This window comes from Chromobacterium sp. Rain0013 (assembly GCF_015291765.1).
GTDB classification, from domain to species: Bacteria; Pseudomonadota; Gammaproteobacteria; order Burkholderiales; family Chromobacteriaceae; genus Chromobacterium; species Chromobacterium haemolyticum.
Map to the genome: position 1 here is coordinate 2,829,515 of NZ_CP031514.1, position 227,874 is coordinate 3,057,388.

Sequence of the window (227,874 nt, forward strand, 5' to 3'; positions counted from 1 at the left end):
GGGTGAAAACCTGGTAGTGGTGGCCGGCGGTAATTTTGTGTACATCCGCGCCGCTTATCAGCGCGAAGTGCCTTTGTTTTCCAATATCAGTCTGCTGTTCAAATTCGACACCCAAGCGGGCCAGCCCCCGCAATAAGCCAAGTGATACCAACCGACAATAGATTCCGGCGCCTGTGTCAGGCGCTGGATTACGCATTTCAGAAGCCGGAGTTGTTGCGTCAAGCCTTGACGCACCGCAGCTACGGCGCCGGCAACAACGAGCGTTTTGAATTCGTGGGCGACAGCATCCTCAACTACACGGTCGCCCGCATGCTGTTTGATCAATTTCCCAAACTGACCGAGGGCGAGCTGTCGCGGCTGCGCGCCAATCTGGTCAACCAGAACACCCTGGCCGAGATCGCCCACGAGCTCAAGCTGGGCGATTACCTCTACTTGGGCGAGGGCGAGCTGAAGAGCGGCGGTTTCAACCGGCCATCCATTCTCGCCGACGCGCTGGAAGCCACCTTCGCCGCGGTCAGCTTCGACTCCGATTTCCTGCGCGCGGAGCAGGTTGTGCGCCGGCTCTACGCTGAACGCGTATCGTCCATCGACACCACTCGTCAGGCCAAGGACGCCAAGACCCGCTTGCAGGAAGCGCTGCAGGCGCGCAAGCTGGCCTTGCCCAAATACCGGATACTGTTGCAAAGCGGCGAAGCCCATGAGCAATGGTTTCGCGTGGAGTGCGACTTGGGCGAACTGGCGATAGGCTCCACAGGCGAAGGCGGCAGCCGCCGCGCCGCCGAACAGCAGGCCGCCGAAGCGGCGCTGATCCTGCTGGAACAAAAACTCGCTGCGAGTAAGAAACGTATATGACTGAGATCCAATACCACTGCGGCTTTGTCGCCATTGTCGGCCGTCCCAACGTCGGCAAATCCACGCTGATGAACCATCTGATCGGTCAGAAAGTCAGCATTACCTCGAAAAAAGCGCAAACCACGCGCCACCGCGTCACCGGCATCCACACCGAGAACAATGCCCAGTTCATCTTCGTAGACACCCCTGGCTTCCAGACCTTTCACAAGGGCGCGCTCAACGAGACCTTGAACAAGAGCGTCAAGGATTCGCTGGGCAACGTCGATTGCGTGCTGTTTGTGCTGGAGGCGATGCGCTTCACCGGCGCCGACCGCGAAGTGATGGCCTTGCTGCCCAAGCGCAAACCGGTGATCTTGGTGGTGAACAAGCTGGACAAGGCCAAGGACCGCGACGCGTTGCAGGCCTTCATCGCCGAGGTACAGGCGGAATTCGCCTTTGCCGGCGTTGAGGTGGTCAGCGCCAAACACGGCCAGCGTTTGAGCGAGCTGCTGGAACAGGTGCGTCCGCACCTGCCGGAATCGATGCCGCTGTATCCGGAGGACATGGTTACCGACAAGAGCGAACGCTTCTTGGCCGCCGAGATCGTGCGCGAGAAGCTGTTCCGCTATCTGGGCGAAGAGCTGCCCTATGAAATGAACGTGGAAGTGGAGATGTTCGAGATGGACGGCGACTTGCGCCGCATCCATATCGGCGTGCTGGTGGACAAGGAGAACCAGAAGCCCATCGTTATCGGCCGCGGCGGAGAGAAACTGAAGAAGATCTCCACCGAGGCGCGGATGGACATGGAAAAGCTGTTCGACGGCAAGGTTTTCCTGCAAGTCTGGGTCAAGGTCAAGTCCGGCTGGGCCGACGACGTTCGTTTCCTGCGGGAATTCGGCCTGGACTGAAGCTCTCATGCACTATCATTTGGCGCCGTCCTGTTGGACGGTGATTTTTTCTCTGCAGCAAGGCCAGGAGATGCCCGGCAGCCGCGAGCTGCTGGAACGCATCGCCCGACTGGCGGCTTGCCAGGCCGGCTTTCTTGGCCTGGAACGCGGCGAGCCGGGGCGGGACACCGTGTCCTACTGGGACAGTGTCGAGGCCATCGCCGCCTGGCGTCAGTGCGCAGAGCGCCTGATCGCGCAGCGTTACGGGCCGGAAGCCTGGTATCGGGTGTTCGCCTTCAACGTGAGTGCGGCCGCCGCATGTCCGCGGCCGTCGGCCGGCGGCGCCTGATGAGTCAGCCGGGCAGGGTAGATCGCCAACCGGCCTATGTGCTGCACGCGCAGCCCTACCGGGAAACCAGCTTGCTGGTGGAGGTCCTCAGCCGCGACCATGGCCGTTTCTCGGTGGTGGCGCGCGGGGCGCGGCGACCTCGGGCCGATCTGCGCGGCCTGCTGCTCCCGTTCCAGCCCCTGACCCTGTCTTGGTTCGGCAAGGGCGAGCTGCGCACCCTGCACAGCGCGGACTGGGACGGCGGCGTGCCGCAGCTGTCCGGCCTGCCGCTGATCTGCGGCTTTTACCTGAACGAATTGATGATGAGGCTGACCGCGCGCGACGACCCCGAACCGCGCGCCTTTGCCGTCTACGACGCCGCGGTGCGCGGCCTGGCGCGCCAAAGCGGCCTGGCGGCGGTGTTGCGCCGTTATGAGTTGAGGCTGACCCAGGTGTTGGGCTACGCGCCCAGCCTGCTGCGCGACGGCGACGGCGCGGAAGTGGACGCGAGCGTCAGCTACTGGTGTCAGGGCAACGCCGCGCCGGAGCGCGACGCCGGCCAGAGCCTGGAGCGCGGGCTGCGGCTCAGCGGCGCCAGCCTGTTGGCGATAGAGGCCGACGACTACGCGGAGGCGTCCACCCGGCTTGAAGCGCGGGCGCTGATGCGGGTATGGTTGACCGCTTTATTGGGCGAGGAGCCGCTGGCTTCGCGCGAGCTATTGCAAGCCGTCAATTCCTTGTCGGATTGAGGCGAACCTAATCGGGAGTGAATATGATTCTGTTGGGCGTAAACATCGATCACGTCGCCACCTTGCGCCAGGCGCGCGGCACCCGTTATCCCAGCCCGGTGGAGGCTGCACTGGTGGCGGAAACCGCCGGCGCCGACCTGATCACCCTGCATCTGCGCGAAGATCGCCGCCACATCCAGGACGCCGACGTAGTGGCGATGCGCCAGACGGTCAAGACCCGGGTCAACCTGGAAATGGCGATGACCGAGGAAATGCTGGCCAATGCGTTGGCGGTGAAACCGGAGGATGTGTGCCTGGTGCCGGAAAAGCGCGAGGAAGTCACCACTGAGGGCGGCCTGGACGCCATCGGCCACTTTGCCGATGTGAGCCGTTATACCCGCAGCTTGCAGGAAGCCGGCATTCGCGTGTCCATCTTCATCGACCCGGACCGCGCGCAGATTCAACGCGCCTGGGACGCCGGCGCGCGCGTGGTGGAGTTGCACACCGGCGCTTACGCCGACGCCCATGACGCCGCGGCGCGCGACGCCGAACTGGCGCGCATCCGCGATGCCGCCGCTTTCGCCGCCGAGCTGGGCATGGTGGTCAACGCCGGGCACGGTCTCAACTACCATAATGTGCAGCCGATCGCCGCGATTCCGCAGATCGCCGAATTGAACATCGGCCACGCCATCGTCGCTCAGGCGCTGTTTGTCGGCTTCGCCGAGGCGGTGAAGGAGATGAAGGCGCTGATGGCGGCCGCTCGCGGTTAAGCGCTGTGCCCACCGTCGTTACCCACGCCTTGGCCGGCGCCACGCTGGCCGGTCTGTGCGCGCCGCGGCCGCTGCGCGCGCCCGGCATGGCCGGGTGGCTGTTGCTGTGCGGCGCGGCGGCGATGCTGCCGGACCTGGACGTGATCACTTTCAAGCTGGGCATTCCCTACGCCAGCCCCTGGGGGCATCGAGGCATCTCTCATTCGCTGACGCTGGCCTTGATCGCCGGCGGCCTGCTTGCCGCCTTCGGGCGGCCTTGGTGGCAGCGGCTGGAACTGGGGCCGCTGCGCGCCTTCGCGGTGTTGTGCCTGGCGGTGTCGTCCCATGCGCTGTTGGATATGTGGACCGACGCCACCCATGGCCCGGCGTTGGCGATGCCCTGGCACCAGGGGCGTTTCTTGTTCGACTGGCGGCCGATCGAGGGCTCGCCGTTGACGCCCAGCCGTTGGCTGGGCGCTAAGGGTCTTCGGGTGTTGAGCTCGGAGTTGCTGTACGTCTGGCTGCCTTGTCTGCTGCTGTGGATGGCCCGCGCGGCTTGGTTGCGAGGACGCGGGGAGGGCGGGCGATGATTTACGGCATTGGCACTGATCTGGTGGAAATCGAGCGCATGCGCGCGATGTTCCAGCGCTGGGGCTTCAAGCTGGGGCGGCGGATGCTGGCGCCGGCAGAGCAAGGGCCTTTTGCCGACAGCGCCGATCCGGCGCGCTTCCTGGCCAAGCGTTTCGCGGTGAAGGAGGCCTTGGCCAAGGCCTTGGGCACCGGCGTGCGCGCTCCGGCGCTGCTGACGGCGATCTGGGTCGAGCATGATGAATGGGGTAAGCCGCTGTTGGCGCTTAGCCCCGAATTGGAAGATTTTTTAAGCCAGCGCGGCGTGGGCGCGCGTCATCTGTCTATCAGCGACGAGCGTGGTCACGCGCTGGCTTTTGTGGTGCTGGAGCGCTCCGCGCCCGGCTAGATAGAAAGTAAACCGATGCAGCAGACTCAACAGAGCGCGGCCTTGCCGCGCGGGCCGGTGATGGCGGGCGTGGCCGGCCTGCGGCTGACGGACGAAGAGAAGCGGCGCTTATCGCATCCGCTGGTGGGCGGGGTGATCCTGTTCCGCCGCAATTTCCAGGACATTGAACAACTGAAGGCGTTGACCGCGGAAATCCGCGCGCTGCGCAGCCCGCATCTGCTGATTGCGGTAGATCACGAAGGCGGCCGGGTGCAGCGCTTCCTCGACGGTTTCACCCGCTTGCCGCCGATGCAAGTCTTGGGCCGGATGTGGGAGCAAGACCGTCCGGCAGCGCTGGCGCAGGCGGAGAATGTCGGCTACGTGCTGGCGGCCGAGTTGTCCGCCTGCGGCGTCGACTTGTCCTTCACTCCGGTGCTGGACCTGGATTGGGGGCGCTGCGCGGTGATTGGCAACCGCAGCTTCCACCGTGATCCGGCCATCGTGGCCGAGCTGGCCGAAGCGCTGCAGCGCGGTCTGGCGCGCGGGGGCATGTCCACCTGCGGCAAGCATTTCCCCGGCCATGGCTTTGTCGAGGGCGACAGCCACCACGTGATGCCGGAAGACGGCCGCAGCCTGGCCGAACTGGAAGCGGACGACTTGGTGCCTTTTGGCCGTTTGGCGGCGGCGGGCATGGGCTCGGTGATGCCCGCCCATGTGTTGTACCCGGCGGTGGATGCGCAGCCAGCCGGTTTCTCGCGGGTTTGGCTGCAGGATGTGCTGCGCGGTCGGCTGGGTTTCGACGGCGTGATCTTCTCCGACGCTTTGGACATGGAGGGGGCGGCCGGCGCCGGCGGCTTCGTGCAGCGCGCCGATGCGGCGCTGGCCGCCGGTTGCGATATGGTGCTGGTTTGCAATGATCCCCGGCAGACCGACCTGATTCTGGCCAATCTGCGGGCGCCGGCGCAGCCGGACTTGGCGCGGCGGCTGGAGCGCATGGCCGGCAAGGCGGCGGATTGGGCGGCGGAACTGGCCGGCCCGGCTTTCGCCGCGGCGCGCGCCCAGGTGGAGCGTTTGAACATGCCGGCGGACGCGATGCGCGGGCCGGATGTGGGCGAGGCGAATTAGAGCCGTCGACAATGATCGGCGGAAAGACGGCCCGGACGCATGGACGCCCGGGCCGTTGTCGTTTGGAAAGGGCGTTTAAACAAACTGCACAGGCACGTAGAAGTCGCGTCCAGGACGGCTGACCAGCACTTGCGGCTGGCCCTGGATCACCGCGCGGAAGGCGCGCGGCAGCCGGCGCCAATCCATGAACTTCATCTTGATGCTGTCGTATTGCGCTTGAGTGTGTTCCATGGTGTTCTCCCGAAGGTTCAGTCCACTTTGTGGATGACGTTGGTGACGACGCCCCAGATATGGAAGGCGGCGTCTTCCGGCACCGGAATCGGCTGAAATTCCGGGTTTTCCGGCAACAGGCGGATGCCCTTGGCGGTTTTTTCCAGCCGCTTCACCGTGAGTTCGCCGTTGAGCGCCGCTACGACAACCTTGCCGTTGCGCGCTTCCGCCGCGCGGTCCACCACCAGCAGGTCGCCGTCGTGAATGCCGGCGCCCAGCATGGACTCCCCCTTGACCGTGACGAGGAAGGTGCTGCCCGGCCGCGGCGCCAGCCGGGCGTTGAGGTCCACGTCGTCTTCCTTGAGGTCGTCCGCCGCCACCGGCGAACCGGCCGGCACGCTGTTGGCGAACAGCGGCAGCGATAGTTCGCTGAGGTGGCGCGCCAGCGTGCGCACGTCGTCGGCTTGGGCGTTGTGGGCGGTGCGCCAGCTGCGGTAATCGTGCAGCCAGTCTTCCAGCACCGGCTTTAGCGGTTCCGGCACGCGGATGGCTACGGTCTTGTCGCCGCCGTAACTGGACTTGCGGCCGGCGCCGCTGCGTTTGCCCCCGTGGCTCATGGCTAATCCTCTGTAATGCAAGCAGATTTGATTGTGTACATTATCAAGCGACAGGGCAAGTTTTTTTTGCGAGTGGCGGCGGCGAGCGCAAAAAAAGCCCGCTGACGCGGGCGGGTTTCGGCGAGCGGACGGAGCCTTCAGAGCCGGTAGAAGCAACGGGCGCAAACCGCGCGGTAGCGGGCGTTGCCGCCGATTTCCACCTGAGGGCCTTCCTTGACGCGGCGGCCGTCGGCGTCGATGCGGATGTGCATGGTGGCTTTTTTGCCACATTCGCAAATGGTCTTGATCTCTTCGATTTCGTCGGCCAGGGCCAGCAGCATGCCGGAGCCGGGGAAGGGTTCGCCGCGGAAGTCGGTGCGCAGGCCAAAGCAGATCACCGGAATGTTGCGGGTGTGAGCCAGCTCGTGCAGCTGATGCACTTGTTCCGGCGTGATGAACTGGGCTTCGTCTATCAAGATGCAGGCGGTCTGTCCGAAGTCCTCGGCCAGGAAGTTCAGTTCCGGCGAGAAGGTGCGGGCGTCGCGTTGCAGATTAAGGCGCGAGGTGATTTTGCCGAAGCCGTAACGGTCGTCCATGGCGCTGGTGAACAGCGCCACGGTCTTGCCCATGGATTCGTAGTTGTTGGCGATTTGCAGCAACTGGGTGCTTTTGCCGCTGTTCATCGCGGCGTAGCGGAAAAAGAGTTTTGCCATCGATGCGTTCTCGGTGGGGCTTAAAGGTCGCCGCCGGTTTCCAGCACATAGCTGGCGCCGGCATCTTGCGCCAGATGCTGGGCGAGGTAGGGCAGCACTTCGCGCAGCGTCTGCGGCAGCGTCCACGGCGCGTTGAGGATGAACATGCCGCTGCCGTGCATGCCGAAGCCGTCGCTGGACGGCTTTTGCACATGCAATTCGGCGCGCAGCCAGTTCTTGGCGCCCAGCTTCTTCATTTCCTTGGGCAGTTCCTTCATCTCCGCGCGCTGCAGGCAGGGATACCAGACGGCGTAGACCCCGGTGGCGAAGCGCTTGAGGCTTTCTTTCAGAGCGGTGATTACGTGCTGGTAGTCGCGTTTGTCCTCGTAGGGCGGGTCGATCAGCACCAGCGCGCGGCGCGGCGGTGGCGGCAGAATCGCCTTGATCGCCTCGAAGCCGTTGGCCTGCTGGATTTGCACGCGGCGGCCGGCGTCGGCGAAGGTGTCGGCCAGCAACTGGTGATCGGTGGGGTGTAGTTCGAACAGGCGCAGCTTGTCGCTGGCCGGCATCACTTCCGCCGCGCACCACGGCGAGCCGGGGTAGAGCTTGAGTTCGCCGTCGGCGTTCAGCGTGCGCACTACCTCGACGTAGTTGGCGACCGCTTCCGGCAGATCGTCGCGCCGCCACAGCCGGGCGATGCCGGATTCGAATTCGGCGTTCTTGGTGGCGTAGCCTTCCACCAGCGAGTAAGCGCCGGCGCCGGCATGGGTGTCGATATACCAATAGGGCTTGGCTTTCTGGCCCAGGTAGTTCAGGAGTTCGATCTGGATCAGATGCTTGAGCACATCGGCGTGGTTGCCGGCGTGAAAGGCGTGGCGGTAACTGAGCATGGCTGCGGGATATGGCGTTTGTCAGCCGCGGATTGTACCGGATTCGGCGTGGCCGCGCAGCGCGTCCTCCAGCGCGGCGCGCCAGCCCAGCTGTTCCGCCAGCCGCATGAAGTCGTCCGCCGGCGGCGCTTGCAGCAAGAGCGGCTGGCCGCTGTCCGGGTGGCTCAGTTGCATGGCGACGCAGGCCAGCAGCAGGCGCCGGCTGCCGAAATGTTCGGCGAACATGCGGTTGTGCCGGCCCTTGCCGTGGGTGGCGTCGCCGATGATGGGGTGGGCGATGTGCTTCAGATGGCGGCGCAACTGGTGGCGGCGGCCGGTGTGCGGCGTTAACTCCAGCAGGCTGTAACGGCTGCTGGGGTAGCGTTCCACCTCTATCGGCAGTTCGATGCGCGCCAGCGTGCGGTAGTCGGTGACGGCGGCCTGCGGCGCGGTGTCCACGGTCTCGCCTATCCATTCCAGGTCGTCCGGGCGCCGGCTGAGCGGGTAGTCGATATGGCCGGCGTCGTCGGTGTGGCCGCGGACCACGGCGATATAGCGCTTGTCCACCTGCTGGCGTTCGAATTGCCAGCTCATCTCGCGGCACATGTCCTTGTCCAGCGCGAACAGCAGCACGCCGGAAGTCCCCTTGTCCAGCCTGTGCACCGGGTAGACGCGCTGGCCGATCTGGTCGCGCAGCAACTGCACGGCGAAGCGAGTTTCGTTGCGGTCCAGCGCGGTGCGGTGCACCAGCAGGCCGGAGGGCTTATGGATGGCGATCAGGCGGTCGTCGCGGTAGAGAATGGGCAGCATGGAGCGGGTGGAAACGGGTGGGGAGGCCGGCATTGTAGGCGCTGGCGGGCCGCTTTGGAAGGCGGGCGATGCCGCTGTGCTGTAGTTTTATGTCTTGTGCTTCGATTACGCGAAAACAACAAGGTTTTGGCATGCTATTGGCGTTTTTGTGCGCGGGCTCGGGCTTTGCCGGCTTTCGTTGCGACATGATATTTCAAAGTAGAGAGGAAGTTGTTTACAGTCCATGGGTGCGTCATTACAATTCGGCGCGCTCAAACAAGAATGACAGGGCGGCGTCTGTGCCGATTGCGATCCCGTTTGCCACGGGATTGCGGCAGGACCGCATCCGCGCAACCTGGCGTGTAGTTGCGACGCTACATGACGAGGGGCTGGCGGACGCTTTGCTTCGCTGCACGGCACGGGAACCACAGGGGGTGATCGGCGTGCGGGTTGACCAACAAACTCCATAGAGTCATAGAGATGAAAATCCAGCTGAAACGAATGAGCTTTGCCGTAGCGGCAGCGGTGCTGTCCACCTCCGCCTTCGCCAAAGAGTTCTCGCCCGCCGTGGTTTACGACATGGCAGGCAAGTTTGACAAGAGCTTCAACGAATCCGCGTACAACGGCGCCGAGCGTTTCAAGAAGGAATTCAAGATCAACTACCGCGACGGTCAGATCGCGTCCGAAGCCCAGAAAGAGCAGCTGCTGCGCAATATGGCGCGCCGCGACGCCGACATCGTGGTGGCGATCGGCTTCTCCTTCACCCAGGCGGTGGAAACCGTTGCCAAGGAATTCCCCAAGGTCAAGTTCACTCTGATCGACGCGGTGGCCAAAGGTTCCAACGTGCAGAGCATTGTGTTCAAGGAACAGGAAGGCGCCTTCCTGACCGGCGTGGCCGCGGCGATGGCGTCCAAGAGCGGCAAGGTGGGCTTTGTCGGCGGCATGGACGTGCCGCTGATCCGCGCCTTCGGCTGTGGCTATGTGCAGGGCGTCAAGTTCACCAACAAGAACGCCAGCGTGATCCAGAACATGACCGGCACCACTCCGCAGGCCTTTAACGACCCGGCGCGCGGCACTGAGCTGGCCAAGAGCCAGTTCGACCGCGGCGTGGACGTGGTGTTCGCCGCGGCCGGCGGCACCGGCCTGGGCGTGCTGCAAGCCGCCAAGGCCGCCGGCAAGTACTCCATCGGCGTGGACAGCAACCAGAACCACCTGTACCCGGGTTCGGTGCTGACTTCCATGGTCAAGCGCGTGGACGTGGCGGTGTTCAACACCTTCAAGGACGCCAAGAACGGCTCTTGGAAGCCGGAAGTCAAGATTCTGGGCCTGAAGGAAGCCGGCGTGGATTGGGCGCTGGACGCCAACAACCGCAAAGTGATCACTCCGGCGATGGAGAAGAAGATCAACGCGGCCAAGGCCGACATCATCGGCGGCAAGATCAAGGTGGTGGATTACCGCTCCAACAACAGCTGCCCGGTGCAATAAGCTGAGTTGAGTTTTCCCTGATCCGTTTCGGGGACGCAGGCACGATGAACTTCATCGTGCCTGTTTGTTCATGCCGGAGCGGAATCAGACTGACCCTAACCAGGGAATATGAATAAGCATGACCGAGTTTGCCATTGAGCTGGCGGGCATCAACAAGAGTTTTGGTGCCGTCAAAGCCAACCGCGACGTCTCGATGAAAATCGCCAAGGGCACTGTCCATGGCGTCATCGGCGAAAACGGGGCCGGTAAATCCACGTTGATGAGCATTCTGTACGGCTATTACCAGGCCGACAGCGGCGCCATCCGGGTGAACGGCAAGGAAGCGCCGATCCGCAACAGCCAGGAAGCCATTGAGCTGGGAATCGGCATGGTGCATCAGCATTTCATGCTGGTGGACACCTTTACCGTGCTGGAGAACATCGTGCTGGGCGCCGAAGGCGGCCTGGTGCTGAAAAAAGGGCTGGACGAGGCCCGCGAGCATCTGAAAGAGCTCAACCGCAATTACTCGCTGGAGGTGGATCCGGACGCGCTGGTGGGCGATCTGGGCGTGGGCCTGCAGCAAAGGGTGGAAATCCTCAAGGCTTTGTACCGCGGCGCCGACGTGCTGATCCTGGACGAGCCCACCGCGGTGCTGACGCCGCAGGAGGCGGACCACCTGTTCCACATCCTGCGTTCGCTGAAGGCGCAGGGCAAGACCGTGATCCTGATCACCCACAAGCTGCGGGAGGTGATGGACATCACCGACGGCGTCAGCGTGATGCGCGCCGGCACCGTGGTGGCCAACGTCGCCACCTGCGACGTGGACAAGGAAAAGCTGGCGGACCTGATGGTGGGCCGCAAGGTCAGCCTGAAAGTGGACAAGGCCGAGCGCGAGCCGGGCGCGGCGGTGCTCAGCGTCAAGAATCTGTGCCTGACCGACGCGCGCGGGGTCAAGCTGCTGGATCAACTGAATTTCGAAGTGCGAGCCGGAGAGATCGTCGGCATTGCCGGCGTGTCCGGCAACGGCCAATCCGAGCTATTGGAAGTGCTGGCCGGCATGCAGGAGCCTAGCGCCGGCGAGATGGCCTACAAGGGCGAGGATTTGCTGCGCCGCCGTTGCGGGGCTCAGCCGCGCGCCGCGCTTTACCGCAAGCTGGGCATTGCCCACGTACCGGAAGACCGCTCGCGCGAAGGCCTGGTCAAGGCTTTCTCCAGCTATGAAAACGCCATCCTCGGCTATCACGGCGAAACCGGCCTGGGCCGCGGGCCGTGGTACTCGCGCAAGCGGCTGTTGGCGCGCACCCGGGACTTCATCCAGCAATTCGATATTCGTCCGGGCAACCCGCTGCTGCGCGTGGGCCTGCTTTCCGGCGGCAACCAGCAGAAAGTGGTGCTGGCGCGTGAAATCCACGCCAACCCCGACCTGCTGCTGATCGGCCAGCCGACGCGCGGCGTGGACATCGGTGCGATTGAATTCATTCACAAGCGGCTGGTGGAACTGCGCGACGAGGGCAAGGCCATTTTGCTGGTCTCGGTTGAACTAGAAGAAATCCTGGCGCTGGCCGACCGCATCCTGGTCATGGCCGGCGGACAGATCACCGGCGAAGTGGCGGCCAAGGACGCCGACACCATTTCGCTGGGCCTGCTGATGGGGGGGCACAAGCATTGAAATTCGGACAACCTTCCACCTTGCCGCGCTGGGCGCAGCTAACGGTGCTGCCGGCGCTTAATCTATTGGCGGCCTTGCTGGTAACGGGCCTGGTCACCTGGTTGATAGGCGAAGACCCTTGGGAATGCCTGAAGCTGCTGATCAACGGCGCTTTCGGCTACGGCGAGGGCATAGGCTACACCCTGTTCTACACCACCGGCTTCATCTTCACCGGCCTGGCGGTGGCCACCGCCTTCCACGCCGGTCTGTTCAACATCGGCGGCGAGGGCCAGACCTACCTGGCCGGCCTGGGCGTCACTCTGGTGGTGCTGGGCTTCGACCACAGCCTGCCGCCGGCGGTGCTGGTGCCGCTGGCCATTCTGGCGGCGATGGGCTTCGGCGCGGCCTGGGCATTTGTGCCGGGCTGGCTGCAGGCCAAGCGGGGCAGCCACATCGTGGTGACCACCATCATGTTCAACTTCATTGCTTACTCCTTGATGTTGTACCTGATCAGCCATCATTTGATCGAAGCCGGTTCCCAGAACCCGACCACGCGCGAATTCGGCCAGGCGGCCTGGATTCCCGCCATCCATGAATTGGCGGCGCGCTTTGGCGTGGAGATTCCCACCTCGCCGCTGAACCTGACTTTCGTGATGTCCTTGCTGGCCGCCGCGCTGTTCTACCTGGTGGTGTGGCATAGCCGCTGGGGCTTCGAACTGCGCACCGTGGGCACCAGCGAACCGGCCGCCCGCTACGCCGGCATGAGCGTCAGCCGCGTCATCATTATCGCCATGTGCGTGTCCGGCGCGCTGTCCGGTCTGGCCGCGGTCAACGAGCTGATGGGCTCCGCCCACCGGATGAACGTGATGTTCACCAACGGCGTCGGTTTCGTCGGCATCGCCGTGGCGCTGATGGGCCGAAACCACCCGGTGGGCATTATCTTGTCCGCGCTGTTGTTTGGCGCCTTGACCCAGGGCGGCTCCGATCTGTCCTTCGAGAAGCCGATGATCACCCGCGAGATGATCATCTTCATTCAGGGTCTGATCATCCTGTTCTGCGGCGCGCTGGAAAACCTGTTCGAGCCGTTCATCGCCGGCCTGTTCAAGCGCAAGGACGACAAATAATGGAAATCTTCTTCAGTCTGCTCGATTCCACGCTGCGCGTGGCCACACCGTTGATCCTGGCCGCGATGGCCGGCATGTTCTCCGAGCGCTCCGGCGTGGTGGATATCAGCCTGGAAGGCAAGATGCTGGTGGCGGCTTTCGCCGCCGCGGCGGCGGCTTTCGCCACCCACAACCCGTGGATAGGCATGGCCTGCGGCATTGCCGCCTCGGTGGCGATGGCGATGATCCACGCTTTTGTGTCGGTCACGTATAACGGCAACCAGCTGATTTCCGGCATGGCGCTCAACACCGTCGCCTCCGGCATCACCCCGGTGTTGGGCCTGGCCTGGTTCCAGCAGGGCGGCAACACCCCGCAACTGCCGGACGAGGGGCGTTTCCACGAGATCGCGCTGCCGTTCGCCCATGAGCTGCGCGACGTGCCGCTGCTGGGCCAGCTGTACAGCAAGCTGCTGTCCGGCCATAGCATCCTGGTGTATCTGACCTTGTTCTTGATTGTGCCGCTGGTGACCTGGGTGCTGTACAAGAGCCGCTTTGGTCTGCGTCTGCGCGCGGTGGGGGAGAACCCGCACGCGGCGGACACCGCCGGCATCTCCGTGGCCAAGGTGCGCTACACCGCCTTGTTCTGGGGCGGCGTGCTGTGCGGCATCGCCGGCACCTATCTGTCCGTGTACCAGACCGGCAGCTTCATCAAGGAAATGACCGCGGGCAAGGGCTTCCTGGCGTTGGCCGCGCTGATTTTCGGCAAGTGGAAACCGCTGCCGGCGGTGCTGGGCTGCCTGGTGTTCGCTTTTGCCGACGCCATCCAGATCCGCCTGGAAGGCGTGGCGCTGCCAGGCATCGGCCAGATCCCGTCGCAAGCGATCGCGGTCATCCCCTATGTGCTGACTGTGTTGCTGCTGGCGGGCTTCGTTGGCCGCGCGGTGGCGCCCAAAGCGATAGGCATACCTTTCGTCAAGAGCCGTTAACCGGCTTTTGAGACAGGCTAGAAACCGCCGGCGGGCTTTGCCCCTGGCGGTTTTTTGTTTTATATCGCATACGGGAACCTTGCCGTCGTTTGTTATTCATAGTGATTCCCAATATCAATTGCCATTGTGTTGCCTGGCGGTTGTTCAGAAAATTTGAATCTTTTGCGCTAATAATTTCGCTATGACGGCAATGGCCGCGCTTTTATGATTAACCGGCATGACAGGTTTTAATTTGCCGCTCATTTGTAATAAGGAATTCGATGCAACGCTACAGTCCCACACAGATTGCCTTGCACTGGCTGATTGCGCTGTTGATCATTGCCGCCCTGATCATGGGCTGGTACTTCAACAGCATGCAGATCACATCGCCGGCCAGCTTCAAACTGAAAGCCTCTTTGATCGCCTGGCACAAATGGGTGGGCATCAGCGTGCTGGCGCTGGCCGTGCTGCGCCTGATCTGGCGCGCCCGTCGCGGCGCGCCGGCGCCTTTGCCGGGGCAGCCGGCCTGGCAGCTTAAAGCCGCCGGGCTGATTCATTTGTTGTTGTACGCCTTGATGCTGGCGATGCCGCTGGTGGGCTGGCTGATGAGCTCCGCCAAAGGCTACCCGGTCGTGTGGTTCAACCTGGTGCAATTGCCGGACCTGGTGGAAAAGAACGAGGCGCTGGGCCATGTGTTGGGCTGGAGCCACGCGCTGATGGCGTACGCCATCGTCGCCATCGTCGGCCTGCATGCGCTGGCGGCCTTGAAACATCACTTTATCGATCGCGACGCCACGCTGGCGCGGATGCTGCCGTCCTGTCGCAAAGGAGATCCTCAAGCATGAAATTTCTGACTTCTCTCGCCCTGAGCGCCGCCGTGGCGTTGGCCATGGCGCCGGCTCAGGCCGCGCAAACCCTGAACGCGGCCAAGAGCACGCTGGGCTTTACCTTCAAGCAAATGAACGTGCCGACCGAGGGCCGCTTCAAGAGTTTCGCCGCCAACGTCAGTTTCGACGCGGCCAAGCCGGAAGCCACCAAGGCGGTGTTCACCGTGGACCTGGGCAGCGTGGACGTGGGCAGCGCCGACGGCAATACCACCGTGCGCGGCGCGTCCTTCTTCAATATCGCCAGCCTGCCCAAGGCGACTTTCACCGCAAAAACGGTCAAGGCCTTGGGCGGCGGCAAGTTCGAAACCCGAGGCACCTTGAGCCTGAAGGGCATTAGCCGCGAGGTGGTGTCCACCTTCACCGCCGCCAGCGCAGGGAATGAGACCACGCTGCAAGGCAGCTTCCCGCTGAACCGTCTGCAATTCAAAGTGGGCGACGGCGCTTGGGACGACACCGAAGCGATCGCCGACCTGGTGACCGTCAAATACAAATTCGTTCTGACCGGCAAGTGATCTTGCCTTTCCTTACCCTGGAGAAAACCGACGTGACGACCAAAATGAAAACTCTGTTTGCCGCCGTGATGACGTTGGGTGTGCTGGGCAGCGCGCAAGCCGCCCCGGTCACTTACGAAGTGGACAGCTCGCACACCCATGCCGGCTACTCGCTGAGCCACCTAGGCTTCTCTACGCTGAGCGGCCGTTTCAACGACACCAAGGGCACCGTGGTGCTGGACCAGGCCAAGAAAACCGGCTCGGTGGACATCGTGATCAAGACCGCCAGCCACGACAGCGGCTGGGCGGCGCGCGACAAGCACATCGCCAGCCCGGATTTCCTGGACGTTGAAAAGTACCCCACCATCACGTTCAAATCCGACAAGTTCACCTTCAACGGCGACAAGCTGGCGGCGGTGGACGGCCAACTGAGCCTGCACGGCGTGACCAAGCCGGTGACGCTGACCGTGACCAACTTCAAGTGCGTGGATTCCCATCCGATGGCCAAGAAGCCGTGGTGCGGCGCTGACGCTACCGCCACCATCAAGCGCAGCGAGTTCGGCGTTGGCGCTTACGTGCCGGCGGTGGGCGACGATCTGCAATTGACCATTGCCATCGAAGCCGGCAAGAAGTAAGCGAATTCGATAAAGCGCCGGAACCCGTGTCCGGCGTCAAAAAAAACCCGAGTCCTTCGACTCGGGTTTTTTCATGCCGGCGACACCGTTCAGGTCAGGCTCAGCACGATGGGGGCCAGCCAGTCGGACAGCCACATCACCAACAAGGGGCTGATTACGGTCATGCCGCCGAACACCGTCCAGGGCAGGCGCGCTTCCGGCTGACGGCGCATCACGAACAACAGCGCGCGGTAACCGGCGTAGCTGACGACCATGATCAGCGGCGGGGCCATCAGGTAGGACAGCAGCGGCCGCCAATCCAGCAGCCGCGAAAACGCGACGATGCCAAGATGCAGGCTGAGCTGGCTGGCCATCAGCGCCGCCAGCTGCGGCTGGCGTTCGGGGAAGGCCAGGCCAAGCCGGCTGACTTTCAGGCTGCTGGCGGACCATAGCACGGCCGTGATGCCCAGCCAGGCGTAGGCGTAGCAGAAGGGCAGCAGGACTGGCGACAAGGCGGTGAGGAAAGGGTCCGCGCGGAAGATCAGCGCCAGGATGAAGAAAGACGACGCGAAGCACAGCTGGGCGATGCCGTCGCGGCTGGCGATCAGCCGCCACAGAATGTGCAGATAGAACAGCGCGACCAGGGAGAGCAGAAACCAACCAGTGGGCGTTGCCGTCATTGAACCTCCAACACGCGAGTCAGCGCGGCTGACACTTGCTCGCCTATCTGGGCCAGGTAGTGGGTGTGCATGTCGAAGGTGAAGCGTTGCGGATCGTCCGACGCCAGGGCCAGCAGGCCGAAGGCCTGGCCCTGGCCGTCGCGCAGCGCCAGTTGAGCGAAGGACTGCAGCACGGGCGCGGCGGGGAACCAGGCCAGCACGTCGTCGTTGACGTAGGGGCCGCAATAGGGCGCGGAGAGATTGCGCGCCAACGCGGCCACCTCGCTGCGGGCGTCGTAGGCCGGGCCGGCGGATTCCGCCGCCGGATGCCATAGCCGCAACGCCACGCGCTTCAGCTTGAAATGCTCGGCGAAGCAGGCGGGCAGCGCGTTCAGCACGTCTTGCAGACTCCGGCAGGCCTGAAGCGTCAGCCCCAGTTGATGAGCGCTGGCGATGATGCGGTCGTTGGCTTCGCTGTGGCGGATCAATTGCTGCAAGCGGGACTCCAACTGCCGGTTGCGGTCCTTCAGGTCCAGCATTTGGCGTTCCGCCAGCGAGACCACCACGCGGTCTTGCGGCGCGCCGCCCGGCTTCAGGCCAAGCCTTTCGGCGTGATGGGCGAGAAAGTCCGGGTGTTGGTCCAAAAACGCCAGCACATCATCTGTCTGCATAATTCATAACCCCTTACGGCTGTGTTGTTGTTGCGAGCCCGCTGCCGCTCTGAGCCGAGCGGGCCGTTAAATCTCGATTTCGCCCTGGAACACTGTGACGGCGGGGCCGGTCATGGTTACCGCGGCGTCGTCGGCCGGCCATTCCACCGTCAGCTCGCCGCCCCGGGTGTGCACCCGCACGCGCCGGTCCAGCAGGCCGCGGCGGATGCCGGCCACCACCGCCGCGCAGGCGCCGGTGCCGCAGGCCAGCGTTTCGCCGGCGCCGCGTTCGAACACGCGCAGGCGGATTTCATCGCGCGCCACCACCTGCATGAAGCCGGCGTTGACCCGTTTCGGAAAGCGGGGATGGTTTTCGATGGCCGCGCCGAGGCGCGTCACGGGAGCCAAGGCTACATCTGCGACTACTTGCACCGCGTGGGGGTTCCCCATCGACACCACGCTGACCGACAAGGTCGCATCCTCGACTTGCAAATCATGGCACACCGCCTCGCGCTCGGCCTGGAACGGAATCTCGTCCGGAGCGAATCGCGGCCGGCCCATGTCCACCCGCGCTTGTCCGTCTCCCAGGTATTCCGGCGCGATCACGCCCTTGGCGGTTTCCACCTGGATTCGCGATTTGGCGGTCAGGCCGCGGTCGGACACGAACTTGGCGAAGCAGCGCGCGCCGTTGCCGCATTGTTCCACCTCGCCGCCGTCGTTATTGAAGATGCGGTAGCGAAAATCGTTGTCCGGAGAGTGTGGAGGCTCCACCAGCAACAACTGATCGAAGCCGATGCCGAAGTGGCGATCGCCCAACTGACGGATACGTTCCGCGTTCAAGGGGACGGTTTGACTCACGCCGTCGACAACCATGAAGTCGTTGCCGAGGCCGTGCATTTTGGTGAAGTGCAATTTCATTGGCGCGCCAGATTCTGCGTGAACAATCGGCCCGTTGCCGGACCGGCGGTCGGGCGGGGAGCCGTGCGCGCCAAAGCGCGGACGGGGCTCCGCCGCCAATAAGGCAGGTTAGCACAGTGGCGTAGATAGAGGTACAGGCGCGCGCTCAGGCGCTGGCCAGCGGCTTGCCGGGCGCGGCTTCGGTACCGGCGTAGGCCTGCAGGGCCGCGCTGGACGCGGCGGTTTGCGGCATGGCCTCGTCGCCGGTCTGGACGCGGCGGTTTGCGGCATGGCCTCGTCGCCGGTCTGGACGGCGGCGGCTTGCGCGTCGGCAGCGGCGGTCTGGCTGATATCGTCGATCAGCGAGCCGGACGAGGACGCTAGCGCATCTTGTCCGGTGGCCAGCTTGAGCGTGTCTTCGGCGGCGTCGCCGGGCTGGCTGAGCTTGAGCTGCATTTGCATCAGCAGCAGCCGTACCAGCGTGGCCATGTCCAGGCGGGGGCGGTCAGCCTGCGCCGGCTGTTGAGCCGGCTCAGGAGTGGCCGGCGGGGTCGCGGAGGGGGTGAAGGCGGCATCTGCCGGCGCTGTCGTCGCTTGAGCGGGGATGGGCGGCTGGAAGGAACTGGAGTGAACTTTCATATCAGTGTGCGCAAGAGTCAATGAAACAGGCCCGGCGCAGGGCCAGGCCTGGGAAGATGGCGGGCTCAGCAAGCGCTGCTATTAGCCTGGTAGGCATTCAGCGCAGCCTGAACCTGGCCGCCGCCATGATGATGATGGTGGCGATGATGAGCGGGCTGGCTCTGTCGCGAGTTGGCCTGCAAGTCCTGCTGCAATTGCTGATAATCCTGCCGCGCCTGGTTGAGGTTGCTGCTGTTCAGGTCCTGACCCAGATTGCTGAACAGCGCGCTGGGCGAAGTGGCCGCCGAGGCGCCGGTCAGCGCGCTCAGCGCGTCGTCGGTATCGCCGTCGCTGGCGCCGCCGAGGCTGCTCATCTGCAACTGGCTCAGCATCTGATTGAACAGAAGGGTCATGTCGTTGCCGGCGCTGGCGGAGCTAGTGCTTGAACTGCTACCGGCGCTGGCGACGCTGCCGTCGGTCTGCATGGAATTGATCAGGCTGGCGAAATCCTGGGCGCTGCCGCTCTTCGCGCCGGTGCCGCTGGCTGCGCTCGCATTGGGCAAGTTGGACTGCAGGCTGGCGAGCGCCTGCTGCGCGCCGCTGAGATTGCCTTGCCGCACATCGTTGATCATGGCCAGGAAATCTTGGTGGCGCTGCTGGTGAACGGCCCGCCGTTGTTGCCAGGCGTTGCCGCTGGCGTCGATGCCGCTTGTGTTGCTGACTGACATGGATAATCTCCCGCAAAGTCTATGGTGGGGTGTCGGTCGTGAGCTTCACGGAGCAGCTCGACTCCCATTCGCCGCCCCGGTTTCGATGTTTGCCGGCACGGCCGGCAATCCATGCCGCTGTGGCGGACAGGATTGCCACAAGGCGGCGGGTTTAGCCTGTTATCGCGTCAAAACAAGGGTTTGGCTAGCGGGTAGATGCAAGCGGCGTGCCAGCGGGCAGGCGAGATTCTGTTAATTTCCATTAGGTGTCCTGCTGGGCATGGATGGTCTTGATATAAACAAATCAGCCCTCTAAATTGCCGAGATGCCGCCATGCGTTTTGCCATTACCTTGTCCGACCGCTTCAAGCCGGTACTGGACGTCTTCCTGCATGCCGGCTGGCAGCCGTTGAAGCTGTTCTGCACCCCGGTGGACCATCGCATGCATCACCACAAGGAGTCATTGGAGGCGGCGGAGCGCTTGGGCGTGCCGGTGCAATTGTCGCGGATGCGCGAACGCGATTTGCTGGAGCTAGCCGAGCAGGACTGCGAAGTCTTGCTGGTGGCCAGTTACAACTGGCGGGTGCCGGACTGGGAGCCTTATCTGAATTACGCGGTCAACTTCCATCCGTCGCCGCTGCCCATCGGCCGCGGGCCTTACCCCATGGTGAGGGCGATTCTGGACGGTCATCGGCAATGGGGCTGCAGCTGTCACCAATTGACTCGGGAAATGGACGCCGGCGATGTGCTGGCGCAGGAACAGTTCGCGCTGAGGCCGGACGAAACCCATGAATCGCTGGACGCGAAACTGCAACTGGCGCTGTACCGGCTGGCCGGGCGGGTGGCCGGCGACTTCGCTTCTTTGTGGGAGCAGGCGCAGCCGCAAGGAGAGGGCAGCAGCTACTGGCCGCTGTGGAGGGACGAAGAGAGGATGCTGGATTTCAATCTGTCGGTGGAGGACATCATGCGCCGCGTCCGGGCCTTTGGCGATTTCGAATGCATGGCCACGGTCAACGGCGTCACCGTGCACGTGCACCGCGCGCAAGCCTGGCGCGAGAGCCACGCCTACCCGCCGGGGTCCTTGATTTTGTCCAATGCGCTGAGCCTCTTGGTGGCCGCCGCCGACGGCATGGTGCTGATCAGCGAATGGAGCTTGAACCCGCCCGGCGGCGTCAGCGGCCGTTTGCGCGGGTGAGGCGCGGCCCTTCGGCCGCGCCTGTTCCCATCTTATTTCTTCACGTTAAAGGCTTCCAGCGCCGCCCGCGCTGCGGCGGCGATCACTTCGTCGCTGTGCTTGGCTTCTTTCTTGGCGTGCTTGGTGTAGACCGCCAGCACGATGGGCGCGCGCTTGGGCGGCCAGATCACCGCGAAGTCGTTGGCGGTGCCGTAGACGCCGCAAGTGCCGGTTTTGTCCCCCACTTCCCAGCCGGCCGGCACCGCGGCGCGGATTCTGGCGTTGCCGGTGGTGTTGCCCTTCAGCCAGTCCGCCAGCTGTTGGCGTTGCGGTTCCGGCAGCGCCTTGCCCAGCGCCAGTTTTTGCGCGCTTTCCGCCACCGCTTTGGGCGTGGAGGTGTCGCGCGGGTCGCCGGGGATGGCGGAGTTCAGTTCCGGCTCCAGACGATCCAGGCGGAAGCTGGCGTCGCCGATGGAGCGCATGAAGGCGGTCAGCGCGGCGGGGCCGTTGATTTCCTTGAGCAGCAGATTGGCCGCGCCGTTGTCGCTGTATTGCACGGAGGCGGCGTTGAGCTCGGCCACGGTCATGCCGCTTGCCTGGTGTTTGGTGGTAATCGGGGACCAATTAGGCAGAGCCGTCTTGCTGTAGCGGATGCGTTTGTCCAGCAGGCCGGGTTTGTCTTGGCTTTGCGCCAGCACTCCCGCCGCCAGAAAGCCTTTGAAAGAGCTGCACAGGGGAAAGCGTTCGTTGGGACGGTTGGCCACGGTGGCGCCGGAGCCGGTGTCGATGGCGTAGACGCCGATGCTGCCGCCAAAGTCGCGTTCCAGTTTGGCCAGCTTGTCGGCGGCGACGGCGAGCGGATCCGCCGCAACGGCCTGGGTCAGCGGCGCGGTTAGAGACGCTAATAAAATCAGATGCTTGAACATGGTTTTGGTCCTTTTGCCTGGTTGGAAAGTGTGGCGCTATCCTGATGGCGAAGGGGTAGTCTGTAAATCGCGAAAACTGTAACTTGTGTAACTTTATGAGGCGGACCGGGGATTGAGGCGGGGGCGTTAGAACCTGTTTTCAACGCTGTATCGGCGACGCGTAACGGATCGTAAGCAGGTTTGGAGGCGGAGAGTTCATGCCGGCTTGAGCCGCTTGCGCGTTGGGCGATGGAGGACTAGCCCGGCGTGCTGGACAATGTTCGCGAGAAGGCGGCCACGGCCTTGAACCATGCCGTGTGAGAGGGAGGGCGCGGGCTGATCTTGCAATCTCGCGACCCACGGTGAAAGGCGCGCTGCTGGAGCAGGTGAAGCCCAGAAACCGCTGGGGGTATCGCCTACGGCTCCTCCCGCCCTGCGTGTGGCCGCGTGCTACGGGGCGGGCGTTATCTCTTGCCAGCCGCCGCCCAGCGCGGCGATCAGCGCCACGCTGCTGGCGTATTGCCGGTTTTTCACGTTCCACAGCGTGGTTTCCGCGTTGATGCGGCCGCTTTGCGCGCTCAGCACATTGAGATAGCTGACGGTGCCGGCGTGGTATTGATTCAGCGCGATGGTTTCCGCGCGCCGGGCGGCGTCCAGCGCGGCTTGTTGGGAGGCTGCTTCCTCGCCCAGCAATCTTTGAGCGGCCAGATTGTCTTCCACGCTCTGGAAGGCGGACAGCACGGTCAGGCGGTAGCCGGCCACGCTGGCGTCGTAGGCGGCGATGGCTTGTTCTTTCTGGGCGCTGCGCAGGCCGGCGTCGAACAGGCTGAGCGCCAGCGCCGGGCCCAGCGACCAGACGCGGTTGGGCAGGCTGACCCAGTCGGCGAAGCTGGCGCCGCGGTAGCCGCCGCTGGCGGACAGGGTGAGGGTGGGGAAGAAGGCGGCCTGGGCCACGCCGATTTGGGCGTTGGCCTGCGCCACCGCGCGTTCCGCGGCGGCGATGTCCGGGCGGCGCTCCAGCAGTTGCGAGGGCAGGCCGGCGGGGATGCTGGGCAAGCGCGGTTCGGCGCCGGCCGCCGGCAGGCTGAAGCTGGCCGGCGTCTGCCCCAGCGCGGCGGCGATGGCGTGTTCCAGCTGGGCGCGGGTCAGTTGCTTGTCCGCCCGCTGCGCCTGAGCGCTTTGCCATTGGCTTTCGGCCTGGGCCACGTTGGCGTCGGAAACGATGCCGGCCTGATATTGATTGCGGGTCAGCTTCAGCGTTTCCGCCAGCGCTTGTTCATTGGCTTGTAGTTGCCGCAGTTGCAGGTCGGCGACGCTGATCTGCAGATAAGCTGTGGCCAGCTGCGCCTGGGTGCTGAGGCGTATCGCCGCCAGTTGCGCGGCGCTGGCTTGGGCTTTGGCGGAACCGGCTTCCACCGAACGGCGCAGGCCGCCCCACAGGTCGAGTTCCCAACTGGCGTTGGCGCTCAGATTGTAGCTGGTGGAAGCGGCTTGGCCGGGGGCGTTGACGCCGCGGCTTTGGCCTGCGTTGAGCCCCAGGCTGGGGAACAGTCCGGCCTCGGCCTGTTTCAGTAGCGCCTGGGCCTGACGGTATTGCGCTTCGGCCTGGGCGATGCTGGGGTTTTGCCGGTTCAGGGTGTCCATCAGTTGGTCTAGCCGCGGGTCTTGATAGATGCGCCACCAGTCGCCGCGGGGCAGGGCATCCTGCGGTTGGGCGCTTTTCCAGCGGCCATCCTCTTTATAGGCCGCCGGCACGTCCAGCTTGGGTTTGACATAGTCCGGGCCCAGCGCGCAGCCGGCCAACAGAAGCGCGCAGGCCAGCGTAAGGCTTTGTGTTTTCATGGGTTTCATTCCTCGGCTCCGCGGTTCAGCGCGGCGCGCGCGGGCCGCCAGCGGCGGCACCACAGCCGGAAGCGGTCCAGGTACAGGTAAACGACGGGGGTGGTGTACAGGGTCAGCAGTTGGCTGAGCAGCAGGCCGCCCACGATGGAGATGCCCAACGGAGTGCGCAGCTCGGCGCCGTCGCCGCGGCCCAGGGCAAGCGGCAACGCGCCGAACAGCGCGGCCAGCGTGGTCATCATGATGGGGCGGAAGCGCAGCAGGCAGGCCTGGCGTATCGCCTGTTCCGGCGTTTGTCCCTCTTCGCGCTCGGCGCTGAGCGCGAAGTCTATCATCATGATGGCGTTCTTTTTGACGATGCCGATCAGGAGCAGCACACCTATCAGCGCGATGACATTGAATTCGCCGCCGGTGGCGATGATGGCGAGCAGGGCGCCGACGCCGGCCGAGGGCAGGGTGGAGAGAATGGTGACGGGATGCACCACGCTTTCGTAGAGCATGCCCAGCACGATGTAGACGGCGATCAGCGCGGCCAGGATCAGCAGCGGCTGGCTGTCCAGCGAGGCCTGGAAGGTTTTGGCACTGCCCTGGAAGCTGCCGTGGATGCTGCTGGGCAGGCCGACGCCGGCCAGCGCCTGGTTGATGGCGTCGGTGGCGTCGGACAGCGCGGCGCCCGGCGGCAGGTTGAAGGAGACGGTGGCGGCGGCGAACTGGCTTTGGTGGTTGACCGACAGCGCGGTGTTGCCGGGCGCCCAGCGGGCGACGGCGGACAGCGGGGTGGGCTGGCCTCCCGGCGTTTGCAGGAAGATGCTGTCCAACCCGTCCGGCCCTTGCCAGTATTGCGGAGCCACTTCCATCACCACGCGGTATTGGTTGAGCGCGTTGTAGATGGTGGAGACCTGGCGCTGGCCGAAGGCGTCGTTGAGCGCGGCGTCCACCTGGGCTTGGGTCAGGCCCAGCCGCGCCATGGCGTCGCGCTCGAAGACCAGCGTGGTTTGCAGGCCTTTGACTTCCTGGTCGGTGTTGACGTCGGCCAACATGGGCAGCTTCATCAGCGCTTGCTGGACTTTGGGCGTCCATTCGCGCAATTGGGTCAGATCGTCGCCTTGCAGGGTGTATTGGTACTGGGCGTTGCTGGCGCGGCCGCCGATGCGGATGTCCTGCACCGCCTGTAGGAAGAGCTGGGCGCCGGGTTCGCGCGCCAGGGTTTTGCGCAGGCGGGCGATGACTTGGTCCGAGCTTTCCTTGCGTTGGCTCAGCGGTTTGAGGCTGACGAACATATTGGCGCTGTTGCGCTGGCCGCCGCCGGTGAAGCCGAGCACGGTGTCCACCGCCGGGTCACGACTCACCACGGTGATGAAGCGCTGCAGCTTTTGCTGCATGGCCTGGAAGGAGATGTTCTGGTCCGCGCGTATCATGCCGTTGAGCCGCCCGGTGTCCTGTTGCGGGAAGAAGCCCTTGGGCACCGCCAGGTAGAGGTAGACGTTGAGGCCTATGGTGGCGGCCAGGATCAGCATCATCAGCGGGCCGTGGCGCAAGGCCCAGTCCAGGCTGCGGCGGTAGCCGTCCAGCATGGCGTCGAAGACGCGCTCGCTCCATTGAAACAGCCGGCCGGGCGGCCGTTCTTCGCGCGGTTTGAGCCAGCGCGCGCAGAGCATGGGCGTGGTGGTCAGCGAGACCAGCAGGGATACCAGGATGGCCACGGACAGGGTGACGGCGAATTCGCGGAACAGCCGGCCGATGACGCCGCCCATCAGCAGGATGGGGAGGAAGACGGCGATCAGCGAGACGCTCATGGACAGCACGGTGAAGCCGACTTCGCGCGCGCCGCGCAAGGCGGCCTGCATCGGTTTCATGCCGTCTTCGATGTGGCGGGCGATGTTTTCCAGCACCACGATGGTGTCGTCGACGACGAAGCCGGTGGCGATGGTCAGCGCCATCAGGCTGAGATTGTTGAGAGAGAAGCCGGCCAGATACATCACGGCGAAGGCGCCCACCAGCGATACCGGCACGGTGATGGCGGGGATGGCGGTGGCGCGGCCGTTGCGTAGGAACAGGAAGACCACCAGGATCACCAGGGCCACCGAGATCAGCAGCGAACGCTCCACTTCCCGCAGCGAGGCGCGGATGGTGGGGCTGCGGTCCATCACCACTTGCATCTTGATGGCGGCGGGGATGGAGGCTTGCAGCTGCGGCAGCAGCGCCTTGACCCGGTCTATGGTTTCGATGATGTTGGCGCCGGGCTGGCGGAACAGCATCAGCATCACCGCCGGCTGCTGGCCCAGGAGGCCGGCGTTGCGCAGGTCCACTACGGAATCCTTGACCTCGGCCACGTCGGCGATGCGCACCGCGGCGCCGTCTTTGTAGCTGACGATCAACGGCAGGTAGTCGCTGGCCTTGGTGGCTTGGTCGTTGGCCTGCACCTGCCAGTGTCGTTCGTCGTTTTCCAGAAAGCCCTTGGGCCGGTTGGCGTTGGTGCCGGCGATGGCGGCGCGCACGGTTTCCATGCCGATGCCGTAATGATTGAGCTGGCGCGGGTTCAGCTCCACCCGCACCGCCGGCTGCGCGCCGCCGCCCACGTTGACGTCGCCTATGCCCTCCACCTGGGCCAGCTTCTGGCCGAGGATGGTGTCGGCTGCGTCGTACATTTGGCCGCGGCTCAGGCTGTCCGAGGTCAGCGCGATGATCATGATGGGCGCGTCGGCGGGGTTGACCTTGCGGTAGGTGGGGTTGGACGGCATGCCGGTGGGCAGCAGGGCGCGCGCGGCGTTGATGGCGGCCTGCACGTCGCGCGCGGCGCCGTCGATGTCGCGGTCCAGCTCAAACTGCAAGGTGACGCGGGTGGACCCCAGCGAGCTGGACGAGGTCATTTCCGTGACGCCGGCGATGCGGCCCAGCGCTCGTTCCAGTGGAGTGGCTACGGTGGCGGCCATGGTTTCCGGGCTGGCGCCGGGCAGGCGCGCGCTGACGGAGATGGTGGGGAAATCCACTTGCGGCAGCGGCGACACCGGCAGCAGCTTGAAGGCCAGCAAGCCGGCCAGCAGGATGGCCAGGGTCAGCAGGGTGGTGGCCACCGGGCGCCGGATGAAGGGGGCGGAGGGGATCATGCCTCGCCCTCGGCGCTCAGTGCCGGCTTGGCCTTGCGGCGGAGGCGGCGCGCCAGCCGGTCAAAGGCCAGGTAGATCACCGGGGTGGTGAACAGGGTGAGCACTTGGCTGAGCAGCAGGCCGCCCACCATGGCCACGCCCAGCGGCTGGCGCAGTTCTGAGCCCATGCCGCCGCCCAGCATCAGCGGCAACGCGCCCAGCAGCGCGGCCATGGTGGTCATCAGGATGGGGCGGAAGCGCAGCAGGCAGGCCTGGTAGATGGCGTCGCGCGGGCTCATGCCGTGTTCGCGTTCGGCTTCCAGCGCGAAATCTATCATCATGATGGCGTTTTTCTTGACGATGCCGATCAACAGAATGATGCCGATGATGGCGATCACCGACAGATCGTTGCCGGACAAGAGCAGAGCCAGCAACGCGCCGATGCCGGCCGAGGGCAGGGTGGAGAGAATCGTGATGGGATGAATATAGCTTTCGTACAGCACGCCCAGCACGATGTACATGGTGACGATGGCGGCCAGGATCAGCCACAGAGTGTTGGACAGCGAGGCCTGGAAGGCCAGTGCCGCGCCCTGGAACTTGGTGTCTATGCTGGCCGGCAGGCCCAGCTCGGCCTCGGCCTGGCGGATGGCGTCCACCGCCGCGCCCAGCGAGGCCCCGGGGGCCAGGTTGAAGGACACGGTGGCGGTGGGGAATTGCCCCAGGTGGTTGATGGCGAGCGCGGCGGGGCGCTCCTCTATGCTGGCCACCGCGTCCAGCGGCACCGGGCCGCCGTTGGCGGTGGGCACGTACAGGCTTTTCAGCGACAGCGGGTCTTTCTGGTGCTGAGGGTCCACTTCCAGCACCACGCGGTATTGGTTGGTCTGGGTGAAGATGGTGGAGATCAGCCGCTGGCCGAAGGCGTCGTACAGCGCGTTGTCTATGGCGGCGGTGCTGACGCCCAGCCGCGCGGCGGTGTCGCGGTTGATGTTGACGTAGGCCTGCAGGCCCTTGTCTTGCAAGTCGCTGGCCACGTCGGCCAGCTGCGGCAGCCGGCGCAGCTTTTCCACCAGTTTGGGCGTCCAGGCGGACAGATCCTCGGCGCTGGTGGCTTGCAGCGTGAACTGGTACTGGGTGCGGCTGACGCGGGAATCTATGGTCAGGTCCTGCACCGGCTGCAGATAGAGTGCCATGCCCGGCACCGCGTCGGCCTGGTGTTGCAGCCTGCTCAGCACGGTGCGGATATCGTCGCGCTGTTCCTTGGGTTTGAGGTTGATCAACAGCCGGCCGTTGTTGAGCGCGGCGTTATTGCCGTCCACGCCGATGAAGGAGGACAGGCTGTCCACCGCCGGGTCTTTGAGCAACTGCTGCGCCAGCGCTTCCTGCTTGCGCGCCATGGCGCTGAAGGAGATGGACTGCGAGGCCTCGCTGACGCCCTGGATGGCGCCGGTGTCTTGCAGCGGAAAGAAGCCTTTGGGCATGGCCAGATAGAGCGCGGCGGTCAGCGCCACGGTGGCCAGCGCCACCAGCAGGGTGAGCGTCTGCCGCTCCAGCACCCAGGTCAGCATGCGGCCGTAGCGGGCGATCACCCGGTCGAAGAAGCGGCCGCTGGCGTGGTAGAAGCGGCCTTGCTTGTCTTCCGGCACGTGTTTGAGCAGGCGCGCGCACATCATCGGCGTCAGCGTCAGCGAGATGAAAGCCGAGATCAGGATGGACACCGCCAGGGTGACGGCGAATTCGCGGAACAGCCGGCCCACCACGTCGCCCATGAACAGGAGCGGAATCAGCACGGCGATCAGCGAGATGGTCAGCGAGATGATGGTGAAGCCTATCTGCTTGGAGCCCTTTAGCGCCGCGGCCATCGGCGTTTCGCCGTCTTCGATGTAACGCGCGATGTTTTCTATCATCACGATGGCGTCGTCCACGACGAAGCCGGTGGCGATGGTCAGCGCCATCAAGGTGAGGTTGTTGATGGAGAAACCGGCCAGGTACATCACGCCGAAGGTGCCCACCAGGGACAGCGGCACCGCCACCGCGGGGATGACAGTGGCCGGCACATTGCGCAAAAACAGGAAGATCACCATCACCACCAGGGCGATGGCCAGCATCAGTTCGAACTCCACGTCCGCCACCGAGGCGCGTATGGTCACGGTTCGGTCGCTCAGCACCTTGACGTCCACCGCGCCGGGCAGGGAGTCGCTTAGCTGCGGCAGCAGGCTCTTGATGCGGTCAGCCACCTGGATCACGTTGGCGCCGGGCTGGCGTTGCACATTGAGAATGATGGCGGGGGTGGCGCCGGCCCAGGCGGCCAGGCGGATGTTTTCCGCAGAATCCACCACTTGGGCCACGTCGGACAGGCGGATGGGCGCGCCGTTGCGGTAGGCGATGATGACGCCGCGGTATTCATCGGCGGATTTGAGCTGATCGTTGCCGTCTATGGTGGAGGCCTGGTGCGGGCCGTCGAAGCTGCCCTTGGCCTGGTTGACGTTGGCGCTGGCGATGGCCGTGCGCACGTCTTCCAGCGTCAGGCCCAGCGAGGCTAGCTGGCGCGGATTGGTCTGGATGCGCACCGCCGGGCGCTGGCCGCCGCTGATGCTGACCAGGCCCACGCCGGGCACTTGCGACAGCTTCTGCGCCAGCCGGGTGTCGACCAGGTCTTCCAGCTTGGTCAGTTGCAGCGTGGGCGAGGTGACGGCAATGGTCATGATGGGGGTGTCCGCCGGATTGACCTTGCTGTACACCGGTGGATTGGGCAGGTCGGACGGCAACAGGTTGCCGGCGGCGTTGATGGCCGCCTGCACTTCTTGTTCGGCCACGTCCAGGCTGAGTTCCAGGCCGAACTGCAGTGTGATCACCGAGGCCCCGCCGGAACTGGTGGACGACATCTGCGACAAGCCGGGCATCTGGCCAAACTGGCGTTCCAGCGGAGCGGTGATGGAGGAGGTGATCACTTCCGGGCTGGCGCCTGGGTATTGGGTGACCACCTGGATGGTGGGGTAGTCCACCTCCGGCAGGGCGGACACCGCCAGCATGCGCCAGGCGGCTAGGCCGGTAAGCAGAATGGCCACCATCAGCAAGGTGGTGGCCACCGGCCGCAAAATGAACAGGCGCGAGGGATTCATGCCGTTTCTCCGCGCTTATTGCGCCGCCGAGGCGCGGCGTTTGCCGGCCGCGCCGCTGCCGTCGCGTTTGTGGCGTCCGTTTTTGCCAGCGGCCTGGGCTGCCTGGAGGTTTTGCGCGGCGCGGTCCACCACCGTGACCTTGGCGCCGTCGCGCAGTTTGTCCAGGCCGTCCACCACCACGCGCTGGCCGGGCTTCAGGCCTTGTTCGATGACGACGATGTCGCCGACGCGCGCGCCGGCGCTCACCTGGTTCAGGCTCACGCTGCTATCCGCGTTGACGGTATAGACATAGCTGCCCGCCTTGCCCAGCTGCACAGCGGCGGCGGGCACGGTGACGGCGTTTTCCTGTTCGCCCAGGCTCAGGCGCACATTGACGAATTGATTGGGGAACAGGGCCTCGTCGGCGTTGGCGAAGCGGGCCTTGAGGTTGACGGTGCCGGTGCTGGTGTTGAGCTGGTTGTCTATGGCCAGCAATTTGCCGTCGGCCAGCTTGTTGCGGTTGTCGCGGTCCCAGGCTTCCACCGCGAGGCCGGCTTGGGCGCGGCTGGCCCGCAATACCGGCCCCAGGCTGACTTCCGGCACGGAGAACAGCACGTTGATGGGCTGGGTTTGGGTAATCACCACCAAGCCGTTGGCGTCGCTGGCGTGGACGATGTTGCCCGGGTCCACTTGGCGCAGGCCGGCGCGGCCGGACACCGGCGCGGTGACGCGGCTGTAGCTGAGCTGCAGCCGGGCGTTGTCCACAGCGCCCTGGTCCAGCTTGACCGTGCCCTGGTACTGGCGCACCAGCGCCGCCTGGGTGTCCACTTGCTGTTTGGCGATGGAGTTCTGTTCCAGCAGTTGGCGGTAGCGGTTCAGATCCAACTGGGCGTTTTGCAGCAGCGCCTGGTCACGCAGCAACTGGCCTTCGGCCTGGGCCAGCGCGGCCTGGAATGGCCTCGGGTCCAACTCCGCCAGCAACTGGCCTTGTTTGACCGGCTGGCCTTCTTCGAAATGCAATTTGTCCAGCTGGCCGTCCACGCGGCTGCGCACGGTGACGGTGTAAGTGGAATTGACGGTGCCCAGCGCGCTGATCTGCAAGGGGACGTTCTGCCGCTGCGCGGCGGCCACGCCCACGGCCGCCGGCGGCGCGGCGCGGCGTTGGCCCGCGGGGTCCGCGGTCGCGTGTTGCCGCCACCACCAGCCGCCCAACGCGAGCGCGACGATAAGGCCCCAGCACAGCGGAGAGCGGTAAAAAGGGCGGCGAGGCGCGGCGGATTGGGTCACGGCGGGGCTCCAGGAGTGCGGCGTTGGAGCGGCGAGGGCCGCTCCGGATCGTTCAAAGGCGACCGCCGGCATGGATGGGCGGTGAGGGGCGCCGCAGCAGGCCGAGGGTCGATGCTTACGGCATTATGCGCTCCTTGTTTGAACCGGGCTTTGCTTGCGCCGGCGATTGTATGTCGAATTGTTGCAAGACTTGTCGAAATGTAAGGTGCGGGCGGGTGGCGGCGAAATGCCAGGCCAGTTGCTGCGCGCGCTGGCGATAGGACGGTTTTGACAGCATACGCCGCAACAGAGGCGGCAGCCGGCCGGTTTCGATGTGGTGGCGGCGCAGCATGACGCCGGCGCCGTAGGCTTCGATATGCCGCATTGCCAGCAGCTGGTCCATATTGGACGGGATGCCGATCACCGGGCGGCCTTGTTGCAGCGCCTGGTAACTGGTGGGGCTGCCGCCATTGCAAATCACCAGGTCCGCGCGGGCGGCGGCGGCCTCGCCGGGCAGGAAGTCGGCGCTGAACAGGCCGGAGCGCTGCGGCAGCCGCTGGCGGCGGCCGGTGCTGGCGATGACTTGCAGCCCTTCGCCCAGCAGTTGATCTATCAGGGTGGGCAGCAGGGCCAGATTGCCGGAGGAACCCAGAGACAGGTAGACGGTGGGGCGGTCTTGCAGTTGCGTCCACCAGTCCGGCAACGGGCCGCCCGGCGACCAGGTGACCGGGCCCAGATAGTGGTGGTGGGCGGGCAGCGGGCCCAGCGGCACCAGCTCCGGTGAATCGTAGTACAGCACTTGATCGCCGTGGCTCCAGGCTTCGAAGCAATTGGCGAACGGGGCCAGGCCGTAGTGGGCTCGGGCGCGGTTGAGCGAGCGCGCCAGCAAGCGGGTGGCCAGCGGGGTGATCCAGCGCATCAGCGGCGTCATCACGGGCAGGCGGTGCAGATTGATCTTGGCCAGCTCCGGCACCGGCAGCGGCTCCGGCCGGCGGTGGGGGCTCCAGTAAGCGTTGATCAGGTTGATCAGCGGTTTGCCGGAGAGCGCGGCGCTGATGCCCAGCGAGTGGCGGAAGTCCCCGACGATGATGTCCGGGTCCAGGCGTTCGATCAGGCGCAATTCTTCTTCGGCGTAGGCGATGATTTCCTCGCGGCGGTACAAGGCCTTGCCGTTGTCCACGGCGTGAAGAAAATCTTCGCAGCTCTTGGTGAGCAGCGGATGGTAATGGATGTCCTGGCGTTGGTAGAGGTAATCGAAGCGTGGCGCGGCGGCCAGATGGATAGCGTAGTCCGAGGCGGGCAGCGCGGCGGCCAGGGTATAGGGGCGGGCGACATGGGCCAGGGTGACGGCCTCGCCGACGAAGAGGACTTTCTGCTTGCGTGGGTTCATGGCGGTTTTCGGGGGATGGGGGGCGATGCCGCCCGGCGGAGCCGGACGGCGCGGGGCGGGCCTTAGAACGTGTTTACGATCTCGCCCTTGCTCGCGAGTCTTTGAACCGGTTCTTGGCCTTTGTGGACCTGGACACGCCACAGCTCGCGTCCGCGCGAGGCGCGTGTCATCGCGCGGCGGCCGTGCAGGCTGTTGTAGTTGTCGATCAGCACTAGATCGCCGTCGTGCCAGTCGTGCTCAATCAGGTTTTCCGGCGCGTAAGCCCGTTCCAGCAATTCTTGGACCAGGTTGGGGTAGTCGTCGGCGCGTTCTTCCACGTCGACAAAGAACTTTTGCAGTTCGGAGTTGCTGTTCTCCTGGAAACGCAGCACCGCTTCGCCGGTGTCCGGGTGGGTTTCCACCAGTGGATAGACGCGGGCGTCGCCGCCGAAATAGGTGAACTTGGTGTGGTAACGGATTTCCAGCCGCTCCCATTCGGCCAGCGTGGCCGTCGGCACTTGGCGCAGGATGTTGCGCGCGTCCACCAGCGTGGTCTGGCCTTCGCCGTGTTGCGGCGCTGTCTTGCAATACAGCGCGAACAGGCTGGCGCTGAAGCGCGGGTTCTTGCGCACGAACTCATTGTCGGCCGGCAGCATGCTCAAATCCCAGTGCAGCGGCAGATCCTCGAAGGAGTGGACGAAGCCGTCGGCGTCTTCCTCCGGCTTGACCTTGTGCACCGCGCCGAACTGCCAGATGTAAGGGGTGCCGAACTGGGCGCTGAAGTCGATCAGATTGTCCTCGTCCTCCACGGCGAAGCCGCGCAGCGCGACGAAGCCGAAGAGCTGAGCCAAGCGGGTCAAGGCCGGGCGCGGCAGCGACAGGCAGTTGGCGCCGGGGCGGCGGTTTTCGATCAACAGGCCGAAGCGGCCGGCCAGCATGACCGATAGTTCGCAACCTTCCCATTCCGCGCCGGCTTGTTCCAGGTAGAGCCAGGGGTGGCCGTCGAAGCTCACCGCCTTGGCGCGGCGCGCGTCCAGCGCCTGGCGCTTGGAGACCAGCTCGCCGCGGCCGGCCAGGTTCAGCAGGTAGACGCGGTGCCAGGGCAAGGCCGCCTCGGCCTGGGCCGGTGACAGGCGGATGGGGAATTTGCCGCCGGGCGAGCCTGATGGGTGAATGGTCAACCGGATGGCTTCCGGGAAGTGTTCGGCCAGCATCGCGTCCAGCGCGATGCCGCGCCAGGCCAGACGCAGCGCGCGCCGCGGCCAGTCCTCTGCCTCGGCGATGCCGCGCGCCGCATTGTCTTCGCGCAGCAAGTTCAGCCATTGCGGCTGACGTCCGGCCTGGTTTTCCGGCAGCGGCTGGGAGAAGTCCGCGGCCGCGGCGGGCAGGTAGCGGCGCAGCACGCTTTCCGCGCGGTCGCGCTGGCGGTCGAAGCCGGGCTGGACGCTGGCGTAGTCATGCCAGCGCAGCACCGGGCTGGCGTAGAGCGCGCGCAGCCGGCGGTGGTAGTCGTTGGCCGTGTCGCGCGGGATGTCCAGCAGGTCGTGGAAGCTCAGGCCGTCGCTGAACAGCTCCAGCGTGCAACCGGCCGGGTAGACGCGGCCGACGGCGCGGCACAGTTGGTCCAGCCGTTCCAGCGCCGCGTATTCGGCGTAGTCGGGGCGGTCGGACGCGGTTTTGTCGCGGGTGTTGGGGGATTTCAGCGGAAAGCCCGGCAGCAGCAGTTGCAGCGGCTGTTGCCGGCGCACGAAGCGCTCCACTTGAGCGCTCAGCGCCTGGCGGTAGGACTCAAGCTGCGGGTGGTCCGCGTCGCCCTGGAAGGCGTCGAGCAAAATGGAGACGATGGAAGCGACAAGGGGTTCGTTTTGCATGGCGATACTCGAAATAAACAATAAGGGGAGGGGCTTCAGGCGGCGGTGGCGATGAAGTGGCTTGGCCGGCCGTCGACAAAGACCAAGGCGGACTGGTTTTCGTCGATGTCGCTGCGCTTTTTCAACATCACGCCGTGCTCGTGCTTGATCGCGGCCGCGTGCCAGGGCGTCAGCCAGGCATCGACGCTGTCCACCAGCCGCACGCCGATCTTGGATGACACGCGAAATTGCGGATGGATGGACAGGCGCAAGCTGTCTGGAAACGCGCGTTCCAGCAGCCGGCTCCAGGCGTTGCTGCGCTGAATCACTCGATAGGCGTTGGCGCGCGCCATTTTCTGCAAACTGGTCTTGCTGTGGCCGGCAAAGCGCTCCATGCCTTGCGCGTCCTCGAACAGGAAGCGGGTAATGCCCTGGTACATCGCGCGCATCGCAGGTTCGTCCTGGCATTGGCGTTTGATCTGCTCGATGGAGTCGCTGTAAAGAATCAGCAATTCTTCGCGCTGCGAATCCAGGTCGCCGATATAGCTGAAGTGATCTTTCAAGTCGTAAAAGCGAAAGCTGTCTCCATGGCGCTGCCGCGCATAGCGAATCAAGTCGTCCATATAGGCGGCGACTTCCGCGTCCGGGATATACACCACGTCGGAAAAACAATATCCATCCGAACAAATGGCGACTTGAGCGCCCGGCGGGTAGATGCTTTGAATGTCTCTGCAAAGCTGATGCAGATTATCCATCGCGTGGCGCTCGGCCAAATCGGGCATCACGCCCAGGGTTTTATTACGATTGGGCGATTTGCCGGGGAAGGCCGGCAGAATCATTTGCAGCGGCTGGCGGCGGGTTACGGCGGCTTGAATCTTGGGAAGGTGAGGGGCCATTTCCGCGTCCAGATCTTCCGTTGCGGTTAGATCCTCCGGGTGAATGCGGCGCAGTTTGAAAACCAGCCCCAGTATTTGCCGGGCCAGATCCGCCGCGGAAACTCCAAATGGTTGAAAAACAGGGTCGACAATGGCGTTCATGGTTTATCTCAATTGGTTGTGGAATCAAAAGCGATGGAATTGCCACTTGCCCGCGTTCATGCGCGAGCGTTTTGCTTATCGTTATGTGGTAACCAAAATAATGGAAAGAACACGATTTGCTTTTAGTAAGCGTGGCCATTTTATGGCAGATGCCGAGCGTGGGCGAACAAATTAGCCGCTATAGAGTTATGAGCAATCGTTATATTGATATGGCGAAGGGATTGAACGAATAAGTCGGGGGCGGTTTTTTATTCGATTGGATTAGTGTTTTATTCAGTGCGGGGGTGTGAAAATTGTAAATACGATTGTGACGGTGTGTGATGTTTTATTTGTTTTAATTTGGATTAAATTTAAATTTATCTTTGTATGACAAGGTTTTATTTGTCATTTTTGCAAATGAGATTCATTATTGTTTGTAAACGAAGCAAGACGGCTGTCGACTGTGAGTTTTCCCATGAAACCACGGTGCGACGACTCGGTCGCGCCGCGCTTTAAACCGCGTGCTGGAGCGGGCGGGACGGGTGAAAACTGTATGATTCCTGCGACAGATCAATCGCGAGGGGCTTGCGGGGGCGCGTCACAGGCTCTTGGTCGCAGTCCAACCGGGTGCGATATTCCTTTGCGAACATGACATTTTCGTTTTTTAAGCCCCAAAGCCATGTTTGACTAGTCAACAGTCGTGGTTGCTGTCATTCTTTTGCGTTTCGATTACGACTGCCTGTCGTTGCGACAACAGGCCGCCGGCTGGCCGCAGCGAGCCGAAAGCAATGTCGCCGAGCAGGCGCACTTGAGACAAAGAGATGGAAAAAAAACAAGAGAGCCAAGAGCTTAGGCGCACCTTGCAGGCGCGCCACCTGTCGATGATCGCCATCGGCGGCTCCATTGGCACCGGCCTGTTCCTGGCCTCCGGCGCCACCGTGGCGTCGGCCGGCGCCGGCGGCGCCTTGATCGCCTACGCCCTGATCGGCCTGATGGTTTACTTCCTGATGACCAGCTTGGGCGAAATGGCCGCCTTCATGCCGGAGTCCGGCTCCTTCCAGGTTTATGGTTCGCGCTTCGTCGATCCGGCCTTTGGTTTCGCCCAGGGTTGGAACTACTGGTACAACTGGGCCATCACCGTGGCGGTGGAGTTGGCCGCGGCCGCCATTATCATGCATTACTGGTATCCGGCGGTGCCCGGCATCGTCTGGAGCGCCGGCTTCCTGTTGATCATCTTCGTGCTCAACTATTTCTCGGTGAAGGGCTTTGGCGAGGCCGAGTTCTGGTGCTCGATGCTCAAGGTGGCCACCATCGTCGCCTTCATCATCATTGGCTTTTTGATGATCTTCGGCATCATGACCGACCCCAACCCGCAGCGCATCGCGCCGGGTTTGTCAGTGATGCAGCAGGGACAAGGCCCGTTTGTGGGCGGCCTGGCCGCTTTCGTGGGCGTGGCCATGATCGTGGGTTTCTCCTTCCAGGGCACGGAGTTGATCGGCGTCGCCGCTGGAGAATCCGCCAATCCGGGCAAGACCATCCCGCGCGCGGTGCGGCAGATTTTCTGGCGCATCCTGATGTTCTACATGCTGTCCATCCTGATCATCGGCCTGATCCTGCCGTACAACGATCCGCTGCTGCTGAAGAACGATATGAAGGACGTGGGGGCCAGCCCGTTCACTCTGGTGTTCAATCGCGCCGGCTTCGCCATGGCGGCCAGCCTGATGAACGCGGTGATCCTGTCCGCCATCCTGTCCGCCGGCAACTCCGGCATGTACGCGTCCACCCGCATGCTGTACACCATGGCGCGCAACAAGATGGCGCCCAAGCGCTTTGCCGAGCTGTCCAGCAACGGCGTGCCGCGCAATGCCTTGTACGCCACCAGCGTGATCGCCGCGCTGTGCTTCTTGACCTCGCTGTTTGAAACCAACGCGGTCTATCTGTGGCTGCTGAACTCCTCCGGCATGACCGGCTTCATCGCCTGGTTGGGCGTGGCCATCAGCCACTACCGCTTCCGCCGCGCCTATGTGAAGCAGGGCCATGATCTGGCCGACCTGCCTTACCAGGCCAAGTGGTTCCCGCTGGGGCCGCTGTTCGCCTTCGCCTTGTGCCTGCTGATCATGCTGGGCCAGAACTACGAGGCCTTCATCGGCGGACATATCGACTGGAGCGCGGTGATCGCCACCTATCTGGGCATTCCGCTGTTCCTGGCGCTGTGGCTGGGCTACAAGTTCAAGCACAAAACCCGGATGGTGGCGCTGGAAGAGATTGATTTCAGCGAGGCGCTGGTCAAGGCTCGTTCCTTGCGCCAAGAGAATGAGAACGGCAAGCTGGCCGCCGCCACGCGCTGATCCGTTGTGAATTCTGCCGGCCTAGGTGCGGCAGTGAGTCAAACAGCCCGGCATTGCCGGGCTGTTTTTCGTAAGAGACTGATTGTTATGGATTCCGCGCGGGAAAGAGGCGCGCGCTCGATGCGCCGGAACCGGGGAGGGGCGCCGGAGTCCGAGCGAGAGCCGGTTGCAATATTGATGAATTGTGTAATATGGCGGCTGGCGCCGCGCCCGCGGCCGTTCTCGATCTGAATTTGATGGTTTCGGAGTCATTCCACCATGCAGTTGCTGACAATATTCATAACAAAGTTTCTGTTTGTGATGGCGGCCTTGCTGCCGATCATGAATCCTCCGGGGCTGGTGCCCATCTTCATCTCGATGACGGCGCGCAATACGCCGCAGCAGCGCCGTTACCTGGCGCGCCGCATCGCCATGTATTGCGCCTTGCTGCTGCTGGGCAGCATGTTCACCGGCGGCTATGTGCTGTCTTTCTTCGGCGTATCGCTGCCGGTGGTGCAATTGTCCGGCGGCCTGCTGATTACTTTCGCCGCCTGGCGCATGCTCAACGACGCGCCGCCGGAGAGCAGCCCCACCTCCACCGATCAGCCCATACAGGCGGAAAACCACGACGCGCTGAAGCAACGCGCCTTCTACCCGCTGACCTTTCCGCTAACGGTGGGGCCGGGCTCCATCTCGGTGGCCATCACCATGGGCGCTTCGCTGACCGATACCGGCAAGGGCATCGTCAAATACGCGATCTCGCCGCTGGCCGGCGGCTGCGCGGTGCTGGTGTGCAGCGTGCTGGTCTATCTGTGCTACCGCCACGCCGACAAGCTGCTGCGTTATCTGGGACAGACCGGCTCGGTGGTGTTTCTGCGGCTGTCCGCCTTCATCCTGCTGTGCCTGGGGGTGCAGATCATGTGGGACGGCTTCGGCGCCTTGATTGTCCAATTGGCGCAGGACGTGCTGCCGCACAAGTGAGCGGGATGATTGGACATCTTTTGATGTGAGGCAAATGCCGCATCGGCCAAAATAAGCATACTGCGCTTATGACAAATGTCTTAAGAACAGGAGCTTGCCATGGCGACCAGCGCTTTCTTCATCCCCTGCGTCAATCTGATGGGGGCGGGCTGTCTGCAACAAGCCGTTGAGACCATGCGCGGTTACGGCTACCGCAAAGTATTGATGGTGACGGACACCGGCCTGGTGAAAACCGGCCTGGCTGGCCGCGTCACGGAATTGCTGGGCGACGTCGGCATCGCCACCGTGCTGTTTGACGGCGTGCACCCCAATCCCACCACCGCCAATGTGGGCGCCGGCCTCGCGCTGCTGCGCGAGCACGATTGCGACGCCGTGGTGTCGCTGGGCGGCGGCTCGCCGCACGACTGCGCCAAGGGCATCGCGCTGGTGGCCGCCAACGGCGGCAAGATCCAGGATTACGAGGGTGTGGACAAGTCCGCCAAGCCGCAACTGCCGCTGGTGGCGATCAACACCACGGCCGGCACCGCCTCGGAAATGACCCGCTTCTGCATCATCACCGACGAGTCCCGCCACATCAAAATGGCCATCGTGGACAAGCACACCACGCCGGTGCTGTCGGTCAACGATCCGGAAACCATGGCCGGCATGCCGGCGTCGCTGACGGCGGCCACCGGCATGGACGCGCTGACCCACGCGGTGGAGGCTTACGTTTCCACCATCGCCACGCCCATCACGGACGCCTGCGCCTTGAAGGCGGTAACGCTGATTGCCGGCCACCTGCGCCGCGCGGTGCGCCACGGCCTGGACATGGAAGCGCGGGAGCAAATGGCTTACGCGCAGTTCCTGGCCGGCATGGCCTTCAACAACGCCTCTCTGGGCTATGTGCACGCGATGGCGCACCAGTTGGGCGGCTTCTACGATCTGCCGCACGGAGTATGCAACGCGGTGCTGCTGCCGCATGTGCAGGCTTTCAACGCCAAGGCGGCCGGCCAGCGTCTGGCCGACGTCGGCGCGGCGCTGGGCGTGGCCGCCAACGCGGAAGCGGCGATCGCCGCCATACGCCAATTGGCCGCCGATGTAGGCATTCCGGCAGGATTGACGCAGCTGGGGGTCAAGGAAGAGGATATTCCGGAGCTGGCCGCCAACGCCTTGAAGGACGCTTGCGGTCTGACCAATCCGATCCAGGCCAGCCATGAAGAAATCTGCGCGATCTTCAAGGCCGCGCTGTAATAGCATGGCCGCGGTGCAAAACACCGCGGCTTAAGACCCGCTAACAAAACCCCTGATCCTGCGTTGCGCCTCCTTGCCGTACTCAAGTACTGCCAGCGTCGGCGCGCCTTGGCTCAGGTTCTCTGCGAGGTTTTGTTAGCGGCTCTAAGAGCCTGTTCAAAGTCTCGCTCTAGCTCGCAAGACTTTAGAACAGCTTCTAATGGCGGCCCAGCCGCCTTTTTTTGACCATTAAATATCGTAATACGATATTTCTGACGACGCCGCACCGCCTCCGCCGCCAGATGAAATTAAGGAGTGACGCAATGGACGCAACAATCCGCCTGTTGCCGGTGAGCGAATACCGGCCGGGCCTTGAAAACGCTTTTCTGATTGAGGAAACCTGGCCAAAGGGCCTGCCGCGGCAGGCGCTGGACGCCGGCCACTGGCTGAAAAGCGTGGCGCCGGCGCCCGGCCTGCTTAACTGGCTGCGTCAGGATGAACGCCATTGGTCCACATTCTGTGAAGTGTATTGGGCCGATTTGGCGGCAAACCCGCAGCGCTGGTGGCCGCTGTGGAAGGCCAGCCGCAGCGGCGGCCTGGTGCTGCTGCACGCAGGCGGCGGCGAGAGGCAGCCGGCGCAGGCCTTGGCGCAGTTCCTGGGCGACAAGTTGGATGAGATAAAACGCATCGAGGCGGGGGAGCTGGCTTCACCGGTGTGCTACCGCGCTTTGCTGGATGGCTGAGCCGGAGGAGGTGCCTCGCGTGTCTGGCCCCCAGAGCTTTTCCAAGCAGGATTTCGAACGTCTGGCGGATTTCCGCTACCGCTTGCGCCGTTTCCAGCGTTTTAGCGAAGAGGCGGCCCAGCGCCATGGCATCACCATGCTGCAATACCTGCTGTTGTTGCAGATCAAGGGCTTTCCTGGGCGGGACTGGGCCACGGTGGCCGAGCTGGCCGAGCGGCTGCAGTCGCACCACCACAGCGTGGTGGGTCTGATCAGCCGCTGCGAGCAGCAACAACTGGTGGCGCGCAGCCCGGGGCGGGACGACCGCCGCTGCGTGGAAGTGCGGCTGACGCCCAAGGGCGAGGCGCTGGCGGAACGCTTGGCGCGCGAGCACCGCGAGGAGTTGCAGGCCCTGCGGCGGCTGGGCGACGTGCTGTCCCTAGACCACCTGCTGCAAGCTCAGGATTGACGCCAGCGCGGTAGATTTTGCCATGGCGCTCTGGCATGATTTTGACATTGCTTTGGCGTGCGGAGACATCCCGTGAACATATTGTTGGTGGAGGACGACCTGGCATTGGGCGAGGCGCTGGGGCAGGCCTTGCGCCAGGCCGGTTTTCGCACCGTCTGGGTGCGGAGGCTGAAAGAAGCGCGCACCTTTCTGGCCGATGAGCCGCAGGACGCCTTGCTGCTGGATCTGGGGCTGCCGGACGGCGAGGGCCTGCATTTGCTGCAGGAGTTGCGCGGCAACGGATCGACGCTGCCGGTGATCATCCTGACCGCGCGAGACGCGCTGGAGAGCCGGCTGACCGGCTTGCACAACGGCGCCGACGACTATCTGGTCAAGCCTTTCGCCATTCCGGAACTGCTGGCCCGGCTGCAGGCGGTGACCCGGCGCAGCAGCGGCTTCGTGTCGGCCAATTGGCAGATCGGCGATTTATGCATCAACGCCGACACCCGCGAGCTGTCGATGAACGGTGCGGCGGTGGCCTTGTCGCCATCGGAATTCGCGCTGATGTTCGAACTGGTGCGCAAGGCCGGCAAGGTGGTTAGCCGCGAGCACCTGGTGGAGCATCTGTGCTGCGAGTCCGACAACGCGCTGGAGGTGCATGTCCACAATTTGCGGCGCAAGCTGGGTTCGGACTGGATCCGCACCATTCGCGGCGTCGGCTATCTGTTGCCCAAGCCGGCATGATCATTCCCTCGCTGGCGCGGCGTTCGCTCTACCGGCGGCTGTTATGGACCAGCCTGAGCTCCCTGCTGGCGGTATGGCTCGTCCTGTTCGCCTGGTTTTACTGGGAAGTGACCCGAGTGGGGTCCGGCTATCTGGACGGGGATCTGCGCGGACTGGCGCGCACGCTGGCCACTGTGTACAGCGCCGACGTCAAGCCCGGGGAGCGCGTGCGCATCGTCGATCAACTGATAGGCCAGTTTGGCCATGGTTATAGCGAAAAGCCGCCGCTGCGCAGTGAGCTGGCCTACCGCATCGTCGACAAGCGCCAGCATTTGCTGGCGGTGTCCAATACCTGGCCGGAACTGGCGCAGCCTGTCAGTGCCGACGCGCCGGCCAACCAGGGGCGCTGGCGCATCCTGGTGGTCGACGCCGCCGATGCGCCGGTGCAGGTGCAGCTGGCGGTGGCGCGCAGCTTCGTGCAGCGGGTGCAGGCCGAGATCTTGGTCTTCTTTCTGATGCCGCTGATCGCGGCGGTGCCCATCATCATGTTGCTGCTGCGCGTCGGCTACGGCCGCGCCTTGCAGCCCTTGGCGACGCTGGCCACCACCATTACCTCGCGCGATGTGCAATCGACGGCGCCGCTGGCCTGCGCCGATCCCGAATACCAGGAACTGCGGCCGGTGTTCAATTCCGTCAACGAGCTGTTGTCGCGGCTGGCCACCTTTCGCGAAGGAGAGCAGCGCTTCTTCGCCGACGCCGCGCACGAACTGCGCACGCCGCTGGCGGCGATTGGCGCGCAAGTGCATTTGCTGGCGCGGGCGGAGTCCGAGCAGGAGAGGGCGGCGCTGGCGGCCTTGCTGGACGCCAGCATAGGCCGCAGCGGCGAACTGGTGGGCAAGCTGCTGACGCTGTCGCGGCTGGACGCGGAGTCGGCGCGGGTGCGGCCGGTGTCCTTCGACCTGGCGGCGTTAGCGCGCGCGGCCTTGGCGCGGCATGTGCCGCGGGCGATGGAGCGCAACATCACCTTGGCTTACGACGGCGCGCAGACGGCGGCTTGCTGCGGCGACGCCAGCGCGATGGACAGCTTGCTGGATAATTTGCTGGACAACGCCATCCGTTACTGCCCGGACGGCGCGTCCATCAATGTGGAAGTCAGCGAGGGGTTCTCCAATCTGCGGCTGGCGGTGCTGGACGACGGTCCGGGCATCGAGCCGCAGTGGCGCGAGCAGGTGTTGAAGCGTTTTGTGCGCCTGCCCGACAACACCGTCACCGGCAGCGGCCTGGGGCTGGCCATTGTCAAGCGGGTGGTGGAGCTGCACGGCGGCAGCCTGCTGTTGACCGATGGCCTGCACGGCAACGGCCTGGGGGTGGAAATCCGCCTGCCGCGCTGCGCCGAGCCGGAGGCCCCGGCCGCGGAGCGCGGGGCGCAGCCGGCATAGCTCAAGGCGTGGTCTTGTCCGCGCCCTCCCAGCCGCCGCCCAAGGCGGCGATCAGATTGGCCGCCGCCAGCAGCTGCTGGCGGCGCGCGCCTTGCACGCCCTGTTCCGCCTGAAGCTGCGCCAGCTGTGCGCGCCATTCCGCCTGGCCGTCGCTGAGGCCCACGCCGCGAGCGTCGCGCTCGGCGCGCAAGCGGCGGCTGGCGTCCACGTATTGCCGCTGCTTGGCTTCCTGGTCCGTGCCGGCGAAATGGGCTGCGGCGGCCGCGTCTTCCACCTCGTACACCGCGCGGGTGACCGCGCCGCGCCAGGCCGCGTATTGTTCTGCGGCGGCAAAGTGCGCGCGCTGGGCTTCGGCTTTGCGCTTGCCTGCGTCGAACAGCGGAATGTCCAGCTGGGGCAACAGCGACCAGTTCAGCACCTTGCTGCCGCGCAATGCGGACCAGCTGCCGGCGCTGATGCCCAGGCCGCCGTTCAGCGTCAGCGACGGCCAGCGAGCCGCCTCCGCCTCGTCGATGCGCGCGCGCGCGGCGTCGTAGCGGGCCTGGGCCGCGCTGAGGTCCGGCCTGCGTTGCAGCAGCCGGGCCGGCACTTCGCCGCCCACTTCCGGCAGCCTGAGTTCGCGCAGCGGCCGCGCCGGCGGCAAGCCGCAGGCGTTCGGCATCTGGGCGGCCAGCTGGCACAGGCTGCGTTCTACCCGCTTCAGCGCGTCGCCTTGCTGGGCAAGCAGGCGGGCGGCTTCGCTGGCCTCGCTGTCCGGTTCCAGCAACTGCCTGCCGCTGGCCAGGCCGACGCGGCGTTTGGCGGCAACCCCGGCCAGCAGGCGCTGGCGCAGCCGCGCGGCCTCCCGGAGCAGTTCGATGTCGGCGGCCAGCTCCGCCCGCGTCAGCCACAGTTCCGTGGTCTGCCGCGCCAGGCTCAGGCCCAGCGCGTCGAGGTCGCCGCCGCTGGCCTTGAGATCGGCGCGGCCGGCGCGGACCGCGGCGCTGACCCGGCCGCGCAAGTCCACCTCATAGCCCAGCGCCAGCCGCGTGCTGTAGCGGGTGCTGGGGTTGGCGGTGTCTTCACCCACTTCGCCCAAATCGAACTTGGACAGCTTGCGCCGCTCCACCGATTGTTCGAAGTCCAGCTTGGGGTAGCGGTCTGCGTTGAGCACGCCCAGTTCGGCGCGCGCGGCGTCCAGCCGCGCCAGGCTGGCGGCGAGGTCGATGTTGCCCTCGCGCACCGTCGCGATCCACCGGCTGAGGCCGGGATCGCCGAAACCGTCCCAGGCTTGGGCGTCCGGCGCATGGCCGGGCAGAGCCTGGCTGTAGCGCTCCGGCAGCGCCGGCGCGGGGCGCGAAGGTTCCATCCCAGCGCAGCCGCCAAGCGCCAGGAGCAGGAGCAGAGCGATGGGCCGCATCATGGTTTGCCCGCCTTGTCTTGTCGGGAGATGCGCACCAGCACCCGCTGGCCAATGCGGATTTCCGGCGCGTCCACCAGCGCCAGCACGCATTCAATCACCCGCACATCTTGTTTCTCGTTGGGGTCGTCGTTGTCCGGGCGGTTGCCGAACACCTGGCCCAGCCGCAGCACCTTGGCTTTGTAGACCTTGGTTTCGTCCGCCTCCAGCGTCACTTCCGCCGCCTGTCCGGGCGTTACCACGCTGACGTAACGTTCTTCCAGGTCGGCGCGGACGATGCGCGGCCCGTTGGGGGCGAACATGAACAGCGGCGTCACGTTCAGCGTGGAGGTGCCGTCGCCGGGGCGGGCCTGACGGCGGATGATGCGCCCGGCCAGCGGTGCGCGCACCACGTGCTGGTCCACTTCCAGTTTGCTGGCGGCCACTTGCGCGTCGGCGGTGGCTACCGCCGCCTGCTGACGAGCCAGTTCGGAGGCGCTGAGCCTGACCTGATCGCGGGCGTTGTCTTTTTCCTGTTTGGACACCACCTCGTCGCCGCTTAGCGCGGACACACGTTGCAGCTCGCGCTGAGCGATGGCGTGCTTGACCTGCAGCAGAGCCAGCGCTTGCCGCGCCTCGTCGCGCTCCTGCTCGCGCACCTTCATCGCCAGATTGGCTTCGCGGTCGTCGATCCGGGCCAGCACCGCGCCGGGTTTGACCTCGGCGCCTTCCTCCACGGACACCTCTCGGATAATGCCCGCGCGCGGCGCGGCGATATTGATCACTCCGCCTTCTATGCTGACGCGGCCCTTGGCGATGGCGGCCCAAGGGGATTGCTGAACCGGCGCGGGAGGCGGCGGTTCGGAGCAGCCGGCCAGCAGCAGGCCCAGCGCCGGCAGCAGGGCTAGCCGGCAAGAATTTTTGGAGGGGGCTCGGAAAACCGCCGCGAGCGGTTCGAGAGCGCGGAGCAACGCAGCCATCGGGCCGCGTAGCGGGTTTTGCGAGGTCCCCTTGGACGCGTGGCTGCTCATGCTACCTCCATCGGCGTGTTATGGACGCGCAGATCCTTGACCACCTGGCCGTCTTCCAGGGTGATGACGCGGTCGGCGTGCTTGATCAGGCGGTTGTCGTGGGACACACCCAGCACCGTGGTGCCTTGTTCCTGGGCGATCTGGTGCAAGAGGTCGATCACCACTTGGCCGTTGTGGCTGTCCAGCGCGCTGGTGGGCTCGTCGGCGAACATCAGCTTGGGCCGCTTGACCAGCGCGCGGGCGATGGCGACTCGTTGTTTTTCGCCGCCGGACAGCTCCATCGGCCGCAGCTTGGCGCGCGGGCCCAGGCCCACCAGCTCCAGGGCTTCTTGCGCGCGTTTCTCGGCTTCGGCCTTGGTGATCTTGGGGCCGTAGTTCAGGGGCAGCAGCACGTTTTCCAGCGCGGTCAGCGAGGCGAACAGGTTGAAGCCTTGAAATACGAAACCGCAATGTTCCAGGCGGAAGCGGCTCAATTCTTCTATGGACCGCTTGGTCAGTTCCAGCCCCAGCGCGGTGACGCGGCCGGAGCTGGGCGGCAGCAGGCCGGAAAGCACGGACAACAAGGTGCTTTTGCCGGATCCGGACGGGCCGATGATCAGGGTCAGTTCGCCGGGCAAGATGGACAGCGAGATATTGGTGAGCACGGTTTGCTCGGTCTTGCCGTTGCTGAACGAACGGTTCAGGTTTTCGCCGACGATGGCGGGAGAGGCGGACATGAGAGTCTCCTTATCGCAATAGGGTAGAAGGCTCGGCCTGGTTCAGCGCGCGCAGCGCGGACAGGCCGGAGAGCAGAGCGATGCCCAGCACCAGGGTGCCGGTGGCCACGCATCCCCACAGCGGCACCTCCAGCGCGATGTGGGCGTGACGAGCGGCGGCCACCAGCAGCGCGCCGACCACGGCGGTGATCACCAGGCCGGCCAGGCCGACCCAGAACGATTGCTCCAGAATCACGGCGCGCAAGGCGGAGGAGGACACCCCCAAAGCCCGCAAGGTGGCGTATTCGCGCAGCGCGGCGACGATGGCGGCCATCAGCGTTTGGCTGGTGATGACGATGCCGACCAGCAGGCCCAGCGCGGAGGAAAACAGGAAACCGGAGCCGGCGCCGGACTCGAACAGCCAGTAGGTTTGCGACTGAGCGGAGAATTCCTCCGCGGTCCAGACCTGGAACGGCTTGAAGCTGCCGCTGGGTTGCAGTTGGTCGCGCACCTGCTCGGCGCGGTTGGGGTCGCGCAGCCGCGCCAGGAAGTAGTCGGTGGCATCGTTGCGCAGATTGGGATCGATGCGGCGGGCGGTGTTCAGCGAGGTCAGGATGTTGGCGCCGCCCATTGCGCGCATGCCGTTGACGGTGCCGCCGATACGCACCCGCTTGCCGCTGAGCTCGGCGTAATCGCCTATCTTGACCCCCAGTTTTTCCAGGTCGCTTTCATCCACCAGCACGGTGCTGGGCACCGTCAGTTCCTGGCGCAAGGCCGGGGTCAGCAGGGTGGCGAAAGTCATCGCCTGCGGCCGCGGGTCAATGCCGATCAATACCGCGCTGAGTTTGCCGCCGCCGGGCCGCTGCCAGTCCGCCATGGTCCAGGTGAAACGTTCCACCGCGGTGACTTCCGGGTGCGCCCACAGGTTGTTCTCGGTTTTGCCGGGAATGGGGCGGGCCAGGTCCACGCTCTGGGTGGCGGGGTAGCCCACCCAAAGGTCGGCGCTGGAGCGGTCGATGTAGACGCCTATCGAACTGAACATGCCGAGGAGCAGGCTGAGTTGCACCTGAACCAGCAGGCCGGCGAAAGCCACCGCCAGCACCGCGGGCAGAAAGCGGCGCCACTCGTAAATCAGCGAGGCGCGAGCGAGGGAGACCATGGTCAGGTCTCCACGCTGAGGCCGGACAGGCGGAGGGAATAAGTAGGCTGGGGCATGACTGTCTCCGGAATGAAATGGAGGCAGTATGCCCATTCCTGCTTAGGGTTTTCTGAGCGTTGCCAATGGTAATTAAGAGAAGGGAGGCGAATAGGATTTTCGCCGATTAATACCACTGGTATTGGTTCGGACGTTGAATTTAAATGTCGCGCCAATTAAGGCCCTGTTCTTATTGCTTGCTCAGACTCTCCTCAGTTTTCTTTTTTATGACCGCAAATTTTATTTTTCATTAAAGGATTTCACAAAAAATAATGACTTTGGCATTGGTGTGTCAATAAAGATACATTATAAAAATCAATAACTTATATCGTTGTGTATGTTTTTTCTCCAGATCTGTGGAGGTAAATCAACCAACTGCAAGAAAGCGCTAAGGAAACGCTAAGATTTCAACGTCATAATTTTCCAAAACCGGATTTGGCAGCTTGGTTGGTAAAGATTTTGTCAAGTTTTTATCGCGGTTTTTAATGTGGTTTGGGTAATGGGCAGCAGGCGCGTGCGACGTTTGGTCGGGCGCGAATTCGATCCAGGCTTTGCGTGCGGGACCGGATTTAAAGAAAGGCAGTCGACCCTGGCCGTGCGGCCGGCGATTGCGCTTCCCGGTTGGTGCGCGGCGGCAAGCGAATGATGCGAAACAGCAGGTTCACCGCGGGAGGAGCAATGAGCAAGACCTTATCGAGCAGGATTGGACCAGGGACGTTGGATATCGCGATTGTGGGCATGGCCAGCCACTTTCCCGATGCGGCCACCTTATATGATTTCTGGACCAATATCGTCGACAAGAAGGATTCCCTGACCGACATCGACCAGAAAGACGGCGATGAGTACTGGCGCAAGGAAGACTATTACAGTGCGGACCCGAGCGCCGCGGACAAAACTTACGGCCACCGCGCCGGCTTCGTGCCGGCCATCGATTTCGATCCGGTGGAATTCAAACTGCCGCCGCTGATGCTGGAGTCCATCAGCACCGCGCAAATCTTCGCGCTGCACGTGGCCAAGCAGGCAATGCTGGACGCCAGGCTGGTGGGCGAGGACGCGCTGCCGGTGGACAAAGACCGGGTGGGGGTGATTCTGGGCGGCGCCGGCAACGGCAACACCTCGTTCTCGCTGGCTTTCCGGCAGCAGGAGCCGTACCTGCGCAAGGTGCTGAACCACGCGGGCCTGCCGGGCGCGGTGGCCGACGAGGTCATCGATCGCGTCAATCACCTTTACCTGGAGTGGAATGAGGACAGCTTCCCCGGCTTCCTCGGCAATGTCGCCTGCGGCCGCATCGCCAGCTATTTCGATCTGGGCGGCACTTCTTACATGGTGGACGCCGCTTGCGCCAGCAGCCTGGCCGCGATCAAGGCGGCGGTGGGCGAACTGGTGGACGGCAGCTGCGACGTGGTGCTGACCGGCGGCGTCAACTTGGAAAACTCCATCTTCTCCTTCCTGTGCTTCAGCAAGACTCCGGCCTTGTCCAAGAGCAACCTGTCGCGTCCCTTCGACGAATCTTCCGACGGCATGATGCTGGGCGACGGCGTCGGCTTCCTGGTGCTCAAGCGCCTGGAAGACGCCGAGCGCGACGGCGACCGCATCTACGCGGTGATCAAATCGCTGCAGGCTTCCAGCGACGGCCGCGCCAAGAGCATTTTCGCGCCGCGTCACGAAGGTCAGGTCAAGGCGATGCGCCGAGCCTATGAGCGCGCCGGCATCTCGCCGGCGGAAATTCAGTTGGTGGAGGCGCACGGCACCGGCACCCAGTCCGGCGACGAGACCGAGATCAAGAGCCTGCGCGCGGTGTTCGAAGCCGGCGGCGCCCAGCCCGGCTCGGTGGCCATTGGCAGCGTCAAATCGCAGATCGGCCACACCCGCTGCGCCGCCGGTGCGGCGGCGATGATGAAGGCGGCGCTCAGCCTGTACCACAAGGTGCTGCCGCCCACCATCAACGTCAGCCAACCCAGCCGCGAACTGGCGGACAGCGCCAGCCCCTTCTACGTCAACATCGACAGCCGGCCGTGGTTGAGCCCGGTGAGCGGCGCGCCGCGCCGCGCGGCCTTGAGCGCTTACGGCTTCGGCGGCACCAACTACCACGCCATCATGGAGGAGCACCAGGCGCGGCCGCAGGGCGATTTCCGTCTGAACCTGCGCCCGGAAGTGGTGTTGTTGCACGCGGACGGCCCGGAACAACTGCTGGCGCTGGCCGAGCACAAGCTGGAGTCCTTCCGCACCGCAGACGCCGGCTATCAGTTCCGCCTGCATCAAGGCGCCGCGGCGCGGGCGCCGGCCAATTCCGCGCGCCTGGCCTTCGTCGCAAGCTCGGCCGAACAGGCCGCCGGTTTGCTGGACGAGGCGATCAAGCTGCTGCGGGCGCGTCCGGATCAGGACTGGGAGCACCCGCTGGGCATTTATTACAAGCGCGAGGCGGCCCCGTTGGCCGGCCGCGTGGTGGCCTTGTTCCCCGGCCAGGGCGCGCAGTACGTGAATATGGGCCGCGATATCGCCAACGATTACCCGGCGATGCGCGAAACGCTGGAAGGTCTGGACGCCGCGGCGCACGCCGACGGGCTGCCGTTGCCGTCCGCGTCCATCTTCCCGCCGCCGGCCTTCGACGCGGAAACGGCGGATCGCCAGATGGCGGAGCTGACCCAGACCCGCACGGCGCAGCCGGCGATCGGCGCGATCAGCGCCGGCTACTACAAACTGTTGAGCGGCCTGGGCCTGCGTCCAGACTTCCTGGCCGGCCACAGCTACGGAGAAGTGACCGCCTTGTGGGCCGCCGGCGTGCTGAGCGACGAGGACTTCTACCGGACGTCGCTGGCGCGCGGCGCGGCGGTGGCCAGCCCGGTGCCGGGCGGCGAGCCGGGCGCGATGCTGGCGGCTTCGCTGCCGGAGAGCGAGGCCAGCGCGGTGCTGGAACGCTTCCCGGAGCTGGTGGTGGCCAATTACAACTCGCAGCAGCAACTGGTGTTCGGCGGCGCCAGCGACATCATCCGCCAGGCCCATGAGTTTCTGAACGAGCGCAAGGTGCGCAGCCAAGTGCTGGCAGTGTCCGCGGCCTTCCACACCGACTTCGTGCGCCACGCTTGCGCGCCGTTTGAAGCCAGCTTGGCTGGGATTCCGTTCCAGGCGCCGCGGGCCGCGGTGTACTCCACCGCCAGCGGCGAGCGCCACGCCGACGACCCGGCCAAGATCAAGCAGTCGCTGATCAGCCAACTGGTCAGCCCGGTGCGCTTCCAGCAAACCATAGAACGCATTCATCAGCAGGGCGGTTACTTGTTCGTCGAGATCGGTCCCAAGGGCATCTTGGGCAAGCTGGTGGCGGACATTCTCAAGGACAAGCCGCACGCGGTGGTGTCGCTGAACCCCAGCGCCAACGGCGAGGAAGCCCTGCAATTCAAACGCGCGCTGGCGCGGCTGGCGGTGGAGGGCGTGGAGCTGAGCTCCACCGATCCGCAGGCGGCCTTGCCCTTGGCCGCGGCGCCGAAGAAAAAGTCGCTGACTTACAAAATGAGCGGCGGTTTCTTCTACTCGGAGAAAGCCAAGCAGCGCCGCGCGCACGCCATGCGCAAGGATACGCGCGTCATCGACGCCTTCATCGACGAGCGGCTTGCCGCCAGCTCGCCGCCGCGGGCGCCGGAGACGGAGCGGGATAGTAGGGTAGTGGTGGAAACTTTGGTCGACAACAGGGACGACATGATGTGGCTGGAGCCCATCCATGTCATAAGCGGAGAGGGAATCATGCAACGCAGTAGCTCGGACAACGAAGTATTGAGCGTATTGGACGCGCAGATCCAGGCGCAGAACATGCTCAGCCAGGTGCATCAGCAGTTCCAGCTGAATCAGAAGGATTACATCCAGCTGCTGGATTCGCTGATGACCAAGCAATACACCTTGCTGGAGAAATTCCAGGGCAGCCAGCAATTGACGGAGGTGGTGGCCAGCCTGGGCCAGAGCCTGCAGCTGCTGGACAAGAATCAGGAGCTCTACCACGTTAATCACGAGCACTATTTCGACAACCAGCAAGCCTTGCTGGGCGCCGATGTCGCCGCGCGCGGCGGCCAGGTGGCCGCGCGTCTGCAACAGCGCGCGCCGCTGGAAGTGAGCTTGCCGACCCCGCGCGCCGCGGTGGAATTGCCGGCGGCCGCTCCCCTTGCGCAGCCTGCCGTCGCTCCTTCCGCGCCGGTGGCCGCCGTGACCGAGGTTCAGGCGCCCAAGCCGAAGCTGCAGGACATCCCGCAAGCCGTTGCCCTGGCCGCGCCGGCGCCGGTGGCCGCGCCCGCTCCCGTAGCCGCCGCGCCGGCCGCCGTCGCGATCAGCGCCGAAGACCAGGCCCTGATTCAGCGCTTCGAGGCCTTGACCGAGGCCGACCTGATCAAGCAACTGATCGACATCGTCAGCGACCGCACCGGCTACCCGGCGGACATGATCAATGAAGAAATGGACCTGGAAGCGGACCTGGGCATCGATTCGATCAAGCGCCTGGAAATCTTCGGCGCCATGTTCGACCAACTGTCCGCCGAAGTGCCGCACTTCCAGGACATGGAAAAACAGAAGGACATGGAGACCTTCGACATCGACGCCTTCAGCAACATTCGCAAGATGGGCGGCTTCTTCAAGCAAACCATCTCCGAACTGCTGACCGAACTGAAGCAGGGTTCCGCCGCCGCGCCGGCCGCGGAAGCCGCTCCGGCTCCGGCGGAAGCGCCGGCCCCGGTTTCCAGCGAACCCGCCTTGCACGAAACCCCGGCGGCGGAAGCCAAGCCCTTGCGTCAGCTGGGCGTGGTGTCGTCCACCAAGAAACTGGTGGCCGACGTTGCCGTGGAGGACTCCGCAGCAAAAAAATCCCTAGCTGAGCCCCGGGAGACGGCATCTGCCCTCGCTCAGCAATCCCCTGTAAGTGATGCCCATACGGTAACCGCGTCCATCCATCGTTTTCAGGCGCGGAAACAGGCTTTGCCCAAGCCGGACCTGCTGGAGCTGGCCGCCGGCCGGCTCTGGCTGCTGACCGACGACGGCAAGGGTTTAAGCGAAGAAGTGGCCAAACAGCTGCTGGCCCACGGCCAACAGGTGGCGCGGCTGGTATTCAAGTGGCAGCAGGCCAAGGGCCAGCGCAAGGCGATCAAGCACGTGAACGACTACGTGCTGGAACGCGCCGACGAGCTGGCGCTGGAGGACGTGCTGTCGCGCATCGCGGTGGCCGAAGGGCAGGTGGGCGGCTTCATCCATCTGCAGGCGCCGGCCGGCAACGTCAAATCGCTGGCCAACGCCTTCCCCGCGGCCGAGTACGACACCGCGCAAGCGCTGTTCCTGCTGGCCAAGCTGCTACAGCCAGCGTTGGCGCAGCCCGGGCCGGGACGCGCGTGCTTCTTCGTGGCCAGCCAGCTGGACGGCGAGCTGGGCACCGCCCGGTGCGCCGCCTTCCCGGTGGCCGCCGCTGGCGTCAGCGGCCTGAGCAAGGCGCTGAACATCGAGTGGGAAGACGTGTTCTGCCGCACGGTGGACTTCGATCCCAAATGCGGCAAGAGCGCCATCGCCGCGATGTTGCTGGAAGAGCTGCGCGACGTGCAGTCCGACGTGGCCGAAGTGGGCCGCGGCGTCAAGGGCGAGCGGATGACGCTGGGCTTCGAGGCGGCGCCGACCGATCCTCAGGCCGTGGCCAATATCGACGCCAAGACCGTGTTCCTGGTCACTGGCGGCGCGCGCGGCATCACCGCCGAGTGCGTGATCGCGCTGGCTAAGCGTTATCCGGCCCGCTTCGCGCTGCTGGGCCGCACCCGCATCGACGCGCCGCTGCCGGAGTGGGCGGAAGGCGGCGGCGAATTGGCCGAGCTCAAGGCGCGCGCCATCCGCCACCTGCAGCAGCAGGGCGAGACGGTGACGCCGGTCAAGGTGGACGCCTTGCTCAAGGACGTGCTCCAGCTGGCCGAGGTGCGCGCCACCATCGCCAGTATCGAGCAGGCCGGCGGCCAGGCCATCTATCTGGCTTGCGACATCGGCGACGCCAAGGACGTGGCGCGGGCGGCGGCGGAGGCGCAGCGGCAGCTGGGGCCCATCCGCGGCATCATCCACGGCGCCGGCAACCTGGCGGACAAGCGCATCGAGAAAAAGACCCCGGCGGATTTCCGTTCGGTGTTCCACACCAAGGTGAAAGGGCTGGAGAACCTGTTGGCGGCGGTCAAGCCGGACGGCTTGCGCCACCTGGTGCTGTTCTCTTCGGTGTCGGGCTTCTTCGGCAACGCCGGCCAGACCGATTACGCGATGGCCAACGACGCGCTGAACAAGTTCGCCTACCTGTACCAGACCCTGTACCCGAAACAGCAGGTGCGCAGCATCAACTGGGGTCCGTGGGACAGCGGCATGGTCAACGACGTGCTGAAGAAGGCCTACGCCGACCGCGGCCTGGCCATCATCCCCACCTCCGTCGGCGCGCAGTTTTTCGTCGACGAGTTCGCCGCCGGCCTGGTGCCGCAAGTGATCGTGGGCGGCGGCAGCTACAAGGTGGGGCGCAAGCAGAAGACCCTGCCGGCGCTGACCCGGGTGGAGCGCGAGCTGGACCCGGCCGTCAACGGCTTCCTGGCCGATCACGTGGTGGGCGGGCAGCCTGTGCTGCCGGCCACCGCCGCGGCCGGCTGGATGGTGCAGCTGTGCGAAGACCTGCTGCCGGGCTACCGGCTGGAGACGCTGACGGACTTCCGCGTGCTCAAGGGCGTGGTGTTCGACGCCGGAGAGCAGCGGCGCTTCATCGCCGAACTGAGGCCGGTGGACGAAGCCGGCGGCAACGGCGACCGCCACACGCTGGACGTGAGCATTTTCAATCAGGTGGACGGCGCCGCGCTGAACCGCTACCAGGCGCGGGTGACCATGACCCGGCTGGCGGCGGAGCAGCCGGCGGACGGGCCGAAGGCGCCGACCGGCGCGCCGCTGGAGCATCCGCCGCTGTACGGCGACATGCGCGACGGCGCCTGGCTGTTCCATGGCCCGGCCTTCCGCGGCGTGCAGACCTTGTTCCGTCTCGACGGCCAGGGCCTGCAAGCGGGCGGCCGGCTGGCCGCCGCGGCCGGACAGGGGCAGTTCCCGGTGAACTCCTTCAATCCCTACCTGGCGGACGTGGCGTTGCAAACGCCGCTGGTCTGGCTGATGTCGCAGTCGGACAAGGCGGGGCTGCCGCTGCAGATCGCCGAGTGGCGGCAGTACGCGCCGCTGGCTTTCGACCAGGCCTTCTATCTGAGCATGGCGGTCACGGCGCAAACCGCGACCACTCTGCTGGCCGACGTCATCGTCCACAGCGCCGACGGCAAGGTGTACAGCAAGCTTTCCGGCTTGCAGTTCACCGTGTCGAAGAAGCTGCGGCAGTTGATGTGTGACCCGGAGGCCAGCGTGGCGGTGTGACGCGAGCAAGGCCGCGCCCGCGGGCGCGGCCGGTCCTACAGCCGAGGCGCGGCGGCGGAGCGTTCGCCTGACCGCCGCCGCACTCGAAATCGGCCCGCGCCGGTTCAATCCTGATCCCGCGCCGCCGCCCGCCGCTTCAACAGCGGCCGGCGGTGGAGGGGGACGGTTGCGCCCAAGGTTTGGGAATGTTGGCTCTACTTTCAGGATCTGTTGACGTTTGTTTTTCTGTTGCGTTCGCTCCCAGGCGGATGCAGCGCGCGAAGCCCGCCTCGCCGCAGTGTCATTCACTGCCAGAGGCGGGCGACAAAGCGAGGCGCCGGCTGGGAGCGAACCCAGGGGCTGACCGGGAAAAGAACCCTCTACGGCGTTGTCAGGCTTGGCCTTGGTTCACCAAGGCCGGCGCCCTCCGCCTTGTAGAACGCACTTTTCTCGGTCCGCGCAGCGAGAAAAACAAACGTCAACAGATCCAAGACACGGAAGCTTTATGGAAGAAATTGCCATTATCGGATTAGGCTGCCTGTTTCCAGGCGCCGAAACGCCAGAACAGTACTGGCGCAACCTGCTGGAACGGCGGGATTGCACCTCGGAATTGAGCCGGGAAGAGCTGGGCGTGGACCCGGCGCTGTATCGCCATCCGGTGCCGGGCACCGCGGACAAGATCGCCTACAACAAGAACGGCCATGTGCGCGGCTTCAAGCTGGACGCCGGCCGCTACCGTCTGCCCGCCGCGCAACTGGAGGCGCTGGACCCCTTGTTCCAATGGACGCTCTACGCGGCGGAACAGGCGCTGATCGACGCCGGACAGGGCGCCGCCCACAGCGCCGAGGCGCTGGAGCGCTGCGGCCTGATCATCGGCAATATCGGCATGCCCACGCACGCCGGCAAGAAACTGCTCAACGGCTTCTATCAAGGCATCCTGGAGCCCTACGTCCAGGAGCTGCTGCAACGCGACGATTTCCATTTCCGCCAGCCCTGGCAGGCGGAAGGCTTGTCCGATCTCAATTTGATGACCGGCAGCCACAACGCCACGCTGGCGGCCCAGGCGCTGGGCCTGGCCGGCCCCAGCTTCGCGCTGGACGCGGCCTGCGCCTCGGCGCTGTACGCCATCCGCGTGGCCAGCTATTACCTGCAAAGCGGCAAGGCCGATCTGATGCTGGCCGGCGCGGTTTGCCACGCCGACCACATCTACATCGATCATGGCTTCAATGTGCTGCAGGCCTTCCCGGCGGACGGCCAATCGGTGCCGTTCGACCGCAACTCCCAGGGCCTGAAGGCGGGCGAGGGCGCCAGCGTGATCGCGCTCAAGCGCTACGCCGACGCGGTGCGCGACAAGGACCGCATCTACGGCGTGATCGAATCCATAGGCCTGTCCAACGACGGCGGCGCCAAGCACATTCTGGTGCCGGACCTCAACGGCCAGTTGCTGTCCCTGAAACGCGCCTACGACGGCGTGGACAAGAACATCGATTATCTGGAATGCCACGCCACCGGCACCCCGGTGGGCGACCAGGTGGAGCTGGGTTCGGTGGAGACCTTCTTCGCCGATCAGGCGCAGCGGCCGTTGATCGGCGCCAACAAGGGCAATATCGGGCATATGCTGACCGCCTCCGGCATGGCCAGCATTCTCAAGGTGCTGCTGGCGATGCGCAGCGGCGTGATTCCGCCGACGCTGAACGTGGAAGACATGGTCAGCACCCCGGGCGGCCAGCTGGACATCCGCCACGTGGTGCGCGATACCACGCCGTGGCCGCAACGCGGCCAGGCCAAGCGCGCCGGCATCAACGCCTTCGGCTTCGGCGGCGTCAACGGCCACATGGTGCTGCGCGAACACCGCGCCGACGCGCCGGCGGCCGCCTGGCCGCGGCTGCCGGCCGAGCAACAAAGCCTGGCCATTGTCGGCGTGGGCGTGGCCCTGGCCGACACCGAAACCCCGGACGCCTTGCTGCGGACGGTGGCCGAGGGCCGCAGCCACTTCCGTCCGCTGCCGCGCACCCGCTGGCTGGGTCTGGAGGGGCGCGCCGACGTGCTGGGCGCGCGCGGCTACCGTCAGGCCCCGGCGGGCGCCTATATCGAGCAGTTCGATTTCGACTGCAAACGCTTCAAGCTGCCGCCCAAGGTGGTGGGCAGCCATCTGCTGTCGCATTTGTTCCTGATGCCCATCGCCGAGCGCGCCTTCTACGACGCCGGCTATCAGCTGGACGGCCGGAAGCGCAATATCGCCGTCATCGTCGCCGGCGACGTGGACTACAGCTGCTCGCGCTACCAGGCGCGCAACGAAATGGCCTGGCAGGTGCGAGACAGCCTGGCGCACAGCGGCATCTCGCTGAGCGAGGCGCAGACCGCGGCGCTGGAAACCATCGTCAAGGACAGCTTGTTCCCGGAGCCGTATCCGGAAGGCATCACCGGCGGCATCGGCAATGTGGTGGCCAGCCGCATCGCCGCCCACCTGAAGCTGGACGGCCCGGCCTTCTCCTTGTGCGCGCATGAAAACGCCGCCTTCAAGGCGATAGAGCTGGCGCAATTCATGTTGTCCGAGCAATTGGTGGACGCGGTGATCGTCGCCGGCGGCAGCTTCGCCGGCGGCCTGGAAAACGTGTTGTGGGCGCCGCGTCGCGGCGCCGGCCATGTCGACGCGCCGGTGGGCGAGGGCGGCGGCGTGGTGGTGCTCAAGCGCGAGCAGGCGGCGCTGGACGCCAAGGACCGCGTCTACGCGGTAATGCGCGGCCTGGCCATCGGCCACGCCTGCGGCGACAGTACCGAATTCCAACCCGTGGCGGACGCGGTGGCGCGCTCGGCGGCGGCGGCCTTGCGCCAAGCCGGCGCGGATCCGGCGTCGGTGGGGTATCTGGAGCTGAGCGGCGGCGCGCTGGCCAGCGACAACCAGGTGGAGATCGACGGCCTGTCCCGGGTGTACCGCGACAGCGGCGCCGCCGCCGGTTCGGTGGCCGCCAACTACGGCCAGCTGGCCTCGGCCCAAGGCATCGTCAGCGTGATCAAGGCCGCGCTCTGCCTGTATAGCCGGCAACTGCCCGGCGCGGCGGCGTTGGCCGCCTATCCGGAGGACGCGCTGCGCGCCGTGTTCCGCGCCGGAGAAACCGGCGCGGCCTGGCCGGCGCCGGCCGGCGGCCTGAGGCTGGCGGCGGTCAACAGCCTGGGCCTGGACCGAGGCTACGCCCACATGATTCTGCAGGAGCCCGGCGAGGCCAATCGCCGGGAAGCCCGGACGCCGACGCCGCCGCAGACGGGCGGTCCGGCCCTGGTCGCCACCGTGCACACCGGCCGCGAACACACCATCGCCGAGATGATAGTCAATGACGCCAACCGCGCGCTGTTCGGCAACGTCACGCCCTGGCGGCGTCCGCAGCCGGCGGCGCAACAGGCGCAGCCGCTGCCCGCCGCCGCCGTGTCGGCGGACAGCGAGGCGCCGGTCTTGCAACGTCAACAGAGCCGGCAGGCGCAAACCCAGCTCAGCTATCTGCAGGCGGAACAGCGATTCTACCAGCGCATCGCGCAACTGCTGGGCGCCGGCGTGCCGGCCGGCCGGCCCCGCGCGTCCAAGCCCAAGGCGGCGCCGCCGCGTCCACGCCCCTTGTTCGACGAAGCCCAGTTGGTGGAATTGACCGACGGCTCCATCGCCAAGGTGCTGGGCCCGGATTACGCCGAGGCCGACAGTTATCCGATCCGCACCCGCATGCCGTCGCCGCCGTATATGTTCGCCTCGCGCATCACCGCGCTGTCGGCGCAGCCGGGCAAGCTGGAGCCGTGCTTCATTGAGTGGGAGTACGACCTGCATCCCGACGCCTGGTACGTGTCCGACGGACTGGTGCCGGCCTTCGTGTCGCTGGAAGCCTCGCACGCGATGATTGTGGCCTTCACCTATATCGGCTGCGACCAGCTGTTCAAGGGCCAGCTGCGCTACCGGGCGGTGGATAGTCAGACCACGGTCTACGGTCCCTTGCCCAAGGCCGGCGAAGTGCTGCGCGGCCGCGTCAACATCAAGTCCTTCCTCAAGGTGGGCAAGAACGTGCTGATCGCCTACGAGTACCTGTGCTACGTCGGCGATAGGCTGAGTTTCAAGCTGGAGGCTAATTCCGGCTTCTTCCTGCCCAAGGACATCGAAAAGTCCAAGGGGGTCAACACCGCGCCCTATCTGACGGCCAAACAGCCGGCGGAGCCGTTCCAGCCGCCGCTGCGCTGCGGGCGCGATGCCTTCGACAACAGCCATATCGAAGCCCTGCAGCGCGGCGATTTCGTCGCCTGCTTCGGAGACGCCGCCTATGCCGCGCCGCGCGCGCCGCGTTTGTACGCGCCGGCGGCCAAGATGCTGGACCGAGTGGTGTCGATCTCCGCTTCCGGCGGCGCTTTCGGCCTGGGCGAAGCGGTGGCCGAGCGCGATATCGACCCCAGCCACTGGGTGTTCCGCGCCCACTTCAAGAACGACCCGGTGATGCCCGGCACCTTCCTGGTGGAAGGCTGCGAACAGCTGGTCAAGTTCTACCTGTGCTACCTGGGGCTGTACTCCTTGCCGGGACTGGTGCCGCACGCGCTCAGCCCGCACAGCTACAGCGCCAAGTTCCGCGGCGAAGTGAAGTGTGAGGCGGACGCCCTGCGTTACCGGCTCACCTGCAAATCCATTCACTGCGACTACCAGGCCGACGGCCAACTGGAGCGGATGGCGCTGGTCTTCGTCGCCGAGATCATTTACCGCGGCAACGTCATCGGCATTTGCGACAACCTAGGCGCCGGCTTCAGCCGCGCGCCGGCAGCGGCGGGCGCATCCGCGCCGGCCCTGACAGCGATAGAGGCATGAATGAACCAAGACAAGCTTTGCGTGGCGCCGCGCTTTGCGGCCCCGGTGTACAAATGGCAGGGCCATGCCGGCAAATTCCAGCAGACGCCGGAACAGGCCCAGGCCCAGCTGCTGGATCTGGCGCGGCCGCTGCACGTGCTGCGCCAGCAGGACGCTGTGTTGCTGGAACCCGCCGGCGGTCTGGCCGGCAACGGCCAGGTGGATTGCCTGGGCATGGTGCCGGCGATGTTGCCGGAGTACTTCGGCGATCCGTCCTTCCTGCATGACTACGGCGTGCGCTTCGCCTACTACGCCGGCGCCATGGCCGGGGGCATCAACTCCGAGGACATGGTGATCGCGCTGGGGTCGCGCCGCATTCTCAGCGCCTTCGGCGCCGGCGGCCTGACGCTGGAGCGCATCGGCAGCGCCATCCGCCGCATCAAGCAGGCGCTGCCCAACGGCCCGTACGCCATCAACCTGCTGCACAACCCCAGCCAGCCGGACTGGGAGATGAACTGCGTCAAGCTCTTCATCGAGCAGGACGTCAAAGTGGTGGAGGCTTCGGCCTACGTCAACCTGTCCGCCGCCATCGTCTACTACCGGGTCAAGGGCCTGGAAGCCGGCGACAAGGGCGCGGTGATCCGCCGCAACCGCGTGATCGCCAAGGTGTCGCGCCGCGAAGTGGCGCAGCACTTCCTCAGCCCGGCGCCGGAAAAAATCGTGCGCAAGCTGCTGGCCGACGGCCTGATCAGCGAGCGCCAGGCGGAGCTGGCCAAGAAAGTGCCGATGGCCGACGACATCACCGTGGAGGCGGATTCCGGCGGCCACACCGACAACGGCCTGCTCAGCTGCATCTTCCGCTCCATCGCGGAACTGCGCGACGAAATCTGCGCCGGCCAAGACTACCCGTTCACGGTGCGCGTCGGCGCCGCCGGCGGCATCGGCAGCCCGCACGCCACGCTGGCGGCGTTCTCGCTGGGCGCGGCCTACGTGGTCACCGGCTCCATCAACCAGGCTTGCGTGGAAGCCGGCACCTCGGACCCGGTCAAGCAATTGCTGGGCAAGGCCAAGATCGCGGACATGGCGATGGCGCCGTCGGCCGACATGTTCGAACTGGGCGCCAAGGTGCAGGTGCTCAAGGGCGGCAGCATGTACGCGGTGCGCGCGCAGAAGCTGCACGGCTTATACAAGCAGTACCCCGGCCTGGAGCACATCCCGGCCGCCGAAGTGGCCAGCCTGGAACAACAAGTGTTCCGCCAGCCGCTGGCCCAGGTGTGGGCCGACACCGAGGCTTTCTTCGCCGGCCGCGGCAATCAGGCGCTGATAGACGCCGCCAACGCCAATCCCAAGAAAAAGATGGCGCTGCTGTTCCAGTGGTATCTGGGCCAATCCTCGCGCTGGGCGATCTCCGGCGTGGCCGAGCGCGCGGTCGATTACCAGATCTGGTGCGGCGCGGCGATGGGCGCGGCCAACGAGTGGCTGCAGGGCAGCGAACTGGCGCCGGTGGCCAAGCGCAAGGTGGCCGACATCGCGGTGGAGCTGATGGCCGGCGCGGCGTATCTGAGCCGCGTGGCGGCCTTGCGTCAGCTAGGCGTTTTGACGCCGCCGCGGCTGGACCGTTACCGCCCGCTCAGCGCCCGCATGGCGGCGCTGGACGAAGACGACATCGGACCCGAACCCGAATTGAACGACATCCCTTCATCAACCGTAGCACCAACCGCAGCATCACAGGGCAAGCAAGAGGAGAGCAGGAATATGGAAGGCAATACCAAGCTGTCGCTGATCAAGTCCAAGGATTTTTACAAGCAATGCTGGGAGCTGCTGCCGGGCGGCACCCATTACAACTTCGGCGACCCGGAACGGCCGCTGGTGGTGCCGTTCAACCGCGGCCGCAATTCCCGGGTATGGGACCTGGACGGCAACGAGCACCTGGACCTGTTCTGCAAATTCGGCGCGCTTTTCGTCGGCCACCACAACGAGGCCTATAACGAAGCGCTGATCCGCTACATGCAGAAAGTGACCTCGGTGGACACTTGCGACCTGGAGGTCGAAGTCTGCGAACTGATGGTCAAGCACATCCCTTGCGCCGAGATGATCCGCTTCTGCCTGAGCGGCACCGAGGCGGTGCAGAACGCGCTGCGCCTGGCGCGCGGCTTTACCGGCAAGCAGCGTTTCATCCGCTTCCACGGCCACTACCACGGCAACGCCGACAACATCATGGGCGGCCGCAAGCGCCAGGACCTGAGCTTCCCGGTGCCGGAAACCTTCAAGGGCGACCTGCTGGACACCCTGGGCCGCGCCGACGGCGCGCTGGAAGACCAGTCCTTCATGCTGCCGTGGAACGATATTCAGGTGCTGGAAGCCACCATCGAGCGTTACCACAATGAAATCGCCGCAGTGTTGATGGAGCCGATCTGCGTCAACGGCGGCGGCATCTTCCCGCGCGAAGGCTATCTGGAGCGCGCCAAGGAAATCTGCGAGAAGTACAACATCGTGCTGATCTTCGACGAGATCATCACCGGCGTGCGTCTGGGCCTGTCGGGCGCCCAGGGCATCCTCGGCGTCACCCCGCACTTGTCCACCTTCGGCAAGGCGCTGGGCGGCGGTTCGATGCCGATCTCCGCCATCGCCGGCCGTCGCGACATCATGGATCTTTACACCCGCGGCAAAGTGATTCACGCCGGCACCTTCAACGGCTACCCGTTGGGCCTGGCCGCGATCAAGAGCACTTTCGAACTGATCGAACAAGACCCGGGCTGCTACGAGCGGATGGGCCGCTTCACCGAGCAGATCTCCGACACCTTCATCAAGGCCGCCCACGCCAACGATCTGCCGCTGGTGGTGCAGGGCATGCCCACCGCGCTGGTTTACCACTCGCAGGACACCATGGTGGACCGCTCCGAGGGCTATAGCGACAAGGTCAAGTTCTGCGACATCATCATCCGCGAAATCTCCAAGCGCTACGGCATCCAGTTCTCGCCGCTGTCGCGGATCTACTCCAACTTGCTGATGAATCAGGACGACGTGCGCTTCTTCGAGGAACGCATCTTCGACGCCATGGCCAACGCCCGCAAAGTGATCGACATCGCCTTCAAGGAAGGAGAGGTGGCGTGACCCGGCAAGTCGCCGTCGTCACCGGCGCGGCAGGCGGCTTCGGCAGCGCCATCGTCAAGTCGCTGCTGGAAGTGGGCTACGCGGTAGCCGCCACGGATGTGGACGCGGCGGGGCTGGAGCAGCTGGGCCGGGAGCTGGGCTGCCCGGACAGCCTGCGCGGCTTCGTCATGGATGTGACGGATTCCGCCAGCGTGGACGCGGCCAGCGCCGCCATCGTCGAACGCATGGGGGCCAACATCACGGTGCTGGTCAACAACGCCGGCGTCATCGGCCGCGGCTACTGCACGGCGGAGAAGAGCGGCGAGCTGGCGCGACGGGTGTTCGACGTCAACCTCAACGGCGCTTTCAACGCCACCGCGGTGTTTTCCCGCCACATGGCGCGGCTGAAATACGGCCGCATCATCAACATCGCCTCGGTGGCCGGCATCTGGGGCGCGGCCGGCGGGTCGGCGTACGCGGCATCCAAGGCCGGCCTGATCAAGGCGTCGGAGTCTTGGGCGCGGGAGCTGGGGCCGCTGAACATCTGCGTCACCGCGATCGCGCCGGGCATCTGCAAGACCAAGATGCTGGGTCAGTTCGTCGACCGTCAGATGGTGGAGCACTCCGACGAGACCATCGTCAAGTCCATCGTGCCGGTGGGGCGCTGGGGGCTGCCGGAGGACATCGCCGAAGTGGTCACCTTCCTGGCCACCTGCAAGACCAACTATCTGAACGCCACCGTTATTCCCCTGGATGGAGGCATGAGGGTAGGCACCCTGTAAGAACCTGTCCAAGGCTTGCCCCGCTTCGCCGATACGGCGTTGAAACCGGTTTCGCCTTGTATCGCTCTAGCTCGCGAGACTTGGATCAGGTTCTACAACATCGCGAGACGCAGAACCGGGGGCCGGCTATGCCGGGCCCCGGCTGGAATCAACCAAAGGGGACCTCGAAAAGCCGTAGCGAGCACGGAGCAACGCAGCTTTCGGGCCACGCGGTAGGTTTTTCGAGGTCCCCCAAATCAGAGGTGAAGTCATGGATTACCGAGCCAAGACCAGCGTCAAGAACATCGTGCTGACCGGCCCCACCGGCGTGCTGGGGGGCCGTTTGCTGCAGGAAATACTGGCCACCACCGACGCCAACGTCTATTGCGTGGTGCGGGCCGAGAACAAGGACGCCGCGCGCGCCCGCATCGAAGACGTGCTGTATTGCTACGATGAAGGCCGCAAGCTGTCCACCGAGGCCTGGCGCATCATCCCGGTGCTGGGCGACATCAGCCAGCCCATGCTGGGCCTGGACGCCAGCGCCTACCGCGACCTGGCCCACCTGGCGGACCTGGTGCTGCATTGCGCCGCCAACGTCAGCCTGGTGGCCTCCTACAACAAGATCGCCCCGGTCAACGTGGGCGGCACCGCCAACCTGATCGAACTGTGCCTGGCCGGCAAGGCTCCGCTGGTGTTCACCTCCAGCTTCAGCATGGTGGGCGACAAGCTGTATCAGCCGGACTTCGTGCTGCGCGAAACTGATCTGGACGTGGGCCAGGGCTTCGTCAACATGGATTACGAGCGCTCCAAGTTCACCGCCGAGCGCATGGTGCACGAAGCCGGCGAGCGGGGCCTGAACTGGGTCATCGTGCGTCCGGGCAATATCTGGGGCGATAGCCGGACCGGCTGCTACCCGCTGAAGCAGACCAAGGTCAAGGGCATCTACTACGAGATGCTCAAATCGCTGGTGGAAACCGGGCTCACCTTCGCCTCCGACGAAGCCTTCGATATCTCGCCGGTGGACTACGTGGCCCAGGCCACGCTGTTCGCGGCGATGAATCTGCAATCCAGCAATCGCCGCACCTACAACCTGACCAATCCGCGCCCGATCAGCTACGACGGCATCGTCGCCCGCCTGCGTGGCTACGGCTACATCCTGCGCGACGTGCCGTCCAAGGAGTATTTCGAAGCGCTGCAGGAAGGCCGCATACACCGCGGCGGCGCCGGCTACCGTTCCACCTTCACCGATCTGATGGCCATCTTCTACGACGGCAGCGATTGCAAGGAACACGCCAAGTACGACACCAGCGAGATCCAGGAACTGCTGGCCAATACCGACATCCGCTGCCCGGACTCGGACCAGGCACTGTTCGGGCGCTATCTGGACTACGCGTGCAAGGTGGGCTTCCTCAACGCCCCGTCGGCGCAAACCCCGCTGGCGGAAATCAAGCGTCACACCAGCATGGCCGGCGGCTATATGGAGAGCCTGTACGACGCCGACCTGAGCGACGCGGCGGCGGTGCGCTGAGATGCTGGCCGACGAGGACGCGCTGATTGAAGCGCCGGGGGAGCTCGAAAAACCGTCGCGAGCGGTTCGAGAGCAAGACGCGCCGCGCGCAGCGACCGAGATAGTACAAGGAGTACAGCGAGGGAGCCTGTGGCTGAACGAGGCTGTCGCCTCGCACGCCAACGGAGCAACGCAGCTATCGGACCGCGCAGCAGGTTTTTCGAGGTCCCCACCGGTCGCGGAACTGCTGCTGGACTACCAGGTGCTGAGCAACGGCGAGCCGATAGGCCGGTTGCGCACCGAGCGCCGCCGCGGCTGGCTGGACGATCTGCCGGTGCTGCAGGTCAGCAACCGCATGGACCTGCGCTGCAGCGGCCTGTGGTTCGACTACTCGCTGCAATCGGACGAGAGCATGGACTTCGGCGCCGACGGCCTGTGCCGTTACGCCGGCGTCTCCGACGAGGACGGCGACAAGACCGTGATCAAGGGCCGGCTGCGTCAGGGCGTGCTGACCCTGCGCCTGCACGACGGTCAGCTGGAAGTGCGCCGCTTCAAGCTGGGCGATTTCGACGCCAGCAGCGAAGACGCCGCCGAGCGCTTTCTCGTCGGCGGTGAGTCCGAGGCCACGCTGCGGGTGCTGGATTTGGAGCACTTCGACATCGACGAAGTCCGCTATCAGCGGCTGCCGGACGAAACGCTGGACCTGCTGGGCCAGCCGCGGCGGACGAGGGTGGTGGCCTATCAATCCAAACGGCGCAAGATCAGCGGCACCGGCTGGTATCTGTCCGACGACGGCGGCGAAGTGCTGGTGCGCCAAAGCAGCCGCGAACGCGGCGACCACAACGAAGTGATATTGACCCATTGGGAAAGCAAACCATGCCAAATCAAGACTTAGCCGTCACCCTGGTGCAAAGCGACATCGCTTGGGAGTCGGTGGATCAGAACCTGCAGCGGATGGAGCGCCACCTGAGCGCGGTGAACGACAGCCAGTTGATCGTGCTGCCGGAAATGTTCACCACCGGCTTTAGCATGCGGCCGGAAAAGATAGCCGAAACCATGGACGGCAAGGCGGTGCAATGGCTGCGCGACACCGCGCGCGCCAAACGCGCCGACCTGGTGGGCAGCGTGGCGATACAAGACCAGGGCCGCTACTACAACCGCCTGTTGTGGGCCAAGGCAGACGGCAGCCTGTTCAGCTACGACAAGAAGCATCTGTTCAGCTTCGCCGGCGAGCACGAGCACTACACCCCCGGCGACGCGCCGCTGATCGTCAAGGTGGACGGCTGGTCCGTGGCCGCCTTCGTCTGCTACGACCTGCGTTTCCCGGTCTGGTCGCGCAACAACAAGAGCCAATACGACCTGGCGCTCTACATCGCCAGCTGGCCGGAACGCCGGGCCAGGCACTGGCAAACGCTGCTGCCGGCGCGGGCGATAGAAAACCAGGCCTTCGTCATCGGTGTCAACCGCGTGGGCGTGGACGGCAACGACATCCGCTACAGCGGCGACTCCATGCTGATAGACCCGCTGGGCGACACCCTCTACCACGGCCGCCAGCTGGAAAGCGTGTATCAGGCCAAGCTGTCGCGCGCGCAGTTGGACGATGTGCGCGCTCAGTTTCCTTTCCTGAAGGATGCGGACCGTTATCAACTCGTTTGACAGGGCGGCGGCAGTGAAAAGAGGCGGATAAGCCCTGCGGCTGCGCGGGGTTTTCCGCTGCTTAGGTTCTCCTTCGGCTCCTACGGAAAGTGAAATGCACCAAGCCACAACAAGAGAAAAAGTCATCGAATTCCAATCGGTGACCAAGCGCTTCAACGACTACACCGCGGTCAACGACGTGTCGCTGGACATCTACCGCGGCGAATTCGTCGCCCTGCTGGGCCCCAACGGCGCCGGCAAGACCACGTTGGTGGAAATGCTGGAGGGGCTGAAGCAACCGGAGGCCGGCTCCATCCGCATCCTGGGCCGCAGCTGGCAGCAGGACGAAAGCTATCTGCGCCACCGGCTGGCCGGGGTGCTGCAGGAATCCTTGTTCATCAACAAGCTGCGGGTGGACGAAACCGTCAACCTGTTCGCCAGCTTCTACGGCCGGCCGCGCAGCCGCGCCTACGAGGTGCTGGAACTGGTGGAGCTGATCCCCAAGCGCAAGGTCATGGTGGAAGGGTTGTCCGGCGGCCAGCGTCAGCGGCTAGCCCTGGCCATCTCCATTCTCAATCAGCCGGAAATCCTGATCCTGGACGAACCCACCACCGGCCTGGACCCGCAAGTGCGGCGCGGCACCTGGGATATCCTGCGCAAGCTCAACAAGGAGCTGGGCTCCACCATGTTGCTGACCACCCACTACATGGAAGAAGCCGAATACCTGTGCGACCGCATCTGCATCATGCATCAGGGCCGCATCCTGACCCAGGGCACGCTGGACGAGCTGCTGGCGGCGCACGAGCCGGGCGAAGTGGTGGAATACCGGGTGAAGAGCGGCGCCGGCGGCGCCGAACCCAAGCACAAGGACAACATCATCAGCTACAGCTACGACCAGGCATCCGCCAAGGCGCGGCTGCTGGTGCGCAACGGCTCCGCCTTCCTGTTCCGCCTGTCCGAGTTCATCCGCGAACAACAAATCGACATCGACGAAATCATCGTGCGCAAAAAAACGCTGGATGATTTATTCCTGTCACTGGCCGGCCGAGGTTTCCATGAATAACGCCTTGCTCAATCTGATCATCACCCAATTCCGCCAATACCTGCGCGAGCCGCAAATCCTGTTCTGGTCCTTTGGCTTCCCGCTGCTGCTGGTGTGGTTGCTGGGCGTGTCCTTCTCCGGCGGCGAAATCAAGGAACGGACCATAGGCGTGGTGCTGCCGGCCAATGTGCAAGAACAGGCCGCGGTGCGCGCCTGGATCAGCAAGGTGGAAGCCCGCAACCAGCCGCTGTCCAGCGTCATCAACGCCGACGAGATCAAGCGCGGCCACCTGATCCGCATGAAATACCGCTTCCAGTACTACCCGGACCGGGAATCGGTGCTGCGCGGCCTCAAGCGCGGCGACGTGCAAGTGTTCATGGAACCCAGCGCCGACAGCGGCAAACGCATCTACTACCTGGACCCGCAGAACAACGAGGCGCTGCTGACTTACTTCTTCCTCGGCGACGACCCGGACGCGCTAAGCCAGGCGGTGGACAAGAATATGTCGGTGCTGGACAGCCCCGGCCTGCGCTATATCGACTTCCTGGTGCCCGGCCTGGTGGCGATGGCGGTGATGGAAACCTGCCTGATCGCCGTCGGCTGGTCGCTGATCGAAAAGCGCGCCACCCGCGTTACCCGGCAGATGCGCATCACCCCGATGCGCAAGACCGATTTCCTGCTGGCCCATGTGCTGGCCTGCCTGGTGTTCAGCCTGCTGGAGACCCTGGTGCTGTATCTGTTCGCCAGCAGTTATTTCGACGTGCACGCCCAGGGCGGGGCGCTGCCCTTCATCGTGCTGCTGCTGGCCGGCAATGTCTGCTTCGCCGGCATCGCCATCCTGGCCGCCTCGCGCGCCACCAAGGCGCAGACCGCCAACGGCCTGCTGGAGATGACCATTCTGTTCCTGGTGATCTTTTCCGGCATCTTCTTCAGCTACAAGCACTTCCCGGACTGGATGGTGTCGGTGATCGAGGTGCTGCCGCTGACGATACTGGCCGACGGCATGCGCATGATTTTCGTCGAGGGGGCCGGGGTGCTTGAAATCGCGCGCTCGGCGGTGGTGCTCACGCTGATCGGTATCGCCGGCTTCGTCAGCGGCGCGCGGGTGTTTCGCTGGTACTAGGGGCATGAGGCATCCGCTGCGCGGATGATGGTTTTGATTGCCGGGGCTGCCCGGCGAGCAGGGAGAGGATATTTGCTTGGCCAAATATCCTCTCCACTCCTAAAGGCCACCCTGCAAGCCTGGCCTGCGGCTTCCCGCCGGGGCCCGTCAGACCCGAGGCGCGGCTGAACTCGCGATTTGCTAACGTCAAATCGCTCAGACAAAGCAGCCGCTTAAGACCTCGGGCCTGGCACCCGTCGGCAGTCTTGAAGGGACCTGGGGCGCGTCGGATTCGTGTTTGTCTTCGCACCCAACAAGCGACTAAGGGCGCATCACTTGAGTCACTCGCCAGGCTGCAGGAGCAGGGGAGCCGCTGTGGCTGCAGCGCCATGAACGCATTGAAAGGAGGAAGGGTAGTGAAACGCTTGATCCTCGCCCTATTGGGCATCGCCATGCTGTCCTTGCTGACGGCCTGCGAACTGGACGACGACGGCAAGCCGCGCGGCAGCCAGGTGCTGTGGGACCGCAGCGGCGTGCCGCACATCTACGCCGCTCGCGCCGACAGCCTGGCCTACGCCTTCGGCCGCGCCCAGATGCAGGCGCATCCGGAGTTGCTGCTGAGGCTGTACGCCCAGGGCCGCGGTCGCGGAGCTGAGTACTACGGCGCGGTGTTCGAGGCCGGCGAACCCTTTCCCAGCAATATGGCGGAAGTAGACCGCCTAGTGCGCGCCATGGGTTTCCCCGAGCGCTCCAAACAATGGCTGCAACAGCAAAGCCCGCGCATGCGCGCCTACCTGGACGCCTTCGTCGCCGGCGTCAACGACCAGGCCGCGGCCAGCGGCGGCCTGAGCCCGGCGGCGCGCGCGGTGTTGCCGGTGCGCAGCGAAGATGTGCTGGCCCACACCCTGCGCATCTTCTTCAGCTATCTGAGCGGCGCCACCGCCACCGGCGCGGCCAATTGCTCACTGATCTACCCGGACGCGGTGGCCACGCCCGTCAATCTGATCGGCGGCTCCAACGGCTGGGCGCTGGGGCCGGCCAAGAGCCGTTCCGGCAACGCCATGCTGCTGGCCAACCCGCATTTGCTGTGGGGCGGCAGCCACACCTGGTTCGAAGCCCAGTTCAAGAGCCCGGAATACGATATCTACGGCGCCACCCTGGTGGGCCTGCCGGTGATGCGCATCGGCTTCAACCAGCGGCTGGGCTGGGTGCATACCGTCAACACCCAGGACGGCTGCGACCTCTATCAACTCAAGCTCAGCGGCCGGCAATACCTGCTGGACGGCGTGGCGCGCGATTTCGAAACCAAGCGCGAAACCCTGTATATCCGCCAGCCGGACGGCAGCCTGCAAGCCGAGCAACTGACCTTGCGCCGCGCCGAGCAGGGCCCGGTGTTCGACAAGGACGGCCAGAGCTACGCGCTGCGCATCGTCGGCGTCGACCAGCTGCAGACCCCGGGCGTGCTGGAACAATGGTGGGACATGGCGCAGGCGCCTGACTTCCTGGCCTTTCGCAAGGTGGTGGCGCGGCTGCAAAATCCTTACCACAACATTATCTACGCCGACGCCCAGCGCAATATCTGGGCGGCCTTCGGCGGCCTGACCCCGCGCCGAGCCGGCGGCGACGCCGCCTACTGGGCGCAGCCGGTGGACGGCAGCCGCAGCGATCTGATTTGGCGCCAGGCGCTGCGCCTGGACGAATTGCCGCAGGCGACGAATCCGGCCAGCGGATGGGTGCAAAACTCCAACAGCGCGCCCTGGTATATGAGCAAGCCGGCGCTGGACCCGGCCGCCTACGCCGCTTATCTGTCGCCGCGGATCTCGCCCTTGCTGCGCGAACAGCGCGGCATCGAGCTGATCGAACAGACTCCAAGCTTCACGCTGGATACGCTGCTGAGCGCCAAACACGACACCCGGCTGCTGCTGGCGGACCGGGTGCTGGACGATTTGATCGGCTATGCGCGCGCTTCCGGCGACGCCGGCCTGATTGCCGCGGCGCAGGTGCTGGCCCAATGGGATCGGCGCAGCGACGCCGCCAGCAAGGGCGCGGTGCTGTTCGCCGCCTGGGTGGCGGCCTCCGGCGGCGAAGACGCCTTGCCTTACCGGCAGAAGGCGGACCCTGCGCAGCCCTACAGCACGCCGGCCGGCCTGCGCGACGCCGGTTTCGCGCTGAGCAAGCTGGGCACGGCGGCCCAGGGGTTGCAACAAGCCGGCGTGCCGCTGGACGTCGCCTTTGGCGAGGTGTACCGGCTGCGGCGCGGCCCCGCCGGCGGCGCGGCGCGGCTGGACCAGCCGGCCAGCGGCGGCGCCGAGGGCCTGGGGGCTTTCCGCACCTTCAGCTATATCGGCGATAGCGACGGCCGCCAGCGCGCCATCTTCGGCGACACGTTCACCGCGCTGGTGGAGTTTGGCCGGCCGCTGCGCGCCAAGGTGATCAACACCTACGGCAACAGCAGCCAGCCGCAATCGCCTTACTACGGCGACCAGTTGCCGCTGGCGGCGCAAAACGGCATGCGCGACGCCTTGCTCAAGCGCGAGCAGGTGGAGGCGGCGCTGGCCAAGCGCGAGTGGTTCCGCCGCTAGTCGGCCGGCAAACAGGCCGGAGGCGGGCAAGCGCCTCCGGCTCCGCATGACGAGAGACTAGGTTTGCGCCATTGAGTCCGGGCTGGCACAATGGCGCCGTTGTCATTGGGGAGTAGCCATCTTCGGCCCCGCCGAAGAGGCCGCGTCAACAAACTTGAGGAGCTTTCCTCATGGCGCGGTCAGCGGCCGGCATTGCCGGCGCCGCCAAGCGAGACCTTTGGCCACGATGCGTTTGCCGCCGGGCAAGCCGCGTCGTTGCGCCATTGTCCATTCGCTTGCCCGGCCCAAGACCATCCATGCTGTTGACCCTGTTGTTTCTGCTCGGCCTAGCCGTCCTGATCTATCTATCCTGTCAATACTTCGTCAACGCCATCGAATGGTGCGGACGCCACTTGAACCTGGGCGCCAGCGCCGTAGGCACCGTGCTCGCCGCTTTCGGCACCGCCTTGCCGGAGAGCGCGGTGACTTTGACCGCAATGGCCTTTGGCGACACGCCGCAACATAAGGACATCGGCGTCGGCGCGGCCTTGGGCGGGCCGCTGGTGCTGGCCACGCTGGCTTACGCGGTGGTGGGCTTTGCCCTGTGGCGCAACCGCAGCCGGCTGGGACGCGGCGATTATTTGCTGCGCGTCGATCATCGTCGGCTGGCCGGCGACCAGTTGGCCTTCCTGTTCGTCTTCGCCCTGAAGGTGGCGCTGGGCTTGGTGGCCTTCGCCGTCAAGCCCTGGCTGGGCGTGTTGTTTCTGGCCGCTTACGCCGCCTATGTCTGGCGCGAGATCCGCAGCGCGGACACCGCGCCGGAAGAGGAGGAGCTGGAAGCCTTGAAGCTGCGCGCCGGAGGCGGCCTGGGCTGGGCGGCGACGCAGGCCTTGTTGGCCCTGACGGTGATCGCGGTAGCGGCGCACGGCTTTGTCGCGCAGCTGGAAGCGCTGGCCGGCCATTGGGGCGTGGCGCCGCATTTGGTGGCCTTGCTGCTGAGTCCGGTGGCCACCGAGCTGCCGGAAATCATGAATGCCTTGATCTGGCTGCGTCAGGGCAAGGAGCGTTTGGCCTTGGCCAATATTTCCGGCGCCATGATGATTCAGGCGACGATTCCCAGCGCTTTCGGCCTGTTCTTTACCCCGTGGATGTTCGATAGCGTCTTGCTGTGGTCCGGCCTGGCCACGATGGCCGCGATTGCAGGGCTGTGGCTGTTGTTCCGCCGCGGCTGCGTGGACGGCCGCTGGCTGCTGGGCGCGGGCGCGGTGTATCTGGTGTTTGCCGGCTGTTTGGTGTGAGCCGGGTTGAGCGCTTGCTCAACGCCGTATCGTCAAAGCGCGCAGGCGCCAGCCGGCGCTTTGGCGGAACGGGGCCGGGCCGGGCTGTGAACCTTTACGCTGTCGGAGTTGGTGTGGCTGGAGTGTTCCAGCCGCCGCTCCTGTGCCGGCGCGCTGGCATGGCGATAGCGGTGCGGGGCTTTGGCTTGAACCGGGGAGGCAGACAGGGTCAGGCTGAGGCCCAGAAAGCCGGCGATGCGCCGCCGGATCGGCATGCGGAACTGAGCTGGATTTTTCCTGTCATTCGATTGTTTAATGATTCATTAAAGCTGCTTGAATCTGTCCATGATGCTTTGACGTGTCGATTCAATGAATTCAAGCCAAAAAATAGATACTACATTTTAGTTCATTGTCATTTTGCGGGTAGGGGCAATGCGCATCGGGGGAACTAAACCGCGATGGCCGGCCGTGTCATCGGCCGCGTCGTCATACCGATCTGGGGATGGAACTATGAATTATTTCGCGCAGCGGCGCGCCTTGCTGGCGGCCTTGGCCGCCTCGCCTTTGATTTTGGGTTGTGCGCGTCCGCCCTTGCGAGTGCCGGGCGATGCGCCGACGGCGCGGCAGCTGGCGGAGCTGGAACGCAATGCGGGCGGCCGCATCGGCGTGTTCGCGCAAGAGGTGGACAGCGGGCGGAGCCTGGCCTATCGCGCCAATGACCGCTTTCCGATGTGCAGCACTTTCAAATTACTGCTGGTGGGGGCCCTGTTGCAGCGCAGCGCGACGCAGCCGGACTTGTTGTATCGCCATGTCAGTTACCGGCGGGAGCAGTTGATCGATTATTCGCCTATCGCCGAACAGTATGTGGAGCAGGGCATGTCGGTGAAAGACCTGTGCGACGCGGCGATGCGCTTCAGCGACAACACCGCCGCCAATTTGTTGCTGGAGGAATTGGGCGGGCCGCAGGAAGTGAACCGTTTCGCCCGCTCGCTGGGCGATGGCCTGACTCGTCTGGATCGGATCGAGCCGGAACTGAACCGCGCCGAGCCGGGCGATCCGCGCGACACCACCACGCCGGCGGCGATGACGGCCAATCTGCATGCCTTGCTGTTTTCCCCGCTATTGCCGGAGCGGCAGCGCGGGCTGTTGAACGACTGGCTGCTGGGCAACACCACCGGCAACCTGCGCATCCGGGCCGGTTTGCCGGCGGAGTGGCGGGTGGGGGACAAGACCGGCAGCGGCGGCCACGGCGCCGCCAACGATGTGGCCGTGGCCTGGCGGCCGGGCAAGTCGCCGTTGTTGCTGTCGGTGTTTTACTGGGGATCGCCGGCGATGATGGATGAGCGCAACGCGGTGATTGCCGCGGTGGCGAGGGTGGCCGCCGCCGAGTTTGCTTGAGCTGCCGCGCGTGGCGGGCAATCCTGCCGGAATGAAAAACGCCGCAACCAAGGTTGCGGCGTTTTTGCGCGCGGATCTACGAGCCTGTTCAAAGTCTCGCGAGCAAGAGCGAGACAAGGCGAAAACGAGCGAAAAAGCGGAATGGTCACGTGGTACATGAGCATTTTGAGCTTGTACTCACCGTGCAAGGCTTCACGAAGCGCCGCAGACTTTGAACAAGCTCTAAGGCAAGCGCGCCGGCTCCACCACGATGCCGGCGCGCAGGCCGGGCTTGACCGTGGGATTGGGAAACAGAATGCGCTCCTCGCCGCCGACGGCCACGTAGCGGTGCTCGCCGTCCTCGGCAATCAGGAAACCATCCGGCAGCGCGGTGAAGTTCTCCACGTCGTCGGCCAGGTGCAGGCGGAAAGCCTCGCTGTGTTTGACAATGTCGTACTTGGCCTGGAACAACGGCAGGTCGCCGTCGCGGTAGCCGGGCAGTTCTTGTTCCGGCTCGGACAGCAGCCGGCGCAGCGCCTGGTCGATGCCGGCGAAGCGGGACAGGTCGTTCTGGCCAAACGGCCGCGCCTTGCCCAGCTCCAGCGTGAAGGCGTCCGCCTGGCAGTGGCGGCTGGTGAAGTAACTGAAGGTGTTGGCCGGCTGGCTGTGCAGCAGCACGGTTTCCACCTGGCAGCTTTTCAGCCAGGCCAGTTGCTCGCGGCTGTGCGGGCGTTCGTGGATATACGGATAGATGGCGAACTTCTCAAACACGGAGCCGCGGATGGCGGTGTGCAGATCGTAATGCCAGCGGCGGCCGCGGGCGGAGGCGAAGAAGCCCGCCGCGGCCTGTTCCAGCCTCGCCGCGCGCGCCGCTTCGCGCGCGTCCGGTTGGCGCGCGTGAGCGCCGTTGAACAGCCGGTTCATGTCGTAATCCAGATAACGCTTGCCCAGCCGCATTGCGTCCAGATTGCCGAAGATCACCAACAGCCGGCAGCGCAGCGTCAGCTTGCCGCCGGCGATATCGGCCAGGATGGCGTTGAGCACCTCTATCGGCGCGGTTTCATTGCCGTGCACGCCGCTGGACAGCAGTAGGGAGTCGTCGGCGGCGTCGACGGGCTCCAGTTCTACGACACCGTAGTCCAGCCAGCGCGCCCGCACGCCTGAGTGGAGCAGCCATTCGGCGGAGGCCGAGGAGGCGGGGTTCATGGTCCAGGACAGAAAATCGTGGTGATGCTCGCGCATGGGCTGGCTCGTGCTTGCGGCTAGTGATGACCGGGGCATTGTAACCAGAGCCGGCGCGGCTGGTGGCGGCGTGTGGCGCAGATTTGAAAAAACATGCCGTGTTTGGCTTAAAAGCCTTGTCTGGCGAGGCTTGGCGAGCCAGATCGCGCTGTGGTTTTTTTTTAGAGGGCGGCTTAGGGGGCTGGGCCACGTTGTTGTTGAATATTTTGGACAAGCCCATTGTCCGAACAACAAGGCCTTCGCCCGGAGAAACGGCCGCTGGCCGGCATGAGGAAAATATAGGGGGCTGTTTTTGCTCAAGCCTTGCCGGACAAGGCTTGCCGGGCTACCCGGCGCGGGCTTGTCGATTAAATTGGACATGTGGATTTTTATACATTTTTTTACTTGTCAAGCAGCGTGATGTTGTTACAATCCGCGCTCGTTTGCAGCTTTGCAAACCTACAATTCAATTGTTTCGCTCCGACATCCCAGGCCCACATAAAAGCTGTTCAGCCCGAAAGCCGCGCACTAAGGAGCGGGGTTATCCATCATAAGGATGCTCCTGCGGCTGGCTCATCGCTTTTTCGGCGGCGGCCTGGGCGCGTCCTTTGGAAATCCCTGTCCACCCACCGCGCGGGGTTCAGGGCTTTCCGTCAGTTCTTGAGGGGAAAACTCATGGCTTGGTCTGTGGCTGATAGCCGGGCGTTGTATGGCATCCGGCATTGGGGAGCGGGGTACTTCGACATGGGCGCCAACGGCAATATCGTTGTGCGTCCGAATGTGCGCCAAAACAAGGAAATCGACCTGCATCGCCTGGTGGGCGAGCTGTCCGGCAAGGGCCTGGACCTGCCGCTCTTGGTGCGGTTTCCCGATATTCTGCAAGACCGCGTCACCCGTTTGTGCGCGGCTTTCGACAAGGCCATAGCCGAACAAGGCTACGGCAATCGTTACACCGCCATCTATCCGATCAAGGTCAACCAGCAAGAAGCGGTGGTGAAGAGCATCATCGCCACGCCGGACGTGTCCATCGGCCTGGAAGCCGGCTCCAAGCCGGAACTGATGGCGGTACTGGCGCTGTCGCCCAAGGGCTGCACCATCGTCTGCAACGGCTACAAGGATCGCGACTACATTCGCCTGGCTCTGATGGGCGAGCGCCTGGGCCATCAAGTATTCATCGTTATCGAGAAAGAGTCGGAAGTCGAGCTGGTGATCGATGAGTCCCGCAAGCTGGGCATCCGTCCCAATATCGGCATGCGCGTGCGCCTGTCCTCGCTGGCTTCCAGCAAATGGGCGGACACCGGCGGCGAGAAGGGCAAGTTCGGCCTGTCCGCCGGCCAGCTGATTTCCGCCGCGGACAAGCTGACCGCCGCCGGCCTGGCCGATTGCGTGCGCCTGATGCACTTCCACATGGGGTCGCAGATCGCCCATATCGGCGATTACCGCAGCGGCTTCGGGGAGGCCATCCGCTACTTCGCGGAACTGCGCGCACTGGGCCTGCCCATTGATCACGTGGACGTGGGTGGTGGCCTGGGTGTGGATTACGACGGCACCCATTCCCGCAACGACAGCTCGATCAACTACGACATGGACGAGTACGCGCATGTGATTGTGTCCATGTTGTCCGAATTCTGCGGCGAGAACGGCATTCCGCATCCGCGCATCCTGTCCGAATCCGGCCGCGCGATGACCGCTCACCACGCGGTGCTGATCATGAACGTGACCGATGTGGAGCGCCTGCCGGACGAAGTGCCGCAGGTGGCCGACCTGGCCGCCTTGTCGCAGCCGGTGCGCAAGCTGTTTGAGCTGCTTCAGCTCAACGACGACGATCTGGTCACTGAAATTTACTACCGCGCCAGCCACTATGCGTCGGAAGTGACCGACCTTTACGCCTCCGGCCGCCTGTCGTTGAAGGAAAAAGCGCTGGCGGAAGACGTGCACGCCGCCTTGTGCCGCCGCTTGCACCGCCAGCTGCAAGCCAGCCAGCGTTCGCAGCGTCAGGTGTACGACGAACTGACCGACCGCCTTGCCGACAAGTACTTCTGCAACTTCTCGGTGTTCCAGAGCCTGCCGGACACCTGGGCCATCGATCAGATTCTGCCGATCACCCCGCTGCACCGTCTGAACGAGCAGCCCACCCGCCGCGCGGTGCTGCAGGACCTGACCTGCGACTCCGACGGCAAGCTCAAGCAGTACGTGGACCAGCAGAGCATTGAATCCAGCCTGTCCGTGCACGAGGTGAAGCAGGGCGACGAGTATCTGATCGCCGTGTTCTTGGTGGGCGCTTATCAGGAAATCCTGGGCGATATGCACAATCTGTTCGGCGACACCGACTCGGTCAACGTCTATGTGCGCGACGGCGGCGAGCTGGAGTTCTCCGGCGTGGAAGAGCATGACACCATCGAAGACATGCTGCGTTATGTGCACCTGTCGCCGGAAGACATCCTCAACCGTTACGAAGCCAAATCGCGCGCGGCGGACCTTAGCAGCGAAGAGCGCAGTCTGTTCTTCGCGGAGTTCTGCCGGGGTCTGAAGCAGTCGTCCTACTTGTCGGTCTGATTTGACGCTCAAGAGCACGCGCCTGTAAGACTTCATGATTTGGTAATAGTTATGCCTCGGCTTCGGTCGGGGCATTTCTATTTGGGCTGACGCGACAGGCGCTGGGCCAGGGGACTTAATACGCCTAATTGTCGCGGCAGTTCCCGCGCTGGCTCATGCCAGGCGCCCAATGGTGCGCTTTCAGGAAGTCCTGCCAGTCATCACCACTGAACCGACTCTCCTGGTCGGAATGCACCAGCGCGTTCTGCTTTGGCTGGCGTGGCCATACCGCCATCAACAAGGCATCCAGCACCAACTCTCCATCGATGCGTGATGGCATCAACCAGCCAATGGCCTGCCGCCAGAGCCGGTCCAGCACCACGGCCAGGTCTAGCCAGCCCTCATGCGTTCGGGGGTATGTGATGTCAGTCACCCGGGCTTTATCGGCGCATCCTGCGTCTCCAGTTGCTTATCCCACTACCAAAACCGAATTCCTGCTGGAGGCGTTCCCAAGGCACGCCTGTGGTGAGAACAAGCAGGATGTCGTTGAGCGTTCAACATCATCCTGTCGGGTCGCCCGCCTCGGCGGCGGAGGCGGCTGTAATCACTTCCGGAATTTCTGACTGACAATTTTCCGTTTTATCTCCGCTAGATGCGGGCATGTGCACCCAGTGCCAACAGGCTTTGTTCGCGGGTTTCAAGGTTTGAGGCGAGGGAGCAGGGGGCGGCGTGCGGGGAGGATGACGCCGGTTATCCGGTGGAGGAAGCCGTTCATTGCCAAGGGGCGGGATTCATCACAGGAACTTAATAGCGTGGGCGCTCGGCCGTGTTTTTATCGCGATTTGGCCTGTTTTGGGACGGTTTATCGTTCCAGTGAGCACGATGTGACGAATATGCCACAGTAAGCGGGACGGTGATTACAGTGACGCGCGTCTTGTCTGGTGAGGCCGGGCGTTGGCGCGGTTTTCATTTGTAATAATTTTAAACTAATTGTGATTTGTGTTGTTTCGTATGTTTATTTATATTGCTCGTCATGCATTTGGTTGTACTTGTGAAATCTGATTAAAGCATTTGTTTTCAATGTGAGAGAACGGAAGCAGAAGATCAGATGGAGCCGATGCTTTCCCGCCTTGGGCGGGAAAGCTAGATAGCGGGTTTTCGCCGCGCTGGCGCGACGAAGCTATGGGAGCGTCTTTCCACTTGGAAGGACGCGCATTCGGACGCGATAAGCGCCCGGCAATCGCAATGGAGCATGAGCAATGAAGAAGCTTGTTACCGTACTGGCCGCCGGCCTGAGTTTTTACGCCGCGGGCGCGTTGGCTGCCGACGGCACCATCACCATCAATGGCAACATTGTCGCCAATACCTGCACGATCAACAGTACCGGGGGGGCCAGCTTTACCGTCACCCTGCCCACCGTCGGCGTATCTTCGCTGGCGACTGCTGGTCAAACCGCGGGCTCTACCCCGTTCAGCATCAATCTGAGCAATTGCCCCGCCACACTGAAAAACGCAGTGACCCACTTCGAAATCGGGCCGACGGTGGATGCCGCTACCGGCAACCTGAAGAACGCCGGCGCGGCCACCAATGTGGAAGTGCAGCTGCTCAACAACACCCTGCAGGCGATCAACCTGGCCAACAACACCAACTCGCAGATAGTGCCGATCAGTTCCGGCACAGCGACGCTGAACTACTACGCGCAGTACATCGCCACCGGCGGCGCGGCCGGCGCAGGCGCGGTGAATACCAGCGTGCAGTACTCGATGACTTATCAGTAAGCGACGTGGGCAGTCGTTGCCAGCCGCGCTGCGCGCGGCTGGCGTTTCAAGTCAGAAAATAGGCAGAAGTCATGACAGCATTCGTAGTCCGCGGCGTTGCGATCTGGGCCGCCCTTACTTTCTTCACCAGCGCGGTCGCCAACGCTGGCGTGGTGATTTCCGGTACCCGGGTGGTGTACAACGCCGCTGACCGCGAAGTGACCGTCAAAATCAACAACCCCGGCAAAGCGCCTTCGCTGGTGGAGGTGTGGGCCGATGCGGGCAACGAGAAGTCGACGCCGGATACCGCGGATGCGCCGTTTCTGATCATGCCGCCGATTTTCCGGGTTGATCCTGCCAAGGGGCAGACCCTGCGAATCACCTTCACAGGCGCCGATCTGCCTCAAGACCGCGAATCGGTGTTCTGGCTGAACGTGCTGGATATTCCGCCTTTGCCCAAGAGCGCCGAGGAGCAGCGCAACTTCATGCAGGTTGCCTTCCGCTCGCGGATCAAGTTGTTTTACCGCCCCAAGGGCCTGCCCGGTAGCGCCGACGACGCGGCCGACAAGCTGAGCTGGTCGCTGCAGGCCGAGCCCAACGGCAAGGGCTATCTGTTGCGCGCCACCAATGCGGAGGCCTACAACGTGTCGCTGAATCGCGCGGTGCTGACGGCAAACGCCCGTTCCTACGAGACCGACAGCGGCATGGTGCCGCCCGGCGGCAGCAAGGATTTCCCCCTGAAGGACTTGAAGTCAAAGCTTGGGGGCAAGTTGCAGTTCAGTTACGAGAGCATCAACGATTTTGGCGCGGCAGTGATGCACGACGCCGCTCTGGCCCCCTGACCATTCGGGCGGCCGCCTGTTGTCCGGTCGCCTGCGCAGCAAAACGGATTGCGCGATGAAACCTTCCTCGACTCGATTACAGGCTGAATGCTGGAGCCTGTCGCTTCTTGCCTCGCTTATTTGCGGGTTGTTCGGCGGCCCTTTGGCCTGGGCCGATGCGCCGGCGGCGCCGACATCACCGCCGGACGATGTACAGTTCAATCCGGCGTTCTTGACCCGGCCGTCAGGCATGCCGCCGTTGGGACTAAGCCGTTTCAACCAGGCAGGAGGGGCGCTGCCCGGCAATTATCGCGCCGACGTGTACGTCAACGATGCCTGGATCGGCCGTCGCGACGTGCTGATGAAGGAGCGTGATGATCACAAGGTGTTCGCCTGTTTCAGCCGAAAGGCGCTGGAAGAGATGGGCGTGGATTTCAAGCGTCTGGAGCAGAAGCCGGAGAGCGCGCCGATGCAGGACGAGCCCTGTCGGGATATTGCCCAACTCGTGCCCGGCGCCTTCTCCGGCTTCAATAGCGGCGATTTGCACCTGGACGTCAGCGTGCCGCAGAAATACCTGCGCGCGCATGCTCGCGGCTATGTCGATCCCCAATACTGGGACGCCGGCGCGCCCTTTGCCGGCTTCCTCAACTACAACGCCAACGTCTACCGTTACGACACCGGGTCCAATGGCGCGTCCACCCAATATTATCTGGGCGCCAACGCCGGCCTGAACCTCGGCATGTGGAGGCTGCGCTATAACGGCACCGTTACCCAGCAGGATGGCGGCAACGGCAGCCAGCGTCATTACCAGGGGACGTCGGCCTACGCCCAGCGCGACATCACCGACTGGCGCTCGGTTCTGACCGTCGGCGACAACTTCACGCCGTCGGACTTGTTCAACAGCGTACCCTACCGCGGGGTGCAGCTCAATTCCGACGACCGCATGCAGCCGGAATCGATGCAAGGCTATGCGCCGGTGGTGCGCGGCGTGGCGGAGACCAACGCCAAGGTATCGATCCGCCAGAACGGCAACCTGATATATGAAAACACCGTGCCGCCGGGCGAGTTCAGCATCGACGATTTGTACAACACCGGCTTCGCCGGCGATCTGAACGTGACCGTGACCGAGGCCGATGGCCGGGTGCGCACCTTCGTCGTGCCCTACGCCTCGGTGCGGCAGCTATTGCGTCAGGGTCAATCGCGCTATTCGGTGACGGCTGGGCAGTGGCGGGACAGCACGCTGAGCCAGCATCCGGACTTCATGCAAGCCACCTACCAGCGCGGCGTGAATGGCAGCTTGACGCTGTACGGCGGCGGCATCGCCGCCGAACATTACCAGGCCGGCATCTTCGGCGCTGGGCTCAATACCGCCATCGGCTCTCTGGCGCTGGACGTCACCCAGTCCTGGGCCAACCGCCTTCCCAATGTCGCGGGCAGCGAAAACATGAGCGGTCAGAGCTATCGCCTGGCTTATAGCAAATTGCTGGAAAGCACCAACACCAACTTCACGGTAGCGGCGTACCGCTACTCCACCACCGGTTATCTGCAGTTCCGGGACTATGTCAATCTGCTGAATCAGAACGGCATGGTGTACCGCACCCGCAACCAGTTTCAATTGAACGCCGACCAGCCGCTGCCGGCGGGCTGGGGCCATGTGTACATCAGCGGCTCGACGCAGGACTACTGGAATCAGCGCGGCCACGACGTGACCTATCAGGTTGGTTACAACAACCGCTTCAAGGGGGTCAACTTTAGCCTGTCCGCTGGCCGGCTGCACGATACTCTGGGCAACAACGTCAACCAGTACACGCTGAGCGTGTCGATGCCGCTTGGCCGCGCAGCGCACGCCCCGCTGCTGACCGCCAGCGTCAACAGCAATAGCGATCACAGCGGCAGCACTCAGTTAGCAGTCAGCGGCACCAGCGGCGAACTGAGCAACCTGAGCTACAACGTCTACGCCAGCGATACCCGCGCGCCCTCAGGCAGCAGCAGCGGCGGCGGTGGAGCCAGCGTGCAGTACGCCAGCTCGGTGGCCACGGTCAGCGTCGGCGGCAGCAGTGTGGGCCATTCCTCGCAAGTCAATGCCGGGGTCATGGGGGCCCTGGTGTTCCATCCGGGCGGCGTCACTGCGGCGCAATCGGTGGGCGAATCGTTCGCCGTCATCAACGCGCCGGGCGCGGCGGGCGCGGCGGTCAACAATACCAATGGTGTGCGCGTCAATCAGGACGGTTACGCGGTGGTGTCGTCGTTGATGCCGTACCGGCAGAACGAAGTCTCGCTGGACCCGAAAGGGATGAGCGAGAACGTCGAGCTGCAGGAGACCGCGCAACAGGACGCGCCGCGCGCCGGAGCCATCGTGATGCTCAAATTCGCCACCGAACAGGGCAAACCCGTCATCGTGACGTTGAAGCGGGCCGACGGCAGCGCCGTGCCGGTGGGGGCGTCGGTGCTGGCCGACAACGGCGACGTGCTGGCGATGGTGGGGCAGGGAAGCCGCGCCTTCCTCCGAGGCATGGAAGGGAAAACCTTGCGGGCCAACTGGGGTAGCGCGCGGGATCAACAGTGTCGCTTCCATTATCCGCCCTCGGCGCGACTGAATGGCGCGGGTTATTCGATAACCGAAGCAGTATGCGATGCCGAGTGAAGGCTAGCGATCAGAAAGCGAAAGAATGATGAGCCAATCGATTATCCGCGTGCTGCGCGCCTGGCTGTGCGCGATCTTGCTGTGCCTGCCGGTGACCAGCCATGCCCTGGCTTGCTGGAATGGCGCCAGCTCCTCAGGCAGCGTGACGTCCACCTTGAGCCTGCCCGGCAATCTGTACGTTTCCGCGGCCGTGCCAACCGGCACGGTCATCTGGCAGTCGCCCTTGCAGACCATCAGCGTCTATTGCCAGCAGAGTCTGGGCGAGAATGTGTATTTTTGGGTCAATCCCAAGAAGGCGGCGCTGGCGGCCGGCCTGCAGGTCGGCATCATCTTCAACGGGCAGACTTACACGCAGTCGAACGGAGCGATCAATACCGGCATCTTTGTGCCGGTTGCGGGCACCATCTCCACGACGCTGCAATACTCCATCGTGCTGCTCAAAACCTCGGGCGCGCCGTCCAGCGGTACCGTCGCGGTTAGCCAGTACTCGGTGTTTCAACTGGACGGGGTGGGGGGCTTGAATGGTTATCCCGGGGTCAACTACAACCAGTTGATCAACGGCTCGGTGACGTTCACGCCTGGCGGCACTTGTAATCTGAGCACGGCGGATGTCAACCGGGTGGTGACCCTGCCAACGATAGGCGTCAGCGCCCTGCCTGCGGTGGGCAGTGCGGCGGGTAGCGTCAGCTTCACGATTACCGCGAACAACTGCTCGACCGCGCTGCATACCGCCACCTTCAGTTTTTCCGGCACGCCGGATGCGAATAACCCCATCCTGTTCGCGAATACAAGCGGCACGGCCAAAGGCGTGGGGGTTTTCATGGGAACGCTGGCGGACGGGCGGAATATAGGAGCGAACAGCACCAATAACACCCGAGTTATGAATATCCAGTCGCAGACGGCGCAATTGCCTGTGTTCGTCGAATACATGCGGACAACGACGGTGGTGCCTGGCACGCTGCAATCGGTGGTGACGCTCAATATGCTGTATCAGTAATCTGACTTTACGGGCAAAGCAAACGCCGCCGCCGCGGAGTGTCCGCGGCGGCGGCGTTTTTGAGTTCTCACGGCGCTGAGAACGTGTCTACGGTCTAGCGAGCATGAGCGAGACAAGGCGAAAACCGCTGAGAAAGCGGAATGTACAAGTAGTGCATGAGCATTTCGAAGCGGTTTTTTTAACACCGTATCGCCGCAGCGCGGCAGATTGTAAACAGGTTCTTAGTTGTATACGACGGTAACGATCTGGCCTTCGGTGAACTGGCTGGTCTTCACATTGCTGATCGTCACGGACTGGGTGTTGTCCATGCCGGAGCAAGTAGGGCCGGACGAAATCTTGCGAGCGGCCTGATACAGTTGCGGATGCGAAGAGTAGCGGACCAGTGTGCTGGCTTCCTGCGCGCACGGCTCTTTAACGATGGCGCCGGAGAAGCCGATGACACCGCCTTGGGCAGCCAAGGTCAAGCCGGATTGCATGGCCGCCAGCGCAGCCAAGGTGGTGATGAATTTGTTCATATTGAGCCTCTACTGGATTCGTTTTGCTTGTTTCAAGCAGATTGCCGGCCCGCTTGTCGCTGTTTTGATCGCTACCTTGTTTAAACTGAAGGTAATGATCTGTAAAGTTTTATGAATACCGAGTGTAGTTGTCGGGCTTGTTAAATTCAATATTGAAAATTGTTTAATTATTGGTAATCAATTGTTTAATATGAGAATTTGGCGGAGACGGTGGTTGACTGCAGAAGGTTTTGGCCGGATTGGTCTGATGGCTAAGACGGAGATGCATGCGGATTTTGCATGATTGTTTGGGTGAGAACTGTTGCGCGCAGGATGCAGTCAGTCGTTGAGCGCCGGCTGGGGCGTATCAGTGATGTTCGAGGTGGAAAACTCAACTCAGCTGGCAGGTGGAGGCCGCCTCGAAGGTGTAGCCCTCGCTGTCGAAATTGCGCAGCGCGGCCGGGTTGGTGACGCCTCGTCTGACGGCCCTGCGCGCCATCGGCCCGCGGGCGCGTTTGGCGTAGAAGCTGATGATCTTGCACCGATCGTTCTTCTTGTCTTGGAAGAACGGTGCGACGATGGCGGCGTTCAACGCTCTTGGTGAGCTACTCCATATGGCGCATGCCCGGCTGTTTTCGTTGGCGTCGCCTGCACGCGGACAGACCGTTCTTCAGTGGACGAATTTAAGCAATTTCACCTAGCGGCGTCTAAGTCAGTGTTTATGATGGGGTTTTTGGGTGGATTTTAAGCCGGGCGCGGCTCGTTTCGGGCGCGCGCTTGCAATACGGGGAAACCTTGCTAGTTTGAGAAAGCCAATAATTGATTGGCATAAAAATGGGGGTTGCCATATGTCTTTCTCTAGCGTTCCTTACTTCCTTACCTATAGCCAGAACATCTCGCTGGGCATTACCGCCAAAGATTCGATGAGCGGTTCCCAGCTGTACCTGCAGCCCATTCAGGGCAACTTCCTGTCGCTGTTCAACATCGACTTCGCCAACGGCGTGTTTGCCTTGGCCACCAGCGGCAACCAACTGGTGATCGACATTTCCGACCTGTCCAGCGGCAAGCCCTTGGTACTGCGTCCGTACAATCCATCCTCACTGAGCCAGCAATGGGACCTGTTCTCCCGTCCGGGCTATATTTCCAGCCGTCAAAACAACAATCTGGTGATAGACAACCAGAGCCGTGGCGGCGTGGGGAGCCTGATCTGGCTGTACGAGTTCAACGCTTCGCCGGCACAGCAATGGGCGCTCAAACCGCTGACCTCGGCTCAACGCTCGGAGCTGGTGCTGGAAACCGCTTAAGTAAGCGAAGGGCACGGATTGCGGCGGCGGGCGGTATGGCCCGCCGCCGCTTTTGGGTTTTACGGAAGAAGTAAAGGAGCAAGAAATGGGTTTCAGCAGCACTTCGTATTTCATCACCTCGGCCTATTTCCCGGATTACGCCATCGTGGCCGACGATTCAATCAAGGGCGCTCGGCTTAGTCTGCAGCCGTTCCAGAACAACTTCTCCGCCTTGTTCAATATCGACTTCGATCGAGGCTTGTTCGCGCTGGCTACTAGCGGCAACCAATTAGTGATCGCCGCCAATGAAGCGGCCGATGGTTCGCCGTTACAGTTGGATCTGTTGCCGGAACCGGCCTTGCCCAATCAGCGTTGGGATGTGTTTTCGCAGCCGGGAAATATCGTCAGTCTTGCGGATCGTTCCCTGGCTTTTGGCTTCGGCATGGAAAAAATCTTTCCGCCGACGCTGCGCTTGCGCAAACTGCATCCCGGCCGGCCGCCGATGTGGATTCTGCGGCCGATGACGATGCCCAGCGCCTGAGTTCTCGCCATCCCCCGCGCGGGGCTTGCCCGCGGCGCGGCGGCGTAGTCATGAGCGCAGCAGCTGCTCGCGCACCCAGACGGCGGCCATGCCCAGCGGCCGCCGTCGCGACCACACCAGATCAATGTGGCGCGCCTTGGGCCAGCCCGGCGCGCGCAGCTCGCGCAGCCGCTCCGCGCCGAAGGAGTCCGCCAGCCAGCGCGGCAGCTCGGCCCAGCCCGCGCCCAGAATCGCCATCTCCAGCAGCATCAGATAGCTGGGCGCGAACCAGCAGCGCCGGCTCATGGTTTCCGGTTTGCTTTCGGTATAGGTGTTGAGCCGCAGTTCGCGGTGGCGGCTCAGCGCCTGCCGGTCCACCTGTTCCAGCGCCGCCAGCGGATGGCTGCGCGCCACATACAGGGCCACTTCGCTAACCTCGCCCAGCGTGGCGTGGCCGATATCGGCCGGGTACTGCTTCTGCGCCGCCATGCAGCCCAGGTGCGCGCGTCCGGTCTGGATCAAATCCAGCACATCGTCCTGTTCGCCCACCAGGCATTCCAGTTCCAGCGCCTCGAAGTTCTGTTCCAGTTGGCGCGTCACTTCCTGAAAACGCGAAGACTGATACGTGTCCGACAGCACCAGGGTCAGCCGGGGCTCCAGCCCGGCGGTCAGCAACTGCGCCTGCTGATTCAATTCATCGCCAATCGCCAGCATCTGCCGTGCATAGCCCAGCAGGTGGCGGCCGGCCTGGGTCAGCGTGGGCTGGCGGCTGCCGCGGTCGAACAACTGCACCGCCAGGTCTATCTCCAGGTTGGCGATGGCCTCGCTGATGGTGGACTGACTTTTGCCCAGCCGCCGCGCCGCGGCGGAAAAAGAGCCCAGTTCGGCGGCGTTGGCAAACGCCGCCAGCGCGTCTAGCGACATACTCATATCGGTTTCTCCGATTAAAACTATCTTTATCCTATCCGAAAAACCAATAAAAATCGCGTCATTGTCTTGCTAATCAAGCCGCGGCGCAGCAGATCGCAAACTGCTTCCAAACGCCGCGGCGGATCAAGGAGAATCGATGCATGTAAAGAAATCCTGGCTGGAACGCGCCTTCTACGCCGTGACTTACGAACTGTGCGCCATCAGCCTGCTGATGTTGTTGGCTACGCTGCTGCTAAAGCAGGACACCGCGCAGATCGGCATGCTGGCGCTGATGATGACCAGCGTGGCGATGTCGTGGAACATTGTGTTCAACAGCCTGTTCGAACGCTGGGAGCGCCGCCGCGGCTGGGCGCGCACGCCGGCGCTGCGCGTGGTGCACGCGCTGCTGTTCGAGGGCGGGCTGGTGACCCTGCTGGTGCCGCTGGCGGCGTGGTGGCTGCAGATCAGCTACTGGCAAGCCTTCTTGCTGGACATCGGCTTCTTCCTGTTCTTCCTGCCCTATACCTTCGTCTTCAACTGGCTGTACGACGGGCTGCGCGCCAGCCTGCTGCGGCGCCTGAGCCGCGCGCGCGCCGGTCTGGCTTAATGCATCGGTTTTACCGATGGTTATTATTTTTCAACCATCCGAAAAACCAATCAGAATAGCGGCTGTCTTTAATACGGTCATGATTGGGAAATAACATGAACAAACAAAAATCCTGGCTGGAGCGCGGCTTCCACGCCGTGATGTACGAGCTGTGCGCGATGGCCATGCTGGTGCCGCTGGCCTCCTTGGTGATGGAGCAAAGCCTGCTGCATATGGGCGCGCTGGCCTTCATGATGTCCACCGCCGCCATGATGTGGAACGTGGTGTTCAATATGTTGTTCGACCGCATGGAAGCGGCGATGGGCTGGAGCCGCACCGTGGGCGTGCGCACCTTGCATGCGCTGATGTTCGAAGGCGGGTTGGTGATCATGCTGGTGCCCTTGGCGGCCTGGTGGCTGAACGTCAGTTACTGGCAGGCCTTCCTGCTGGATTTGGGCTTCTTCGCCTTCTTCCTGCCTTACACTTATATATTCAACTGGCTGTACGACTCGCTACGCGCCAAACTGCGCATGCGCGGCGGCAAGCCGTGCGCTGAACTGGAGTCTTGAATGAAAACCTGGTTGTTCCTGGCCGTCGCCATCGTCAGCGAGGTGATCGCCACCTCCTCGCTGAAAGCGTCGGAAGGCTTTACCCGCCTGGGCCCGTCCTTGCTGACCGGCGCCGGCTATCTGCTGGCCTTCTACATGCTGTCGCTGACCCTGCGCCAGATCCCGGTGGGCGTGGCGTACGCGCTGTGGTCCGGCGTCGGCATTGTGCTGGTATCCATCGTGGGCTGGGTTTTATATGGGCAGAAGCTGGATGCGCCGGCAATGATAGGCATGGGCTTGATCGTGGCGGGGGTGTTGGTGATGAATTTGATGTCCAAGTCCGTGGCGCACTGAAAACCTGTTTACGATCGTCAGCCCGTTCTTGGCTTGTGAGACTATGAACAGGCTCTGTGAAGGCCGGGCTCCAATCCGAGTCCGCAACGCAAAAACCGGCCGGGAATCCCGGCCGGTTTTGTTTTGCGCGGCGGGCGCCGCTCAGTGGGTGTCGGGGTTTTGATAGACCGGCTTGCCGGCCAGCCAGGTTTGATGGATAGGAATGTCGCGCAGCGAGCCGGCCGGCACCGACGGGTCCAGCGGATCCTTTTGCAGAATGACCATGTCCGCCAGCTTGCCCGGTTCCAGCGAGCCGACGATGTGGTCCATATGGCATTGCCATGCGGCGTCCAGCGTCACCGCGCGCAGCGCGGAGATGCGGTCCAGGCATTCCGCCGGGTTCAGCGGCTGCCGTTCCGGGTCCGCCTCCATCACCCGCGTCACCGCCTGCTCCATCATCCGCAGCGTGCCCAGCGGCGACACGAAGTGGTCCGAATGCAGGCTGATGCGAAGGCCGGCCTTGAGGGCGGACTGGCAGCGGTCCAGCATCTGGGCGCGCTCGCGGCCCAGAATGGTGGTCTTGAACACCTGGCCCCAGTAGCCTACGTGGCCGATCAGGAAGCTGGGCGACAGTTTCAGCCGCGCCATGGTGGCGATGCTGGCGTCGCTCAGCAGCGAGCAGTGCTCAATGCGCGAGCGCAGCGCCAGTTTGGGATTGGGCGTGCCGTCCTTGGCGTTTTCGTCGAACAGCGCCAGCTCGAAGCTAGCCAGCACATAGTCCACCGCCTGATCGCCGTTGGCGTGCACCAGCACCGGCCAGCCGGCGTTCAGCGCGGTTTGCAGCCGGGTGGCGAATGTGGTCGGCGGCGTGAAGTTGAGCAGGCCGCGCGGCGAAACGCCGGGCACGTGGTGCTCATCCGCGCAGCAATAATCCTGCGATTGGTAGCCGGTCAGGCCCTGATTGGAACCGTCGGCTATCAGCTTGAGCGCGCGGACGCTGAAGCGGTCGTCATCGTGCTTGTTATGGTTGAGCTGATAGGTTTGTAGCCACTGCTCTTGCAGCCAGTCTGGGTTGCCGTACAGCGCAGCGCCTATCCGAACCGGCGCCAGCGGGCTCTGGGCGAAGGCGCGCATCAGCGTGATTTCCAGCGGCCCCAGGCCGGCGCCCAGGCCGGCATCGAATAGCGTGGTGATGCCGTTGGCGGCGGCGTCGTGCAAAATTTCCTGCACCTTGGACAGCACATGCGGCGCGGCCAGGCCGGGGATCACCGCCAGCACCTTGGCGACGTCGGACTCGGTGGTCACGCCCTTGCCCTTGGGGTCCAGCCCGGCCAGTTTCACCGCCGCGGAGTTGGCGTAGCCCAGATGGCCGGAGGCGTTGATCAGGAAGATAGGCACTTCCGAGCTGATGCTGTCGAGGAAGTCCAGATCCGGTTCTTCCCAGGTGCTCATCAGCGACGGGTCCACGCCAAAGCCGGTCAGCCAGCGCGGCTCGCCGTTGAGGGTGTGGCCGCTATGGCTGGGCAGTTGGCCGCGCAGTTGTTCGCCGACCCAGGCCAGATTGTAGCCCGGCCGCAGGATCTGGCCCTCGAAGGGGCTCAGGTTGATCCAGTTGCGGTACAGCGCGCTGGGCAAGATGTGCATGTGCGGATCTATCATGCCGGGCAGCAAGGTTTTGCCGCGCAGATTGATAAGCTCGGCGCGCGGCTGCGCGCGCATATCGGCTTCCACCTGCTGCAGGCTGCCCACGGAGATCACCTTGCCGTGGGCGATGCCCAAGGCGTCCACGCGGCTGGGCTGGCCGCCTTGCAGCGTATAGATGGGCCCGCCGTGAAAGATGGCCGCGTCCTGATGCAGCGCCAGCTTGGTGCGTTCTACGGCAGTGCGGACCAAGCTGGCCAGGCTCTCGGTCCAGTTATGGTGTTGCAGTTCATCCAGTTGCGAGGACAAGCTGGGCAGAGTGCAACACGCGCAGCCGGGTTGATGGGGTAGGGACATGGGGCGCTCCTGTGCATGGCGTCGGGACGGCGCGGCGACGCCGCGCACAGGGTGAATTATATGCCAATGGCAATCTTGCGGGGCTGACAAAAGCTGAGCAAGGCCTCGCCTGCGCTGGGCCCATGCGGCGCCGCGCGCCTCAGAACCTGTTCAAAGCCTGCTGCGCTTCGTGGAGGGTTGCACGGTGAGTGCACGCTCAAAATGTTCATGCACCCCTCGACCATTCCGCTTTTTCGCTCGTTTTCGCCTTGTCTCGCCCTTGCTCGCGAGGCCATGAACAGGCTCTCAGGCCGGCGGCGCGGATTCCGTCGCGCATCCCAGCTTGGCATGCAGATACACCGGCGCGCCGGAGCGCCAGGTTTGCAGCACCGCGATATCGCGCAGATTGCTCACCGCCGGGTCCAGCGGGTCCTGCTCAAGCACTACCAAGTCCGCCAGCTTGCCCGGTTCCAGCGAACCGACGATATGGTCCATATGGCACTGCCAGGCGGCGTCCAGCGTTACCGCGCGCAGCGCGCTGAGCCGGTCCAGCCGCTCCGCCGGGTTCAGCGCCGGCTTGCCGCCGGCCTGTTCCGGCGCGGCCTCCATCACGCGGAATATCGCCTGCTCCATCATGCGCAGGCCGCCCAGCGGGGTGACGAAGTGGTCGGAGTGCAGGCTGATGCGCAGGCCGGCGCGCTTGGCGGACAGGCAGCGGTCCAGCAGCTTGGCGCGCGCCTCGCCCAGAATGGTTTGCTGGAAGGCGCGGCCCCAATAGCCGACGTGGCCTATCAAAAAACTGGGCGACAGCTGAAGCTGCGCCATCTGGGAGATGTGCTCGTCGGTCAAGAGCGAAGCGTGCTCGATGCGATGACGCAGCCGCGTGCCGGCGCAATCCGGCCGCAGCGGCGCTGAGGGGTGGTTGAGCGCGTGTTCGTATGCCTGCAGCACCTCGTCGATGGCGCGGTCGCCGTTGGCGTGTACCATGGCCGGCCAGCCGTGCTCCACCGCCTGCCGCAAATGCGGGGCGAAGGCGCTGGGCGGGCGGAAATTGAACAGCCCGGTGGCCGGCACATTGGGCACCTGGTGTTCCGGATAGCATTTGTAGGCCTCGGTCTGAAAACCGGTCAGCCCTTGGTTGGAGCCGTCCGACACCAGTTTCAGCGCCTTGATGCTGAAGCGCTTGTCCTCCATGCCGTCCAGGTCCGGGCGGAACAAGCGGGTCCACTCGTCCATCTGCCGGGTTTCGTTGGAAAACAGCGCGGCGGCGATGCGCACCGGGTTCAACGCGGTCTGGGCCACCAAGTCCAGCAGCAAGACCTCGAACAGCCCTTTGCCGGACCCCAGGCCGGCGTCGAACAGCGTGGTATTGCCCATCTTGGCCGCGCCGTGCAGCACCTGGCTGATGCTGGAAAGCAAGGCGGCCGGGGACGGGGAGGGCAGCGCGGGCATCATCTGCAGCACCTGCTCCTCCACCAGCACCCCCTTGCATTCCGGGCTGATGCCGGCCTTGGCCAGCGCCGGCGCGTTGGCGTAGCCGATGTGGCCGGAAGCGTTCATCAGGAAGATCGGGAGTGAGTCGCCAAACTGGGCAAACCAGTCCAGGTCCGGTTCGGTCCAGACCCGCATCAGCGAAGGATCCAGGCCGAAGCCCAACACCCAGGCCGTGCCGTCCTTGGCCTTTTGCTGTTTTTTGGGATCGGCCAGCGCCGCGCGCACCGTGTTTTCCACGCCCGCAATGCCGTAATCCGGCGTCAGCGTCTGGCCGGAGAACGCGCCCACGTACTGCCAGGACGAAAACAGCGCGCTGGGGAGGATGTGCATATGGGGATCGACGAAACCGGGTAGCAAGGTAGCGCCTTCCAGCGACATCTCCTCCGGTTTTTTATGCCCGGCGGCGGCCATGGCCTGCCGCACCTCCTCGCATGAACCGGTGGCCGCAATTCGGCCCTTGGCGATGCCGATGGCGTCCACCGTTTGCCGTCCGCTGCTGGCCAGGGTATGGATGGGCCCGCCGTAAATGATCAGCGTCTGAGGCGGCGAGGGCGGCAGCAAATGTTTTTCCTGTTGGCGGATCAGCCGCTTGGCCTCGTCCTGCCAGTCGGGCCGCTCGGACAGCTCATCGTGCAACTGAGCCAACAAAGGAAGAGTGCAGCAGGCGCAGCCTGGACCGTGCGGGTGATGATGGCTCATGGCGGATATCCGGTTGAAACGCCGGCTCCGGGGGAAGCGCGGGGCCGCGCGGAAGGAACGGAAAAAGCGATGTCATTATAGGCGGCGTCCCGGCGCAAACAAACGGCGAACTGGCCATTTGGGCGGGGGGCGGCCAAGAGCGGGGCAAAGCGGCAAAGCGCCGGCTATGACGCTCTTCAGCCGCCGCACACCTGATTGCGGCCATGCTGTTTAGCGTGATACAGCCGTTCGTCCGCCAGCTTCAGCAGCCGGCTGACCTCCGGCATGTCCGACGCGGCAACGCCAATGCTCACCGTATAGCGCAGCCCGCCCTTGGCGGTGGTCAGGATGCAGCTCTCTATCGCCAGGCGCAGGCTCTCCAGCCGGCACACCATGTCCAGCTCGATGGGGCTGGGGCTGAGAATCACAAACTCCTCGCCGCCAAAGCGCGCCACAATGCCGTCCGGGAAAAACTGCTCCATCAGCCGCGCGGTGTTGCAGATCACCTGATCGCCCACATCGTGGCCGTACTGATCGTTCACCCGCTTGAAGTGGTCGATATCCAGAACCGCCACACCGTAGCCGTTCTTCAACTGCATCACCTGTTCAAAAAAGTGCCGGCGGTTGGATAAATTGGTCAGCGGGTCGCGGTCCGCGGTTTCCTTCAGGGATTCCAGGTTCTCCACAAACTCCACATTGCGGGTGACGCGGCAGAAAAACTCCTCAAAATTAAACGGCTTTTGCAGAAAGTCGTCCGCCCCCGCCTTGATGAAGCGCGTGGTCATGGTGGGGTCCTGGTTGCCGGAAATGCCGATGATGGCCAGGCGGTCGTGATCCAGAAAGCGGCGTATCGTGCTGGTCATCCGCACCCCGTCCATGCCCGGCATGTCGTTGTCGCTCAGCACCAGCTTGATGTGCTTGTCGCGGTGCAAAATCTCCAGCGCCTGCTTGGCGTCCTCCGCCTCCAGCACCTGATAGCGGTGGCGCTCCAGGTTTTCGCGCAGAAACTGGCGGTAAGAAGCGGAGTCGTCCACCACCAGCACCTTGATGCCCGGGTTCTTGCGAATGCGGGTCAGCATCCGCATCACGTAATCGAAGGCGGCCGGGCTTTCCTTGCTCACGTAATCCACCACCGGCAGCTGCAAGATGCGGTCGCGCACCTCGCCGTCGGTGCGCGAAGTCAGCACGATGGTGGGAATCGCCTGCTGGAACAACAGCGGCAAATGCTCGCCGGCGGGAGAGTCCGGCAGGTTGTAATCCGCCACCGCGGCCAGGAAGTGCTGGCCGGAGGCCAGCGCCTCGCGCACCTCCAGCTGCGAGCACACCGGCAGCGGCGATAGGCCGATTTCCTCCACCATGCGGCACAAGGGGCGGATCAACACCATGCTGTCTTCAATCACCAAAACGCGCGTTTCTTCGCTCATCGTCCGCTTATCCCTTGGCTACCGCCTGATTCGCCCGCGCCGGCTCTCGGAGAACACTCCAAAACCGGGTATAATCGACCCATTTTTTCCATTCTAGAAGAACTACGATTCATCACCATGGAACTTGCCAAAAGCTTTGAACCCGGCGACATCGAACGTCGCTGGTACGCGCAGTGGGAACAGGCCGGCTACTTCAAGCCCAGCATGGACACCGCCAAACCGTCCTTCGCCATCCAGCTGCCGCCGCCCAACGTCACCGGCACCCTGCACATGGGCCACGCCTTTAATCAGACTATTATGGACGGTCTGACCCGGTATTACCGGATGAAGGGCGACAACACCGTGTGGATTCCCGGCACGGACCACGCCGGCATCGCCACCCAAATCGTGGTGGAGCGCCAACTGGCCGAGCAGGGCATTAACCGCCACGACCTGGGCCGCGACGCCTTCACCGCCAAAGTGTGGGAATGGAAAGAACAATCCGGCGGCACCATCACCAGCCAGATGCGCCGCGTGGGCTGCTCCGTGGATTGGGGCCGCGAATACTTCACCATGGACGACACCCGCGCCGAAGTGGTGACCGAAGTCTTCGTCCGCCTGTTTGAACAAGGCCTGATCTACCGCGGCAAGCGCCTGTCCAACTGGGACTCCAAGCTGGGCACTGCCATCTCCGACCTCGAAGTGATCTCCGAGGAAGAAGACGGCCACATGTGGCACATCAAATACCCGGTGGTGGGAAGCGACGAGTTCGTCACCGTCGCCACCACCCGTCCGGAAACCCTGCTGGGCGACGTGGCCGTGGCCATCGCCCCGGACGACGAGCGCTATCAGCACCTGCTGGGCAAGCAGCTGGAACTGCCGCTCACCGGCCGTCAGGTCCCGGTGATCGCGGACGAATACGTGGACAAGGAGTTCGGCACCGGCTTCGTCAAAATCACCCCGGCGCACGATTTCAACGACTACCAAGTGGGCAAGCGCCACAGTACCCAGCTCATTAACGTGATGAGCCTGGAAGCCAAAATCCTGGCCAAGGCCCAGATCTTCGGCTTCGACGGCAGCGCTCAGGGCACGATAGAACTGCCGGCCGCCTACGCCGGCCTCAGCACCCAGGACGCGCGCAAAGCCATGCTGGCGGACCTGCAAGCCCAGGGCTATCTGCTGGACACCAAGCCGCACAAACTGATGGTGCCGCGCGGCGACCGCACCGGCACCGTGATCGAGCCGCTGCTGACCGACCAATGGTTCGTGGCCATGGACAAAGTGGCCCTGGACAAAGACGGCAATCCGGATCCCACCGGCCAATCCATCGCCGCCAAAGCCATTGAAGCCGTGGAAAGCGGCGAAGTGCGCTTCATCCCGGAAAACTGGGTCAACACCTACAACCAGTGGATGAAAAACATCCAGGACTGGTGTATCAGCCGCCAGCTGTGGTGGGGCCACCAAATCCCGGCCTGGTACGACGAAGACGGCAACATCTACGTGGCCCGCAGCGAGGCCGACGCCCAGGCGCAAGCGCCGGGCAAGACCCTGCGCCGCGAGCAAGACGTGTTGGACACCTGGTTCAGCGCCGCCCTGGTGCCGTTCTCCACCCTGGGCTGGCCCAACGACACCCCGGACCTGCGCGCCTTCCTCACCTCCAACGTGCTGGTGACCGGCTACGAAATCATCTTCTTCTGGGTTGCCCGGATGATCATGATGACCAAGCACTTCACCGGCAAGGTTCCGTTCCGCGACGTGTACATCCACGGCATGGTGCGAGACCACGAAGGCAAGAAGATGTCCAAGTCCGAGGGCAACGTCATCGACCCGGTGGACCTGATCGACGGCATCGCGCTGGAACCGCTGGTGACCAAGCGCACCACCGGCCTGCGCCGCCCGGAAAAAGCCCCGGCCATCGCCAAGGCCACGGAAAAGCTGTTCCCGGAAGGCATTCCGGCTTACGGCACGGACGCGCTGCGCTTCACCATGGCCAGCTACGCCACCCTGGGGCGCAGCGTCAACTTCGACTTCAAGCGCGCCGAAGGCTACCGCAACTTCTGCAACAAGCTGTGGAACGCCACCCGCTTCGTAATGATGAACGTGGAAGGCAAGGACTGCGGCCAGGACGAAAGCCTGCCGCTGGAATACAGCTTTGTTGACCAGTGGATCATCGGCCGCCTGCAACAGGCCGAAATCGACGTCACCAACGCGCTGGAAACCTACCGCTTCGATATCGCCGCCCAGACCATTTACGAATTCATCTGGAACGAGTACTGCGACTGGTACGTGGAACTGGCCAAGGTGCAGCTGCAAACCGGCAACGAAGCCCAGCAGCGGGCCACCCGCCGCACCATCGTCCGCGTACTGGAAGTGGCGCTGCGCCTGACCCACCCGCTGATGCCCTTCATCACGGAAGAGCTGTGGCAGACCGTGGCCCCGCTGGCCAACGCCAAGAGCGCCCCGTCCATCATGCTGGCCCCGTGGCCGGCGGCGGAAGCCGGCAAGATCAACGCCGCCGCCAACAGCCGCATGGACGCGTTCAAGGACATGGTCAACGCGGTGCGCAATCTGCGCGGCGAAATGGGCATTGGCCCGGCCGTCAAAGCCCCGCTGTTCATCGAAACCGGCGATGCCACGGTGGCGGACTTCGTGCCCTACCTGAAACTGCTGGCGCGGCTGACCGAAGGCTCCATCGTGGCCGCGCTGCCGGAAGACGACGCCCCGGTGGCCATCTCCGGCGACGCCCGCCTGATGCTGAAAGTGGAAGTGGACAAGGCCGCCGAAACCGCGCGCCTGACCAAGGAGCAGGGCAAGGCGGAAGCCGAACTGGCCAAGCTCACCGCCAAGCTGGAGAAGCCGGGCTATGTAGACAAAGCCCCGGCCCACCTGGTGGAGCGCGACAAGGCGCAGTTGGCTGAGCTGAACGACAAGCTGGACAAGATCAAGGTGCAGTTGGCTAAGCTGGCTTGAACCTAAGCCTGATCTGGACGTGAAGAAACCCGCCGCGAGGCGGGTTTTTTTCATGATTAATCACTAGATTGATCCGTGTTCTTGAAATTTTTATTATTTTGTCATATTGTTTTGTGTGATATTTCGGGGGCAATATGCAGAGTCAAGATAAGCTAAGTATGGAGTCGGCTAAATCAAATTGGTGGGAGGGCTATATTATTAGATATAGCCTTGGAACTTTGGTTTGGTCTCTGATTTGTTGGTTTTTGGTTTTGAATCTGGCCGAAACATCACAAATAAGATCATTTGTTTTTTCCAAAGAAACAGTTGTGAATTATGTGATTGTGGCTTTTATGGGATTGACCTTTTGTTATATCGCAAGTGCTCCAATGTTGGTGCTGCATGTTTCTCGCTATCAAGAAAGAAAAAAATTAATTGGTCGATGCTTTGATAAGATTGGGTTTTTGGTGTTATTCAGTTGGCTAGCTTTGACTAGTGGGGTCCTTTATTTTTGCGGTTACTTTGATGTGGAATTGACTGGGCATCAGTTTAAACTAATGTCAATTTTGGGTGTTGTTGTCTTTGTTCTGATTGTGGTGCAAATGGGGGTGCAGCCAAAAAGTGAGGATGATATCGTTGATGTGTTTGATTTTTATGATAAATTGACATTTTTAAGGTTTTACACTTTTAGCGATATCATGACTTCTTATCGGCATCTACGGGAGCATGGAAATGCGTATGCGGTTCTTTTGCTTGAGCTTCTGCTGGGGTTTACGTTGTGGTTGGCTTTAAAGTTGCATATATATCTTGTTCCTATGGTTGTTGTTGCCTGGGTCTTTCCTGCTGCATATTCTTGGCAGGTAGGGACTAATATTGAAAAAATGTACATTAAAAAACATCATGAAGCAGCGGTAAAAAAGCATAGACATACTATTTACAATGGTAGAGTGAGAAAATCTGGTAGGCCTTATTGTTTTCCTTGTCGAAGGTAAGGTTTGGGGTCGAGTCCGCTGCGCGGATGATGATTTAGGGCCGGTTCCGCCCGGTAAACGGAAAGGGGAATTTGCGCGGCCAAATTCCCCTTTACCCCAAAGGCCGCCCTGCAAGCCTGGCCTACGGCTTCCCGCCGGTTCCCGTCAGGTCCGAGGCGCGGCTGAACTCGCAGCGCGCTAACGTCGCGCTGCTCGAACAAGCAGCCGCTTAAAACCTCGGGCCTGCCACCCATCGGCAGGCTTGAAGGGAGTTGGGGCGCGTCGGATACGTGGCCAGCTTCGCAGCTAACAGGCGAGTCGATCTCGTTTGCTATGAACCGGAGCCGCTCTGGCTTGACTCCCCCCCACCATCTAGCCAACAATGGCCCCGCGCTGCCATACAAACAGCGCCGGGACTGGTCTCCTGTATGTCTCCCCCGGCGGACACGCCGCGATTTCGCGGCTTTTTCGTGTCCGGTTGCTATTGCTTTGCCTGAATCTGGGCGGGCCGTGGCAGGGGCGCCTACGGGCGCGCCGGTCCGAGGGAGCGGTGAGACCAGCCTTGTCATGTGCCCGCCTTGCCGCGTCTAGCGGCCAGGCCCTTCATTTAAGGAGGTTGCAATGGCGAAGCCAGTCCGTCCGATGCCCCACATCGAATCCACTCCATCCCATTCCAAGGATCCCGCCGTCCAGCAGGACAGCGTTTCCCCGCAACAGCCGGCGCTGCGGCGCTCGCAGTACCGCTGTGTTTCCGTGGAAACCAAGGCAACCCGCCTTCCTTTTGTCCGCTTTATTCCGGGCCGCAATCATCCGCATTACTGGCAACCGGCCGAACCCGAGGATTACGCCGAGGCCTGCATGCTGGGCCGCCAGTATGCCGCGCACTTGGCGCAGTGGCTGAAAAGCAATGAGCTGGACGCCGGCCGCGGCTTGCTGCTGCGCATTGCCAGGGATATGGACCACAGCGACCGCAGCCACCGCAACGGCTTGCGCCGCGGCTTTTTCAACTATCTGGAGACCTTGCTGTGCGTGGCCGGGCGGCAGTTGAACTTGTATCGCCACGTGGAGGCGATGCACCAGTTGCAGCGCAGCCGGGATCTGATGGCGTGCCTGGAAGGCAAGCGTAGGCGTTGAGCGGATTTAAGCGCGGCCTGGCCTGGGTCAAACCGCGCTTGAGCTGATTGTAAAATGCCCCGCCTGCTGACGCTGGCGGGGCATTTTATTGAAAAAGAACAGGTGTGAGCGGAGCCGCTCATACGGCTTCATGCCTAAGCCTCCCTCAGCCAACTGACGGGATGCTTCCCGCCGCGCGAGCGCGAACGCCGGGCCGCCAGACGCCAACCGCTGCGGTGATCACGATCAGCAGGATGTTGAGCCCGCCGCCTATGGCTTCGCGCAAAGTCGCGGCGTGGAAGTCCGCGCCCAGCGCGCCATTGAGCAGCGCGGCTTGGGCCAGTTGATTGGCCATATCCACCACCGGCACCACCACGAAAGAGGCGTTGAGCAGAATCAGCAGCGTCAGGCCCAGCTTGAGCTGGAAAAAGCGGTTGCGCGGGCCGTAGCGCCGGTAGCCCATCAGCAGGCCGCTGATCAGCATCAGCCACAGGCCGGGCACGGTCAGCACCCAGGTGCCGATATGGATTTGCTGCCGCGTTTGCGCCAGCAGGGCCGGCGTGGCCGGGCCGGTTTCGGACAGCACGACCCAGGCCAGGATGCTGCCCAGAAACAAGGCCAGCGCGATGAAGTGAATCAGTTTGAGCGTGCGATTCATGACTCTTCTCCAATTGGGGGGCTGAGCGTGTCCAGCGTGCTCAGCAGTTGTTGCAGGGTGTGGCAGGCAGCGTCGAAATCCGCGTCGGGCAGGCGCCGCGCCAGTTGCTCCGTCCATTGCGCCTGGCTGCGCTGGGTGCCGGCCACGGTGCGTTCTCCCTTGGCGCTCAGCCGGTACAGCGGGGAGCGGGCGTGTTGAGGGTTGGGCAGCACGTCGAAATAGCCTTCCTCCACCAGCTTGTGCAGTTGCTTTTGCGCGCCTTGGCGGCTGATGCCCATGCGGGCGGCGATTTGTGGCGCGGTTTGCGCTTCGCCCGCCAGGCCCGCCGCGCCCAGCACTTGCCAGCGCGCGCTATTGATACCCAGGTGGGCTACCAGTTGGTCGCCTCTGTCCAGCAGGGTGCCGTTTAGGCGGAAGATCAGCAGCATCAGATCGGTGATGCGCTGTGGGCGATGGCTTGGTTTTGATGGCATGCGGCCTCCTTTTGACAACTGGTTGCCATTATTGACAACTGGTTGTCAAATTGCAAATCTATTTTGATCCTGTCGTGAATACGGTTGCTTGGGCGTGGTCGGGCATGACGGCGCAAGGTGGGGCGCCAGCGGTGCGGGCTCGAAAATTGAGCGGCAAATGATGATAAATGCGTATGTTCTTGTAAATATAGTCAAAAATGAAAATGTAATTTCTATGTTAGCATCGTCGGCTTTCTAAAAAGCTCAGTTCAAATCCAATGAAAAAACTCTTGCCCTTCTTGATGTTGCTCAGCCTGCAAGCCCATGCCGACGATGAGGCGCTGCGCCAGATATTCAATTGCGACGGCAGTTTCTTTCGCTACATCGCCCAACCGGGCAAGGCTATTCCCGGCCTGCCGGTGACGGTGGAAAACGGCCGTGCCGCATTGCGGATGCAGCCTATTCGCGATCAAGCTCGGGAGATGGAGGAAGACGTCAGCGGCGCGTCCGAAGGTTTGACCTCGCTGCTGCGTTACTCCGCAATCGAGGAGCCGGTAGCGCTGACCCCGCAATGGGCCTTGCGTAATTACGTGGAAGAGCACTACCACTTCACCAATAGCCCGACAGACGTCAACGGTGTGTCGGAAGCCTATAACTGGGGCTTTCGCTTGCTGGGTCAGCGGGATATGACGCTCAAGCAGTTCGTGGCTCAGCGGCCGGATCTGAAATTCACCTGCTCCAAGGAAAAGGGTGGCGTTTGTACGTTGTTCCGCCAATGGGACAAGGGCGCGTGGAAAACCATCAAGCCTTCGCAGCAGTACGCGGATGTGCCGCGTTTGTTGCTGATCGCTTCCAAGTCTGATCCTAAGCATTTCTCGCTGGAATGCTCCTTGCTGGTGGAGGGCGAACGCCTGCCGTCGCAGTTGATCAAGGATTTGCAGCCGGATTGGGCCTTGAATTTTTAAAGTCTCGCTCTTGCCTGCGAGACTTTGAACAGCCTCTGAGTATTGGCTCGCGATGTGCGTAGTCAGAGGCTGGCGAGATTCCCGTTTCAGCCCCTTTTTGGGGCTTTTTTCATGGGCGCGAGGCTTGGCCGGCGACGCCAATGGCCAGCTCAAAGTCTGTTTGGCGATATTGAAATGATAAATGGGAATTTAGTTTTAAATATGAATTACGTAGTAATAACTAAATCCTTGCCCAGGCGCGGACGCCCCAGCTATACCGGCATTGGGCGGGGCGGGCAAAGCTGGCTCCGTGTTGTTTCCAGTGTTGGATAACTCATTACGGGAGCATGACATGTCTGAACAATTGCTGGGTGGTTGGTCCGGTTTCCGGCCGGTGGATGAAAAGGACCGCAAGGTTTTCCATCAGGCCACGGAAGGTTTGCTGGGCGTGAAATACGTGCCGTTGGCGGTGTCCACGCAGGTGGTGGCCGGGGAAAACTATATTTTCCTGGCTAGCGCGGAGGTGGTGTATCCCGGCGCGCAGCCGCATCTGGTGGCGGTGTACATCTATCAGCCGCTGGGCGGCAAGCCGCCGCATGTGACTCGCATCGAGAACGTGCGTCTGTAAACCCTCAGCCAAGACGCTGTTGCGCAACAAGCCCGCCGCCCGGCGGGCTTTTGTTTTGGGCGGCCGCGGCTTGTTCCAGCAGCCATTGTTTGAAGACGCCCATTTCCGGGTCGCGCAGGAGGTCCGGGCGGTGTATCAGGTAATAAGCGAGGTCGCTTCGCAGCGGCGGCGCGGGGAGTTCGCGCAGCCGGCCGGCGGCCAGTTCGGCTTGCAGCAAGGAGCGCCGCGCCAGCGCGTAGCCGCGGCCGGCCAGCGCGGCTTCGATGGCGGCGTTGGAGTCCACGCAGACCACGCCTTGGTCGCAGTCCAGTTCCAGGCCGGCGGCGCGGCTCCATAGCCGCCAATCGCCGCGGTGTTCGTCGTGCAGCAGCTGTTCCCCGCTGAGGGCGTCCAGCCGCGCCGGCAGCGTGGGCGCGCATACCGGCGTCAGTTCGTCGTCCAGCAGCTTGCAAGCGTTGAGGCCGGGGTAGTCGCCCAGGCCGTGGCGCACGGCGAAGTGGATGTTTTCCGAAGCGAGGTCGACCACACGGTTGCCGGTGCTGACGTGGACGTCGATATGCGGGTGCTCGCGCATGAAGCCCTGTAGCCGGGGCAGCAGCCATTGCGCGCCAAACGATGGGGTGCAACTGAGCAGGATCACCCGGCGAGCGCCGGTCAGCCGCGCGGTGGCGTGGTCTATCAGGTCCAGCGCTTGGCGGCAGGCGTCCAGGTAGTCGCGGCCGGCGGCGTTGAGCGCCAGGCCGCGCGCGCGGCGTTCAAACAGGGGCTGGCCGAGGAAGCTTTCAAGTTTGCGCAGTTGCTGGGAGACGGCGCCGGGCGTGACGTGCAGTTCTTCGGCGGCCTGCTTGACGCTGAGCCGTCTTGCGGCGGCTTCAAAGAAGCGGAGGGAGTCCAGCGGTGGTTTGGGCATATTCGTTTAGATTTTCTAAATCATCAAGCAGGAAAAATTGTTTGTTCGCCGCATCTTTGCGGTTGATGATTTCAGTATCTGGTTTAGCAAAGTTAAATACAAGGCGAAGGGAGAGGCATCATGGGGATGGCGAGCTTGAGTCGTTTGCTGCTGTTGGCGGCTTTGTGGGGCGGCAGTTTTTTGTTCATGCGCATCGCCGCGCCTACGCTGGGCGCGTTGCCCACGGCGTTTGGCCGGGTGGCGCTGGGGGCGGCGGGCCTGTTGGGGTTGATCGCCTTGCTGCGGGTGCGTTTGTCCTTCAAGGGCAAGCTGGCCGCCACCATGATGCTGGGGGTGATCAATTCCGGCCTGCCTTTTCTGCTGTTCGCGCTGGCGGCCCGGGTGTTGCCGGCCGGTTATAGCGCGATCTTGAACGCCAGCACGCCGCTGATGGGGGTGTTGATCGGCGCGGCGGCGTTTGGAGAACGTATTACCGCCAACAAGCTGGCCGGCGTGTTGATTGGTCTGGCGGGCGTGGCGGTGTTGACACGGACGGGGCCGGCCGCGGGGCCGGAAGCGCTGTGGGGCGTGGCGGCTTGTCTGACGGCCACCGCCTGCTATGGGCTGGCGGGGTTTCTGACCCGGCGCTGGATAGCGGACCGGGGCGGCCTGGATAGCCGCGTGGTGGCTTTGGGCAGCCAGCTGGGCGCGGTGGTGTTGCTGTTGCCGTTCATGGCGTGGCAGGCAAGCGCGCAGCCCTTGAGGTGGCCGGCGGCGGGAGCGGAAGTGTGGCTGGCCATGCTGGCCTTGGGCCTGCTGTGTACTTCGCTGGCCTATATCTTGTACTTCCGCTTGATAGCCGACGTCGGCCCGCTGAAGGCGTTGACGGTGACGTTCTTGATTCCGCCCTTCGGCATTTTCTGGAGTTGGCTGGCGCTGGGCGAGACGGCGACGCTGTCCCAGGCCTTGGGCGGCGGTTTGATCGCGCTGGCGCTGTGGCTGGTGCTGCGGCCGGAAGCGCCGGCGGCGCGCGCCGCCGCGCCGGACGAGGATTGGTCGATCTAGCGGCGGCGCGGGGCGGGCTTAGTTAAGCAGCAGATAGTTGATCGGGCTTTCTCCGCAGGCCGCCAGGCCGCATTCGAGGAACACGGACAGGGCGTTGCCCAAGAGCAGCAACATGGTCAGGGCCACGCCGGCTCTGGCCAGCCGGCTCAGTTGCGCCGGGGGCTGGCGGTCGAAGCTGTGTTCTCGCTGGCACAGCATCAGCAGCAGCCCGCTGCCGATGAAGACGGCGAAGAAGGCGATGGCGGCCCAGGTGTAGAAGTGCAGGCCCAGGACGGGCGGGCCGAAGCCGGCGTCGCCGGGGGAAATGTGCAACAGCACTTGGCGGCCGGCCACGGCGAAGCCGGCGGCGGCGGCCAGCAGCATCATGCCGTAATGGCCGGGCTTGTCGCCCAGCAACACGTTGGCGGCCAGGGCCACCGCTATCGCGCACAAGGCCACGCGTTGCAGCAGGCAGAGCGGGCAGGGCAGTTCATGCTGGGCGAACTGGAAGTAGAAGGCGACGAGCAGCATCAGGTTGATCAGCAGCAGGCCCAGCTGGTTTAGTTTGCCGGTGAGGTTTTGCGTCATGTCGGGTTCCTCACAGGGAAATGGGCAATGTGCTGGTGGCGTGGAACTTGAACCAGTACAGCGTGAGCGCGAAGGCCAGGCCCCAGCAGGCGTAGGCCCATTGGCGCTTGCGCAGAATCAGGGCCAGCAGGGAGGCGGCTAGCAGTAGAAACAACAGGGTATCCATCGGGAAGTCCTTAATGTGGCGGGTCGGCGGGGCCGGCCTGGGTGGTGGTTGCCAATGAATATTAGCGCTTGCTTAATGTTGTGTGAATAGCTTGTTTACGGGCGGTGCAGCGAAATTCTTTACGCAATCAGTACATTTATGATTCGTATCGTATAAAACGGGCGTGGCCGCACGCGATGCCGCGCCGCCGAGCTTTACGGCCCGCGGCGGCCATTGGCAAGCTTTTTGCATTGAAGCTGTTGTTAGCATACGCTCAAGGCCGCCGCCATGTCCGCCTCCGATCCCGCGCCGCTTTACGCGGTGAAAGTCCGTCGCGATTACAACAGCTGGGTAGCGTGCGAGTCGCTGGAGGATTTTGCGCTGCGTTATACCCCGCACAGCTTCCGGCGCTGGTCGCCGTGGCGAGTGGCGCACACCGCGCTGGGCGGCGCCGCCGCCTTTCTGGTGTTGGAGGCGGTGGGCGCGGCGATGCTGACGGCGGGAGGCTTCGTCAACGCGGCCTGGGCCATTCTGGCGGTGGGGTTGGTGATTTTGCTGGTTGGCCTGCCGATCAGCGTCTACGCCGCCCGCTATGGCGTGGACATGGATTTGCTGACCCGCGGCGCCGGTTTCGGCTATCTGGGCTCCACCGTCACTTCCTTGTTGTACGCCGCCTTCACCTTTATTTTCTTCGCGCTGGAAGCCGCCATCATGGCGTATGCGCTGGAGTTGGGGTTTGGCCTGCCGCCGGCCTGGGGCTATCTGCTGTGCACAGTGGCGGTGCTGCCGCTGGTGGCTCACGGGGTCACCGCCATCAGCCGGCTGCAAGCCTGGACCCAGCCGCTGTGGCTGGGCTTGCTGCTGTTGCCTTACGGCTTTGTGCTGGCGCGCCAGCCGGAGGCGCTGAGCGGCTTCTGGCACTATGCCGGGGCGGAAGGCGGGGCGGGCGGTTTCGATCTGCGCCGTTTTGGTGCGGCCTTCGGCATCGGCATCGCCTTGATCGCCCAGATGGGGGAGCAGGCGGACTATCTGCGCTTCATGCCGCCGCCCGCCGCCGGCCAGCGCCGCCGCTGGTGGTTGGCCTGCCTGGCCGGCGGGCCGGGATGGGTCTTGCCGGGCATGCTGAAGATGCTGGGCGGCGCGCTGCTGGCCTGGCTGGCCTTGGATCACGGCCAGACGGATGGGCCGGCGCCGGATCCGGCTCGCCTGTATTGGTTCGGCTATGTCCAGGGATGGGGCGACGGCCGGCTGGCGCTGGCGGCGACGGTGCTGTTTGTGCTGCTGTCGCAGCTGAAGATCAATGTCACGAATGCCTACGCCGGTTCGCTGGCCTGGTCCAATTTCTTTGCGCGGCTGACCCACAGCCATCCGGGACGGGTGGTGTGGGTGGTTTTTAATCTCTTGATCGCGCTGTTGCTGATGGAGCTGGAGGTTTTCCAGGCGCTGGCGCATGTGCTGGCGCTGTTCGCCAATCTGGCGATCGCCTGGATGGTCACCGTGGCGGCGGATTTGGCCATCAACAAGCCGCTGGGGCTGAGCCCGCCGGGCATAGAGTTCCGCCGGGGCTATCTCTACGACGTCAATCCGGTGGGGCTGGGTTCGCTGGTCTTGGCCTCGGCGGTTTCGGTGTCGGCGCATCTGGGGGCGTTGGGCGAGCAGATGCAGCCGCTGGCGCCCTTCCTGTCTTTGCTGACCGCCTTGCTGGCCACGCCGGCGCTGGCCTGGCTCAGCGACGGCCGTTATTACCTGGCGCGCCGGCCGGCGTTGCCGCCGGCCCCGCCGCAGCGCTGCGTATTGTGCCGCCGCCAGTACGAGCCGCCGGACATGGTGAGCTGCCCGGCGTATCGCGGTTGGATCTGTTCCTTGTGCTGCACGCTGGACGCGCGTTGTGACGACCGCTGCAAGCCCAAGGCGCGGCTGGACGAGCAATGGCGCGCATGGCTGAGCCGGCTGTTGCCGAGCGCTTGCCGGCCGTATCTGCAACGAGGCCTGGCCGATTATCTGCTGCTGATGACGCTGTTGCTGGCGGGCTTGGGCCTGTTGTTGGGCGGCTTGTTTTGCCTGGCGCGGAGCCGACCGGGCTTGGACGCGCTGGCGGCGCGGCTGCCGCAATTGGGCGCGGGCCTGCTGTTGGGCGGCAGCGTGCTGGCGTGGTGGCTGGTTTTGCTGCGCCAGAGCCGGCAGGTGGCGAGGCAGGAGTCCAAGCGGCAGACCCAGCGCTTGTTGCGGGAGATCGCGTCCCACCGCCGCACCGACGCGCTATTGCAAAAGGCGCGCCGGGCCGCGGAACAGGCCAACCAGGCCAAGAGCCGTTATGTGAGCACGCTCAGCCATGAGCTGCGCACGCCGCTGAACAGCATGTTGGGCTATGCGCAGATCCTGGACGGGGACCCTGAGATTCCGCCGTCGAAGCGGCCGGCGTTGGCGGTGATCCGCCGCAGCGGCGATCACCTGCTGTCGGTGATCGAGGGCACGCTGGATCTGGCGCGGATCGAGAGCGGCCGGCTCAATCTGGAGCCGCGGCCGCTGGATTTCGCTGAGTTCATCCGCCAATTGACGGCGATGTTCCAGTTGCAGGCGCGGGAGAAGGGGCTGGGCTTCCGCTTCCTGCCGCAAGGGGAATGGCCGGCCATGGTGCGCGCCGACGAACGCCGGCTGCGACAGGTCCTGATCAATTTGCTGGGCAACGCGGTCAAGTTCACCGCGCATGGCGAGGTTAGCCTGGGCTTGCGTTATCAGGGCGAGGTGGCGTATTTCGAGATTGCCGACACCGGCCCCGGCATCGCGCCGGAGGAGGCCGAGCGCGTGTTCGAGCCGTTTGAGCGCGGCGGCGGGGCCGCCGGCCAGGGCGGCAGCGGGCTGGGCCTGACCATTGCGGGGATGTTGACCTCGCTGATGGGAGGCGAGCTGAGGCTGGACAGCCGGCCGGGCGAGGGCTGCGTGTTTACGCTGCGCTTGTTCCTGCCGCGATTGGGCGCCGCGCCGGCGCCGCCCTTGTCGGCGCGCGTCGGCTATCAGGGCCGGCGGCGGCGGGTGCTGCTGGTGGATAACCATGCGCAGGATCGGGAGATGCTGGCCAGCGCCTTGCTGCCTTTGGGTTTCGAGGTGGAGCAGGCCGCCAGCGGCCAGGCTTGCCTGGACTGGCTGGAGCAGGCGGCGACGCTGCCGGACCTGGTGTGCATGGATCTGGCGATGCCGGGTCTGGACGGCTGGGAGACCTTGAGGCGTATCCGCCGGCGGCATGGCGATGCGCCGGCGTTGGCGGTGATTTCCGCCAACGCCTTCGAGCAGGGGCAGGACAACGACGCGGGCATCCGCGCCGAGGATTTCTTCGTCAAGCCCATCCGGGTAGAGCGCCTGCTGGACTGGATAGGCCAGCGCTTGGAGCTGGAGTGGCTGAACGGCGCGGAGCCGGCGCTGCGCTGGCCGCCGGAGGAGGCGCTGGACGAGCTGCGGCAGGCGTTGCGGCGCGGGTATCTGCGCGGCGCGCGCGCCGCCTTGCAGCGGCTGGAGGTGGGCGCGCTGGGCGCTGACCCTGCTTACGCGCCATTCCTCGCACGGGCGCGAAGCCTGCTGGACGGCTGCCGGCTGGACGAGCTGCTGCAATGGCTGCCGGGAGCGCCGGTATGAGCGCGCCCTGGGCGGAGCGGGCGACGGCGCTGATTGTCGATGATCAGCCGGAAAACCTGGCCTTGCTGCACGACGCGCTGGATTCTGCCGGCTATCGGGTCTTGCTGGCCACGGACGGCGCGGCGGCCTTGCGACGCGCCGCCGAATGCCGGCCGGACATCATTCTGCTGGACGCGGTGATGCCGGGCATGGACGGTTTCGAGACGGCGCGGCGTTTGAAAGCGGAGGCGGAAACGCAGGCGATTCCCATCGTGTTCATGACCGGGCTCAGCGACAGCGAGCACGTGCTGGCGGCGTTTGCCGCCGGCGGCGCGGATTACGTGGTCAAGCCGCTGCGGCCGGCGGAGGTGTTGGCGCGGCTGGCCGCCCATATCGGCAGCGCGCGTCAGCTGTGCCGGGCGCGGCAGGCGCTGGAGGCGTCGGGCCAGGCCTTGCTGGCGGCGGACCCGGCCAGCGGCCGGCCGCTGTGGTTGACCGAGCGCGCGCGCGGCCTGCTGCGCGCTCACGGCTGGTCCGAGGCGGCGCTGGCGGAGCGCTGGCGGCTTTGGCTGGGCCAGGCCGAGGCGGGCGCGAGCCTGGCGTTGGAGGGGGGCGACGGCTCGGGCCTGCTGGCGAAGCGCTTGGCCGGGGACGAGTGCTTGCTGGCCTTGAGCGAGGGGGGCGAAGCCGCGGCGCCGCAGCGCCTGATGCGGGCGCTGGGGCTGACTCCACGTCAGGCCGAGGTGCTGCATTGGCTGAGCCTGGGCAAGACCAATCGCGACATCGGCGACATCCTCGGCATGAGTCCGCGCACCGTCAACAAGCATCTGGAGCATGTGTTCGCCCGCCTGGGGGTGGAAACCCGCACCTCGGCCGCGGCGCTGGCTTTGCGCAGCGCCGGCGGCGGGTGAGGGGGCATACGTCATGTAACGTATTTCGGCCGGGCGGGCCGGGGCTTAGTCTGATCCTGCAGTGCAACAATTTCCAGCCGGGCCGGCCAGACGGCCTCCCGGCGTTTCAGGATCGCCCCAGGAGCTTCCCATGTTCATTCGCCCTCATGTCTTGCCTACCCTTGCGCTGAGCCTGGCGCTGGGCGGCCTCGGCGCCGCGCCGGCCCTGGCCGCCGGCACCATCAAGGTAGGGGTGCTGCACTCCCTGTCCGGCACCATGGCCATTTCCGAAACCTCGCTCAAGAATATGGCGCTGTTCGCCATCGACCAGATCAACGCCGATGGCGGGGTGCTGGGCAAAAAGCTGGAGCCGGTGGTGGTGGACCCGGCATCCAACTGGCCGCTGTTTGCGGAGAAGGCGCGCCAATTGCTGAGCCGAGACAAAGTGGCGGTGACCTTCGGCTGTTGGACTTCGGTGTCGCGCAAATCGGTGTTGCCGGTGTTCGAGGAGTTGAACGGTTTGCTGTTCTACCCGGTGCAGTACGAGGGCGAGGAGATGTCGCCCAATGTGTTCTACACCGGCGCGGCGCCCAATCAGCAGGCGATCCCGGCGGTGGAGTACCTGATGAGCAAGGAGGGCGGCGGCGCGCGGCGCTTCTTCCTGCTGGGCACCGATTATGTCTACCCGCGCACCACCAACAAGATTCTGCGCGCCTTCCTCAAAACCAAGGGGGTCAAGGACGCGGACATCCAAGAGGCCTACACCCCGTTTGGCCATAACGACTACCAGACCATCGTCGCCAATATCAAGAAGTTCGCCGCCGGCGGCAAGACCGCGGTGGTGTCCACCATCAATGGCGACTCCAATGTGCCGTTCTACAAAGAGCTGGGCAATCAGGGCCTGAAAGCGGCCGAGGTGCCGGTGATGGCGTTCTCGGTGGGCGAGGAGGAGCTCAAGGGCATGGACGCCAAGCCCTTGGCCGGCCATCTGGCGGCCTGGAATTACTTCATGAGCGTTAAGAACCCGGTCAATGCCAAATGGACGGCGGACTACCGCGCCTGGGCGCGCAAGAAGGGCATTGCCGGGGCGGACAAGCTGGTGACCAACGATCCGATGGAGGCGACCTACGTCGGCATCCGGCTATGGGCGCAAGCGGCGCGCAAGGCCGGCAGCACCGACGTGGCCGCGGTGAGCAAGGCCCTGGCCGGGATGCGCCTGGACGCGCCGTCGGGCTATCCGCTGGAGATGGACGCCCGCAACCACCATTTGCGCAAGCCGGTGATGATTGGCGAGATTCAGCCCAACGGACAGTTCTCGGTGGTGTGGAAAAGCCGGAGCGTGGTGCGCGCACAGCCGTGGAGTCCGTACCTCCCAGGCAACGACAAACGGCCGGATGCCCCGGTGAAGAGCAAGTGAGCCGAGAAGGAGTCCGCGATGTCCTGGTGTAAAGCCTTGTCTTGGGCGCTGGCGCTGTGGTGCGCGGCGGCCGGCGCCGGCCCCTTGGCCGACCTGGCTGGCGCCGATCCGGCCGAGCGCGCCGGCTTGATTGAAAGCTGGGCGCCGCGTCCGGACGCGGAGCGCCGCGCGGCGGTGGCCGCGTTGGAGGAGGGCCGGCTGTTGCAGTCCGCCGATGGCCGGCGCGTGTTGTGGCTGCGGCCGGACGGCGCGCTCGGCGATGCGGTGTCCGGCCAGCCGGCGGCGGGCGACGCCGCCAGTCTGGAGCCGCTGCCGCTGAACAACCGGCTGCGCGGCGCTTTGGCGGTGTTTCACGCGGTCGACGAACTGGCCGCTGCGGATGCTGTCCGGCGGCTGGCCGCGGTCCGTGTGCTGGCGGACAGCGCTAACCCGGCCTTGCTGCCCTTGCTGCGGAACCGGCTGGCGCGGGAGGGCGACGCCGAGTTGCGGCGCGCGTTGGAGCAAGCGTGCGCCCGCTTGTCGCTGGCCAGCCCGGACCCGGCGCAGCGGAGAGCCGCCGCCGCGGCGCTGGCGGACAGCGGCGATCCGGCCGCCTTGGCCTTGCTGGCGCCCTTGACCGACGCCGCCAGCGAAAGCGACGCCGGGGTGCGCGACGCCGCGACGAGTGCGCAAGCGGCCATCCGCGCCAGCGTGCAGGTGGACAATTTACTGGGAGCGGCCTTCGCCGGCCTCAGCCTGGGCTCGGTGCTGCTGCTGGCGGCGTTGGGCTTGGCCATCACTTATGGCTTGCTGGGCGTGATCAATATGGCGCACGGCGAGATGCTGATGCTGGGGGCCTATGTCTCTTATGCGGCGCAAAGCCTGTTTCAAAGCCGCTGGCCGGCCGCCGCCGACGCCTATCTGGCGCTGGCGTTGCCGGCGGCCTTCCTGTTCACCGCCGGCGTGGGCATGGCGCTGGAACGGCTGGTGATCCGCCACCTCTACGGCCGGCCGCTGGAAACGCTGCTGGCCACCTGGGGCATCAGCCTGGCGCTGATGCAGTTGGTGCGAACGCTGTTCGGCGCGCAGAACGTGGCGGTGGCCAATCCCGGCTGGTTGACCGGCGGCTGGGTCTTGAGCCCGGCGCTGACGCTGCCCTACAACCGCATCGCCGTCATTTTGTTCTCCGCGCTGACGCTGGGCCTGGTCTGGCTGGCGCTGAACCGCAGCCGGCTGGGTCTGTTTGTGCGCGCGGTGACCCAGAACCGGAGCATGGCGGACAGCCTGGGCGTGGCGACCGGGCGGGTGGACATGCTGGCCTTCGGCCTGGGCAGCGGCATCGCCGGCCTGGGCGGGGTGGCGCTGAGCCAGATAGGCAATGTCGGCCCGGACTTGGGCCAGGGCTATATCGTCGACAGTTTCATGGTGGTGGTGCTGGGCGGCGTGGGCCAGTTGGCCGGCGCGGCGTGGGGCGCGCTGGGCCTGGGCGTGGCCAACAAGCTGCTGGAACCGGCGCTGGGCGCGGTGCTGGGCAAGATTCTGATCCTGGCCGGCATCATTCTGTTCATCCAAAAACGTCCGCAAGGCCTGTTCGCCCTCAAGGGCCGGGCCGTGGATTAGGAGCCGCCATGCATCTTCCTTACTCTTTGAGGCTCATGTCCGGCCTGAGCCGCAGGCGTTGGGGCGCGGCGGCGTTGGCCCTGGCCTGGCTCGGCTTGCTGGCGCTGCCCTTGCTGCATGTGTTCGCGCCGGCGGACAGCGGCTGGCGGGTGTCGGCTTATGTTCTGACCCTGGCTGGCAAGATTCTGTGCTACGCGGTGCTGGCGCTGGCTTTGGACCTGGTCTGGGGCTATGCCGGCTTGCTCAGCCTGGGCCACGGCTTGTTCTTCGCGCTGGGCGGCTACGGCATGGGCATGTATCTGATGCGGCAGATCGGCAACGATGGCGTCTACCAGAGCGCGCTGCCGGATTTCATGGTGTCGCTGGACTGGCGGGCGCTGCCGTGGTTCTGGCAGGGCAGCGAGCACCTGGCCTGGGCCTTGTGCCTGGCGGTGGGCGCGCCCGGGCTGCTGGCGCTGGGCTTTGGCTGGCTGGCTTTCCGTTCCCGCATTCGCGGTGTGTATTTTTCCATCATCACCCAGGCGCTGACCTACGCGGCGATGCTGCTGTTCTTCCGCAACGAGACCGGTTTTGGCGGCAATAACGGCTTTACCGGTTTCAAGCGCATCCTGGGCTTCGGCATTGCCGAGCCGGCCACCCGCGCCTGGCTGTTCATCCTCAGCGCGCTACTGCTGTCGCTGTCTTTGCTGGGGGCGTTCTGGCTGATGCGCGGCAAGTTCGGCCGCATTCTCACGGCGGTGCGCGACGCCGAATCGCGGCTGATGTTTTGCGGTTATCGGCCGCAGGATTACAAGCTGGCGATATGGGTGTTGTCCGCCATGCTGTGCGGGCTGGCCGGCGCCTTGTACGTGCCGCAGGCCGGCATCATCAATCCGGGCGAGATGTCGCCGGGCAACTCGATAGAGGCCGCCGTCTGGGTGGCGGTGGGCGGCCGCGGCACCTTGATTGGGCCGGTGCTGGGCGCGGTGCTGGTCAATGCGGCCAAGAGCTGGTTTACCGTGGCCTTGCCGGAGTACTGGCTGTTCTTTCTGGGCGGCTTGTTCATTGCCGGCACCCTGTTGCTGCCGCGCGGCTTGATGGGTTTGCTGGCGCGAGGCCGCGGCGCGTGAAGCCGCCGCGCAGTTATTTATTTTCCGGATATGCGACATGAATGCAACAAGCGAAAATCCTGCTCCGCGCGGACAGTGGGAGGGCGAGGCGGTGGGCTTGTCCCGTCCATTGACGCCGGGACTGGACATCCGGCACGGACAGATATTATATCTTGACGATGTCATAGTTGATTTCGACGGTTACCGCGCCTTGAACCGCTTGACGCTGTCGATCGCCGTCGGCGAATTGCGGGTGGTGATCGGCCCCAACGGCGCCGGCAAGACCACGATGATGGATGTGATCACCGGCAAGACCCGGCCCGACGCCGGTAGCGTGTTCTTCGGCCAGACCATAGACCTGCGCCGGCACGACGAAGCCGAAATCGCCCAACTGGGGATAGGGCGCAAATTCCAGAAGCCCACGGTATTCGAGGCGATGACGGTGGCGGACAACCTGGAGCTGGCGCTGGCCGGGGACCGATCGGTGCACGCCAGCCTGCGCGCGCGGCTGGGCGCGGCTCCGCGCCGCCGCATCGACGAACTGCTGGAACGGGTGCGGCTGCAGGATCAGCGCGGCCGGCTGGCCGGCCTGCTGTCGCACGGCCAAAAGCAATGGCTGGAGATTGGCATGCTGCTTGCTCAGCAACCCAAGCTGCTTTTGCTGGACGAGCCGGTGGCCGGCATGAGCGACGCCGAAACCGAGCAGACCGCGGAGCTGCTGCTGAGCCTGAAAGGCGAGCACTCCCTGATGGTGGTGGAACACGATATGGATTTCGTCGCCAGCCTGGGCGGCAAGGTGACGGTGCTGGCCGAAGGCGCGGTGCTGGCGGAGGGGACGCTGAGGCAGGTGCAGGCGGACGAGCGGGTGATCGAAGTGTATCTGGGGCGCTGACATGCTGGAAATCGACGGACTGGAACAGTATTACGGCGGCAGCCGCATCCTGCGCGGGATCAGCCTGCGCGCCGAGACTGGGCAGATCACCTGCCTGCTGGGGCGCAACGGCGCGGGCAAGAGCACGCTGCTCAAATGCCTGAGCGGGCAATTGCCGATACGCGGCGGGCGCATGCTCTGGCGCGGCGAGGACATTGCCGCGCTGGCCCCGCATCAGCGCGCGGCGCGCGGCATCGCCTATGTGCCGCAGGGGCGCGAAATTTTTCCGAGGCTGACGGTGGAGGAAAACCTGCGCTTGGGGCTGGCTCGCTTCTCCGGCGCGGCGGGCCGGCGCTTGCCGGACAGCGTGTTCGAGATGTTTCCGGTGCTTGACGAGATGCGCGGCCGCCGGGGCGGCGACCTGTCCGGCGGCCAGCAGCAGCAATTGGCGATTGGCCGCGCGCTGGTAGGGCGACCGTCGCTGCTGATGCTGGACGAGCCGACCGAGGGCATTCAGCCCTCCATCATCAAGCAGATCGGCGCGGCGATCCGCCAACTGGCGGCTGGACGCGAGATGGCCATTTTGCTGGTGGAGCAGTATTACGACTTTGCCGAAGCGCTGGCGGACCGCTATCTGGTGATGGCGCGCGGCGAAGTGGTGCGCAGCGGCCTGGGCGGCGACATGCAGGCGGACGGCGTGCGCGGACTGTTGGCGATCTGAGCGATGCGCCGCGACTCCGCCGCCATCGGCCTGCCGCCGCCCTGGGCCGCCGAACTGGAACTGGCTTACCAGCGCCGCGACGGGCGCACCATTCCGGTGCGGCGCCGGCATTGCGGCCCTTTGAGGGTGCAACGCCACTTCATCGACGCCGCCGGCCAGTGCCAGCACATCATCGTGCACCCGCCGGGGGGCATGGCGGGCGGCGACAGCCTGAATCTGGCGGTGAGTTTGGAGGAGGGCGCGGACGCGCTGCTGACCAGCCCCGGCGCCGCCAAGTGGTACGACGGATTCGGCCGCCCGGCCAGCCAGCGGCTGGAGCTGAGCTTGGCTCCCGGCGCGCGGCTGGAATGGCTGCCGCTGGAAACCATTCTGTTCGCCGGCGCGGAGGTGAGCTTGCAAGGCCGCGTCCGGCTGCAGGGCGACGCCGCGCTGCTGTACGGCGATGTGCTCTGCCTGGGGCGTCCGGCCTGCGGCGAGCGTTTCGACCGAGGCCGCTGGCGGCAAAGCCTGGACATTGAACGCGACGGCCGGCTGATTTGGTGCGAGCGCGCCGCCTTGGCCGGCGGGGACCGCATGCTGGACGCGGCGGCGGGGATGGGCGGCCAGACCGTGGCCGGCCTGCTGCTGTGGGCCGGGCCGGCGCTGCCGGCGGCCTTGCACCAGGCGATCTTGGAACTGCCGCTGACGGGCCGCGCCGCCGCCAGCCAGTTGCCGGATGTCTGGCTGGCGCGCTTCATCGGGGACAGCGCCGAAGCCGCCCATCATTGGCTGCGGCGGGCCCGGCGTTTGCTTTACCCGTTCACCCATGGCCGCGCGGCGCAGGAGCCGCGCATCTGGGCGACTTGACCCTTCAATGAGAAATGGGATTTCACGATGGAATTGACGCCCAGAGAAAAAGACAAGCTGCTAATCTTCACCGCCGGCCTGCTGGCGGAGCGCCGCCGCGCGCGCGGCCTGAAGCTGAACTATCCGGAGGCGGTGGCTTACATCAGCGCCGCCATCATGGAGGGCGCGCGCGACGGCAGGAGCGTGGCGGAGCTGATGCATTACGGCGCCACGCTGCTGGGCCGCCAGGAGGTGATGGACGGCGTGGCCGAGATGATCGCCGATATTCAGGTGGAAGCCACTTTCCCGGACGGCACCAAGCTGGTCACCATCCACCAGCCCATTGTATGAGGACGCCGCGATGATTCCGGGACAGATCCAGGCCGCCGAAGGCGAGATCGAACTCAACGCCGGCCGCCGCACCGTGACGCTGACGGTGGCCAATACCGGCGACCGGCCTATCCAGGTGGGCTCGCACTATCACTTTGCCGAAACCAACGACGCGCTGCAGTTCGACCGCGCCGCCGCCCGCGGCTGCCGGCTGAACATCGCGGCCGGCACCGCGGTGCGCTTCGAACCGGGACAGACCCGCAGCGTGGAACTGGTGGAACTGGCCGGCCTGAGGCGGGTGTTCGGCTTTCAGGGCCGGGTAATGGGGGGCTTATGAAAATCAGCAGGCAGGCGTATGCCGAGATGTTCGGCCCCACCGTCGGGGACCGGGTGCGCTTGGCCGACACCGAATTGTGGGTGGAGGTGGAGCGCGACTACACCGTGTACGGCGAGGAGGTGAAGTTTGGCGGCGGCAAGGTGATCCGCGACGGCATGGGTCAAGGGCAGGGGCTGGCGGCGGAGGTGGCCGACACCGTGCTGACCAATGCGCTCATCCTGGATCACTGGGGCATCGTCAAGGCCGACATCGGCCTCAAGGACGGCCGCATCGCCGCCATCGGCAAGGCCGGCAACCCGGATATTCAGCCCGGCGTCGACATCGTCATCGGCGCCGCTACTGAAATCATCGCCGCCGAAGGCATGATCGTCACCGCCGGCGGCATCGACAGCCACATTCATTTCATCTGCCCGCAGCAGATCGAAGAAGCCTTGATGTCCGGCGTCACCACCATGATAGGCGGCGGCACCGGGCCGGCCACCGGCAGCAACGCCACCACCTGCACGCCGGGGCCATGGCATCTGGCGCGGATGCTGGAAGCGGCGGAGGCCTTTCCGATGAACCTGGGCTTCACCGGCAAGGGCAACGCCAGCCTGCCGGAGCCGCTGCGGGAGCAAGTGCGCGCCGGCGCCATCGGCCTCAAGCTGCACGAAGACTGGGGGAGCACCCCGGCGGCGATAGACAACTGCCTGACGGTGGCGGACGAGATGGACGTGCAAGTGGCGATCCATACCGACACCCTGAACGAATCCGGCTTCGTCGAAGCCACGCTGGCCGCGTTCAAGGGTCGCGCCATCCACACCTATCACACCGAGGGCGCCGGCGGCGGCCACGCGCCGGACATCATAAAAGCCTGCGGCTACGCCAATGTGCTGCCCAGTTCCACCAACCCCACCCGGCCGTTCACCGTCAACACCATAGACGAACACCTGGACATGTTGATGGTGTGTCATCACCTGGACCCGGGCATCGCGGAGGACGTGGCCTTCGCCGAAAGCCGCATCCGGCGCGAGACCATCGCCGCCGAGGACATCCTGCACGACCTGGGCGCCTTCGCGATGATGTCCTCGGACAGCCAGGCGATGGGGCGGGTGGGGGAAACCATACTGCGCTGCTGGCAGACCGCGGACAAGATGCTGCGCCAGCGCGGCCCCTTGCCGGGCGACGGCCCCGGCCACAGCAACTTCCGGGTCAAGCGCTATCTGGCCAAGTACACCATCAACCCGGCGTTGACCCACGGCATCGCCCATGAGGTGGGCAGCGTCGAGCCCGGCAAGCTGGCGGATTTGGTGCTGTGGCGGCCTGCCTTCTTCGCGGTCAAGCCCAGCCTGATCCTCAAGGGCGGCGTGATCGCCGCCGCCGCGATGGGCGACCCCAACGCCAGCATTCCAACGCCGCAGCCGGTGCACTACCGGCCGATGTTCGGCAGCTGCGGCGCGGCGGTGGCGCGCGGCAGCGTCACTTTTGTATCGCAGGCGGCGCTGCAGGCCGGCATCGGCGCGGAACTGGGCCTGCGCAAGCGCTTGGTGGCGGTGCGCGGCTGCCGCCATCTGCGCAAGACGGACCTGATCCACAACGATTATCTGCCGCATATCGAGGTGGACCCGCAAAACTATCAGGTGCGCGCCGATGGCCAGCTGCTGTGGTGCGAACCGGCCGAGCGCCTGCCGCTGGCGCAGCGCTATTTCTTGTTTTGAGAGGATGCCATGTTGCTGCTGACACGCCGCGCCGACGATGCGAGCGCCTGGGACGATGAGCTGCTGATGAGTTGCGAACTGCGCGGCAAGCGCCGGCTACGCACCCGCAGCGCCGCCGGAGAAGACTGCGGGCTGTTTCTGGAGCCGGGGCCGCCGCTGGCCGACGGCGAAGTGCTGCAGGCAGAGGATGGCCGCCGGGTGCGGGTAGTGGCCGCGGCGGAAGCCTTGCTGCATGTCAGTTGCGCCGACGCCATGGCCTTGACCCGCGCTGCTTACCACCTGGGCAACCGCCATGTGCATCTGCAAGTGGGCGACGGCTGGCTGCGGCTGCTGGACGACGAGGTGCTGGCGCGGATGCTGGAGCAGATGGGCGCGCAGGTGCGAAAAATCGACGCGCCGTTTCAGCCGGAGGCCGGCGCTTACGGCGGCGGCCATCACCACTCCCACGGCAAAGAGGCGGCCTTCCAATATCCGCCGCGGCTGCACCAGTACGGCGCGGCATGAGCGCGCTGTCGCGGCTGCAACTGCTGCGGCTGGCCAGTCCGGGCCTGCCTATCGGCGCGTATAGCTACTCGCAAGGGCTGGAGAGCGCGCTGGAGCTGGGCCTGGTGCATGACGCCACCAGCGCCGCCGCCTGGCTGGGCGATGTGTTGCAAGGACCGCTGGCCCGTTTTGAAGCCGCTCTGCTGGCTCAGGCCTGGCGCGCGCTGGCCGCCGACGATCAACCGGCGCTGGCGCGGATCAATCAGCAATTGCTGGCCAGCCGAGACAGCCGCGAATTGAGGCAGGAAACCGTGCAGATGGGGTATTCGCTGCGCCGCTTGCTGCAAGCGCTGCCGGAGTGCGCCGCTTTGCCGTGGCCGGCCGGCCTGGAGCAGCCGGAGTTGGCGCTGCCGGCGGTATGGGCGCAGGCGGCGCGCGCGCTGGGCGCGGACGAGGCCGGCGCGGTGGATGCTTATCTATGGAGCTGGCTGGAAAACCAAGTCACGGTTCTGCTCAAGGCGATGCCGATGGGGCAGACGGCCGGCCAGCAATTGTTGTCGGCGCTGTTGCCGGCCGTGGCAGCGGCCGGCGCCGAGGCGAGACGGATGCCGGCGGAACAACTGAGCAATTTCGCCCCTGGCCTCGCCTGGGCGGCGATGAAGCATGAAACCCAGTACAGCAGGCTGTTCCGGTCTTGAGCCGGCGGCCGCGATCTCAAGGAGAAAGCGATGAACACAACAGGACTCGCCAAGGGCCGCGGACCGTTGCGGGTGGGCATAGGCGGGCCGGTGGGCTCCGGCAAGACCCACCTGACCTGGGCGCTGTGCGCGGCGCTGCGCGATAAATACAATGTCGCCGCCGTGACCAACGACATCTACACCCAAGAAGACGCGCAATTCCTGGTCCAGCATCAAGCGCTGGAGGCGGACCGCATCATCGGCGTGGAAACCGGCGGCTGCCCGCACACCGCCATCCGTGAGGACGCGTCGATCAACCTGGAGGCGGTGGCGCGGCTGAACGCCCGCCATCCCGGCCTGGATATCATCTTCATCGAAAGCGGCGGCGACAACCTGGCCGCCACTTTCAGCCCGGAGTTGTCCGATCTGACGCTGTACGTGATCGACGTGTCCGCCGGCGACAAGATTCCGCGCAAGGGGGGGCCGGGCATCTGCAAGTCGGACCTGCTGGTGATCAACAAGATCGATCTGGCGCCGTTGGTGGGGGCCTCGCTGGACGTGATGGCGCGCGACGCCGGCCGCATGCGCGGCGAGCGGCCCTTCGTTTTTTCCAATCTCAAGCTTGGTCAGGGTCTGGCCGACATCATCGCCTTTGTCGAAACCCAGGGCATGCTGCAACTCAACGTCACAGGAGCCGAAAATGACTCTCTTGCGTAAACCTCCGTCGGCCGCGCTGGCCATATTGCTGGTCAGCGGGCTGGCCCAGGCTCACCCCGATCACGCCGTCGCCGGTTTCTCCAGCGGCCTGGCGCATCCGCTTGGCGGGCTGGACCACCTCTTGGCCATGCTGGCGGTGGGCTTGTGGTCGTGGCGGCTGGGCGGCGCGGCCCGATGGCAAGGACCGCTGACCTTCATGGCTTTGCTGGCCGTTGGCGGCGTCCTGGGCTGGTTGGGCGTGAGCGCGGCGGCGCTGGAAAGCGGCATCGCCGCCAGCGTGATCGCGCTGGGCTTGCTGCTGGCCTTCGCCTTGCAGCCGCGACGGGGGCTGGCCTTGACGGCGATTGCCGGTTTCGCCTTGCTGCATGGCATCGCCCATGGTCAGGAGATGCCGCACGACGCCTCCGGCTTGGCTTACGCCGCCGGTTTCGTGCTGGCTTCCGGCCTGTTGCACGCGGCCGGCTTGTTGTTGGGGCGAGCGGAAGCGCGCTTTGCGCTGGGCGAACGGCTGGGCCGCGTTGTCGGCGGCGGCATCGCCCTGTGCGGAGCGCTGATGCTGGGCGGCTGGGTCTAGCGGCGCGGCAAGGCAGGGCGCCGGCGGGTAAGCGGCCATCTTGCCAATGAAAAAACGCCGGCAAACCGGCGTTTTCCGCTGAGACGGCCAGGGGCCGGTTCAGGCCTCCGCGTTGTGGTGGGCGACTACGTTGAAGCCTTCCTGCGGGCTGGGCGGCACGAAGTAGCGGGTGATGTGGTCGAACTCCGCCTCGCTGACGCTGAACGGGTGGGCGCCCTTGGCGTTGCGCTGACGCAGCCGCGCCTTGCAGGCTTCGTCGCTGACGTCCAGCAGGTGCAGCTGATGCGCCGCACCGCTGGCGTCGATCAGCTCGCGCATCCAGCGGCGGCTGTCCAGTGTATTGGCCGGCATGTCCAGCACCACGGACAGGCCTTGGCGCAGCAGGGCGGCGATGTGGGCGGTCAGTGCCTGTTTGAGCGACTGCGAGCGGCGCACGTAGTCGGTCATGGTACGGATCTCGCCAGGGTAAAGCTGGGCCAGCCATTCGTCCTCGCTGATCAGTACGGTGCGAGCTTGTTTGGCCAGGTTGCGGGTCAAGGTGGACTTGCCCGCGGCGATCTTGCCGCAAACCAGATGCAGCGTCGCCGCGGCCGTGTCTTTGGATTGTTCATTGCTAGGCATGGCAGTCTCCTGGTGGTGGCTCATATGAAAAAACCCGCCGGGTGGGCGGGTTGCCGGGCTTCGTCTGGCCGCGCGCTAACCCGCCCCGAAACGGGCGTCGATCCAATCTTGGCTGGCATAGGGGACGAAACGGCGCATAGTGGGCTTATGGTCGCCGCTTGAGGCTTGCTTGTCAAACCGAGGCGGCGGGCCGGCCGCCGCAATATCCGGTAAACTGCGGCGATGTGCGTCAACTATCTATGTCCCAATCCCGATCAACTGCCGCTGTTCGGCGTGGAGCCTGGCGGGCTGGTCTGGCAGGAAGAGGCCTGGCAGGACTACGCCGCTCCCTTCATCGTGGCCGGCCGCCAGGGCCTGGAGCTGCGGCTGGGCAATTACGGGCTGGTGCCCAAGCGCCATCAACCGGACGGCCTGCGGTTGTCCACCACCAACGCGCGCTCGGAAACCGTGGCCGAGTTGAAAAACTTTCGCTACCCGTGGCGGGCCGGTCAGCGTTGCCTGGTGCCGATGCGGGCCTTCTTCGAACCTTCGTATGAAACCGGCCGCGCGGTGCGTTGGCGAATCGGCTTGGCCGACGATGCTCCGTTCGCGGTGGCTGGGTTGTGGCGGGCGTGGTCGGAGCCGGACGGCTCAATCAGCCACGCCTTCACTCAGTTGACGGTAAACGCCGAGGCGCACGCGCTGATGCGCCGCACGCATAAGCCGGAGGACGAAAAGCGTTCGCTGGTGATTGTCCGGCCGGGGGATTACCTGGCCTGGCTGACGGCGCGCCGCCCGGACGACGCGCATCGCTTGCTGCGGCTGTTTCCGGCGGAGGAGATGCGCGCCGAGGACGCGCCGCTGGCGCCGCGCCAGGGCGGGTCCAAGCCGGCGCCTCAGCCGCTGCCGCGTACATTGGGTTTATTCGACTGAGCGCCGGCAGCCTGTTCAAAGTCTCTGAATAGAGCGGAGTGTGAGAAAATCCAGAGGTGAGAAAAGGCTACCCAAGTGATATCAGTCGCGAACAATTTGAAGTGATCAGACCACTTCTGGAAAGTGCGCGTAAGAGAACAAGCCCCCGTCGAGTGGACTTGTATGGAGTGTTTTGTGCCGTGCTGTACCTGCTCCGAAGCGGCTGCCAATGGCGAATGCTTCCTGAAGCGTTTCCCAAATGGCGTACCGTCCATTCGTATTTCACCATGTGGAGTGAGCCGCGAGAAGGGGGCAGCCTGCTGGAGCAGGCGCTTAAAAAATCAGGTTGGCGCGGCCCGAGAGAAACTGGGGCGGAACGCTTGCAGCAGGTTCTTGATCGTGGACGCGCAGAGCGTGAAGAACACTGATACCACAGGGTTAAAAGGCTACGACGCAGGGAAGAAGGTCTCGGGTATCTAGTGCCATATTGTTGTGGGCACGCAGGGCCTGCCACATGCGGAGGCCGTGACTACCACGGAGGTAACAGACCGCAAAGGGGCGCTACAGGCGCTACGGCAATGTAAATCCAGATTGATTGGGGCTCAGAGCCTGCTGGCGGATAGTGGCCATGTCGGCAAACCCTTTGCTCAAGGCGTGAGCGAAATTCTGGAGGCGGACGTGACGGTGCAGATTGCCAAACGGAGCGAGCTACATACCTTCAAGGTGATGCCCAAACGCTGGGTTGTTGAGCGCAGCTTCGCTTAGTTGGAAAAGAGCAGAAGGCTGTGGAAGAACTGCGAGCGAAAACTCAATACCAGCTTGTAGTTCATACATTTAGCCTTCGTCGTCCTGCTGCTCAAAAGATCGTAAACAGATTCTTACTCCAGCCAGATCAGGCTGGCCATGCGGCCGGTCTCGCCGTCGCGGCGGTAGGAGAAGAAGCGCGCGCGGTCTATCACCGTGCATTCTTCGCCGCCGTAGATTTGTTCCACGCCGGCGGCGTTCAGGCGCTGGCGCGCCAGCGCGTAGATGTCGGCCAGGTATTTGCCGTCGCCAATGTCGCTGAAGGCGGCCGCGGCGGCCGGGTTGCGTTCCATGAAGGCGGCGCGCACTTCCGCGCCCACTTCAAAAGCATCCGGGCCGATGGCGGGGCCCAGCCAGGCCATCAGCCGCGCCGGGCGCTCGTTGCAGGCGGCCACGGCGGCTTCTATTACGCCGTCGCACAGCCCGCGCCAGCCTGCGTGGGCGGCGGCCACTACGGTGCCTTCGCTATTGCACAGCAAGAGCGGCAGGCAGTCCGCAGTCATCACCGCGCACACCGTGCCGGGCTGGCGGCTGAAGCTGGCGTCGGCGTCTGGGGGCTGGGCGCCCACCTCGGCCGCGTTCAGCACTGTCACGCCGTGCACCTGATTCAGCCAGGCCGGCTCCGCCGGCAGTTGTTGGCGCAGCAGCGTGCGGTTGGCGGCCACGGCGGCCGGATCGTCGCCCACGTGCAGGCCCAGGTTCAGGCTGTGAAAGGGCGCGGCGCTGACGCCGCCGTTGCGGGTGGTGATCAGGGTGCGCACATTGGGCGGCGCCGGCCAGTCGGCCTCCAGCCAGTCCGGCGCTTGCTTGGCGGACAGCTCAGCGGACATAGATTACCTCCACGTCGCCGTCGTCTTCTTCGTCCTCATCGTCCCATTCTTCGTCTTCCGCCTCGTCCAGCAACTGCGGCATCGGCGCGGCGTCGGCGGTGTCGCCGTCTCCGCGCAGCATGTCCAGCAGGTGGCGCAGGTCGTCCGGCAGCGGCGCTTTCCAGTTGCGCTCCTCGCCGCTGGCCGGGTGCACCAGGGTCAGCGAGTAAGCGTGCAGCGCTTGGCGGCCCAGCGCCTTGACCGCTGCGGCGATGTCTTCGTCCATCTTGTGCCGCAGGTTGCCGTAGATCGGGTCGCCGGCCAGCGGGTGGTTGGCTTCGCGCATGTGCACGCGGATCTGGTGGGTGCGGCCGGTTTCCAGCTTGCACTCGATATAGGAGTGGCTGGCGAAGCGCTCCAGCACCCGCACATGGGTGATGGCCTGTTTGCCGCCAAACTTCAGCACCGCCATTTTCAGGCGGTTGTGCGGGTCGCGGCCCATCTGGGTTTCGATGGTGCCGTCAAACGGCACGTTGCCGTCGGCGATGGCGCGATAGATGCGCTTGACGGTGCGCGCCTGCAATTGGCGGACCAGTTCGGTCTGGGCCGGCAGCGTCTTGGCCACCACCATCAAGCCGCTCGTGTCCTTGTCCAGCCGGTGCACAATGCCGGCGCGCGGCACTTGGGCCAGCGCCGGGCAATGGTGCAGCAGGCCGTTGAGCAGAGTGCCGCTCCAGTTGCCGGAGGCGGGGTGCACCACCAGGCCGGCCGGCTTGTTGATCACCAGAATGTGGTCGTCTTCAAAAATGATGGGCAAGTCCATGGCTTCCGGCTGGAAGGCCATCTCTTCGTTGCTGCGCATCAGAGTGACATCCAGCTTCTCGCCCCCCAGCACCTTGGTCTTGGGCGCGGCGGTTTTGCCGTCCAGCAGCACGTGGCCATCTTTGATCCATTGCGTAAGACGGCTGCGCGAGTATTCCGGCATCAATTTCGCCAGCGCGGCATCCAGCCGTTCGCCGCCCAGCGACAGCGGAACATCAAGTTGTTGTGTAGCGGATATCTCGTTTTCCGAGATGTCGCTATAATCGTCCGGGTCAAAGTAAGGATCAGTCATGAAAAGATACGTTGTCGCTGCAATGTTGGTGATGGGGCTTGCCGGTTGTGCAACCACGGAAACCTACGATGAGACTCGCGGCTGGACCGTGGAAAAGCTGTATTCGGAAGCGCATGATGAGTTGAACAGCGGCAATTATACCCGCGCTGTCAAGCTCTACGAAACGCTGGAAGCGCGTTTCCCTTACGGGCGTTACGCTCAGCAGGCGCAGATGGACCTGGCTTATACCCATTACAAGGATAACGAGCCGGAGCAGGCCATCGCCTCCGCCGACCGTTTCATCAAGCTTCATCCCACCCATCCAAACCTGGACTACCTCTATTATCTGAAAGGCTTGGTGTTTTACAACGATGATTCCGGCTTGCTGGCCAAATGGGCCGGCCAGGACATGAGCGAGCGCGATCCGCGCGCCGCGCGCGAGGCCTTCACCGCCTTCCGCGAACTGGTGACGCGCTTCCCCAACAGCATTTACAAGGAAGACGCCTCCAAGAAGATGGAGCGGCTGCTGGATGCGCTGGGCGGCAACGAGATGCACGTAGCCCGCTATTACATGAAGCGCGGCGCTTACCTGGCCGCCGCCAACCGCGCCCAGGGCGTGGTGAAGAACTACGCCAACACCAAGTACCCGGAAGAGGCGCTGGGCATCATGGTGGCGGCTTACGACAAGCTGTCCATGCCGCAACTGCGCGACGACGCCAAGCGCGTGCTGGCGCTGAACTACCCCAACAGCGAATACCTGAAAGAGGGCTGGTCCATTGAGGACATGCCGTGGTGGAAACTGTGGAAGTAAGCTGGCCTTGAATGGTTTGAAAGCCCCCGGATTCCGGGGGCTTTTTGTTTGATGCCGGGCAAGTTGCGCGGGGCCATGGTTTGAGGGCGATGCTTTTGGGATGGTAGGATCTCGCTCTTTAAGCTGATAATCATAATTAGTCATGTCCAAAACCTTCGCTTCCCTGTTGGTGCTGGCCGCCTTGTGCGCGCCGGTTGCCGCCGCCACAAAGCCAGACGTCGTCCTACTGAAAGAGCGTTACCCGGAAAAGCTGTCCTACGACGGCTCGGCGCAACTGCTGAGCGCCGGCGACGGCGAACTGAACGATTCCGTCATGGGCTTGATTGATGCGCTCAAGCTGCGTTTCCCTTGGCATGAGCTGTGGGCGTTGCGTTCGGCCAACGGCTTGACCTTGCGTCAGGGGCGAACGGAGGCGGCCTTGCCTTTGCCCAAGGGCAGTTATTTCACCACCAGCTATATGGCGATGTCGCGAGACGGCCTGACCTTGGCTTTTGGCACTGGCCGGGACGGCAAACTGGAGGCTGTGCGCTGGCGGCGCGGCGGCGCGCTGGAGACGCTGGTGCCTGCGGGCCAAGCCTGGCTGTCCGGCGTCACAGATATCAGCGCCGACGGCCGCACGGTGATTGGCTGGCTGCTGAGCGACGAAAAAGCGATGCTGCGCGGCTTCCAATGGGTGGAGGGCAAGGGGTTCAGCTTGTTGCCGGAACCCATGAGCCTGCCGCTGGTGCTGAGTGCGGACGGGGGGGTAACGGCCGGTCTTGCCTTGCGAGGCAATCTGGACATGTTGCGGCGGATGCGGCGCATGCAAGATTTCATGAACGAAAGCCCGCTGATGAGCGATGACGAGGTGACTAAGCTGCAAGTTTCCGGCGTCCATCCGGGGCGCGGGGATGTGGCCGGCTACTTCAAGCATGCCGACACCGGCGTTTGGCACGGCTTTGTCTGGAATCCGGACGAGGGCAAGCCAAGCCGGCGCGAGCCCTTGCCGTGGCAGGCCGAGGCGGAAGGCAAGACGGCTGACGCGCAAGTGCTGGCCTGGGCCGGCATGGGCGGCGAGGATGGCAATATCTTCATGGAGAGCGACGCCGTGCGTTGGCGTGCGGGCGAGGGCGTCAGCGTGATCCGCGCCAAGTCCGTGCTGGAGAGTTTGTCCGCGGATGGGCGCACGGTTTTTGTGTCCTTTAACCGGGAAAGCGACCATAGCCGCGCCTTCGTGCAAGTCTCGCCGGAGGGCGAGGTGGATCTGGAGGCGGCGGTGCGCGCGGAAACTCGCAAGGAGAGCCTGGGGATGTTCTTGCGCTCGGTCTCCGAGGATGGCCGCTACTTATGGCTGAACTCGTTCACGGCAGACGGGACGTTCCCGCTGCGCTTGGAAAACGGCAAGCTGGCGCCGTTCTCGCCGGTGATCGATGATCTGACGTTGACCGCTTTTAGTCAGGACGGTCGCGTGGTGGCGGGTACCTCCACCCAGCCGGAGCAGGGCGGCTACGCCACTTTACGCTGGCGTTTTGGCGCGCCGAAGACACAGCGCCTGTTCTGCCCGGGCGAGGAGCGGAGCAGCAGCCATATCGTCATGTCCGGTGATGGCAAGGTGGTGGCAGCGGGTCAGGAGAAGCACGGCAAGGTGCATACTTGCCTGTTCGGGCCTTTGGATTAAATGACAAGGCCCCGCGGAACGGGGCCTTGGAGCGTGGGTTCCAGCGCTTGCCGGTGGACTTAGATCGCCTGCTCGTTGGTTTCGCCGGTGCGGATGCGCACCACTTGCTCTACCGGGGTGACGAAGATCTTGCCGTCGCCTATCTTGCCGGTGCGGGCGGTGGCGACGATGGTTTCGATGGCGCGTTCCACCAGGTCGTCCGGCAGAATCACTTCCACTTTCACCTTGGGTAAAAAGTCCACCACGTATTCGGCGCCGCGGTAGAGCTCGGTATGGCCCTTTTGGCGGCCAAAGCCCTTGACCTCGGTAACGGTCAGGCCGTTGATGCCCAGTTCGGACAAGGCTTCGCGCACCTCGTCCAGTTTGAACGGCTTGATCACGGCTTCAACCTTTTTCATGCTGGAAGCTCCTTGCTGATGAGATGAAATGCTATTCGGATGAGGATTATTTTATTAAGCGGCGGGCATCCGGGCAATTAGCCGCTTAAAACAAACAGTGAATTGCTGTATTATGACGCGCTTTCCTGATACTTGTCGCGGGTGTCTAATGTCTTACCTTACCAAGCTCCGTGGCGGCGTTGCGCTGTCGCCGTTCCGTCTTGAAAAACTGCTTTCCGCAGCCGCCGAAGCCGGGCTGCCGGATCTCAGCATCAGTGCCGAATTCTGGCATTTCGCCGAAAGCGAAACCGAACTGACGTTGGAAGAGCAGGCCACCTTGGGCAAGTTGCTGAGCTACGGCGAAGCGCCGTTGGCCGGCCAGCCGGATGGCGAACTGTTTCTGGTGACGCCGCGATTGGGCACTTTGTCGCCCTGGGCCTCCAAGGCCACTGATATCGCCCAGCACTGCGGGCTGGGAGGGATTCTCCGCATCGAACGCGGCACCGCCTTCTGGGTTAAGTCCGCACAATCATCTTTAAATGAAGAGGCTCGTCATATTTTGACGGGCCTCTTGCACGATAGGATGACGGAAACGGTGCTGCCGTCGCTGGACGACGCCGCGCGCCTGTTTGTCCATCAAGATCCGCAGCCGATGACGTCGGTGGACATCCTCGCCGGCGGCCGCGCGGCGCTGGAGGCAGCCAACGCCGATCTGGGCCTGGCCCTGTCCGAGGACGAAGTGGATTACCTGGTGGAAAACTTCACCAAGATGCGGCGCAACCCCACCGATGTGGAATTGATGATGTTTGCGCAGGCCAACTCCGAGCACTGCCGCCACAAGATCTTCAACGCCAAATTCATCATCGACGGCGAAGAGCAGGAAAAGTCGCTGTTCCGCATGATCCGGGACACCCACGACGCCAATCCGCAAGGCACGCTGGTGGCGTACAAGGACAACGCCTCGGTGATCGAAGGCGCTTTCATCGAGCGCTTCTACCCGCAGCCGGAAGGCCACGCTTACGCTTACCACAGCGAACCCACCGATATCCTGATGAAGGTGGAGACGCACAACCACCCGACGGCGATTTCACCGTTCGCCGGCGCATCCACCGGCAACGGCGGCGAGATCCGCGACGAGGGCGCCACCGGCCGCGGCTCGCGCCCCAAGGCCGGCATGACCGGCTTCACCGTGTCCAACCTGAACATTCCGGGCTTTGTGCAGCCGTGGGAGCGTTACAGCGACACGGCGGCGCAGTACGGCAAGCCGGAGCGCATCGCCTCCGCCTTGCAGATCATGCTGGAAGGCCCGATCGGCGGCGCGGCGTTTAACAATGAATTCGGCCGCCCCAATCTGACCGGCTATTTCCGCACCTTCGAAGAAGAGGTGGAAGGCGAGATGCGCGGCTATCACAAGCCGATCATGATCGCCGGCGGCCTGGGCAACATCCAGCAGCAGCAAATTCACAAGAACGAGATTCCGGAAGGCGCGCTGCTGATTCAGCTGGGCGGCCCCAGCTTGCTGATCGGCCTGGGCGGCGGCGCGGCTTCGTCGATGGACACCGGCGCCAACAGCGCGGACTTGGACTTTGACTCCGTGCAGCGCGGCAACCCGGAAATCGAACGTCGCTGTCAGGAAGTGATCGACCGCTGCTGGCAGATGGGCGACGCCAACCCCATCGTGTCCATTCACGACGTGGGCGCCGGCGGCCTGTCCAACGCCTTTCCGGAGCTGGTGAACGACGCCGGCCGCGGCGCCGTCTTCCATTTGCGCAAAGTGCATCTGGAAGAAAAGGGCATGACGCCGATGCAGATCTGGTCCAACGAGTCGCAGGAGCGCTATGTGATGGCGGTGCTGCCGCAGGACCTGGAGCGCTTCAGCGCGCTGTGCGAACGCGAGCGTTGCCCGTTCGCGGTGCTGGGCGTGGCTACCGACGACGGCCATCTGCAAGTGCGCGACGATCACTTCGACAACAATCCGGTGGACATGCCGCTGGAGGTGCTGTTGGGCAAGCCGCCGCGCATGACCCGCGACGTGACCACCCGCGAGCGCGATTTGAGCATCTTCGATGCTTCGCGCTTTGAACTGAAGGAAACCGCGTTGCGCGTGCTGCGCAACCCGACGGTGGCGGACAAGTCCTTCCTGATCACCATCGGAGACCGCACCGTGGGCGGCATGACCGCGCGGGATCAAATGGTGGGTCGCTGGCAGGTGCCGGTGGCGGATGTCGCCGTCACCACCATGGGCTTCAACACCTATCGCGGCGAAGCGATGGCAATGGGTGAACGCACGCCCACCGCCTTGTTCGACGCGCCGGCCTCCGGCCGCATGGCGATAGGCGAGGCGTTGACCAATATCGCCGCGTCCTTCGTCGGCCACCTGGGCAACGTCAAACTGTCCGCCAACTGGATGGCCGCCGCTGGCCACCCGGGCGAGGAAGCGCGTCTGTACCGCACGGTGGAAGCGGTGTCCAAGCTGAGCCAGGACCTGGGCATCAGCATCCCTGTGGGCAAGGATTCCTTGTCGATGAAGACGGTGTGGGAAGAGGCCGGCGAGAAGAAGGCCGTGACCGCGCCGCTGTCGCTGATCATTTCCGCTTTTTCCCCGGTGGAAGACGTGCGCAAAACCGCCACGCCGGAGCTGAAAGAGGACAAGGACACCGACCTGATTCTGATCGATCTGGGCTACGGCCGCTGCCGTTTGGGCGGCTCCATTTACGGCCAGGTGTGGAAAGCGATGGAGGGCAAGGCGCCGGACGTGGAGAGCCCGCACCAGTTGGCGGCCTTCTTCAACACCGTGCAGACGCTGTTGCGCGACGATATGTTGCTGGCCTACCACGACCGTTCCGACGGCGGCCTGTTCGTGACCTTGTCGGAAATGATGTTCGCCGGCCATATCGGCGTCACCATCGATCTGCAGGAACTGGTGATCGAGCGCAAGAACACCCAGCGCATTATCGACGACTTCGTTCAGCCTACTCAGGAAGCCGCCACCCATGGCCGCCTGATGCGGGTGCTGTTCAATGAAGAGCTGGGCGCGGTGTTGCAGGTGAAGAAATCCGACACGCCGGAGGTGATCTCGCGCTTCATGAAGGCCGGCATCGGCCGCGAGCTGTTTGTGATCGGCCGCGTCAACAACAAGGATCGCCTGGTCATCAAGCACCGCGGCGTGGAGCTGTTCAACGAGAGCCGTTCCGATCTGCATCGCGAGTGGTCCGAGACCAGCGCCCGCATGCAGCGCCTGCGCGACAATCCGGCGTGCGCAGACAGTGAGCATCTGCTGCGCTCCAGCCCGAAAGCGCCGGGCCTGAGCGCCAAGCTGAGCTTTGACGTGCACGCCGATCCGGCGGCGCCTTTCATCGCCAGCGGCGCGCGTCCGCGCCTGGCGGTGCTGCGCGAGCAGGGCGTCAACGGTCAGTTGGAGATGGCGGCGGCTTTCGACCGAGCCGGTTTCGACACCGTGGACGTGCACATGAGCGACATCATCAGCGGTCGCGTGTCGCTGGCGGACTTCAAGGGCTTGGCCGCCTGCGGCGGCTTCAGCTACGGCGACGTGCTGGGCGCCGGTGAGGGTTGGGCCAAGAGCATTCTGTTCAATCCGCGCGCGCGCGAGCAGTTCGAGGCCTTCTTCGGCCGCGCCGACACGTTCGCGCTGGGCGTGTGCAACGGCTGCCAGATGATGTCCAATTTGTCGTCCATCATTCCGGGCGCGGAGCACTGGCCGAAGTTCCATCGCAACGCTTCCGAGCAGTTCGAGGCGCGCTTCGCCATGGTGGAAGTGACGGCTTCGCCGTCCATCTTCTTGTCCGACATGGCGGGCAGCCAGCTGCCGGTGGTGGTCAGCCACGGCGAAGGCCGCGCGGTATTCGCGCCTGGCGCGCAGGAGCAGGCGCTGACGGCGTTGCGCTACGTCGATTTTGACGGTCGCGCCACTCAAACCTATCCGCTGAACCCCAACGGTTCGCCGGCCGGCATTACCGGGGTGACCACGGCCGATGGCCGCTTCACCATCATGATGCCGCATCCGGAGCGGGTGTTCCGCACGGTGCAGAACAGCTGGCATCCGGCGGACTGGGGCGAGAACGGCGGCTGGTATCGGATGTTCGCCACCGCTCGCCGCTGGGTGGGCTGAGCGGCAAGCTCACGGCGGGCCGTTTGTCCGGCCCCGCCTGGCGTTATATGCGAACGGAAGCTTTGGCTTCCGTTTTTTTTTGGTTTCAGCGCGCCTTAAGCCCGTGGCCGGCGTCGCGGGCGGCCGCGCGCACGGCTTCCAGCAGCAGCCGGGCTTTGCGCGGGATGCGGCGGTTGGCGAAGACGGCGTGCATTTGCGGGTTGTCGCCGTGGCTGGAGACGATGCGGTAGTCCGGGCACAGCCGCAGTAGTTGGCCGGAGCGGACCAGCGGCTCGGCCAGCCAGTCTCCCAGGCGGGCGACGCCCAGGCCGGCCAGCACGGCGTTGAGCACGGCGCTGCCGGAGCTGACGCGGTGCCAGGGCGTGAGATTGAGGCTGAGCTGATGGCCGGCGGAGATAAAGTTCCAGGCTTTCAGCACGCGCGGCGCGGAGTGGATCACCACCCGGTGTTCCGGCAATTGTTCCGGCGTTTGCGGAGCGCCATGGCGGGCGACATAGTCCGGGCTGGCGTAGAGGTGGCGCTGATAATCCCACAGCGGGTAGCCGATCAGCTCGCTGGAGGCGGGGAAGGCGCCGCGGATGCTGAAGTCCAGCTTTTCACGGATCGGGTCCAAGATGGTGTCGCTGTACAGCACGTCGAAGCGCAGTTCCGGGTTGGCGTCGGCCATGCGCGCCAGCACCGGCGGCAGCAGCGCGTGGCTCATCGCCTCCGGCGCGGAAAAACGCAGCAGGCCGCGCGGGGCCTCGCTCAAGGCGGCCAGCTCGTCTTCGGCTTCTTCCTGCAGGTCCAGCATCTTGCGCGCGGAGACGTAATAGCTTTCGCCGGCCAAGGTCAGGTTGACCTGTTTTTGCGAGCGCGCCAGCAAGCTGCCGCCCAGCGCTTCTTCCAGCGCCTGTACCGCGCGGGTGACGCTGCTGGGCGAGGTGCCCAGCTGGCGCGCGGCGGCGACAAAGCTTTTTCTTTCCACCACCGCGCAGAATACGCGCAATTCCCACAGCGATTTCATCCCGACCTCGGTCACCTTGATTGCGATTTTCGCAATACGGTATTGCAAACACGGGCCGCTGGCAAGGCATAGAATCTTGTCCTAACTGTAAGCGGCACGGAGCCGGGAGAAGTGAATGCTGTTGACCTTGAGTTTTCTGTGTGTGATTTCCTTTGCCGCCGGCCTGGTGGACGCGGCGGTGGGCGGCGGCGGGCTGATCCAGATTCCGGCCTTGTTCAGCGCCTTGCCCAATCTGGCGCCGGCCACGGTGTTCGGCACCAATAAGCTGGCCGCGGCGATGGGCACGCTGTCCGCCGCGCGTTCTTATCTGAAGCGGGTCCGGGTGCCGTGGCGCTTGGTGTTGCCGGCGGCGGCGGCGGCCTTCTTCATGTCCATCGCGGGCGCGGCCACAGTCAGCTTGATCGACAAAGCGGTGTTGCGGCCCATGGTGCTGGCGCTGCTGGTGGTGATGGCGGTGTACACCTTGTGGAAGAAGGATTTCGGTTCCCTGCACAAGCCGGTGGCGATAGGGCGGCGCGAGATGGCGATAGGCATGGCCATCGGCGGCGCGATCGGTTTTTACGATGGCCTGTTCGGCCCCGGCACCGGCAGCTTCCTGATGTTTTTGTTTATCCGCTTTTTCGCCTTCGACTTTCTGCACGCTTCGGCATCGGCCAAGGTGGTGAACCTGACCACCAACTGCGCCGCCTTGCTCTTCTTCATTCCCGCCGGCCACGTGCTGTTCCAGTACGCGCTGCCGATGGCGGCCTGCAATATGGCCGGGGCGATGGTGGGAAGCTGGGTGGCGATGAAGAAAGGCACGGGCTTTGTGCGGGTGTTGTTCCTGTTGCTGACCAGTACGCTCATCCTCAAGCTGGGCTGGGACATCTTCCACGGTTGATCCGCTGTGCAAGGCTGGCCGCGCTTTGGCGGTACGGCTTGGGAAGGGCGTTAAACGCCGCTTTCCCGGCCGCCTTGTTTTTGTCCTCGCGACCTTGAGCAGGCATCGAGGCCAAGCCTGCTTTTGAACTCTGGCGCGGCGTCCTTTATCATGCGGGATGTCCTGACCCTCGCCGAGAGTTTATGCACCCATCACGTTGTCCGCCCCCCGCGCGGGCGCGGCATTTGCGCGAGCTGCCCAATATCGGCCCCAGCCTGGCCGACGACCTGCGCCTGCTCGGCATTGAGCTGCCGTCGCAGTTGCGCGGCGCCGAGCCTTTGCGACTTTATCATCGTTTGTGCGAATTGACCGGAACCCGGCAGGACCCGTGCGTGCTGGATACGCTGATGTCGGTGGTGCACTACATGGACACCGGCGAGGCGCGGCTGTGGTGGAGCTTTACCGCGGAACGCAAGGCGAAGGGCGGTTACTGATGTCGCGGCCGGATGCGGATTCCAAACTGGCGGCCTGCCATGATTGCGACTTGCTGATGCGGGTGCCGTTGAGGGGCGAGGGGCGGGCCTGCTGCCCGCGCTGCGGCGCGCTGGTGCGCCATTACGGCGCGCAGCGACAGGATGCCGAACTGGCCTTGCTGTTGACCGGGGTGATCGCCTTTCTGTTGGCCAACGTCTATCCGGTGGTGACGCTGGAGGCCGCCGGGGCCCGCAGCGCGGCCACCTTGTGGCAGACGGTGGTGGCTCTGGAGCGCCAGGGCATGCTGTCGGTGGCCATGCTGGTGATGTTCACCGGCATTGTGATGCCGTCGCTGGAGCTGGGCAGCATGCTTTACGTGCGGCTGCCGCTGGCCTTCGGTCATGTGCCGCGCGGCTTTCCCTGGCTGATGCGGCTGAAGATATTGACCCGTCCGTGGTGCATGGTGGAGGTGTTTCTGTTGGGCATCCTGGTGTCTTTGGTGAAGCTGGTCAGCCTGGCCACCGTGCACGTGGGCGTGGGCCTGATGGCCTTGTTCGCCTTGATCATGCTGATGGCGGCCACCGCCAGCCGTTTCAATCCGGAAGATTTGTGGGAGCGTTATCAGCAATGTCGGGCTACCGCGTGAAAACCGCCGTCCAGTCCGGCCTGTGGCTGTGTCACGGATGTGGCTTGTTATGCCGCGCCGGCGAAGGCGCTCAATCCTGCCCGCGCTGCCATGCCGCTCTGCACTCGCGCAAGCCGCACAGCCTGCAGCGCAGCTGGGCTCTGCTGCTGGCGGCGATGGTGGCCTATCTGCCCGCCAACCTGCTGCCTATCATGGAAACCTCCACCATCATGGGCATGCAGAACGACACCATCATGAGCGGGGTAGTGTATTTGTGGAAGTCCGGCTCCTGGCCGCTGGCGCTGGTGGTATTCACCGCCAGCGTGCTGGTGCCGCTGTTGAAAATTCTGGCCTTGTTGTTATTGCTGGCGACGGTACAGTTGGGTTCCGGCTGGGCGCCGCGGCAGCGGACGCGGTTGTATCGGGTGGTGGAGGTGATAGGCCCGTGGTCGATGTTGGATATTTACGTGGTGGCCCTGATGGTGGCATTGGTGCAATGGCAGTCGCTGGCGTCGATCAAGGCCGGGCCGGGGGCCATAGCTTTTGGCGCGGTGGTGGTGCTGACCATGGTGGCGGCGATGAGTTTCGATCCCAGGCTGATCTGGGATCAGGTAAAGGAAGACGATGAGCAGTGATCAACCCGAAAACCCGGCCGCAGCCGGCGAGGATTTGCCGGCCGCGGTGCCGGTGAAGCGGCGGCGCTGGTCGCCGTCGCTGGTGTGGCTGATTCCTGTGGTGGCGGCGGTGATCGGCGGCTGGCTGGCGGTGAACGCGGTCTTGTCGCGCGGGCCCACCATCACCATCGCCTTTCAGAACGCGGAAGGGCTGGAAGCCGGCAAGACCCGGATCAAGTACAAGGACGTGGAGATCGGCGAGGTAAAGGCGGTGTCGGTGAGCCCGGATCGTCAATCCATTCTGGTGACCGCGGAGCTGAGCAAGAAGGTGGACGATTACCTGGTGGCGGACAGCCGCTTCTGGGTGGTTCGGCCCCGTATTTCCGGCGGCAGCGTGTCTGGTCTGGGCACGGTGCTGGGCGGCTCCTACATCGGCATGGACGTGGGCAAGAGCAAGGAGCGCCGCACCGAGTTCAAGGGTCTGGAAGTGCCGCCCATCATCAACGCGGACTTGCCGGGCAAGATGTTCGTGTTGCGTTCCGACAACCTGGGCTCGCTCAACGCCGGCTCGCCGGTCTATTTCCGGCGCGTGCCGGTGGGGCAGGTGGTGGGCTATGAACTGGACCCGGCGGGCAGCGCGGTGAAGCTGTCGGTTTTCATTAACGCGCCTTACGATCACTTCGTTACCGTCAACAGCCGCTTTTGGCACGCCAGCGGCATCGACGTGGCCATCGGCGCCAACGGTTTGAGCGTCAATACCCAGTCATTGGCGGCGATCGCCTTGGGCGGCATCGCCTTCGAAACTCCGCTTAGCGATGGGCCGGACAAGGGGCCTGACGCCAAATACTTATTCTTGCTCAACGAAACCCGAGAGAAGGCGCTGCAGAACCGCGACCGCGAAACCCAATCCTTCCGACTGAAGTTCCGTCAGTCGGTGCGGGGCCTGACCGTGGGCGCGCCGGTGGATTTCCGCGGGATTACATTTGGCGAGGTCACCGCCATCGGCATCGAATACGCGCCGGCGCGCAAGGACTTCGACATGACGGTGGATATCCGCACCTATCCCAGCCGGCTCAACACCCTGTCCGGCGACCACAGCCTGTCGGCCAAGATTTCCGTGGAGTCGCTGGTGCGCAACGGCCTGCGCGCTCAACTGCGCTCCGGCAGCCTGATCACCGGTCAGCTTTACGTGGCGCTGGACTTCTTCCCCGAGGCCAAGCCGGCCAAGGTGTCGGTGCGCAACGGCATGACCGAGCTGCCGACGCTGCCGGGCGACCTGGAAGAGCTGCAGCGGGTGTTGCAGCGCATTGCGCGCCGCCTGGACAAGGTGCCGTTCGACAGCATAGGCGCGGAATTGAATCAATCGTTGAAATCGCTGCACCAGACGCTGGACGGCATGCGCAAACTGTCCGAGAACATGGACGGCAAGGTGTTGCCGCAGGCGGTGAAAACGCTGGAGGACCTGCAAAAGACGTTGGAAAGTACGCGTCAGGCGATGCAGGCGGATTCGCCGCTGCAGCAGGACGTGCGCGCCGCCGCGCAAGAGGTGTCGGAAACCGCGCGCAGCTTCCGCGCACTGGCCGATTACCTGGACCGCCATCCGGAGGCGTTGATACGCGGCAAGGGAGAGAAAAAATGAAGTCCATCGCGTTGAGTCTGATCATGCTGGCGCTGCTGAGCGCCTGCGCCTCGCCGCCCACCACCTTTCACCAGCTGCGGCCGGCGCTGCCGGCGGCGGCCAATCCCGCGCAAGGCGTCAGCGTCATGGTGGGTCCAGCCTCGCTGCCGGCCGGGCTGGAGCGGCCGCAACTAGTGGTGGAGGATGCGGTAGGCAATGTCGAGTTGCTGGATCTGCAGCGCTGGGCCGGGCCGCTGGACCGCATGCTGACGCAAGCCGTGGCGGCGGATGTGTCCCGCGCTCTGGGCTTGGCCAGCGTGTACGCTTATCCGCAGCCGGGCATGGGCGGAGGGGATGTCCGCTTATTGCTGGATGTGCGCCAACTGCGGCTGAGGCCGGGGCGCGACGCCTCGCTGGAAGTGGCGTGGCAGGCCCTGCCGGCACAGGGCGACAAGAAACCGCTGGCCAGCGGTTATTTCCAGCAGAGCCGGCCCTTGGCGACGAATGACGCGGCAGCGGCCGTGGCCGGCCTGCAGGCGCTGGTGACCGAGCTGAGCCGCCGCGTGGCCGACGAGCTGGGGCCCGCCCTGGCGGGATTCAAGGGCTAGGCGGCGCCGGCGGACGCCGGTGCGCCCATGGACGCGCCTGTTCCAGCTGGCGCGCGAGTTGAAGCAGCGTGAGATCGTCGCCGCAGCGCGCGACGAATTGCACGCCTATGGGCAGCCCCGCCTGATTCCAGTGCAGCGGCACGCTCATCGCGGGCTGTCCGCTCATATTGAAGGGAATGGTCCAGCCCAGGTACTCCATCAGGCGGCGCGAGATGGCCGGGATCAACTGACCGAAGCGCAAGGTCCAGTCCCAGCCCAGCTTGCCCAGCATCCAGCGCGAGATCGCGGCCTCGGCCGCGCTGGGCCCCAGGCCGCCGACCAGGGCGGGCGGCTGATTCAGCGTAGGGGTCGCCAGCACGTCGTAGCGCTGATGAAAGGTCTCCATGATCCTGGCCTGCTCCCAGGCGAAACCGCGCGCCCAGGCCAGCTCACCGGCGCTGAGGCGCTCGCCGTAGCGCGCCAGCGCCCAGCTGGCCGCCTCCAGTTGCTCGTGACGCGCCGGCTTGCCGGTGCGGTGCTCGATGTCGCGCACCAGTCCCGCCATTTCCCCGCAGATGATCGTCAGCATGGCGCGGTTGTACTCCTCCGGAGACGCCAACGGCGGCGCCGCTTCTTCCACCTTATGCCCCAGATCGGCCAGCAAGGCCAATGCGCCGTCCAGCGCGGCGGCGCAATCCGGGTGCAGCGCGCCGCCCAGAATGGGGCGCTTGCTCCAGGCGATGCGCAGTTTGCCGGGCTCGCGTTGGTGCGCGGCGAAGAAGCTTTGCTCCGGCGCAGGCCAGTAATAAGCCTCGCCGCCGCGCGGACCGCCGGCCAGCAAATCCAGCATTGCCGCGCTGTCGCGCACGCTGCGCGTCAACGCGTGTTGGCAGACCAGGCCTTGCCAGCCCTCGCTGTAGTCCGGCCCGGCCGGGCCGCGGCCCCGGGTGGGCTTGAGGCCGAACACGCCGCAGTTGGAGGCGGGGATGCGGATGGAGCCGCCGCCGTCGCCGCCGTGGGCGATGGGCACGATGCCGGCGGCCACCGCGGCCGCCGAGCCGCCGCTGGAGCCGCCGGGCGTCCGGCTCAGATCCCAGGGGTTGCGGCTGAGGCCGTAGACTTCGGATTCGGTGTAGGGGCTGAGGCCCAGTTCCGGGGTGGCGGTTTTGCCGATGAAGATCAGGCCGCCCTGGCGGTAGCGCTGGATAATGTCTGCGTCGCGCGGCGCGGTATAGCCGTCAAACAGGCGGCTGCCGTTGCGGGTGGGGACGCCGGCGATATCGGCCAGCAAGTCCTTGATCAAGACTGGGCTGCCAGCGAGCGGGCCGCCGCCCTGCGGCTGCGCCAATTGCGTTTGGGCTAGTTCCGGCAGCGGCAGGCACACCGCGTTCAGCGCCGGATTCCACCGTTCCAGCCTGGCTTGGGCGGCCGCCGTCGCCTCGCTGGCGGCAATCTCGCCGCGGGCGATCAGCTGGGCCAGGCCGATGCCATCGTAGTCTTCATATTCTTTGAAACAGATCATGTCTGCCTCCTGAAATTTGCATGGAATGGTGGGGCCTTTTCGCTGTTTGCCATTGTAATGAAATGTTGTGCATTGTTGTTCAGGCCGCAACAAAATAAAATCGAATACGCATATTGTTTGGTTGCTTTAATGCTTTTTAAATTAGAAGGGGGTGGCAATGCCGAATGGAAAAAGGCGCTCTTGCATTGCTCTTATGCTGGCCATGCTGGCGACCGGCGCGCTGGCTGCCGAGACGCCCCGGCGTTTGCGCGCCCAAGGCAAGGAGTCTGTGTATGCGTATGCCGAGTTGGCCAAGGGCAGGGAGGTGTTTGACGCCTTCCGCGCGCTGGCTCCGGGCGCCGAGCTGCGCTACCGCCTTTATCCGCACCCGCCGCGGCAGGGCGTGAGCCTGTCTTGGCGCGATGGCGGCAACATCAGGGGGCTGGTGCGCCTGGCCGGCGACAACAGCTTCACCATGGCGCAACTGTCGGGGCTGGAACGGCGCAACGCCTGGCTGGTGGCCAGCTTGTCGCCCGCGGAGCTGAGCTGGCGGCCGGTGGTGCGCAGCAGCGGCCTGCCGGCCAACGTCCGGCGACTGGGCGATTTGCGGTTGGAGTGCCTGGTGGGCGCGCAGGGTCGGGTCAGTCTGCGCGATGAGCGCAAAATAGCCTGCCTGCCGCCGCCCAATGCCACGTGTCAGGATGATGTGGTGGCGTGCGCGCGGCGCGCCTCGGTGGTCTTGGGCGAGGCCATGCTCAAAGGGCTGACGCGCTTGCAGGGGGAGAAGAACCCCTATGAGCAAGGGAGCGCCCAGTATCTATTCATCGCGGACAAGCCGGTGTTCAGCGTCACGCTGCAGGAGGGCGGCCGGCAGTTCACCCTGCCGGCGATCTGGCTGTATGGCCGCGCCGAACCGTTTACGCCGTTTTTCCAGTGGCCGTATCCGCGCGAATATTTGTACTCGGTGCCGCTGGAGGTGGGCGAGTGGTCCGATGACGCCCTGGTGGAGCTGGAACCCATGGTGGCGGAGGGCGGCAAATGAGGTTGGGATGGATATTGGCCTTGGGTTGCGCTTGCTGGCTGAGCGCGTGCGTCAGCAACGGCAGCCAGCATTTGGAGGGCGTGGATGAGCCAGCGGTGAAGCGCGTGTTGCAGCGCGGCGGCGGGCGGCACGAAGTGCTGGCGGCTTTTGGCGAGCCGCAGGACAAGATCAAGTTCGCTAATGAGCGCGAACTGTGGGTCTACAGTTACATCCAGTACCGGGCGCAATTGCAGAACTTCACTGATCTGGCGCCCTTGATCGGCGCGCAGAATCGCTTCGACAAAGAGCTGGTGCTACTGTTCGACCCCGGCGGCAAGGTGCTGCAATGGCGGCTGTCCACCCGCGAGGAAGTGCGGGGCACCGGCTTGCTGAACCAGCCGCTGCCGGACGAGCGCTGAAGGGCGGCGCGGATGCCGCGTAGCCAGTTGCGGCGGCATCCCCTACAATACGGCCAAATGCAACAGCGGACTTGCCGGTGGTTGCGGGTTGCCCGGTCGCCTGTCTTGGGTTGAAGAGACGGGGCGGGCGCCGCAGCGGTCGCAAGCCGCTTTTTTTATTACGGAACGAAATGATGGAACCAGTGCGCCTGTCGAAACGCATGGCCGAGTTGGGGCTGTGCTCGCGCCGCGAGGCCGATAGCTATATCGAACAAGGGTGGGTGAAAGTGGACGGCGAGGTGGCCGTTCTCGGACAGAAAGTGCTGCCGCACAATCTGATCGAGGTGGATAAGAAGGCCCAGGACGCGCAGGCCTCGCGCGTCACCATCCTATTGAACAAACCCATGGGCTATGTGTCCGGACAAGCCGAGGACGGCTACGAGCCGGCGGTGGTGCTGGTCAAGCCGGAGAACCAGTGGACGGAGGACAAGAGCCGTCGCCGGTTTTCCCCGCAGCATTTGAAAGGGCTGGCGCCGGCCGGCCGTCTGGATATCGACTCGGTGGGCCTGCTGATCCTGACCCAGGACGGCCGAGTGGCCAAGCAGCTTATCGGCGAGAACTCCAGCGTGGACAAGGAGTACCTGGTGCGCGTGGAAGGCGAACTTTCCGACGAAGGTTTGCGTCTGCTCAATCATGGTCTGGAGCTGGATGGTAAAAAATTGCTGCCTGCCACGGTGGCATGGCAGAACGAGGACCAGTTGCGCTTTGTGCTGCGCGAAGGCAAGAAACGCCAGATTCGCCGCATGTGCGAGCTGGTGGGGCTGCGCGTGGTGGGTCTGAAGCGGATTCGCATCGGCAAGGTCAAGCTGGGCAATCTGCCCACCGGCCAATGGCGCTATCTGCGCGACGACGAATCATTTTAATCCGGCCGGATGGTCGGCTGTTAGAACGTGTTGACGATCTTGCGAGCAAGGGCGAGACGGCGTGCGCGCCGCGTCGCGAAGCGGATCGTGAACAGGTGCCTAGAGGGGGACGCATGTTAGGGCGCTTGTTGCAAAGATGGGGGCTGGATGCCGAAAGCCGGCAGCAGCAGCGGGAGTTGACGCAGGCGATAGAGTGCCTGATCGACGGCACGGACAAGCGCTTGCGCCTGACTCCCGGCTATCTGGAGGCGCTGGCGCCGGGCATGCGCGTTACCCAGGCTTATCTGTCCGAGTTGCCGAACCGAATGCCGGAGCCGCTGGAATTATCCTTGCGCGGCTTTGCGCAGGACCCGAGGTTGGGTTTGTTGTTTTCCGGACCGGCCAGCCTGCTGTCCTGCCTGCGGCAGAGCGAGCCCCTGCGCAACTTTTTCTTGTCCGCCAGCCAGGGCGACGAGGCCTGGGCTTTACTGTCGATGGTGCGCAGCGAAACCGGCCGCCTGGGCGTGGCGATGGAGGGGGGAGAGTTGCGGCGCGAGGTGCCGCAGCAAGTGGTGAGCTTTGACGGCCATCGCTTGGCGATGCCCTGCGCGTCGCGCGAGCTGCTGCGCGAGAGCAGCGCGCGGCGCAGCGAGGAGATGCTGACCACGGTGATTGCGCGGCGCTTGAGCTTGCTGGAGCAGCTGCGTCAGACGCTGGACAACGAGATGTCGCGGCTACAGTTGCGTTTGAGCGTGCTGCGTTGCGAGGCCGGCACCGTGGTGGATGGGGCCTCGGATGGATCTCCTCTGCCTGACACCTGCGAAGGGGTGCAGCGACGCATGGAAGAGATCAAGCCGCAGTTGCGCGAGGCGCGCGGAGCGCTGAGTCTCGAGGGCCTGTTGGAAACCGTGCGCCATGTGTTGGAGCATCCTGCGGATTATTTCCGCTTGGAATGGCGGACCTTGTACTTGAACCGCATGGGGGTGAAGCAGGATGCGCCCGGCGAGGACGCCACCAAGCTGGAGTTCGAGGAACTGGTGCTGGGGCAGGCTCAGCCTTTGCGTCGGGCCTTGATGCCGGTGCGGGTGACGCGTCAGGCCTTGGCGGAACTGGAGCGGGAGTTCGGCAGCGACTGAAACAGATCCTGCTTCGTCAAAGCGGGCTGTGCAAAGCCGAAACAAGGGCTATGCTGGAACTGTAGAGTCGCTTTCGATCAGCCTTCAGGGCGGCTGATTGAGTCTGCCCCGGCACCAGGCCGGGGTTTTTTTGTGCCGGCCGCATCGCGATGGGATATTTTGCGGCCGGAACGCGCGATATGCCCGTCAGGGCTTGCTTTGTGCTATCCTTGCGCCCCTCTTCAGCAACGACTGTGACCCGTCACTCAAGCCATGAAAGATCCTTGCGATCACTACACCTTCGATCTGATTGGCGGCGTCCGCAAAAAGCCGGGGCGCAAGCCCTTGGGCGAGCGCGCGATGACCGTGGCCGAGCGCAAGCGCCGCAGCCGCGAACTGCGCCGCAGTCGTCTGCAGGAGCTGTCGGTGACGGTGGAGCTGAGCCGCGACGCGCAGAAGTCCCTGGACAAGATGATAGAGTGGTGGGGCGTCAGCAAGAAGGAGGCGATCAATCGCGCGCTGATGATAGCCTGTCAATCGCAAACCGGGCGCACCGCTCAGCTGTTTGAATTCGAGCTGCCGCCGGAGGCGCGGCGCAAGGGTAAGAAGGCGGCGGGCGGCAAGCCCGATGCTTGAAGCGGAACGGACATGCAAAAGGCCGGGCAAATTGCCCGGCCTTTTTCTATTGAAGCATGGGTTTGGCGTCTGTTTGAGATTTTGCCCCTGCTCGCGAGAGCGTAAACAGGTTCTTAGCCGTAGCGTTTAGCCGCCTCGATCGCCAGGCCGCTGCCGATGCTGCCGAACAGGTCGCCCTCTACGTGACGGGCTTGGGGCAGCAGGCGCTTGATGCTGTCGCGCAGCGCCGGCACGCCGCTGGAGCCGCCGGTGAAGAAGACAGTGTCGATGTCGCCGGCCTGGGTGCAGGCGTCCGTTAGCAATTGCCGCACGGTGGCGCCAATCTGGGTCAGCATCGCGTCGATGCTCTGGTTGAACTGATCGCGGCTCAACTCGCAGCGCAGGCCCGCTTCTATGTGGCCGAGGTCCAACTGGTGGAAGGCTTCGTCCGACAGCGCGATCTTGGCGGCTTCCACCTGCATTGCCAGCCGGTGGCCGGCGCGGTCTTGGATCAGGCGGAACAGTCGATCCAGAACCTGGGGTTGCGCGGCATCGCGATGCACGTCTTGCAGGTCCATCCAGGCTTTGCGGGTGTAGGCGAAATTGATGGTGTGCCAGGTGGCCAGGTTGAAATATTGGCTGGACGGCATCTCCGCGTTATTGCGCAAGCGGCTTTTGAAGCCGAACAGGGGCATTACGCCGTGCAGGCTCAATTGCTTGTCGAAGTCCGTGCCGCCGATATGCACGCCGCCGGTGGCGAGGATGTCGTCGCGGCGCTCGTCCAGGCGATGGCGCTCGGGCGCCAGCCGGATCAGGGTGAAGTCCGAGGTGCCGCCGCCGATGTCGACGATCAGCACCAGCTCTTCGCGGTCCAGCCGGGCTTCGTAGTCGAAGGCTGCTGCGATGGGTTCGAACTGGAAGGACACTTCTTTGAAACCGACCTGGCGCGCAATCTCGCCCAGCGTCGACTCCGCTTCTGCGTCGGCCTTGGGGTTGTCGTCGACAAAGTGGACGGGTCGGCCCAGCACCACTTGTTCGAACGGGCGGTCGGCAGCGCGGTCGGCGCGCAATTTCAGCTCCTGGATGAACAGGCTGAGCAGGTGGCGGAAGGGAAGCGCCTTGCCTTGCACTTCAGTCTGGCTGTCGATCAGGTTGGAGCCCAGCAGGCTTTTCAGCGAACGCATCAGTCGGCCTTCGTAGCCTTCCATGTATTCCTGAAGCGCCAGCCGGCCGAACACGGAATGATCCTCCTCGTAGTTGAAGAAAACCACCGAGGGCAAGGTGATCTTGCCGTCCTCCAGCGTCAGTAGAGTGGCTTGGTTCGGGCGCAGCCATCCCACGGTGGAGTTGGATGTGCCAAAGTCAATGCCGCAGGCGCGGGCCGTAGTCTGCGTGTTCATATTCCCTCCCGTAAAGCGAGGCGCGATGGTACGCGGATTGACGCGGCAAGGGAAGGCTTTAGCTGCCGAATCAAGCGTTTTGTCGCGCAGGCGTCGTCGATTGCGCCTGCCTTTTGGCCGGGGCGCGCGGTGGCCGCGGCGTAATGGGTATATGCTGAAAGCGCGTTCCGCATGAGCTGGCGCGGATAATGGACTGAATGGAAAGGATCCGGGCATGAATAAACTGATCGTGATGTTTGTTGCATTGGCGCTGGGCAGCGGCAGCCTGTCCGGCTGCGCGAATATGTCCGAAACACAGAAGGACACCGGTGCCGGCGCGGCAATTGGGGCCGTGGCCGGCGCGGTGCTGGGCGGCCTGACCGCGGGAGGCAATCCGGGCCGTAGCGCGGCCACCGGGGCGGCCTTGGGCGCGGCGCTGGGCGCTGGCGGCGGTTATTTGTGGTCCAAGCACATGCAGGAGCAGAAGGCCGCGATGGAGCAAGCGACCAAGGGTTCCGGCGTTAGCGTCAGCCAGACCGCCGACAATCAACTGAAGCTGGATATTCCCAGCGATGTGTCTTTCGACGTGGGGCGTTACGATATCAAGCCCAATCTGCGGCCGATTCTCGATCGCTTCGCCGCCACCTTGAATCAGAATCCGGTGACCACGGTGAGCATCGTTGGCCATACCGATAATACCGGTTCCAATGCGGTCAACGACCCGCTATCGCTAAACCGTGCTCGTGCTACGCGCGACTATCTGACCGCGCGTGGCGTGGCCGAGGGGCGGATCAGCATTACTGGCCGCGGATCGCATGAGCCGGTGGCTAGCAACGCCAGCGCGGCGGGGCGGGCGAAGAACAGGCGAGTGGAAATCTTCGTGGGCGAGGCCGCGCGCGGCTAAGAACCTGTTTACGATCTGCTGCGCGTCGTGAGACGTCGCATGGTGAGGGCCGTTTCGAAATGCTCATGTGCCACGAGTACATTCCGCTTTTTCGCTCGTTTTCGCCTTGTCTCGCTCTTGCTCGCGAGATCGTGAACAGGTTCTAAGGCGAGGGGTTAGCAGGAGGGGTGGGCGTCGCCAGGCGACGCGCCGCCCTTTTTCTTTTGCCGACTCTTGCCGTGCATGTGAGCGCCAATTGTTAAATTTCAAATGTAATACGTAATATATTTTAAAGTGCCGCTTTGCTAGAATGTCGGCCACGATAAACGAGCATTTTCAGGCATGGCGACAGACATTTATTCGCGTATCCGGCAGGCGGCGTTCGAGCTGGTGGGCGAGGGCGTATGGCCGACGGTGCTGGAGGTTCGGGCCAGAATCGGCGCGGGCTCCAACACGACGATCAACAACACCTTGAAAGAATGGCGACAGGAGTTTTTGTCGCGGGTGGCGATCTCGTCACGGCGGCCGGATTGGCCGGCCGGCCTGGCCGAAGCTTTCGAACAGGTATGGCAGCGGGCCTGCGACGAAGCGGACGGGCGGCTGGAGTCTTTGCGTCAGGACGCGGAAACCGCAGTGGCGCAGGCCGCGGCGGAGACTCGAGAGCTAAAGGATAGCTTGGCTGCGCGCCAGGCCGAGCTGCAATCCGCCTTGCGTGAGCTAGAGTTGCGGGCCGCGCGGCTGGCGGACCTGGAAGGACGCTTGCAGGGAGAGGAAACCCGGCGTCAGATGTTGGAGCGGGCGGGGCGGGAGCAGGAGGCGAGGCTGGAGCAGGCCCGGAAGGAAATGGCCGAGGTCAGGCGTCAGGCTGAGCAGCGTCAGCAGGAGCTTGAGGAGCGCGCGGAGCAGAAGGTGCAGGAGGCGCGCGAAGAAGCCGCCAGACGCGAGTCCCTGGCTTATGAGCGTCTGGAAGGTTTGCGGCTGAGGCTTTACGAGCAAATGGAAGAGGAGCGCCGGGCCATGCAACAGGCGCAGGCCCGCCAGGAAGAGGCTTTGCAACAAAGCCGGCGCGAGCGGACTCGACTGGAGGGGGAGTGGCGCGACCGCCTCGCGGAGCGCGAGCGAGACAACGGCAGGCTGGAGGCGAGGCTGGAGTGGCTGGAAGGGCGCAACGCGGCTTTGGAGCAGGACGCGCTGAGGCAGGCTGTGCAATTGGAACAGACCTCGGCACGCTTGCTGGACATGGCCAGCGAGAACAGCCGGCTGGCCGGAGAGATGAATCTGGGCGCCGAGCGGCAACTGGCGCGTCTGGTGGAGTTGCTGGCCGTCTCGCGTCAGGAGCTGTTGACGTTGGACGAGGCCGGCTTGCGCGAGTGGTTGGGCCGGCAGCTGCAATTGCCCCTATTAGGCTAACTGCGCTCCGGACGCGTGTTTCTACTAAGTGCTTGCCACGATGTCGCTTGTAGCGGGCTTTGTTAGTTTGTCGAGATAGGATTGTCTTTATTGGAGGCAATATGACTTTCGGCGAATACTACCGCGCCCCGGCGCTGATCTCCTTGCTGGCCTTGTTCGTGTGGTGTGGATTGTGCTGGGCGGACGCTGGATCTTTCTGGCAGGGCTTGCTGGCTATGGTTACGGGCAAAAATCTGTCCATTCTGTCCGGTCTGGTCGTGTTTTGGATTTTGGAGCTGGCGGGGCGAGTTTGGTTGCGGCCTCGGGAGGGGCGCGATTCAATGCGTTTGCAGCTCTAGCCGGTTAAGCCGGTCTGATAATGAAAAAGCGCGCCTGTCGGCGCGCTTTTTCATGGCCGGAAGGTGTTTCCAGCGCCTTATCACTGAAGCGCGGCAAGCGCTTGGAGCCTGTTTGCGATCTGCCGCGCGTCGGCGATACGGCGTTGAAAACCGCTTCGAAATGTTCATGCGCCACCTGTACATCCCGCTTTTTCGCTCGTTTCCGCCTTGTCTCGCCTTAGCTCGCGAGATCGTAAACAGGTTCTTAGAGCCGCTAACAAAACCTCGCAGAGAACCTGAGCCAAGGCGCGCCGACGCAGGCAGTGCAAGTGGTACGACAAGGAGGCGCAACGCAGGATCAGGGGTTTTGTTAGCGGGTCTTAAAACAGGCGGGTAAGACCCGCCGCGATGCGTTCCAGGTATTCGGCGTCCACCGCGTCGAAGCTGGCTAGTTCGCTGGAGTCCACGTCCAGCACCGCGACCACTTCGCCGTCGGCGTTGCGGACCGGCACCACGATTTCCGAGCGCGCGCTGGATGAGCAGGCGATATGACCGGGAAAGGCGTCGACATCTTCCACCACCAGGGTGGCGCCGGCCTGCCAGGCGCTGCCGCACACGCCTTTGCCGAAGGGGATGCGGGTGCAGGCGATTGGGCCCTGGAAGGGACCTAGCACCAATTGTTTGTCCTTGACCAGATAAAAGCCGGTCCACAGCCAATCAAAGCTGCTGTGCAAGGCGGCGCAGAGATTGGCCAGCGCGGCGATTTGGTCCGTCTCGGATTCAATCAGCGCCAGCGCCTGCGGCAATAGGGTTTGGTAGCGCTCTTGTTTGTCTGCGCCGTGGACGATCAGGTGTTCTGCCATGGGTATGTCGGGGTGTGGCTTGGGAAGGCGATAGCATACACAGCGGACGGACAAAAAGAAAACGCCGCCCGGCGGGGCGGCGTCGCATGGCGGGCGGCGGCCCGGTTTACATCATGTGCTGGCCGCCGTTCATCGCCACGTTGGCGCCGGTGATGAAGCCCGCCTGTTCGGAGGCGAGGAAGGTCACCAAGGCGGCGATTTCCTCGGGCTTGCCCAAGCGGCCCACCGGAATCTGGGCGATGATCTTGTTGCGGACGTCTTCCGCCACCGCCATCACCATATCAGTGGCGATGTAGCCGGGCGAAATGGTGTTGACGGTCACGCCCTTGCGCGCCACTTCCTGCGCCAAGGCCATGGTGAAACCGTGCATGCCGGCCTTGGCCGCGGAGTAGTTGGTTTGGCCGAACTGGCCCTTCTGGCCGTTGATCGACGAAATGTTGATGATGCGGCCGAAGCCGCGGTCGCTCATGCCGTCCACCACCGGTTTGGTCATATTGAACAGCGAATCCAGATTGGTGCGCAGCACCGCGTCCCAGTCTTCCTTGGTCTGCTTCTTGAAGCTGCAGTCGCGGGTGATGCCGGCGTTATTGACCAGCACGTCGATCGGCCCCAGGTCTTTGGCCACCTTTTCGGCCAGTCCCTTGCAGGCTGCGGTGTCGGTGACATCGCATTGATAGGCGTGGATATCCTTCAGTCCCAGCCCCTTCATGTCGGCGAGCCAGGCTTGCTCTCGGCCAGGCTTGCTGTAGGTGGTGACTACGATGTGACCGCTTTCAGCGAGGGCTTTGCAGATGGCGGTGCCAATACCGCCCATGCCGCCGGTTACGAGTGCGATTCGCTTAGTCATGGTGCTGGCTCCTTATTAGCTGTCTGTCTGGATATGCTTATGCGATACGACTTTCAGTTTTTTAGGATAAATGAATTACCCGTGTATGTGAATGGAAAGTACGCATACCTTTCGTCACGGCTTGGATGGTGAAAGTTCATCCGTTAGACGCTGCAGCAAAGACAGCCGGGACTTGACGATGGCGCCGGATTCACATGCGGTCATGATGGCACAGTTCGGTTCCACGCGGTGCGAACAATTGTGAAAGCGGCATTGACCTATCAGCGGGCGCATTTCCGGGAAGTAACGGGTCAGTTCCGCGGCCTTCAAATGCTTGAGGCCAAACTCTTGCAAGCCGGGGGAATCAATCAGGTGGCTGTCCGCGTTCAGATGGTAGAGCGTGGCGTGGGTGGTGGTGTGGCGGCCGGAGTCCAAGGCGGTGGAGATGTCGCCGATGCGGGCGTTGGCGTCCGGCAGCAGCGCATTGGTCAGCGTGGATTTGCCCATGCCGGACTGGCCGACGAAAACGCTGGTCTGGCCTTGCAGCAGCGGCAGCAACGGCGCGACATCCTGCTTGGCGGACAGGGTGACCACCTGGTAGCCCAGGCGCCGGTACAGGTCCAGTTTGAGCAGCAAGCTCGCGGTTTCCGGCAAGTCCGCCTTGTTGACCACGATGACGGGGTCGATGTCGCCGGCTTCCGCCGCGATCAGGCAGCGGCCCAGCAACTCCTCGTTGGGGCTGGGCACCGCGGCGATCACGAACAGGATGCGGGTTACATTGGCGGCGATGACCTTGGTTTTCCAGTCGTCCTGGCGATAGAGCAGGCTGCGGCGCTCCTGCGAGCGCTCGATGACCGCCTGTTCCTTGTTTTGCACCAGAATGTCCACCCAGTCGCCGCAGGCGAAGTCGACGCGCTTGCCGCGGGTGGTGCAATCGTAAACTTGGCCCTCGGATTCGACGATGAAACGGCGGCCGTGGCTGCGGATGATTTGTCCAGTCTGACCTGTCATGGGCGAGCCAGAAGCGCTTCGGTCTTGGCCGCGCAGATGAAGTCGTTCAGTGTCAGGCCGCCGGCGTCGTGGGTGCTGAAGTTGACGACGACGCGGTTGTAATGCACGGACATGTCCGGGTGGTGGTCTTCGCGATGGGCGATCCAGGCCAGCGCGTTGACGAAAGCCATGGTGTCGTGGAAGTCGGCGAAGGGGAAGGTTTTGGTTAGTTCGATGCCGCGGATGTTCCAGTCGGGCAGCGAGCCCATCAATTGATTGACGGTGCTGGCGGCCAGCGGGTTGGCGCCGTGTTGGGCTTCGCAGGACAGTTCAAGCAGGTTCATGTCAGCGGTTTCCTTGTAGATGGTTGATGCGCAGCGCGGCGGGCGGGTGCGAGTCGTAAAAGGCGGAGTGCAGCGGGTCCGGCGTCAGCGTGGACGCGTTGTCGCGATAGAGTTTGACCAGGGCCGACACCAGTTTGCCTGCGTCGGTTTCGTTGGCGGCAAATTCGTCGGCCTCGTATTCGTGGCGGCGCGACAGGCTGCTGGACAGCGGCGTGAACGGAAAGGTGAAGGCCGGTACTGCGGTGAAGAACAGGATGAGCGCCATTGCGGTGCTGGGCGTGGAAACGCCCAGGCCGGCGTAGAACCACGGCGCATCCAGCAATTGGCCTAGCAGGAACAGGAAGCCCAGTGACAGCGCAAAGGCTAGCGCGATGCGCTTGGCGATGTGGCGGCGCTTGAAGTGGCCCAGCTCATGCGCCAGCACCGCCTCGATCTCTGCGTGGTCCAGTTGCCCCAGCAGGGTATCGAAAAACACAATGCGCTTGCCGGCGCCGAAGCCGGTAAAGTAGGCGTTGCCGTGGCTGGAGCGGCGCGAGCCGTCCATCACGAACACACCCTGGCTTTTGAAGCCGGCGCGTTGCAGCAGCGCTTCGATGCGAGCCTTGAGTTCCAGGTCTTGCAGCGGTGAGAACTTATTGAACAGCGGGGCGATCAGCGTGGGGTAGAGCGCCACCATCAGTAGCTGGAAGCCGGTCCAGACCAGCCACACCCACAGCCACCACAGCGGACCGGAGATGTCCATCAGCCACAGAATCAGCGTCACCAGAGGCAAGCCGATGGCGGCGCCTAGCAGCAGGCCCTTGATCTGGTCGATGATGAACAACCTGGGCGTGGTTTTGTTGAAGCCGAAGCGGGCCTCGATGCCGAAGGTGGAGTATAGGCTGAGCGGAAAGCTGATGCAGCCGGTCAGCACCGATACGCCCACGATCAGTAGCAGGCCGGACAGCAGCGGCGAGGCGCTGGCGTTGGCGGCGATGCCGGCCAAGTACTGCAGCACGCCGCCAAAGGTCAGCGCCAGGATCACCAGACTGTCCAGCAAGGCGGAAAACAGGCTGAAGCGAGTTTTGGCGATGCAATAATCGGCGGCCAACTGATGTTGTTGCAAGGTGATGGCGTCGCGGAAAGCCGCGGGCACTTCCGCGCGGTGGCGGGCGATGTGGCGGGCATGACGCCAGCCTAGCCAGAGTTTTAGCGCGAGGGTGGCCGCCAGCGCGGCCAGGAAGAGAGAGCTGAATGCCTCGGTCATCGGAGTCCGTTATCTGCTGTCAGGTTTGCCGCCAGCGCGGCAATGAAGGAAAATGGCAGGGTTTTGCAAAGATTGGCAAGTATGACACAAGATCAAATGAACCTCATCTGGCTCGACATGGAAATGACGGGCCTGAATCCTGAGACCGACCGCATCATCGAAGTCGCGATGATCGTTACCGACAGCCAACTGAACGTGGTGGCGGAATCGCCGGTGCTGGTGATCCACCAGCCGGACGAGGTGTTGGACGGCATGGACGACTGGAACAAGAACACCCATGGTAAAAGCGGCCTGATCGAGAAGGTCAAGGCCTCCACCTTGGGCGAAGCCGAGGCCGAGCAGATACTGCTGGACTTCATGGCTCAGTACGTGCCGCCGCGGATCACGCCGATGTGCGGCAACACCATTCATCAGGACCGCCGATTCATGGTGCGCTGGATGCCCAAGCTGGAGGAGTATTTCCACTATCGCAACCTGGATGTGTCTACCTTGAAAGAGCTGTGCAAGCGCTGGAAGCCGGAAGTGGCGCGCGGCGTGGTCAAGCGCGGCAAACACGAGGCGCTGGCGGATATTCTGGAATCCATTGAGGAGTTGCGTTACTACCGCGAGCATTTCCTCAAGCTCTAAGAACCTGTTTACGATCTGTTGCGCGTCGTGAGACGGCCCATGGTGAGTGCCGCTTCGAAATGCTCATGTACCGTGTGTACACTCCGCTTTCTCAGCGGTTTTCGCCTTGTCTCGCCCTGGCTCGCGAGATCGTAAACGGGTTTTAAGAGTCAGTGCCAAGCGGCTCAAGCGGTAATCGGGGGCGGCTCCATGATGGGGCTTGCTCCTTTACTTTTGGCGAACTTTATTCCATCGGCAATCTACATGGCTTCGCATCGCACGTCCGACATTAACTCCACCCGGGTCTGGGCCCGTTTGCATCAACATCAGCGCGCTACCCGGCACATGCATATGCGTGAGCTGTTCGACGCCGATCCGCAGCGCTTTCAGCGTTTTTCGCTGGAATTGGACGGCCTGTTGCTGGATTACTCCAAGAACCGCATCACCGAACGCACGCTTGAGCTGTTGTTCGAGCTGGCGCGGGAGGCCGATTTGGCCGGCTGGATGGAGAAAATGCGGAGCGGCGAGCGCATCAATGTCAGCGAAGACCGCGCGGTGTTGCACACCGCGTTGCGTTTGCCGGCTGGGGCGACACTGGTGCTGGACGGTTGCGAGCTAGTGACCGAGGTGCAAGCGGTGCTAGCGCGGATGCGCGCGTTCAGCGAGCAGGTACGCGGCGGCGAGTGGAAAGGCTTCAGCGGCCGGCGCATCCGCCACGTGGTCAACCTGGGCATAGGCGGGTCCGACCTGGGGCCGCTGATGGTGAAGGAAGCGCTGGCCGCGTACGCGACGCCGGAGCTGGACGTGCATTTCGTCTCCAATGTGGACGGCGCGCACGTAGCGCGCACGCTGGAACGGCTGGACCCCGCCGAAACCTTGTTCATCATCGCCTCCAAATCCTTCACCACGCCGGAGACCTTGCTGAACGCGCAGGCTGCGCGGCAATGGTTTTTGCAAGCTGGAAGCGAGGCCGACATCGCGCGCCATTTCGTCGCGGTGTCCACCAATCAAGCGGCGGTGGAGGCTTTCGGCATCGATCCCGCTCACATGTTCGGCTTTTGGGATTGGGTGGGCGGCCGCTATTCCACCTGGTCCGCGATTGGCTTGCCGGTGATGTTGGCGATAGGTTTCGATCATTTTCAGGACTTCCTGGCCGGCGGCCACGCGATGGACCGGCATTTCTTTTCCGCGCCGTTCGCCGCCAATATGCCGGTGCTGCTCGCCTTGATAGGGGTTTGGTATAACACCTTCTACCGTGCCCACACCCATGCCATCATGCCTTACGACCACGGCTTGCGGCGCTTGCCGGCTCATGTGCAGCAATTGGACATGGAGTCCAATGGCAAGCGCGTCGGACGTTACGGCGAGGCGCTGGATTTCGACACCGGCCCGGTGATCTGGGGCGAGGAGGGCGCCAACAGCCAGCACGCTTTTTTCCAGTTGCTGCATCAAGGGACGCGGCTGGTGCCTTGCGACTTCATCATTCCGATGCGCAGCCATTACCCGGTGGCGGACCAGCACCAGGTTCTGGTGGCCAACTGCCTGGCTCAGACCGAGGCGCTGATGCGCGGCAAGGGCGAGGCCGAGGCGATGCGTGAGCTGGCGCATCTGCCGGGCGAACAATTGGACATGTTGCTGCCGCAGAAGCTGTTCCCGGGCAACCAGCCGTCTAACACCCTGGCGCTGGATGAAGTAAGTCCGTACAGCGTGGGCATGTTGCTGGCCCTGTATGAGCACAAGGTGTTTGTGCAGGGAGTGATCTGGGGGGTCAACTCTTTCGATCAATGGGGGGTGGAGTATGGTAAGCAGCTGGCGCGCCGGATTTTGCCCGAGCTGATGGCCGATGACGACGCGCTGGCGCACGATAGCTCCACCAACGGCTTGATTCGCCATTTCAAATCGCGGCAATCTTAAGAGAAAGCGCCATGCAAGAAAGCCTGGAGTTGGCCCGCCGTTTAGGCGAGCGTTTGCTGGCGGCGGGCGAGAGTGTCGCCGCCGCCGAGTCCTGCACCGGCGGCATGATCGCCGCGGCGCTGACCGACATTGCCGGTAGCTCGGCTTGGTTTGGTTACGGCGTGGTCACTTACAGCAATGAGGCCAAGCAAGGTCTGCTGAAGGTGGAAGACAGCGCCTTGCGGGAGCACGGCGCGGTCAGCGAGGCGGTGGTGCGGCAGATGGCTGCCGGGGTGCAAAGCCTGTCCGGCGCGGATTGGAGCGTGGCGGTGTCCGGCGTGGCCGGCCCCGGCGGAGGCACGGCAGCCAAGCCCGTGGGGCTGGTTTGGTTCGGCATTGCCGGTCCAGATGGCTGGAATGAGGCGTTCAGCTGTCGCTTTGACGGCGATCGAGGCCAGGTGCGCACGCAAACGGTGATGCGCGCCTTGCAGCGCTTGGATGAGCTGGTGGCCGAGCGTAGCCGCTTGGCTTAGACCCGCTAACAAAACCCCTGATCCTGCGTTGCGCCTCCTTGTCGTACCACTTGTACTGCCTGTGTCGGCGCGCCTTGGCTCAGGTTCTCTGCGAGGTTTTGTTAGCGGCTCTTAGAGCCTGTTCACGATCCGCTGCGCGTCGTGAGACGTCTCGCGTGAGTGCGGCTTCGAAATGCTCATGTGCCATTTGTACATTCCGCTTTCTCAGCCATTTTCGCCTTGGTTCGCTACATCGTGAACACGCCCTTGGCTCGCAGGGCGTTTAATCCTTTTTTTCCGGCTTCTTGCGCGCACGCGGATGTGCGCCATCGTAGACCTTTGCCAGGTGTTGGAAGTCCAGCGCGGTATAGATCTGAGTACTGGACAGATTGGCGTGCCCCAAGAGTTCTTGCACTGCGCGCAAGTCGCCGGATGACTGCAGCAGGTGGGAGGCGAAGGAATGGCGAAGCATGTGCGGATGCACGTGTTGCTGCGCGCCGGTCTTGATCGCCCAGTCCCGCAAGCGTTTCTCCACCTGGCGGCCGCCCAGTCGCCCGCCGTGACGGGCGATGAACACCGCGCGCTCGTCCGGCGCGGCCTGACGCTGCGCCAGCCAGCGCTGCATGCAGACGCGCGCCTCGGCGCCCAGCGGCGCGATGCGCTCCTTGCCGCCTTTGCCGCGGATGCGCAGCAGGTCGTCGGAAAAGTCCAGGTCCTCCAGGTTCAACCCCACCGCTTCGGATAGTCGCAGTCCGCAGGAGTAAATCAGCTCGAACAGCGCGCGGTCGCGTATGGAAAGCGCGTCGGGGTCGTCGATGCGGTCCAGCAGGGCCGCGGTGCTGTCCACCGGCAAAGCCTTGGGCAGCGGTTTGTCCTGTTTGGGCGCGCGCAGGCCTTGGCTGGGGTCGTCCGCACGCTGTCCGCTGTCCAGCAACCATTGGTAGAAACGGCGCCAGGCGGAGAGCTTGCGCGCCAGGCTGCGGCTATGCAGGCCCTGAGCATGTAGTTTGGCCAGGGTTTTGCGCAGCTGCGCGTGCTCGGCCCGTTCCAGAGGAGCGGGCTGAAGCAGGGCCGCCAGCTGTTCCAGGTCGCGCAAGTAGGCGGCGGAAGTGTGGTTGCTGCGGCCGGCCAACGCCAGCGAGGCGGCAAAGCGCTCCAGGGTTTCCATCTTAGCGGCGCAGCTTGGCCATCTGCATCAGGCGCTCGAATAATTGCAGGTCCTGCTCGCTTTTCAGCAGCGCGCCGGCCAGCGGCGGCGGGGCGTTGTCCTGATGGCGCTGCTTCAGCGCCGAGGCGTCCATGCCTTCCGCCGATAATAATTTCAGCCAGTCCAGCAGTTCCGAGGTGCTGGGTTTTTTCTTCAAGCCCGGCAACTCGCGGATGGAGAAGAACACTTCCAGCGCTTCGCTGACCAGCTGTTGGCGCAGCGACGGGAAGTGAGCGTCGATGATGGCCTGCATGGTGTCCCGGTCCGGGAAGCGGATGTAATGGAAGAAGCAGCGGCGCAGGAAGGCGTCCGGCAGTTCTTTTTCATTATTGGAGGTAATGATGATGATGGGGCGCTGGCGCGCGCGCACGAATTCCTGGGTCTCGTGCACGAAAAACTCCATCTGGTCCAGTTCCCGCAGCAGATCGTTGGGGAATTCGATATCGGCCTTGTCGATCTCGTCAATCAGCAGCACCGGCGCGGAGGCGGCGTCGAAAGCCTGCCACAGCTTGCCTTTGACGATGTAGTTGCGGATATCGTGCACGCGGGCGTCGCCCAGTTGCGAATCGCGCAGCCGCGACACCGCGTCGTATTCGTACAGGCCGTGCTGGGCCTTGGTGGTGGATTTGATCGGCCAGACAATCAGTTCTCGGCCCAGGCTGCGGGCCACTTCCTCGGCCAGCATGGTTTTGCCGGTGCCGGGCTCGCCCTTGATCAGGAGCGGGCGCTCCAGCGTGATGGCGGCGTTCACCGCCATCATCAGGTCTTCAGTGGCGATATAGTTGTCTGTTCCGGAAAATCGGGTATTGCTCGTCATGGGTGCGGAAGGCTTCGAAATGGCCAAAGCAGCCGCGCAAACGGCTGCTTTGGCGGGGAAAGAGGTCAACGGGCGAATTCGCGTTCCAGGTCGTCCAGCGAAATGCCCCAGCTTTTCATCATGTGGCTCAGCAGCGCCATTTCCGGCTCGCTGATGGTGCCGTCGGACTTGCTGATGTCCATGGCCAGCACGCAGGCCAAAATGCGTTTTCGGTGGTCGCTCACCTCGGCCAGCAAACCGTTGATGCGCTCCGCGTCCAGTAAGTGGATGGTGCCGTCGTCGTTGGCTTCGTCGGAGACGTCGTCGCAGTAATCCACCAGCACCTTGGTGAACTGCTTGCGCGGCAGGCCGATCAGGTCGTAGACGTGGAGTTTTTCCAGCAACTCCAGCTCACGCGGGTCCATATTGCCATCCGTGATCATAAACATAGCCAGCAGGCGCGCCATTGCTTCCGGGCTATTGAGTGCGTATTTTCTCATGACGCCTTTCCTTTATTCTGATGTGACGCTCAGCCGCTCCAGAAACGCTGGGGGCATGGCGGCAAGCTTGCGGCTTTCGTAATCGAAGAAGACTAGGCCTGTCTTCAATCTTGCCACTTCTTTCCCGGTTTTGTCATTGCTTGCCTGATAGAGCAAATCGAAACCGCGCGGACCAATGTCGTCCACCGCCAAATCAAAGCGCAGCATCTCGCCGTGGAAGGCTTCCGCGCGGTAGCAGATTGCGGTGTCCGCCACCACAATGCCCAGGCCCTCGATGCTGAGTTCGTGCGGATAGCCTAGACTTTGTAAAAAGCGCAGACGCGCCTCGTGGGCCAGTCTCAACACGGCGTCGTTGCCTAGATGGCCGGCGTAGTTGACGTCGCCGATTCGGATGTCGATGCGGGTTTCGAAGGCGAAGCGCTCAGGCATGGCAAGCTGGATTCTGGGCATGATGTGGGCTTTGGGCGAGTGGTTTGGCTGAGTTGTTTGTCTTAACCTGAGTCAACAGGACAGTGTCTTGGTTTGATAGACTGCAAGTGTAAGGCAAATACAACAAGGAGCAGAGTCATGTATCAGCGCATATTCGTACCGGTGGATGATAGCGAGACCTCCAATCTGGCGTTGCACGAAGCTTGCCACCTGGCCAAGGAAGTGGGCGCCAGCCTGAAGTTAGTGCATGTGGTGGACTTGGCCCAGTTCGGCTGGGGCGGGACTGAGTTTCTGGACGCGACCGAACTGCAAAAGTCGATCAAGCAGGCGGGAGAGCAGGTGCTGGGGCAGGCCGGGGCCAAGGCCAAGGAGTTGGGCGTGACGGCGGATTGCAAAATCCTGGAAAGCTGGGGGGATAAAATCGCCGCGGTGCTGGTGGACGACGCCGGCGCCTGGGGGGCGGATTTGATAGTGATGGGTACCCATGGTTGGAGCGGTTTGATGCATCTGCTGATGGGGAGCGTGGCGGAAGGCGTGCTTAAACTGGCGGACGTGCCGGTGTTGCTGGTGCGCAACCCCGGGGACTAGGCTGATGGCATGACGGGCGCGCGGCTAGAGCGGGATGTGGCGCGCCGTTGCTTGTCGGACAATCCTTAGAGTAAAAATAAAGCCAGCCGGCATTGCTGCGGGCTGGCTTTCCTCGCGGAAGAGGGTCAAGCAGCGGTGGCTTCCACGCTGCCGTCCTGAGCTTCCAGCTTGGTGCGAACCGCTTTGCGCAGGCTCTTGTACAGGTCCGGGTGGGTTTCCTTCAGGTACTCGACGATTTCGAAGTCTTCGCGGCGAACCTTGGACAGGTCGATCTGCTCAACGTGAACCAGGCGCAACAGTTCGCGCACCGGCTTGGGCATGTTGCGGCCGCTCTCGTAACGGGAACCGCCGGACTGGGTCACGCCGATGCGGCTCCAGAACTCTTGCTGGTTCAGGCCGAGCTTGCGGCGGATTTCACGCGGGTTGGGGATCTTTTCAAACAGTTTCATGAGTGTTCCTCTCAGTATCAAAGAATATTGGTTCTAATATTTTTTAGGTTTCGTGCCCTGCACCCTAAAAATAGCAAAAAAAATCCATCAGGAATAATTCTGATGCAAAAAAGTTCATGAAGTTCCGTTAAGTGCCAACTTCGTTTTTTGCAATGTTAGTGGATTCTTATTGTCAAGGACAATGGGATTTGAAGGGCGAGACGCGAAAAGATACTGTGTGGTCGCTTTTTTGTAAAGCGTTTTGGCGTTTGAGACTGAAAAAAAGGGAGGGGCGGCGAGCCTGACCCCCGGCACTTGCGCTAAATAACTGTGGCTGCTTCCTTCCGGACCTGACCAGGTTCGCTATCGCGCAATGCGGGGAGACCCGCCTCAAGAGAAGACGCATTCTAACGATAAGCAGTCGTTTTGCCAAGCGCGACGTGCGTTTTTGTCGCTGGGGCTGGGGCGGCGTTGGTTGCCGAAGCTTAGCCGCGCAGGCAGACTGGGCGGCATCTATCTCAAATACCGCGGCAAGCGTGGGAGTGTGTAATGACGCAATCAGCGCAAGAACTGTTGGCGGAACTGGTCCGCTTCGACACTACCAGCCGGCATTCCAATTTGCAGCTGATCGAATGGGTGCGCGCTTATCTGCTGAAACTGGGCGTGGAGTCGACGTTGACCTTTAACGACGATGGCGGCAAGGCCAATCTGTTTGCCCGCATCGGCGCGCCAGAAACGCCGTTGGTGGTCTTGTCCGGCCATAGCGACGTGGTGCCGGTGGATGGCCAGGTCTGGAGCAGCGATCCCTTCGTTTTGACTGACAAAGGAGAAGGGCGGCTGTATGGCCGCGGATCCGCCGACATGAAGGGCTTCATCGCCTGCGTGCTGTCGCTGGCGCCCTGGTTTGTCGAGCTGGCCCAGCGCGGAAGTTTAAGGCAGGGCATAGGCATCGCGCTGTCGTACGACGAGGAAGTCGGCTGCCTGGGCGTGGGGCGTCTGATAGACCGATTAGCGGCGGACGGAGTGAAGGTGTCCGGCTGCATCGTCGGCGAGCCCACCAGCATGCAGCCGGTGATCGCGCACAAAGGCATCGCCCATTTTCTGTGCAAGGTCCAAGGCCGCGCGGCGCATTCCTCCCTAACGCCGCAAGGCGTCAACGCTATCGAGTTCGCGGCGCGACTGATTACCCATATTCGCAAGCTGGCCGACGCGGAGGCTTCGTTTGGTCATCGCCAGGCCTTATATGATGTGCCGTTCACCACCTTGCAGACCGGCACCATCCATGGCGGCACCGCTTGCAATATCGTGCCCAAGGATTGCGAGTTCATGTTCGAGTGCCGTTGGCTGCCGGGCGACGGACCTGAGCGTTTTGTCAGCTCTGTCAGGGACTACGCGGCCACCTTGCTGTTGGAGATGAGGGAGGTGGCGCCGGAGGCGGAGATAGAGATTGAGCAGGTGGTGTACAGCCCTGCCTTCGAGTCGTCGGAAAACAGCGAGGTGCGCCGCACCGTGGCGCGCTTGTGCGGCTGCGACGGCGGCAAGGGCGTTGCCTACACCACCGAGGCGGGCCTGTTCAGCGAGGCCGGCATCGCCTGCGTGGTGCTGGGGCCTGGCAACATCGAACAGGCTCACCGGCCCGATGAATACATCGAGATTGAACAACTGGAGCGGTGCGTGGCCTGGTTGCGGCGTTTAGGGGATGAGCTGGCGCAAAAACCATGAAGATTTTTTTGCGCTGATGGCCGAATAGCAGCAAAATCGCTGCCGGCGACAAGCCGAACACTCAAGTTGCCCGCCAGGGGGATCCCTTAGGCGGGCTTGTTTTATGGTGGCGTTAGAAGCCGCTCAACGTCCGGTCCAAAGGGGCTGTGGGCGTTGGCGCGGCGGTTGTCAGAAAGAAAAAATAAATGAGTCAGAACGTGGGATCTGTGCGGCAGGGAGGCGCGGCCAAGTCGCGAGACGGCTTCACCTCCAGCTTTGGCGTATTGGCTGCGACTCTCGGTTCCGCCGTGGGTCTCGGCAATATCTGGAAGTTTCCTTATCTGACCGGCACCAATGGCGGCGCCGGTTTTTTGGTGGTGTACGTGCTGGCCACATTGCTGGTGGGCCTGCCGGTGATGATCGCCGAGATCATGCTGGGTCGCAAAGCCAAGACCGATGCGGTGACGGCGATGAAGACGCTGGCGCCCGCCGGCCAGCCGTGGTGGCTGATCAGCGCCTTCGGCGTGCTGGCCGCCTTCCTGATTATGGCTTTCTATTCGGAAGTGGCGGCCTGGGTGTTCGCCTACGTGTTCAAATCCTTGGGCGGAGGCTTGTTGTCCAGCGACCCCAAGGCCACTTCGCAGGCGTTCAGCGCGCTGATTTCCGATCCGTTGCAGTCCTTGCTGTGGCAATGGCTGGTTTTGCTGTTGATCGGCGGCATTCTGCTGATGGGCGTGTCCAAAGGCATTGAGGCGGTGACCAAGAAGCTGATGCCCTTGTTGTTCCTGCTGTTGTTGGTGATCGGCGCGCGCAGCCTGATGCTGCCCGGCGCGGCCAAAGGGTTGGACTTCCTGTTTACCCCTGATTTTTCCAAGATCAGCGGCGCGGTGGTGCTGACCGCCGTGGGCTTGGCCTTCTTCAAGCTATCCATTGGCATGGGCACCATGATCACCTATGGTAGTTATTTTCGCGATGATCAAAATATCCCCGTCACCACATTCAGGGTGATGTGCGCGGATTTGTTTGTTTCCATTCTGGCCGGCATCGCCATTTTCCCCGCCGTGTTCGCTTTCGGCTTCGAGCCGGCGGCCGGGCCGTCGCTGTTGTTCATCACAATTCCGGCGGTGTTCGCCAGCATGCCGCTGGGCAATGCGTTCATGGTGGCCTTCTTCGTGCTGGCCGCGATCGCGGCCACCGGCGCGATGCTGTCCATCCTGGAGGTGCCGGTATCGGTTTTCAGCGAACGTTTCGGCATCAGCCGAGTCAAGGCCACCGTGATCAATTTGCTGCTGTTGGCCTTGGTGGGGGCGGGCTGCGCCTTGTCCAACAGCACGCTGTCCGGCTTCAAGCCTTTCGGCATGACCTTGTTTGATCTGTTCGACTTTGTGACTTCTAACCTGCTGATGCCTTTGGGCGGCATCTTCCTTTGCCTGTTCGTTGGCTGGGTATGGGGTTTCGAACGGTTGAAGCAGGCGTTGAGCAATGAGGGCGAGCTGAAGAACGAGGGCTTGTTGAAGGCGCTGTTCTTCGTGTTGCGCTATGTGTCGCCGCTGTTGATTCTGGTGGTGATGCTCAAGGGCCTGGGCGTGATCTGAGAACCTGTTTGCGATCTGTTGCGCGTCAACGATGCGGCGTTGAAACCGGCCTGGAAATGCTCATGTGTCACGCGTGCATTCGCTTTCTCAGTCTTTTCGCCTTAGCTCGCGAGATCGTGGGCTCGTTCTGAGCCGCGGCTCAGGCGCGCCTCGGATGCTGATCGGAACGCAAATAGAAAAGGAGCCAACAGGCTCCTTTTTCATTTTTGCGCAAGCGGTCAGGGCTGGGCGACGTCGTCTTCCGGTATCACCACTGGCGGAGGCGTGAAGCCATTGATTTCTCTGGCATTTTTTTCCAGTAGCAGCACAATGCTGGTGTTGAGCGCGCCGAAGGCCCAGCTAATCAGGAAAAACACCGAGTAGGCCGAGAGCTTGTCGTTGAAGAGGATTTTGCCGTGCAGACTGAGCTCGGCAGGGTCGAAAATGGAAAAGAATACCCCAGTCGCCAAGATGGCGATGATGAAGGAGGGCCAGAACAGCAAGATGCCTTTTTTCATGAGTCATGCTCCTGTGGCTACCGCAACGGAATGCTTGGGTGGCTAATGTCAGGGTAATGGCCGGGCGTCGCGCTGTCAAAACGCTGCGGCGACGGATGGCGGCCCGGAGAACGGCTCTCCATGTTAGACTGTGGCCATCCGGTTTTTCTTGTCCAGCCGGCCAGGGCGCGCGCTTTTGGCCGGTTGTTGCGTAAAGTAATGGAGCCTTGCATGACCTCTTCGATCTTCTCCGCCGTAGAACTGGCGCCGCGCGACCCTATCCTGGGCCTGAACGAAGCATTCAACGCCGATACCCGCACCACTAAGGTGAATCTGGGCGTCGGCGTGTATTCCGACGACAACGGCAAGATCCCGCTGCTGGCGGCGGTGAAGGCCGCGGAGAAGGCTCGTCTTGAAACCATGCCGCCGCGCGGCTACCAGCCGATCGAAGGCGCTCAGGCTTACGACAGCGCGGTGCAGAACCTGTTGTTCGGCGCGGACAGCGAGTTGATCAAGGCCGGGCAGGTGGTGACCGCTCAGGCCTTGGGCGGCACAGGCGCCTTGAAAATCGGCGCGGACTTTCTGAAGCGCCTGAATCCGGCGGCCAAGGTCTACATCAGCAACCCGAGCTGGGAAAACCACCGCGCGCTGTTTGAGTCCGCTGGCTTCGAAGTGGAAAACTACCCGTATTACGACGCGGCCACCCGCGGCGTCGATTTCGACGGCATGCGCGCTTTCCTCGCGCAGCTGCCGGCCGGTTCCGTGATTGTGCTGCACGCCTGCTGCCACAACCCCACCGGCGCCGACCTGTCTGACGCGCAATGGGCCGAGGTGGTGCAAGTTTGCCGCGAACGCGGCCTGGTTCCCTTCCTGGATATGGCCTACCAGGGCTTTGCCGACGGCATCGACGCCGACGCCGTGGCCGTGCGCCTGTTCTCGGCCTCCGGCCTGCAGTTCTTCGTGTCCAGCTCCTTCTCCAAGAGCTTCTCGTTGTATGGCGAGCGCGTGGGCGCTTTGTCCATCGTCACCGCCGGCAAGGAAGAGTCCGCGCGCGTGCTGTCCCAACTGAAGCGTGTGATCCGCACCAACTATTCCAACCCGCCGATTCACGGCGGCGCGGTGGTGGCCGCGGTGCTGTCCAATCCGGAACTGCGCCAGCTGTGGGAAGACGAGCTGGCCGGCATGCGAGATCGCATTCGCGCGATGCGCGTTGGCTTGGTCGAGGCGATCAAGGCCGAAGGCGTGGCTCAGGACTTCTCCTTTGTCGCCCAGCAGCGCGGCATGTTCTCTTATACCGGCCTGAGCGCGGCCCAGGTGGAGCGCCTGCGCGCCGACTTCGGCATCTACGCCGTATCCACCGGCCGCATCTGCCTGGCGGCGTTGAACAGCAAGAACCTGGCCTATGTGGCTTCCGCCATCGCTCAGGTGGTGAAAGCGGGCTAAGCCTGGCCGGTTTTGTTATCAAGCATCGCCAAAGCCCCGCCTGTCGGGGCTTTTTTTCAATCGGCCGATCGCCGGCCGTAGTCAAGGAGCAGATTCATGCAATTGCACAGCCGCAGCTTTCAAGACGGGGAACGCATTCCGGGCCGCCTGGCCTTCTGCGTGCCGGACGCGGGCAGCCATGTGGCGCTGTCCGACAACCTCAACCCGCATCTGACCTGGAGCGGGGCGCCGGCGGGGACGCGCTCGTATGCGTTGGTCTGCCATGATCCGGACGTGCCGTCGCGCGGAGACGACGTCAATCAGGAGGGGAGGGAAGTGCCGGCGGATCTGCCGAGAGTGGACTTCTACCACTGGCTGCTATTGGATATCCCCGCCGGACAGAACGAGATCGCCGAGGGCGGCCACAGCGCGGGTGTGGTCGCGCGCGGCAAGAGCGGCCCGGGAGCCCCGGGCGGTTTGCGTCACGGCGTCAATGACTACACCGGTTGGTTCGCCGGGGATGCGGCGATGGCGGGGGACTATTACGGTTACGATGGTCCCTGCCCGCCGTGGAACGACAGCCTGGAGCATCGCTACGTCTTCACCGTATACGCTTTGGACGTGGCCAGCCTGCCGGTGGCCGGGGCGCTGACGCCGGCCAACATCATGGCGGCCATCGACGGCCATGTGCTCGCATCGGCAAGTCTGACCGGGCGCTATACGCTGAATCCGCGTTTGCTGTAACTGTTCCGCAATGTAAGTAAGTGGCAAAAAGGACAGTTTGTCTCTCTCCCAACGCAGAGGCTTCTGGCAAGGGATTGCAGTGAGCCAATGAAATGCAGCATGATGTTGCGGCGTTTACCGTCTCCGCGGCTGATTTGCTTAGGCGGCCGCGTCCATGCGGCGCTTTGAACCGCGGCCGGCCAAAAGCGGCAAACGATAACAACATCAAAGGGGATTAACTGTCATGGTTGCAAACACTGTTAAAGACAAGCTGCCGGCCGCCGTGTTGGCGACGGGGGCTTTTGACGCGGACGATGCCGATGTGCGCAACAATCTGGGGCTGATGGGTTTGTTGGATGTGAATTCGGGCGATGGCCGTTATCGCCTGACCGCAACGCTGGAGCCGGAGGTTGAAGGCGTGGACGATGTTCAAGCCTGGGTCTTGGAAATGGAGCTTGTGACTTTGGCCACTGGGCAGGTTTTGCGTTGCAAACAGGCCGGCGTCGCCTACGCCGGACCGACGCCGGGCAGCCATCTGCGCCGCCTATTGGCCAACGGCCAACTGCAGGGGTACTTGCAACTGGCCGCCTAGCCCGATTTCGCCGTCAGCAGGAATTAAGCCGCCGCGTCACGCTGCGGCTTAATTTTTTTCACTTACGGGCATTCATCGTCTACGAGCGCCTGCCGCGAACACTATAAAAAACGGTACAATCGCCGCAGTCGGGCCGACATTGGATTTGGGCTCGGCCGTTAATTTTCGACATCGTCAGAGGTTGTGAACTGTGTGGTTTGTGCTGTGTGTGCTGCTGTTGATGCTAGGTGCGCTGGCTTGGCTGGTGTATACCGGCCGTGTCGTCTTGTCCGAATGGACCCAAAAGCTGGATCGCTTGTTGGGCATGTCGCCGTCGGAGCGTCATGAGCCGGACTACTTCGCTGAAGAGGCCGACGCCGGATTGAGCGCAGCGGAGTCCCGAACCGGGCAGCGAACCGAACCGACGGCGTCCCGCGAAGCGGCTCCCGCCGCCGAGCCGGAGCCGGCAAGACCCGCCGCGCCGCAGCCTTCCCCGGAGCGTGAAGCGCCTTTGGCCATGCCCGAGCGTGAAACCATCGTGTTGCCGAAACGACAGACTGCGCCGCCTCAAGCCAAGCCTGAGTTGCCTACGCTGGAACTGTCTCGAGAATATCGCAAGCGCGTGCGGCAGCCGTCGGCGGATCAGCCGCAGGCCAAGGAACTGCCAGTGATTGGCTTGCATGAGCTGCAGCATAATTTGCAGTCGGACTATCGCCGCCGTCAGGCCTCCCGGGTGCTGACGCAGAGCATCAAGGAGCCGGGCGCGTCCGCCTTGCCGATGATTGAGCCCAGCGAGGTGCGCGAGCAGTTGCGCCATATTCATTCCAAGCGCGGCAAAAGCATGGCCGCGCCCCTTCCGGCAGCCATGCGTCCGCTGACCGTCAAGCCGCAAGAAGAGGCGGAGCCGCAAATCGTGCCGCCCCCGGTGGTGCGGCATGAGTTGCCAGCCAGCGCGCGGCCGGCTCAACACGGCTGGTTAGCGCCAGCGAGGCCGTCAGCGCCGCCGGCCGAGCCGAAAATCGTCGCCGCTGTCGAGATGCCCGACATGCTTGCAGAGATGTCCGTGGAACTTGAGGTGGCTGCGAGCGCGCCGGATGCGACGCGCCCGGAGCCAGAGGCGTTTGTCGAATCCGTGTTCGACGCGCGGCCGGGGCCTGAAGTCGTCGCTGCGGTCGATTTGCCCGCGCCAGGGCCTACGACGCCCGACACCGCTGTTTTGGCCGAGGCGCAGACGCCCCCGCCCGAGCCGCCGCCGGCTGTCATGGCCGCAAGGACGCCAGATCCGGTTTTTGCCGAGGCGGATGCGCCGCGCGCTGCCGAGCCGGCGCCGTGGCGCTGGCCGCAGACCCGTTCGGTACTGGTGCAGGACGAAGAAAAGCCGGCCGTGGTGCAGCGCGAGAGCGTGCCGGCGGAGCCGCCGTCGGTGGCTGCCGCGGCGCAGCAACTGGCCGCCAAGCCACTGCCTTGGGTTTTGATCGAGCCCCCCGTCGCCGCGGCGCCGGATGAGGCGCCAGCGGAGAAGGCGCTGCCTTGGGACGCAGCGCCTGAGTCCGGCAGTTGGGCGCAACAGGCGCAGCAGCAGGTGGAGCTGGCGGCCGAGCCGGCGCCACCCAAGCCGCGGCCGGTATACGATGATTACGGCTTGCCGGGGCTGGATTTGCTGCGCCCGGCGGACGAGGCGACGGTGACTTGCTCGGAAGAGGAACTGCTGGAACGCGGCATCGTCATCGAGGAGAAACTGGCCGAGTTCAAGGTCAAGGTCAGCGTGGTGGACGCCTACGCCGGCCCAGTGATCACCCGCTACGAAGTGGAGCCGGCGGTAGGCGTGCGCGGCAACCAAGTGGTCAATCTAATGAAAGATTTGTCGCGCGCGCTGGGCCTGGCGGCGATCCGGGTAGTGGAAACCATACCCGGCAAGACTTGCATGGGTTTGGAGCTGCCCAATCCCAAGCGTCAGATGATCCGCTTGTCCGAGATATTCTCCTCCGAGGTATTCCAGCAACCGCGATCGCGTCTGACTCTGGCGCTGGGAAAGGACATTACCGGCCAACCGGTGGCGATGGACTTGGCCAAGGCGCCGCATCTACTGGTGGCCGGCACCACCGGCTCGGGCAAATCGGTGGGCGTCAACGCCATGATTCTGTCCATGCTTTACAAGGCGCGGCCGGACGAAGTGCGTTTCATCATGATAGATCCCAAAATGCTGGAGCTGTCGGTGTACAACGACATTCCTCACTTGCTGGCGCCCGTGGTGACTGATATGAAACTGGCCGCCAACGCGCTGAATTGGTGCGTGGGCGAGATGGAGCGCCGTTACCGGCTGATGAGCGCGCTGGGTGTGCGTAATCTGGCCGGCTACAACGACAAGGTGCGCGAGGCCGAGGCCGTGGGTCAGCGCATCAGCAATCCGTTCAGCCTGACGCCGGAAACGCCGGAGCCCTTGGAGGCGCTGCCCTTCATCGTGGTGGTGGTGGACGAGTTCGCCGACTTGATGATGGTGGCCGGCAAGAAGATCGAGGAATTGATCGCGCGTTTGGCGCAGAAGGCGCGCGCGGCCGGCATCCACTTGATCCTGGCGACTCAGCGGCCGTCGGTGGATGTGATCACCGGCCTGATCAAGGCCAATATCCCGACGCGGATCGCCTTCCAAGTGTCCAGCAAGGTGGACAGCCGCACCATTCTGGATCAGATGGGGGCGGAAAGCTTGCTGGGTCAGGGCGATATGCTGTTCCTGCCGCCGGGCACCGGCTATCCGCAGCGCGTGCACGGCGCCTTCGTCACCGACGACGAAGTGCATGCCGTCGTCGAGCATCTGAAGCAGTTTGGCGAGCCGGATTATGTGGAAGGGTTGCTGACCGGCGAGAGCGAGGCGGAGGAGGAGTCAGCCGCCGCCACGGCGAAGGCGCAGGCGGCCAGCGAGAGTGATCCGTTGTACGACGAGGCGGTTGAAATCGTGATGCGCACTCGCAAGCCGTCGATTTCCTCTGTGCAGCGCCACCTGCGCATAGGCTATAACCGCGCAGCGCGCCTGATTGAGGAAATGGAGGCCGCGGGCATCGTCAGCCCGATGGAAAGCAACGGCAACCGGACGGTGCTGGTGCCGCAGCGCGAGCTGTGAAAATCTCTGTGCGATCATAATGAAAAAGCGCGCCGGTTGCGGCGCGCTTTTTCCTTTCTTCTGCTTTGGGCGGGGGTCAGCGACGGCGCTGGTCCTGATCGTTGCGGATGCGGATCGGAGCCAGTTGGTCCTGGTCTTCCACCGGGCCGCTCAACATCTTGGCGACGACGACCACAGCGGCGATGAGGGCGAATAAAAGCAAAATTTCCATGGCATGGCTCCCCGAGGCTTGAGTACGAAGTATTGATGATGACGATTGCCGGCGAACAAGCCTGGAAGCAAACTCGTCTATGGCGGCCCCCTGTGATTTCATTCTGGAACACAAGCCGCCGCAAGCTCAAGTAATAATTTGTGTCGGAAAGTTAAAATTCAAGGCGCGCTGCGCTTTAGCGCGCGCATGGCCTGATCGATGCCCTGCAGTGTCAGCCCGTACATGCGCCCGGACATCAGCTGACGCAGCATGTGCAGCGACTGGGTGTACTCCCAGTGCGCCTCCGGCACTGGGTTGAGCCAGGCGGCGTGTTTGAAGTGGTCGAGCAGGCGGCGCAGCCAGATTTCGCCGGCTTCCTGGTTCATGTGTTCGACGCTGCCGCCGGGGTAGCTGATTTCATAAGGGCTCATGGTGGCGTCGCCGACGATGATCAGCTTGTAATCGGAGCCGAAAGTGTGGATCAAGTCCCAAGTGGGGAAGGTCTGGGTGTGGCGGCGGGCGTTGTCCTTCCACACGGCTTCGTAGACGCAGTTGTGGAAATAGAAATACTCCAGATGCTTGAACTCGGACTTCACCGCCGAGAACAGCTCCTCGCAGGCCTTGACGTGATCGTCCATCGAGCCGCCGATGTCGAACAGCACCAGCACTTTGACCGCGTTGCGCAGCTCGCGCTGCATGCGCAGGTCCAACATGCCGGCCTTGCCGGCGGTGGCGGCGATGGTGGCGTCCAGGTCCAGCACTTCCTCTGCGCCGTCGCGGGCGAATTCGCGCAGCCGGCGCAGCGCGATCTTGAGATTACGGGTGCCCAGTTCGACCGAGTCGTCGAAATTGCGGAATTCGCGTTGATCCCATACCTTCACCGCGCGACGGTGGCGCGACTCATGCTGAGCGATGCGAATGCCGGCCGGATTGTAGCCGAAGGCGCCGAAGGGGCTGGTGCCGCCGGTGCCTATCCATTTATTGCCGCCCTGGTGTCGCTCCTGCTGTTCTTGCAGCCGCTGGCGCAGGGTGTCCATCAATTGCTCCCAGCCCAGCGCTTCCAGCCGGCGCTTGTCTTCTTCTGACAAGTGCTTTTCCACCTGTTTGCGCAGCCAGTCCTCCGGAATGCCTGTTTTCAGCTCGTCCAGTGTCTGCGACAGGCCTTTGAAATGCTTGCCGAACACCTGGTCGAAGCGGTCGAAGTGTTTTTCATCCTTGATGAGCGTGGTGCGCGCCAGATAGTAGAACGCGTCCACGTCGCCAAAGGCGACGCGCTTTTGCAACGCTTCCAGCAAGGTGAGGAATTCTTTCAGCGTGACCGGCAGGCCGGCGTCGCGCAGGGCGTAAAAAAAATCAATCAACATGGCGCGGCAAGAGGGTGACAGCGTGGGTGGGCGATGATATTCTTGTTTTAGAGCTACGGCTCTAAACAATCGTTCGGATACTGCTATCCTAGGGATAATACAATGAATGCCGCCGCCATGCCCATTTGCCGGGATGATCTTCTGCAAGCGGAGTTTTCCCGCCTGCATCGCCTCAGCCGGACCTCCGCGTTTCCGCCGCTGGAGCTGCGCCAGGATTGGCTCAAACGCCTGGAGAGCATGTTGCAGGAGAACCGCCAGGCTTTCGTCGACGCGATCAGTCAAGACTTTGGTCATCGAAGCGCGGTGGAAACCAGGCTGGCCGAGTTGTTCCCCTCGCTGGAGGCCATACGTTACGCGCGCCGACGGCTGCGCCGCTGGATGCGGCCGGAGCGGCGCGGAGTGTCGCTGTGGTTCCAGCCGGCCGGCAATAGCGTGATGCCGCAGCCCTTGGGCGTTATTGGCGTGGTGGTGCCATGGAACTATCCCTTGTTCTTGGCGCTAGGGCCGGTGGTGTCCGCGTTGGCGGCGGGCAACCGGGTCATGGTGAAGATGTCGGAATACACGCCGGCCACCGGCGCGCTGCTGCAGCGCCTGACCGAGCGCTATCTGGGGCCTGATGTAATCGCTGTGGTCAATGGAGACGCCCAACTGGCGCAGGATTTCACCCGGCTGCCATTCGACCATTTGTTCTTTACCGGCTCGACTTCGGTGGGCCGTCACGTGATGCGCGCGGCGGCGGAGAACCTGACGCCGGTGACGCTGGAGCTGGGCGGAAAATCGCCGGTGATCGTCGCCAGGGGCGCCGATTTACGCCACGCGGCGGAGGCCATCGTCGCCGGAAAGATGTTGAACGCCGGCCAGACCTGCGTGGCGCCGGATTATGTGCTGGTCAACGACAAGGACCGAGAGGCCTTGCTGGAAGAGTTGCGCCGCGCGGCGCGCCGGGCGTACCCAAGCTTGGCGGACAATCCCGATTACAGCGCCATCATCAACGAGCGCCATTGCCAGCGTCTGCTGCAATGGCTGGAAGAGGCGAGCGCGGCCGGCGCCGAGGTGGAGCAGATTAACCCGGCGGCGGAAGACTGGCGGCCCAGCCGCAAATTCCCGCTCACCCTGGTGCAGGGCTGCCCGGAGGATGCGACCCTGCTGCGGGAGGAGATTTTCGGGCCGATTCTGCCGGTGTTGAGTTACGACAAGTTCGACGAGGCGTTGGCCTACGTCAACGCGCGGCCGCGGCCGCTGGCCTTGTATTTATTCGACAACGATGCGCTGCGCATCGAGAAGACCTTGCGCGAAACCGTATCGGGCGGGGTGGCGATCAACGATATCGCCCTGCAGGTGGTGCAGGAGGATCTGCCTTTCGGTGGAGTCGGTCCGTCCGGCATGGGGCATTGCCACGCTAAGGAGGGCTTCATGGCGTTTTCCAAGCTCAAGCCAGTGTTCCGGCAAAGCCGCTGGGCCGGCACCGCTTTGACGCGCGCGCCTTACGGGGCCGGCGTGGAGAGGTTGTTGAAATGGATGTTGCGCTGAGATGCCGAGCCGTCGTGAGTTGCTCAAAACCGGCCTGGGCGGTGCCGTGGCTTTGGCGCTGGCCACCTTGCTGGCCTCGCCGCAGCCGGAAGGCCCGGCGGAGGGTTGGGTCGCGTCCTTGAAATTACGCGCCCTGACGCCGCTGGACGCGCAGTTGTTGGCGGCGATCGCCCCGGCCGTCTTGGGCCCGGGCGTCGCACCGCCAGAGGACGTGGTGCGCGGGGTGGATCGCGCGGTGGCCGGCTTGCCGCCCGCCATGCGGGCTGAGCTGCGTCAGTTGCTGGACCTGCTTGGCAATCCTTGGGGACGGCGCTGGATCGCCGGCGTGGCCACGCCGTGGAGGCAAGCGTCGGCGGAGGACGTCGCCGCCTTTCTGCAGCGCTGGCGAGGCAGCGCGTTTCCCTTGTTGCGTAGCGGTTACCAGGCCTTGCACCAATTGCTGAACGCGGCCTGGTACGGCAGTCCGGCTAGCTGGCCGGCACTGGGCTATCGGCAGCCGGCGGCGGTGATGGAGATGCTGCCGTGAGCCGCGCGACGATACCCGACCCGGTGGCGGCCGGCGTCGCCGCGGGCTGGAAGGCGCAGGACGGCGCGACCTTGCCTGATCTGGAACTGCGGGCGGATGTCGTGATTGTCGGCAGCGGGGCAGGCGGGGGCATGGCGGCCGAGCAATTGGCCGCGGCCGGGCTGGATGTATTGCTACTGGAAGAAGGTGGTTTGTATAGCTCGCGAGACTTCCGCCTGCTGGAAGCCAAGGCCTATCCTGAGCTGTATCAGGAGTCCGCCTGTCGTAAAACAGCGGACAAGGGGATTTCCATCTTGCAGGGAAAAGCTGTTGGGGGGAGCACTGTGGTGAACTGGACCAGCTCCTTCCGCACGCCGCCGGACACCTTGAACTGGTGGCGGGAGCGGCATCGGCTGGGCGGCGTCAGCGAGGAGACGATGCGGCCGTGGTTCGAGCAGGCCGAGGCGAGGCTGGGCATCGCCGACTGGCTGCCGGATCCGAATCCCAATAACGCGGTGCTGGCCCGCGGTTGCGAGGCTTTGGGCATTGCCTACAAGCGCATCCGCCGCAATGTGCGCGGTTGCTGGAATCTGGGCTATTGCGGCATGGGCTGTCCCACCAACGCCAAACAGTCGATGCTGGTGACGGCGATACCCGCCGCGCTGGAACACGGCGCCAGGCTGATCAGCCGCGCGCGGGTTGACCGCTTGCGCGCCAATGCCGGCAGGACTCGGCTGGAGGGGCTGGAAGGACGCTTTCTGGCGGCGGACGGGGTGAGCGAAACCGGACGCCGTTTCAAGGTGACGGCGGCTCAGGTGGTGCTGGCTGCCGGCGCCATCGGTTCGCCGGCCATCCTGCTGCGCAGCGGCCTGATCGATCCCGGAGGTCATACCGGGACACGGACCTTTCTACACCCCGTGCTGCTGTCCGCGGCGCTGATGCCTGAGCCGGTAGAGCCGTTCAACGGCGCGCCGCAGACGGTGTACAGCGACCACTTCATGCATGAGCACGCTTTGGACGGCCCTTTGGGGTACAAGCTGGAAGTGCCGCCCATCCATCCCTTGCTGGCCAGCATCACTTTCCCGGGTTTCGGCGCGGCGCAGTCGGCTTTGCTGCGTCGCTTGCCGCATCTGCACGCGACGCTGGCCTTGTTGCGGGATGGTTTCCACTCGGAAAGCCGCGGCGGCCAGGTGCGTTTGCGCGGCGACGGTTCGCCGGAGCTGGACTACTCCTTGAACGAGGTGGTGTGGGAGGGCGCGCGCCGTGCCTGGTTGAGCATGGCCGAGATTCAGTTCGCGGCCGGCGCGCGGCAGGTGCTGACGGTGCACGAGCAGGCCGGCCTGGCCCGTAGCTGGAGCGAGGCTAGGACAACGATAGCGGGGCTGGCGCTCAAGCCCTTGCTGGCCAAGGTGGTCAGCGCTCATGTGATGGGAGGGCTGGCGATGTCGGGCGACGCGGATTCCGGGGTGGTGGACGAGTGGGGACGGCATTGGCAGCTGGGCAATCTGACCGTGGTGGACGGCTCCGTGTTTCCCAGCAGCGTCGGCGCCAATCCGCAGTTGTCCGTCTACGCTTTCGCGCTGCGTTCAGTGGCGGCGCTATTGCAACGCATGCGGGGTGCGGGGGGCTGAGGCAAGAAAAAAGGGACCGCGAGGTCCCTTTTTGCAGGTCGCTGCCAGGCAGCGGCGAATCAGGCGAAGTTTTTGGCGACGAAGTCCCAGTTCACCAGCTTCCAGAAGCTGTCCATATAGTTCGGGCGGCTGTTGCGGTAATCGATATAATACGCGTGCTCCCACACATCACAGGTCAGCAGCGGCTTCTTGTCGGTGGTCAGCGGGGTGGCGGCGTTGCTGGTGGATACCAGGTCCAGCGAGCCGTCGGTGTTCTTCACCAGCCAGGCCCAGCCGGAGCCGAAGGTGCCAATGGCGGTTTGGGTGAAGGCCTTCTTGAATTCGTCGTAGGAACCCCATTTGGCGTTGATGGCGTCGGCCAGCGCGCCGGTGGGCTTGCGCTCTTCGCCGGCGTTGGGGGCGAAGCCCAGCCAGTAAAAGGTGTGGTTCCATACTTGGGCCGCGTTGTTGAAGATGCCGCCGGAGGATTTCTTCACGATCTCTTCCAGGGAGGCGTTTTCGAACTCGGTGCCCTTGATCAGGTTGTTCAGGTTGGTGATGTAGGTCTGATGATGCTTGCCGTAGTGGAATTCCAGGGTTTCCTTGGAAATGTGCGGGGCAAGCGCGTCCAGCGCGTACGGCAGTTCCGGCAGTTTGTGTTCCATTATGCTCTCCTTGTTGAGAAAGTAAGCCGCATAAGCGGATGCTTTAGCCGCAAGTTTACTGGATTAAGCCGTTGGTCGCCAATAGTTGACTAAAAAAGTAAAGTAAGGATGAACGCCATTGCAGTATGATGTTATTGTCATCGGGGCCGGCGCCGCCGGCCTGATGTGCGCGGCCACGGCCGGCCAGCGCGGCCGGCGCGTATTGTTGCTGGACCACGCGCGCAAGCTGGCGGAGAAGATTCGCATTTCCGGCGGCGGCCGCTGCAATTTCACTAATCTCCACGCCCGTTTCGACTGTTATCTGTCCGCCAATCCCCATTTCTGTCGCTCGGCGCTGGCGCAGTACACGCCTCAGGATTTCATCGCCATGGTGGAGCGCCACGGTATCGGCTATCACGAGAAGAAGCTGGGGCAGCTGTTCTGTGACGACGGCAGTGAGCGCATCATCGCGATGCTGGACGAAGAGTGCCGGCTGGGCGGGGTGGATAGGCGCATGGAAACGCAGATTCTGAAAGTGAGTCGAGAAGCGGACGGCTTCGTCTTGGACACCGGCGCCGGCTGTTTCCGAGCGGCCTCGCTGGTGGTGGCCACCGGCGGTTTGTCGATTCCGCAGATCGGCGCGACGCCGTTCGGCTACCAGCTGGCCGAGCAGTTCGGCCTGGAACTGACGCCTCTGACGCCGGCCCTGGTGCCGCTGACCTTCCACGTGGAGGACGCGGAAGCGTTCGCGCCGCTGGCCGGCGTGTCGCTGGAGGTGGAGGCGCGGGCCGGCAAGGGTCGTTTCCGCGAGAACGTGTTGTTCACTCACAAAGGCGTGTCCGGGCCGGCTATCCTGCAAGTGTCGTCTTATTGGCAGCCTGGCATGACCCTTGAGCTGGATTTGCTGCCGGATGCGGACGCGGCCTCTTGGCTGGAACAAAAGGCCGGCAGCGAGCAATTGATTTCCAACGCGCTGGCCGAGTTCGGCTGGGCCAAGCGCTTCGCCGAGGCCTGGCTGGAGCGCGAGGGATGCAATAAGCGGCTGAAGGATTTATCGCCCAAGCAGCGCCTGCAGTTGGCGGAGCGGTTGCACGGCTGGCGCGTCAAGCCTAACGGCACTCAGGGCTACAAAAAGGCCGAGGTAACGCTGGGCGGGGTGTCTACCAAAGCCTTGTCGTCCAAGACCATGATGGCCAACGCGGTGCCCGGCCTGTTCTTCATTGGCGAAGTCGTCGATGTCACCGGCTGGCTGGGCGGCTACAATTTCCAGTGGGCCTGGTCGTCGGGCTATGTGGCCGGGATGCATTGCTGACTTAGAGTGGCTGATAAACCCCTGATGCTGCGCTGCGCCGACTTGCCGTACGGTACATGAGCATTTCGAAGCAGTTTTCAACGCCGTATCGCCGACGCGCAGCGGATCGTAAACAGGTTCTTAGTCCGCCGCCAGAAACCACACGTTCTGGATCTTGCCGTCAATGATTTCATAAACGGCCGCCACCTCGAAGGGCTGCTCGGCAACGCCGCTGACGCGTTCGTGGTCGATCACCTTGTTGCCGAACTCGATGCGTTTGACCAGCTCCGCGTGCAAGCCGGGCAGGGTGAAGCGTTGGGTGGCGTAGAAGTCGCCCAGAGCGGCTTTGCCGCGCAGGCTGGGCTCCGCGCCGGGCAGCCGGTACACCGTCACGTCGTCGGCGTACACGGCGAGAAAGCCTTTCAGCTGGCGTTGGTTGTAGGCGTCGAGTTGCTGTTGGACGAGGGTGGCGGGCGTCATGATTGCTCCTGTGGAATGAGCTTTCGATGCTGGGGCCGCGCGGGGGGCTTGTCAACGCATGCTCAGCCAGCGACGGTTTCGGGTTAAAATCCGGTTTTTGCCTGATCCAGGCTTGCTTTATTCGCGCGGCTAGTCCGCGCCATCACTCCGAGTCTACATGACTGAATCGTACGAGAATTTTGACAGCGAGATGGCGGCGATTCGCACGCCGCCTCATTCGATTGAAGCCGAGCAATCGGTGCTGGGCGGCTTGTTGCTGGACAACAGCGCCTGGGACAAGATCGCCGACGTAGTGTCCGAGGCGGACTTTTATCGCCATGACCACCGGTTGATCTACAAACATGTGGCCAAGCTGGTGGAACTGGCGCGTCCGGCCGACGTGGTCACCGTTTCCGAAAGCCTGGACAAGAACGGCGAGCTGGGCAATATCGGCGGCCTGTCCTATCTGGCCACGCTGGCGCAAAACACGCCGTCCGCCGCCAATATCCGCCGCTACGCAGAGATCGTGCGCGAACGCTCCATCATGCGCCAGCTGGCGCAGGTGGGCACTGAGATCGCAGAGGCCGCCTACGCGCCGATGGGGCGCGACGCCTCCCAGCTGCTGGACGAAGCCGAGGGCAAGGTGTTTCAGATTGCCGAATCCACCGCCAAGGCCAAGCAGGGCTTCCTGGAGATGCCTGGCCTGTTGAAAGAGGTGGTGGAGCGTATCGACATGCTCTATAGCCGAGAGAACCCGGACGAGGTCACCGGCGTGCCCACCGGCTTCATCGATCTGGATGCCAAGACCTCGGGCCTGCAAGCGGGCGATCTGATCATCGTCGCCGGTCGTCCGTCCATGGGCAAGACCGCGTTCTCGATGAATATCGCCGAGCACGTGGCGGTGGAGCAGCATCTGCCGGTGGCGGTGTTCTCGATGGAGATGGGCGGCGCGCAGCTGGTGATGCGTATGCTGGGTTCGGTGGGGCGGCTGGATCAGCATACGCTGCGCACCGGCAAACTGGGCGACGACGACTGGCAGAAGCTGACTTACGCGATAGGCAAGCTGTCCGAGGCGCCGATGTACATCGACGAAACCGCGGCGCTGACCGCGCTGGAAGTGCGTGCCCGCGCGCGCCGTCTGGCGCGCCAGCACGGCGGCAAACTGGGCTTGATCGTGATCGACTACTTGCAGCTGATGTCGGGCTCGGGCCGCGGCGACAACCGTACCGCCGAGCTGGGCGAGATTTCGCGTGGCCTGAAAGGCCTGGCCAAGGAGCTGCAGGTGCCGGTGATCGCGCTGTCCCAGCTGTCTCGTGCGGTGGAGCAGCGCCCCAACAAGCGGCCAATGATGTCGGACTTGCGGGAATCCGGCGCCATCGAGCAGGATGCCGACTTGATCGTCTTCATGTACCGGGAAGAGTATTACAACCCTGAGAATCAGGAAGTGAAGGGCTTGGCTGAGGCCATCATCGGCAAGCACCGTAACGGCCCTACCGGCGCGGTGCGGCTGGCCTTTGTCGGCAAGTACGCCAAGTTTGACAATGCCGCTACCTTGGGGGTTAGCGGCTGGGCCGATAGCGACTCCTAAGAACCTGTACGATCTGCCGCGCGTCGGCGATATAGCGTTGAAAACCGCTTCGAATTGCTCATGTACCGTGTGTACACTCCGCTTTCTCAGCCGTTTTCGCCTTGTCTCGCCCTTGCCCGCGAGATCGTAAACAGGCTCTAAGAATCTGTTCACGAGAGATACTGATGAGCTTTTTCGACAAGCATGTATTCATTTGCTGCAATCAGCGCGCCGGCTGCGAGGATTGCTGCAACAATCATGGTTCCAGCGAACTGCTGGGCTACATGAAGGACAAGGTCAAGGCGCTGGGCCTGTCCGGCGAGGGCAAGATCCGCGTCAACAAGGCCGGCTGTCTTGGGCGTTGCGACGACGGCCCGGTGATGGTGGTGTACCCGGAAGAAACTTGGTACACCTTCGTCGATAAGGAAGACATCGACGAAATTGTCGCCGAGCATATGGTGGGCGGGCGCGTGGTGGAAAGGTTGAAGATCTGATGTTGAAGGCAATGAACAAGCAAGTGGTGGCCGGTCCGGCCGGGGGGCTGGAAACCATCGTGGTGGCTGCACAGGGTGAGACGCGCGGTGTCGCGGTCATCTGCCATCCTAACCCGCTGCAGGGCGGCACCAACACCAACAAGGTGGTGCAGACCGCGGCCAAGGCCTTGTCGCAGCTGGGCTATGTCTGCTATTGCCCGAATCTGCGCGGCGTGGGCGATAGCGAAGGGCAACACGATTACGGTATCGGCGAAGTGGAGGATGTCATTGCGGTGGTGGATCATGCTCGCCGCGAGCAAGGCGACCTTCCCTTGGCCTTGGCGGGTTTTTCCTTTGGCGGCTTTGTCGCCGCGCGCACCCGCGCGCGCATTGAGGCGGATAAATTACTGCTGATGGGCGTGGCGGTGGGTAAGTACGAGACGCCTACGCCGGAGGTGCCGGCCGACACGCTGGTGATTCACGGTGAGGAGGATGAGGTGATTCCGCTGGCTGCGGTGATGGATTGGGCCCGGCCGCAAGGTTTGCCGGTCGTGGTGTTTCCCGGTGCGGGCCATTTCTTCCATGGCCGGCTGGTGCAGCTGGCGCAAACGATTCAACGCTGCTGGTAAGGCGTCGCCAGGCTCCGGCGCAAAAAAACCGGTCATCCATGCGATGGCCGGTTTTTTTATCAGCGGTGCAGTTCGCCCGCGGCTTCTGGCTGGTAGGTGACTTCCAGCACCTTCAGGCGAATGCTGCCGGCCGGCGTTGGCCAGTCGATGCTTTGGCCAACGGACAGACCCAGCAAGGCGGCGCCAATGGGCGCCAGCACCGAGATCTTGCCCTGTTCGCTGTCCGCTTCGCGGGGGTAGACCAGGGTCAGGGTTTTCTCCTGGGCGTCGTCCAGCTTGACCCGCGCGCAGCTGTTCATGGTGATGATGCCGGCGGGCATGGCGGAGGGCTCCACCACATCGGCGCGCTCCAGCTCGGCTTCCAGCGCGGCCGCGGTGGGGTGGCCGCTCTCGCAATCCTCCAGCAGCGCGGCGAGGCGCTCATAGTCCAAAGAGGACACCGTGATGGCCGGGCTTGTCGACATATGCAACTCCTTCAGATAGACAAAGGGCACCGCAGGGTGCCCGATGATTTAGTGCGCGAAAAGCGTGTGTGCCAATGATATCGCTTGTAACCGCGTGTAACAAGGCTTGGCGGCTCAATCGCCAGGAATACTGGGCTTTGGGCCGGGCTTGTAATGCGGCGTAAGAACCTGTTTGCAATCTGCTGTATCTCGGCGATAGGGCGTTGAAACCCCCTTCAAAATGCTCATGTGCCGTGTGTGCATTCCGCTTTTGCAGCCATTTCCGCCTTACCTCGCCCTTGCTCGCGAGATCGTAAACAGGCTCTAAGCGTTCAGCCCAGCAGCGATAGCGCCGCGCGGGGGCCGATATTGGCCTGTGCCTGGGCGGCGAGGCCGGTCTGGCCCAGTATCTGCTTGGCGGCCAGTTGCGCCGTGGCGGCGGCGAAGTCGGTGTCGCTGATACGGCTATTGGCGGCGGCGGTGTTGACCGAGGCGGTTTGCAGGTTGTTGATGCTGGCCTCGAAACGGTTGCTGATCGAGCCCAGGGTGCTGCGGGTATTGGCCAAGGTGTTCAGATCGGTGTTGGTGCTTTGCTGCGCGGCCAGCGCGCCGGCCTGGGTGCTGATGTCTATGGTGCCGGTGGCGTTCAGATTGGCGTTGTAGCTGTTCAAGCCGCCGCTGGCCGGCGCGGCGGCCAGATTGACGCCGGATATGTTCACTTGGTTGTCCGCGCTGCCGTTGGGGCCCACCTGAAAGGTGGTGGTGGCGTTGCTGTTCAGCAAAGGGGTGCCGTTGAATTCGGTGCTTTGCACAATGGCGGAATTGGCCTGGGTCAGTTGGTCGACTTGCTGCTGCAACGCCTGGCGATTGCTGGCGCTGAGCGCGCCGTTGCCGGCCTGAATCGCCAGCTCTTGGATTTGCTGGGTATTGCTTTGTAGCTGGTTGAGAGCGCCGTCGGCGGTCTGAGCCAGCGAGATGCCGTCGTTGGCGTTGTTGATTGCTTGATTGTTGCCGTTGATCTGGGCTAGTAGCGCTTCCGAGATGGCGGCGTTGGCCGGGTTGTTGGCGGCGTTGTCGGTGGTTTTACCGGCCGAGAGTTGGGCCAGCAGCTTGTCTTTGGCTTTCTGGGTCTGGTTCAGCTGGTTCTGCCCCTGCAGCGCGCTCAGATTGCTATTGATGGTCAGTGCCATGGCCGGCTCCCGCTGGATGTGGTTTCACTTCTTCAGTGTAAGAAACCGCGCGGGGCAGGGCAAGCCGGGTTTCGGGTAAATTCGCTTCGCGTCCGATGGCGCGGGCATGGGCGTGAAAAAGCCCGGCGGCGCCGGGCTGATGATTGAGCATTTCTTTTATTTGCCGGGCTTGGGCGGCGTGCCGGCGGACTGAGTCAGGATTTCGTAGCCGCTGTCGGTGACCAGCACGGTATGCTCCCACTGCGCCGACAGGCTGCGGTCCTTGGTGACCACGGTCCAGCCGTCGCCCAGCATGCGCAGGTGGCGTTTGCCCTGGTTGATCATCGGCTCGATGGTGAAGATCATGCCGGCCTGCAATTCCAGCCCGGTGCCGGGGCGGCCGTAGTGCAGTACTTGCGGTTCTTCGTGGAATTTTGTGCCGATGCCGTGGCCGCAGAATTCCTGCACCACGCTGTAACCGGAGTTTTCCGCGTGCTGCTGGATGGCGTAGCCGATGTCGCCCAGCGTGGCGCCCGGCTTGACCTTGTCGATGCCGCGCCACATGCATTCATAGGTGACGCGGGACAGGCGGCGGGCGTGTTCGCTGACGTTGCCCACGTGGTACATGCGGCTGGTGTCGCCGTGGTAGCCGTCCTTGATCACGGTGACGTCCAGATTCATGATGTCGCCGCTTTTCAGGGGCTTGTCGTTCGGGATGCCATGGCAAATCACGTGGTTGACCGAGGTGCATACCGATTTGGGATACGGATTGTGGCCGTCCGGCGCGTAGTTCAGCGGCGCCGGGATCGCGCCCTGCACATTGACGATGTAGTCGTGGCAGAGCTTGTCGATGGCTTCGGTGGTGACGCCGGGCTTGATGAAGGGGGTGATGTAGTCGAGGACTTCCGACGCCAGGCGGCCGGCAATCCGCATCTTTTCGATGTCTTGGGCGGTTTTTAGTTGGATGCTCATGGGATTCTGGTGATGTGCGTGTCTGCGGCTAATGAGACGTATTCTAGCAAAAACGCCCCCGGCCCGGCAGTGCTTGTCGGGCCGGGGGCGCGTTGGCGTTCAAATCAGGCGCATCTTGAACTGCTTGCCCTTGATCTTGCAGGCGGACAAGCGCTCCAGCGCTTGCTCGGCGATGGCGCGGTCCAGCGCCACGAAGCTGGCGAATTCAAAGATGTTGATCTTGCCTATCTGGGTGCCGGCAAAGCCGGCGTCGCCGGTCAGCGCGCCGAGGATGTCGCCGGGGCGCAGCTTTTCACGCTTGCCGCCGGCGATCTCCAGCGTGACCATGGGCGGCAGGAGTGGACCGCCAGGGGCCGGAGTCAGCTGGTCCAGCTTGGCCCAGGTCAGCGGCGCCTGCTGATAGCTTTCAATCAGCGCCAGCCGCTTGTCGTCGTTGTCGGCGGCCAAGGTCAGCGCCAGGCCCATCGACTCGCCGCGGCCGGTGCGGCCGATGCGATGGATGTGGATTTCCGGGTCGTGGGTGACGTCGACGTTGATTACCAGGTCCAGTTCCTTGATGTCCAGGCCGCGCGCGGCCACGTCGGTGGCCACCAGCACGGTGGCGCTCTTGTTGGCGAAGCGCAGCAGGATCTGGTCGCGTTCGCGCTGCTCCAGGTCGCCGTACAGCGCCAGCGCGCTGAAGCCGCGGGCCTGCAGGTCGCGAACCAGCTCCTTGCAGCGTTCCTTGGTGTTGCAGAAGGCCAACGCGGAAGTCGGACGCAGGTGTTGCAGAATAGTGGTGACGGTTTCCAGCCGCTGTTCCGGCTTGATCTTGTAGAACCATTGTTCGATGCGTTCGCCGCCGTGCAGCGACTCCACCTGGATTTCCTGCGGGCGACGCATGAATTGCGCGCTGATCTTGCGGATGTCTTCCGGGTAGGTGGCGGAGAACATCAAGGTTTGGCGCTGGCGCGGGCAGGCGCGGACGATGCCGACGATTTCCTCGATAAAGCCCATGTCCACCATGCGGTCGGCCTCGTCCAGCACCAGGGTGCCGACGCCGGACAGATTCAGCGAGCCGCGGAAGAGGTGGTCCTGCAGCCGGCCAGGGGTGCCCACCACGATGTGGGCGCCATGCTCCAGCGAGCCGATCTGCGGTCCCATCGGGCTGCCGCCGGTCAGGGTCACTACTTTGACATTGTCTATGCTGCGCGCCAGCCGACGGATTTCCTGCGCCACTTGGTCGGCCAGTTCGCGGGTAGGGCAGAGCACTAGTGCCTGCACGCCAAACCAGCGCGGATTCAGTCGCGCGAGGATGCCCAGCCCAAAAGCCGCCGTTTTGCCGCTGCCGGTCTTGGCCTGCGCGATCAGGTCTTGGCCGTCCAGGATCGCCGGCAGGCTGGCGGCCTGGATGGCGGTCATGCTGTGGTAGCCCAGGCTGTCCAGATTGGACAATAGGGCGGCGGGCAGGGGCAGGATAGAGAAAGCGGCTTTTTTCACAATGACTTGGCGTATTACGGTATCGGGCTGCGAGTGTAACAGGCCGGCGGCCAACGGCCAAATCGGATGTCCGCCGCCGGCACCGTTCAGACTGTGAAGCGCGATACCGATTCCGTCAGCCGCTGCGCCAATTGCTCCAGTTGCTCGGCGGCGTTCACGGTTTGCCCGATTTCTTGGTCGTTGGTTTGAGCCATCTCCGCGATGGCGTCGATGCTGCCGGTCACGGATTGGCTGGCGGCTCGCTGTTGTTCGGTGACGGCGACGATCTGGCGCAGGCCCTGGCGCACCTCGGCTACGGACTGGTTGGCCGCGTCCAGCACGCTGGACACGCTGTCGGCGGACTGGCGGCTGGCGGTCAGCGAGGACAGGCCGGCGTTGACCGCGGCGCGCACCGCGTCGGTTTTCTGGTTCAGCGCGCCGGTCACTGCGTCGATCTCGCTGGCGGAACGGGCCGATTTCTCCGCCAGCTTGCGCACCTCGTCGGCGACCACCGCGAAACCGCGGCCTTGCTCGCCGGCGCGCGCGGCCTCAATCGCCGCGTTCAGCGCCAGCAGATTGGTCTGTTCGGCGATTTCACGCACTTCCTTGGTCATATTGGTGATGCTGGAGGTGGAGCTGGCCAGTTCGGTTTCCGCCTGAGCCATCAACCGCACCGCTTGCTCCACTTGGCTGATTTCGCGTTGAAGCTGGCAGAGGCTGGAGCGGCCGTCCTCGGAGCGTTGCAGACTCTGGTCGGCCTCGGCGCTGACATCCTCCGCCTTGCCGGCGATTTCACCGATATGGCTGGCCAGTTGCTCCACCGCGTCGGCCGCGGATTGGGATTGACGGTTTTGCCTGTGAGAACTTTCCGCCAGGTGGGCGGCGCCGTCGGCCAACTGGCGCGAGGACTGCGACACCGCGCCGGCGGAAGCGCCTACATGGCGCACCAGCTCCGCGATGGCGGCCAGCATCTGGTTGAAGCGTTGCGCGGTATCGCCGATTTCGTCGCGGCTGCGCACCGGCAGCCGCCGCGTGAGATCGCCTTCGCCCTGAGCCAGCTCCGCGAGGCCGGTCGACATCGCTTGCAGGGGTCGGGTGACGAGGCGGCGAGCCAGCAGGAACACCACCGCCATCAGGGGGAGCGAGGCCAGGATGGCGAACAGAATGCTTTGATCGCGAAAACGGCTGACGGAGGCGTAGGGTTTTTCCAGTGAGATGCGCATGCTGACCACGCCCAGCGGCGTCTTGTCCGCCACTTGGTGGCACATCATGCAGTTCTTGCCCAAGTAGTTGCGCGACGCCAACGCAGGGTAGACCACGCGCAGGTGCTCGCCCAGCGCCGGGGTGGATTCGATCTGGATATGGGGCTTGCCGTCGCGCAAGGCCTGTTGTTCCACCGTGTCGCCGCTCAGGCTCTTGTCGCCGGCGTTGCCGGGGCCGAACTGCTTGCTGACGGCCGGGCCGCGTATCACGCGCAGGTCGCGCACCGCGGAGAGTTCCTTGATTTGGTCCAGAAAAACGTCGCGCTGGCCCACGGTGCCGGTAATCATCATGCCGGTGAGTCCGGCCATGGTCATTTCGTTCATGCTGTGGGCCAGGTCTTGCGCCTGCTCCACCGCGATGTCGCGGCTGACGCTGGTTTCCCAGGCAATCAGCCCGCTCCAGGCCAGGACCAGGCAGCACCATACCGCCATGGTCAGTTTCAGCCAGATCGGCCAATCGGAAAATTTGCGCATGCGTGTGCGGACGGCGGGTCCGTTCTCCTGGTGTGTTTGTAGAATCGCGCGATTGCCGCTATAGGTTTATTGAAATGGGTCGCAGCGCGATGGTAGTGATTTGATGACGTAGGAATGTTGGTTTAAATCAAACTTATAGTTAAAACGATTAGGCTTGGGTTTGAGGCGGTTTTCTGTGAAAATCCCGCCCTCGCCGCAGTTGGGCATCTTCATCACCATGGATTTCAAGGAGCGCAGTATATGGGTGACACAAGCGGACGCCGCGTAGCCATCATCGGCGGCGGACCGGCCGGCCTGGCCGCCGCCGAGCAACTGGCGGCGGCGGGCGTGCGGGTCGATGTCTACGACGCGATGCCGTCGGTCGGCCGCAAATTCCTGCTGGCCGGCGTGGGCGGCATGAACATCACCCATTCCGAACCCCACGCCAGCTTTGTGCAGCGCTACGGCGCGCGCAGCGCCGAGTTGCGGCCGATGCTGGACGTATTCAACGGCGAACATGTGCGGGCCTGGGTGCACGGCTTGGGGATAGAAACCTTCATCGGCAGTTCCGGAAAGGTGTTTCCCAAGGAGATGAAGGCGGCGCCGCTGCTGCGTTCCTGGCTGACGCGTTTGCGCGAGGCGGGGGTGAGCTTCCATGTGCGTCACCGTTTTCTGGGCTGGGACGAGCGCGGCCGCCTGCGGCTGTCGGCGCCGGACGGCGAGCGCTTGGCCGAAGCCGACGCCGTGGTGTTGGCCATGGGCGGCGGAAGCTGGCGCAAGCTGGGGTCGGACGGAAGCTGGGCGGCGATGCTGCGCGAGCGTGGCGTGGAGGTGTCCAAGCTACAGCCGTCCAATTGCGGTTTCGACGCCGGCTGGAGCGAGTATTTCGCCGACAAATTCGCCGGCGCGCCGTTGAAGTCGGTGACCTTGCAGTTCCATCCGGCCGTTGGCCACCCGTTCAGCCGCCGCGGCGAATTCGTCGTCACCGCCGGCGGCGTGGAAGGCAATCTGATCTACGCCTGCTCCGGCGCCATCCGCGATGAAATCGCGCGCAGCGGCGCGGCCTTGTGCTATCTGGATCTGATGCCGGATTGGAGCTTGCAGCGCATCCTGGGCGAAGTGGCGCGGCCGCGCGGCTCGCGCTCGATGTCCAGCCATTTGCAAAGCCGGCTGGGCCTGAAGGGCGTGCGCATGGGCTTGTTGCGCGAATGCCTGGACAAGGAGGTTTTCAACGACCCGGCCAAGCTGGCCGAGGGCATCAAGGCGCTGCCGCTGCGCCTGTTGGCGCCGAGGCCGCTGGATGAGGCGATCAGCACCGCGGGCGGCGTGACTTTCGGCGCGTTGGACGAGAACCTGATGTTGCAGGCGATGCCGGGCGTGTTCTGCGCCGGAGAGATGCTGGACTGGGAAGCACCCACCGGCGGTTATTTGCTGACCGCCTGCTTTTCCACCGGACGCGCCGCCGCGGGCGGCGTGCTGCGCTGGATGAGGCAGGGCTGAGGCCTGTTGCGTCCACGCCAGCGCAATAGGCGGCGACTGCGTGTTTCTACGGAGCGTTGCCTGCATTTTTTTTGCAAGCCTCTATACTTGTAGTGTCGCGCGGAACGCGCGGCCACATCGTTGTCGAGAAAGCCGCCCACTGCATGGATTGTCATGATGCGAAGGCGAACGCCTGAGGAGAACAGCGCGATGAAGCTTGACGATTTCAACCAGGTGGCCGATCTGATCGGCCTGAAAAAACGCTCACGCGAAGCGGTGTGGCTGATGGAGGTGGAGGGCATGACCGGTTACTTCGCGGCCCAGCAAATGGACATCAGCGAATCCACCGTGTCCCGCGCGCACAGCCGATTCCGCCGCGCGCTGCAAAAAATCAACTCGCTGGCGGGCCATCTGCCCTTGTAAAGCTCGCCGTCACGGCGGCAACGAAGCCCGGTCTTGGCCGGGCTTCGTTGCGTTCGGGCTGTTCCTTGTGCCGGGAGGCGTTGGCGACGCTGCCTCCGTTCACCACATCTGGATATACTGACGCGCAGTCTTCCCCTCCTAAGGAGAGCTTCATGGCTTTGCGTCACGGCGTCGATTTCGACAAGGCTCAAGCCCTGCACCGGCAGGAGCTGGCGATGTTTTCCGAGCGGCGTCCGCGCTCGCGGCAGCTGTCCGCCGCCGGCGGCGAGCATTTGCTGTTCGGCGCGCCATTGCATTGGATGGCGGATTGGTCCACCCCGTTCAATCTCTATGTGGAAGAGGCTCGGGGCGCGCGGCTGCGCGACGTGGACGGCCATGAATATCTGGACTTTTGTCTGGGCGACACCGGCGCGATGTTCGGCCATTCGCCGGAGCCGGTGGCGCGCGCCATCGCCGATCAGGCCGCGCGCGGTTTGACCGCGATGCTGCCGTCGCCGGATGCAGTGTGGGTGGCGGAGGAACTGGCGCGACGTTTCGGTCTGTCGCACTGGCAATTCGCCCTCAGCGCCAGTGATGCCAATCGCTTCGCGCTGCGCTGGCTGCGCGCCGCCAGCGGCCGAGACCGGATCATCGTGTTCAACGGCTGTTACCACGGCACGGTGGACGACGCCTTCGTCGATCTGATCGACGGCCGGCCAAGGCGGCGAGCCAGTTTGCTGGGGCAGACGCATGATCCGGCCACGTATACCCGAGTAGTGGAGTTCAACGACCTGGAGGCATTGGATCGGGCTCTGAGCGATGAGCGGGTGGCCTGCGTGCTGGCCGAGCCGGTGATGACCAATATCGGCATGGTGTTGCCGGAGCCTGGCTTCTGGAGCGCGGCGCAGGATTTGATCCGCCGCTACGGCAGTTATCTGCTACTGGATGAAACCCATACCATCAGCAGCGGGCCGGGCGGTTACGGCGCGGCTTACGGCTTGAAGCCGGACGCGCTGGTGCTGGGCAAGCCGCTGGGGGGCGGGCTGCCGTGCGCGGTCTATGGGTTCAGCGCGGAACTGGCGGAGCGGGCGCAGCGCGCAAAGCGCTCCGCCGCGCCTGGTCATTCCGGCATCGGCACCACGTTGAGCGGCAATATGCTGGCCGCGGCGGCGATGCGCGCCAATCTGGCCGAGGTGATGAGCGATGCCGCCTACCAGCGGATGTTCGCGTTGGCGCAGCATCTGGCGGACGGTTTGCAGGACTGGATAGAACGCTGGCGGCTGCCGTGGTGCGTGAGCCGCGTCGGCGCGCGCTGCGAGTTCCAGTTTTCCCCGCGCCCGCCGCGCAACGGCGGCGAGGCGGGCGCGATGCAGGATGAGGCGTTGGAGCGGGTGATTCATCTCTACCTGCTCAACCGCGGTTTCCTGATCACCCCTTTCCACAATATGTTGTTGCTATGTCCGGACACCGAATTTGCCGACGTTGATCGCCTGCTAGAGGTCTTGGACGGTTTTGCCGGCGAGGTGGTTTAAGTTTGCTGGAGCGCCTCGCGGAGACGCAGCGGCAAGGCGCGCTTTTGAGCGCGCCTGACTAAAATCCCGCCGACGCGAAGCAGATCGTAAACAGGTTCTTAGCGCGCGGCTTGCTGGCGAATGGCCAGCAAGGCCTGGTTGCGCAAGGTTTTCAGCAGGCTGAGTTGCTCCGGCGCGATGGCCAACGATCCCGCTTGACGGCGGTCGCCGTAGAGTATGCCCAGCTTGCGTTTGTCCAAGGACAGCGGCAGCAAGATGAAGGTGTGGGCCACGCTCATTTGGCGATACCAGGCCGGGATGTGCTGGGCGATGGCCGGCGCGTCGATGTCGTCTATCAGCATGTCGGCGTTGCGCTCCAGCGCCTTGCGGAACAGGCTGTCGCCGCTATCGATGTCGGCGCGTAGCGCCGGCAGCAGCAATTCCACCTTTTCGCCGAAACCGAAGCGGGCTTGCAGCGGCAGGTCGGTCCCGCTGCGCGCGCAGATCAGCGCGTGGTCGAAGCCCAGGCCGCGGTACATGGTTTCCAGAATGATGCGCAGCAGGTCATTGAGTTTGTAATCGCCCAGCAGGGTGTTGGTGATGTCCTGAACGCCGGCGGACAGCACGGCGATCCGGCCGGCGGAGCCGGCGGTGGCTTGCAGCCGGGTGGGGTCCGGCGCCGTTGGCGGAGGCGCGCTGGCGGCGGGCGGCGGCGCGCTCTTGTTGAGTCTGGCCTGGCGCAAGGCCTGTGAACGCGGCCCTTGGCCGGCCTCCGGCCCCAGCTCCACCAGATAGGCGGATAGCAGGGTCTGCGCCTGCGCCAGCTGCTGCTCCAGGGGCGCCCACTCCAGCGCCAGCGCCCGGCTGTAGCGTTGCAGCAGCTTGCGGCTGGCCTCGGCTTGATCAATGCCGCTCTGAGTCAGCTGGCAAACCAGTTCGCGGCACAGCGAACTTAAGGCCTTCATCCGCATCTCGCTGGTTTGCGGCTGACGCACCGCGCCGGCCGGCATCGGCTCCATGCCGGTCAGAATCCGTTCCGGGAAGCGCCACAGCGCGGCGGTGGCGGCGCCCAGGTCGGCGTAATGGGCGCCCAGCGTCTGGTGCGCGGCTTGGTCGACGCCGGCGCCGGCGTCGATCAGCATTTGGATTTGCCGGTATTCGTCACGGAAATAATTGACGCACAGCAGTTCGCCCAAGTTTTGCAGCATGCCGCAAATCAAGGCCTCTTCCGCCTCGCGCACGCCGCAGGCCGACGCCAGCGAGCGCGCCAGCAGGCCGGTGAACAGGGTTTTGATCGCCACGTCGCGGATCTCGTCGGCATGGGCGCGGTTGTGCAGGTGTTCGAACAGCAGCAGGCTGAGCGCCAGATTGCGTATGGTGTCGAAGCCGAGGATCACGATGGCGCGGGAAATGGTGCTGACCGCGCCGCCGTACTGGCTGAAATTGGCGGAATTCACCACCTTCAGCAGTTTATTGGTCAGCGATACATCCTTGAGGATGGCGCTGGACAGCGCTTGCAGCCGCTCGCTGTCGGCGTTGTTGCTCTTGTTGATGGCGGCGATCGCCTGCGACAGCGCCGGGAAGTCCGGCGAGTGGCGCATGCGTTGCAGCAGGTGGTCCAGCGCGGCGCGGCCGCCTTCCTGGCGATTAAAGCGCTGATGGCGGGCCAGCCAGTCTTGCAGGCCGGCCAGCGCGCGGCGGCAGGCGCCGGCGTCGGCCGCCGGGTCGCGCAGCGCGGCCAGCCATTGCTCCAATTCCGGGTCGCACTCTCGTTCCGGCGCGCCAGCGCTGATTAGCCAGCGCAGCAATTGTTCGGCCTGCAGCAGTTCCTGACGCAAGCGTTCCGGGCTCAACGTCTGGCAAGCGTGCTCGCCTAGCAGCGCGACGCGTTGATGGATGTCGGCCAACACCGTTTCGGGGTAGAGCCGCCCCAGGCATTTCCCGCTGGCGTGCAGGTGGATCAGCGGTTCCAGGATGTCGCACGCCAGGCCGATGCGTTCGGCCAGCGGCAGCGCCTGCAGCGTTTTCAGGCGCAAGGGCTGTAGCGTGTCCTGTCGGTAGACGGCGTAGTGTTTGTCGTCGAGGCGGACTTGTCCCTGCCAGGCTTGCAGCAAGGGGTGGCGGAAGGCCGGGCGCGGCGGCGTGTCCGGCAACTCCGACTTGGACTCCATCAGCGCCAGCGCCTCGCCGTCGCGGCTGACCAGCAGCACCGACAAGCCATCCGGGCAGTTCAGCGTGGCGACGATTTGGTATTCCGGCTCTGCGGCGGCGCTCATCGCTGTCTCCGTGCGGCTTGCGTGTTTGTACTAATGTAGACAGTTATTGGGGCGCGAGCCGAAGATTCCTCTGCGGTTGCTTGGGTATTCTTATTGCCCTTTGGACTAATTGTTGATTTGCTAAGAGCATATTGATATATCCAATCGGTTTTGATGCGCCGATGGGCTTTCGGTAGATTTGAACGCATCTACAGGATGGGCAGGAAGCATGGACATCGGTCATCAGAGGCTGACTCACCTCAAGCAGTTGGAAGCGGAGTCGATTCACATCATTCGCGAAGTGGCCGCGGAATTCGAAAACCCGGTGATGCTGTATTCGATAGGCAAGGATTCGGCGGTGATGCTGCATCTGGCGAAGAAGGCTTTTGCGCCGGGCAAGCCGCCGTTCCCCTTGATGCACGTGGACACCACCTGGAAGTTCAAGGAAATGATCGCGCTGCGCGACAAGCAGGCGCGCGAGTACGGCTGGGACTTGATCGTCCACGTCAACCAGGATGGCGTGGACGCCGGCATCAACCCGTTCACCGCGGGCAGCGCCAAGCACACCGACGTGATGAAGACCGAGGGCCTGAAGCAGGCCTTGAACAAATACGGCTTCGACGCGGCTTTCGGCGGCGCGCGCCGCGACGAGGAAAAGAGCCGCGCTAAAGAGCGGGTCTACTCCTTCCGCGACCGCAATCACCGCTGGGACCCGAAGAACCAGCGTCCGGAGCTTTGGAACATCTACAACAGCAAGATAGACAAGGGCGAGAGCATACGGGTGTTTCCGCTGTCCAACTGGACCGAGCTGGACATCTGGCAATACATCTTCCTGGAAAATATCGAGATCGTGCCGCTGTACTTCGCCGCCGAACGGCCGGTGATCGAGCGCGACGGCACGCTGATCATGATAGACGATGAGCGGATACTGGAATATCTGAGCCCGGAAGAGAAGGCCGGCATCGAAACCAGGCAGGTTCGTTTCCGCACCCTGGGCTGTTATCCGCTGACCGGCGCGGTGGAGTCCCAGGCGGCCACGTTGCCCGACATCATCCAGGAGATGCTGCTGACACGCACCTCCGAACGCCAGGGCCGGGTGATAGACCACGACAGCGCCGGCTCGATGGAAAAGAAAAAGATGGAAGGATATTTCTGATGACCCACCAATCCGATCTGATCGCCGGCGATATTCTGGAATACCTGCGCCAGCACGAAAACAAGGACCTGCTGCGCTTCATCACCTGCGGTAATGTCGACGACGGCAAATCGACCCTGATCGGCCGGCTGCTGCATGATTCCAAACTGATTTTCGAGGATCAACTGGCGGCGATAGAGCGAGACTCCAAGAAGTACAACACCACCGACCAGGAGATAGACCTGGCCTTGCTGGTGGACGGCTTGCAAGCGGAGCGGGAGCAGGGCATTACCATCGACGTGGCTTATCGCTATTTCAGCACCGACAAGCGCAAATTCATCATTGCCGACTGCCCGGGCCACGAGCAGTACACCCGCAATATGGCCACCGGCGCGTCCACCAGCAATCTGGCCATCATCTTGATCGACGCCAGGCGCGGGGTGCAGACTCAGACCCGCCGCCACAGCTTCATCGTCAGCCTGTTGGGCATTCGTCATGTGATTGTGGCGGTGAACAAGATGGACCTGGTGGATTACGACCCGGCGGTGTTCGAGCGTATTCGCGACGAGTACCTGGCCTTCGCCGAGGGCCTGGAGATCCCGGACATCCGCTTCGTGCCGATTTCCGCGCTGCGCGGCGACAATGTGGTTGGCCGTGGAGAGGGCGCCCCCTGGTATCAGGGGCCGACGCTCATGCAGCTGCTGGAAACGGTGGAAGTGAGCAGCGACGTGGCGCTGGAAGCCTTCCGCCTGCCGGTGCAGTACGTGAACCGGCCCAATCTGGACTTCCGCGGCTTCTGCGGCACGATCGCCGCAGGCGAGATCCGTCCCGGCGACGAAGTCGTGGCGCTGCCTTCCGGCCGCCGCAGCAAGGTCAAGGCGCTGGTGGCCTACGAAGGCGAACTGGCCGCGGCCGGCGCCGGCGAGGCGATCACGCTGACGCTTGAGGACGAGATCGACGTGTCGCGCGGCGACATGATCGTGCGCGCAGATCAAGCGCCTCCGGCGGTGACCGGAAGCCTGGACGCTCATCTGGTGTGGATGCAGGATGCGCCGCTGCGCGCTGGAAAGGAGTACGGCTTCAAGCTGGCCGGCAAGTTTGTCACGGGCCGTGTGGAGGCCATCCTGCACCAGGTGGACGTCAACACCCTGGAGAGGAAGCCTGCGGAGGCGTTGCATCTGAACGAGATTGCGCTATGCCGCATCAGCTTGAACGCGCCGGCGGTGATAGACGCCTACGCCGCCTGTCGCGGCACCGGCAGCTTCATCGTGATAGACCGGTTGAGCAACGCCACCGCCGGCGCCGGCATGATTGCGGAGGCCAGGACAGAGCAGGTTGCCGCGCCGCAGGACGAATTGCAGCGGCTGCGCGCCTTTGAGCTGGAGTTGAACGCGCTGGTGCGCAAATACTTCCCGCACTGGGAGGCCAAGGACATAGGCCAGCTGTTCCCGCGCTGAGCGGGCGTTGCGGGTTGTCGATGGCCCGCCGTCCTGGTTAGAGACTGTTGAACGTTTCGCGGGCAAGAGCGAGGCAAGGCGAAAGCGGCTGAGAAAGCGGAATGTGGGCGTGGTGCATGAGCATTTCGAGGCCGTTCTCGCCGTGCAACGCCTCACGAAGCGAGTAGATCGTAAACAGGCTCTGATGGCGGGCTGTCCGTTTTTCGACCTGTTGTTGCAGGAATCGGCCACGCCGGTTTACAGCCGGCGGCGGTCTGCCTACAATCCGGCAGCTTCAATTGGCGCGTTGTATCCGCTGCGGTTTTCGCAGCGGCGTGGTTCTGTTTCGTCCCGTCTGCTTAGGCAGCCGCGGTCCACTCGGTTTCCCCCTCCGTCTTTCGCTTGAAGCGCCGGCAACGCCGCCCGCGGCGCTGTCGCATCGACTGTAATCCACATAGAAAAGATAAAACATGACGTTTGCGCTGAAACACATCGCAGGCGCAACCGCTGCCATCTTGCTGGCAGGTCCGGTTGCAGCCAAGGATTTCACTGTCGCCGTGATCTACGATCAGGCCGGCAAGTTCGACAAGAGCTTCAATGAAGCGGCATTCAACGGCGCCGAACGTTTCAAGAAAGAATTCCACATCAACTACCGCGAAGGCCAGGTCAGCAACGACGCTCAGAAAGAGCAGATGCTGCGCAATATGGCGCGCAAGGGCGCCGATCTGGTGGTGGCGGTGGGCTTCGCCTACACCCAATCCATCGAGACCGTGGCCAAGGAATTCCCCAAGGTGAAGTTCACCCTGGTGGATTCGGTGGCCAAGGGCCCGAATGTGCAGAGCATTGCCTTCAAGGAGCAGGAAGGCTCCTTCCTGGTGGGCATGGCCGCCGCGCTCAAATCCAAGAGCGGCAAGGTGGGCTATCTGGGCGGCATGGATGTGCCGCTGATCCGTGCCTTCGGCTGCGGCTACGCCCAGGGTGCCAAGTACGCCAATCCCAAGGCGGTGGTGATGCAGAACATGATCGGCACCACCCATGCCGCCTTCAACGACCCGGCGCGCGGCGGCGAACTGGCCAAGAGCCAATTCGATCGCGGTGTGGACGTGGTGTTCGCCGCGGCGGCGCTGTCCAATATGGGCGTGATCCAGGCGGCCAAGGGCGCCAAGAAGTTCTACATCGGCGTGGACAGCAACCAGAACTATCTGCAGCCGGGCGTGGTGCTGACCTCCATGGTCAAGCGCGTGGACAATGCGGTGTACGAAACCATGCGCGACGCCAAGAACGGCGCGTGGAAGCCGGACGTCAAGCTGATGGGCCTGAAGGAAAACGGTGTGGACTGGGCGCTGGACCAGCACAACCGTTCGCTGATCACGCCTGAGATGGAGAAGAAGATTCTGCAGGCGCGCAAGGACATCGTCAGCGGCAAGATCAAGGTGGTGGATTATCGCGCCGCCAATCGCTGCCCGGTGAACTGATCAACCGGAGCCGCGCAGCGCTTGGCGCGGCGACGTGAAAACGGGCAAGACCATTTGGTCTTGCCCGTTTTTCTTTGTGGATCGTGAATAGGCACGTAAGAACCTGTTCATGATTTTCCCAGTGCGTTGAGGCTTTGTTGGCTAAATAGGAAACCACGTATCCGATGCGCCCCGGGACCCGGCGGGAAGCCGTAGGCCAGGCTTGTAGGGCGGCCTTTAGGGGACTACGTGCGAATCTTTGATTCGCTCAGTGACAGGGAGATTTGGCCGCTCAAATCTCCCTTTCCGTTTTATTCCCTCGCGACGCTGCGCTTGCCTCGCTCGGTCACGGCGGAACCGGCCCTAAATCATTATCCGCGTAGCGGACTCAATGTTTTGAGGCAATGGTCCCACTCGGAAAGATCGTAGACCGTCCCTCAGATCCCCAGCGTCGCGCCGCCGTCCACATACAGATTATGCAGCGTGATGTGGCGCGCCTGATCCGACAGCAGGAACAGCGCGGCATTGGCCACATCCTGCGGCGTGGCGATGCGGCGCAGCGGGATGCCGGTACGGTACTGCTCCAGCGAGCCTTGCAGGATGGCCGGCGGGATGGCGTCGTCGCTCCACAGCTGGCGCTGCATCGCGGTGTCGGTGGAGCCGGGCGACACGATGTTGCAGCGCACGCCGAACTCGGCCAGCTCCAGGCCCAGGCACTTGCTGAACTGGGTGGTGGCGGCCTTGGACGCGGCGTAGGCCGCCATCTGGGTGCGCGGCACTTCGGCGGCGTTGGAGCCGACGGTGACGATGCCGCCCTGGCGGCGCGCCTGCATGCGCCGCGCCACCGCGCGGCTGAGGAAGAACACGCCGTGGGTGTTGACGGCGAAGCTCTGCAGCCAGTCCTCGTCGCTGAGTTGCTCCACCGTGCCCAGGCGCAGCACGCCGGCGACATTAGCCAGCATGTCGATGGCACCGATCTCGTCCTCGATGCGCGCCACCGCCTGTTCCACCGCCGCGCCGTCGCGGATGTCCAGCGGCAGCGGAATGATGCGGCCGTCGGCGTGAGCCGGCGCGTGCAGCGCCAGCTGCTGCAGGCCGTCGGCGCGCAGGTCCAGGGCCGCCACGCGGCAGCCCTGGTCCGCCAGCGAGCGCGCCAGCGCCGCGCCTATGCCCTGGGCCGCGCCGCTGACCACGGCCAGCCGGCCGCGGAATTCCGGATAGCTGGCGCTCATGCGGCCACCCTGTCCAGCTGGCGCGCCAGCAGCGCCTGCCAGGCGTTGACGCTGGGTTGTTGCGCCAGCTCGATGAAGTCGATTTCCGCGCCCAGCGCGCGCCACTGTTCCAGCAAACTCATCAGGCGGATGGAGTCCAGACCCCAGTCCAGCAGATTGTCGTCCAGGCCGATGTCGCTGGCCGGCTGTTGCAACAGCTCGGCGATGGCGACGCGCAGCGCTTCAGCGCTGGGCGCGGCGCTGGCCGGAGCGGCCAGTTGATTCAGCAGGCGCTGGCTGTCCAGGGTCACGCCGCAGCGCTGGGCGACGTATTCCAGCGCCATCGCGTGGCGTTCGGCGGAGAAGTCGGCCAGGCCATCGGCGACGAAGAAGGGCTGGATGTCGTACATGAAGGCGTCCAGCGCGGTGCTCATGCAGCCGATGTGGGCGTAGATGCCGCAGATGATCAGCTGATCGCGTCCTTGTTGGCGCAGCAGGTTGAGGAAGGGCGAGCGCTGGAAGGCGCTGTAGCGCCACTTGGTCAGCACGGTGTCGTCGGCGGCCGGGCTCAGGCTGGCCACGATGGGGTGGCGTTCCGGGCGCGCCGGCAGGCCGGGGCCCCACATATCGTTGAGCAGGCCGCGGTCGCTGTCGGCCTGTTCCGCCGGCTGGGCGGTGTAGAACACGGGGATGTTGAGCTCGCGGCAGCGCGCGCGGATGGCGGCGATATTGCGCAGCGCGGTGGCCACAGGCTCGGCGTCTCGATCATAGAAATCCAGGAAGTATTCCTGCATGTCGTGGATCAGCAGCGCGGCGCGCTGCGGCGCCACCGTCCAGTTGACGCGGTTTTCCGGCAGTTGGGACGGGATGGCGTAGGGGGCGATGCGGGGAATGCTCATGCTTGTGACCTTTGGGTGGGCTGTGCGGCCAGTTTCTGTTCCAGCATCTGGCGCAGGGTTTTCTTGCTGACTTTGCCGACGCTGGTTTGCGGCAGGGTGTCGACCAGCTCCAGCCGGTCCGGAATCTTGTAGGCGGCGAGGCCGCGCTCGCGCAGGAAGGCCGCCACTTGGGGCAGGCGGATCGCCTGTTGCTCGCGTGGGATGATGAAGGCGCAGGAACGCTCGCCCAGATAGGGGTCGCTCATCGCCACGATGGCGACGTCGCGCACCAGCGGGTGGGCCAATAGGTGGTTTTCCACTTCCTCGGCCGATATCTTTTCGCCGCTGCGATTGATCTGATCCTTCGCGCGGCCTTCCACCGTCAGATAGCCGTCGGCGTTCATGCTCACCAGGTCGCCGGTGCGGTAGAAACCGTCGGCGGTGAAAGCGCGCTGATTGTGGTCGGCGGCGCGCCAGTAGCCGCGGATGGTATAGGGGCCGCGTGTCAGCAGATGGCCGACTTCGCCCGGCGCCACCGGCTGGTCCTCGTCATCGACGATGCGCACTTCGTCGTCTGCGCTGATTGGCCTGCCCTGGGTGTGTAGCACCCGTTCCGGGCCGTCGTCGAGCCGGGTGTAGTTGACCAGGCCTTCCGCCATGCCGAACACCTGCTGCAGTTTGCAGCCCAGCGCGGGCTCGACGCGGGCGGCGAGCTCGGGGCCGAACTTGGCGCCGCCCACCTGCAGCAGGCGCAAGCTGGCCAGCTTGCCCGGCTGCTTGGCGGCGGCGTCCAGCCACAGCGGCACCAGCGGAGGCACCAACGCGGCGATAGTGACGGACTCGGCCTCAATCAGCTCGAAGGATTCGTCGACGCTGGGGCCGGAGGCCAGTACCACGGTGCCCCCGGCGTGGAACACGCCTAAGCTGCCGGGCGAACTCATCGGGAAGTTGTGGCCGGCCGGCAGCACGCACAGATAGATGCTGTCTCGGCTCAGGCCGCAGATTTCGGCGCTGGCGGCGAAGCTGTACAGATAGTCGTCATGAGTGCGCGGAATCAACTTGGGCACGCCGGTGCTGCCGCCGGAAAGCTGGAAGAAGGCCAGGCCGCTGGCATCCGGCTCCGCGGGCAGCGGCTGGTCCATCAGGTAGAGGCTGTTGAGCGGGGTGTAGTCGCCGGCGTCGCCGGCCACGATCACGTGTTGCAGCGAGGGCGCCAGCGGCAGCAGCTCGGCCGCCAGCGTGCGGTAGTCGAAGCCGCCGTGCTGGTCGGCGCAAATGTAGACCGCGGCGTCGGTGTGCTGGCAGAAGTAAGATACTTCGGCGCGGCGATGTGCTGGCAGCGCGAACACCGGCAGCATGCCGAGACGGAACAGCGCGAAAGCGACGATGAAGAACTCGGCGCAGTTAGGCAGCTGCACCACGGCGCGCTGGCCGGGGCGCAGGCCGCGGGCGTACAGGCCGGCGGCCAGGCGTTCGGCGTAGAGCTTGAGTTCGCGGTAGTTCAGCCGCTGCTTGCCGGCCACCAGGGCCAGTTTTTCCGGCTGTTGCTCGGCCTGGGCCGCCAGCATGGAAAACAGGGTCTGGCCCTGCCAATAGCCGGCCTCGCGGTAGCGGCGGGCAAAGTCTTCCGGCCAAGGGGTCCAGTCCAGTTGTTGCTCGCTCATGCCGCCTCCGCCAAGTCTGCCAGGCCCATCGCGCGCAGCATGGTGCGGAACTTGGCCGCGGTTTCAGCCAGTTCGCTTTCCGGCAGCGAGCCGGTGACGATGCCGGCGCCGGCGAACAGACGCAGCGTGCGCTCTGCGATTTCGGCGCAGCGGATGGTGACCGCCCATTCGCCGTCGCCGTTGCCGTCGCACCAGCCCACCATGCCGGTGAAGAAGCCGCGGTCGAAGGGTTCGATCTCGCGGATCAGCTTGCGGGCCGGGTCCGCCGGGAAGCCGCATACCGCCGGGGTGGGGTGCAGCGCGCGGGCCAACTCGAAGGAGCCCACGGTCGGGTCGATCAGTTCGCCGCTGATGCGGGTGGACAGGTGCCACATGGTGGCGGTAGACACCAGGGACGGGCCGGCCGGCACTTGCAGATTGCGGCAATACGGCGCCAAGGCCTCGACCACGGCGTCGATCACCAGCTTGTGTTCGTACAAGTCCTTGCCGGATTCCAGCAGGGCGTCGGCGCGGCGGCGGTCTTCAGTCGGGTCCGGACTGCGCGCGGCGGAGCCGGCCAGCGGATTGGTGATCACTTGCCGGCCGTAGCGCGCCAGCAGCAGCTCAGGGCTGGCGCCCATCAGCGCCCGGCGCGGCGCGTCGTCCGCGCTCAGCTGCACCGCGAAGGTGTAGCCGTGCTGGTTCTGGCTGGCCAGATTGAGCAGCAATTGACGCTGATCTATGGCTTGTTGGGCGGAAAGCTCTAAGGTGCGCGACAGCACCACCTTGTCCAGCGCGCCGCTGCCGATGCGGGCCAGCGCGTCGCTGACGCCTTGGCAGTAAGCGGCCGGCGCCGGCTGCGGGGTCAATTGGCAATCGGCCTGCAAAGGTTGGCGCAGAGCGCTGCGTTGTTCCTGTTTCAGCGCGTCGGCGCGGCGCACGCGCCGCGGCACGAACAACCAGGGTTGTTGTTCCGGCATGAAGGGAATGGCGCCTACCACTACGGCCTGAGCCGGGTCCGGCTGGGAGGCCAGCGCGGCGGCAATGGCGGCGCTGGGGTCGGTTTCGGTGATCACTTGCTGGATGCCTTCAGCCAGGAGAGTGTGGCATGGCGAGGCGAAGAAGAAGGCGGAATCGGCCTGGTAGGCGGCCAACAGATTGTGTTCGCCGCTATAGGCTGGATCGAGTGAGGTTTGGTTCATCGCTGTTCCTGAGTCCACTGGGTAGGTGGGGGATGGCTCGTTTTGAGCGTCGATGGCGAATATAAATGATAATCGTTATCTATTGCAATACGGTGATATTACGCACAGATGATATTGATTTCACATTTTTGCTCTAGAACTTCGCAGGGGCAGAGGCTAGGTTTTGGGCGTCTTCGTTAATGTTTACGCCTTTTTCTGTTGCTGCGTGGGGGTGGCGGGGATGCAAAGGGGCGCATGAAGTCAGGCAATGCGAAGGCGAAAGACGGGGTCTCATGCCGGGCGATTGGACTAATTTTGTTAAAAACGCAATTGACAATCATTCTCAATAAAAATATCGTAGCCGCCAATTGAACCGCTTGCATGGCAGGCGCAGGATGGAGAATGACAATGTATTCCGAAGGCAGCGACAGCATGGACGGCGTTCCCGATAGTGCGCAGGCGGCGGAGCCGATGAGCTTGCGGCGTTTACCCTCGCCGCGCGAACTGATGGCCGACGCGATGGCGGACGATAGAGCGCGGGAGACGGTGACGCGCGGGCGCCGCGCGGCCCAAGCGGCATTGGCCGGAACCGGTTCGCGGCGCCTGCTGCTGTTGCGTTTGCCGCTGCCGGCCTTGTTGGAGCAGGCAGGGCAGTTGGCCGCGTGGCAGTTGCGAGAGGGGGGCTGGAGCGTGCTGGTCCAACCGCTTGCCGGCGCGACGACGGGACGCGGAAGGCAGGCGTTGTTGGAGCAAAGAAGGGTTTATTTGCAATGCTTGGCCGCGGGCGTGCCCTTGGCGCATGTCTTGATTCAACTTAATGAGATGGCGTATCTGAGTGATCTGGTCAGCGCGGCGCTGCTGCCGCCAACCGTGATTGAGAGCCAGATTCACCGCGAGCTGGCATCGGCTCTGCCTTGCCCGGTGCTGCTGGAGCCTGGCGACGCCGACAAGCTGCAGATCGCGCGCGACGCTCGCCAGGCGGTGGCCGCCAGCCATCGATTCCCGATGCTGTTGAGCGAGGGGCGGGTGGGCCTAGTGGAAAGCGCCGGCAATCCGGACGGCGCGGTGCTGTTGGGGCCGGGCATGGCGGCGGGAGACGCCCCGCACTTGCTGGCCTTCGACGACGCTCCGGAACGCGGCGAAGACTGGGCGCCGGCTTGCGGCGGCCTGACGCTGACCGCGTCCAGCGTGACGGCGGCCCAGCGGCGTTTCGAGCGCTGGAGAACGTCTGATCTGTTGGCTACGGCCGGCTGAACTTAGAGCTTGTTTACGATTTGGCCGATGCGGGCAGATCGTAAACAGGCGCTTAGCGGCTACTGCTTAAACAATCGCGTCCACTGCCCTTGGCGTGGTAAAGCGCCTCATCGGCCCGCGCGTAGCAACTGGCGACGTCGTCGTCTGGCCGCAGTTCGGTCAGCCCGATCGAGCAGGTGTAGCCTAGTTCCGGTTTGGCCGCCAGCGGACGGTCCCGCCGCGCGGCGGCGAGAATCCGTTCACAGCACTGTTCGGCTTCAAGCAGCGAGGTTTGCGGCAGCAAGAGCATGAATTCCTCGCCGCCCAAACGCCCAAAACCGTCTCTTTGCCGTAGCTGAGCGCGCACGGTCTGAACGAAGCTGCAGATCACCTGATCGCCGGCTGGATGGCCCTCCAGGTCGTTGATGCGTTTGAAGTGGTCCAGGTCGAGGATGGCGAGGCAGGCCGGCGCCGAGTGCTCACGCCTTTGCTGCAGCAATAGTTGGAGCAACTGCATCAAATGGGTGCGGTTGCTGATGCCGGTCATTGGATCGGTCTGGGCGGCGCGCAAGGCCACATCGCGAGCCTGGCGCAGCTCGCGTTTGTCAGCCCGCAGCTCGGTGATGTCGCTGGCTTGGCATAGCATCCAGCCGTCCGCGCTCATCGTTTCCGTCATCCACATCCATCGGCCGTCGCATAAATCAGCCTCGAAAGCGCGATAAGGCAGCTTGCCGCGGCGCGAACAGGCGGAGCGCAACCAGGCTTCGATATCGTCGGTCTCTATCCGCGAGCCTTGTTTTTGCTGGTAGTTCCGTCGCATCAGTTCCGCCCAGCTCAGGCACTCCTCCTGCGTTAGGAAGAAGCTTTGTCGAAAGGCGGTGTTGGCGTAGCGCAGCATGTCGTGCCGGTCGAACAGCGCGACAAGAGCCGCGCTGTTGTCCAGCATTGCAAGCAGTGTGATGCAGAGGGCGTCCGTCATGGAGGTGGGCTACTCAAGCGTGTTTCAGTGAGTATCGTACCCGGCTGCCGTGCTTGCCAAGGCGCATGCTGCGCGTCACAACATGGTGAAGGCCGCCATGCCCACCAGCGCGCCGGTGGTGCCCAGTATCGTCTCCATCAGCGACCAGGTTTTCAGAGTCTGAGCCTCGTTGGCGCCGGTGAATTTACCGAATAGCCAGAAGCCGGAGTCGTTGACGTGGCTGAGCACGATGGAGCCGCCGGCGATACAGATGGACAGCGCGGCCAGCTGCGCGCCGGACAAGCCCATGGTCTCGATGGCCGGCAGCACCAGTCCCACCGTGGTCAGGCAGGCGACAGTGGCGGATCCTTGAATGATTCTGACCGCGGCCGCCAGCGCGAAGCAGGCGACGGCGATGGGCAGGCCGGCGCCGATCAGCGCGTTGCCCAGCGCCGGCCCCACGCCGGAATCTACCAGTACCTGTTTGAATACCCCGCCGGCGCCGGTCACCAGCAGAATGATGCCGGCCGGTTGCAGCGCGGCGTTGCAGATGCGCATGACCTGCTCCGCCTCCATGCCGCGACGGACAGCCAGGCCATAAATGGCGATCAGGCAGGCGGCCAGGATGGCGCTGAACGGATGGCCGATGAACTGCAGCCAATGGAAGACGGTCGAGCCCGGCGTCGCCAGATGGCTGCCCAGGGTTTTGCAGGCCACCATGACCAGCGGAAACAGCACCAACGTCAGGCTGAAGGCGAAGGAGGGCATGCGGTCGCGCTCCAGCGTCGGCTCGCTGATGTCGTCCGGCAGGGCCAGGCTGACGTGCCGGCTGATGAAACTGCCGAACAGCGGGCCGGCCAGCAGCATGCCGGGAATCGCCGCGGCCAGGCCGATGACGATCATCCAGCCGAAGTCCGCCTGCATCTGCGAGGCCAGCAGCATGGGGGTGGGGCCGGGCAGCAGGAAGGCCGCCGAGGCGGCCACGCCGGCGAACAGCGGCACGGCCAGCTTGACCACATTGCCGCCGGTGCGGCGAGCCACTGCGAACACCACGCCGATCAGCAGCACAATGGCGACGTCGAAGAACAGCGGCAGCGCGCAGACCAGCCCGGCCACGCCCAGCGCGTAATGCGCGCGCCGTTCGCCAAAGCTGCTCAAGAGCCGGCCGGCGATCTGATCGAGCGCTCCGGTTTCATGCAGTATCTTGCCGAACATCGCGCCCAGGGCCACCACCACGGCGAGGAAGCCTAGGGTTCCTGCCATGCCTTTTTGCATGGTGTCGGCGATTTTTTCCACCGGCATGCCTGAGGCCACGCCGGCCCCGATCGAGACCAGCATCAACGCGATGAACGCATGCAAGCGAGCCTTCATCACCAGCAACAACAACAGGGCAACCGAGCCCAGCGCGGTCAATACGAGGGTTGCAATGGACATGTCAGCGCTCCTGGCGGGACTGGATCAGGCGCATCGCGTCGGCGACGACGCGGTTCAGCTCGGGGCGGATGTCCAGAGTATGGACATCGGTTTCGTCCGGCCCGGGTTCCTCTAGCGCGGCAAATTGCGAGGCCAGCATATCGGCCTTTTGAAAATGGCCTTGCCGGGCTTGCAGCCGTTGCAGGATCAGGTCGAAATCGCCTTTCAAGTAAAGGAAGGACAACTGCGGGTTGCCGGCGCGCAGCTGGTCGCGGTAACGCCGTTTCAGCGCGGAGCACACGATGATGGACAGCGCGTTGCTGCGTTGCATGGCGTAGGCGGCGTCGCTGAGCGCGTTGAGCCAGGGGTGGCGATCGGCGTCATCCAGCGGCGTTCCTGCGGCCATTTTGTCGATATTGGCGCGAGGATGCAGGAAGTCTCCGTCCAGTACGGCGCATGTCAGGCGCCGGGACAGTTGCGCGGCGAGCGCGGATTTGCCGCAGCCGGAAACGCCCATCAGCACGTAAACCTGATGTGGTGTGGAATTCATGAAGCCACTCCAATGAGTTGTCGAATTGTTTGAAGGCGGATCGTGATTGTTACCGGTAACATTACGCCGATAACAATATGTCGGCTTTGCAAGGCGCAGGCAAGCGTTTTGAGCGCCGGCCTTGACTCGGCTGTGGCGATTTGTGGTTTTTGTATTGATAAATAAAGGTTTTTTTGAGGGGCGAGTGTCGTATTCCGGCACGGGCCTAGACGCTGCCGCCCAGGCTTAGGGTGTAACCCAGGTCAATGACGGGATCGGTGTAACGCTGGCCGTGGATACGGCCTAGCAAGCGTTGCGCCGCCAGCCGGCCAATCGCTTCGCGCGGCGTGACCACGCTGGCCAGCCGCGGATGCAAGGCGGAGCCGATATCCAAGGCGTTGAAGCCGGCGACGGCGATACGCTGCGGCACGGCCATGCCCATGGCCTGGGCTTCCAGCAAGGCGCCGGCGGCGATGTCGTCGTTGGTGCAGAACACGCCGTCCAGGTCCGGCGCGGCGGCCATGGCTTGGCGCAACATCTCACCGCCTAGCTGAAAGCTGGAGTGTTGCTCGGTCTGTATCTCCAGCGGAACCAGTCCGGCTTGTTCCATCGCCGCCCGGTAGCCGGCGGCGCGCAGCCGGGTGCGGCGGTCGAGGCGGGCGGCCAGATAGGCGATGCGCCGCTTGCCCCGCGCGATCATGGTCCGGGTCATGTCTTCGGCGGCGGCCTGATGGTCCAGGCCCACGGCCAGGTCTATGGGCTGGGACGGCAGTTCCATCACCTCCACCACCGGAATCGCCGCCACTTGCAGCATGCGCAAGGTGCGTTCGGAGTGGATGGTTTCGCACAGGATCAACCCATCCACCTGGAAAGACAGCAACTGCTCCACTTGCCGGGTTTCTTGTTCGACGTCGTAGCAGTAATGACCGTACAGCGTATGGTAACCGGCTTCCCGAGTCACGGACTCGACGCCGTGAACCAGGTTGGAGAACACCTGATTGGACATCGACGGCAACAACACGCCGATGGCGCGGCTCTTGGCCCGGGCCAGCAGGTCCGGCACCCGGTTTGGGATATAGCCCAATTGCTCCATCGCGCTGGAGATGCGCTGGCCGGTGGCGTCCGATACCAGGCTGGCGTTGCGCAAGTAACGGCTGACCGTCATTTTGGAAGTGCCTACCCGGTCTGCGATGTCCTGCAGCGACGGGCGCCTCGGCTTATCGCTCATAGCGCGGGTCCGGCGAGGCGGAAGCGGCGGCTTCCAGTGATAGGGCGAACGGCGCGAAACAGGTCATGCGGACATCGGCTCCCATGGCGGCGTGGTAAGTCAGGCAAGCCGCGATTGTAGACCGATTTCCGTCAAATGAGCTATGGCTAGTGGATGGCTGTGGCCGTGTATCTCAGTTTTTTGGCATAAAAGCGCGCTTCGTCGCCGACGTCGCGAGGTTTAATCAGCCGGCAAGCCCAATAAGCGACGCAGATTGTTGATCACCTGCTGACGTTTTGCCTGCTCTTGCTGGTAGTCGCGGTCGGCGGCGGCGATGTCCGCCGAGCAGTGCTGGCAACAGGTTTCGTCGGGGTGGATGTATTGCTGGCATTGCCGGCACAGCGCCAGCTTGGCCGGCGGCTTGCCTTCGCGCGGCGCGGTTTTGCCCTTGTTTTTCCAAGTCAGCGCGATGACTTGGCCGCTGCGGCTGATTCGGCTGACTTCCTGGCCGCTGGCGATGTCTTCGGTGATCAAGTCGAATCGTCCAACGGCGAAGGAGGCGGGCGCGGCGTCCTGTAGTTTGACGATGCGCTCGCGCAGGCCCTGTTTTTCCAGCTCCAGCGCGCGGTAATGACAGTAGGGGTTGTTGCCGGGCTTGCCCAGCAGGGAGTGGGAGGTCCAAGTGCACCCGCCTCGGCAGATGTCGTTGTAGTAGCAGCCGCGGCAATAGCCCCATAGATCCTCCACCGAGCGCAGGCGGCCAAAGTGGATGCCCTCGCTGTGGTGCCAGATGTCGTCCAGGCTCATATCGCGAACATTGCCGCCGGAAAAGCCGACGGTGGCCAGCGATGGACAGCCCTTGACGGTGCCGTCCGCCTCCAGCGCCAGCACGGTCTGGCCGGCGGCGCAGCCGCTCCAGTGAACCCGCTCGTCGCCAAATCCGCGCCACAGGCGCTCGTACGGGCCGTAGTATCCGATATTGTTGCCCACATTCATCAGCAGGCCGCGCTCCACGCCTTCGCGGTAAAGCCGCGCCAGCAAGGGCATCAGTTCCAGCAGTTGGTAGGGTTGCAGCAGCAGCTCGTCATTGTCCACCGCATTGCCCATCGCCACCGTCAACTGGATCTGCCAGTGGGTGGCGCCCAGTTCGATGATCTGGTCCATCAGCGCCGGCAAGTCCGGCATGGTGGCCGCGCCGATCTGGGTATTGACGCTGACGGCGAGGCCGGCCGCCTTGGCGCGGCGCAAGGCGTCCACCGCCTTGTCGAAAGCGCCCGGCACATTGCGCACCTTGTCGTGCAAGGGCGCAAGGCCGTCCAGCGATACGCCGACGCCGTTGAGGCCGGCGTCTATCGCCTGTTGCAGGCGGGCCGGGTTCAGATTTCGGCCGCCGGTCTGGATCGCGCAATACATCCCGTGGCCGCGGATGGCGCGGATCAATTGGGTCCAGTCCTTGCGCAGATAGGCTTCGCCGCCGATCAGGGTGATCTCGCGCGTGCCCAGCGCCGCCAGCGCGTTTATGACCTCCAGGCATTCGGCGGTGGACAGCTCGTTGGGGCGGCGGTGGCCGGCGCGGGAGCCGCAGTGCAGGCATTTCAGGTCGCAGGCCAGCGTGATTTCCCAAACCACGTGCACCGGGACGTAACGCTTGAAGTCTTCGTCGTCCAGATAACGGGCGGGACGGACGGCGGGGCGGTCATCGAGCATGAGCGGGTCCTTGGAAGGGGGGCGAGGAGCGTCCGCTGGACGCCCCTGGACTTTGAACTGCTTAGAACCTGTTTACGATCTGCTACGCGTGGTGAAACGTGGCTCGGCGAGTGCAACTTCAAAATGCTCATGTACCGTGTGTACACGCCGCTTGCTCAGCCGTTTTCGCCTTGCCTCACCTTGGCTCGCGAGATCGTAAACACGTTCTTAGCGTGCGGCGCCGTTCAATGCCGGCCTTCTAGGCGGGCGATTTCCGCATGCAGCTGCTTCAGCGCGGCTTCGATATTGTCGTGCTGCTTCAACTGCTCTTCCGCCTGAATGGCCAGCGACTTCATCTGCGCCAGATTGTCGCTGGAGCGGGATTGCTGAAGCGCAGCGGCGTAGAGCGGAATGGGGTGGGGGTAGGGCTTGCTGCCGGAGCGCGGCTCCGGATGCACGGCCGGGGCCTCGGTCACGATGGCGTGCGCCACGGTGTGCCAAGTGTTCTGGTAGAAGAAGCGGTAGCTGGCGTGGCCGTCCTTCCAGTTCTGGTCGAGAATGCCTTGCAAGTGGAAGGTTTCGGCGATCTGACTGTTGGGAGAGCTGGGGCTGCCGTCCAGCGACAGCACGATGTGGTGCTCGGCGGACGGGTCCAGTTTGGCTTGGCTGTAATGGCCCCAGACATTGGCCTGGAATTGCAGCGGCGGGCTGACGCTTTGGAAAATGCTGGCGTGGCCGCTGACCTTTTTCTGCGGCGTGTTGACCAGCAGGTCCAGGGTCAGGACCGGTGCGCCCAGCACCGGGGCGGAAACGATGTAACGGGTGTGGAACAATCCTGTTGCTGACATGGAGCACTCCTTGGCGGATGGGGGAGAGACGGCGCTAGCCTATTTGCGTTCCAGCTTGGCGATTTCCGATTTCAGCGCGTCCAGTTCCTTGCGCAGTTGCGGCTGAGCGTCCAATTGCTGGCGGGCGTAGGAGGCCAGCGTTTTCATGTGGGCCAGGTCGCCGCTGGCGATGGCGCTTTGAATCGGCACGCCGTACAGCGCATTGATGGGCGGGTTGGGAAGAATCACCGGTCCGGGTCCCAGCGGCAACGGGAAATAGCGCGATTTCAGTTCCGGGTTGAGTTTGGCCGGCGCGTTTTCCACTTCCACCCACGCGGAACCGTTCAGATAGCTGTAATTGGCCACGCCCTGTTTCCAGTCCTGGCTCAGAACCAAGTGCAGTTTGAAGTTGACCGTGTTGCCGCTGTGGCCTTGGGCGGTGATCAGAACGCGGCCTTCGCTGGGCGGCATCACCGTCAGGTAGGTGTAGTCGCCGTGAACGTGGGAGTGAACGTCCAGCGGCGGATTGGTGGCCTGGGTGATGTGGGCGTCGCCGGTCACGGCGCTGCGCGGCGGCGCGACCAGCAGGTTCAGCGTAAGCCGTTGCGCGCCGTCCATGCCGGTGCCGATGAGGTAGCTGACGGGAAACAAGTCGATATCGGTTTGTGCGGTGTCTGACATAAAACCTCCGGAGAGTTAGGTGATGTTCCTGCCTGGCGAGCCGAGCGGGCTCGCGGGATCGCGAGAGTGTTCTTAGCGTCGTTCCAGGCGGGAGATTTCCTGCTTCAACTGATCGACGGCGGCATGCAGATCGCCGTATTGGCGCAAGTGCTGTTCGCCTTGTTCCAGCAGGGTTTTCATCTGCGCCAGATTGCCTTCCGCAATTGCTTGGTGAATAGCGACGCCGTAAGGCAAGACTTGATGCGTGGGAAGATGGCTCATGAGTCGACCTGTTCCTTGAGAACCTGTTTGCGATCTGCTGCGCGTTGTGAGACACGACACGGTGAGTGCCGCTTCGAAATGTTCATGTGCCGTATGTGCATTCCGCTTTCTCAGCCGTTTTCGCCATGTCTCGCTTTTGCTAGCGGGATCGTAAACACGTTCTTAGCGCTGATTAACGAGATGACGGGCGGATGAGAGCGGGCCGCCCGCAAAGGGCTGCCGGACAAAGCCCGGCAGTGTTTATCGGTGTAGCAGTTGGGGGCGGCGGCAAACTGAACTTAAGGTCAGTTTTTATGGAGAACAAATACTTAAGTGGAAGTACCGAGCCGCGCGAACGCAGCCCGGAGCAAGGAAGAGAGGCTTAAAACCGATTGGAGGGGCGAGCCAGATAGAACCACTCCTGGCCGCTTGGCGATTGAGGGTTGGGGAAGACGATGCGACCGTCGTCTATGGCCGTCACCGGGCTGCCGTCGGCGCGCCAGCCGATAAGTTCGCCTCTGCTCACCGGATCGAAGCTGGTCCAGTCGCGGGCGAAGCGGTCGCCATCGTCAAGTTTGTCCACCACTTCATACAGGCTCAGCGCTTCCAGAGGAGCCGGCGTGGGGGGCGGCGCGTCCATCATGCCCAGATGGGCCAGCGTATTGACGATGGCCTGGTAGGCGACATCCGGCGCGGCGGGGTCGTCGTGTTGGCCGCATTCCAGCGTCAGCGCCCAGCCGCCTTGTTGGCGCATGTATTCGGTGGTGCCCACGCCGTATCGGGCATCGCCGCCGGCGGTCTTGCCGCGGCGGCTCACGCCCAGGGCGTAAGTGGACAGCCAGCCGTCCACTGCGCGGGCCACGCCCAGCCGCTGCGCCAGAGCCTCTTCCCGCGCGGCCAGGGCGAAGGGTTCGAGCTCGCCGGCGTTGTCGCGCGGGCCGAGGAAGACGAAAGGCCGGCCGGGGGACTGGAAGGAATGCAGGTCCAGCAAAACCTCATGTTCCGACAGCAAGGGGCACAGCCAGTTGGCGACGTGATCTTCGAAGTCGCCCGGCGCGTTGCTGGGCGCGAGATTGCGGTTCAGGTTACGTTCGCCGCCGCGCTGACCCAGCTGGAAAGCCAGCGGATTGACCACCGGAACCAGAGTCAGCCGGCCGGCGCGGAGCGCCAGCGCGCCTTGTTCCAGTTCGGCCATCACGCGACGGATGGCCAGCGCGCCGCAAACCTCGTTGCCGTGCACGGCGCCGGTGACGATCAGGCGCGGGCCGGCCCGCAAACTCTGGTAACGGTGGCTGGCGAAATGGGTGGGCCAGGCCGGGTTTATTTGAGCCATACGTCCTCGAAGTCAAAAGAGCCATTGGGATTCATCACGAAACCCTGCACATTGTTGCGCATCGGAATGTAAATGCGCGAATGGGCCATGGTGATCCAGGGGCGTTCGTATTTGAAAATTTCCTGGGCTTTCAAATAATACTGAGTGCGTTGCTTCTGCTCGGTGGCTTGCCGGCCGAGCAGCAGCAGCTTATCGAACTCCTGATTGCAGAAGCGCTGACCGCCCTTGCTGACGCTGCAGGACAGGGCGTTCCAGAGGAAGTCGTCCGGATCGCCGGAGTTGCTGGTCAGGCCCGACATATAGACATCGTGTTCGCCGGCGGCGGCGCGTTTCAGGTACTCGCCCCATTCGTAGGACCGAATATTGGCCTTGACGCCTATCTTGGCCCAGTCTTGCTGGATCATCTGCGCCATCAGTTTGCCGTTGGGATTGGTGGGCCGCTGCACCGGCAGCGCCCATAAATCCAGGGTGAAGCCGTTGGGGTAGCCGGCTTGGGCCAGCAGCGCCTTGGCCTTGGCCGGGTTGTATTCATTGCGGGTTTTGGGGTTCCAGCTCCAGGTGGACGGCGGATAGGGGTTAACCGCCTGAGTGGCGCCGCCCTTGGGGAACATCGCTTTGAACAGGGCATCGCGGTTGATGGCGATGTCCAGCGCCACGCGCACTTCCCGTTTGGCGAACTGCGGCCGTTTCAGATTGTAGGCCAGGTAGGAAATATTGCTGGCGCCGGTGGCGGCGATCTTGATGTTCTTGTCGGTGTTCAAGGTGTCCAGATCGGACTCGCGCACCGCCGCGGCCACTTGGCATTCGCCCGCCTTTAGCTTCTGGATGCGTACTTGCGGGTCGGTGACGATGGCGAAGATCAGGCTGCGGGTTTTTTGCGGCGCGCCCCAGTATTGAGGATTGGCCTCATAGCGCACGGTCGAATCCTTGGCGTAGCTCTTGAAGCGGTAGGGGCCGGTGCCGATGGGCAGTAGGTTGATCTGCGCGGGCTTGCCGGCCTGCAGCAGCTGCTGGGCGTATTCAGCCGACTGCATGCCGGCGAAGCCCATCGCGAAGAACGTCAGGAAGGTGGCGTTGCGCTCCTTCAGCCGGATCTTGACGGTGTGAGGATCCAGCTTTTGCACCGAGGCTATCAGTTTGACGAGGCCGTAGCCGTCCGGGCCGGTCAGCGGGGTCTTGAACGCCTGATTGAACGGCAGGTCCGGCCGGATCCAACGGTTGACGGTGAACACCACGTCATCGGCGGAGAAGTCGCGGCTGGGCTTGAAATACTCGGTGTGATGGAATTTGACGCCACGGCGCAGTTTGAAGGTGTATTCCAGCCCGTCCGCCGACACGCTCCAGCTTTCCGCCAGACCTGGGCGCAGCGCCACGCCGCCGCGCTTGAATTCGGTCAGCCCCTGGAAGACGGGCTTGACGATGTTGTAAGTGGAGGCGGTGTCCCACATCGCGGGGTCGAAACCTTCCGGCGAGGCTTCCGCGCAAAAGACCAGCGGCTTGGCCGCCAGCGCGGCGGCAGGCAAGGCGCCGGCCAGCAACAGGGAAAGGGAGAGGATCGATTTTGTCATTTACGCTATCCTGAATTCTTGTTCGCGGCATGCGAATTGTCCGTTATCTACCGCTGTCGGTCCAAGACCATGGCAATTGGTTCCCGGCGCGGGCCGGCTTCGCGGTTTCGACGGACTTTGCGAGGGGGCGGTGATGGGGGGATCGAGAGTGTTTGTCGTGGGCGCCGGCGTAATTGGCCTGTGCAGCGCATGGCGGCTGGCGCGGGCGGGCTGGCCGGTCACGGTGTTGGAGCGGCGCGGCGAGGCGGCGGCCGGCGCCAGCCACGCCAACGGCGGTCAGCTAAGCTATAGCTATGTCGCGCCGCTGGCCGATGCGGGCGTGCCGGCCAAGGCGCTGGCCTGGCTGTTGAGCGCGGATGCGCCTATGCGTTTGCGTCTAAGCTGGGACGCGGCTCAATGGCTGTGGTTGTGGCGCTTTTATCGCGCTTGCAACCGTAAAGCCAATCGCGCCGGCAGCGCTCAGTTGTGGCGTTTGGCGCAAGAAAGCCGCGTGTTGCTTGAAGGGCTGCGCGAGGAGGGGTTGGGCGGCTTTGCCTGGCGGCGCAACGGCAAGCTGGTGCTGTACCGCAGCGCGGCGGCGCTGGAGCATGCGCGTCAAGGCGTGGCGGCGATGAGCGAGCTGGGTGCGTGCCAGCAGCTGCTGGATACGGATGCTTGCCATGATTTGGAGCCGGCCTTGGCCGGACTAAGCGGGCCGATAGCCGGCGGCGTGCATACCCCTGACGAGGAAGTGGCGGATTGTCGGCTGTTCTGCCTGGCCATGCAGCGGCGGATGCTTGAGGAAGGCCTGGATGTTGAGTTCCGCTTTGGTCGGGAAGTTAGCGGTTTCGAAATGGCTCAGGGGCGAGTGCGGCAAGTCTTGCTGTCCGATGAGGTCTTGCCCTGCCGGCATCTGGTGCTGGCCGCCGGCGTCGGCGGCGCGGCGTTGGCGCGCAAGCTGGGCCTGCGGCTGCCGCTCTATCCGCTGAAGGGTTACAGCCTGGACATGCCCGCGGGAGAGTGTTTGCCGGTTCTAAGCGTCACAGACTTCGAACGCAAGACCTTGTACGCGCCGATAGACGGGCGTCTGCGGGTTGCGGCGGCGGCGGATCTGGTTGGCTACGACGAAAGCCCGGATCCGCGGCGCGTGGCCGGCTTGCGCCGGCAAGTGAAGCGCGATTGGCCGCGGGCGGGCTGTTTGGAACAGGCTACGGAATGGGCCGGCTTGAGGCCGGCCACGCCGGACGGGGTGCCCATGATAGGACGCGCGCCTGGCGGACCGGCTAATCTCTGGCTGAATCTCGGACACGGCGCCTTGGGCTTTACCTTGGCCCTGGGCAGCGCCGAGCGGCTGGCGCGGGAGATGGCTGGAGGATAAATGAAGGGGAGTGGGAAGAGAATGAAAGCGGTCATCGCCATGGAGGAGTTGGCGGCGCATCCGGAGTACCTGTCGATTGCGGATATCGACGGGGTAAGACTGGACCTGCGCTATGCCTGCGCCAATAATTTTGTGGGACGGAATCTTTACGGCGACGCGGCGCCGGCGCTGTTGCATCGCCGCGCCGCCGAGCGCCTGGCCATGGCCGCGCGCGAGTTGCGCAGGCAACGGCCGGGTTTCCATTTGCGGGTTTTCGACGCGCTGAGGCCGGGGAGGGTGCAGCGAGTGTTGTGGGACATCGTCAAGGACACGCCGCAACGCATCTACGTCGCCGACCCCGCGCGCGGCTCGATTCACAGCTTCGGCATGGCTGTGGACCTAAGCGTGGAGGATGACGGCGGGCGCGAACTGAACATGGGCACCGGCTTTGACGACTTCACCGAGCTGGCGCAGCCGCAGCGCGAGTCGGAGTTGCGGCGGACGGGGAGGCTGAGCGAGGCGCAATTGGCCAATCGCTTGCTGTTGCGCCATTGCATGAGCCAAGCCGGCTTCAGCGGCATCGCCACCGAGTGGTGGCACTTCGAGGCGGCGGATCGGGATTGGGTACGCGCTCATATGCTGTTGATCGAATAATTAAGTGGATGCTGGCCTGCCTAATGCCGCCGGGCCGGCGGCTTTATGCCCGGCAGGCATTTAGCAAACGGCGGGTTTTCAGGCAATATGGGCGCTGGCTTTATCTTTGAAGCACCCGTAGAGACTCTTCAATGGCATCCGACAATACCGAACAAGCCTGTTGGCACCCGGAAACACTGGCAATCCGCGGCGGTCGCGAAATCAGCGAATATCGCGAACATAGCCAAAGCCTGCATCTGACTTCCAGCTTCACCTACGATTCGGCGGAACAGGCCGCGGCCATGTTTCTGGGCGAGCTGGACGGCTATACCTACTCCCGCTTCACCAATCCCACTGTCGCCGCCTTTCAGCAGCGCTTGGCGCTGATGGAGGGGGGCGAGCGCGCCATCGCCACCGCCACTGGCATGGCGGCTATCCAGGCCATCATGATGAGCCTGCTCAAGGCCGGCGACCACATCTTGTCTTCGCAAAGCCTGTTTGGCTCCACCACCAATCTGTTCGCCGGTCTGCTGGCCAAGTTTGGCGTGGAAACCACCTTTGTCGACGCCACAAACCTGCAAGCCTGGCGCGACGCAGCGCGGCCCAATACCCGTTTGTTGTTTCTGGAAACGCCGTCCAATCCTTTGACGGAAATCGCCGACATCGCCGCCATCGCCCAGATTGCGCATCAGCGCGACGCCTTGCTGGTGGTGGACAACAGCTTCTGTTCCCCGGCCTTGCAGCAGCCGTTGAAACTGGGGGCGGATCTGGTGATGCATTCCGCCACCAAATATCTCGACGGGCATGGCCGGGTGATGGGCGGTGCGGTAGTGGGTAGCGATGCGTTGATCGAACAGATTTATCTGCATGTGCGTACCGCCGGCCCCACGCTGGCCCCGTTTAATGCCTGGACGCTGCTCTCCGGCATGGAAACCCTGCATTTGCGGATGGAAAAGCACAGCGCCAGCGCGCTGGAGTTGGCGCGCTGGCTGGAAGCCCAGCCGGCGGTGGAGCGGGTGTTCTATCCGGGGCTGGCCAGTCATCCGCAACACGAGCTGGCGCTTCGCCAGCAAAGTGGCGGCGGCGCGGTGGTGTCCTTCGTGGTCAAGGGCGGCAGGGAGGAGGCTTGGCGAGTGGTTGACCGGGTGCAGTTGATTTCCCGTACCGCCAATCTGGGCGACGTCAAATCCACCATCACCCATCCGGCGTCCACGACGCATGCCCGCATCACGCCGGAGGCCAGAGCCAAGGCCGGGATCGTGGAAGGCCTGTTGCGGGTAGCCGTGGGCCTGGAGCATGTCGAAGACCTGAAGCGGGATTTGGCACGCGGCCTTGACTAAACGCTTTCAACATGTGTTTCATTCAAACGGCAGTCTAAAATACGGACTGCCGCTTTTGTTGCCGCCCTGTTGAGTTTGGCCCGAGCGCTGTCGAGACATGTCTTGACATTCATCAAATTAAAACGTAAGTTTGAAACGCTTGTTCGAAAGCTGAAATGAGCAAGACCATAAAACCAGCAAATACAAAAAAGGCACTGGAAAACATGGAAGCAAGCCGCCCCGATACCGCCACCCGCATTCTGGACGTTGCAGAACGCTTGTTTGTGGAGCACGGTTTCGAAGCGACCTCGCTGCGCATGATTACCCAGCAAGCCGAGGTAAACCTGGCCGCGGTGAATTACCACTTCGGCTCCAAGGATGCGTTGTTCGAGTCCGTGTTCATGCGCAGGCTGGCCCCGTTGATAGCGGACTGCCTGGCGGAACTGGATAAGCTGGAGGCGGAGGCCTCGGAGGAGAAACTGTCGGTGGAAGGCTTGGTGCTGTCGTTCATACGCCCTTGTCTATCGCTGTCCAAGGATCCGTCGCGCGGCGGGGCGATGTTCGTACGCTTGTTGTCGCGCACCTTGGTGGAAAACCATCGTCTGTTGCGTGAAACCATCTCCCAGCAGTACAGCGTGTTCGTCCAGCGTTACAGTCGCGCGTTTCAGCGCGCCTTGCCCTTGCTGGACACGGAGCAGTTGGCCTGGAGAATGCATCTTGCGTTCAGCGTCATGTTCAATGCCTTTGCAGGCAACGATGTGTTGAAGATCTTTACTCGAAGTCAGATCGTCAGCGCGCGGGATCCGGACATGATCGTCAAATACCTCGTGCCCTTTGTCATGGCTGGCCTGGTCGCGCCCATGGAAGGCTGATTCCGGAGCGCAGGGCAGGACGTGCCGATCGCGGCCGCGTCCCTTGCTGTTGCCGCCGGAATGGAAGGGTCAACACGAGGGTAAAACAAAATGATATCTGCCGTTGTTCTGGTCGTGCTGCTGGGCGCGCTGGCGTATTTCCGCGCGCCTGTTCTGGCCTGGACCGTGGGGCTGGCCGCCTGGCTCGCCGCGCTCCAGTTTATCTTCCACTGCCCGCTGCCGCTGGCGGCCTGGGCTGTTTTCGCGGTGGTCGCCGCCGTTCTCAATCTTCCGCCGCTGCGCCGCGCCGTGTTCACCGGCCCGGTGTTCGGCGTGTTCAAGAAAATCACGCCGGCGATGTCCCAGACCGAGCAGGAAGCCATCAATGCCGGCACGGTATGGTGGGATCGCGACCTGTTCTCCGGCAAGCCGGACTGGAATCGTCTGCTGTCCTTCCCCGATCCCAAGCTGACGCCGGAAGAGCAGGCCTTCATCGACGGCCCTACCGAACAGCTGTGCGCGATGATCGACGACTGGAAGATTACCCACGAACTGAAGGATCTGCCCCCGGAAGTGTGGCAGTTCATCAAGGACAACGGCTTCCTGGGCATGATCGTCAAGAAGCAGTACGGCGGTCTGGAGTTCTCCAATTACGCCCACGCCAAGGTGGTCACCAAGATCGCCACCCGCGGCGGCACCGCCGCGGTGTCGGTGATGGTGCCCAACTCTCTGGGGCCGGGCGAGCTGCTGCAACACTACGGCACGGAGGAGCAGAAGGACTATTACCTGCCCCGTCTGGCCAAGGGCCTGGAAATCCCGTGCTTCGCGCTGACCAGCCCTTATGCGGGTTCGGACGCCGGCAGCATCCCCGACTACGGCATCGTCTGCCGCGGCAGCTACACCCATCCGCGCACCGGCGAGCGTTTCGACGATGTACTCGGCCTGCGCGTCAGCTGGGAAAAGCGCTGGATCACTCTGGCTCCGGTAGCCACCATCCTGGGCCTGGCGTTCAAGATGTACGACCCGGAGCATCTGCTGGGCGATAAGGAAGACCTGGGCATCACTTGCGCGCTGGTCCCCACCGAGCACGAAGGCGTGGCCATCGGCCGGCGCCATTTCCCCGGCGGCGCGGCCTTCATGAATGGTCCGACCTGGGGCAAGGACGTGTTCATTCCGCTGGACTGGATCATCGGCGGCCGCGAGTTCGCCGGTCAGGGTTGGCGCATGCTGGTTGAATGCTTGTCGGTGGGTCGTTGCATCTCCCTGCCGGCGATGTCGGTGGCTTCCGGCAAGATGAGCACCTTCGTCACGGGCGCCTACGCGCGCATCCGCGATCAGTTCGGCCTGCCCATCGGCAAGTTCGAGGGCGTGGACGAGGCGATGGCGCGCATCGGCGGCTACACCTATCAGATGGAGGCCTCGCAGGACTTGGCGCTGACCGGCCTCGATGCCGGCGAGAAACCGTCGGTGTTGTCGGCCATCCTCAAGTACCACAACACCGAGCGCATGCGCAAAGCCATCAACGACGCGATGGACATTCATGGCGGCAAGGCGGTGGTGCTGGGGCCGCGCAACTACCTGGCGCGAGCTTATCAGGCGATTCCGATCGGCATCACAGTGGAAGGCGCCAACATCCTGACGCGCTCGATGATCATCTACGGTCAGGGCGCCATCCGCTGCCATCCCTTCGTGTTGCGCGAGATGAAGGCGGCCATGGCCAACGATGGCAAGGAATTCGATGCCGCCATCACTGGTCACATCAACTTTGTGATCAGCAATGTGGTTCGTTCCTTGTGGCTGGGCTTGAGCGGGTCGCGTTTCGTCGGCGCCCCGCGCGGCGGCGAAGTGGGGGTTTACTATCGTCGGTTGACTCGTTTCTCCAGCGCTTTCGCCTTGCTGTCCGATATGGCGATGTTCAGCCTGGGCGGCAGCCTGAAATTCCGCGAGAAGTTGTCCGCGCGTCTGGGCGACATGCTCTCCGGCCTTTACATCGCCTCCGCCTGCTTGAAGCGCTTCGAGCGCGACGGCGCGCCCAAGGAAGACCTGGCGGTCTTGCAGTGGTCGGTGGAAAACGCTTTGTACGATGTGCAGCAGGCGATGGACGGCTTCCTCGCCAACTTGCCCAGCCGCATGCTGGCCGTGGTGTTGCGCAAGCTGATCTTCCCGTGGGGCCTGACGCTCAAGCCGGCGTCCGACCGCGTCGGCACCCAGGTGGCACGCGCGATGATGGAGCCCGGCGCGACGCGTGAACGGCTGACGCGCGGCATGTATCTGCCAAAAGAAGAGGGCGATGCCGTGGGCGTGCTGGCTCACGCGCTGGAGGCCGTGCTGGCCACCGAGCCGCTGGAGCAAAAGCTGCGCAAACTGGCGCGCGACGGCAAGTTTGTTTCCGTCACCGCGCGCGAGCGCCTGGCGGAAGCCTTGGCGGCCGGTTTGCTCAATCAGGCCGAGTTCGACGCCGTCAGCCGCGCGCGCAAGCTCAAGCGCGACGTGATCATGGTGGACGACTTCGACAAGATGCTGGAGCAACATGATGACAAGCTGTTGCAGCGCTTGATCTTCTGAGCGTAAGGGGTAAGATTTGCCGGGATTCGTCCCGGCATTTCACGCCAGCGGCTGCGATGACGGCCGCTGGCGTGAAATGACGAAAGTCGCCAAAGCCGAGCGACGAGCAATAACAAAGGAGTGAGCATGGACCGCCCTGAAGTCCGGATTCCCACGCTGCGCGTGCGCGCGCTGCCAACCAGCACCAATGCTTACGGCCGAGTCCAGGCCGGTTGGCTGATGAATCAGATCGACATGGCCGGCAGTCTGGACGCCGAGCGCTTGTCGCGCGGCCCGGTGACCACGGTGGCGGTCAATACCTTTCAGTTCGCCGCTCCCATTCTGCTGGGCGACGTGGTGGACCTTTATGTCGAGCGGCTGCGAATCGGCCAGAAATCCATCACCTTGAAAATCACCGTCGAGGCGGAGCGCATAGACGGCTCGCATGAGGCGATTACCGAAGTGGTTGCCACATATGTGGCGATTGATAATGATGGTAAATCGCGTATTTTGGGTGAAATTTAGCGTTGTTCGACGCTTTTTAATGTGCTTGTTGCAGAAATGTCTCATTAAACGCTTGTTTGGAACAAACACTCCAAAACCTTGTGGAATTGCTCTAATTCTCTGGTAGCATCAAATATGACCACTGCTTTTTATTGGTCATCTAACACCTAAGAACACTATAGCAACGCCAAAGAGAGAGGGAGAACATGAAACTCAAGCACCTCAGCCTGTCCGTGATGGTCATGGGCGCAACATTCGGTCTAATGTCCACCCAGGCCGTGGCCTCGGGTTATCAGTTTGGTTCGCAGAGCGTGTCCGGCCAGGGCACGGCGCATGCCAACGGCGCCGAGGCCAACGATCCTTCCACCATTTTCGCCAACCCGGCCGGTTTGTCGCGGTTGGAGGGCACCCAGATTTCCGGTGGCGCCACTCTGGTGGTGCCGCATTCCGAGTACACCGATAACGGCTCTACCAATATTCTTGGGAAGCCGACCGGCGGCGGAAATGGCGGTTCCTTTGCGCCCAAGGCCGTGGCGGCGCCCAACTTCTACCTGTCGCACAAACTGAACGACAAGATCAATCTGGGTTTGGGTGTGTTTGTGCCCTATGGCGCCAAGCTGGACTATGGTTTCGACTGGGCGGGCCGTTACGCGCTGAAAAGCGTGAATCTGCAGTCGTTCAACATCAACCCGTCGATGTCCTTCAAGCTGGATGATCGCCATTCCTTCGGTTTTGGCATCTCCGCACAGTATATGGATGCCAAGCTGCAGCAAATGGCGGATGCGACTTCTGGTTTGGCCTTAAAGGCAGCCGCAGCAGGTGGAATTACTGGTCCTTTTGGGCCTGGTGGAGCTACGGTGACGGTGACGAATCCTGCGCAGATATCTGCGATTATGCGCGCAGGAGGAATTGGGGGGGATGGTCTGGCCGATGTGGAAGGCAATGATTGGGGATTTGGTTGGAACATCGGCTATATGTTTCAGTTGAATGAAAATACCCGATTTGGTTTGGCTTATCGCTCGAGCATCAAGCAATCGCTAGCGGGGTCATCTACTTGGACCTTTAATAATGTTAAAGGAAATGTGACGGTGGGCGGGGTGACTCTGCCGGCTGCTGTGGCCGCTAAGCTAGCCCACCCCAATGCTTCCGCCAAGGTGGATGTCACCACTCCGGAAACCGCATCCGCCAACTTCTTCCATCAGTTGAATCCGAAATGGGCGGTGATGGGCGATGTGACCTGGGTGGCCAACTCGCAGATGAAGAATATTGACATCCAGCAGTCCACGGTGGGCGGTGTGGCGCAGGGCGATATGGTGATTCATCAGAACTGGCGCGATACCTGGCGCGTGTCCTTGGGCGCCAACTACCAGTACAGCGATGCTTGGCTGTTCCGCGGAGGCGTGGCTTGGGAGCAGTCGCCGTTGCAGTCCGACAACGATCGTCACCCGGCGCTGCCGGATAGTGACCGCTTGTGGCTGTCGCTGGGCGCCAACTACAAGATCAATAAGCAAAGCTCGGTCGACTTCGCCTATAGCTTCATCAACTTCACCAACGCCAATGTGAACTATACAGACGGCTGCAGTCCGACTGGCAAGAGCCCGACAACCGGCGCGGCTTGCACCGGCAACGGCGGCACGGTGAAAGGCAGCTACAAGACCTATCTGCAGTTGGTCGGTCTGCAATATAACTATCGGTTTTAATTGAATCGGCGCCGCAGGGCGCGCGGATTTCAGGTCGGGCGGGCGCGGTGGCGCTCGCCCGGTTTTTACGTTTGCGGCGCGTCGAGTTTTCCTCCTGTTTTCTCCCTCTATTTTTCCATTTACCCCCTGTTTTTTTGCCCAAATTGGGTTAGACTTATTTGTGAGAAAAGCGAGTGTTTGATATTTTTCAATACAGGCTTTTTCCAGCTGCGCTTGAGTCGCCGCCATAGTGGCTGCCAGCGCGGTTTTTCAGTAGATTGACGGATATCCATCGGCGATGAGGCGATGCCTTCGCCGCCAGGGTTCCGGGCGGGCCGGGCTTTATCATAATCACTTCCCGGCCGGTCAGATGTGCCGGCTGCAGCGGCGGCGCGCCGCCGACTCAGCGCAAGGACGAACAACGCCCGTCCTTGAAGCAGGCTGAGCAGGCGAGAGGGGCCTGTCTCATGTTGTGTTTCAACAAAACGAGGAAACCATGTCTCAAACCAAGTTCAACGTACGCAAGGTAGCCGTGCTAGGCGCTGGCGTGATGGGGGCTCAAATCGCCGCCCATCTGGTGAATGCCAAAGTACCGACCATCCTGTTTGACTTGCCCGCCAAGGAAGGCGACAAGAACGGCATCGTGCTCAAGGCGCTGGAAGGCTTGAAAAAGCAGAAGCCGGCCCCCTTGGCCAATAAGGATGCCGTCAACCACATTCAGCCGGCCAACTACGACGACCACCTGCACCTCTTGAAGGATTGCGACCTGGTGATCGAAGCCATCGCCGAACGCATGGACTGGAAGGCGGACCTGTACCACAAAGTGGCGCCGCATCTGGGCGAGCACACCATTTTCGCCACCAATACTTCCGGCTTGTCGATCAACACGCTGGCGCAAAGCTGCCCGGACAATGTGCGCCCGCGTTTCTGCGGCGTGCACTTCTTCAATCCGCCGCGCTATATGCATCTGGTGGAAATCATTCCCTGCCTGACTTCGGACGCGCACATTCTGGATAATCTGGAGCGCTTCCTTGTGTCCAGCCTGGGCAAGGGCGTGGTTCGCGCCAAGGATACCCCCAACTTCGTCGCCAACCGCATCGGCGTCTTCTCGATGCTGGCCACCATCGCCAACGCCGCCAAGTTCGGCATTCGCTTCGACGTGGTGGACGATCTGACCGGTCCGCGCCTGGGTCGCCCCAAATCGGCCACCTTCCGCACCGCCGACGTGGTGGGCCTGGATACCTTCGCCCACGTGGTCAAGACCATGCAGGACACTCTGCCGCAAGATCCGTGGCACGGTCTGTTCCAGACTCCGGAGTGGATGCAGAAGCTGATCGCGGCCGGCGCGCTGGGCGCCAAGACCAAGGCCGGCATCTACAAAAAAGACGGCAAGCGCATGCTGGTGCTGGATCCGGCCAAGGGCGAATACGTTGGTGCCGGCGAGAAGGGCGACGACGCGGTCAAGGACATTTTGAAGATCGCCAACCCGGCGGAAAAATTCCAGAAACTGCGCGAAAGCAGCCATCCGCAGGCGCAATTCCTGTGGGCATGTTTCCGCGATGTGTTCCATTACATTTCCCACCATCTGGCCGATATCGCCAATTGCGCGCGCGACGTCGACTTTGCCATCCGCTGGGGCTTCGGCTGGAGCGTGGGTCCGTTCGAGACCTGGCAAGCCGCCGGCTGGCAACAAGTGGCCAAGTGGCTGGACGAGGACGTGAAAGCCGGCAAGGCGCTGAGCGCCGCCGCGCTGCCGGCCTGGGTATTGCAGGGCGACCGCGCCGGCGTGCATTTCGCCGAAGGTTCTTTCGACCCCGCCGGCAACAAGTTGGTGGGCCGTTCCACGCTGGATGTGTACCAGCGTCAGCTGGCGCCTGCCAAAGTGCTGGGCGAAGCGTCCGCTCCGCTGGGTGAAACCGTGTTCGAGAACGAGGGCGTGCGCGCCTTCACCACCGGCGACGAGGTTCTGGTGGTGTCGTTCAAATCGAAGGCCCATGCCATCGGCCCGGCTGTGATCGAGGGCTTGAACAAAGCTATCGATATCGCCGAAGACCGTTTCAAAGGCTTGGTGATCTGGCAGACCGAGGAGCCGTTCTCCGTCGGCGCCGATTTGCAGTCGATGATGCCGGCCTTCATGATGGGCGATTGGGACGCGATTGACGCGACGGTGCGCCGATTCCAGGAAACCTCGATGCGCCTGCGTTACTGCCAGGTGCCGACGGTGGCCGCTACCCAGGGCTATGTGTTTGGCGGCGGTTGCGAATTCGCGATGCACTGCGACAAGACCGTGGCGGCGCTGGAGTCCTACGTTGGTCTGGTTGAGGTGGGCGTCGGTCTGCTGCCGGGCGGCGGCGGCTGCAAGGAGTTCGCTCTGCGCGCCGCGCAAGAAGCGCGCGGCGACGTGTTGGCCGCATTGAAGGATTACTTCATGGCCATCGCCACCGCCAAAGTGGCCACCAGCGGCTTCGAAGCGCAGGAAATCGGCTTCTTCCGCAATGGCGACCCGGTCGTGTTCAACGCCTACGAGCTGTTGCACGTGGCGAAGCAGCAGGCGATCGCGCTGGCCGAAGCCGGCTATCGTCCGCCGCTCAAGGTCAAGGGCTTCCCGGTAGCGGGCCGCAGCGGCGCTGCGTCGGTCAAGGGCCAGTTGGTGAACATGCTGGAAGGCAACTTTATTTCCAAGCACGACTTCTTCATCGCCGGGCTGATTGCCGACGTGATGACCGGCGGCGACGTCGAGGCGGGCACCCTGGTCAACGAGCAGTGGATTCTGGACCTGGAGCGCAAGGCCTTCATGACCTTGCTGAAAAACTCCAAGACTCAGGACCGCATTGCGAATATGTTGACTACCGGCAAGCCGCTGCGCAACTAAGTGCTTGGGGACGATTCTGCTGCGCGAGCCGATATCGAATGCTGTGATGCTCGCCGTACCCCATGTACGGCTGCGCTTCTCGCTTCGATCTCGGCCCGCTCGCGACGAATCCTCCCGCAAGCGCGGCCAATAGCCAGATGAAAGGCCGCTTGATCGCCGCAAAGCCGATCAGGCGGCCGACAGGAGAATCGAAAATGAGCAAACAAGTACAAGAAGCTTACATCGTCGCCGCCACCCGCACCCCGGTGGGCAAGGCGCCGCGCGGCATGATGCGTCATGTGCGCCCGGACGATATGCTGGCGCACGTGATTACCGGCGCGCTGGCCCAAGTGCCGAATCTGGACCCGAAACTGATTTCCGACTGCGTGGTGGGTTGCGCCTTCCCGGAAGCGGAGCAGGGCCTTAACATGGCGCGTATCGGCGTGCTGTTGGCCGGTCTGCCCAATACCGTGGGCGGCATTACGATCAACCGTTACTGCTCGTCCGGCATCAACGCGGTGCAGATGGCCGCCGATCGCATCCGCCTGGGCGAGGCCGACGTGGTGATCGCCGCGGGAGCCGAGTCGATGTCTCTGGTGCCGATGATGGGCAACAAGGTGTCGTTGAACCCGGAAATCTTCGCCAAGGACGAAAACTACGGCATTGCTTACGGCATGGGTCTGACCGCCGAGAAAGTGGCGCAGCAGTGGGGCGTGTCGCGTGAAGATCAGGATGCGTTCGCTGTGGAATCGCATCGCCGCGCTCTGGCCGCGATTGACGGCGGCAAGTTCAAGAGCGAGATCACGCCGCTGGAGGCGACGTATCGCACGCCCAACCTGGAAACCGGCGAAGTGGCGGTTAAAACCCGAGTCCTGGACACCGACGAAGGTCCGCGTCGCGAGACCACGCTGGAGGGCCTCGCCAAGCTGAAAACGGTGTTCGACGCCAAGGGCTCGGTCACTGCCGGCAACTCTTCGCAGATGTCCGACGGCGCCGGCGCCGTGATTCTGGTGTCCGAGCGCGTGCTCAAGGAGTTCAAGCTGACGCCGCTGGGTCGCTACGTCACCTTCGCGGTCAAGGGCGTGCCGCCGGAAATCATGGGCATTGGTCCGAAAGAGGCGATTCCCGCCGCCTTGAACCAGGCCGGCCTGAAGCAGGACGATCTGAAGTGGATCGAGCTGAACGAGGCGTTTGCGGCTCAGGCTTTGGCGGTGATCCGCGATCTGGAGCTGGATACTTCCAAGGTGAACCCGCATGGCGGCGCCATCGCCCTGGGCCATCCCCTGGGCGCTACCGGCGCCATCCGCACCGCCACCTTGGTGCATGGCATGCGTGACGCCGGGCAAAAGGGCTATGGCATGGTGACCATGTGCATCGGCACCGGCATGGGCGCCGCCGGCATCATCGAAGTGTTGTAAGCTGGATTTGCCCGCTTAAAAAAACCGGCTTGCAATCGCAAGCCGGTTTTTTATTGCGCGCCACCCCGTGGCGGACAAGGCTTAATCCACTTTGGACAGGGTGTCGAAGTCGCTGTGGCTGCAGTCCTCGTATTCGTGCTGGGGCGTTTTGAGGCGAATTTGATAGGACTTGCCCTGCGCAGCCAGCACCAGTTGCTTGTCCGGCTGCGTCAGCGCTTTGGGCATCAGAAAGTAACGCTGGCCTTTGCGGGAATTGGGCTGGGTAATGTAGATGGCGGTGGAAGGCGGCGAGTCCGCATGCTCAGGGTCCAGCAGCGATACGCCAACAGGGTTTTGCCCGAGGATTTCTATGCCAACCTTGGTGCCGTTGCTCTGGCGTAGAATGCGGCGGATCACGCCCAGCAATTGAGGATGGTTGTCCGCCTTAACCAGGATGACGCGGCCGATGGCCAACTGCTCCACCGCCTTGCCGATGAAGGTGAGGCCCATGCCAGTGGAGCTGATGTCGTTGATGCGCCAATCGCTGGCGCGCTCGGGGTCCTGCGTCGGCATGTCCTGAACCTTGACTTGATAGGCGACGCGTTCAAAGCCGATGCTGACATGGGCGTTGGACGCATGCAGGGAGCGCTCCGACTTGCGCAGCGACTTGCCGCCGTCGGTAGACCAGCGGATGGCCAGTTTTTCGCATAGAATGGCCCATTCCTCGCGTTCCAGGTCGCCGTTCATGGCCTCTAGGGCGGGAGGGATCCGCCTGTCCAGATCAAACATCAGATCCGCCAGCCGGCTGGTGATTTCGTAGGCGGACCAATAGCGGTGCCATTTGCCGGCCATGCCGCGCAGCATGGCTTGCGGCGGCTCGGGCATCGACAGGTTGTACACGAAAATAGGTTCTTCCACCGGAGGTTGCTTGTCCAGCGGAATGCCCTGGCTCAGCATCATCAGCAATTGGTCGACCGCGACGATTTCCTTGTGCAGCATATTGTCGGTCTGCGCCAGGAACAGCATTCCGGCCTGAATCAGCAACTGTTCACAGCTGAACTCATCCGGGCTGTTCAGGTAAAGCTTGATAGGCTGTCGGGAAAAGCCGCTTTCCTCGGCTTGGCTGAAAAAGCGGAAACCGTTTTGCCACGCCGCGCCTTCCGGCTTCAGGTAACGGAGCGAATTCCAGGCGATCAGCCGCATCTGATGATGCAGGCCGCGGATGGTGACGATGCGGATTTCGTCTTCCGGCACCGCGTTGGGGTGGCTTTTGTACAGCCGCAAGCAAATCTGGTAGGCGGAGGACAGTTCGTGCCAGTAGGCCAGGATGGTGGGAAGATAGCCTTTGCTGCCGCCTTTGGACTGCAAGTAGTCCTGGCACAGCTGGCGGTGGATATTGTTGGCCTTGTCGTCGACGTAGACCAGGGTTTTGACCCGCTCTTTCAGCGAGATCTCGGTGTCGGTATTGATTTTGGCGACGGCTTTGATGATTTCCACCAAGGCGCCGAAATATTCGGCTTCGGGCAAGTCGCGCACTAATAGGGTTGCGGACTGCGCCACTTCGGAGGCAGTCGTGTTTTTGTTCAGTAGGGAACTGACAAGTGATTTGAAGTCAAACATTTAGCCCGGCTTTATAGGAAATTATGTTTTCATTGGCATATTGCTATATCTTACGCCACGCGCAGGCGCGGGTGAAACGGTAATTCTCATTATTTACCCATATGCTTACAAATAACAATCGCTGGAATCAGCGACAGTGGCTGGCCTCGCTGCTGTTGCTCGGGGTTTTGTCGCAAACGGCCAGGGCGGACGGAACAGAAGAGCTTGGCGTTTATCCGCCGCAGGGTGTGGGTTTGGTGCTGGGCGGCGGCGGTGCGCGGGGTTTTGCCCACCTGGGGGTGCTGAAGGAGCTGGAGCGTTTGCGGGTTCCCATCGCCTGTATCGCGGGAACCAGCGCGGGGGCCCTGATTGGTGGTATTTATGCAAATGGACTGCCTTTGGCGCAGATGGAGCACGAATTCGACGCCGCTGATTGGGATACCTTGTTGTCCGGCAAGCCGACGCGGGCGGACGTGCCGTACGACCGCAAGCGTGATGATTACAAGAACTATCTGGACATTACCTTCGGCCTGAAAAAAGACGGGCTGAAAGTACCGCGCAGTGCGATCAACTCGCAGGAAATCGAGCTGTACATCCATAAGCTGACACGTGACCGCGTGGTGGGTAGTTTCGATCAGCTTCCCATTCCGTTCCGGGCTGTCGCCACTGATCTGGCAACTGGCGAGCCGGTGGTGTTTTCCCAAGGCTCGCTGGCGCGAGCGCTGCGCGCCAGCATGGCGGTGCCGGGATTGTTCGATCTGATCGAGGACGACGATGGCCGCTTGCTGGTGGACGGCGGTTTGGCGCGCAACTTGCCTATTCAGGATGTCAAAGGCCGCTGCGCGGACCGGGTGATCGTCGTCGATGTGTCCACGCCCTTGATGAAGGCGAAAGAGATCAATAGCCTGTTCGATGTGGTGGCGCAGACCTCCAATTTGATGGTCAGCCGCAACGCCAAGGAACAACTGCGCAAGCTGGACAAGCGCGATCTGGTGATCAAGCCGGATCTGAGCGGCTATACCTCGGCCTCCTTCAGCGAACACCAGGCCATCACTCAGCGAGGGGAGGAGGCGGCCAAGGCGCTGGCCAAGCAGTTGTCGGCCTATTCGGTATCCGAAGAGGAATACGCGGCGTGGAAACGCCGACTGGTGCGGCCGCATTTCCCCTTGATCGACAAGATCCAGGTGGAGGGCAAGCCCGGCCAGTTCACCAAGCCGGAGCAATTGGCCAAATCGCTGGCCTTCTCCTCGGTGGTGGAGCCGATCAGCAGCGCCCAGTCCCGCCTGCGCGGCGTGTTCGCCGGAGGCGATTACGACCGGCTGACCTACCGCGTGGACAATGTGTCCGGCCGCAATGTGATGACGGTGTCGCCGCTGGAACGCAGCATTGGCCCTAACTTCCTGCGTTTTGGCTTGAACCTGAACAGCGCGACGCCGGGCGAGAGCAATTTCAACTTTTTGGCCTCACATGAATGGCGCAACGCCAACAGCGCCGGCGGCGCCTGGCGCAACGATGCGTCCATAGGCCAGAACAAGCTGTTCAAGACCGAGTGGTACCAGCCGCTGTACGAGGGCAGCCCGGTATTCGGCGCCGTGTCCTTGGGCTATCGACAGGACTTTCTGCCGATTTATAACGCTGACCATTCGTTGAATACAGAGTGGAACAACGATGTGGGCAGCGTGCGGCTGGATGGCGGCGTGGCTTTGGGGCAGTACGGCGAGTGGCGGATTGGCGCGTACCGGGACGATAATCACTTCGGTTCCCGAGTATCGTGGTTTCCCGGCTTGGTGCCGCCAAACTTTCGGGATACAGGGGTGGGCACCAGCCTGATAGTCGACCAGTTCGACAACCCGCGCTGGCCGCGCTCCGGCTACTTCTTCAGTGGCCGGTTGACCAAGAGCATTCCGTCCTGGGGCAGCGATGTCAATCTGACCAGTTACAATACGACCTTGGAGTACGCCAAGACGCTGGGCAGCATCACAATAAGGTTGAGCGCCAAGAACAAGGGGGCTTTGAATCTCAAGGACAGAGAGGATGCCCAGACCTTGCCCAGATCGCTGGGCGGCTTTTTGAACCTGAGCGGTTATCAGGAATCCGAACTGATCGGCGATCGCTCGTCCCTTTTCCGCTCCATGCTGTATTGGCGAGCGTCCAGCCTGCCGTCCGCCATTGGATCTGGCGTTTACGCTGGCATCTCGATGGAGCTAGGCAAGATTTGGGGCCGAGTGCGGGCTGAAGATTTAACGTCGCAAGATACTAACTGGATCCCCGCCGGCTCGGTTTTCCTGGCCGCGGACACCATTATCGGGCCGTTCTTCGTTGGCGTCGGCACGGCGAGGGGCGGCAAGCCCACTGCCTATCTGTACTTGGGTTCCGACTACTGAGCGAAGTCCGGGCAGCGCTCGGGCAAACCAAAAACGCTATATGGCTGCGGCCATATAGCGTTTTTTATTGTGCAGCTGTCTGTTTAGTCAGCTGGTTTCTAATCTTTTGGACGGTTGAATTTTTAAGTTGTTGTATTTTCTGTTGTTGATGTGTGACGTAAAAATACAAACGTTTGAATAATTCTGGTGTTTTCAGCGGCTTTCCCCTATTAACAATCTTGGGCATGCAAATAAGAGCAAATACTCAGCCCGCATTTCATCGACTAGAGGAGAAACACCATGAAGAAGTTGCTTCACGGAGCATTGCTGTGCCTGGGACTATGGCTGCCGCTGTCCACGGCTTACGCCGCCGGCGGCTATACCCAGACCCGCTATCCCATCGTGCTGGTGCATGGTTTGTTCGGCTTCGGCCAATTACTGGGAGTGGATTACTTCTACCAAGTGCCGGCGGCCTTGCGTTCAGACGGCGCGCAGGTGTTCGTGGCCGAAGTGTCCGCGCTGAACAGCAACGAGGCTCGCGGAGAGCAGTTGTTGCAACAGGTGCAAAAAATCATTGCCATCACCGGCGCCGCCAAGGTCAATCTGATCGGGCATAGCCAGGGCGCGCCAACGGCGCGCTACGTAGCTGGGGTGAGGCCGGACCTGGTGGCATCGGTTACATCGGTGGGCGGCGTCAACAAGGGGTCGGTGGTGGCCGACATCGTACGCGGCGTGGCGCCTTCGGGCTCGGTGTCCGAGGCCGTGGCGGTTGCCGTGGCGAAGGCTTTGGGCACGGTAATTCAGTTCTTCGCCGGTACTTCAGGCCAGCCGCAATATCCGGTGGGCGCCTTGGATTCCTTGACCACCGCCGGCTCCGCCGCTTTTAGCGCCAAATTCCCGCAAGGGGTCCCGACCAGCGCTTGCGGCGAGGGGGATTACCAGGTCAACGGCATCCGTTATTACTCTTGGACCGGCTCGGCCACCGTCACCAATATTCTGGACCCGCTA

The 227,874-nt window shown here is 63.6% G+C and carries 199 protein-coding genes, 1 other RNA gene, 2 pseudogenes and 1 riboswitch (2 of these 203 only partly in view); of the genes and pseudogenes, 121 read left to right on the plus strand and 81 right to left on the minus strand.

Annotated features, from left to right (window positions below; all coding sequences use genetic code 11):
* The 9 genes in view from DXT74_RS13135 to nagZ are tightly spaced (at most 23 nt apart) and all read left to right on the plus strand, a layout consistent with a single transcriptional unit that may run on beyond the window.
* Positions 1-136, plus strand: the 3' end of a protein-coding gene (locus DXT74_RS13135) for a DUF4845 domain-containing protein (protein ID WP_019103643.1). It extends 227 nt beyond the left edge of the window; only the last 136 of its 363 coding nucleotides appear in the window; the start codon falls outside the window, past its left edge; its stop codon occupies positions 134-136.
* A complete protein-coding gene (rnc, locus tag DXT74_RS13140) occupies positions 133-852 on the plus strand; it encodes a ribonuclease III (protein WP_370551764.1) in 720 nt (239 codons plus the stop codon). Before DXT74_RS13135 ends, rnc begins: the two co-directional genes overlap by 4 nt.
* Positions 849-1,739, plus strand: coding sequence for a GTPase Era (era, locus tag DXT74_RS13145; protein WP_019103645.1), 891 nt, complete (start codon positions 849-851; stop codon positions 1,737-1,739). Before rnc ends, era begins: the two co-directional genes overlap by 4 nt.
* Positions 1,740-1,746: 7 nt before the next feature.
* Positions 1,747-2,067 carry an antibiotic biosynthesis monooxygenase gene (locus DXT74_RS13150; RefSeq protein ID WP_114153215.1) on the plus strand — a complete coding sequence of 107 codons (321 nt, stop codon included), beginning with the start codon at positions 1,747-1,749 and terminating at the stop codon, positions 2,065-2,067.
* Positions 2,067-2,795 (plus strand): DNA repair protein RecO, encoded by a 729-nt coding sequence (gene recO, locus DXT74_RS13155; protein WP_218673478.1) that lies wholly within the window; start codon positions 2,067-2,069, stop codon positions 2,793-2,795. Before DXT74_RS13150 ends, recO begins: the two co-directional genes overlap by 1 nt.
* A gap of 23 nt (positions 2,796-2,818) precedes the next feature.
* Positions 2,819-3,544 (plus strand): pyridoxine 5'-phosphate synthase, encoded by a 726-nt coding sequence (pdxJ, locus tag DXT74_RS13160; RefSeq protein WP_194426176.1) that lies wholly within the window; start codon positions 2,819-2,821, stop codon positions 3,542-3,544.
* A 5-nt stretch (positions 3,545-3,549) separates the two neighbouring features.
* Positions 3,550-4,113, plus strand: a complete 564-nt coding sequence (locus DXT74_RS13165; protein ID WP_194426177.1) for a metal-dependent hydrolase — start codon at positions 3,550-3,552, stop codon at positions 4,111-4,113.
* The gene (acpS, locus tag DXT74_RS13170) at positions 4,110-4,499 is read left to right on the plus strand and encodes a holo-ACP synthase (protein WP_114153216.1); all 390 of its coding nucleotides are present in this window, start codon (positions 4,110-4,112) and stop codon (positions 4,497-4,499) included. The genes DXT74_RS13165 and acpS overlap by 4 nt, the downstream gene beginning before the upstream one ends.
* A gap of 15 nt (positions 4,500-4,514) precedes the next feature.
* A complete protein-coding gene (nagZ, locus tag DXT74_RS13175; protein WP_196783759.1) occupies positions 4,515-5,603 on the plus strand; it encodes a beta-N-acetylhexosaminidase in 1,089 nt (362 codons plus the stop codon).
* 75 nt (positions 5,604-5,678) lie between these two features.
* Here nagZ and DXT74_RS13180 read toward each other — a convergent pair whose 3' ends face one another.
* The 5 genes from DXT74_RS13180 to DXT74_RS13200 form a co-directional block, all read right to left on the minus strand.
* On the minus strand, positions 5,679-5,834 hold the full coding sequence (locus tag DXT74_RS13180) for a hypothetical protein (RefSeq protein WP_167604380.1): 156 nt from the start codon (positions 5,832-5,834) through the stop codon (positions 5,679-5,681).
* A gap of 17 nt (positions 5,835-5,851) precedes the next feature.
* On the minus strand, positions 5,852-6,430 hold the full coding sequence (locus DXT74_RS13185) for a LexA family transcriptional regulator (RefSeq protein ID WP_019102594.1): 579 nt from the start codon (positions 6,428-6,430) through the stop codon (positions 5,852-5,854).
* A gap of 137 nt (positions 6,431-6,567) precedes the next feature.
* Positions 6,568-7,122 carry a thymidine kinase gene (locus DXT74_RS13190; protein WP_043592251.1) on the minus strand — a complete coding sequence of 185 codons (555 nt, stop codon included), beginning with the start codon at positions 7,120-7,122 and terminating at the stop codon, positions 6,568-6,570.
* Between the two features lie 20 nt (positions 7,123-7,142).
* Positions 7,143-7,991 carry a 23S rRNA (adenine(2030)-N(6))-methyltransferase RlmJ gene (locus DXT74_RS13195; RefSeq protein ID WP_043641603.1) on the minus strand — a complete coding sequence of 283 codons (849 nt, stop codon included), beginning with the start codon at positions 7,989-7,991 and terminating at the stop codon, positions 7,143-7,145.
* A 21-nt stretch (positions 7,992-8,012) separates the two neighbouring features.
* On the minus strand, positions 8,013-8,780 hold the full coding sequence (locus DXT74_RS13200; protein ID WP_081556166.1) for a tRNA pseudouridine(65) synthase TruC: 768 nt from the start codon (positions 8,778-8,780) through the stop codon (positions 8,013-8,015).
* Positions 8,781-9,239: 459 nt separating this feature from the next.
* Between DXT74_RS13200 and DXT74_RS13205 the strand changes: the two genes are divergently transcribed.
* From DXT74_RS13205 to DXT74_RS13235, 7 genes are all read left to right on the plus strand, one after another.
* The gene (locus DXT74_RS13205; RefSeq protein WP_107732355.1) at positions 9,240-10,244 is read left to right on the plus strand and encodes a BMP family protein; all 1,005 of its coding nucleotides are present in this window, start codon (positions 9,240-9,242) and stop codon (positions 10,242-10,244) included.
* Positions 10,245-10,362: 118 nt separating this feature from the next.
* Positions 10,363-11,892 (plus strand): ABC transporter ATP-binding protein, encoded by a 1,530-nt coding sequence (locus DXT74_RS13210; RefSeq protein ID WP_043641605.1) that lies wholly within the window; start codon positions 10,363-10,365, stop codon positions 11,890-11,892.
* Positions 11,889-12,995 carry an ABC transporter permease gene (locus DXT74_RS13215; protein ID WP_039755570.1) on the plus strand — a complete coding sequence of 369 codons (1,107 nt, stop codon included), beginning with the start codon at positions 11,889-11,891 and terminating at the stop codon, positions 12,993-12,995. The genes DXT74_RS13210 and DXT74_RS13215 overlap by 4 nt, the downstream gene beginning before the upstream one ends.
* Entirely contained in the window at positions 12,995-13,960 is a 966-nt protein-coding gene (locus tag DXT74_RS13220) for an ABC transporter permease (RefSeq protein ID WP_043641607.1), read from the plus strand. Before DXT74_RS13215 ends, DXT74_RS13220 begins: the two co-directional genes overlap by 1 nt.
* 260 nt (positions 13,961-14,220) lie before the next feature.
* A complete protein-coding gene (locus tag DXT74_RS13225; protein ID WP_019102586.1) occupies positions 14,221-14,784 on the plus strand; it encodes a cytochrome b in 564 nt (187 codons plus the stop codon).
* Positions 14,781-15,338 (plus strand): YceI family protein, encoded by a 558-nt coding sequence (locus DXT74_RS13230; RefSeq protein WP_043641609.1) that lies wholly within the window; start codon positions 14,781-14,783, stop codon positions 15,336-15,338. The genes DXT74_RS13225 and DXT74_RS13230 overlap by 4 nt, the downstream gene beginning before the upstream one ends.
* A gap of 44 nt (positions 15,339-15,382) precedes the next feature.
* A complete protein-coding gene (locus tag DXT74_RS13235) occupies positions 15,383-15,952 on the plus strand; it encodes a YceI family protein (protein WP_043641610.1) in 570 nt (189 codons plus the stop codon).
* An 89-nt stretch (positions 15,953-16,041) separates the two neighbouring features.
* On the opposite strand, the gene DXT74_RS13240 is transcribed toward DXT74_RS13235, so the two are convergent.
* The 5 genes from DXT74_RS13240 to DXT74_RS13260 form a co-directional block, all read right to left on the minus strand.
* A complete protein-coding gene (locus DXT74_RS13240; RefSeq protein WP_043641611.1) occupies positions 16,042-16,611 on the minus strand; it encodes a hypothetical protein in 570 nt (189 codons plus the stop codon).
* Positions 16,608-17,261: a DUF484 family protein gene (locus tag DXT74_RS13245; protein ID WP_043641613.1), complete on the minus strand. Its 654-nt coding sequence runs from the start codon at positions 17,259-17,261 to the stop codon at positions 16,608-16,610. The genes DXT74_RS13240 and DXT74_RS13245 overlap by 4 nt, the downstream gene beginning before the upstream one ends.
* A 66-nt stretch (positions 17,262-17,327) precedes the next feature.
* Positions 17,328-18,158, minus strand: a complete 831-nt coding sequence (dapF, locus tag DXT74_RS13250; RefSeq protein ID WP_194426178.1) for a diaminopimelate epimerase — start codon at positions 18,156-18,158, stop codon at positions 17,328-17,330.
* 108 nt (positions 18,159-18,266) lie between these two features.
* Positions 18,267-18,776: a hypothetical protein gene (locus DXT74_RS13255; RefSeq protein WP_194426179.1), complete on the minus strand. Its 510-nt coding sequence runs from the start codon at positions 18,774-18,776 to the stop codon at positions 18,267-18,269.
* A gap of 65 nt (positions 18,777-18,841) precedes the next feature.
* The gene (locus DXT74_RS13260; RefSeq protein WP_194426180.1) at positions 18,842-19,483 is read right to left on the minus strand and encodes a hypothetical protein; all 642 of its coding nucleotides are present in this window, start codon (positions 19,481-19,483) and stop codon (positions 18,842-18,844) included.
* A gap of 312 nt (positions 19,484-19,795) precedes the next feature.
* Here DXT74_RS13260 and DXT74_RS13265 point away from each other — a divergent pair, with 312 nt between their 5' ends.
* Positions 19,796-20,656, plus strand: coding sequence for a methionyl-tRNA formyltransferase (locus DXT74_RS13265; protein WP_194426181.1), 861 nt, complete (start codon positions 19,796-19,798; stop codon positions 20,654-20,656).
* 32 nt (positions 20,657-20,688) lie between these two features.
* On the opposite strand, the gene blaCRH is transcribed toward DXT74_RS13265, so the two are convergent.
* The 8 genes from blaCRH to DXT74_RS13305 all read right to left on the minus strand — a co-directional run bounded on the left by blaCRH (position 20,689) and on the right by DXT74_RS13305 (position 35,085).
* The gene (blaCRH, locus tag DXT74_RS13270; RefSeq protein ID WP_194426182.1) at positions 20,689-21,561 is read right to left on the minus strand and encodes a CRH family carbapenem-hydrolyzing class A beta-lactamase; all 873 of its coding nucleotides are present in this window, start codon (positions 21,559-21,561) and stop codon (positions 20,689-20,691) included.
* A 429-nt stretch (positions 21,562-21,990) separates the two neighbouring features.
* Entirely contained in the window at positions 21,991-23,382 is a 1,392-nt protein-coding gene (locus DXT74_RS13275) for an efflux transporter outer membrane subunit (protein WP_231138180.1), read from the minus strand.
* Positions 23,383-23,387: 5 nt separating this feature from the next.
* Complete coding sequence (locus DXT74_RS13280; protein ID WP_194426184.1) at positions 23,388-26,486, minus strand: multidrug efflux RND transporter permease subunit; 3,099 nt, start codon at positions 26,484-26,486, stop codon at positions 23,388-23,390.
* Complete coding sequence (locus DXT74_RS13285) at positions 26,483-29,584, minus strand: MdtB/MuxB family multidrug efflux RND transporter permease subunit (RefSeq protein WP_194426185.1); 3,102 nt, start codon at positions 29,582-29,584, stop codon at positions 26,483-26,485. The genes DXT74_RS13280 and DXT74_RS13285 overlap by 4 nt, the downstream gene beginning before the upstream one ends.
* 15 nt (positions 29,585-29,599) lie before the next feature.
* Positions 29,600-30,850, minus strand: a complete 1,251-nt coding sequence (locus DXT74_RS13290) for an MdtA/MuxA family multidrug efflux RND transporter periplasmic adaptor subunit (protein WP_231138181.1) — start codon at positions 30,848-30,850, stop codon at positions 29,600-29,602.
* A 115-nt stretch (positions 30,851-30,965) separates the two neighbouring features.
* Positions 30,966-32,219: a nucleotide disphospho-sugar-binding domain-containing protein gene (locus DXT74_RS13295; RefSeq protein WP_194426187.1), complete on the minus strand. Its 1,254-nt coding sequence runs from the start codon at positions 32,217-32,219 to the stop codon at positions 30,966-30,968.
* A gap of 62 nt (positions 32,220-32,281) precedes the next feature.
* Complete coding sequence (locus DXT74_RS13300; protein ID WP_194426188.1) at positions 32,282-34,069, minus strand: L-tyrosine/L-tryptophan isonitrile synthase family protein; 1,788 nt, start codon at positions 34,067-34,069, stop codon at positions 32,282-32,284.
* Between the two features lie 35 nt (positions 34,070-34,104).
* A complete protein-coding gene (locus DXT74_RS13305) occupies positions 34,105-35,085 on the minus strand; it encodes an isocyanide synthase family protein (protein WP_194426189.1) in 981 nt (326 codons plus the stop codon).
* A gap of 800 nt (positions 35,086-35,885) precedes the next feature.
* On the opposite strand from DXT74_RS13305, the gene DXT74_RS13310 reads away from it, so the two are divergent.
* The 7 genes from DXT74_RS13310 (at position 35,886) to DXT74_RS13340 (ending at position 42,913) form a co-directional block, all read left to right on the plus strand.
* A complete protein-coding gene (locus tag DXT74_RS13310) occupies positions 35,886-37,412 on the plus strand; it encodes an amino acid permease (protein ID WP_043641628.1) in 1,527 nt (508 codons plus the stop codon).
* A 258-nt stretch (positions 37,413-37,670) separates the two neighbouring features.
* Positions 37,671-38,372, plus strand: coding sequence for a MarC family protein (locus DXT74_RS13315; RefSeq protein WP_043641629.1), 702 nt, complete (start codon positions 37,671-37,673; stop codon positions 38,370-38,372).
* A gap of 99 nt (positions 38,373-38,471) precedes the next feature.
* Positions 38,472-39,602 carry an L-threonine dehydrogenase gene (yiaY, locus tag DXT74_RS13320; protein ID WP_043641630.1) on the plus strand — a complete coding sequence of 377 codons (1,131 nt, stop codon included), beginning with the start codon at positions 38,472-38,474 and terminating at the stop codon, positions 39,600-39,602.
* 302 nt (positions 39,603-39,904) lie between these two features.
* Positions 39,905-40,324, plus strand: a complete 420-nt coding sequence (locus DXT74_RS13325) for a DUF488 domain-containing protein (protein ID WP_194426190.1) — start codon at positions 39,905-39,907, stop codon at positions 40,322-40,324.
* A 19-nt stretch (positions 40,325-40,343) separates the two neighbouring features.
* Complete coding sequence (locus DXT74_RS13330; protein WP_043641965.1) at positions 40,344-40,772, plus strand: MarR family transcriptional regulator; 429 nt, start codon at positions 40,344-40,346, stop codon at positions 40,770-40,772.
* Between the two features lie 72 nt (positions 40,773-40,844).
* Positions 40,845-41,495, plus strand: coding sequence for a response regulator transcription factor (locus DXT74_RS13335; RefSeq protein WP_019103219.1), 651 nt, complete (start codon positions 40,845-40,847; stop codon positions 41,493-41,495).
* Entirely contained in the window at positions 41,492-42,913 is a 1,422-nt protein-coding gene (locus tag DXT74_RS13340; protein ID WP_194426191.1) for an ATP-binding protein, read from the plus strand. Before DXT74_RS13335 ends, DXT74_RS13340 begins: the two co-directional genes overlap by 4 nt.
* 1 nt (position 42,914) lies before the next feature.
* Here the strand turns inward: DXT74_RS13340 and DXT74_RS13345 are convergent, their stop codons facing one another.
* Genes DXT74_RS13345 through DXT74_RS13360 form a run of 4 tightly spaced genes read right to left on the minus strand, consistent with a single transcriptional unit; the run spans position 42,915 to position 47,176 of the window.
* Positions 42,915-44,315, minus strand: a complete 1,401-nt coding sequence (locus DXT74_RS13345) for an efflux transporter outer membrane subunit (RefSeq protein WP_194426192.1) — start codon at positions 44,313-44,315, stop codon at positions 42,915-42,917.
* The gene (locus tag DXT74_RS13350) at positions 44,312-45,322 is read right to left on the minus strand and encodes an HlyD family secretion protein (protein ID WP_196783760.1); all 1,011 of its coding nucleotides are present in this window, start codon (positions 45,320-45,322) and stop codon (positions 44,312-44,314) included. The genes DXT74_RS13345 and DXT74_RS13350 overlap by 4 nt, the downstream gene beginning before the upstream one ends.
* Entirely contained in the window at positions 45,319-46,038 is a 720-nt protein-coding gene (locus DXT74_RS13355; RefSeq protein WP_081554625.1) for an ABC transporter ATP-binding protein, read from the minus strand. Before DXT74_RS13355 ends, DXT74_RS13350 begins: the two co-directional genes overlap by 4 nt.
* A 10-nt stretch (positions 46,039-46,048) precedes the next feature.
* On the minus strand, positions 46,049-47,176 hold the full coding sequence (locus tag DXT74_RS13360; RefSeq protein ID WP_081554626.1) for an ABC transporter permease: 1,128 nt from the start codon (positions 47,174-47,176) through the stop codon (positions 46,049-46,051).
* A gap of 753 nt (positions 47,177-47,929) precedes the next feature.
* Here DXT74_RS13360 and DXT74_RS13365 point away from each other — a divergent pair.
* The 11 genes from DXT74_RS13365 to DXT74_RS13415 all read left to right on the plus strand — a co-directional run bounded on the left by DXT74_RS13365 (position 47,930) and on the right by DXT74_RS13415 (position 72,389).
* Positions 47,930-54,601, plus strand: a complete 6,672-nt coding sequence (locus DXT74_RS13365) for a type I polyketide synthase (protein WP_196783761.1) — start codon at positions 47,930-47,932, stop codon at positions 54,599-54,601.
* 484 nt (positions 54,602-55,085) lie between these two features.
* A complete protein-coding gene (locus tag DXT74_RS13370) occupies positions 55,086-59,411 on the plus strand; it encodes a beta-ketoacyl synthase N-terminal-like domain-containing protein (RefSeq protein ID WP_194426194.1) in 4,326 nt (1,441 codons plus the stop codon).
* Positions 59,412-62,504 carry a PfaD family polyunsaturated fatty acid/polyketide biosynthesis protein gene (locus DXT74_RS13375; RefSeq protein ID WP_194426195.1) on the plus strand — a complete coding sequence of 1,031 codons (3,093 nt, stop codon included), beginning with the start codon at positions 59,412-59,414 and terminating at the stop codon, positions 62,502-62,504.
* Positions 62,501-63,265 carry an SDR family NAD(P)-dependent oxidoreductase gene (locus DXT74_RS13380; protein ID WP_043641641.1) on the plus strand — a complete coding sequence of 255 codons (765 nt, stop codon included), beginning with the start codon at positions 62,501-62,503 and terminating at the stop codon, positions 63,263-63,265. The genes DXT74_RS13375 and DXT74_RS13380 overlap by 4 nt, the downstream gene beginning before the upstream one ends.
* Before the next feature lie 250 nt (positions 63,266-63,515).
* Entirely contained in the window at positions 63,516-64,772 is a 1,257-nt protein-coding gene (locus tag DXT74_RS13385; RefSeq protein ID WP_043641643.1) for a thioester reductase domain-containing protein, read from the plus strand.
* 1 nt (position 64,773) lies between these two features.
* Positions 64,774-65,646: a hypothetical protein gene (locus tag DXT74_RS13390; protein ID WP_114153598.1), complete on the plus strand. Its 873-nt coding sequence runs from the start codon at positions 64,774-64,776 to the stop codon at positions 65,644-65,646.
* The gene (locus tag DXT74_RS13395) at positions 65,628-66,407 is read left to right on the plus strand and encodes an amidohydrolase (protein WP_194426196.1); all 780 of its coding nucleotides are present in this window, start codon (positions 65,628-65,630) and stop codon (positions 66,405-66,407) included. The genes DXT74_RS13390 and DXT74_RS13395 overlap by 19 nt, the downstream gene beginning before the upstream one ends.
* Positions 66,408-66,501: 94 nt before the next feature.
* Positions 66,502-67,449 (plus strand): ABC transporter ATP-binding protein, encoded by a 948-nt coding sequence (locus DXT74_RS13400; protein WP_043641647.1) that lies wholly within the window; start codon positions 66,502-66,504, stop codon positions 67,447-67,449.
* On the plus strand, positions 67,442-68,551 hold the full coding sequence (locus tag DXT74_RS13405) for an ABC transporter permease (RefSeq protein WP_081554634.1): 1,110 nt from the start codon (positions 67,442-67,444) through the stop codon (positions 68,549-68,551). The genes DXT74_RS13400 and DXT74_RS13405 overlap by 8 nt, the downstream gene beginning before the upstream one ends.
* A gap of 395 nt (positions 68,552-68,946) precedes the next feature.
* On the plus strand, positions 68,947-71,112 hold the full coding sequence (locus DXT74_RS13410) for a penicillin acylase family protein (RefSeq protein WP_194426197.1): 2,166 nt from the start codon (positions 68,947-68,949) through the stop codon (positions 71,110-71,112).
* A 95-nt stretch (positions 71,113-71,207) separates the two neighbouring features.
* Positions 71,208-71,352, plus strand: a riboswitch (yybP-ykoY riboswitch).
* A 56-nt stretch (positions 71,353-71,408) separates the two neighbouring features.
* A complete protein-coding gene (locus DXT74_RS13415) occupies positions 71,409-72,389 on the plus strand; it encodes a sodium:calcium antiporter (protein WP_194426198.1) in 981 nt (326 codons plus the stop codon).
* Positions 72,390-72,421: 32 nt separating this feature from the next.
* Here the strand turns inward: DXT74_RS13415 and DXT74_RS13420 are convergent, their stop codons facing one another.
* Positions 72,422-72,643, minus strand: a complete 222-nt coding sequence (locus DXT74_RS13420; RefSeq protein ID WP_081554637.1) for a DUF3761 domain-containing protein — start codon at positions 72,641-72,643, stop codon at positions 72,422-72,424.
* Positions 72,644-72,878: 235 nt separating this feature from the next.
* Here DXT74_RS13420 and bla point away from each other — a divergent pair, with 235 nt between their 5' ends.
* Entirely contained in the window at positions 72,879-73,766 is an 888-nt protein-coding gene (bla, locus tag DXT74_RS13425) for a class A beta-lactamase (RefSeq protein WP_081554638.1), read from the plus strand.
* A gap of 222 nt (positions 73,767-73,988) precedes the next feature.
* Here bla and astE read toward each other — a convergent pair whose 3' ends face one another.
* Positions 73,989-74,987 (minus strand): succinylglutamate desuccinylase, encoded by a 999-nt coding sequence (astE, locus tag DXT74_RS13430; RefSeq protein WP_143330167.1) that lies wholly within the window; start codon positions 74,985-74,987, stop codon positions 73,989-73,991.
* A 654-nt stretch (positions 74,988-75,641) separates the two neighbouring features.
* Here astE and speA point away from each other — a divergent pair.
* Positions 75,642-77,522, plus strand: coding sequence for an arginine decarboxylase (gene speA / locus DXT74_RS13435; protein ID WP_194426199.1), 1,881 nt, complete (start codon positions 75,642-75,644; stop codon positions 77,520-77,522).
* Positions 77,523-77,649: 127 nt separating this feature from the next.
* Here speA and DXT74_RS13440 read toward each other — a convergent pair.
* A pseudogene (locus DXT74_RS13440) lies at positions 77,650-77,934 on the minus strand (DDE-type integrase/transposase/recombinase); the annotation flags it as partial.
* A gap of 826 nt (positions 77,935-78,760) precedes the next feature.
* On the opposite strand from DXT74_RS13440, the gene DXT74_RS13445 reads away from it, so the two are divergent.
* From DXT74_RS13445 to DXT74_RS13460, 4 genes are all read left to right on the plus strand, one after another.
* The gene (locus DXT74_RS13445; RefSeq protein WP_043641656.1) at positions 78,761-79,279 is read left to right on the plus strand and encodes a fimbrial protein; all 519 of its coding nucleotides are present in this window, start codon (positions 78,761-78,763) and stop codon (positions 79,277-79,279) included.
* A gap of 71 nt (positions 79,280-79,350) precedes the next feature.
* Positions 79,351-80,100, plus strand: a complete 750-nt coding sequence (locus DXT74_RS13450) for a molecular chaperone (RefSeq protein ID WP_043641657.1) — start codon at positions 79,351-79,353, stop codon at positions 80,098-80,100.
* A gap of 55 nt (positions 80,101-80,155) precedes the next feature.
* A complete protein-coding gene (locus DXT74_RS13455; RefSeq protein WP_194426201.1) occupies positions 80,156-82,723 on the plus strand; it encodes a fimbria/pilus outer membrane usher protein in 2,568 nt (855 codons plus the stop codon).
* Positions 82,724-82,751: 28 nt separating this feature from the next.
* The gene (locus tag DXT74_RS13460; RefSeq protein ID WP_194426202.1) at positions 82,752-83,720 is read left to right on the plus strand and encodes a fimbrial protein; all 969 of its coding nucleotides are present in this window, start codon (positions 82,752-82,754) and stop codon (positions 83,718-83,720) included.
* Positions 83,721-83,941: 221 nt separating this feature from the next.
* Here DXT74_RS13460 and DXT74_RS13465 read toward each other — a convergent pair whose 3' ends face one another.
* Positions 83,942-84,235 carry a hypothetical protein gene (locus DXT74_RS13465; protein ID WP_043641660.1) on the minus strand — a complete coding sequence of 98 codons (294 nt, stop codon included), beginning with the start codon at positions 84,233-84,235 and terminating at the stop codon, positions 83,942-83,944.
* 370 nt (positions 84,236-84,605) lie between these two features.
* Positions 84,606-84,806: a peroxide stress protein YaaA gene (gene yaaA / locus DXT74_RS13470; protein ID WP_231138182.1), complete on the minus strand. Its 201-nt coding sequence runs from the start codon at positions 84,804-84,806 to the stop codon at positions 84,606-84,608.
* A 256-nt stretch (positions 84,807-85,062) separates the two neighbouring features.
* Here yaaA and DXT74_RS13475 point away from each other — a divergent pair, with 256 nt between their 5' ends.
* Both DXT74_RS13475 and DXT74_RS13480 read left to right on the plus strand, forming a co-directional pair.
* Positions 85,063-85,518, plus strand: a complete 456-nt coding sequence (locus DXT74_RS13475) for an RICIN domain-containing protein (RefSeq protein ID WP_194426203.1) — start codon at positions 85,063-85,065, stop codon at positions 85,516-85,518.
* 85 nt (positions 85,519-85,603) lie between these two features.
* Positions 85,604-86,038, plus strand: a complete 435-nt coding sequence (locus DXT74_RS13480; RefSeq protein ID WP_081554646.1) for a hypothetical protein — start codon at positions 85,604-85,606, stop codon at positions 86,036-86,038.
* Positions 86,039-86,086: 48 nt separating this feature from the next.
* Here the strand turns inward: DXT74_RS13480 and DXT74_RS13485 are convergent, their stop codons facing one another.
* Positions 86,087-86,947, minus strand: coding sequence for a LysR family transcriptional regulator (locus tag DXT74_RS13485; protein WP_194426204.1), 861 nt, complete (start codon positions 86,945-86,947; stop codon positions 86,087-86,089).
* Between the two features lie 136 nt (positions 86,948-87,083).
* Here DXT74_RS13485 and DXT74_RS13490 point away from each other — a divergent pair, with 136 nt between their 5' ends.
* From DXT74_RS13490 to DXT74_RS13500, 3 genes are all read left to right on the plus strand, one after another.
* The gene (locus DXT74_RS13490; RefSeq protein WP_043641662.1) at positions 87,084-87,533 is read left to right on the plus strand and encodes a multidrug/biocide efflux PACE transporter; all 450 of its coding nucleotides are present in this window, start codon (positions 87,084-87,086) and stop codon (positions 87,531-87,533) included.
* Between the two features lie 95 nt (positions 87,534-87,628).
* Positions 87,629-88,081 (plus strand): multidrug/biocide efflux PACE transporter, encoded by a 453-nt coding sequence (locus DXT74_RS13495; RefSeq protein WP_043641663.1) that lies wholly within the window; start codon positions 87,629-87,631, stop codon positions 88,079-88,081.
* On the plus strand, positions 88,082-88,414 hold the full coding sequence (locus DXT74_RS13500) for a multidrug efflux SMR transporter (RefSeq protein WP_043641665.1): 333 nt from the start codon (positions 88,082-88,084) through the stop codon (positions 88,412-88,414).
* A gap of 141 nt (positions 88,415-88,555) precedes the next feature.
* Here DXT74_RS13500 and DXT74_RS13505 read toward each other — a convergent pair whose 3' ends face one another.
* From DXT74_RS13505 to DXT74_RS13515, 3 genes are all read right to left on the minus strand, one after another.
* The gene (locus DXT74_RS13505) at positions 88,556-90,391 is read right to left on the minus strand and encodes an amidohydrolase (RefSeq protein ID WP_194426205.1); all 1,836 of its coding nucleotides are present in this window, start codon (positions 90,389-90,391) and stop codon (positions 88,556-88,558) included.
* A 285-nt stretch (positions 90,392-90,676) separates the two neighbouring features.
* Positions 90,677-92,563 carry an amidohydrolase gene (locus DXT74_RS13510; protein WP_194426206.1) on the minus strand — a complete coding sequence of 629 codons (1,887 nt, stop codon included), beginning with the start codon at positions 92,561-92,563 and terminating at the stop codon, positions 90,677-90,679.
* 176 nt (positions 92,564-92,739) lie between these two features.
* Positions 92,740-93,966, minus strand: a complete 1,227-nt coding sequence (locus tag DXT74_RS13515; protein ID WP_043641668.1) for a diguanylate cyclase — start codon at positions 93,964-93,966, stop codon at positions 92,740-92,742.
* 117 nt (positions 93,967-94,083) lie between these two features.
* On the opposite strand from DXT74_RS13515, the gene DXT74_RS13520 reads away from it, so the two are divergent.
* The 3 genes from DXT74_RS13520 (at position 94,084) to DXT74_RS13530 (ending at position 98,999) form a co-directional block, all read left to right on the plus strand.
* Positions 94,084-96,915 (plus strand): valine--tRNA ligase, encoded by a 2,832-nt coding sequence (locus tag DXT74_RS13520; protein WP_194426207.1) that lies wholly within the window; start codon positions 94,084-94,086, stop codon positions 96,913-96,915.
* A 134-nt stretch (positions 96,916-97,049) separates the two neighbouring features.
* Entirely contained in the window at positions 97,050-97,886 is an 837-nt protein-coding gene (locus DXT74_RS13525) for a hypothetical protein (protein ID WP_194426208.1), read from the plus strand.
* 600 nt (positions 97,887-98,486) lie between these two features.
* The gene (locus DXT74_RS13530) at positions 98,487-98,999 is read left to right on the plus strand and encodes a hypothetical protein (RefSeq protein ID WP_194426209.1); all 513 of its coding nucleotides are present in this window, start codon (positions 98,487-98,489) and stop codon (positions 98,997-98,999) included.
* A 145-nt stretch (positions 99,000-99,144) separates the two neighbouring features.
* On the opposite strand, the gene DXT74_RS13535 is transcribed toward DXT74_RS13530, so the two are convergent.
* Both DXT74_RS13535 and DXT74_RS13540 read right to left on the minus strand, forming a co-directional pair.
* The gene (locus DXT74_RS13535; protein ID WP_194426210.1) at positions 99,145-99,636 is read right to left on the minus strand and encodes a DUF2269 family protein; all 492 of its coding nucleotides are present in this window, start codon (positions 99,634-99,636) and stop codon (positions 99,145-99,147) included.
* Positions 99,633-100,109 (minus strand): MarR family winged helix-turn-helix transcriptional regulator, encoded by a 477-nt coding sequence (locus DXT74_RS13540; RefSeq protein WP_114153567.1) that lies wholly within the window; start codon positions 100,107-100,109, stop codon positions 99,633-99,635. Before DXT74_RS13540 ends, DXT74_RS13535 begins: the two co-directional genes overlap by 4 nt.
* Positions 100,110-100,366: 257 nt before the next feature.
* Between DXT74_RS13540 and DXT74_RS13545 the strand changes: the two genes are divergently transcribed.
* Together DXT74_RS13545 and DXT74_RS13550 are read left to right on the plus strand one after the other, a co-directional pair.
* Positions 100,367-101,053, plus strand: a complete 687-nt coding sequence (locus DXT74_RS13545; protein WP_081554656.1) for a hypothetical protein — start codon at positions 100,367-100,369, stop codon at positions 101,051-101,053.
* Positions 101,054-101,384: 331 nt separating this feature from the next.
* A complete protein-coding gene (locus DXT74_RS13550; protein ID WP_043641678.1) occupies positions 101,385-101,660 on the plus strand; it encodes a hypothetical protein in 276 nt (91 codons plus the stop codon).
* A 4-nt stretch (positions 101,661-101,664) separates the two neighbouring features.
* Here the strand turns inward: DXT74_RS13550 and DXT74_RS13555 are convergent, their stop codons facing one another.
* Positions 101,665-102,570 (minus strand): LysR substrate-binding domain-containing protein, encoded by a 906-nt coding sequence (locus DXT74_RS13555; protein WP_114153560.1) that lies wholly within the window; start codon positions 102,568-102,570, stop codon positions 101,665-101,667.
* 120 nt (positions 102,571-102,690) lie between these two features.
* Here DXT74_RS13555 and DXT74_RS13560 point away from each other — a divergent pair, with 120 nt between their 5' ends.
* Positions 102,691-103,614, plus strand: a complete 924-nt coding sequence (locus tag DXT74_RS13560; RefSeq protein WP_194426211.1) for a DMT family transporter — start codon at positions 102,691-102,693, stop codon at positions 103,612-103,614.
* Positions 103,615-103,632: 18 nt separating this feature from the next.
* Here the strand turns inward: DXT74_RS13560 and DXT74_RS13565 are convergent, their stop codons facing one another.
* Both DXT74_RS13565 and DXT74_RS13570 read right to left on the minus strand, forming a co-directional pair.
* Positions 103,633-104,181: a disulfide bond formation protein B gene (locus DXT74_RS13565; RefSeq protein ID WP_194426212.1), complete on the minus strand. Its 549-nt coding sequence runs from the start codon at positions 104,179-104,181 to the stop codon at positions 103,633-103,635.
* A 10-nt stretch (positions 104,182-104,191) separates the two neighbouring features.
* Entirely contained in the window at positions 104,192-104,347 is a 156-nt protein-coding gene (locus DXT74_RS13570; protein WP_019103097.1) for a DUF5993 family protein, read from the minus strand.
* A 267-nt stretch (positions 104,348-104,614) separates the two neighbouring features.
* On the opposite strand from DXT74_RS13570, the gene DXT74_RS13575 reads away from it, so the two are divergent.
* The 15 genes from DXT74_RS13575 to DXT74_RS13645 all read left to right on the plus strand — a co-directional run bounded on the left by DXT74_RS13575 (position 104,615) and on the right by DXT74_RS13645 (position 120,161).
* On the plus strand, positions 104,615-107,956 hold the full coding sequence (locus DXT74_RS13575; protein ID WP_194426213.1) for an ATP-binding protein: 3,342 nt from the start codon (positions 104,615-104,617) through the stop codon (positions 107,954-107,956).
* Positions 107,953-108,846 carry a response regulator transcription factor gene (locus DXT74_RS13580; RefSeq protein ID WP_194426214.1) on the plus strand — a complete coding sequence of 298 codons (894 nt, stop codon included), beginning with the start codon at positions 107,953-107,955 and terminating at the stop codon, positions 108,844-108,846. Before DXT74_RS13575 ends, DXT74_RS13580 begins: the two co-directional genes overlap by 4 nt.
* A 130-nt stretch (positions 108,847-108,976) precedes the next feature.
* Positions 108,977-110,242, plus strand: a complete 1,266-nt coding sequence (urtA, locus tag DXT74_RS13585) for an urea ABC transporter substrate-binding protein (protein WP_194426215.1) — start codon at positions 108,977-108,979, stop codon at positions 110,240-110,242.
* Positions 110,243-110,260: 18 nt separating this feature from the next.
* Positions 110,261-111,841, plus strand: a complete 1,581-nt coding sequence (gene urtB, locus DXT74_RS13590) for an urea ABC transporter permease subunit UrtB (protein ID WP_194426216.1) — start codon at positions 110,261-110,263, stop codon at positions 111,839-111,841.
* Between the two features lie 8 nt (positions 111,842-111,849).
* Complete coding sequence (urtC, locus tag DXT74_RS13595) at positions 111,850-112,950, plus strand: urea ABC transporter permease subunit UrtC (RefSeq protein ID WP_194426217.1); 1,101 nt, start codon at positions 111,850-111,852, stop codon at positions 112,948-112,950.
* Between the two features lie 37 nt (positions 112,951-112,987).
* On the plus strand, positions 112,988-113,821 hold the full coding sequence (gene urtD, locus DXT74_RS13600) for an urea ABC transporter ATP-binding protein UrtD (protein ID WP_194426218.1): 834 nt from the start codon (positions 112,988-112,990) through the stop codon (positions 113,819-113,821).
* 1 nt (position 113,822) lies between these two features.
* A complete protein-coding gene (gene urtE, locus DXT74_RS13605) occupies positions 113,823-114,521 on the plus strand; it encodes an urea ABC transporter ATP-binding subunit UrtE (protein ID WP_043592229.1) in 699 nt (232 codons plus the stop codon).
* A gap of 3 nt (positions 114,522-114,524) precedes the next feature.
* A complete protein-coding gene (locus tag DXT74_RS13610) occupies positions 114,525-115,367 on the plus strand; it encodes an urease accessory protein UreD (RefSeq protein ID WP_043641691.1) in 843 nt (280 codons plus the stop codon).
* A 27-nt stretch (positions 115,368-115,394) separates the two neighbouring features.
* Positions 115,395-115,697 (plus strand): urease subunit gamma, encoded by a 303-nt coding sequence (ureA, locus tag DXT74_RS13615; protein WP_194426219.1) that lies wholly within the window; start codon positions 115,395-115,397, stop codon positions 115,695-115,697.
* 10 nt (positions 115,698-115,707) lie between these two features.
* Positions 115,708-116,013: an urease subunit beta gene (locus tag DXT74_RS13620; RefSeq protein WP_043641697.1), complete on the plus strand. Its 306-nt coding sequence runs from the start codon at positions 115,708-115,710 to the stop codon at positions 116,011-116,013.
* Positions 116,010-117,710, plus strand: a complete 1,701-nt coding sequence (ureC, locus tag DXT74_RS13625) for an urease subunit alpha (protein ID WP_043641699.1) — start codon at positions 116,010-116,012, stop codon at positions 117,708-117,710. The genes DXT74_RS13620 and ureC overlap by 4 nt, the downstream gene beginning before the upstream one ends.
* Positions 117,711-117,719: 9 nt before the next feature.
* Positions 117,720-118,214, plus strand: coding sequence for an urease accessory protein UreE (gene ureE / locus DXT74_RS13630; RefSeq protein WP_043641702.1), 495 nt, complete (start codon positions 117,720-117,722; stop codon positions 118,212-118,214).
* Complete coding sequence (locus tag DXT74_RS13635; protein WP_194426220.1) at positions 118,211-118,891, plus strand: urease accessory protein UreF; 681 nt, start codon at positions 118,211-118,213, stop codon at positions 118,889-118,891. Before ureE ends, DXT74_RS13635 begins: the two co-directional genes overlap by 4 nt.
* Positions 118,892-118,921: 30 nt before the next feature.
* On the plus strand, positions 118,922-119,587 hold the full coding sequence (gene ureG, locus DXT74_RS13640) for an urease accessory protein UreG (protein WP_194426221.1): 666 nt from the start codon (positions 118,922-118,924) through the stop codon (positions 119,585-119,587).
* On the plus strand, positions 119,571-120,161 hold the full coding sequence (locus DXT74_RS13645; RefSeq protein WP_194426222.1) for a HupE/UreJ family protein: 591 nt from the start codon (positions 119,571-119,573) through the stop codon (positions 120,159-120,161). The genes ureG and DXT74_RS13645 overlap by 17 nt, the downstream gene beginning before the upstream one ends.
* Positions 120,162-120,260: 99 nt before the next feature.
* Here DXT74_RS13645 and DXT74_RS13650 read toward each other — a convergent pair whose 3' ends face one another.
* Positions 120,261-120,782, minus strand: coding sequence for an ATP-binding protein (locus tag DXT74_RS13650; RefSeq protein WP_194426223.1), 522 nt, complete (start codon positions 120,780-120,782; stop codon positions 120,261-120,263).
* A gap of 222 nt (positions 120,783-121,004) precedes the next feature.
* On the opposite strand from DXT74_RS13650, the gene DXT74_RS13655 reads away from it, so the two are divergent.
* A complete protein-coding gene (locus DXT74_RS13655) occupies positions 121,005-121,694 on the plus strand; it encodes an SOS response-associated peptidase (protein WP_194426224.1) in 690 nt (229 codons plus the stop codon).
* 56 nt (positions 121,695-121,750) lie between these two features.
* Positions 121,751-122,498, plus strand: a pseudogene (locus DXT74_RS13660) (IS5 family transposase).
* Positions 122,499-122,551: 53 nt separating this feature from the next.
* Here the strand turns inward: DXT74_RS13660 and pgeF are convergent.
* The gene (gene pgeF, locus DXT74_RS13665; protein ID WP_194426225.1) at positions 122,552-123,307 is read right to left on the minus strand and encodes a peptidoglycan editing factor PgeF; all 756 of its coding nucleotides are present in this window, start codon (positions 123,305-123,307) and stop codon (positions 122,552-122,554) included.
* On the minus strand, positions 123,297-124,400 hold the full coding sequence (gene rluD, locus DXT74_RS13670; protein WP_194426226.1) for a 23S rRNA pseudouridine(1911/1915/1917) synthase RluD: 1,104 nt from the start codon (positions 124,398-124,400) through the stop codon (positions 123,297-123,299). Before rluD ends, pgeF begins: the two co-directional genes overlap by 11 nt.
* Between rluD and DXT74_RS13675 the strand changes: the two genes are divergently transcribed.
* Entirely contained in the window at positions 124,399-125,190 is a 792-nt protein-coding gene (locus DXT74_RS13675) for an outer membrane protein assembly factor BamD (protein WP_043631366.1), read from the plus strand. The genes rluD and DXT74_RS13675 overlap by 2 nt on opposite strands.
* 142 nt (positions 125,191-125,332) lie before the next feature.
* Positions 125,333-126,847, plus strand: a complete 1,515-nt coding sequence (locus DXT74_RS13680) for a hypothetical protein (protein ID WP_194426227.1) — start codon at positions 125,333-125,335, stop codon at positions 126,845-126,847.
* Positions 126,848-126,906: 59 nt separating this feature from the next.
* Here DXT74_RS13680 and DXT74_RS13685 read toward each other — a convergent pair whose 3' ends face one another.
* Entirely contained in the window at positions 126,907-127,245 is a 339-nt protein-coding gene (locus tag DXT74_RS13685; protein WP_019100167.1) for a P-II family nitrogen regulator, read from the minus strand.
* Between the two features lie 148 nt (positions 127,246-127,393).
* Here DXT74_RS13685 and purL point away from each other — a divergent pair, with 148 nt between their 5' ends.
* Complete coding sequence (gene purL / locus DXT74_RS13690; protein ID WP_194426228.1) at positions 127,394-131,353, plus strand: phosphoribosylformylglycinamidine synthase; 3,960 nt, start codon at positions 127,394-127,396, stop codon at positions 131,351-131,353.
* 85 nt (positions 131,354-131,438) lie between these two features.
* Here purL and DXT74_RS13695 read toward each other — a convergent pair whose 3' ends face one another.
* Entirely contained in the window at positions 131,439-132,359 is a 921-nt protein-coding gene (locus tag DXT74_RS13695) for a LysR family transcriptional regulator (RefSeq protein ID WP_039753440.1), read from the minus strand.
* A gap of 115 nt (positions 132,360-132,474) precedes the next feature.
* Here DXT74_RS13695 and DXT74_RS13700 point away from each other — a divergent pair, with 115 nt between their 5' ends.
* The 6 genes from DXT74_RS13700 (at position 132,475) to DXT74_RS13725 (ending at position 137,157) form a co-directional block, all read left to right on the plus strand.
* Positions 132,475-133,239, plus strand: a complete 765-nt coding sequence (locus DXT74_RS13700) for a TSUP family transporter (RefSeq protein ID WP_196783762.1) — start codon at positions 132,475-132,477, stop codon at positions 133,237-133,239.
* Positions 133,240-133,421: 182 nt separating this feature from the next.
* Entirely contained in the window at positions 133,422-133,712 is a 291-nt protein-coding gene (locus DXT74_RS13705) for a helix-hairpin-helix domain-containing protein (RefSeq protein ID WP_114153456.1), read from the plus strand.
* Positions 133,712-134,338: a paraquat-inducible protein A gene (locus DXT74_RS13710; protein WP_114153455.1), complete on the plus strand. Its 627-nt coding sequence runs from the start codon at positions 133,712-133,714 to the stop codon at positions 134,336-134,338. Before DXT74_RS13705 ends, DXT74_RS13710 begins: the two co-directional genes overlap by 1 nt.
* Positions 134,335-134,952, plus strand: a complete 618-nt coding sequence (locus DXT74_RS13715; protein WP_043631927.1) for a paraquat-inducible protein A — start codon at positions 134,335-134,337, stop codon at positions 134,950-134,952. The genes DXT74_RS13710 and DXT74_RS13715 overlap by 4 nt, the downstream gene beginning before the upstream one ends.
* On the plus strand, positions 134,942-136,570 hold the full coding sequence (locus tag DXT74_RS13720; RefSeq protein ID WP_194426229.1) for an intermembrane transport protein PqiB: 1,629 nt from the start codon (positions 134,942-134,944) through the stop codon (positions 136,568-136,570). The genes DXT74_RS13715 and DXT74_RS13720 overlap by 11 nt, the downstream gene beginning before the upstream one ends.
* Positions 136,567-137,157, plus strand: a complete 591-nt coding sequence (locus DXT74_RS13725) for a membrane integrity-associated transporter subunit PqiC (RefSeq protein WP_194426230.1) — start codon at positions 136,567-136,569, stop codon at positions 137,155-137,157. Before DXT74_RS13720 ends, DXT74_RS13725 begins: the two co-directional genes overlap by 4 nt.
* Here the strand turns inward: DXT74_RS13725 and DXT74_RS13730 are convergent.
* Entirely contained in the window at positions 137,147-138,658 is a 1,512-nt protein-coding gene (locus tag DXT74_RS13730) for an amidase (protein ID WP_194426231.1), read from the minus strand. The two genes, DXT74_RS13725 and DXT74_RS13730, sit on opposite strands and share 11 nt — an antisense overlap.
* Before the next feature lie 193 nt (positions 138,659-138,851).
* Here DXT74_RS13730 and DXT74_RS13735 point away from each other — a divergent pair, with 193 nt between their 5' ends.
* The 5 genes from DXT74_RS13735 (at position 138,852) to DXT74_RS13755 (ending at position 142,709) form a co-directional block, all read left to right on the plus strand.
* Positions 138,852-139,679 (plus strand): hypothetical protein, encoded by an 828-nt coding sequence (locus DXT74_RS13735; RefSeq protein ID WP_194426232.1) that lies wholly within the window; start codon positions 138,852-138,854, stop codon positions 139,677-139,679.
* Positions 139,676-140,077: a hypothetical protein gene (locus DXT74_RS13740; protein ID WP_162788020.1), complete on the plus strand. Its 402-nt coding sequence runs from the start codon at positions 139,676-139,678 to the stop codon at positions 140,075-140,077. Before DXT74_RS13735 ends, DXT74_RS13740 begins: the two co-directional genes overlap by 4 nt.
* Before the next feature lie 173 nt (positions 140,078-140,250).
* Positions 140,251-140,979 (plus strand): pseudouridine synthase, encoded by a 729-nt coding sequence (locus DXT74_RS13745; protein ID WP_019100157.1) that lies wholly within the window; start codon positions 140,251-140,253, stop codon positions 140,977-140,979.
* Between the two features lie 113 nt (positions 140,980-141,092).
* A complete protein-coding gene (locus DXT74_RS13750; protein WP_194426233.1) occupies positions 141,093-142,094 on the plus strand; it encodes a hypothetical protein in 1,002 nt (333 codons plus the stop codon).
* Positions 142,095-142,346: 252 nt separating this feature from the next.
* Entirely contained in the window at positions 142,347-142,709 is a 363-nt protein-coding gene (locus DXT74_RS13755) for a hypothetical protein (protein ID WP_081555140.1), read from the plus strand.
* A gap of 113 nt (positions 142,710-142,822) precedes the next feature.
* Here the strand turns inward: DXT74_RS13755 and DXT74_RS13760 are convergent, their stop codons facing one another.
* The gene (locus DXT74_RS13760) at positions 142,823-144,088 is read right to left on the minus strand and encodes an Hsp70 family protein (RefSeq protein ID WP_194426234.1); all 1,266 of its coding nucleotides are present in this window, start codon (positions 144,086-144,088) and stop codon (positions 142,823-142,825) included.
* Positions 144,089-144,302: 214 nt separating this feature from the next.
* On the opposite strand from DXT74_RS13760, the gene DXT74_RS23140 reads away from it, so the two are divergent.
* The 3 genes from DXT74_RS23140 to DXT74_RS13775 all read left to right on the plus strand — a co-directional run bounded on the left by DXT74_RS23140 (position 144,303) and on the right by DXT74_RS13775 (position 146,698).
* Positions 144,303-144,971: an OmpA family protein gene (locus tag DXT74_RS23140; protein WP_194426235.1), complete on the plus strand. Its 669-nt coding sequence runs from the start codon at positions 144,303-144,305 to the stop codon at positions 144,969-144,971.
* Between the two features lie 321 nt (positions 144,972-145,292).
* A complete protein-coding gene (locus DXT74_RS13770; protein WP_043631415.1) occupies positions 145,293-146,360 on the plus strand; it encodes a DNA-binding protein in 1,068 nt (355 codons plus the stop codon).
* 101 nt (positions 146,361-146,461) lie between these two features.
* Positions 146,462-146,698 carry a hypothetical protein gene (locus tag DXT74_RS13775; RefSeq protein WP_043631418.1) on the plus strand — a complete coding sequence of 79 codons (237 nt, stop codon included), beginning with the start codon at positions 146,462-146,464 and terminating at the stop codon, positions 146,696-146,698.
* A gap of 4 nt (positions 146,699-146,702) precedes the next feature.
* On the opposite strand, the gene DXT74_RS13780 is transcribed toward DXT74_RS13775, so the two are convergent.
* From DXT74_RS13780 to DXT74_RS13805, 6 genes are all read right to left on the minus strand, one after another.
* Positions 146,703-146,873 carry a hypothetical protein gene (locus DXT74_RS13780; protein WP_194426236.1) on the minus strand — a complete coding sequence of 57 codons (171 nt, stop codon included), beginning with the start codon at positions 146,871-146,873 and terminating at the stop codon, positions 146,703-146,705.
* A 184-nt stretch (positions 146,874-147,057) separates the two neighbouring features.
* A complete protein-coding gene (locus DXT74_RS13785) occupies positions 147,058-147,540 on the minus strand; it encodes a GAF domain-containing protein (protein WP_043631421.1) in 483 nt (160 codons plus the stop codon).
* Positions 147,541-147,646: 106 nt separating this feature from the next.
* Positions 147,647-148,387 (minus strand): acetoacetyl-CoA reductase, encoded by a 741-nt coding sequence (gene phbB, locus DXT74_RS13790; protein WP_039753408.1) that lies wholly within the window; start codon positions 148,385-148,387, stop codon positions 147,647-147,649.
* A gap of 114 nt (positions 148,388-148,501) precedes the next feature.
* Entirely contained in the window at positions 148,502-149,377 is an 876-nt protein-coding gene (gene rsgA / locus DXT74_RS13795; protein ID WP_019100148.1) for a ribosome small subunit-dependent GTPase A, read from the minus strand.
* Positions 149,374-149,700 (minus strand): 4a-hydroxytetrahydrobiopterin dehydratase, encoded by a 327-nt coding sequence (locus tag DXT74_RS13800; protein WP_194426237.1) that lies wholly within the window; start codon positions 149,698-149,700, stop codon positions 149,374-149,376. Before DXT74_RS13800 ends, rsgA begins: the two co-directional genes overlap by 4 nt.
* Before the next feature lies 1 nt (position 149,701).
* A complete protein-coding gene (locus tag DXT74_RS13805) occupies positions 149,702-150,946 on the minus strand; it encodes a M48 family metallopeptidase (protein WP_194426238.1) in 1,245 nt (414 codons plus the stop codon).
* Positions 150,947-151,027: 81 nt separating this feature from the next.
* Between DXT74_RS13805 and orn the strand changes: the two genes are divergently transcribed.
* The 3 genes from orn (at position 151,028) to DXT74_RS13820 (ending at position 153,978) form a co-directional block, all read left to right on the plus strand.
* Positions 151,028-151,573: an oligoribonuclease gene (gene orn / locus DXT74_RS13810; protein WP_114155354.1), complete on the plus strand. Its 546-nt coding sequence runs from the start codon at positions 151,028-151,030 to the stop codon at positions 151,571-151,573.
* A 243-nt stretch (positions 151,574-151,816) separates the two neighbouring features.
* The gene (gene pgi, locus DXT74_RS13815) at positions 151,817-153,466 is read left to right on the plus strand and encodes a glucose-6-phosphate isomerase (RefSeq protein WP_194426239.1); all 1,650 of its coding nucleotides are present in this window, start codon (positions 151,817-151,819) and stop codon (positions 153,464-153,466) included.
* Between the two features lie 11 nt (positions 153,467-153,477).
* The gene (locus DXT74_RS13820) at positions 153,478-153,978 is read left to right on the plus strand and encodes a CinA family protein (protein ID WP_043631438.1); all 501 of its coding nucleotides are present in this window, start codon (positions 153,478-153,480) and stop codon (positions 153,976-153,978) included.
* A 262-nt stretch (positions 153,979-154,240) separates the two neighbouring features.
* On the opposite strand, the gene xerC is transcribed toward DXT74_RS13820, so the two are convergent.
* The 4 genes from xerC to DXT74_RS13840 all read right to left on the minus strand — a co-directional run bounded on the left by xerC (position 154,241) and on the right by DXT74_RS13840 (position 156,910).
* A complete protein-coding gene (gene xerC / locus DXT74_RS13825) occupies positions 154,241-155,125 on the minus strand; it encodes a tyrosine recombinase XerC (RefSeq protein WP_194426240.1) in 885 nt (294 codons plus the stop codon).
* 1 nt (position 155,126) lies between these two features.
* The gene (locus tag DXT74_RS13830) at positions 155,127-155,981 is read right to left on the minus strand and encodes a MoxR family ATPase (protein WP_194426241.1); all 855 of its coding nucleotides are present in this window, start codon (positions 155,979-155,981) and stop codon (positions 155,127-155,129) included.
* A gap of 65 nt (positions 155,982-156,046) precedes the next feature.
* Positions 156,047-156,460, minus strand: coding sequence for a hypothetical protein (locus DXT74_RS13835; RefSeq protein WP_039753403.1), 414 nt, complete (start codon positions 156,458-156,460; stop codon positions 156,047-156,049).
* A 12-nt stretch (positions 156,461-156,472) separates the two neighbouring features.
* On the minus strand, positions 156,473-156,910 hold the full coding sequence (locus DXT74_RS13840; RefSeq protein WP_114152394.1) for a thioesterase family protein: 438 nt from the start codon (positions 156,908-156,910) through the stop codon (positions 156,473-156,475).
* Positions 156,911-157,027: 117 nt separating this feature from the next.
* Between DXT74_RS13840 and DXT74_RS13845 the strand changes: the two genes are divergently transcribed.
* On the plus strand, positions 157,028-157,477 hold the full coding sequence (locus tag DXT74_RS13845) for a universal stress protein (RefSeq protein ID WP_019100138.1): 450 nt from the start codon (positions 157,028-157,030) through the stop codon (positions 157,475-157,477).
* A 125-nt stretch (positions 157,478-157,602) separates the two neighbouring features.
* Here the strand turns inward: DXT74_RS13845 and DXT74_RS13850 are convergent, their stop codons facing one another.
* Both DXT74_RS13850 and ffs read right to left on the minus strand, forming a co-directional pair.
* A complete protein-coding gene (locus DXT74_RS13850; protein ID WP_019100137.1) occupies positions 157,603-157,926 on the minus strand; it encodes a DNA-binding transcriptional regulator in 324 nt (107 codons plus the stop codon).
* Positions 157,927-158,196: 270 nt separating this feature from the next.
* Positions 158,197-158,295, minus strand: an RNA gene (gene ffs, locus DXT74_RS13855) — signal recognition particle sRNA small type.
* Positions 158,296-158,454: 159 nt separating this feature from the next.
* On the opposite strand from ffs, the gene argE reads away from it, so the two are divergent.
* A complete protein-coding gene (gene argE / locus DXT74_RS13860; RefSeq protein ID WP_043631457.1) occupies positions 158,455-159,627 on the plus strand; it encodes an acetylornithine deacetylase in 1,173 nt (390 codons plus the stop codon).
* Positions 159,628-159,812: 185 nt separating this feature from the next.
* Positions 159,813-161,201 carry a sodium-dependent transporter gene (locus tag DXT74_RS13865; RefSeq protein WP_194426242.1) on the plus strand — a complete coding sequence of 463 codons (1,389 nt, stop codon included), beginning with the start codon at positions 159,813-159,815 and terminating at the stop codon, positions 161,199-161,201.
* A 218-nt stretch (positions 161,202-161,419) separates the two neighbouring features.
* On the opposite strand, the gene DXT74_RS13870 is transcribed toward DXT74_RS13865, so the two are convergent.
* On the minus strand, positions 161,420-161,698 hold the full coding sequence (locus DXT74_RS13870; RefSeq protein ID WP_043631460.1) for a hypothetical protein: 279 nt from the start codon (positions 161,696-161,698) through the stop codon (positions 161,420-161,422).
* Between the two features lie 222 nt (positions 161,699-161,920).
* Here DXT74_RS13870 and DXT74_RS13875 point away from each other — a divergent pair, with 222 nt between their 5' ends.
* The 4 genes from DXT74_RS13875 to DXT74_RS13890 all read left to right on the plus strand — a co-directional run bounded on the left by DXT74_RS13875 (position 161,921) and on the right by DXT74_RS13890 (position 167,511).
* Positions 161,921-163,120, plus strand: coding sequence for an amino acid aminotransferase (locus DXT74_RS13875; RefSeq protein WP_275888035.1), 1,200 nt, complete (start codon positions 161,921-161,923; stop codon positions 163,118-163,120).
* Positions 163,121-163,216: 96 nt separating this feature from the next.
* Positions 163,217-163,843, plus strand: a complete 627-nt coding sequence (locus tag DXT74_RS13880) for a YbhB/YbcL family Raf kinase inhibitor-like protein (RefSeq protein ID WP_114152391.1) — start codon at positions 163,217-163,219, stop codon at positions 163,841-163,843.
* 223 nt (positions 163,844-164,066) lie between these two features.
* On the plus strand, positions 164,067-164,414 hold the full coding sequence (locus DXT74_RS13885) for a hypothetical protein (RefSeq protein WP_043631470.1): 348 nt from the start codon (positions 164,067-164,069) through the stop codon (positions 164,412-164,414).
* A 190-nt stretch (positions 164,415-164,604) separates the two neighbouring features.
* On the plus strand, positions 164,605-167,511 hold the full coding sequence (locus DXT74_RS13890; RefSeq protein WP_370551723.1) for a DNA translocase FtsK: 2,907 nt from the start codon (positions 164,605-164,607) through the stop codon (positions 167,509-167,511).
* A gap of 76 nt (positions 167,512-167,587) precedes the next feature.
* On the opposite strand, the gene DXT74_RS23040 is transcribed toward DXT74_RS13890, so the two are convergent.
* On the minus strand, positions 167,588-167,722 hold the full coding sequence (locus tag DXT74_RS23040) for a hypothetical protein (RefSeq protein WP_019100128.1): 135 nt from the start codon (positions 167,720-167,722) through the stop codon (positions 167,588-167,590).
* A 158-nt stretch (positions 167,723-167,880) separates the two neighbouring features.
* Positions 167,881-169,065 carry a VWA domain-containing protein gene (locus tag DXT74_RS13895; RefSeq protein ID WP_194426243.1) on the minus strand — a complete coding sequence of 395 codons (1,185 nt, stop codon included), beginning with the start codon at positions 169,063-169,065 and terminating at the stop codon, positions 167,881-167,883.
* A gap of 102 nt (positions 169,066-169,167) precedes the next feature.
* Between DXT74_RS13895 and DXT74_RS13900 the strand changes: the two genes are divergently transcribed.
* The 3 genes from DXT74_RS13900 to DXT74_RS13910 are packed head-to-tail and all read left to right on the plus strand — an operon-like array spanning position 169,168 to position 172,731.
* Positions 169,168-170,595, plus strand: a complete 1,428-nt coding sequence (locus DXT74_RS13900) for a coniferyl aldehyde dehydrogenase (protein WP_194426244.1) — start codon at positions 169,168-169,170, stop codon at positions 170,593-170,595.
* Position 170,596: 1 nt separating this feature from the next.
* Positions 170,597-171,121: a twin-arginine translocation pathway signal protein gene (locus DXT74_RS13905; RefSeq protein ID WP_194426245.1), complete on the plus strand. Its 525-nt coding sequence runs from the start codon at positions 170,597-170,599 to the stop codon at positions 171,119-171,121.
* Positions 171,118-172,731 carry a GMC family oxidoreductase gene (locus DXT74_RS13910; protein ID WP_194426246.1) on the plus strand — a complete coding sequence of 538 codons (1,614 nt, stop codon included), beginning with the start codon at positions 171,118-171,120 and terminating at the stop codon, positions 172,729-172,731. The genes DXT74_RS13905 and DXT74_RS13910 overlap by 4 nt, the downstream gene beginning before the upstream one ends.
* Before the next feature lie 59 nt (positions 172,732-172,790).
* Here DXT74_RS13910 and DXT74_RS13915 read toward each other — a convergent pair whose 3' ends face one another.
* Positions 172,791-173,375 (minus strand): superoxide dismutase, encoded by a 585-nt coding sequence (locus DXT74_RS13915; protein WP_019100123.1) that lies wholly within the window; start codon positions 173,373-173,375, stop codon positions 172,791-172,793.
* 118 nt (positions 173,376-173,493) lie between these two features.
* On the opposite strand from DXT74_RS13915, the gene DXT74_RS13920 reads away from it, so the two are divergent.
* A complete protein-coding gene (locus DXT74_RS13920; protein WP_194426247.1) occupies positions 173,494-174,666 on the plus strand; it encodes an NAD(P)/FAD-dependent oxidoreductase in 1,173 nt (390 codons plus the stop codon).
* Between the two features lie 120 nt (positions 174,667-174,786).
* Here DXT74_RS13920 and DXT74_RS13925 read toward each other — a convergent pair whose 3' ends face one another.
* Entirely contained in the window at positions 174,787-175,125 is a 339-nt protein-coding gene (locus tag DXT74_RS13925) for a nuclear transport factor 2 family protein (RefSeq protein ID WP_194426248.1), read from the minus strand.
* Positions 175,126-175,282: 157 nt separating this feature from the next.
* On the opposite strand from DXT74_RS13925, the gene dnaB reads away from it, so the two are divergent.
* The 3 genes from dnaB to DXT74_RS13940 all read left to right on the plus strand — a co-directional run bounded on the left by dnaB (position 175,283) and on the right by DXT74_RS13940 (position 177,773).
* Positions 175,283-176,692: a replicative DNA helicase gene (gene dnaB, locus DXT74_RS13930; RefSeq protein WP_043590536.1), complete on the plus strand. Its 1,410-nt coding sequence runs from the start codon at positions 175,283-175,285 to the stop codon at positions 176,690-176,692.
* 164 nt (positions 176,693-176,856) lie between these two features.
* Entirely contained in the window at positions 176,857-177,165 is a 309-nt protein-coding gene (locus DXT74_RS13935) for a ferredoxin (protein ID WP_019100119.1), read from the plus strand.
* Positions 177,165-177,773, plus strand: coding sequence for an alpha/beta hydrolase (locus DXT74_RS13940; protein ID WP_043590539.1), 609 nt, complete (start codon positions 177,165-177,167; stop codon positions 177,771-177,773). Before DXT74_RS13935 ends, DXT74_RS13940 begins: the two co-directional genes overlap by 1 nt.
* Positions 177,774-177,832: 59 nt before the next feature.
* Here the strand turns inward: DXT74_RS13940 and rnk are convergent, their stop codons facing one another.
* The 5 genes from rnk to DXT74_RS13965 all read right to left on the minus strand — a co-directional run bounded on the left by rnk (position 177,833) and on the right by DXT74_RS13965 (position 183,551).
* Positions 177,833-178,237, minus strand: coding sequence for a nucleoside diphosphate kinase regulator (gene rnk / locus DXT74_RS13945; RefSeq protein WP_043590541.1), 405 nt, complete (start codon positions 178,235-178,237; stop codon positions 177,833-177,835).
* A 311-nt stretch (positions 178,238-178,548) separates the two neighbouring features.
* A complete protein-coding gene (locus DXT74_RS13950; protein WP_043590542.1) occupies positions 178,549-179,406 on the minus strand; it encodes a flagellin in 858 nt (285 codons plus the stop codon).
* Positions 179,407-179,562: 156 nt separating this feature from the next.
* The gene (gene map, locus DXT74_RS13955; RefSeq protein WP_254894682.1) at positions 179,563-180,390 is read right to left on the minus strand and encodes a type I methionyl aminopeptidase; all 828 of its coding nucleotides are present in this window, start codon (positions 180,388-180,390) and stop codon (positions 179,563-179,565) included.
* Positions 180,391-180,456: 66 nt separating this feature from the next.
* Positions 180,457-181,836, minus strand: a complete 1,380-nt coding sequence (dbpA, locus tag DXT74_RS13960; protein WP_194426249.1) for an ATP-dependent RNA helicase DbpA — start codon at positions 181,834-181,836, stop codon at positions 180,457-180,459.
* Positions 181,837-181,922: 86 nt separating this feature from the next.
* Positions 181,923-183,551: a methyl-accepting chemotaxis protein gene (locus DXT74_RS13965; RefSeq protein ID WP_043590544.1), complete on the minus strand. Its 1,629-nt coding sequence runs from the start codon at positions 183,549-183,551 to the stop codon at positions 181,923-181,925.
* A gap of 240 nt (positions 183,552-183,791) precedes the next feature.
* Between DXT74_RS13965 and DXT74_RS13970 the strand changes: the two genes are divergently transcribed.
* The 3 genes from DXT74_RS13970 (at position 183,792) to DXT74_RS13980 (ending at position 186,943) form a co-directional block, all read left to right on the plus strand.
* A complete protein-coding gene (locus DXT74_RS13970; RefSeq protein ID WP_043590545.1) occupies positions 183,792-185,030 on the plus strand; it encodes a TIGR03862 family flavoprotein in 1,239 nt (412 codons plus the stop codon).
* 189 nt (positions 185,031-185,219) lie between these two features.
* Complete coding sequence (locus tag DXT74_RS13975) at positions 185,220-185,432, plus strand: sigma factor-like helix-turn-helix DNA-binding protein (RefSeq protein WP_019100111.1); 213 nt, start codon at positions 185,220-185,222, stop codon at positions 185,430-185,432.
* 152 nt (positions 185,433-185,584) lie between these two features.
* Positions 185,585-186,943, plus strand: coding sequence for an aspartate aminotransferase family protein (locus DXT74_RS13980; RefSeq protein WP_194426250.1), 1,359 nt, complete (start codon positions 185,585-185,587; stop codon positions 186,941-186,943).
* A gap of 98 nt (positions 186,944-187,041) precedes the next feature.
* Here DXT74_RS13980 and DXT74_RS13985 read toward each other — a convergent pair whose 3' ends face one another.
* On the minus strand, positions 187,042-189,198 hold the full coding sequence (locus tag DXT74_RS13985; protein ID WP_194426251.1) for an HDOD domain-containing protein: 2,157 nt from the start codon (positions 189,196-189,198) through the stop codon (positions 187,042-187,044).
* Positions 189,199-189,406: 208 nt separating this feature from the next.
* Here DXT74_RS13985 and cysD point away from each other — a divergent pair, with 208 nt between their 5' ends.
* From cysD to DXT74_RS14000, 3 genes are all read left to right on the plus strand, one after another.
* A complete protein-coding gene (gene cysD, locus DXT74_RS13990) occupies positions 189,407-190,333 on the plus strand; it encodes a sulfate adenylyltransferase subunit CysD (RefSeq protein WP_019102169.1) in 927 nt (308 codons plus the stop codon).
* Positions 190,333-191,769: a sulfate adenylyltransferase subunit CysN gene (gene cysN / locus DXT74_RS13995; protein WP_043631495.1), complete on the plus strand. Its 1,437-nt coding sequence runs from the start codon at positions 190,333-190,335 to the stop codon at positions 191,767-191,769. Before cysD ends, cysN begins: the two co-directional genes overlap by 1 nt.
* Before the next feature lie 449 nt (positions 191,770-192,218).
* On the plus strand, positions 192,219-193,223 hold the full coding sequence (locus DXT74_RS14000) for a BMP family protein (RefSeq protein WP_043631498.1): 1,005 nt from the start codon (positions 192,219-192,221) through the stop codon (positions 193,221-193,223).
* A 416-nt stretch (positions 193,224-193,639) separates the two neighbouring features.
* Here the strand turns inward: DXT74_RS14000 and DXT74_RS14005 are convergent, their stop codons facing one another.
* The 4 genes from DXT74_RS14005 to dhbC are packed head-to-tail and all read right to left on the minus strand — an operon-like array spanning position 193,640 to position 198,136.
* On the minus strand, positions 193,640-194,434 hold the full coding sequence (locus tag DXT74_RS14005) for a 2,3-dihydro-2,3-dihydroxybenzoate dehydrogenase (RefSeq protein ID WP_194426252.1): 795 nt from the start codon (positions 194,432-194,434) through the stop codon (positions 193,640-193,642).
* Positions 194,431-195,312, minus strand: a complete 882-nt coding sequence (locus DXT74_RS14010) for an isochorismatase family protein (protein ID WP_043631503.1) — start codon at positions 195,310-195,312, stop codon at positions 194,431-194,433. The genes DXT74_RS14005 and DXT74_RS14010 overlap by 4 nt, the downstream gene beginning before the upstream one ends.
* A complete protein-coding gene (locus tag DXT74_RS14015; protein ID WP_194426253.1) occupies positions 195,309-196,955 on the minus strand; it encodes a (2,3-dihydroxybenzoyl)adenylate synthase in 1,647 nt (548 codons plus the stop codon). Before DXT74_RS14015 ends, DXT74_RS14010 begins: the two co-directional genes overlap by 4 nt.
* The gene (gene dhbC / locus DXT74_RS14020) at positions 196,952-198,136 is read right to left on the minus strand and encodes an isochorismate synthase DhbC (protein ID WP_194426254.1); all 1,185 of its coding nucleotides are present in this window, start codon (positions 198,134-198,136) and stop codon (positions 196,952-196,954) included. The genes DXT74_RS14015 and dhbC overlap by 4 nt, the downstream gene beginning before the upstream one ends.
* A gap of 381 nt (positions 198,137-198,517) precedes the next feature.
* Here dhbC and DXT74_RS14025 point away from each other — a divergent pair, with 381 nt between their 5' ends.
* Complete coding sequence (locus DXT74_RS14025; RefSeq protein ID WP_143330212.1) at positions 198,518-199,369, plus strand: hypothetical protein; 852 nt, start codon at positions 198,518-198,520, stop codon at positions 199,367-199,369.
* Between the two features lie 52 nt (positions 199,370-199,421).
* On the opposite strand, the gene DXT74_RS14030 is transcribed toward DXT74_RS14025, so the two are convergent.
* The 10 genes from DXT74_RS14030 to DXT74_RS14075 form a co-directional block, all read right to left on the minus strand.
* Entirely contained in the window at positions 199,422-200,327 is a 906-nt protein-coding gene (locus tag DXT74_RS14030) for a sensor domain-containing diguanylate cyclase (protein WP_043631518.1), read from the minus strand.
* Positions 200,328-200,402: 75 nt separating this feature from the next.
* On the minus strand, positions 200,403-201,740 hold the full coding sequence (gene gntU / locus DXT74_RS14035) for a gluconate transporter (RefSeq protein WP_194426255.1): 1,338 nt from the start codon (positions 201,738-201,740) through the stop codon (positions 200,403-200,405).
* A 1-nt stretch (position 201,741) separates the two neighbouring features.
* The gene (gene gntK, locus DXT74_RS14040; RefSeq protein WP_194426256.1) at positions 201,742-202,269 is read right to left on the minus strand and encodes a gluconokinase; all 528 of its coding nucleotides are present in this window, start codon (positions 202,267-202,269) and stop codon (positions 201,742-201,744) included.
* Positions 202,270-202,474: 205 nt separating this feature from the next.
* Positions 202,475-203,476 carry a substrate-binding domain-containing protein gene (locus tag DXT74_RS14045; protein ID WP_194426257.1) on the minus strand — a complete coding sequence of 334 codons (1,002 nt, stop codon included), beginning with the start codon at positions 203,474-203,476 and terminating at the stop codon, positions 202,475-202,477.
* A gap of 219 nt (positions 203,477-203,695) precedes the next feature.
* The gene (locus tag DXT74_RS14050) at positions 203,696-205,162 is read right to left on the minus strand and encodes a GDL motif peptide-associated radical SAM/SPASM maturase (RefSeq protein ID WP_194426258.1); all 1,467 of its coding nucleotides are present in this window, start codon (positions 205,160-205,162) and stop codon (positions 203,696-203,698) included.
* Between the two features lie 224 nt (positions 205,163-205,386).
* Positions 205,387-205,989 carry a DUF1842 domain-containing protein gene (locus DXT74_RS14055; RefSeq protein WP_194426259.1) on the minus strand — a complete coding sequence of 201 codons (603 nt, stop codon included), beginning with the start codon at positions 205,987-205,989 and terminating at the stop codon, positions 205,387-205,389.
* A gap of 39 nt (positions 205,990-206,028) precedes the next feature.
* A complete protein-coding gene (locus tag DXT74_RS14060; RefSeq protein ID WP_194426260.1) occupies positions 206,029-206,649 on the minus strand; it encodes a DUF1842 domain-containing protein in 621 nt (206 codons plus the stop codon).
* A 72-nt stretch (positions 206,650-206,721) separates the two neighbouring features.
* Positions 206,722-206,910, minus strand: a complete 189-nt coding sequence (locus DXT74_RS14065) for a DUF1843 domain-containing protein (protein WP_043631543.1) — start codon at positions 206,908-206,910, stop codon at positions 206,722-206,724.
* A gap of 361 nt (positions 206,911-207,271) precedes the next feature.
* Positions 207,272-208,222 (minus strand): succinylglutamate desuccinylase/aspartoacylase family protein, encoded by a 951-nt coding sequence (locus DXT74_RS14070; RefSeq protein WP_194426261.1) that lies wholly within the window; start codon positions 208,220-208,222, stop codon positions 207,272-207,274.
* Entirely contained in the window at positions 208,210-209,790 is a 1,581-nt protein-coding gene (locus DXT74_RS14075; protein ID WP_019104303.1) for an ABC transporter substrate-binding protein, read from the minus strand. Before DXT74_RS14075 ends, DXT74_RS14070 begins: the two co-directional genes overlap by 13 nt.
* Positions 209,791-209,923: 133 nt before the next feature.
* Between DXT74_RS14075 and DXT74_RS14080 the strand changes: the two genes are divergently transcribed.
* From DXT74_RS14080 to DXT74_RS14120, 9 genes are all read left to right on the plus strand, one after another.
* Positions 209,924-211,147 carry a D-amino acid dehydrogenase gene (locus DXT74_RS14080; RefSeq protein ID WP_194426262.1) on the plus strand — a complete coding sequence of 408 codons (1,224 nt, stop codon included), beginning with the start codon at positions 209,924-209,926 and terminating at the stop codon, positions 211,145-211,147.
* 21 nt (positions 211,148-211,168) lie between these two features.
* Positions 211,169-211,780, plus strand: coding sequence for a M15 family metallopeptidase (locus tag DXT74_RS14085; protein ID WP_194426263.1), 612 nt, complete (start codon positions 211,169-211,171; stop codon positions 211,778-211,780).
* Between the two features lie 131 nt (positions 211,781-211,911).
* A complete protein-coding gene (locus DXT74_RS14090; protein ID WP_043631554.1) occupies positions 211,912-213,099 on the plus strand; it encodes an O-succinylhomoserine sulfhydrylase in 1,188 nt (395 codons plus the stop codon).
* A gap of 203 nt (positions 213,100-213,302) precedes the next feature.
* Complete coding sequence (locus DXT74_RS14095) at positions 213,303-213,950, plus strand: TetR/AcrR family transcriptional regulator (RefSeq protein ID WP_019102939.1); 648 nt, start codon at positions 213,303-213,305, stop codon at positions 213,948-213,950.
* A 90-nt stretch (positions 213,951-214,040) separates the two neighbouring features.
* Positions 214,041-216,494, plus strand: a complete 2,454-nt coding sequence (locus tag DXT74_RS14100) for an acyl-CoA dehydrogenase (protein WP_081555107.1) — start codon at positions 214,041-214,043, stop codon at positions 216,492-216,494.
* Positions 216,495-216,620: 126 nt separating this feature from the next.
* Positions 216,621-216,998: an acyl-CoA thioesterase gene (locus tag DXT74_RS14105; RefSeq protein WP_043631568.1), complete on the plus strand. Its 378-nt coding sequence runs from the start codon at positions 216,621-216,623 to the stop codon at positions 216,996-216,998.
* 185 nt (positions 216,999-217,183) lie between these two features.
* Complete coding sequence (locus DXT74_RS14110) at positions 217,184-218,677, plus strand: OmpP1/FadL family transporter (RefSeq protein ID WP_194426264.1); 1,494 nt, start codon at positions 217,184-217,186, stop codon at positions 218,675-218,677.
* 475 nt (positions 218,678-219,152) lie between these two features.
* Positions 219,153-221,528 carry a 3-hydroxyacyl-CoA dehydrogenase/enoyl-CoA hydratase family protein gene (locus tag DXT74_RS14115; RefSeq protein ID WP_043631574.1) on the plus strand — a complete coding sequence of 792 codons (2,376 nt, stop codon included), beginning with the start codon at positions 219,153-219,155 and terminating at the stop codon, positions 221,526-221,528.
* A gap of 194 nt (positions 221,529-221,722) precedes the next feature.
* Positions 221,723-222,925: an acetyl-CoA C-acyltransferase gene (locus DXT74_RS14120; RefSeq protein WP_019102934.1), complete on the plus strand. Its 1,203-nt coding sequence runs from the start codon at positions 221,723-221,725 to the stop codon at positions 222,923-222,925.
* Positions 222,926-223,006: 81 nt separating this feature from the next.
* On the opposite strand, the gene DXT74_RS14125 is transcribed toward DXT74_RS14120, so the two are convergent.
* A complete protein-coding gene (locus DXT74_RS14125; protein WP_231138183.1) occupies positions 223,007-224,440 on the minus strand; it encodes a PilZ domain-containing protein in 1,434 nt (477 codons plus the stop codon).
* A 185-nt stretch (positions 224,441-224,625) separates the two neighbouring features.
* Here DXT74_RS14125 and DXT74_RS14130 point away from each other — a divergent pair, with 185 nt between their 5' ends.
* Both DXT74_RS14130 and DXT74_RS14135 read left to right on the plus strand, forming a co-directional pair.
* Positions 224,626-226,887: a patatin-like phospholipase family protein gene (locus DXT74_RS14130; RefSeq protein WP_043631580.1), complete on the plus strand. Its 2,262-nt coding sequence runs from the start codon at positions 224,626-224,628 to the stop codon at positions 226,885-226,887.
* A 279-nt stretch (positions 226,888-227,166) separates the two neighbouring features.
* Positions 227,167-227,874, plus strand: the 5' portion of a protein-coding gene (locus DXT74_RS14135) for a triacylglycerol lipase (RefSeq protein ID WP_194426265.1). It continues 222 nt past the right edge of the window; the window shows 708 of its 930 coding nt (coding positions 1-708); its start codon is at positions 227,167-227,169; the stop codon falls past the right edge of the window.

Coding starts and splice junctions, on each gene's coding strand:
- DXT74_RS13325 (WP_194426190.1), top strand. CDS start 39,905: ATGGACGCAACAATCCGCCTGTTGCCGGTGAGCGAATACCGGCCGGGC.
- DXT74_RS13275 (WP_231138180.1), bottom strand. CDS start 23,382: ATGAAAACACAAAGCCTTACGCTGGCCTGCGCGCTTCTGTTGGCCGGC.
- DXT74_RS13520 (WP_194426207.1), top strand. CDS start 94,084: ATGGAACTTGCCAAAAGCTTTGAACCCGGCGACATCGAACGTCGCTGG.
- DXT74_RS13655 (WP_194426224.1), top strand. CDS start 121,005: ATGTGCGTCAACTATCTATGTCCCAATCCCGATCAACTGCCGCTGTTC.
- DXT74_RS14025 (WP_143330212.1), top strand. CDS start 198,518: ATGACAATGTATTCCGAAGGCAGCGACAGCATGGACGGCGTTCCCGAT.
- dnaB (WP_043590536.1), top strand. CDS start 175,283: ATGACTGAATCGTACGAGAATTTTGACAGCGAGATGGCGGCGATTCGC.
- astE (WP_143330167.1), bottom strand. CDS start 74,987: ATGCGCGAGCATCACCACGATTTTCTGTCCTGGACCATGAACCCCGCC.
- dapF (WP_194426178.1), bottom strand. CDS start 18,158: ATGAAATTGCACTTCACCAAAATGCACGGCCTCGGCAACGACTTCATG.
- DXT74_RS14130 (WP_043631580.1), top strand. CDS start 224,626: ATGCTTACAAATAACAATCGCTGGAATCAGCGACAGTGGCTGGCCTCG.
- DXT74_RS14090 (WP_043631554.1), top strand. CDS start 211,912: ATGGCATCCGACAATACCGAACAAGCCTGTTGGCACCCGGAAACACTG.
- DXT74_RS13740 (WP_162788020.1), top strand. CDS start 139,676: ATGAGGTTGGGATGGATATTGGCCTTGGGTTGCGCTTGCTGGCTGAGC.
- DXT74_RS13180 (WP_167604380.1), bottom strand. CDS start 5,834: ATGGAACACACTCAAGCGCAATACGACAGCATCAAGATGAAGTTCATG.
- DXT74_RS13725 (WP_194426230.1), top strand. CDS start 136,567: ATGAAGTCCATCGCGTTGAGTCTGATCATGCTGGCGCTGCTGAGCGCC.
- DXT74_RS13880 (WP_114152391.1), top strand. CDS start 163,217: ATGCAATTGCACAGCCGCAGCTTTCAAGACGGGGAACGCATTCCGGGC.
- xerC (WP_194426240.1), bottom strand. CDS start 155,125: ATGGAAACCCTGGAGCGCTTTGCCGCCTCGCTGGCGTTGGCCGGCCGC.
- DXT74_RS13515 (WP_043641668.1), bottom strand. CDS start 93,966: ATGAGCGAAGAAACGCGCGTTTTGGTGATTGAAGACAGCATGGTGTTG.
- acpS (WP_114153216.1), top strand. CDS start 4,110: ATGATTTACGGCATTGGCACTGATCTGGTGGAAATCGAGCGCATGCGC.
- DXT74_RS13370 (WP_194426194.1), top strand. CDS start 55,086: ATGGAAGAAATTGCCATTATCGGATTAGGCTGCCTGTTTCCAGGCGCC.
- DXT74_RS13255 (WP_194426179.1), bottom strand. CDS start 18,776: ATGAAAGTTCACTCCAGTTCCTTCCAGCCGCCCATCCCCGCTCAAGCG.
- DXT74_RS13685 (WP_019100167.1), bottom strand. CDS start 127,245: ATGAAAAAGGTTGAAGCCGTGATCAAGCCGTTCAAACTGGACGAGGTG.
- DXT74_RS13345 (WP_194426192.1), bottom strand. CDS start 44,315: ATGATGCGGCCCATCGCTCTGCTCCTGCTCCTGGCGCTTGGCGGCTGC.
- DXT74_RS13730 (WP_194426231.1), bottom strand. CDS start 138,658: ATGATCTGTTTCAAAGAATATGAAGACTACGATGGCATCGGCCTGGCC.
- DXT74_RS14000 (WP_043631498.1), top strand. CDS start 192,219: ATGACGTTTGCGCTGAAACACATCGCAGGCGCAACCGCTGCCATCTTG.
- DXT74_RS14110 (WP_194426264.1), top strand. CDS start 217,184: ATGAAACTCAAGCACCTCAGCCTGTCCGTGATGGTCATGGGCGCAACA.
- DXT74_RS23140 (WP_194426235.1), top strand. CDS start 144,303: ATGAATAAACTGATCGTGATGTTTGTTGCATTGGCGCTGGGCAGCGGC.
- speA (WP_194426199.1), top strand. CDS start 75,642: ATGGCTTGGTCTGTGGCTGATAGCCGGGCGTTGTATGGCATCCGGCAT.
- DXT74_RS13465 (WP_043641660.1), bottom strand. CDS start 84,235: ATGAACAAATTCATCACCACCTTGGCTGCGCTGGCGGCCATGCAATCC.
- gntK (WP_194426256.1), bottom strand. CDS start 202,269: ATGAATTCCACACCACATCAGGTTTACGTGCTGATGGGCGTTTCCGGC.
- DXT74_RS14055 (WP_194426259.1), bottom strand. CDS start 205,989: ATGTCAGCAACAGGATTGTTCCACACCCGTTACATCGTTTCCGCCCCG.
- DXT74_RS13970 (WP_043590545.1), top strand. CDS start 183,792: ATGGGTGACACAAGCGGACGCCGCGTAGCCATCATCGGCGGCGGACCG.
- DXT74_RS13575 (WP_194426213.1), top strand. CDS start 104,615: ATGTCCGCCTCCGATCCCGCGCCGCTTTACGCGGTGAAAGTCCGTCGC.
- DXT74_RS13400 (WP_043641647.1), top strand. CDS start 66,502: ATGCACCAAGCCACAACAAGAGAAAAAGTCATCGAATTCCAATCGGTG.
- orn (WP_114155354.1), top strand. CDS start 151,028: ATGACACAAGATCAAATGAACCTCATCTGGCTCGACATGGAAATGACG.
- DXT74_RS13420 (WP_081554637.1), bottom strand. CDS start 72,643: ATGCCGATCCGGCGGCGCATCGCCGGCTTTCTGGGCCTCAGCCTGACC.
- DXT74_RS13525 (WP_194426208.1), top strand. CDS start 97,050: ATGCAGAGTCAAGATAAGCTAAGTATGGAGTCGGCTAAATCAAATTGG.
- DXT74_RS13310 (WP_043641628.1), top strand. CDS start 35,886: ATGGAAAAAAAACAAGAGAGCCAAGAGCTTAGGCGCACCTTGCAGGCG.
- DXT74_RS13705 (WP_114153456.1), top strand. CDS start 133,422: ATGCACCCATCACGTTGTCCGCCCCCCGCGCGGGCGCGGCATTTGCGC.
- DXT74_RS13835 (WP_039753403.1), bottom strand. CDS start 156,460: ATGAGAAAATACGCACTCAATAGCCCGGAAGCAATGGCGCGCCTGCTG.
- pdxJ (WP_194426176.1), top strand. CDS start 2,819: ATGATTCTGTTGGGCGTAAACATCGATCACGTCGCCACCTTGCGCCAG.
- DXT74_RS13750 (WP_194426233.1), top strand. CDS start 141,093: ATGTTAGGGCGCTTGTTGCAAAGATGGGGGCTGGATGCCGAAAGCCGG.
- DXT74_RS13530 (WP_194426209.1), top strand. CDS start 98,487: ATGGCGAAGCCAGTCCGTCCGATGCCCCACATCGAATCCACTCCATCC.
- DXT74_RS13390 (WP_114153598.1), top strand. CDS start 64,774: ATGCTGGCCGACGAGGACGCGCTGATTGAAGCGCCGGGGGAGCTCGAA.
- ureC (WP_043641699.1), top strand. CDS start 116,010: ATGAAAATCAGCAGGCAGGCGTATGCCGAGATGTTCGGCCCCACCGTC.
- DXT74_RS13645 (WP_194426222.1), top strand. CDS start 119,571: ATGACTCTCTTGCGTAAACCTCCGTCGGCCGCGCTGGCCATATTGCTG.
- DXT74_RS13445 (WP_043641656.1), top strand. CDS start 78,761: ATGAAGAAGCTTGTTACCGTACTGGCCGCCGGCCTGAGTTTTTACGCC.
- DXT74_RS14080 (WP_194426262.1), top strand. CDS start 209,924: ATGGGGGGATCGAGAGTGTTTGTCGTGGGCGCCGGCGTAATTGGCCTG.
- DXT74_RS13620 (WP_043641697.1), top strand. CDS start 115,708: ATGATTCCGGGACAGATCCAGGCCGCCGAAGGCGAGATCGAACTCAAC.
- DXT74_RS13510 (WP_194426206.1), bottom strand. CDS start 92,563: ATGAGCCATCATCACCCGCACGGTCCAGGCTGCGCCTGCTGCACTCTT.
- DXT74_RS13495 (WP_043641663.1), top strand. CDS start 87,629: ATGAACAAACAAAAATCCTGGCTGGAGCGCGGCTTCCACGCCGTGATG.
- DXT74_RS13205 (WP_107732355.1), top strand. CDS start 9,240: ATGAAAATCCAGCTGAAACGAATGAGCTTTGCCGTAGCGGCAGCGGTG.
- DXT74_RS13220 (WP_043641607.1), top strand. CDS start 12,995: ATGGAAATCTTCTTCAGTCTGCTCGATTCCACGCTGCGCGTGGCCACA.
- phbB (WP_039753408.1), bottom strand. CDS start 148,387: ATGACTAAGCGAATCGCACTCGTAACCGGCGGCATGGGCGGTATTGGC.
- DXT74_RS13265 (WP_194426181.1), top strand. CDS start 19,796: ATGCGTTTTGCCATTACCTTGTCCGACCGCTTCAAGCCGGTACTGGAC.
- DXT74_RS14095 (WP_019102939.1), top strand. CDS start 213,303: ATGGAAGCAAGCCGCCCCGATACCGCCACCCGCATTCTGGACGTTGCA.
- DXT74_RS13185 (WP_019102594.1), bottom strand. CDS start 6,430: ATGAGCCACGGGGGCAAACGCAGCGGCGCCGGCCGCAAGTCCAGTTAC.
- DXT74_RS13950 (WP_043590542.1), bottom strand. CDS start 179,406: ATGGCACTGACCATCAATAGCAATCTGAGCGCGCTGCAGGGGCAGAAC.
- DXT74_RS13260 (WP_194426180.1), bottom strand. CDS start 19,483: ATGTCAGTCAGCAACACAAGCGGCATCGACGCCAGCGGCAACGCCTGG.
- recO (WP_218673478.1), top strand. CDS start 2,067: ATGAGTCAGCCGGGCAGGGTAGATCGCCAACCGGCCTATGTGCTGCAC.
- DXT74_RS14050 (WP_194426258.1), bottom strand. CDS start 205,162: ATGCTCGATGACCGCCCCGCCGTCCGTCCCGCCCGTTATCTGGACGAC.
- DXT74_RS13870 (WP_043631460.1), bottom strand. CDS start 161,698: ATGAAAAAAGGCATCTTGCTGTTCTGGCCCTCCTTCATCATCGCCATC.
- DXT74_RS13505 (WP_194426205.1), bottom strand. CDS start 90,391: ATGTCCCTACCCCATCAACCCGGCTGCGCGTGTTGCACTCTGCCCAGC.
- argE (WP_043631457.1), top strand. CDS start 158,455: ATGACGCAATCAGCGCAAGAACTGTTGGCGGAACTGGTCCGCTTCGAC.
- DXT74_RS13540 (WP_114153567.1), bottom strand. CDS start 100,109: ATGCCATCAAAACCAAGCCATCGCCCACAGCGCATCACCGATCTGATG.
- DXT74_RS13285 (WP_194426185.1), bottom strand. CDS start 29,584: ATGAATCCCTCGCGCCTGTTCATTTTGCGGCCGGTGGCCACCACCTTG.
- DXT74_RS13900 (WP_194426244.1), top strand. CDS start 169,168: ATGAATGCCGCCGCCATGCCCATTTGCCGGGATGATCTTCTGCAAGCG.
- urtE (WP_043592229.1), top strand. CDS start 113,823: ATGCTGGAAATCGACGGACTGGAACAGTATTACGGCGGCAGCCGCATC.
- pgeF (WP_194426225.1), bottom strand. CDS start 123,307: ATGTCCGCTGAGCTGTCCGCCAAGCAAGCGCCGGACTGGCTGGAGGCC.
- DXT74_RS13560 (WP_194426211.1), top strand. CDS start 102,691: ATGGGGATGGCGAGCTTGAGTCGTTTGCTGCTGTTGGCGGCTTTGTGG.
- DXT74_RS13935 (WP_019100119.1), top strand. CDS start 176,857: ATGAGCTTTTTCGACAAGCATGTATTCATTTGCTGCAATCAGCGCGCC.
- DXT74_RS13555 (WP_114153560.1), bottom strand. CDS start 102,570: ATGCCCAAACCACCGCTGGACTCCCTCCGCTTCTTTGAAGCCGCCGCA.
- purL (WP_194426228.1), top strand. CDS start 127,394: ATGTCTTACCTTACCAAGCTCCGTGGCGGCGTTGCGCTGTCGCCGTTC.
- DXT74_RS13700 (WP_196783762.1), top strand. CDS start 132,475: ATGCTGTTGACCTTGAGTTTTCTGTGTGTGATTTCCTTTGCCGCCGGC.
- DXT74_RS13980 (WP_194426250.1), top strand. CDS start 185,585: ATGGCTTTGCGTCACGGCGTCGATTTCGACAAGGCTCAAGCCCTGCAC.
- DXT74_RS13315 (WP_043641629.1), top strand. CDS start 37,671: ATGCAGTTGCTGACAATATTCATAACAAAGTTTCTGTTTGTGATGGCG.
- DXT74_RS14075 (WP_019104303.1), bottom strand. CDS start 209,790: ATGACAAAATCGATCCTCTCCCTTTCCCTGTTGCTGGCCGGCGCCTTG.
- DXT74_RS13460 (WP_194426202.1), top strand. CDS start 82,752: ATGAGCCAATCGATTATCCGCGTGCTGCGCGCCTGGCTGTGCGCGATC.
- bla (WP_081554638.1), top strand. CDS start 72,879: ATGAATTATTTCGCGCAGCGGCGCGCCTTGCTGGCGGCCTTGGCCGCC.
- DXT74_RS13240 (WP_043641611.1), bottom strand. CDS start 16,611: ATGACGGCAACGCCCACTGGTTGGTTTCTGCTCTCCCTGGTCGCGCTG.
- DXT74_RS13985 (WP_194426251.1), bottom strand. CDS start 189,198: ATGAGCGCCGCCGCAGAGCCGGAATACCAAATCGTCGCCACGCTGAAC.
- nagZ (WP_196783759.1), top strand. CDS start 4,515: ATGCAGCAGACTCAACAGAGCGCGGCCTTGCCGCGCGGGCCGGTGATG.
- urtB (WP_194426216.1), top strand. CDS start 110,261: ATGTCCTGGTGTAAAGCCTTGTCTTGGGCGCTGGCGCTGTGGTGCGCG.
- DXT74_RS13720 (WP_194426229.1), top strand. CDS start 134,942: ATGAGCAGTGATCAACCCGAAAACCCGGCCGCAGCCGGCGAGGATTTG.
- DXT74_RS13760 (WP_194426234.1), bottom strand. CDS start 144,088: ATGAACACGCAGACTACGGCCCGCGCCTGCGGCATTGACTTTGGCACA.
- DXT74_RS14115 (WP_043631574.1), top strand. CDS start 219,153: ATGTCTCAAACCAAGTTCAACGTACGCAAGGTAGCCGTGCTAGGCGCT.
- DXT74_RS13355 (WP_081554625.1), bottom strand. CDS start 46,038: ATGTCCGCCTCTCCCGCCATCGTCGGCGAAAACCTGAACCGTTCGTTC.
- DXT74_RS13800 (WP_194426237.1), bottom strand. CDS start 149,700: ATGAACCTGCTTGAACTGTCCTGCGAAGCCCAACACGGCGCCAACCCG.
- blaCRH (WP_194426182.1), bottom strand. CDS start 21,561: ATGTTCAAGCATCTGATTTTATTAGCGTCTCTAACCGCGCCGCTGACC.
- DXT74_RS13695 (WP_039753440.1), bottom strand. CDS start 132,359: ATGAAATCGCTGTGGGAATTGCGCGTATTCTGCGCGGTGGTGGAAAGA.
- DXT74_RS14070 (WP_194426261.1), bottom strand. CDS start 208,222: ATGGCTCAAATAAACCCGGCCTGGCCCACCCATTTCGCCAGCCACCGT.
- DXT74_RS13535 (WP_194426210.1), bottom strand. CDS start 99,636: ATGAATCGCACGCTCAAACTGATTCACTTCATCGCGCTGGCCTTGTTT.
- gntU (WP_194426255.1), bottom strand. CDS start 201,740: ATGTCCATTGCAACCCTCGTATTGACCGCGCTGGGCTCGGTTGCCCTG.
- DXT74_RS13150 (WP_114153215.1), top strand. CDS start 1,747: ATGCACTATCATTTGGCGCCGTCCTGTTGGACGGTGATTTTTTCTCTG.
- DXT74_RS13210 (WP_043641605.1), top strand. CDS start 10,363: ATGACCGAGTTTGCCATTGAGCTGGCGGGCATCAACAAGAGTTTTGGT.
- DXT74_RS13735 (WP_194426232.1), top strand. CDS start 138,852: ATGCTGGCCATGCTGGCGACCGGCGCGCTGGCTGCCGAGACGCCCCGG.
- DXT74_RS13450 (WP_043641657.1), top strand. CDS start 79,351: ATGACAGCATTCGTAGTCCGCGGCGTTGCGATCTGGGCCGCCCTTACT.
- DXT74_RS13360 (WP_081554626.1), bottom strand. CDS start 47,176: ATGGTCTCCCTCGCTCGCGCCTCGCTGATTTACGAGTGGCGCCGCTTT.
- DXT74_RS13755 (WP_081555140.1), top strand. CDS start 142,347: ATGAAAGATCCTTGCGATCACTACACCTTCGATCTGATTGGCGGCGTC.
- DXT74_RS14030 (WP_043631518.1), bottom strand. CDS start 200,327: ATGACGGACGCCCTCTGCATCACACTGCTTGCAATGCTGGACAACAGC.
- DXT74_RS13820 (WP_043631438.1), top strand. CDS start 153,478: ATGCAAGAAAGCCTGGAGTTGGCCCGCCGTTTAGGCGAGCGTTTGCTG.
- DXT74_RS13200 (WP_081556166.1), bottom strand. CDS start 8,780: ATGCTGCCCATTCTCTACCGCGACGACCGCCTGATCGCCATCCATAAG.
- DXT74_RS13840 (WP_114152394.1), bottom strand. CDS start 156,910: ATGCCCAGAATCCAGCTTGCCATGCCTGAGCGCTTCGCCTTCGAAACC.
- DXT74_RS13675 (WP_043631366.1), top strand. CDS start 124,399: ATGAAAAGATACGTTGTCGCTGCAATGTTGGTGATGGGGCTTGCCGGT.
- DXT74_RS13885 (WP_043631470.1), top strand. CDS start 164,067: ATGGTTGCAAACACTGTTAAAGACAAGCTGCCGGCCGCCGTGTTGGCG.
- DXT74_RS13845 (WP_019100138.1), top strand. CDS start 157,028: ATGTATCAGCGCATATTCGTACCGGTGGATGATAGCGAGACCTCCAAT.
- DXT74_RS13545 (WP_081554656.1), top strand. CDS start 100,367: ATGAAAAAACTCTTGCCCTTCTTGATGTTGCTCAGCCTGCAAGCCCAT.
- DXT74_RS13305 (WP_194426189.1), bottom strand. CDS start 35,085: ATGAACGCCATTGTCGACCCTGTTTTTCAACCATTTGGAGTTTCCGCG.
- DXT74_RS13710 (WP_114153455.1), top strand. CDS start 133,712: ATGTCGCGGCCGGATGCGGATTCCAAACTGGCGGCCTGCCATGATTGC.
- DXT74_RS14105 (WP_043631568.1), top strand. CDS start 216,621: ATGGACCGCCCTGAAGTCCGGATTCCCACGCTGCGCGTGCGCGCGCTG.
- DXT74_RS13830 (WP_194426241.1), bottom strand. CDS start 155,981: ATGACGAGCAATACCCGATTTTCCGGAACAGACAACTATATCGCCACT.
- DXT74_RS13190 (WP_043592251.1), bottom strand. CDS start 7,122: ATGGCAAAACTCTTTTTCCGCTACGCCGCGATGAACAGCGGCAAAAGC.
- DXT74_RS13340 (WP_194426191.1), top strand. CDS start 41,492: ATGATCATTCCCTCGCTGGCGCGGCGTTCGCTCTACCGGCGGCTGTTA.
- DXT74_RS13455 (WP_194426201.1), top strand. CDS start 80,156: ATGAAACCTTCCTCGACTCGATTACAGGCTGAATGCTGGAGCCTGTCG.
- urtD (WP_194426218.1), top strand. CDS start 112,988: ATGAATGCAACAAGCGAAAATCCTGCTCCGCGCGGACAGTGGGAGGGC.
- DXT74_RS13490 (WP_043641662.1), top strand. CDS start 87,084: ATGCATGTAAAGAAATCCTGGCTGGAACGCGCCTTCTACGCCGTGACT.
- DXT74_RS13965 (WP_043590544.1), bottom strand. CDS start 183,551: ATGCGCAAATTTTCCGATTGGCCGATCTGGCTGAAACTGACCATGGCG.
- DXT74_RS14045 (WP_194426257.1), bottom strand. CDS start 203,476: ATGAGCGATAAGCCGAGGCGCCCGTCGCTGCAGGACATCGCAGACCGG.
- DXT74_RS13925 (WP_194426248.1), bottom strand. CDS start 175,125: ATGACGCCCGCCACCCTCGTCCAACAGCAACTCGACGCCTACAACCAA.
- DXT74_RS14010 (WP_043631503.1), bottom strand. CDS start 195,312: ATGAGCATTCCCCGCATCGCCCCCTACGCCATCCCGTCCCAACTGCCG.
- DXT74_RS13770 (WP_043631415.1), top strand. CDS start 145,293: ATGGCGACAGACATTTATTCGCGTATCCGGCAGGCGGCGTTCGAGCTG.
- DXT74_RS23040 (WP_019100128.1), bottom strand. CDS start 167,722: ATGGAAATTTTGCTTTTATTCGCCCTCATCGCCGCTGTGGTCGTCGTC.
- DXT74_RS13680 (WP_194426227.1), top strand. CDS start 125,333: ATGTCCAAAACCTTCGCTTCCCTGTTGGTGCTGGCCGCCTTGTGCGCG.
- DXT74_RS13295 (WP_194426187.1), bottom strand. CDS start 32,219: ATGAACCCACGCAAGCAGAAAGTCCTCTTCGTCGGCGAGGCCGTCACC.
- pgi (WP_194426239.1), top strand. CDS start 151,817: ATGGCTTCGCATCGCACGTCCGACATTAACTCCACCCGGGTCTGGGCC.
- DXT74_RS13580 (WP_194426214.1), top strand. CDS start 107,953: ATGAGCGCGCCCTGGGCGGAGCGGGCGACGGCGCTGATTGTCGATGAT.
- DXT74_RS13915 (WP_019100123.1), bottom strand. CDS start 173,375: ATGGAACACAAACTGCCGGAACTGCCGTACGCGCTGGACGCGCTTGCC.
- dhbC (WP_194426254.1), bottom strand. CDS start 198,136: ATGAACCAAACCTCACTCGATCCAGCCTATAGCGGCGAACACAATCTG.
- DXT74_RS13230 (WP_043641609.1), top strand. CDS start 14,781: ATGAAATTTCTGACTTCTCTCGCCCTGAGCGCCGCCGTGGCGTTGGCC.
- DXT74_RS13940 (WP_043590539.1), top strand. CDS start 177,165: ATGTTGAAGGCAATGAACAAGCAAGTGGTGGCCGGTCCGGCCGGGGGG.
- DXT74_RS14065 (WP_043631543.1), bottom strand. CDS start 206,910: ATGAGCCATCTTCCCACGCATCAAGTCTTGCCTTACGGCGTCGCTATT.
- rsgA (WP_019100148.1), bottom strand. CDS start 149,377: ATGACAGGTCAGACTGGACAAATCATCCGCAGCCACGGCCGCCGTTTC.
- DXT74_RS13565 (WP_194426212.1), bottom strand. CDS start 104,181: ATGACGCAAAACCTCACCGGCAAACTAAACCAGCTGGGCCTGCTGCTG.
- DXT74_RS13235 (WP_043641610.1), top strand. CDS start 15,383: ATGAAAACTCTGTTTGCCGCCGTGATGACGTTGGGTGTGCTGGGCAGC.
- DXT74_RS14100 (WP_081555107.1), top strand. CDS start 214,041: ATGATATCTGCCGTTGTTCTGGTCGTGCTGCTGGGCGCGCTGGCGTAT.
- DXT74_RS13245 (WP_043641613.1), bottom strand. CDS start 17,261: ATGCAGACAGATGATGTGCTGGCGTTTTTGGACCAACACCCGGACTTT.
- DXT74_RS13395 (WP_194426196.1), top strand. CDS start 65,628: ATGCCAAATCAAGACTTAGCCGTCACCCTGGTGCAAAGCGACATCGCT.
- era (WP_019103645.1), top strand. CDS start 849: ATGACTGAGATCCAATACCACTGCGGCTTTGTCGCCATTGTCGGCCGT.
- DXT74_RS13415 (WP_194426198.1), top strand. CDS start 71,409: ATGCTGTTGACCCTGTTGTTTCTGCTCGGCCTAGCCGTCCTGATCTAT.
- DXT74_RS13475 (WP_194426203.1), top strand. CDS start 85,063: ATGTCTTTCTCTAGCGTTCCTTACTTCCTTACCTATAGCCAGAACATC.
- DXT74_RS14120 (WP_019102934.1), top strand. CDS start 221,723: ATGAGCAAACAAGTACAAGAAGCTTACATCGTCGCCGCCACCCGCACC.
- DXT74_RS13480 (WP_081554646.1), top strand. CDS start 85,604: ATGGGTTTCAGCAGCACTTCGTATTTCATCACCTCGGCCTATTTCCCG.
- DXT74_RS13300 (WP_194426188.1), bottom strand. CDS start 34,069: ATGCAAAACGAACCCCTTGTCGCTTCCATCGTCTCCATTTTGCTCGAC.
- DXT74_RS13385 (WP_043641643.1), top strand. CDS start 63,516: ATGGATTACCGAGCCAAGACCAGCGTCAAGAACATCGTGCTGACCGGC.
- DXT74_RS13550 (WP_043641678.1), top strand. CDS start 101,385: ATGTCTGAACAATTGCTGGGTGGTTGGTCCGGTTTCCGGCCGGTGGAT.
- DXT74_RS13650 (WP_194426223.1), bottom strand. CDS start 120,782: ATGCCTAGCAATGAACAATCCAAAGACACGGCCGCGGCGACGCTGCAT.
- DXT74_RS13280 (WP_194426184.1), bottom strand. CDS start 26,486: ATGATCCCCTCCGCCCCCTTCATCCGGCGCCCGGTGGCCACCACCCTG.
- ureG (WP_194426221.1), top strand. CDS start 118,922: ATGAACACAACAGGACTCGCCAAGGGCCGCGGACCGTTGCGGGTGGGC.
- DXT74_RS13785 (WP_043631421.1), bottom strand. CDS start 147,540: ATGGCAGAACACCTGATCGTCCACGGCGCAGACAAACAAGAGCGCTAC.
- yiaY (WP_043641630.1), top strand. CDS start 38,472: ATGGCGACCAGCGCTTTCTTCATCCCCTGCGTCAATCTGATGGGGGCG.
- cysN (WP_043631495.1), top strand. CDS start 190,333: ATGACCCACCAATCCGATCTGATCGCCGGCGATATTCTGGAATACCTG.
- cysD (WP_019102169.1), top strand. CDS start 189,407: ATGGACATCGGTCATCAGAGGCTGACTCACCTCAAGCAGTTGGAAGCG.
- rluD (WP_194426226.1), bottom strand. CDS start 124,400: ATGACTGATCCTTACTTTGACCCGGACGATTATAGCGACATCTCGGAA.
- DXT74_RS13195 (WP_043641603.1), bottom strand. CDS start 7,991: ATGCTCAGTTACCGCCACGCCTTTCACGCCGGCAACCACGCCGATGTG.
- DXT74_RS13850 (WP_019100137.1), bottom strand. CDS start 157,926: ATGAAACTGTTTGAAAAGATCCCCAACCCGCGTGAAATCCGCCGCAAG.
- DXT74_RS13775 (WP_043631418.1), top strand. CDS start 146,462: ATGACTTTCGGCGAATACTACCGCGCCCCGGCGCTGATCTCCTTGCTG.
- DXT74_RS13225 (WP_019102586.1), top strand. CDS start 14,221: ATGCAACGCTACAGTCCCACACAGATTGCCTTGCACTGGCTGATTGCG.
- DXT74_RS13375 (WP_194426195.1), top strand. CDS start 59,412: ATGAACCAAGACAAGCTTTGCGTGGCGCCGCGCTTTGCGGCCCCGGTG.
- DXT74_RS14085 (WP_194426263.1), top strand. CDS start 211,169: ATGAAAGCGGTCATCGCCATGGAGGAGTTGGCGGCGCATCCGGAGTAC.
- urtC (WP_194426217.1), top strand. CDS start 111,850: ATGCATCTTCCTTACTCTTTGAGGCTCATGTCCGGCCTGAGCCGCAGG.
- DXT74_RS14005 (WP_194426252.1), bottom strand. CDS start 194,434: ATGAGCGCCAGCTATCCGGAATTCCGCGGCCGGCTGGCCGTGGTCAGC.
- DXT74_RS13485 (WP_194426204.1), bottom strand. CDS start 86,947: ATGAGTATGTCGCTAGACGCGCTGGCGGCGTTTGCCAACGCCGCCGAA.
- DXT74_RS13865 (WP_194426242.1), top strand. CDS start 159,813: ATGAGTCAGAACGTGGGATCTGTGCGGCAGGGAGGCGCGGCCAAGTCG.
- rnk (WP_043590541.1), bottom strand. CDS start 178,237: ATGTCGACAAGCCCGGCCATCACGGTGTCCTCTTTGGACTATGAGCGC.
- DXT74_RS13500 (WP_043641665.1), top strand. CDS start 88,082: ATGAAAACCTGGTTGTTCCTGGCCGTCGCCATCGTCAGCGAGGTGATC.
- DXT74_RS13570 (WP_019103097.1), bottom strand. CDS start 104,347: ATGGATACCCTGTTGTTTCTACTGCTAGCCGCCTCCCTGCTGGCCCTG.
- ureE (WP_043641702.1), top strand. CDS start 117,720: ATGTTGCTGCTGACACGCCGCGCCGACGATGCGAGCGCCTGGGACGAT.
- DXT74_RS13975 (WP_019100111.1), top strand. CDS start 185,220: ATGAAGCTTGACGATTTCAACCAGGTGGCCGATCTGATCGGCCTGAAA.
- DXT74_RS13635 (WP_194426220.1), top strand. CDS start 118,211: ATGAGCGCGCTGTCGCGGCTGCAACTGCTGCGGCTGGCCAGTCCGGGC.
- DXT74_RS13610 (WP_043641691.1), top strand. CDS start 114,525: ATGCGCCGCGACTCCGCCGCCATCGGCCTGCCGCCGCCCTGGGCCGCC.
- DXT74_RS13905 (WP_194426245.1), top strand. CDS start 170,597: ATGCCGAGCCGTCGTGAGTTGCTCAAAACCGGCCTGGGCGGTGCCGTG.
- DXT74_RS14060 (WP_194426260.1), bottom strand. CDS start 206,649: ATGTCAGACACCGCACAAACCGATATCGACTTGTTTCCCGTCAGCTAC.
- DXT74_RS13745 (WP_019100157.1), top strand. CDS start 140,251: ATGGAACCAGTGCGCCTGTCGAAACGCATGGCCGAGTTGGGGCTGTGC.
- DXT74_RS13895 (WP_194426243.1), bottom strand. CDS start 169,065: ATGTTGATTGATTTTTTTTACGCCCTGCGCGACGCCGGCCTGCCGGTC.
- ureA (WP_194426219.1), top strand. CDS start 115,395: ATGGAATTGACGCCCAGAGAAAAAGACAAGCTGCTAATCTTCACCGCC.
- DXT74_RS14015 (WP_194426253.1), bottom strand. CDS start 196,955: ATGAGCGAGCAACAACTGGACTGGACCCCTTGGCCGGAAGACTTTGCC.
- DXT74_RS13805 (WP_194426238.1), bottom strand. CDS start 150,946: ATGACCGAGGCATTCAGCTCTCTCTTCCTGGCCGCGCTGGCGGCCACC.
- urtA (WP_194426215.1), top strand. CDS start 108,977: ATGTTCATTCGCCCTCATGTCTTGCCTACCCTTGCGCTGAGCCTGGCG.
- DXT74_RS13350 (WP_196783760.1), bottom strand. CDS start 45,322: ATGAGCAGCCACGCGTCCAAGGGGACCTCGCAAAACCCGCTACGCGGC.
- DXT74_RS13405 (WP_081554634.1), top strand. CDS start 67,442: ATGAATAACGCCTTGCTCAATCTGATCATCACCCAATTCCGCCAATAC.